The 203,487-nt window shown below is 58.9% G+C and carries 194 protein-coding genes, 4 tRNA genes and 9 pseudogenes (1 of these 207 cut by a window edge); 98 read left to right on the top strand and 109 right to left on the bottom strand.

Annotated features, from left to right (window positions below; translation table 11 throughout):
- Positions 1 to 2 precede the first annotated feature (2 nt).
- Positions 3 to 1,094 (top strand): tyrosine-type recombinase/integrase, encoded by a 1,092-nt coding sequence (locus tag QK293_RS08040; RefSeq protein ID WP_282376642.1) that lies wholly within the window; start codon positions 3 to 5, stop codon positions 1,092 to 1,094.
- 87 nt (positions 1,095 to 1,181) lie between these two features.
- Here the strand turns inward: QK293_RS08040 and QK293_RS08035 are convergent.
- The 9 genes from QK293_RS08035 to thrS all read right to left on the bottom strand — a co-directional run bounded on the left by QK293_RS08035 (position 1,182) and on the right by thrS (position 8,637).
- A tRNA-Pro gene (locus QK293_RS08035) sits at positions 1,182 to 1,258 on the bottom strand.
- An 89-nt stretch (positions 1,259 to 1,347) separates the two neighbouring features.
- Positions 1,348 to 1,704 (bottom strand): MerR family transcriptional regulator, encoded by a 357-nt coding sequence (locus QK293_RS08030; RefSeq protein ID WP_003179985.1) that lies wholly within the window; start codon positions 1,702 to 1,704, stop codon positions 1,348 to 1,350.
- Entirely contained in the window at positions 1,685 to 1,987 is a 303-nt protein-coding gene (gene ihfA / locus QK293_RS08025) for an integration host factor subunit alpha (RefSeq protein ID WP_002553164.1), read from the bottom strand. Before ihfA ends, QK293_RS08030 begins: the two co-directional genes overlap by 20 nt.
- A 3-nt stretch (positions 1,988 to 1,990) precedes the next feature.
- Positions 1,991 to 4,372 carry a phenylalanine--tRNA ligase subunit beta gene (gene pheT, locus QK293_RS08020; protein WP_282376641.1) on the bottom strand — a complete coding sequence of 794 codons (2,382 nt, stop codon included), beginning with the start codon at positions 4,370 to 4,372 and terminating at the stop codon, positions 1,991 to 1,993.
- Positions 4,373 to 4,398: 26 nt separating this feature from the next.
- Entirely contained in the window at positions 4,399 to 5,415 is a 1,017-nt protein-coding gene (pheS, locus tag QK293_RS08015) for a phenylalanine--tRNA ligase subunit alpha (protein ID WP_282376640.1), read from the bottom strand.
- A 109-nt stretch (positions 5,416 to 5,524) separates the two neighbouring features.
- On the bottom strand, positions 5,525 to 5,881 hold the full coding sequence (rplT, locus tag QK293_RS08010; protein ID WP_047275143.1) for a 50S ribosomal protein L20: 357 nt from the start codon (positions 5,879 to 5,881) through the stop codon (positions 5,525 to 5,527).
- Between the two features lie 27 nt (positions 5,882 to 5,908).
- Entirely contained in the window at positions 5,909 to 6,103 is a 195-nt protein-coding gene (rpmI, locus tag QK293_RS08005; protein ID WP_008145659.1) for a 50S ribosomal protein L35, read from the bottom strand.
- Between the two features lie 60 nt (positions 6,104 to 6,163).
- Positions 6,164 to 6,715: a translation initiation factor IF-3 gene (gene infC, locus QK293_RS08000; protein WP_176469887.1), complete on the bottom strand. Its 552-nt coding sequence runs from the start codon at positions 6,713 to 6,715 to the stop codon at positions 6,164 to 6,166.
- Positions 6,715 to 8,637, bottom strand: a complete 1,923-nt coding sequence (gene thrS, locus QK293_RS07995; RefSeq protein WP_282376639.1) for a threonine--tRNA ligase — start codon at positions 8,635 to 8,637, stop codon at positions 6,715 to 6,717. The genes infC and thrS overlap by 1 nt, the downstream gene beginning before the upstream one ends.
- A 374-nt stretch (positions 8,638 to 9,011) precedes the next feature.
- Between thrS and QK293_RS07990 the strand changes: the two genes are divergently transcribed.
- Both QK293_RS07990 and QK293_RS07985 read left to right on the top strand, forming a co-directional pair.
- Positions 9,012 to 9,314: a hypothetical protein gene (locus QK293_RS07990; RefSeq protein ID WP_282376638.1), complete on the top strand. Its 303-nt coding sequence runs from the start codon at positions 9,012 to 9,014 to the stop codon at positions 9,312 to 9,314.
- 290 nt (positions 9,315 to 9,604) lie between these two features.
- Positions 9,605 to 9,817 carry a cold-shock protein gene (locus QK293_RS07985; RefSeq protein ID WP_007905882.1) on the top strand — a complete coding sequence of 71 codons (213 nt, stop codon included), beginning with the start codon at positions 9,605 to 9,607 and terminating at the stop codon, positions 9,815 to 9,817.
- A 71-nt stretch (positions 9,818 to 9,888) separates the two neighbouring features.
- On the opposite strand, the gene QK293_RS07980 is transcribed toward QK293_RS07985, so the two are convergent.
- Positions 9,889 to 10,209 (bottom strand): I78 family peptidase inhibitor, encoded by a 321-nt coding sequence (locus QK293_RS07980; protein WP_282376637.1) that lies wholly within the window; start codon positions 10,207 to 10,209, stop codon positions 9,889 to 9,891.
- Positions 10,210 to 10,374: 165 nt separating this feature from the next.
- A complete protein-coding gene (locus QK293_RS07975; RefSeq protein WP_282376636.1) occupies positions 10,375 to 10,680 on the bottom strand; it encodes a hypothetical protein in 306 nt (101 codons plus the stop codon).
- Positions 10,681 to 10,812: 132 nt separating this feature from the next.
- On the opposite strand from QK293_RS07975, the gene QK293_RS07970 reads away from it, so the two are divergent.
- Positions 10,813 to 11,019 carry a hypothetical protein gene (locus QK293_RS07970; protein WP_282376634.1) on the top strand — a complete coding sequence of 69 codons (207 nt, stop codon included), beginning with the start codon at positions 10,813 to 10,815 and terminating at the stop codon, positions 11,017 to 11,019.
- Positions 11,020 to 11,057: 38 nt separating this feature from the next.
- On the opposite strand, the gene QK293_RS07965 is transcribed toward QK293_RS07970, so the two are convergent.
- The 8 genes from QK293_RS07965 to QK293_RS07930 all read right to left on the bottom strand — a co-directional run bounded on the left by QK293_RS07965 (position 11,058) and on the right by QK293_RS07930 (position 18,724).
- Entirely contained in the window at positions 11,058 to 12,086 is a 1,029-nt protein-coding gene (locus QK293_RS07965; RefSeq protein WP_282376632.1) for a nucleoside hydrolase, read from the bottom strand.
- A 43-nt stretch (positions 12,087 to 12,129) separates the two neighbouring features.
- Entirely contained in the window at positions 12,130 to 12,534 is a 405-nt protein-coding gene (gene rbsD, locus QK293_RS07960; protein WP_282376631.1) for a D-ribose pyranase, read from the bottom strand.
- A complete protein-coding gene (gene rbsK / locus QK293_RS07955; RefSeq protein WP_282376630.1) occupies positions 12,531 to 13,448 on the bottom strand; it encodes a ribokinase in 918 nt (305 codons plus the stop codon). Before rbsK ends, rbsD begins: the two co-directional genes overlap by 4 nt.
- Positions 13,449 to 13,505: 57 nt before the next feature.
- Complete coding sequence (locus QK293_RS07950; RefSeq protein ID WP_282376629.1) at positions 13,506 to 14,525, bottom strand: LacI family DNA-binding transcriptional regulator; 1,020 nt, start codon at positions 14,523 to 14,525, stop codon at positions 13,506 to 13,508.
- A 3-nt stretch (positions 14,526 to 14,528) separates the two neighbouring features.
- Positions 14,529 to 15,506 carry an ABC transporter permease gene (locus QK293_RS07945; RefSeq protein WP_282376628.1) on the bottom strand — a complete coding sequence of 326 codons (978 nt, stop codon included), beginning with the start codon at positions 15,504 to 15,506 and terminating at the stop codon, positions 14,529 to 14,531.
- The gene (locus QK293_RS07940; RefSeq protein ID WP_282376626.1) at positions 15,503 to 17,056 is read right to left on the bottom strand and encodes a sugar ABC transporter ATP-binding protein; all 1,554 of its coding nucleotides are present in this window, start codon (positions 17,054 to 17,056) and stop codon (positions 15,503 to 15,505) included. The genes QK293_RS07945 and QK293_RS07940 overlap by 4 nt, the downstream gene beginning before the upstream one ends.
- Before the next feature lie 56 nt (positions 17,057 to 17,112).
- Positions 17,113 to 18,069: a sugar ABC transporter substrate-binding protein gene (locus QK293_RS07935; RefSeq protein WP_282376624.1), complete on the bottom strand. Its 957-nt coding sequence runs from the start codon at positions 18,067 to 18,069 to the stop codon at positions 17,113 to 17,115.
- Between the two features lie 196 nt (positions 18,070 to 18,265).
- Complete coding sequence (locus QK293_RS07930; RefSeq protein ID WP_282376623.1) at positions 18,266 to 18,724, bottom strand: hypothetical protein; 459 nt, start codon at positions 18,722 to 18,724, stop codon at positions 18,266 to 18,268.
- Between the two features lie 350 nt (positions 18,725 to 19,074).
- Between QK293_RS07930 and QK293_RS07925 the strand changes: the two genes are divergently transcribed.
- The 3 genes from QK293_RS07925 (at position 19,075) to QK293_RS07915 (ending at position 21,318) form a co-directional block, all read left to right on the top strand.
- Complete coding sequence (locus QK293_RS07925) at positions 19,075 to 20,163, top strand: asparaginase (RefSeq protein WP_282376622.1); 1,089 nt, start codon at positions 19,075 to 19,077, stop codon at positions 20,161 to 20,163.
- 221 nt (positions 20,164 to 20,384) lie between these two features.
- Positions 20,385 to 20,624 (top strand): DUF1654 domain-containing protein, encoded by a 240-nt coding sequence (locus tag QK293_RS07920; RefSeq protein ID WP_282376621.1) that lies wholly within the window; start codon positions 20,385 to 20,387, stop codon positions 20,622 to 20,624.
- Between the two features lie 4 nt (positions 20,625 to 20,628).
- Positions 20,629 to 21,318, top strand: a complete 690-nt coding sequence (locus QK293_RS07915; protein WP_150658867.1) for an endonuclease I family protein — start codon at positions 20,629 to 20,631, stop codon at positions 21,316 to 21,318.
- A gap of 100 nt (positions 21,319 to 21,418) precedes the next feature.
- On the opposite strand, the pseudogene QK293_RS07910 reads toward QK293_RS07915, so the two are convergent.
- From QK293_RS07910 to QK293_RS07880, 7 genes and pseudogenes are all read right to left on the bottom strand, one after another.
- Positions 21,419 to 22,448 (bottom strand): annotated as a pseudogene (locus QK293_RS07910) (reverse transcriptase domain-containing protein); the annotation flags it as partial.
- Positions 22,449 to 22,859: 411 nt separating this feature from the next.
- Complete coding sequence (locus QK293_RS07905; RefSeq protein ID WP_282376619.1) at positions 22,860 to 24,602, bottom strand: ABC transporter substrate-binding protein; 1,743 nt, start codon at positions 24,600 to 24,602, stop codon at positions 22,860 to 22,862.
- 47 nt (positions 24,603 to 24,649) lie between these two features.
- The gene (locus tag QK293_RS07900) at positions 24,650 to 24,922 is read right to left on the bottom strand and encodes a DUF2160 domain-containing protein (RefSeq protein WP_282376618.1); all 273 of its coding nucleotides are present in this window, start codon (positions 24,920 to 24,922) and stop codon (positions 24,650 to 24,652) included.
- Between the two features lie 10 nt (positions 24,923 to 24,932).
- A complete protein-coding gene (locus QK293_RS07895) occupies positions 24,933 to 25,733 on the bottom strand; it encodes a carbohydrate ABC transporter permease (RefSeq protein WP_017339615.1) in 801 nt (266 codons plus the stop codon).
- Between the two features lie 8 nt (positions 25,734 to 25,741).
- The gene (locus QK293_RS07890; RefSeq protein WP_282376614.1) at positions 25,742 to 26,608 is read right to left on the bottom strand and encodes a sugar ABC transporter permease; all 867 of its coding nucleotides are present in this window, start codon (positions 26,606 to 26,608) and stop codon (positions 25,742 to 25,744) included.
- Positions 26,605 to 27,702 (bottom strand): ABC transporter ATP-binding protein, encoded by a 1,098-nt coding sequence (locus QK293_RS07885; protein WP_282376613.1) that lies wholly within the window; start codon positions 27,700 to 27,702, stop codon positions 26,605 to 26,607. Before QK293_RS07885 ends, QK293_RS07890 begins: the two co-directional genes overlap by 4 nt.
- Positions 27,702 to 28,796 (bottom strand): ABC transporter ATP-binding protein, encoded by a 1,095-nt coding sequence (locus tag QK293_RS07880; RefSeq protein ID WP_282376612.1) that lies wholly within the window; start codon positions 28,794 to 28,796, stop codon positions 27,702 to 27,704. The genes QK293_RS07885 and QK293_RS07880 overlap by 1 nt, the downstream gene beginning before the upstream one ends.
- Before the next feature lie 426 nt (positions 28,797 to 29,222).
- On the opposite strand from QK293_RS07880, the gene QK293_RS07875 reads away from it, so the two are divergent.
- Positions 29,223 to 31,055 carry a sigma-54-dependent Fis family transcriptional regulator gene (locus tag QK293_RS07875; protein WP_282376611.1) on the top strand — a complete coding sequence of 611 codons (1,833 nt, stop codon included), beginning with the start codon at positions 29,223 to 29,225 and terminating at the stop codon, positions 31,053 to 31,055.
- Positions 31,056 to 31,155: 100 nt separating this feature from the next.
- Here the strand turns inward: QK293_RS07875 and QK293_RS07870 are convergent, their stop codons facing one another.
- The 4 genes from QK293_RS07870 to QK293_RS07855 all read right to left on the bottom strand — a co-directional run bounded on the left by QK293_RS07870 (position 31,156) and on the right by QK293_RS07855 (position 39,008).
- A complete protein-coding gene (locus tag QK293_RS07870; RefSeq protein ID WP_282376609.1) occupies positions 31,156 to 32,364 on the bottom strand; it encodes an MFS transporter in 1,209 nt (402 codons plus the stop codon).
- 163 nt (positions 32,365 to 32,527) lie between these two features.
- On the bottom strand, positions 32,528 to 35,149 hold the full coding sequence (locus QK293_RS07865) for an amino acid adenylation domain-containing protein (RefSeq protein ID WP_282376608.1): 2,622 nt from the start codon (positions 35,147 to 35,149) through the stop codon (positions 32,528 to 32,530).
- Positions 35,150 to 35,906: 757 nt separating this feature from the next.
- Positions 35,907 to 37,289, bottom strand: a complete 1,383-nt coding sequence (cysS, locus tag QK293_RS07860; protein WP_282376607.1) for a cysteine--tRNA ligase — start codon at positions 37,287 to 37,289, stop codon at positions 35,907 to 35,909.
- A gap of 21 nt (positions 37,290 to 37,310) precedes the next feature.
- On the bottom strand, positions 37,311 to 39,008 hold the full coding sequence (locus QK293_RS07855; RefSeq protein WP_282376606.1) for a glutamine--tRNA ligase/YqeY domain fusion protein: 1,698 nt from the start codon (positions 39,006 to 39,008) through the stop codon (positions 37,311 to 37,313).
- A 276-nt stretch (positions 39,009 to 39,284) separates the two neighbouring features.
- On the opposite strand from QK293_RS07855, the gene QK293_RS07850 reads away from it, so the two are divergent.
- Together QK293_RS07850 and lpxH are read left to right on the top strand one after the other, a co-directional pair.
- The gene (locus tag QK293_RS07850) at positions 39,285 to 39,788 is read left to right on the top strand and encodes a peptidylprolyl isomerase (protein WP_131062340.1); all 504 of its coding nucleotides are present in this window, start codon (positions 39,285 to 39,287) and stop codon (positions 39,786 to 39,788) included.
- Positions 39,785 to 40,528 (top strand): UDP-2,3-diacylglucosamine diphosphatase, encoded by a 744-nt coding sequence (gene lpxH / locus QK293_RS07845; protein ID WP_282376604.1) that lies wholly within the window; start codon positions 39,785 to 39,787, stop codon positions 40,526 to 40,528. Before QK293_RS07850 ends, lpxH begins: the two co-directional genes overlap by 4 nt.
- A gap of 107 nt (positions 40,529 to 40,635) precedes the next feature.
- Here the strand turns inward: lpxH and QK293_RS07840 are convergent, their stop codons facing one another.
- From QK293_RS07840 to QK293_RS07810, 7 genes are all read right to left on the bottom strand, one after another.
- Complete coding sequence (locus QK293_RS07840) at positions 40,636 to 42,165, bottom strand: DHA2 family efflux MFS transporter permease subunit (RefSeq protein ID WP_282376603.1); 1,530 nt, start codon at positions 42,163 to 42,165, stop codon at positions 40,636 to 40,638.
- 65 nt (positions 42,166 to 42,230) lie between these two features.
- Positions 42,231 to 43,448 (bottom strand): HlyD family efflux transporter periplasmic adaptor subunit, encoded by a 1,218-nt coding sequence (locus tag QK293_RS07835; RefSeq protein ID WP_282376602.1) that lies wholly within the window; start codon positions 43,446 to 43,448, stop codon positions 42,231 to 42,233.
- A gap of 15 nt (positions 43,449 to 43,463) precedes the next feature.
- A complete protein-coding gene (locus tag QK293_RS07830) occupies positions 43,464 to 44,933 on the bottom strand; it encodes an efflux transporter outer membrane subunit (RefSeq protein WP_282376601.1) in 1,470 nt (489 codons plus the stop codon).
- The gene (locus tag QK293_RS07825; RefSeq protein WP_282376600.1) at positions 44,930 to 45,403 is read right to left on the bottom strand and encodes a MarR family transcriptional regulator; all 474 of its coding nucleotides are present in this window, start codon (positions 45,401 to 45,403) and stop codon (positions 44,930 to 44,932) included. The genes QK293_RS07830 and QK293_RS07825 overlap by 4 nt, the downstream gene beginning before the upstream one ends.
- A 247-nt stretch (positions 45,404 to 45,650) precedes the next feature.
- The gene (locus tag QK293_RS07820; protein ID WP_282376599.1) at positions 45,651 to 49,325 is read right to left on the bottom strand and encodes a translocation/assembly module TamB domain-containing protein; all 3,675 of its coding nucleotides are present in this window, start codon (positions 49,323 to 49,325) and stop codon (positions 45,651 to 45,653) included.
- Positions 49,322 to 51,049 carry an autotransporter assembly complex family protein gene (locus QK293_RS07815; protein ID WP_282376598.1) on the bottom strand — a complete coding sequence of 576 codons (1,728 nt, stop codon included), beginning with the start codon at positions 51,047 to 51,049 and terminating at the stop codon, positions 49,322 to 49,324. The genes QK293_RS07820 and QK293_RS07815 overlap by 4 nt, the downstream gene beginning before the upstream one ends.
- Positions 51,050 to 51,114: 65 nt before the next feature.
- Positions 51,115 to 51,765 (bottom strand): GNAT family N-acetyltransferase, encoded by a 651-nt coding sequence (locus tag QK293_RS07810; RefSeq protein ID WP_282376597.1) that lies wholly within the window; start codon positions 51,763 to 51,765, stop codon positions 51,115 to 51,117.
- Between the two features lie 176 nt (positions 51,766 to 51,941).
- Between QK293_RS07810 and xthA the strand changes: the two genes are divergently transcribed.
- Positions 51,942 to 52,754, top strand: a complete 813-nt coding sequence (gene xthA, locus QK293_RS07805) for an exodeoxyribonuclease III (protein WP_282376596.1) — start codon at positions 51,942 to 51,944, stop codon at positions 52,752 to 52,754.
- A gap of 81 nt (positions 52,755 to 52,835) precedes the next feature.
- Entirely contained in the window at positions 52,836 to 54,176 is a 1,341-nt protein-coding gene (locus tag QK293_RS07800; protein ID WP_282376595.1) for a phosphate ABC transporter substrate-binding/OmpA family protein, read from the top strand.
- Between the two features lie 174 nt (positions 54,177 to 54,350).
- On the opposite strand, the gene QK293_RS07795 is transcribed toward QK293_RS07800, so the two are convergent.
- The gene (locus QK293_RS07795) at positions 54,351 to 54,869 is read right to left on the bottom strand and encodes an ankyrin repeat domain-containing protein (protein WP_201112685.1); all 519 of its coding nucleotides are present in this window, start codon (positions 54,867 to 54,869) and stop codon (positions 54,351 to 54,353) included.
- Positions 54,870 to 54,980: 111 nt separating this feature from the next.
- Complete coding sequence (locus tag QK293_RS07790) at positions 54,981 to 56,819, bottom strand: long-chain-acyl-CoA synthetase (protein WP_282376589.1); 1,839 nt, start codon at positions 56,817 to 56,819, stop codon at positions 54,981 to 54,983.
- Between the two features lie 344 nt (positions 56,820 to 57,163).
- Between QK293_RS07790 and QK293_RS07785 the strand changes: the two genes are divergently transcribed.
- Positions 57,164 to 57,442, top strand: coding sequence for a DUF3509 domain-containing protein (locus QK293_RS07785; protein ID WP_008146103.1), 279 nt, complete (start codon positions 57,164 to 57,166; stop codon positions 57,440 to 57,442).
- Between the two features lie 241 nt (positions 57,443 to 57,683).
- Here QK293_RS07785 and QK293_RS07780 read toward each other — a convergent pair whose 3' ends face one another.
- The 4 genes and pseudogenes from QK293_RS07780 to aroC all read right to left on the bottom strand — a co-directional run bounded on the left by QK293_RS07780 (position 57,684) and on the right by aroC (position 60,637).
- Complete coding sequence (locus tag QK293_RS07780) at positions 57,684 to 58,229, bottom strand: acireductone dioxygenase (protein ID WP_282376586.1); 546 nt, start codon at positions 58,227 to 58,229, stop codon at positions 57,684 to 57,686.
- 20 nt (positions 58,230 to 58,249) lie between these two features.
- Positions 58,250 to 58,345: pseudogene (locus QK293_RS07775) on the bottom strand (methylthioribulose-1-phosphate dehydratase); the annotation flags it as partial.
- A gap of 20 nt (positions 58,346 to 58,365) precedes the next feature.
- On the bottom strand, positions 58,366 to 59,511 hold the full coding sequence (locus QK293_RS07770; RefSeq protein ID WP_282376575.1) for an MFS transporter: 1,146 nt from the start codon (positions 59,509 to 59,511) through the stop codon (positions 58,366 to 58,368).
- Positions 59,512 to 59,545: 34 nt separating this feature from the next.
- Positions 59,546 to 60,637, bottom strand: coding sequence for a chorismate synthase (gene aroC / locus QK293_RS07765; protein WP_282376573.1), 1,092 nt, complete (start codon positions 60,635 to 60,637; stop codon positions 59,546 to 59,548).
- Positions 60,638 to 60,720: 83 nt separating this feature from the next.
- On the opposite strand from aroC, the gene QK293_RS07760 reads away from it, so the two are divergent.
- Positions 60,721 to 61,731, top strand: a complete 1,011-nt coding sequence (locus QK293_RS07760) for an alpha/beta fold hydrolase (RefSeq protein ID WP_282376571.1) — start codon at positions 60,721 to 60,723, stop codon at positions 61,729 to 61,731.
- Positions 61,732 to 61,830: 99 nt separating this feature from the next.
- Positions 61,831 to 62,622 (top strand): hypothetical protein, encoded by a 792-nt coding sequence (locus QK293_RS07755; RefSeq protein ID WP_282376570.1) that lies wholly within the window; start codon positions 61,831 to 61,833, stop codon positions 62,620 to 62,622.
- Between the two features lie 51 nt (positions 62,623 to 62,673).
- On the opposite strand, the gene prmB is transcribed toward QK293_RS07755, so the two are convergent.
- Complete coding sequence (gene prmB / locus QK293_RS07750; RefSeq protein ID WP_282376569.1) at positions 62,674 to 63,582, bottom strand: 50S ribosomal protein L3 N(5)-glutamine methyltransferase; 909 nt, start codon at positions 63,580 to 63,582, stop codon at positions 62,674 to 62,676.
- Between the two features lie 239 nt (positions 63,583 to 63,821).
- Here prmB and QK293_RS07745 point away from each other — a divergent pair, with 239 nt between their 5' ends.
- The 5 genes from QK293_RS07745 (at position 63,822) to QK293_RS07725 (ending at position 66,594) form a co-directional block, all read left to right on the top strand.
- Positions 63,822 to 64,412, top strand: coding sequence for a cysteine hydrolase family protein (locus QK293_RS07745; RefSeq protein WP_282376568.1), 591 nt, complete (start codon positions 63,822 to 63,824; stop codon positions 64,410 to 64,412).
- A gap of 131 nt (positions 64,413 to 64,543) precedes the next feature.
- The gene (locus QK293_RS07740) at positions 64,544 to 64,864 is read left to right on the top strand and encodes a hypothetical protein (RefSeq protein ID WP_282376566.1); all 321 of its coding nucleotides are present in this window, start codon (positions 64,544 to 64,546) and stop codon (positions 64,862 to 64,864) included.
- Between the two features lie 76 nt (positions 64,865 to 64,940).
- The gene (locus QK293_RS07735) at positions 64,941 to 65,498 is read left to right on the top strand and encodes a Smr/MutS family protein (RefSeq protein WP_008146127.1); all 558 of its coding nucleotides are present in this window, start codon (positions 64,941 to 64,943) and stop codon (positions 65,496 to 65,498) included.
- A 77-nt stretch (positions 65,499 to 65,575) separates the two neighbouring features.
- Positions 65,576 to 66,121, top strand: a complete 546-nt coding sequence (folE, locus tag QK293_RS07730; RefSeq protein WP_003204506.1) for a GTP cyclohydrolase I FolE — start codon at positions 65,576 to 65,578, stop codon at positions 66,119 to 66,121.
- Between the two features lie 101 nt (positions 66,122 to 66,222).
- Positions 66,223 to 66,594 carry a glutathione S-transferase N-terminal domain-containing protein gene (locus QK293_RS07725; RefSeq protein ID WP_282376565.1) on the top strand — a complete coding sequence of 124 codons (372 nt, stop codon included), beginning with the start codon at positions 66,223 to 66,225 and terminating at the stop codon, positions 66,592 to 66,594.
- An 84-nt stretch (positions 66,595 to 66,678) separates the two neighbouring features.
- Here QK293_RS07725 and QK293_RS07720 read toward each other — a convergent pair.
- Positions 66,679 to 66,864, bottom strand: a pseudogene (locus QK293_RS07720) (PLP-dependent aminotransferase family protein); the annotation flags it as partial.
- An 83-nt stretch (positions 66,865 to 66,947) separates the two neighbouring features.
- On the opposite strand from QK293_RS07720, the pseudogene QK293_RS07715 reads away from it, so the two are divergent.
- The 3 genes and pseudogenes from QK293_RS07715 to QK293_RS07705 all read left to right on the top strand — a co-directional run.
- Positions 66,948 to 67,319: pseudogene (locus QK293_RS07715) on the top strand (MarR family transcriptional regulator); the annotation flags it as partial.
- A 270-nt stretch (positions 67,320 to 67,589) separates the two neighbouring features.
- Entirely contained in the window at positions 67,590 to 68,909 is a 1,320-nt protein-coding gene (locus QK293_RS07710) for an NCS2 family permease (protein WP_282376647.1), read from the top strand.
- 65 nt (positions 68,910 to 68,974) lie between these two features.
- Positions 68,975 to 69,601: a LysE family translocator gene (locus QK293_RS07705; protein WP_282376564.1), complete on the top strand. Its 627-nt coding sequence runs from the start codon at positions 68,975 to 68,977 to the stop codon at positions 69,599 to 69,601.
- Positions 69,602 to 69,793: 192 nt separating this feature from the next.
- Here the strand turns inward: QK293_RS07705 and uraH are convergent, their stop codons facing one another.
- Positions 69,794 to 70,147: a hydroxyisourate hydrolase gene (gene uraH, locus QK293_RS07700; protein WP_282376563.1), complete on the bottom strand. Its 354-nt coding sequence runs from the start codon at positions 70,145 to 70,147 to the stop codon at positions 69,794 to 69,796.
- A 432-nt stretch (positions 70,148 to 70,579) separates the two neighbouring features.
- Here uraH and puuE point away from each other — a divergent pair, with 432 nt between their 5' ends.
- The 7 genes from puuE (at position 70,580) to QK293_RS07665 (ending at position 77,290) form a co-directional block, all read left to right on the top strand.
- On the top strand, positions 70,580 to 71,506 hold the full coding sequence (gene puuE, locus QK293_RS07695) for an allantoinase PuuE (RefSeq protein ID WP_059404690.1): 927 nt from the start codon (positions 70,580 to 70,582) through the stop codon (positions 71,504 to 71,506).
- A complete protein-coding gene (uraD, locus tag QK293_RS07690) occupies positions 71,503 to 72,015 on the top strand; it encodes a 2-oxo-4-hydroxy-4-carboxy-5-ureidoimidazoline decarboxylase (RefSeq protein WP_282376561.1) in 513 nt (170 codons plus the stop codon). Before puuE ends, uraD begins: the two co-directional genes overlap by 4 nt.
- A gap of 89 nt (positions 72,016 to 72,104) precedes the next feature.
- A complete protein-coding gene (alc, locus tag QK293_RS07685) occupies positions 72,105 to 73,100 on the top strand; it encodes an allantoicase (protein WP_282376560.1) in 996 nt (331 codons plus the stop codon).
- A 139-nt stretch (positions 73,101 to 73,239) separates the two neighbouring features.
- On the top strand, positions 73,240 to 73,743 hold the full coding sequence (locus tag QK293_RS07680; protein ID WP_010456681.1) for an ureidoglycolate lyase: 504 nt from the start codon (positions 73,240 to 73,242) through the stop codon (positions 73,741 to 73,743).
- A 50-nt stretch (positions 73,744 to 73,793) separates the two neighbouring features.
- The gene (locus QK293_RS07675; protein WP_282376559.1) at positions 73,794 to 75,086 is read left to right on the top strand and encodes a urate hydroxylase PuuD; all 1,293 of its coding nucleotides are present in this window, start codon (positions 73,794 to 73,796) and stop codon (positions 75,084 to 75,086) included.
- Positions 75,087 to 75,343: 257 nt separating this feature from the next.
- Positions 75,344 to 76,129, top strand: coding sequence for an outer membrane protein OmpK (locus tag QK293_RS07670; protein WP_282376558.1), 786 nt, complete (start codon positions 75,344 to 75,346; stop codon positions 76,127 to 76,129).
- Positions 76,130 to 76,504: 375 nt separating this feature from the next.
- Positions 76,505 to 77,290 carry an outer membrane protein OmpK gene (locus QK293_RS07665; protein WP_282376557.1) on the top strand — a complete coding sequence of 262 codons (786 nt, stop codon included), beginning with the start codon at positions 76,505 to 76,507 and terminating at the stop codon, positions 77,288 to 77,290.
- 87 nt (positions 77,291 to 77,377) lie between these two features.
- Here the strand turns inward: QK293_RS07665 and QK293_RS07660 are convergent, their stop codons facing one another.
- Together QK293_RS07660 and QK293_RS07655 are read right to left on the bottom strand one after the other, a co-directional pair.
- The gene (locus tag QK293_RS07660) at positions 77,378 to 78,532 is read right to left on the bottom strand and encodes a patatin-like phospholipase family protein (RefSeq protein WP_282376556.1); all 1,155 of its coding nucleotides are present in this window, start codon (positions 78,530 to 78,532) and stop codon (positions 77,378 to 77,380) included.
- 35 nt (positions 78,533 to 78,567) lie between these two features.
- Positions 78,568 to 79,500, bottom strand: coding sequence for a lipid A biosynthesis lauroyl acyltransferase (locus QK293_RS07655; protein WP_282376555.1), 933 nt, complete (start codon positions 79,498 to 79,500; stop codon positions 78,568 to 78,570).
- Positions 79,501 to 79,618: 118 nt separating this feature from the next.
- On the opposite strand from QK293_RS07655, the gene minC reads away from it, so the two are divergent.
- The 7 genes and pseudogenes from minC to QK293_RS07615 all read left to right on the top strand — a co-directional run bounded on the left by minC (position 79,619) and on the right by QK293_RS07615 (position 85,155).
- A complete protein-coding gene (gene minC, locus QK293_RS07650; protein WP_282376554.1) occupies positions 79,619 to 80,356 on the top strand; it encodes a septum site-determining protein MinC in 738 nt (245 codons plus the stop codon).
- Positions 80,357 to 80,556: 200 nt separating this feature from the next.
- The gene (gene minD / locus QK293_RS07645; RefSeq protein ID WP_282376553.1) at positions 80,557 to 81,369 is read left to right on the top strand and encodes a septum site-determining protein MinD; all 813 of its coding nucleotides are present in this window, start codon (positions 80,557 to 80,559) and stop codon (positions 81,367 to 81,369) included.
- A complete protein-coding gene (gene minE / locus QK293_RS07640) occupies positions 81,369 to 81,623 on the top strand; it encodes a cell division topological specificity factor MinE (RefSeq protein WP_007898843.1) in 255 nt (84 codons plus the stop codon). The genes minD and minE overlap by 1 nt, the downstream gene beginning before the upstream one ends.
- A 181-nt stretch (positions 81,624 to 81,804) precedes the next feature.
- Positions 81,805 to 82,440, top strand: a complete 636-nt coding sequence (locus QK293_RS07635; RefSeq protein WP_282376552.1) for an RluA family pseudouridine synthase — start codon at positions 81,805 to 81,807, stop codon at positions 82,438 to 82,440.
- 158 nt (positions 82,441 to 82,598) lie between these two features.
- Positions 82,599 to 83,443: pseudogene (locus QK293_RS27580) on the top strand (hypothetical protein).
- A 106-nt stretch (positions 83,444 to 83,549) separates the two neighbouring features.
- A complete protein-coding gene (locus QK293_RS07620; protein WP_282376548.1) occupies positions 83,550 to 84,839 on the top strand; it encodes a M18 family aminopeptidase in 1,290 nt (429 codons plus the stop codon).
- 139 nt (positions 84,840 to 84,978) lie between these two features.
- Positions 84,979 to 85,155: a hypothetical protein gene (locus QK293_RS07615; RefSeq protein WP_282376547.1), complete on the top strand. Its 177-nt coding sequence runs from the start codon at positions 84,979 to 84,981 to the stop codon at positions 85,153 to 85,155.
- Between the two features lie 355 nt (positions 85,156 to 85,510).
- Here QK293_RS07615 and QK293_RS07610 read toward each other — a convergent pair whose 3' ends face one another.
- On the bottom strand, positions 85,511 to 87,184 hold the full coding sequence (locus QK293_RS07610; protein ID WP_129436966.1) for a DEAD/DEAH box helicase: 1,674 nt from the start codon (positions 87,182 to 87,184) through the stop codon (positions 85,511 to 85,513).
- Between the two features lie 422 nt (positions 87,185 to 87,606).
- On the opposite strand from QK293_RS07610, the gene QK293_RS07605 reads away from it, so the two are divergent.
- On the top strand, positions 87,607 to 88,398 hold the full coding sequence (locus QK293_RS07605) for a crotonase/enoyl-CoA hydratase family protein (RefSeq protein WP_282376546.1): 792 nt from the start codon (positions 87,607 to 87,609) through the stop codon (positions 88,396 to 88,398).
- Positions 88,399 to 88,532: 134 nt separating this feature from the next.
- Here QK293_RS07605 and QK293_RS07600 read toward each other — a convergent pair whose 3' ends face one another.
- Positions 88,533 to 89,288, bottom strand: a complete 756-nt coding sequence (locus QK293_RS07600; RefSeq protein ID WP_282376545.1) for a spermidine synthase — start codon at positions 89,286 to 89,288, stop codon at positions 88,533 to 88,535.
- 152 nt (positions 89,289 to 89,440) lie between these two features.
- On the opposite strand from QK293_RS07600, the gene QK293_RS07595 reads away from it, so the two are divergent.
- On the top strand, positions 89,441 to 90,787 hold the full coding sequence (locus tag QK293_RS07595; protein WP_282376543.1) for a 3-deoxy-7-phosphoheptulonate synthase class II: 1,347 nt from the start codon (positions 89,441 to 89,443) through the stop codon (positions 90,785 to 90,787).
- A gap of 69 nt (positions 90,788 to 90,856) precedes the next feature.
- On the opposite strand, the gene QK293_RS07590 is transcribed toward QK293_RS07595, so the two are convergent.
- Both QK293_RS07590 and QK293_RS07585 read right to left on the bottom strand, forming a co-directional pair.
- Positions 90,857 to 92,086: a winged helix-turn-helix domain-containing protein gene (locus QK293_RS07590; RefSeq protein WP_282376541.1), complete on the bottom strand. Its 1,230-nt coding sequence runs from the start codon at positions 92,084 to 92,086 to the stop codon at positions 90,857 to 90,859.
- A gap of 64 nt (positions 92,087 to 92,150) precedes the next feature.
- Positions 92,151 to 92,366 (bottom strand): DUF1127 domain-containing protein, encoded by a 216-nt coding sequence (locus QK293_RS07585; protein WP_282376540.1) that lies wholly within the window; start codon positions 92,364 to 92,366, stop codon positions 92,151 to 92,153.
- 96 nt (positions 92,367 to 92,462) lie between these two features.
- On the opposite strand from QK293_RS07585, the gene QK293_RS07580 reads away from it, so the two are divergent.
- Positions 92,463 to 93,317 (top strand): LysR substrate-binding domain-containing protein, encoded by an 855-nt coding sequence (locus tag QK293_RS07580; protein WP_282376539.1) that lies wholly within the window; start codon positions 92,463 to 92,465, stop codon positions 93,315 to 93,317.
- On the opposite strand, the gene QK293_RS07575 is transcribed toward QK293_RS07580, so the two are convergent.
- Complete coding sequence (locus QK293_RS07575; RefSeq protein WP_282376538.1) at positions 93,307 to 94,056, bottom strand: sulfite exporter TauE/SafE family protein; 750 nt, start codon at positions 94,054 to 94,056, stop codon at positions 93,307 to 93,309. The two genes, QK293_RS07580 and QK293_RS07575, sit on opposite strands and share 11 nt — an antisense overlap.
- A gap of 112 nt (positions 94,057 to 94,168) precedes the next feature.
- Here QK293_RS07575 and QK293_RS07570 point away from each other — a divergent pair, with 112 nt between their 5' ends.
- The 3 genes and pseudogenes from QK293_RS07570 to QK293_RS07560 form a co-directional block, all read left to right on the top strand.
- A complete protein-coding gene (locus tag QK293_RS07570) occupies positions 94,169 to 95,125 on the top strand; it encodes a LysR family transcriptional regulator (protein WP_282376537.1) in 957 nt (318 codons plus the stop codon).
- 53 nt (positions 95,126 to 95,178) lie between these two features.
- Positions 95,179 to 95,526: pseudogene (locus QK293_RS07565) on the top strand (organic hydroperoxide resistance protein); the annotation flags it as partial.
- 12 nt (positions 95,527 to 95,538) lie between these two features.
- Positions 95,539 to 95,658, top strand: a pseudogene (locus QK293_RS07560) (alpha/beta hydrolase); the annotation flags it as partial.
- 66 nt (positions 95,659 to 95,724) lie between these two features.
- On the opposite strand, the gene QK293_RS07555 reads toward QK293_RS07560, so the two are convergent.
- Both QK293_RS07555 and earP read right to left on the bottom strand, forming a co-directional pair.
- Positions 95,725 to 96,294, bottom strand: coding sequence for an elongation factor P (locus QK293_RS07555; RefSeq protein WP_032626910.1), 570 nt, complete (start codon positions 96,292 to 96,294; stop codon positions 95,725 to 95,727).
- A gap of 48 nt (positions 96,295 to 96,342) precedes the next feature.
- On the bottom strand, positions 96,343 to 97,485 hold the full coding sequence (gene earP / locus QK293_RS07550) for an elongation factor P maturation arginine rhamnosyltransferase EarP (protein ID WP_282376535.1): 1,143 nt from the start codon (positions 97,483 to 97,485) through the stop codon (positions 96,343 to 96,345).
- Between the two features lie 124 nt (positions 97,486 to 97,609).
- Here earP and QK293_RS07545 point away from each other — a divergent pair, with 124 nt between their 5' ends.
- Both QK293_RS07545 and QK293_RS07540 read left to right on the top strand, forming a co-directional pair.
- A complete protein-coding gene (locus tag QK293_RS07545) occupies positions 97,610 to 98,023 on the top strand; it encodes a hypothetical protein (RefSeq protein WP_282376534.1) in 414 nt (137 codons plus the stop codon).
- A gap of 14 nt (positions 98,024 to 98,037) precedes the next feature.
- Positions 98,038 to 98,520, top strand: a complete 483-nt coding sequence (locus QK293_RS07540) for a transcription elongation factor GreAB (protein ID WP_282376533.1) — start codon at positions 98,038 to 98,040, stop codon at positions 98,518 to 98,520.
- Positions 98,521 to 98,529: 9 nt separating this feature from the next.
- Here QK293_RS07540 and cysB read toward each other — a convergent pair whose 3' ends face one another.
- From cysB to QK293_RS07515, 5 genes are all read right to left on the bottom strand, one after another.
- On the bottom strand, positions 98,530 to 99,504 hold the full coding sequence (cysB, locus tag QK293_RS07535; protein ID WP_282376532.1) for an HTH-type transcriptional regulator CysB: 975 nt from the start codon (positions 99,502 to 99,504) through the stop codon (positions 98,530 to 98,532).
- A 272-nt stretch (positions 99,505 to 99,776) separates the two neighbouring features.
- Entirely contained in the window at positions 99,777 to 100,280 is a 504-nt protein-coding gene (locus QK293_RS07530; RefSeq protein ID WP_282376531.1) for a universal stress protein, read from the bottom strand.
- A 94-nt stretch (positions 100,281 to 100,374) separates the two neighbouring features.
- Positions 100,375 to 101,280, bottom strand: coding sequence for a 5'-nucleotidase (locus QK293_RS07525; protein ID WP_282376530.1), 906 nt, complete (start codon positions 101,278 to 101,280; stop codon positions 100,375 to 100,377).
- A gap of 25 nt (positions 101,281 to 101,305) precedes the next feature.
- The gene (locus tag QK293_RS07520) at positions 101,306 to 102,262 is read right to left on the bottom strand and encodes a putative 2-dehydropantoate 2-reductase (RefSeq protein ID WP_282376529.1); all 957 of its coding nucleotides are present in this window, start codon (positions 102,260 to 102,262) and stop codon (positions 101,306 to 101,308) included.
- Positions 102,259 to 102,645, bottom strand: a complete 387-nt coding sequence (locus QK293_RS07515; RefSeq protein WP_282376528.1) for a thioredoxin family protein — start codon at positions 102,643 to 102,645, stop codon at positions 102,259 to 102,261. The genes QK293_RS07520 and QK293_RS07515 overlap by 4 nt, the downstream gene beginning before the upstream one ends.
- Here QK293_RS07515 and QK293_RS07510 point away from each other — a divergent pair.
- Both QK293_RS07510 and QK293_RS07505 read left to right on the top strand, forming a co-directional pair.
- Positions 102,644 to 103,087, top strand: coding sequence for a PilZ domain-containing protein (locus QK293_RS07510; protein ID WP_282376527.1), 444 nt, complete (start codon positions 102,644 to 102,646; stop codon positions 103,085 to 103,087). The genes QK293_RS07515 and QK293_RS07510 overlap by 2 nt on opposite strands.
- 128 nt (positions 103,088 to 103,215) lie before the next feature.
- Positions 103,216 to 104,292: a 3-deoxy-7-phosphoheptulonate synthase gene (locus QK293_RS07505; protein WP_282376526.1), complete on the top strand. Its 1,077-nt coding sequence runs from the start codon at positions 103,216 to 103,218 to the stop codon at positions 104,290 to 104,292.
- 63 nt (positions 104,293 to 104,355) lie between these two features.
- Here the strand turns inward: QK293_RS07505 and QK293_RS07500 are convergent, their stop codons facing one another.
- Positions 104,356 to 104,643 (bottom strand): GNAT family N-acetyltransferase, encoded by a 288-nt coding sequence (locus QK293_RS07500; protein WP_008057026.1) that lies wholly within the window; start codon positions 104,641 to 104,643, stop codon positions 104,356 to 104,358.
- Between the two features lie 637 nt (positions 104,644 to 105,280).
- Between QK293_RS07500 and oprI the strand changes: the two genes are divergently transcribed.
- Positions 105,281 to 105,532, top strand: a complete 252-nt coding sequence (gene oprI / locus QK293_RS07495; RefSeq protein ID WP_002553018.1) for an outer membrane lipoprotei OprI — start codon at positions 105,281 to 105,283, stop codon at positions 105,530 to 105,532.
- A 124-nt stretch (positions 105,533 to 105,656) separates the two neighbouring features.
- Here the strand turns inward: oprI and QK293_RS07490 are convergent, their stop codons facing one another.
- The 3 genes from QK293_RS07490 to QK293_RS07480 form a co-directional block, all read right to left on the bottom strand.
- Positions 105,657 to 106,628 carry a L,D-transpeptidase family protein gene (locus tag QK293_RS07490; RefSeq protein WP_282376525.1) on the bottom strand — a complete coding sequence of 324 codons (972 nt, stop codon included), beginning with the start codon at positions 106,626 to 106,628 and terminating at the stop codon, positions 105,657 to 105,659.
- 102 nt (positions 106,629 to 106,730) lie between these two features.
- The gene (locus QK293_RS07485) at positions 106,731 to 107,024 is read right to left on the bottom strand and encodes a hypothetical protein (RefSeq protein ID WP_123432651.1); all 294 of its coding nucleotides are present in this window, start codon (positions 107,022 to 107,024) and stop codon (positions 106,731 to 106,733) included.
- Between the two features lie 55 nt (positions 107,025 to 107,079).
- On the bottom strand, positions 107,080 to 107,685 hold the full coding sequence (locus QK293_RS07480; RefSeq protein ID WP_282376523.1) for an arylesterase: 606 nt from the start codon (positions 107,683 to 107,685) through the stop codon (positions 107,080 to 107,082).
- A gap of 10 nt (positions 107,686 to 107,695) precedes the next feature.
- Here QK293_RS07480 and QK293_RS07475 point away from each other — a divergent pair, with 10 nt between their 5' ends.
- From QK293_RS07475 to greB, 3 genes are read left to right on the top strand one after another with little or no spacing between them, the layout of a single operon-like run.
- Positions 107,696 to 108,379 (top strand): ABC transporter ATP-binding protein, encoded by a 684-nt coding sequence (locus QK293_RS07475; protein WP_282376522.1) that lies wholly within the window; start codon positions 107,696 to 107,698, stop codon positions 108,377 to 108,379.
- Positions 108,379 to 110,883 carry an ABC transporter permease gene (locus tag QK293_RS07470; protein WP_282376520.1) on the top strand — a complete coding sequence of 835 codons (2,505 nt, stop codon included), beginning with the start codon at positions 108,379 to 108,381 and terminating at the stop codon, positions 110,881 to 110,883. Before QK293_RS07475 ends, QK293_RS07470 begins: the two co-directional genes overlap by 1 nt.
- A gap of 48 nt (positions 110,884 to 110,931) precedes the next feature.
- Complete coding sequence (gene greB / locus QK293_RS07465; protein WP_008148506.1) at positions 110,932 to 111,429, top strand: transcription elongation factor GreB; 498 nt, start codon at positions 110,932 to 110,934, stop codon at positions 111,427 to 111,429.
- An 18-nt stretch (positions 111,430 to 111,447) separates the two neighbouring features.
- On the opposite strand, the gene QK293_RS07460 is transcribed toward greB, so the two are convergent.
- The 3 genes from QK293_RS07460 to QK293_RS07450 form a co-directional block, all read right to left on the bottom strand.
- On the bottom strand, positions 111,448 to 111,756 hold the full coding sequence (locus QK293_RS07460; RefSeq protein ID WP_282376519.1) for a class I SAM-dependent methyltransferase: 309 nt from the start codon (positions 111,754 to 111,756) through the stop codon (positions 111,448 to 111,450).
- A gap of 249 nt (positions 111,757 to 112,005) precedes the next feature.
- Complete coding sequence (locus tag QK293_RS07455; protein ID WP_282376518.1) at positions 112,006 to 112,440, bottom strand: DoxX family protein; 435 nt, start codon at positions 112,438 to 112,440, stop codon at positions 112,006 to 112,008.
- Between the two features lie 103 nt (positions 112,441 to 112,543).
- Positions 112,544 to 113,965 carry a transglycosylase SLT domain-containing protein gene (locus QK293_RS07450; protein ID WP_282376517.1) on the bottom strand — a complete coding sequence of 474 codons (1,422 nt, stop codon included), beginning with the start codon at positions 113,963 to 113,965 and terminating at the stop codon, positions 112,544 to 112,546.
- A 235-nt stretch (positions 113,966 to 114,200) separates the two neighbouring features.
- On the opposite strand from QK293_RS07450, the gene QK293_RS07445 reads away from it, so the two are divergent.
- Positions 114,201 to 115,007, top strand: coding sequence for a TatD family hydrolase (locus QK293_RS07445; protein WP_282376516.1), 807 nt, complete (start codon positions 114,201 to 114,203; stop codon positions 115,005 to 115,007).
- Between the two features lie 54 nt (positions 115,008 to 115,061).
- On the opposite strand, the gene QK293_RS07440 is transcribed toward QK293_RS07445, so the two are convergent.
- On the bottom strand, positions 115,062 to 116,291 hold the full coding sequence (locus QK293_RS07440) for an acyl-CoA dehydrogenase (RefSeq protein ID WP_282376514.1): 1,230 nt from the start codon (positions 116,289 to 116,291) through the stop codon (positions 115,062 to 115,064).
- 164 nt (positions 116,292 to 116,455) lie between these two features.
- On the opposite strand from QK293_RS07440, the gene QK293_RS07435 reads away from it, so the two are divergent.
- The 3 genes from QK293_RS07435 (at position 116,456) to QK293_RS07425 (ending at position 118,925) form a co-directional block, all read left to right on the top strand.
- On the top strand, positions 116,456 to 117,385 hold the full coding sequence (locus tag QK293_RS07435) for a LysR family transcriptional regulator (RefSeq protein ID WP_008148497.1): 930 nt from the start codon (positions 116,456 to 116,458) through the stop codon (positions 117,383 to 117,385).
- Between the two features lie 94 nt (positions 117,386 to 117,479).
- A complete protein-coding gene (locus QK293_RS07430) occupies positions 117,480 to 117,881 on the top strand; it encodes a MerR family DNA-binding transcriptional regulator (protein ID WP_282376513.1) in 402 nt (133 codons plus the stop codon).
- A 144-nt stretch (positions 117,882 to 118,025) separates the two neighbouring features.
- Positions 118,026 to 118,925: a hydroxymethylglutaryl-CoA lyase gene (locus QK293_RS07425; RefSeq protein ID WP_282376512.1), complete on the top strand. Its 900-nt coding sequence runs from the start codon at positions 118,026 to 118,028 to the stop codon at positions 118,923 to 118,925.
- A gap of 608 nt (positions 118,926 to 119,533) precedes the next feature.
- On the opposite strand, the gene QK293_RS07420 is transcribed toward QK293_RS07425, so the two are convergent.
- Entirely contained in the window at positions 119,534 to 121,231 is a 1,698-nt protein-coding gene (locus tag QK293_RS07420) for an AMP-binding protein (RefSeq protein WP_282376511.1), read from the bottom strand.
- Between the two features lie 249 nt (positions 121,232 to 121,480).
- Here QK293_RS07420 and QK293_RS07415 point away from each other — a divergent pair, with 249 nt between their 5' ends.
- Genes QK293_RS07415 through QK293_RS07400 form a run of 4 tightly spaced genes read left to right on the top strand, consistent with a single transcriptional unit; the run spans position 121,481 to position 127,042 of the window.
- Complete coding sequence (locus tag QK293_RS07415) at positions 121,481 to 122,644, top strand: isovaleryl-CoA dehydrogenase (protein ID WP_282376510.1); 1,164 nt, start codon at positions 121,481 to 121,483, stop codon at positions 122,642 to 122,644.
- A 12-nt stretch (positions 122,645 to 122,656) separates the two neighbouring features.
- Positions 122,657 to 124,264, top strand: coding sequence for a carboxyl transferase domain-containing protein (locus QK293_RS07410; RefSeq protein WP_282376509.1), 1,608 nt, complete (start codon positions 122,657 to 122,659; stop codon positions 124,262 to 124,264).
- A 13-nt stretch (positions 124,265 to 124,277) separates the two neighbouring features.
- The gene (locus QK293_RS07405) at positions 124,278 to 125,093 is read left to right on the top strand and encodes a gamma-carboxygeranoyl-CoA hydratase (RefSeq protein WP_282376507.1); all 816 of its coding nucleotides are present in this window, start codon (positions 124,278 to 124,280) and stop codon (positions 125,091 to 125,093) included.
- The gene (locus QK293_RS07400; protein WP_282376506.1) at positions 125,093 to 127,042 is read left to right on the top strand and encodes an acetyl/propionyl/methylcrotonyl-CoA carboxylase subunit alpha; all 1,950 of its coding nucleotides are present in this window, start codon (positions 125,093 to 125,095) and stop codon (positions 127,040 to 127,042) included. Before QK293_RS07405 ends, QK293_RS07400 begins: the two co-directional genes overlap by 1 nt.
- Before the next feature lie 39 nt (positions 127,043 to 127,081).
- Here QK293_RS07400 and QK293_RS07395 read toward each other — a convergent pair whose 3' ends face one another.
- Positions 127,082 to 127,732, bottom strand: coding sequence for an XRE family transcriptional regulator (locus QK293_RS07395; protein ID WP_282376505.1), 651 nt, complete (start codon positions 127,730 to 127,732; stop codon positions 127,082 to 127,084).
- Between the two features lie 129 nt (positions 127,733 to 127,861).
- On the opposite strand from QK293_RS07395, the gene QK293_RS07390 reads away from it, so the two are divergent.
- Positions 127,862 to 128,203, top strand: coding sequence for a DUF3077 domain-containing protein (locus QK293_RS07390; protein WP_282376504.1), 342 nt, complete (start codon positions 127,862 to 127,864; stop codon positions 128,201 to 128,203).
- Positions 128,204 to 128,684: 481 nt separating this feature from the next.
- On the top strand, positions 128,685 to 129,836 hold the full coding sequence (locus tag QK293_RS07385; RefSeq protein WP_282376503.1) for a M14-type cytosolic carboxypeptidase: 1,152 nt from the start codon (positions 128,685 to 128,687) through the stop codon (positions 129,834 to 129,836).
- 43 nt (positions 129,837 to 129,879) lie between these two features.
- On the opposite strand, the gene QK293_RS07380 is transcribed toward QK293_RS07385, so the two are convergent.
- Positions 129,880 to 130,425: a cytochrome b gene (locus QK293_RS07380; RefSeq protein WP_282376502.1), complete on the bottom strand. Its 546-nt coding sequence runs from the start codon at positions 130,423 to 130,425 to the stop codon at positions 129,880 to 129,882.
- On the bottom strand, positions 130,422 to 131,510 hold the full coding sequence (locus QK293_RS07375; RefSeq protein WP_282376501.1) for a catalase family peroxidase: 1,089 nt from the start codon (positions 131,508 to 131,510) through the stop codon (positions 130,422 to 130,424). The genes QK293_RS07380 and QK293_RS07375 overlap by 4 nt, the downstream gene beginning before the upstream one ends.
- 158 nt (positions 131,511 to 131,668) lie before the next feature.
- On the opposite strand from QK293_RS07375, the gene QK293_RS07370 reads away from it, so the two are divergent.
- Together QK293_RS07370 and QK293_RS07365 are read left to right on the top strand one after the other, a co-directional pair.
- Entirely contained in the window at positions 131,669 to 132,175 is a 507-nt protein-coding gene (locus QK293_RS07370) for a sigma-70 family RNA polymerase sigma factor (protein WP_282376500.1), read from the top strand.
- Entirely contained in the window at positions 132,172 to 132,924 is a 753-nt protein-coding gene (locus QK293_RS07365) for an anti-sigma factor (protein WP_282376499.1), read from the top strand. Before QK293_RS07370 ends, QK293_RS07365 begins: the two co-directional genes overlap by 4 nt.
- A gap of 51 nt (positions 132,925 to 132,975) precedes the next feature.
- On the opposite strand, the gene QK293_RS07360 is transcribed toward QK293_RS07365, so the two are convergent.
- Positions 132,976 to 133,812 (bottom strand): IclR family transcriptional regulator, encoded by an 837-nt coding sequence (locus QK293_RS07360; RefSeq protein ID WP_282376498.1) that lies wholly within the window; start codon positions 133,810 to 133,812, stop codon positions 132,976 to 132,978.
- Positions 133,813 to 134,056: 244 nt separating this feature from the next.
- Between QK293_RS07360 and QK293_RS07355 the strand changes: the two genes are divergently transcribed.
- From QK293_RS07355 to QK293_RS07315, 9 genes and pseudogenes are all read left to right on the top strand, one after another.
- Positions 134,057 to 135,082 (top strand): ABC transporter ATP-binding protein, encoded by a 1,026-nt coding sequence (locus QK293_RS07355; protein WP_282376497.1) that lies wholly within the window; start codon positions 134,057 to 134,059, stop codon positions 135,080 to 135,082.
- Entirely contained in the window at positions 135,079 to 135,948 is an 870-nt protein-coding gene (locus tag QK293_RS07350) for an ABC transporter permease (RefSeq protein ID WP_282376495.1), read from the top strand. Before QK293_RS07355 ends, QK293_RS07350 begins: the two co-directional genes overlap by 4 nt.
- A gap of 6 nt (positions 135,949 to 135,954) precedes the next feature.
- Complete coding sequence (locus QK293_RS07345; RefSeq protein WP_056740278.1) at positions 135,955 to 136,749, top strand: ABC transporter permease; 795 nt, start codon at positions 135,955 to 135,957, stop codon at positions 136,747 to 136,749.
- A gap of 7 nt (positions 136,750 to 136,756) precedes the next feature.
- Positions 136,757 to 137,047: a (2Fe-2S)-binding protein gene (locus QK293_RS07340; protein WP_282376494.1), complete on the top strand. Its 291-nt coding sequence runs from the start codon at positions 136,757 to 136,759 to the stop codon at positions 137,045 to 137,047.
- Positions 137,044 to 138,405: an NAD(P)/FAD-dependent oxidoreductase gene (locus QK293_RS07335; RefSeq protein ID WP_282376493.1), complete on the top strand. Its 1,362-nt coding sequence runs from the start codon at positions 137,044 to 137,046 to the stop codon at positions 138,403 to 138,405. The genes QK293_RS07340 and QK293_RS07335 overlap by 4 nt, the downstream gene beginning before the upstream one ends.
- Positions 138,402 to 139,517 carry an FAD-dependent oxidoreductase gene (locus tag QK293_RS07330; RefSeq protein WP_282376492.1) on the top strand — a complete coding sequence of 372 codons (1,116 nt, stop codon included), beginning with the start codon at positions 138,402 to 138,404 and terminating at the stop codon, positions 139,515 to 139,517. Before QK293_RS07335 ends, QK293_RS07330 begins: the two co-directional genes overlap by 4 nt.
- Before the next feature lie 18 nt (positions 139,518 to 139,535).
- Positions 139,536 to 140,597, top strand: coding sequence for an ABC transporter substrate-binding protein (locus tag QK293_RS07325; RefSeq protein ID WP_282376491.1), 1,062 nt, complete (start codon positions 139,536 to 139,538; stop codon positions 140,595 to 140,597).
- A gap of 218 nt (positions 140,598 to 140,815) precedes the next feature.
- Positions 140,816 to 140,977 (top strand): annotated as a pseudogene (zapE, locus tag QK293_RS07320) (AFG1/ZapE family ATPase); the annotation flags it as partial.
- 88 nt (positions 140,978 to 141,065) lie between these two features.
- A complete protein-coding gene (locus QK293_RS07315; RefSeq protein ID WP_282376490.1) occupies positions 141,066 to 142,454 on the top strand; it encodes a leucine-rich repeat-containing protein kinase family protein in 1,389 nt (462 codons plus the stop codon).
- Here the strand turns inward: QK293_RS07315 and QK293_RS07310 are convergent.
- Positions 142,451 to 143,158, bottom strand: coding sequence for a YebC/PmpR family DNA-binding transcriptional regulator (locus QK293_RS07310; RefSeq protein ID WP_282376489.1), 708 nt, complete (start codon positions 143,156 to 143,158; stop codon positions 142,451 to 142,453). The two genes, QK293_RS07315 and QK293_RS07310, sit on opposite strands and share 4 nt — an antisense overlap.
- Positions 143,159 to 143,389: 231 nt before the next feature.
- Here QK293_RS07310 and tssI point away from each other — a divergent pair, with 231 nt between their 5' ends.
- Positions 143,390 to 144,808, top strand: coding sequence for a type VI secretion system tip protein TssI/VgrG (gene tssI, locus QK293_RS07305; RefSeq protein ID WP_282376488.1), 1,419 nt, complete (start codon positions 143,390 to 143,392; stop codon positions 144,806 to 144,808).
- Between the two features lie 3 nt (positions 144,809 to 144,811).
- On the opposite strand, the gene QK293_RS07300 is transcribed toward tssI, so the two are convergent.
- Positions 144,812 to 146,209, bottom strand: a complete 1,398-nt coding sequence (locus QK293_RS07300) for an FAD-dependent oxidoreductase (protein ID WP_282376646.1) — start codon at positions 146,207 to 146,209, stop codon at positions 144,812 to 144,814.
- 4 nt (positions 146,210 to 146,213) lie between these two features.
- The gene (locus QK293_RS07295; protein WP_282376487.1) at positions 146,214 to 147,539 is read right to left on the bottom strand and encodes an MFS transporter; all 1,326 of its coding nucleotides are present in this window, start codon (positions 147,537 to 147,539) and stop codon (positions 146,214 to 146,216) included.
- A gap of 268 nt (positions 147,540 to 147,807) precedes the next feature.
- Between QK293_RS07295 and QK293_RS07290 the strand changes: the two genes are divergently transcribed.
- Positions 147,808 to 148,680, top strand: coding sequence for a LysR family transcriptional regulator (locus QK293_RS07290; RefSeq protein WP_282376486.1), 873 nt, complete (start codon positions 147,808 to 147,810; stop codon positions 148,678 to 148,680).
- Positions 148,681 to 148,774: 94 nt separating this feature from the next.
- On the opposite strand, the gene QK293_RS07285 is transcribed toward QK293_RS07290, so the two are convergent.
- The gene (locus QK293_RS07285) at positions 148,775 to 149,638 is read right to left on the bottom strand and encodes a LysR substrate-binding domain-containing protein (RefSeq protein WP_282376485.1); all 864 of its coding nucleotides are present in this window, start codon (positions 149,636 to 149,638) and stop codon (positions 148,775 to 148,777) included.
- 109 nt (positions 149,639 to 149,747) lie between these two features.
- Here QK293_RS07285 and QK293_RS07280 point away from each other — a divergent pair, with 109 nt between their 5' ends.
- From QK293_RS07280 to QK293_RS07270, 3 genes are all read left to right on the top strand, one after another.
- Complete coding sequence (locus QK293_RS07280) at positions 149,748 to 150,857, top strand: 2-aminoethylphosphonate--pyruvate transaminase (RefSeq protein ID WP_282376484.1); 1,110 nt, start codon at positions 149,748 to 149,750, stop codon at positions 150,855 to 150,857.
- Positions 150,858 to 151,049: 192 nt separating this feature from the next.
- Positions 151,050 to 151,877: a phosphonoacetaldehyde hydrolase gene (gene phnX, locus QK293_RS07275; protein ID WP_282376483.1), complete on the top strand. Its 828-nt coding sequence runs from the start codon at positions 151,050 to 151,052 to the stop codon at positions 151,875 to 151,877.
- Positions 151,878 to 152,063: 186 nt separating this feature from the next.
- Entirely contained in the window at positions 152,064 to 152,612 is a 549-nt protein-coding gene (locus QK293_RS07270; RefSeq protein WP_282376482.1) for a cytochrome b, read from the top strand.
- A gap of 10 nt (positions 152,613 to 152,622) precedes the next feature.
- Here QK293_RS07270 and QK293_RS07265 read toward each other — a convergent pair whose 3' ends face one another.
- Positions 152,623 to 153,540, bottom strand: a complete 918-nt coding sequence (locus QK293_RS07265; RefSeq protein WP_282376480.1) for a pyridoxal-phosphate dependent enzyme — start codon at positions 153,538 to 153,540, stop codon at positions 152,623 to 152,625.
- 196 nt (positions 153,541 to 153,736) lie between these two features.
- Complete coding sequence (locus QK293_RS07260; protein WP_282376478.1) at positions 153,737 to 155,776, bottom strand: NADPH-dependent 2,4-dienoyl-CoA reductase; 2,040 nt, start codon at positions 155,774 to 155,776, stop codon at positions 153,737 to 153,739.
- A gap of 207 nt (positions 155,777 to 155,983) precedes the next feature.
- Here QK293_RS07260 and QK293_RS07255 point away from each other — a divergent pair, with 207 nt between their 5' ends.
- Complete coding sequence (locus tag QK293_RS07255) at positions 155,984 to 157,114, top strand: carbon-nitrogen hydrolase family protein (RefSeq protein ID WP_282376476.1); 1,131 nt, start codon at positions 155,984 to 155,986, stop codon at positions 157,112 to 157,114.
- A gap of 3 nt (positions 157,115 to 157,117) precedes the next feature.
- A complete protein-coding gene (locus tag QK293_RS07250; protein ID WP_282376474.1) occupies positions 157,118 to 158,158 on the top strand; it encodes an AraC family transcriptional regulator in 1,041 nt (346 codons plus the stop codon).
- A gap of 350 nt (positions 158,159 to 158,508) precedes the next feature.
- Here QK293_RS07250 and QK293_RS07245 read toward each other — a convergent pair whose 3' ends face one another.
- The 10 genes from QK293_RS07245 to QK293_RS07200 all read right to left on the bottom strand — a co-directional run bounded on the left by QK293_RS07245 (position 158,509) and on the right by QK293_RS07200 (position 168,809).
- Positions 158,509 to 159,306 carry a DUF2242 domain-containing protein gene (locus QK293_RS07245; RefSeq protein ID WP_282376472.1) on the bottom strand — a complete coding sequence of 266 codons (798 nt, stop codon included), beginning with the start codon at positions 159,304 to 159,306 and terminating at the stop codon, positions 158,509 to 158,511.
- A gap of 229 nt (positions 159,307 to 159,535) precedes the next feature.
- Positions 159,536 to 161,407, bottom strand: a complete 1,872-nt coding sequence (locus tag QK293_RS07240) for a SurA N-terminal domain-containing protein (protein WP_282376471.1) — start codon at positions 161,405 to 161,407, stop codon at positions 159,536 to 159,538.
- A 233-nt stretch (positions 161,408 to 161,640) separates the two neighbouring features.
- Complete coding sequence (locus tag QK293_RS07235) at positions 161,641 to 161,913, bottom strand: HU family DNA-binding protein (protein WP_002552737.1); 273 nt, start codon at positions 161,911 to 161,913, stop codon at positions 161,641 to 161,643.
- A 148-nt stretch (positions 161,914 to 162,061) separates the two neighbouring features.
- Entirely contained in the window at positions 162,062 to 164,458 is a 2,397-nt protein-coding gene (lon, locus tag QK293_RS07230; protein ID WP_282376469.1) for an endopeptidase La, read from the bottom strand.
- Positions 164,459 to 164,619: 161 nt separating this feature from the next.
- Positions 164,620 to 165,903, bottom strand: a complete 1,284-nt coding sequence (clpX, locus tag QK293_RS07225; protein ID WP_282376468.1) for an ATP-dependent Clp protease ATP-binding subunit ClpX — start codon at positions 165,901 to 165,903, stop codon at positions 164,620 to 164,622.
- A 106-nt stretch (positions 165,904 to 166,009) separates the two neighbouring features.
- Positions 166,010 to 166,651, bottom strand: a complete 642-nt coding sequence (clpP, locus tag QK293_RS07220; RefSeq protein WP_105344076.1) for an ATP-dependent Clp endopeptidase proteolytic subunit ClpP — start codon at positions 166,649 to 166,651, stop codon at positions 166,010 to 166,012.
- A gap of 93 nt (positions 166,652 to 166,744) precedes the next feature.
- Positions 166,745 to 168,055, bottom strand: coding sequence for a trigger factor (tig, locus tag QK293_RS07215; protein ID WP_282376467.1), 1,311 nt, complete (start codon positions 168,053 to 168,055; stop codon positions 166,745 to 166,747).
- Between the two features lie 422 nt (positions 168,056 to 168,477).
- Positions 168,478 to 168,562, bottom strand: a tRNA-Leu gene (locus QK293_RS07210).
- Positions 168,563 to 168,616: 54 nt separating this feature from the next.
- Positions 168,617 to 168,692: transfer RNA gene (locus tag QK293_RS07205), tRNA-His, on the bottom strand.
- Between the two features lie 40 nt (positions 168,693 to 168,732).
- Positions 168,733 to 168,809 (bottom strand) — tRNA-Arg (locus QK293_RS07200).
- A gap of 279 nt (positions 168,810 to 169,088) precedes the next feature.
- Between QK293_RS07200 and folD the strand changes: the two genes are divergently transcribed.
- Together folD and pbpG are read left to right on the top strand one after the other, a co-directional pair.
- Positions 169,089 to 169,943 (top strand): bifunctional methylenetetrahydrofolate dehydrogenase/methenyltetrahydrofolate cyclohydrolase FolD, encoded by an 855-nt coding sequence (folD, locus tag QK293_RS07195; protein WP_282376466.1) that lies wholly within the window; start codon positions 169,089 to 169,091, stop codon positions 169,941 to 169,943.
- Between the two features lie 238 nt (positions 169,944 to 170,181).
- A complete protein-coding gene (pbpG, locus tag QK293_RS07190; RefSeq protein WP_282376465.1) occupies positions 170,182 to 171,120 on the top strand; it encodes a D-alanyl-D-alanine endopeptidase in 939 nt (312 codons plus the stop codon).
- A gap of 54 nt (positions 171,121 to 171,174) precedes the next feature.
- Here pbpG and QK293_RS07185 read toward each other — a convergent pair whose 3' ends face one another.
- From QK293_RS07185 to QK293_RS07175, 3 genes and pseudogenes are all read right to left on the bottom strand, one after another.
- Positions 171,175 to 171,390 (bottom strand): hypothetical protein, encoded by a 216-nt coding sequence (locus tag QK293_RS07185; protein ID WP_282376464.1) that lies wholly within the window; start codon positions 171,388 to 171,390, stop codon positions 171,175 to 171,177.
- Between the two features lie 17 nt (positions 171,391 to 171,407).
- Positions 171,408 to 171,614, bottom strand: a complete 207-nt coding sequence (locus QK293_RS07180) for a DUF6021 family protein (RefSeq protein WP_282376463.1) — start codon at positions 171,612 to 171,614, stop codon at positions 171,408 to 171,410.
- Positions 171,615 to 171,705: 91 nt separating this feature from the next.
- Positions 171,706 to 172,435: pseudogene (locus tag QK293_RS07175) on the bottom strand (peptidase C39 family protein).
- A gap of 167 nt (positions 172,436 to 172,602) precedes the next feature.
- Between QK293_RS07175 and QK293_RS07170 the strand changes: the two are divergent.
- Positions 172,603 to 172,773, top strand: a complete 171-nt coding sequence (locus QK293_RS07170) for a hypothetical protein (RefSeq protein WP_282376461.1) — start codon at positions 172,603 to 172,605, stop codon at positions 172,771 to 172,773.
- 77 nt (positions 172,774 to 172,850) lie between these two features.
- Here the strand turns inward: QK293_RS07170 and QK293_RS07165 are convergent, their stop codons facing one another.
- On the bottom strand, positions 172,851 to 173,600 hold the full coding sequence (locus tag QK293_RS07165; RefSeq protein ID WP_282376460.1) for a TerC family protein: 750 nt from the start codon (positions 173,598 to 173,600) through the stop codon (positions 172,851 to 172,853).
- 28 nt (positions 173,601 to 173,628) lie between these two features.
- Positions 173,629 to 173,871 carry a hypothetical protein gene (locus QK293_RS07160; protein ID WP_282376459.1) on the bottom strand — a complete coding sequence of 81 codons (243 nt, stop codon included), beginning with the start codon at positions 173,869 to 173,871 and terminating at the stop codon, positions 173,629 to 173,631.
- A gap of 135 nt (positions 173,872 to 174,006) precedes the next feature.
- On the opposite strand from QK293_RS07160, the gene nhaR reads away from it, so the two are divergent.
- The gene (gene nhaR, locus QK293_RS07155; protein WP_282376458.1) at positions 174,007 to 174,906 is read left to right on the top strand and encodes a transcriptional activator NhaR; all 900 of its coding nucleotides are present in this window, start codon (positions 174,007 to 174,009) and stop codon (positions 174,904 to 174,906) included.
- Between the two features lie 4 nt (positions 174,907 to 174,910).
- On the opposite strand, the gene QK293_RS07150 is transcribed toward nhaR, so the two are convergent.
- The gene (locus QK293_RS07150) at positions 174,911 to 176,065 is read right to left on the bottom strand and encodes an MFS transporter (protein ID WP_282376457.1); all 1,155 of its coding nucleotides are present in this window, start codon (positions 176,063 to 176,065) and stop codon (positions 174,911 to 174,913) included.
- 280 nt (positions 176,066 to 176,345) lie between these two features.
- On the opposite strand from QK293_RS07150, the gene sstT reads away from it, so the two are divergent.
- Positions 176,346 to 177,578, top strand: a complete 1,233-nt coding sequence (gene sstT, locus QK293_RS07145; protein ID WP_282376456.1) for a serine/threonine transporter SstT — start codon at positions 176,346 to 176,348, stop codon at positions 177,576 to 177,578.
- A 63-nt stretch (positions 177,579 to 177,641) separates the two neighbouring features.
- Here the strand turns inward: sstT and QK293_RS07140 are convergent, their stop codons facing one another.
- Positions 177,642 to 178,037: a DUF6124 family protein gene (locus QK293_RS07140; protein WP_282376455.1), complete on the bottom strand. Its 396-nt coding sequence runs from the start codon at positions 178,035 to 178,037 to the stop codon at positions 177,642 to 177,644.
- A 510-nt stretch (positions 178,038 to 178,547) separates the two neighbouring features.
- Between QK293_RS07140 and QK293_RS07135 the strand changes: the two genes are divergently transcribed.
- The 5 genes from QK293_RS07135 (at position 178,548) to QK293_RS07115 (ending at position 184,827) form a co-directional block, all read left to right on the top strand.
- Positions 178,548 to 178,736 (top strand): hypothetical protein, encoded by a 189-nt coding sequence (locus QK293_RS07135; protein WP_282376454.1) that lies wholly within the window; start codon positions 178,548 to 178,550, stop codon positions 178,734 to 178,736.
- Positions 178,737 to 178,934: 198 nt separating this feature from the next.
- Positions 178,935 to 182,366 (top strand): toxin VasX, encoded by a 3,432-nt coding sequence (locus tag QK293_RS07130; protein WP_282376453.1) that lies wholly within the window; start codon positions 178,935 to 178,937, stop codon positions 182,364 to 182,366.
- Entirely contained in the window at positions 182,350 to 183,480 is a 1,131-nt protein-coding gene (locus QK293_RS07125; protein ID WP_282376452.1) for a hypothetical protein, read from the top strand. Before QK293_RS07130 ends, QK293_RS07125 begins: the two co-directional genes overlap by 17 nt.
- A gap of 26 nt (positions 183,481 to 183,506) precedes the next feature.
- The gene (locus tag QK293_RS07120) at positions 183,507 to 183,713 is read left to right on the top strand and encodes a hypothetical protein (RefSeq protein WP_282376451.1); all 207 of its coding nucleotides are present in this window, start codon (positions 183,507 to 183,509) and stop codon (positions 183,711 to 183,713) included.
- A 364-nt stretch (positions 183,714 to 184,077) separates the two neighbouring features.
- Entirely contained in the window at positions 184,078 to 184,827 is a 750-nt protein-coding gene (locus tag QK293_RS07115) for a hypothetical protein (RefSeq protein ID WP_282376449.1), read from the top strand.
- Positions 184,828 to 185,165: 338 nt separating this feature from the next.
- On the opposite strand, the gene QK293_RS07110 is transcribed toward QK293_RS07115, so the two are convergent.
- The 5 genes from QK293_RS07110 to QK293_RS07090 are packed head-to-tail and all read right to left on the bottom strand — an operon-like array spanning position 185,166 to position 189,275.
- Complete coding sequence (locus QK293_RS07110; protein ID WP_008148402.1) at positions 185,166 to 185,675, bottom strand: DUF1993 domain-containing protein; 510 nt, start codon at positions 185,673 to 185,675, stop codon at positions 185,166 to 185,168.
- Positions 185,676 to 185,714: 39 nt separating this feature from the next.
- Entirely contained in the window at positions 185,715 to 187,235 is a 1,521-nt protein-coding gene (locus tag QK293_RS07105; protein WP_282376448.1) for a glycosyltransferase family 39 protein, read from the bottom strand.
- A 3-nt stretch (positions 187,236 to 187,238) separates the two neighbouring features.
- Entirely contained in the window at positions 187,239 to 187,517 is a 279-nt protein-coding gene (locus QK293_RS07100; protein WP_074878476.1) for a lipid-A-disaccharide synthase N-terminal domain-containing protein, read from the bottom strand.
- Positions 187,514 to 188,254 (bottom strand): glycosyltransferase family 2 protein, encoded by a 741-nt coding sequence (locus QK293_RS07095; RefSeq protein ID WP_282376446.1) that lies wholly within the window; start codon positions 188,252 to 188,254, stop codon positions 187,514 to 187,516. Before QK293_RS07095 ends, QK293_RS07100 begins: the two co-directional genes overlap by 4 nt.
- Positions 188,255 to 188,297: 43 nt before the next feature.
- Positions 188,298 to 189,275 (bottom strand): NAD-dependent epimerase, encoded by a 978-nt coding sequence (locus QK293_RS07090; protein ID WP_282376445.1) that lies wholly within the window; start codon positions 189,273 to 189,275, stop codon positions 188,298 to 188,300.
- A gap of 310 nt (positions 189,276 to 189,585) precedes the next feature.
- Between QK293_RS07090 and QK293_RS07085 the strand changes: the two genes are divergently transcribed.
- On the top strand, positions 189,586 to 190,233 hold the full coding sequence (locus QK293_RS07085) for a DUF480 domain-containing protein (protein ID WP_282376444.1): 648 nt from the start codon (positions 189,586 to 189,588) through the stop codon (positions 190,231 to 190,233).
- 7 nt (positions 190,234 to 190,240) lie between these two features.
- Here the strand turns inward: QK293_RS07085 and QK293_RS07080 are convergent, their stop codons facing one another.
- Together QK293_RS07080 and QK293_RS07075 are read right to left on the bottom strand one after the other, a co-directional pair.
- Positions 190,241 to 190,759 carry a cupin domain-containing protein gene (locus QK293_RS07080; protein ID WP_282376443.1) on the bottom strand — a complete coding sequence of 173 codons (519 nt, stop codon included), beginning with the start codon at positions 190,757 to 190,759 and terminating at the stop codon, positions 190,241 to 190,243.
- On the bottom strand, positions 190,740 to 191,624 hold the full coding sequence (locus QK293_RS07075) for a shikimate 5-dehydrogenase (RefSeq protein ID WP_282376442.1): 885 nt from the start codon (positions 191,622 to 191,624) through the stop codon (positions 190,740 to 190,742). The genes QK293_RS07080 and QK293_RS07075 overlap by 20 nt, the downstream gene beginning before the upstream one ends.
- Before the next feature lie 246 nt (positions 191,625 to 191,870).
- Between QK293_RS07075 and QK293_RS07070 the strand changes: the two genes are divergently transcribed.
- The 3 genes from QK293_RS07070 to QK293_RS07060 all read left to right on the top strand — a co-directional run bounded on the left by QK293_RS07070 (position 191,871) and on the right by QK293_RS07060 (position 192,949).
- The gene (locus tag QK293_RS07070) at positions 191,871 to 192,236 is read left to right on the top strand and encodes a hypothetical protein (RefSeq protein ID WP_282376441.1); all 366 of its coding nucleotides are present in this window, start codon (positions 191,871 to 191,873) and stop codon (positions 192,234 to 192,236) included.
- Positions 192,237 to 192,471: 235 nt separating this feature from the next.
- A complete protein-coding gene (locus QK293_RS07065) occupies positions 192,472 to 192,666 on the top strand; it encodes a hypothetical protein (RefSeq protein WP_003179723.1) in 195 nt (64 codons plus the stop codon).
- Between the two features lie 100 nt (positions 192,667 to 192,766).
- Positions 192,767 to 192,949: a hypothetical protein gene (locus tag QK293_RS07060; RefSeq protein ID WP_282376439.1), complete on the top strand. Its 183-nt coding sequence runs from the start codon at positions 192,767 to 192,769 to the stop codon at positions 192,947 to 192,949.
- Here the strand turns inward: QK293_RS07060 and QK293_RS07055 are convergent.
- Positions 192,946 to 194,007 (bottom strand): AI-2E family transporter, encoded by a 1,062-nt coding sequence (locus QK293_RS07055; protein WP_282376438.1) that lies wholly within the window; start codon positions 194,005 to 194,007, stop codon positions 192,946 to 192,948. The genes QK293_RS07060 and QK293_RS07055 overlap by 4 nt on opposite strands.
- Before the next feature lie 176 nt (positions 194,008 to 194,183).
- Here QK293_RS07055 and yegQ point away from each other — a divergent pair, with 176 nt between their 5' ends.
- Positions 194,184 to 195,509 carry a tRNA 5-hydroxyuridine modification protein YegQ gene (gene yegQ, locus QK293_RS07050; protein WP_282376437.1) on the top strand — a complete coding sequence of 442 codons (1,326 nt, stop codon included), beginning with the start codon at positions 194,184 to 194,186 and terminating at the stop codon, positions 195,507 to 195,509.
- A gap of 264 nt (positions 195,510 to 195,773) precedes the next feature.
- On the opposite strand, the gene QK293_RS07045 is transcribed toward yegQ, so the two are convergent.
- Positions 195,774 to 196,004, bottom strand: coding sequence for a hypothetical protein (locus tag QK293_RS07045; RefSeq protein WP_282376436.1), 231 nt, complete (start codon positions 196,002 to 196,004; stop codon positions 195,774 to 195,776).
- 92 nt (positions 196,005 to 196,096) lie between these two features.
- Positions 196,097 to 196,810 (bottom strand): FadR/GntR family transcriptional regulator, encoded by a 714-nt coding sequence (locus QK293_RS07040; protein WP_282376435.1) that lies wholly within the window; start codon positions 196,808 to 196,810, stop codon positions 196,097 to 196,099.
- A 280-nt stretch (positions 196,811 to 197,090) separates the two neighbouring features.
- Between QK293_RS07040 and QK293_RS07035 the strand changes: the two genes are divergently transcribed.
- The 3 genes from QK293_RS07035 to ampC all read left to right on the top strand — a co-directional run bounded on the left by QK293_RS07035 (position 197,091) and on the right by ampC (position 201,092).
- Positions 197,091 to 198,437, top strand: a complete 1,347-nt coding sequence (locus QK293_RS07035) for an MFS transporter (protein ID WP_282376434.1) — start codon at positions 197,091 to 197,093, stop codon at positions 198,435 to 198,437.
- A gap of 37 nt (positions 198,438 to 198,474) precedes the next feature.
- A complete protein-coding gene (gene gudD, locus QK293_RS07030; RefSeq protein ID WP_282376433.1) occupies positions 198,475 to 199,818 on the top strand; it encodes a glucarate dehydratase in 1,344 nt (447 codons plus the stop codon).
- Positions 199,819 to 199,952: 134 nt separating this feature from the next.
- Entirely contained in the window at positions 199,953 to 201,092 is a 1,140-nt protein-coding gene (ampC, locus tag QK293_RS07025; RefSeq protein ID WP_282376432.1) for a class C beta-lactamase, read from the top strand.
- A gap of 247 nt (positions 201,093 to 201,339) precedes the next feature.
- Here ampC and QK293_RS07020 read toward each other — a convergent pair whose 3' ends face one another.
- Both QK293_RS07020 and QK293_RS07015 read right to left on the bottom strand, forming a co-directional pair.
- Positions 201,340 to 201,888 (bottom strand): DUF6124 family protein, encoded by a 549-nt coding sequence (locus QK293_RS07020; protein WP_348775347.1) that lies wholly within the window; start codon positions 201,886 to 201,888, stop codon positions 201,340 to 201,342.
- Positions 201,889 to 202,020: 132 nt separating this feature from the next.
- On the bottom strand, positions 202,021 to 202,575 hold the full coding sequence (locus tag QK293_RS07015) for a DUF4174 domain-containing protein (RefSeq protein ID WP_282376431.1): 555 nt from the start codon (positions 202,573 to 202,575) through the stop codon (positions 202,021 to 202,023).
- Positions 202,576 to 202,755: 180 nt separating this feature from the next.
- On the opposite strand from QK293_RS07015, the gene QK293_RS07010 reads away from it, so the two are divergent.
- Complete coding sequence (locus QK293_RS07010) at positions 202,756 to 203,124, top strand: VOC family protein (protein ID WP_282376430.1); 369 nt, start codon at positions 202,756 to 202,758, stop codon at positions 203,122 to 203,124.
- Here the strand turns inward: QK293_RS07010 and QK293_RS07005 are convergent.
- On the bottom strand, positions 203,121 to 203,487 hold the final stretch of the coding sequence (locus tag QK293_RS07005; protein ID WP_282376429.1) for an ATP-binding protein. Its footprint extends 1,229 nt past the window's final position; 367 of the gene's 1,596 nt are visible here — the last part of the coding sequence; the start codon falls outside the window, past its right edge; the stop codon is at positions 203,121 to 203,123. The two genes, QK293_RS07010 and QK293_RS07005, sit on opposite strands and share 4 nt — an antisense overlap.

Here is a 203,487-nt window from a genome sequence, read left to right as displayed (position 1 = left end):
CGATCTGGCGAGCATTCTCGCCTAAATGGGTGTCCGGTTTCATTAGACCACTACACTATCGCTACCGCCGACCAACCGACGGGAAGTGGTTTCCGTTCGGTGCCGACCGCATAAAAGCGATCGACGCCGCGAAGCAGTTGAATCTGGAGTTTATGCGCGGTGCCGACCTGGTCGGCGCGGTGCTGAACAACGCCACAGAAACATTCGCCGGCTTCCTCGACAAGTACGAAGCCGACGTGTTGCCACCTCGCGAGCTGGCCAAGGGAACCCTGGGCTTGTACGCCGTACACTTTCGGCGCTTTCGCAAGCAGTTCGAGGGGAAGGCAGTGGACCAGATCACGATCCGCATGATCGCGGAAATGCTGGACGCTCTCACCCCGCGCACGGCGAACCAGTGTCGCGCGCTGCTGACCGACATATTCAACCACGCTGCAGCCAAGGGCCTGTGCCCGGACAACCCCGCGGCGAGTACGATCAATCGCATCGAGAAGAAACTGCGCAAGCGCCACACCGTCGAGGGGCTCAAAGCCATCAGGGAGAAGTCGCCTGAGTGGTTGAAGAACGCAATCGACCTGGCATTGATCACCGCCCAACGTCGCACCGATATCCTCGACATGCGCTTCGATGGAGTTCGGGAAGGATTTCTATATGTCGTCCAGAAGAAAACGGCCAAGGCCAGCGATGCTGCATGGATACGCTTTCGAGTGACGCCAGAGTTGCAGGCGGTCATCAGCCGGTGCCGTGACAATGTCGCCCCGCCGTACCTGGTCCACCGCAAGCCCGATCGTAAAAAGCAAAAGCAGGCGGAGACCAAGGCTCACTGGACGAAGGTTGAAGAGAGGTATTTGACTCGAGCATTCAAGGACGCCCGGGAAGCGGCAGAATGTTACAAGGGGTGGAAGGAAGAAGAGATGCCGGGCCTCCATGAAGTCAGAGCGCTGTCACTGCACCTGTACAAGAAAGCCGGTAAGGATGGGCAGAAGATCGCCGGTCACGCCAGCGAAGAGATGACGAAAAACTATCAGAAGGAGCACGACGAAGTGATCTGGTCCGATGCGATTCCGGACCTGAATATCAGCGAAATCACTGGGTAGTTTTGCGCCAGTTTTGCGCGGGTTTTGCGCAAGTCTGAAACGAGAAAGGGGATCAAGCCGCTAAGTGCTTGATCCCCTTACGAAATATGGTCGGGACGGAGTGATTCGAACACTCGACCCCTAGCACCCCATGCTAGTGCGCTACCGGACTGCGCTACGCCCCGACTAGGCGTGAATCTCGTTCCTCATCTCGAAGAACGCTCAAGAATATATCGCAAGCTTTTGAAAACTGAAAGTATTCAATCGCATGAGTTTATTTCTTGAGCACCACCAGCACATCTTCCAATTCGGCAATCATCTGTCGAATCATCTGCTTGTATTGAGTGGTATCGTCTTTGGCTTCATCGCCGGACAAGCGCAAACGTGCGCCGCCGATAGTGAACCCTTGATCGTAAAGAAGTGCGCGGATCTGCCGGATCATCAGCACGTCTTGTCGCTGATAATACCGGCGGTTTCCGCGGCGTTTGACGGGGTTGAGTTGAGGAAACTCCTGCTCCCAATAGCGCAGCACGTGCGGTTTTACGGCACACAGCTCGCTGACTTCACCGATAGTGAAGTAGCGTTTGCCTGGGATGACGGGTAGCTCGTCGTTATGACTTGGTTCCAGCATAAGCCTCAACTCGGGCCTTCAACTTCTGCCCTGGACGAAAGGTGACCACACGGCGAGCAGTGATCGGGATTTCTTCACCCGTTTTCGGATTGCGGCCAGGCCGCTGGCGTTTGTCCCGAAGGTCAAAATTGCCGAAACCGGACAATTTGACTTGTTCGTTGTCTTCAAGAGCGTGCCTGATTTCTTCAAAAAACAGTTCGACCAATTCCTTGGCTTCCCGTTTATTCAGGCCCAGCTCTTCATACAGACGTTCCGCCATCTCAGCTTTCGTCAGAGCCCCCATACGTCACTTCCTTAACGTGGCGTTCAACCTTTGTTCGAGCGAGGTGAGGATGTTTTGCGTCGTGGTATTCACCTCATCGTCATTAAGAGTGCGCGATGGATGCTGCCAGGTCAAGCCGACTGCAAGGCTTTTTCTATCAGGATCAATGCCTTTACCCTGATATACGTCAAATAGCCTGAGGTCTGTCAGCCATTCGCCTGCATTTTCACGGATTACGTCCAGTACGGCACTGGATGCAACGTCCTTGGCCGCAATCAGTGCCAGGTCACGACGCACTTCAGGAAAGCGCGATAACTCCTGGAATTTAGGCATTTTACCCCATGCCACTTCAGCCAGAACCAGCTCGAAAACGAAGACCGGACGGTCGAGACCGAGGGTTTTCGACAATTCTGGGTGAATAGCGCCGACGAAACCGACCAAGCGGCCTTCACGCTCGATGCGCGCGGTTTGACCCGGGTGCAGCGCTGGGTGTTTGCCCGGCACGAAGGTGAATGAATCCAGCGCACCGGCGAAGCCCAACACCGCTTCCACGTCAGCTTTGACGTCGAAGAAGTCCACGACATCGCGACCTTGTGCCCAGCCTTCCGGCAGGCGGCTACCGCAAACAACACCCGCCAGCATCGGCTCTTGCTTCAGGCCTTCCAGCTGACCGACGAAACGCAGGCCACTTTCGAACAAACGAACACGATCCTGCTGACGGTTCAGGTTGTGCTGAAGTGCCTTGACCAGACCAGGCCACAGGGACGAGCGCATGGCGGCCATGTCGTTCGAAATAGGGTTGGCCAACAACAGCGGTTCGACACCTGGATTAAACAGCTCGAATTGTTTCGGATCGATGAAACTGTAGGTGATCGCTTCCTGATAGCCACGGGCTACCAGCAGACGGCGCAGCTCAGGCAAATCGCTACGCGCTTCAGCCTTGGCTTGCGGCGCCAGACGAGCTTGCGGGTAGCGAACCGGTAGACGGTTGTAACCGTACAGACGGGCCAGCTCTTCGATCAGATCAACTTCCAGACTGATGTCGAAGCGATGGCTTGGCACTTCAACGCGCCACTGCCCCGCCCCATCGGCAGAAATCTTCAGGCCCAAGCCGCTGAGCAGTCGCTCGACTTCGGCCGAATCCATTTCCATACCCAGCATCTGGGTGATGCGTTGCGCACGCAGGGTAACCGGCGCAATCGACGGTAAATGCTGCTCGCTGACGGTTTCGATAATCGGGCCGGCTTCGCCGCCAGTGATTTCCAGCAGCAGGCCAGTGGCGCGCTCCATGGCTTCACGGGCCAGCTGCCAGTCCACGCCACGCTCGTAGCGGTGCGACGCGTCGGTATGCAGGCCGTAGGAACGAGCTTTGCCAGCAACAGCAATCTGGTCGAAGAACGCGCTTTCCAGGAATACGTCGCGAGTGGTCGCGGTGTTGACACCGCTGTGCTCACCGCCCATGACGCCGGCGATAGCCAAGGCGCGGGTGTGGTCGGCAATCACCAGCGTATCGCTACGCAGGCTGACTTCCTGACCGTCGAGCAGAACCAGCTTCTCGCCTTCTTCGGCCATGCGTACGCGGATGCCGCCATTGATTTCGGCGAGATCGAACGCGTGCAGCGGTTGACCCAGTTCCAGCATCACGTAGTTGGTGATGTCGACGGCAGCGTCAATGCTCCGCACGTCGGAACGACGCAGACGCTCGACCATCCACAGCGGCGTTGGCTTGGACAGGTCGACGTTACGGATCACCCGACCGAGGTAACGCGGGCAAGCGGCGGGCGCCAGCACTTCGACCGAGCGCACTTCGTCGTGCACGGCTGGAACGGTAGCAACGACCGGACGGGTGACTTCGGCGGCGTACAGCGCGCCCACTTCGCGGGCCAGACCGGCCAGGGACAGGCAGTCGCCGCGGTTCGGGGTAAGATCGACCTCGATGCTGGCGTCGTCCAGGCGCAGGTACTCACGAATGTCCTGACCCACCGGCGCATCGGCCGGCAATTCCATCAGGCCGTCGTTGCCTTCGCCGACTTGCAGTTCGGCCTGAGAGCACAGCATGCCGTTGGATTCAACGCCGCGCAGCTTGGCTTTCTTGATTTTGAAGTCGCCCGGCAGTTCGGCACCGATCATGGCGAACGGGATCTTCAGGCCCGGGCGCACGTTTGGTGCACCGCATACTACCTGGAAGGTCTCCGAGCCATTGCTGACCTGGCAAACGCGCAGCTTGTCAGCGTCCGGGTGCTGCTCGGTGCTCAGCACCTCGCCCACGACCACGCCATTGAATTCACCGGCGGCCAGCGTAACGCTATCGACCTCAAGACCGGCCATCGACAGACGAGCAACCAGCTCGTCGCGACTTACCTGCGGGCTTACCCAGCCACGCAGCCATTGTTCACTGAATTTCATCCTGCTCTCCTAAGAATTCGTTACGACTAGCGAAATTGCGCGAGGAACCGCAAGTCGTTGTCGAAGAACAGACGCAAGTCGTTCACGCCGTAACGCAGCATGGCTAGACGCTCAACGCCCATGCCGAAGGCAAAGCCCGAAAACTCTTCCGGGTCGATCTCGGACATGCGCAGCACGTTCGGGTGAACCATGCCGCAGCCCATCACTTCCAGCCAGCCCGTCTGCTTGCAGACACGGCAGCCTTTACCGCTGCACATCACGCATTCCATGTCGACTTCAGCGGATGGCTCGGTGAACGGGAAGTAGGAAGGACGGAATCGCACGGCCAGTTCTTTTTCGAAGAACACGCGCAGGAACTCTTCGATGGTGCCTTTCAGGTCGGCGAAGTTGATGTCGCGATCGACCAGCAGGCCTTCGACCTGGTGGAACATCGGCGAGTGGGTGATATCGGAATCGCTACGGTACACACGGCCCGGGCAGACGATGCGGATCGGCGGCTGTTTCGATTCCATGGTGCGGACCTGTACCGGCGAGGTATGGGTGCGCAACAACATGTTGGCATTGAAATAGAAGGTGTCGTGCATCGACCGGGCCGGGTGATGGCCTGGGATGTTGAGCGCTTCGAAGTTGTGGTAGTCGTCTTCGACCTCAGGGCCTTCGGCGATGCCGTAGCCGATGTGGGTGAAGAACTGTTCGATACGTTCCAGAGTGCGGGTAACCGGATGCAGACCACCCGAGGTCTGGCCACGGCCAGGCAGGGTCACGTCAATGGACTCGGCGGAGAGTTTGGCGGCTAGATCCGCCTCTTCAAACAATGCCTTGCGCGCATTGAGAACCTCTGTGACACGCTCCTTGGCAACGTTGATCAAAGCACCGACTTGCGGACGCTCTTCTGCCGGCAAATTCCCCAGGGTCTTCATCACCTGAGTCAATTCGCCCTTTTTGCCAAGGTAGTGAACCCGGATTTGCTCCAGGGCATTGATATCTTCAGCGCTTTGCACAGCCTCTAGTGCTTGAGAGACGAGCGCATCCAGGTTTTCCATGTACAGACTCCAGATACAAAATAGGGGAAGAGCTTGAAGGCTCTTCCCCTATTTATGACGTTTAACACCTGGCCCCACAGAGGTGAGGCTGGGTGACTGTCGGGGGTACTTAAGCCAAGGTGGCTTTAGCTTTCTCGACAATCGCAGCAAACGCCGCTTTTTCGTTCACTGCCAGATCAGCCAGAACCTTACGGTCGATCTCGATGGACGCTTTTTTCAGGCCGGCGATGAAACGGCTGTAGGACAGACCGTTGATACGTGCACCAGCGTTGATACGAGCGATCCACAGAGCGCGGAACTGACGTTTTTTCTGACGACGGTCACGGTAGGCGTATTGGCCTGCCTTGATTACCGCTTGCTTGGCAACACGGAACACGCGCGAACGAGCGCCGTAGTAGCCTTTGGCAAGTTTCAGAATTTTTTTGTGACGTTTACGGGCAACGACGCCACGCTTTACACGAGCCATGAGTTACTTCCTCTATTCTTGACTAAATTAACGAAGGCGCAGCATGCGCTCGACTTTTGCCACGTCACACGGTGCCAGCAAGCTGCTACCGCGCAGTTGACGCTTACGCTTGGTCGACATTTTAGTCAGGATGTGGCTCTTGAAAGCGTGCTTGTGCTTGATACCGTTAGCAGTTTTCAGAAACCGCTTAGCAGCACCACTTTTAGTTTTCATTTTTGGCATGTTCGGATACTCCGCATTCAGTTGATAAACATAATCAGAAGGCCTGCCGTGCCCTATTGATTACTTCTTCTTTTTCGGGGCGATGACCATGATCAGCTGGCGTCCTTCCATCTTAGGATGCTGTTCGACCGAACCGTACTCGAGCAAGTCACCTTCAACTCGCTTGAGGAGTTCCATCCCCAGCTCCTGGTGGGCCATCTCACGGCCGCGGAATCGCAAAGATACCTTGGCCCTGTCCCCATCACTCAGGAAACGTACCAGGTTGCGCAGTTTTACCTGGTAATCCCCTTCCTCCGTCCCTGGACGAAACTTGATTTCTTTAACCTGAATCTGCTTCTGGTTTTTCTTGGCCGCGGCAACCTGCTTCTTCTTCTCGAAGATCGATTTGCCGTAGTCCATCAGTTTGCAAACAGGGGGTACTGCATCGGCGGAAATTTCCACCAAATCCAGTTTGGCCTCTTCAGCCTTAAGAAGCGCGTCTTCAATTGACACAATCCCAAGCTGTTCACCTTCAGCCCCAATTAACCGAACCTCGCGTGCCGAGATATTCTCGTTGATCGGGGCTTTCGGTGCAGCTCGTTTATCTTGTCTCATTTCACGCTTAATAGTAATTACTCCGAATCTGGGCGACCACGCCGGGAAACCGCTTGCGCGAGAAACTCAGCGAACTGGGCGACGGGCATCGAGCCCAGGTCAGCACCTTCACGAGTACGCACAGCGACAGTCTGCATCTCGACTTCCCGATCTCCAATAACCAAGAGATAAGGAACCTTGAGCAAAGTATGCTCGCGGATTTTAAAGCCGATCTTTTCATTTCTCAAGTCAGACTTGGCACGAAATCCGCTTTCATTGAGAGTTTTTTCAACCTCAGCGGCAAAATCGGCCTGTTTATCTGTGATGTTCATGATCACTGCCTGGGTCGGAGCCAGCCACGCAGGGAATGCACCCTCGTAGTGCTCGATCAGGATTCCGACGAAACGTTCGAAGGAGCCGAGGATCGCCCGGTGCAACATCACCGGGTGCTTGCGACTGTTGTCTTCGGAGACGTATTCGGCTCCCAGACGGACAGGCAGGTTAAAATCGAGCTGCAGGGTACCACACTGCCAGACGCGGCCGAGGCAATCTTTCAGCGAGAACTCGATCTTCGGACCGTAGAAAGCACCCTCGCCCGGTTGCAGATCGTATGGCAGGCCAGCGCTATCAAGGGCTGCAGCCAATGCAGCTTCGGCGCGATCCCACAGCTCGTCGGAACCGACACGTTTTTCCGGACGAGTGGACAGCTTCATTTCGACTTCTTTGAAGCCGAAGTCGGCGTAGACGTCCATGGTCAGCTTGATGAATGCTGCGGATTCGGCCTGCATCTGCTCTTCGGTGCAGAAGATGTGGGCATCGTCCTGAGTGAACGCACGCACACGCATGATGCCGTGCAGCGCCCCCGATGGCTCATTGCGGTGGCAGGCACCGAATTCGGCCAGACGCATCGGCAACTCGCGGTAGCTTTTCAAGCCCTGATTGAACACTTGCACGTGGCAAGGGCAGTTCATCGGCTTGATGGCATAGTCGCGGTTTTCCGACTGAGTGGTGAACATGTTGTCGGCGTAGTTGGCCCAGTGCCCGGATTTCTCCCAGAGGCTGCGGTCAACGACCTGCGGAGTCTTGATCTCCAGATAGCCGTTGTCGCGCTGAACCTTGCGCATGTACTGCTCAAGCACTTGATACAGAGTCCAGCCGTTCGGGTGCCAGAACACCATGCCCGGCGACTCTTCCTGGGTGTGGAACAGGCCCAGACGCTTGCCGATCTTACGGTGATCGCGTTTTTCAGCTTCTTCGATGCGCTGGATATAAGCCGCCAACTGCTTTTTGTCGGCCCATGCGGTGCCATAAACGCGCTGCAATTGCTCGTTCTTGGCATCACCACGCCAGTAGGCGCCGGACAACTTGGTCAACTTGAAGGATTTCAGGAAGCGCGTGTTCGGTACGTGCGGACCGCGGCACATGTCGACGTATTCTTCGTGATAGTACAGACCCATGGCCTGTTCGTTCGGCATGTCCTCGACCAGGCGCAGCTTGTAGTCTTCACCACGGGCCTTGAACACTTCGATCACTTCGGCGCGCGGAGTGACTTTCTTGATCACGTCGTAATCTTTTTCGATCAGCTGCAGCATGCGCTGTTCGATGGCGGCCAGATCGTCCGGGGTGAAAGGACGTTCGAAGGCGATGTCGTAATAGAAGCCTTCGTCGATGACCGGACCGATGACCATTTTGGCCGCCGGGTACAGCTGCTTGACCGCATGGCCAACCAGGTGGGCGCAAGAGTGGCGAATGATCTCCAGCCCCTCTTCATCCTTTGGCGTAATGATTTGCAGCGTAGCGTCGCTGTCGATGATATCGCTGGCGTCAACCAGCTTGCCATCGACCTTGCCGGCCACAGTGGCTTTGGCCAGACCGGCACCAATGGATGCGGCGACCTCAGCTACGGAAACCGGATGATCGAATGAACGTTGACTGCCGTCGGGAAGAGTAATAGTTGGCATGGCGCCTCCTCTCCTAGTGGTGACCCCTACCAAAGGTCACGTGGGTTGGGATGAGCCAGTACAAGATCCGATTCCAGGCCATTCAATAACGAACGCCTGCCTTACAGCGGCAGGAGCCTTGCGGCCAACCGGAAAACCGAACCAGAGTGACTGGGATTCAAATCAGGGTTATTCGCGCTGTTGCCGCCACCGGGACTGAAGGTCATCCGGAGCTTGCAAACGCCCGAGCGGGGCATGCTAGCACAGATGAACGGTCGTCGATGCAACGACGCTTTGTGCTGGGGCAAATCATTCAATTTATGCCAGAGTGCTGAACTTGAACCCCGCTTTACCCCTCAGATAACAAGACATTGACCCACAAGGAGCATCCCAGCATGCATCTGAATCGTTTGTTCGCAGTAGTCGCCCCCATCGTTCTGCTGCTGCCATTGGCCGCCCACGCCGATTGGCCGAAGGGCGAGCGCGATAAATACATGGCTCAGTGCACAGAAGCGGCCACCCCGCAGATCGGTGCTGCCGCAGCGAAGGCTCACTGCGCATGCGGAGCCGATTCGATCAAGTCTTACCCGGCGGCTGATATTCAAGCATTGATGGACAACAAGGCCAGTCCAGACTTGCAACAGAAAGCACTGGGCCAGATAGCCAAATGCAAGGCCAATGTACCGGCGAAAAAGTGAGAAAAAAGTCCTTTTGACTCGGCTCAACGCTGATAAAAAGTGATGTATTTGAGCTTTTTCGTACAATTTATGCAGGTTTTACAGGTTTTTTTATTGTCTTTACTTTTGGTTGAAAGCCTTTTAAAACGGGGCTTGCAGCCAAATAAAGCAGCAAACGGAACGCGACTGCAGGGCAAACAGCGCGTCCGGGGGGCTCCCAAAGCGAACATTTCGACTATGATACCCCGGTGTGCCCAGTTGGCCTGAGCAGCACAGCACTACTGAAAATATATGTTTCTTGGAGATACACCATGTCTAATCGCCAAACCGGCACCGTTAAATGGTTCAACGATGAAAAAGGCTTCGGCTTCATCACTCCTCAAGGTGGCGGTGACGACCTGTTCGTACACTTCAAAGCTATCGAAAGCGACGGTTTCAAAAGCCTGAAAGAAGGCCAAACCGTTTCCTTCGTGGCTGAGAAAGGCCAAAAGGGTATGCAAGCTGCACAAGTCCGCGCTGAGTAATTTTCAGCCGCACTAAAAAAACCCCGTCCATGTGACGGGGTTTTTTATGGGCGAAACAAAAGCCTGAGTGATCAGCCGCAGTTGACGCGGATCACAATCCGACTGGCATCGGTGTTCAGGTTCAGCCGATCGGAACGGTACTCCAGGGTCACCATGTCGGTGGGCAAGAGGAACCGCGCATTCTGCGCGCCTGCGCGGGTACGCGCCTGCTCCAGCAGTTCAGGCGAAGCCTTTTTGCCGATGGTGAATTCGGCAGCCTTGGCTTCACATCGGCTGTGACCCGTATCAGTCGTCGTGACAGGGTCTGTTGTCGACTCGGTGGAGGTAGTGCTACAACCGGCCAGCACGGCAACGGCCAACAAAGTACCCAATGACGCGAGCTTCCAAGGCATGAAGCCTCCTTTTTTCAATAGTTAAGCTGAGATCGTGCGACAGCCAATCTGGCGTTTCGTTTCACATGGAGTACTAGCACCCCGCCCTTGATCTGGACACGCGGCGAGTTTGCCTGAGCATTCCCTGCCGTTCATCTCGCAATCGTGACTGAATATGAACAGCGCTCAATAGACGTCAATGTAGTCGAACGGTGGATTCGGCCAATTTTCCTTGAGCGCATTGAAAATCTGCATCACCCAGACTTCGTCGCTGGCCGCGACCAATCCTACATAACCGGAACCCTTGGCCCACGTCTCCAGACGAAACAGAAGCCTGCTGGTATCAGTGCCGCCCACTACCCCTGACGAAATGTAGGCGATGCCGCCCTTGGACACCCGCAATTGAGTGTGCTCATCGTCGCTGGCGGAAGCCAGCAGCTGACGCACAGCCTCAAGGGTCAAGCCGTCAGGAACGTTTAAATCGATCTGCACAGCACAGTCCTTGTAAATTCGTCAAAGACCAAGTGTCGCATAGCCCTCCTCTCATGCCTAAGTCGGAGTGTCAAAAGCCGCGCAAAATGGTTAACTCGACACTCAGACTTTCCCGACTTCACGAGCGCCATCATGACCACCGTAAGCATCGACGCCGACATCAAAGCCAAGTGGCCACAGGGCCACAGCTCTTACAGCCCGGGCAGCCCTGAAGAGTTGGCAATCATTGGCATCGATCTATTGGTCAAGGAGCTCGGGACGCAAGCCGCCCAGACATTCATCGCACAAATATTCGAGAAGTACCCCCTCAACTATAGGGGCCTGACAGATAGCGAGTGAACGTAAAACCCGCAGGCTGACACCTGCGGGTGTATGGCTTACTTCAGACGAGCCAGACGCTCGGTCAACAGGTCAAAGAAGCCCTGGGCGTCACCACTTTCAACCCAGAAGGCATTCTTCGGCGCTTTAAGGCCGTCATACCAGTCGACGATGGTTTGGCCGAACGTCGGGCCTTCGCGGCTATCAACGACCACATTGACCGAACGACCAGTGAATAGCTCAGGCTTGAGCAGGTAGGCGACGACGGTTGCGTCATGCACCGGACCACCCGGAATACCGTAGTGCTCCATGTCGCCTTTGACGTATTCGTTGAGAATATCGCCTACCAACTTGCTGGCATTGTTGTTGATTGCCGCGATCTGCTTCAAGCGCGCTTCGCTGGTGAGGATCTTGTGGGTCACGTCCAGCGGCAGATAGGTCAGCTTCACGCCACTTTTCAGCACCACTTCCGCAGCCTGCGGGTCAGCGAACAGGTTGAACTCGGCCACCGGAGTGATGTTGCCACCATTGAAGTGCGCACCGCCCATGATCACCACTTCCTTGATGCCCTGAACGATTTCAGGCTCCTGGATCAGCGCCAGGGCCAGATTGGTCTGCGGACCCAGCATGGCAATGGTGATGCTATGGGGCTTGGCGGCTTTCAAGGTATCGATCAGGTAATTGACCGCACTGCCTTCGGCCAGGCCTTTCTTTGGCTCATGTACGGTGACGCCCGACAGACCTTCCTTGCCATGGATGTTCTCGGCATAAATCGGCGTACGCATCAGCGGCTTTGGCGCACCCGCGTAGACTGGCACCTCCTCGCGCCCCGCCCACTCGCGGGCCAGCCGCGCATTACGCGAAGTCTTGTCCAGACGCACATTGCCGGCGACGGTGGTCAGCGCACGAATGTTCAGCTCTTCCGGCGACGCCAGGGCAAACAGCAAGGCGACCACGTCGTCGGCACCCGGATCGGTGTCGATGATCAAGTCGATTTTTTCCGCCGCCTGGGCGCTTGTTGCGGTAATCAGGGACAAAAGCAGCAAACTCCGGAGCAGGTGGTGCAGTTTCTGAGCATAGCGGTGCATAGCGCACTCCTTGTGCGTGGGACAGCAGAAAGACAACAGCGAGTTAGAACGTGACCCCCGCCACCAGCACGATGTTGCAATACGGCTGACATTCGCCTGTACGAACAATCGCCCGTGCCTGTCGGCTGAGGACTTTGAATTGGTCATGACTGAGCAGCTCACGCCGACCTAGCGCACCTTCGGCATTCAGCTCATCGAGCGTCGCCAACGCCGAAGGTTTCTTGTCCAGGATCTCCTGGGCCAGCACATGGCTCTCGACCTGCATTTCGCTGAGCACAACCTTCAACGTGCTGACGAAATCCGGGATGCCATGGGTCAGGGCCAGGTCGATCAGCTCAACGTTTGGTGGCACCGGCAGGCCTGCGTCGCCGATCACCACTATGTCGCCATGGCCCAGGGATGCGATCAGCCGCGACAGCGCGACGTTGAGCAAAGGTGTCTTTTTCATGGTGTTTTAAAGGCCTGTACGTCGGACAAGGTGGGGATCGAGGGTTGGGCGCCAGCACGGGTCACCGACAGCGCCGCGGCGACCTGACCGAAACGGATCGCTTCGGCTTCGCTTTTGCCCGCCGCCAGTGCTGCGGCGAAACCACCGACGAAGGTGTCGCCAGCCGCCGTGGTATCGACAGCTTTCACCTTCGGCGCAGGGAAATGCTCGAAGCTTTTGCCGTCGGCAAACAGCGAACCCTGAGCACCCAGGGTGATGATGACTTTTCCGGCGCCCATGGCGATCAACCGGTTCGCGGCGGTTTCGGCAGATGCCAGAGAATCCACTGGCAAACCACTCAGGGCCGAGGCCTCGCTTTCGTTGGGAATCAGGTAATCGATGGACGCGTACCAGTCCGCCGGCAGCGGGCGGCTGGCCGGTGCCGGATTGAGAATCACGGTCTTACCCAATTCACGGCCGCGCTTGAGCGCATGACCGACAGTGGCATCCGGCACTTCCAGCTGACAGATGATCACGTCGGCCGCCTGCAATACTGCAGCGAAACGGTCGATCACCGCTGGCGTCAGCGCGCCATTGGCACCGGCAACGATCACGATTGCGTTCTGGCTGTTGTCATCGACCACGATCAACGCTACGCCGCTGGAATCGTCGACGGTGCTGACCGCCTGGCAATCGATCTGTTCGACCAACAGCGCCCCGCGCAGTTCTTCGCCGTAGGCATCGCTGCCCACGCAACCGACCATTGATACCTGCGCCCCCAGCCTCGCCGCGGCAACCGCCTGATTCGCGCCCTTGCCACCGGAAACCGTGGCAAACGACTCGCCGATCAGCGTCTCACCGCCACGGGGCAGCCGTGACGCCCGGGTGACCAGGTCCATGTTCAGGCTGCCTATAACCACTACTTTTGCTGGCATACATCACTACTCATCAATTCTGTTTCGGCGGTGCTTTTGATTTAGCGGCTTTCCATTTCAACGGAACTGGGCGAACACGCCGGCCCGCGGCGCAGTCGACTCCCGCAAGACAATACTGGGCGTCACGATCCGTTGATCGGTGGCCATATCCGGTGTGGCGATTCTTCTTAAAAGCACTTCGGCTGCCATCTCACCGAGTTGCAGAATCGACTGCCCCACGGTGGTCAACGCCGGGTACACATAGCGGCTCATCTGAATATCGTCGAAGCCAATCACCGACAGCTCCGTCGGCACACGAATATTGCGCTCGGCCGCCGCTCGCAGCACACCGATGCCAATCATGTCGTTACCGGCGAAGATCGCGCTCGGCGGGTTCTTCTCCAGCAGGATCGCGGCGGCGTTGTAACCGCCGGTGCTGGTGAAGTCGCTTTCAAGCATGCGCTCGCGGGGCACTTCGACACCCGCCTCTTTCAGGGCACGGCAATAACCGGCCAGACGCATCTGCGCCACGCTGGTACTCGCCGGCCCACCAATGGTGGCGATGTCCCGATGCCCCAACTCCAAAAGGTGGCGAGTCGCCAGATAGGCGCCGTATTCGTGATCGATGCGCACCAGATCGGCATTGACACCTTCCAGTCCACGGTCAACGATCACCATCGGTGTACGCACGCCTGCCAGGCCTTCTGCCAACCCTGCATCACCGCCGGCCGAAGCGACGATCAGCCCGTCGATGCGTTTTTCCAGCAGTACGCGCAGGTAGCTGCGTTGCTTGTCCGGGTTGTCGTCGGAATTACAGAGGATCACGCAGTAGCCGTTACGCTCGCAGTAATCCTCAATGCCTCGCGCCAATTCGGCGAAGTACGGGTTGAGGCTGTTGGGCACCAGCAGACCGATGGTCGCCGTGGTTTTGGCCTTGAGGGACCGGGCCACGGCACTGGGCACGTAGTCGAGGGTTTTGATCGCGGCCTCGACCTTGACCCGTACCTCTTCACTGACCGGCCGGGTCTTGTTCACTACGTGGGAAACCGTGGTGTAGGAAATTCCCGCGAGCGCTGCCACATCCTTGATTGTTGCCATGACTCAGGTCCGCCGGCTTGCGCGCTGACTGCGATAGGTATCAAGCACCACCGCCACCACGATGACCGCGCCGGTAATGATGCGTTTGGTAGGTTCGGTCGCGCCAATCTGCGCCAGACCGGCCGCCAATACGGAAATGATCAAAACCCCGAAAAAAGTGCTGATGACGGAACCGCGCCCGCCCATCAGGCTGGTACCGCCGATCACCACCGCGGCGATCACTTGCAGTTCAAGCCCGGAGCCGGCATTCGGATCTGCCGCTTCCAGACGGGAAATCTGGAACAGCGCGGCAATACCGGCCAGCAATCCCATCAGACTGAACACCAGGATCTTGTAGGGCTTGGGATTGATTCCTGCCAGACGCACGGCTTCTTCGTTGGTGCCGATGCCGATCAGGTAACGCCCGAACACGGTGCGCGTCAGCACCGCCTGGGCAATGAAGATGATCAGCAAGGCAATGATGAACGACGGCGAGATGCCGAAGGCGATCGGGTTGGACAACCAGGCAAAGGCGTCACCGATATAGGCCGTGCGCGATCCGGTCATCTGATACGCCACGCCGCGGGCCATTTCCAATACGCCGAGGGACACGATGAACGACGGAATTCGCCACGCGACGGTGATCGAACCGGTGATCGTCCCGGCCAGTGCCGCCGCCGCCATTCCGAGCAGCGCCGCAGGCAGTACGCTCCAGCCCCAACCGAGAATGGCCACGCTGACCGTTGACGCCGCGAGCGCGAGCACCGAACCCACCGACAAGTCGATGCCGCCAATGATCAACACGAACGTCATGCCGACCGCCAGCACCATCAAGTCCGGAATCTGGTTGGCCAGGGTGCTGAAAGTGTCGTAGGACAGGAAATGGCTGCTCAGAACCGAGAACAGCGCGACCATTGCCAGCAAGGCACCGGCCAGGCCCAGATAGGTGCCGAGGCCGTAAAAGTTACCACTACGTTTGCCGGCAGACACTGCAGTATTCATGTGAGATCCCTAGGCGCTGCTTCATTGAGCAACGCATCACGTTTTTGGTAGCCGGCGAACGCCGCGGCAAGCAAATCATCCTGGGTCCAGCTATCGCGCTCAAAGGTGTCGATCAGACGCCCCGCCGAGAGCACGCCGATCCGGTCGCAGATCAACATCAGTTCACGCAGGTCGCTGGACACCACCACCAGCGCTTTGCCTTGACGGGTCAACTCGCCGAGCAAGGCATAGATGTCAAACTTGGCGCCGACGTCGATGCCACGCGTGGGCTCGTCGAACAACAACACTGAACAATCGCGCTCCAGCCAACGGCCAATCACGACTTTCTGCTGGTTGCCGCCGGAGAGTTCCGACACCAGTTGTGTCGGGCTGGAGCTGCGGATGCGCATGGCGTCGATCTGACGCTGGGCCAAGGCCATCTCGTCACCGTTGTTGACGAAGCCACCGCTGGAAATCACCGGCATGTTGCCCAAGGCAATATTGGCGCTGATCGATTGAGTCAGCAGCAGGCCTTCGCCCTTGCGGTCTTCGGTGATCAGGGCGATGCCATGACCGACCGCATCAGCCGGTGACCGGATACTGACAACCTGCGCCGGCGAACCGAGCGCAACAGTGCCGCTGTCTGCAATGTCAGCACCGAAAATCAGCCGCAGCAACTCGGTGCGCCCTGCCCCGATCAAACCGGAGATCCCGTAGATCTCGCCGGCGCGTACTTCGAAGGATACATCGCGAACCTTGTCGGAACGGGTCAGCCCTTTGACCGTCAAGGCTGGAGCACCAATCTTGCGCGAGCCCATGTCGATGTGTTCGCCGAGTTCACGACCGACCATCAGCGTAACCAGTTGCTCGCTGTTGTAATTGGCCATCGGCTCGACGCAAACCAGGTTGCCATCGCGCAGGACCGCAATACGCTGGGCAACCCGCGCCAGCTCTTCGAGACGGTGCGAGATATAGATGATCGACACGCCGCGAGCTTGCAGACGAGTGATTTGCTCGAACAGCATCTCGACTTCGCGGCTCGTCAACATCGCGGTCGGTTCGTCGAGGATCAGCACGTGGCAATCGCCGATCAGGTTGCGGGCGATCTCCACCATTTGCTGGTGACCAATGCCCAATTCGCCCACCAGCGTGTCCGGGTCAATCGCGTCGAGGCCGACCTGGGCCATGGCTTCGATCGCAGCCTTGCGCAATTGCTTGCGACTGATCCAGCCGCCGTTGCTGGGCAGGTTATCGAGAAACAGGTTTTCCGCCACCGACAGGGTCGGCAACAGATTGAGTTCTTGCATCACCATTCGGATGCCCAGGTCTTCGGCCTGCGTGCGGCTGCCGGGGCGGTATTCCTGACCCTGGAATTGCATCTGGCCGGTGGTCGGTGTGACCAACCCGCCGATGATTTTCGACAAGGTGCTTTTGCCAGCGCCGTTTTCGCCGGTCAGCGCCAGCACTTCACCGCGCATCAGCGTCAGGTCGATGCCGGTCAGGACGGGTTGGGCGTAGGTCTTACCGATACCGCTGACCGAGAGGACAGCGTTCGGGGCGGAAACTGACATAAAAACTCTCCATGCGCTCGCCCCGACGGGCGAGCACCGTTGTGTCGCCAGAAGGACTACTGGGTGACCAGCTCTACCGGAGTTTCGATGACGCTATTGGCGCCGCTGTCGACTTTCTCACCTTTGATGATCTTCAGCGCAGTCTCGATGCCAAACACGGCTTGCCTGGCTGCAAACTGGTCAGCGGTGGCCAGGACACGGCCATCCTTGAGCATCGGCTTGATGGCGTTGATGTTGTCGTAACCGACCACTTGCACCTTGCCAGCCTTGCCCGCGGCGCGAACAGCGGAAACAGCGCCGACGGCCATGCTGTCGTTGCCGGCCAGCAGGGCTTTAACTTGCGGGTACTCGCTGAGGATCGAGGCAGCAACCTTGTTGCCCTTGTCGATTTCCCAATCGCCGGACTGTAAGGACACAACCTTGATCTGGGCTGCTTCCATCGCATCCTTGAAACCTGCGGTGCGCTGCTGGGCGTTGGTGGTGGTGGACACGCCTTCGATGATGCCGACTTCGTCACCGGCCTTCAGTTGCTTGGCCAGGTACTCGCCCACCAGACGCGCGCCTTTGCGGTTGTCCGGGCCTACGAACGGTACGGTGATGTTCTTGCTTTTGACGACCGCCGGGTCCAGCTGGTTGTCGATGTTGATCACGGTGATACCGGCATCGATGGCTTTCTTGATCACTGGAACCATGGCCTTGGAGTCAGCTGGCGCGATGACCAGCGCATTGACCTTGGCCAGAATCATTTGCTCGACGATGCGCGTCTGGCCAGCCGTGTCGGTTTCGTCTTTGATGCCGTTGGAGATCAGCTCGAAATCGCCGGAGTGGTCTTTCTGATAGGCCTTGGCGCCGTCTTCCATGGTCAGGAAGAATTCGTTGGCCAGGGATTTCATGACCAGCGCGACTTTTGGTTTTTCAGGGGGCTCGGCGAAGGCCGAAGAGACAGGCAACGCGGCGGATGCGGCAGCCAGCATAGCGACTGCGAGAAGACGTCCAGCGAATGGCAGCTTCATGGGTTCACTCCGATCTTATGATTATTGTGAGCAACGCTTGCGTTGGCGTAGGCTTCACTGCGCTCTCCAATGGATCAACCACCGGGAGTGCCGCGCAAACGTTTGCGTAGACCGAACTATGCGAACCCTGCCGGGATTTGTCAACGAGCAGAAAAGCTGTTTTGCCGGGGCAACCCGCAAAAGCAGGGTATCCATGTCATGCCGTCGTGTTAACCACCGATCCAGCACCGGAGCCCTTGGCCATTTCCTTGTACAGGCTGTTGGCCGTTTCCAGTATTGCAGCAGTGGTATCGGCCATTTGTCCCTGAATCGCCATCACGACTGTGGTCTTGGCTTCAGGCGTCGGGTAAGACGCTGCTTGGGCTGCCGCCAATTGTTGCTGCTGTTGACGCAGTTGCTCTTGCAGCTCTTTCAGACGCTGCAGCAAAACCTTTTCCGCGACAGAGGCATTGTCGGCGCCATTCGTTTCAGTCGACTCCGCACTTTTCCCCAGGCCCACAGCACCGGTTCTGACTTGCTTGCTGTCGCTTTCCTTCGTACCCAACGCTTGATTCGCGGCATCGGCCGCCTCATCGCTTAACGCTCGAATCGTAGCGGCGGACTTACCGCCGATGGTGACGCCTACGGCATTTTGGATACCAACAGATAACGACATGTCAACTCCTGAAAAAGAAAGGTCCTTTAAAGAGGCATCGACCTACGCGCGGGTTTCTTTAGCACTGATTCACAATCTGGCAAGGCGGTTTGCTCTACAGAGGTCGTAGTACTTTTCGGAGAGCCGAACACAAATGCTTAACACGTTCGGAAACCCGGACATCCGACGGTGTAACCACTTCACCAACTCACACAAATTCTGATAAAAATCATCAGGTTAAAAATTTTTCTCATTCAAAGTACGACTGGTACAGATCCTGCTCTTCTCCTGCACCCCAAGCGTTCAGATCAGCTTGGGGCGTATCTAGATGAACCTGCATCAGCACCGTCTCACTACTAGAGAGAAAAATAATGACATCTGCTTTCAAGACCTTCGTTCCGGGCGCTTTGGCCCTCTTGCTGCTCCTGCCCACCGCCGTTCAGGCAAAAGAAGTCGAAACCCAACAGAAACTGGCGAACGTGGTGATCCTGGCCACCGGTGGCACCATTGCCGGCGCGGGCGCCAGCGCGGCTAACAGCGCGACCTATCAAGCGGCAAAAGTCGGCATCGAACAATTGATTGCCGGGGTCCCGGAACTCAGCCAATTGGCTAACGTTCGTGGCGAACAGGTGATGCAGATCGCGTCGGAAAGCATCACCAACGACAACCTGCTGCAACTGGGTCGTCGCGTGGCTGAGCTGGCCGACAGCAACGACGTCGACGGCATCGTCATCACCCACGGCACCGACACCCTGGAAGAGACCGCCTACTTCCTGAACCTGGTGGAAAAAACCGACAAGCCCATCATCGTCGTCGGTTCCATGCGCCCAGGTACCGCAATGTCGGCCGATGGCATGCTGAACCTGTACAACGCGGTGGCCGTGGCCAGCAGCAAAGATGCACGCGGCAAAGGCGTACTGGTGACCATGAACGATGAAATCCAGTCGGGTCGCGACGTCAGCAAAATGATCAACATCAAGACCGAGGCGTTCAAAAGTGCCTGGGGCCCACTCGGCATGGTGGTCGAAGGCAAATCCTACTGGTTCCGCCTGCCGGCCAAGCGTCACACCATGGACTCGGAATTCGACATCAAAACCATCAAGAGCCTGCCTGACGTAGAAATCGCCTATTCCTACGGCAATGTCAGCGATACCGCCTACAAAGCGCTGGCGCAGTCCGGCGCCAAAGCCATCATTCACGCCGGTACCGGCAATGGCTCAGTCTCGTCCCGTGTAGTCCCATCGCTGCAAGCCCTGCGCAAGGACGGCGTGCAAATCATTCGTTCGTCCCACGTCAACGCCGGCGGTTTCGTACTGCGTAACGCCGAACAGCCGGACGACAAGTACGACTGGGTTGTGGCGCATGACCTGAACCCGCAAAAAGCCCGCATCCTGGCCATGGTCGCACTGACCAAGACCAACGACAGCAAAGAGCTGCAACGGATGTTCTGGGAGTACTGATTCGCCCTCGCCTGACCGGTTCCAGTCGGGCACCGCTTTCACCACTCGCCAACCCAGGCGAGTGGTTCACGCCTCCTTCCGATACTCCGATAAAAATTTTCTCATGGTCCTACACCAAATGCGGAAAACCGCTGTCAGAGGATTTTCTTGGATTTTAAGCAGTTGCGAAAATGCCTACAGTTAAATACTGTATGCACGTACAGCTTAATAAGGATAATTCCATGGCCAACACCTCTGCCTCTCCTGACTCCTATGAACGCATGGGTATGCGCGTTCAGAAAATCATCAATTCCCCCACCGCCCAAAAAGCCAAAGCCGCATTGATCTTCCGTCTACCGGACGAACCCGTGGACGAGTGGGAACAATTGCTCGAAGAAATTGACGAGAACGACAACGTCACCCTCGCCTATCGCGACGATGGCGGTGTGCAGATTTTCTGGGTTGTGCCGAAGGAAGATTGAGTCAATGAGTGTTCGCTGGTTTGCTTTGCTGTTTCTGTTCATCACTCTCGGTGCCCAGGCTGGCGCCCCCCGCACCTTCAACGAAGCCAAAAAAGTCGCCTGGAAGCTCTACGCACCGCAATCCACGGAGTTCTATTGCGGGTGCAAATACACCGGCAACAAGGTCAACCTCGCAGCCTGCGGTTATGTACCGCGCAAAAACGCCAAGCGCGCTTCCCGCATCGAGTGGGAGCACATTGTTCCGGCCTGGCAGATCGGCCATCAGCGCCAGTGCTGGCAAGAAGGAGGGCGCAAGAACTGCACGCGTTACGATCCGACCTATCAGAAGGCCGAAGCCGACTTGCACAACCTGGTGCCGAGCATTGGTGAGGTGAATGGCGATCGCAGCAACTTCAGTTTCGGCTGGTTGCCGGTGCAGTCGGGCCAATACGGTTCGTGCCTGACCCAGGTCGACTTCAAGGCGAAGAAGGTCATGCCCCGCCCATCCATACGCGGCATGATCGCCCGGACGTATTTCTACATGAGCAAGCAGTACGGTTTGCGCCTGTCGAAACAGGATCGACAACTGTACGAAGCCTGGAACAAAACCTATCCGGTAGAGGCCTGGGAACGTCAGCGTAACCAGAGTGTGGCGTGCGTCATGGGACGTGGCAACGAGTTTGTCGGCCCGGTCGATATGAAAGCCTGCGGTTAAGCGCTCGCTGAAATCGGCATAGGGGACGGCCTTCATAGGCCGCTCCCCTGCCACACCACCCGGCATGCGGGTCCGCACCGGGCGGTTCGAGAGATTGAGGTTATGAGAGTCGCACCAGTCCCAGCCTGTCGAACCATGCCACATCCAACACTCGATTCCGCTCAAATCGGCTGTTACGCCACCCGCTATTCGAGTTGGCCGCCACTTTCCGGGCCGTTTGACTGCTGGCTCCCAGCACCCTCAGTTCGCGGTAGATCGTCGGTCCACGCCGCCACTGCTTAAGCGGGATCGCTCGCAGTCGGTGTCGTATCCATTCGTCCAGCTCTCGCCAGATTTTCGGTGTTTGTGACAACCCAAAGTAAGTTTTCCAGCCCAAGAGATAAGGGCGTAGATTGGGGGCGACGCCCAAAAGGCATATCCAAGAAACTTGCGACCAAACGCATTCGCCACCGCACTCTTGCTCGCGTTGACACTCAAGTGCAGCTTTTCATACAGACGCTTCAGCAAAGCCCTTACCCGCTGCCCAGCCCTGCGGCTGCGAACATACACATTCGCATCGTCGGCATAACGTACGAAGCAATGACCTCGACGTTCAAGCTCCCGATCCACTTCGTCCAGCAGCACATTCGCCAGCAACGGCGACAGCGGGCCACCTTGCGGCGCCCCGCAACGGCTTTTCTCGACCACGCCATCGATCAGCGTTCCCGCATCCAGATACGCCCGAATCAGCCGGATAACCGCCCGATCCGCAATCCGCTTGCGTAAACGATCAATCAAAATATCGTGGTCGTCCCGGTCGAAGAACTTCTCCAGATCAACATCCACCACCACTCTGCTGGATCGAGTAATGGCTGCAAGACTTGCAGCAAGGCTTGCTGGATCAAACGGTCGGTGACCCTTGGGCTACCCAACTCGCGTTCACCGCCGTCAGGTTTGGGAATGGCCACACGGCGTACCGGACTGGGCCGGTAGGTACCGGATAGAAGTTGTTCACGAATCTTCGGCCATTGAGTCAGCAGATGTTCGGCGGTCTGTTCAATATCCAGACCGTCGACTCCCGCTGCACCTTTGTTGGCTTTGACCCGCTTCCAGGCCCGCTTCAGGTTTTCTCTCGCAAAGGCCCGCTCCATTTTCTCTCGTTCGGCCCTTCGTCAAAAAAAAGACTACTACGGCCTCTGCTGACTTCTCGCTCCGGCTGGCGCCGTCGCCCTGTCAGGCACAAGGCGAGATCTCCCCAGGTAAGAACGCAATCCCCCCGCACAACCGCCGGATTTACGCTGCCTGACCCTTGACCACTAGAGCTTCGCGGTTTGCTGCCCGCTGGCCCTGATCGGCATCGCCTTGTATCCGGTTCTTGTCCATCGGCTCACGGTTTCGATTCACGCTTCCTCCCCACACTCGGTCGCCCTCATGCAGTTGCGCTTCACTTCGTTCGCTGTGGTCAGCTCACGGTGGGACTTTCACCCACAAGATTGCGCCCATGCTGGGCGCACAACAAAAACGGCACCTTCCGGTGCCGTTCGCGTTTCACAGTACAGCTATTATTTACGCGCGTCCGCCCACGACTTCAGCAGTTCGTTGTAGTTCACGGTTTCACCCTGAGGCTTCTCGTTCGCCAGTTTGGGTTTCGGTGCACCCGGCTGGTCAAACCAGTATTGCGCATCGCGCTCCGGGTTCATCTTCGGTGCGCAAGTGGCTTGCGCCTTCGAGCGTTCCAGACGGGACATGATCGCGTCCTGATCCTTGGCCAGACCGTCGAGAGCCTGTTGTGGGGTTTTCTCGCCACTCGCGGCTTCGGCAATGTGGCTCCACCACAGTTGCGCCAGACGCGGATAGTCCGGCACGTTGGTCCCCGTCGGCGTCCATTGCACGCGGGCCGGGCTGCGGTAGAACTCCACCAGGCCACCGAGTTTCGGTGCCAGTTCGGTCATCGCTTGTGAGTTGATGTCCGACTCGCGGATCGGGGTCAGGCCGACGATGGTTTTCTTCAGCGAGACGGTTTTCGAGGTCACGAACTGCGCATAGAGCCAGGCTGCGAGTTTCTGTTTCTCAGGCGTGGACTTCATGAAAGTCCAGGAACCCACGTCCTGATACCCCAGCTTCATGCCCTCCTCCCAGTACGGTCCGCGCGGTGATGGCGCCATGCGCCATTTCGGCGTGCCATCGGCGTTCATCACCGCCAGACCCGGCTTGGTCATGTCGGCGGTAAATGCGGTGTACCAGAAGATCTGCTGGGCGATATTGCCCTGGGACGGCACCGGACCGGATTCGGAGAAAGTCATGCCCGCCGCTTCGGGTGGTGCGTACTTCTTCAGCCAGTCGACGTACTTGGTAGTGGCAAACACCGCCGCCGGGCCGTTGGTGTCGCCGCCGCGGGTTACGCTGGAGCCGACCGGGTGGCAGTCCTCGACGCGAATGCCCCACTCGTCCACCGGCAAACCGTTGGGGATGCCTTTGTCGCCGGCGCCGGCCATGGAAAACCAGGCGTCGGTGAAACGCCAACCCAGCGACGGGTCTTTCTTGCCATAGTCCATGTGCCCGTAAACGCGCTTGCCGTCGATTTCCTTGACGTCTTCGCTGAAGAACTTGGCGATGTCTTCATAGGCCGACCAGTTCACCGGTACGCCCAACTCGTAGCCGTACTTTTCCTTGAACTTGGCTTTCAGGTCCGCGCGTTCAAACCAGTCGGCGCGGAACCAGTAGAGGTTGGCGAACTGCTGGTCGGGCAGCTGATAGATCTTGCCGTCCGGCGCCGTAGTGAACGAGATGCCGATGAAGTCTTTGATGTCCAGGGTCGGCGAGGTGTAGGCCTTGCCTTCGTTGGCCATCAGGTCGGTGATCGATTCGGTTTTGCCGTAGCGAAAGTGCGTACCGATCAGGTCCGAGTCGTTGACCCAGCCGTCATAGATATTCTTGTCCGATTGCATCTGGGTCTGCAGCTTTTCCACCACGTCGCCTTCCTGCAGCAAGTCGTGGGTCAGCTTGATCCCGGTGATCTCGGTGAAAGCCTTGGCCAGCACCTTGGATTCATATTCGTGGGTGGCAATGGTTTCCGAAACCACCTTGATGTTCATCCCGCGAAACGGCTCGGACGCTTTGATAAACCACTTCAGCTCTTCGAGCTGCTGGGCTTCGGTCAGGGTGGACGGTTTGAACTCGCTGCCAATCCATTTCTTGGCGGCGTCTTCATAGGCTTCGGCCCAGGCCGCAGCGCTCAACCCGCTGAGTGCCAGCAAGGCTGCCAATGAAACGCTATGTCGCAGCTTATTGTTTTTGTTGAACATAGAGACCTCCTTATTGAGTTTCGGAGCAACTTTGCCGAGCGATTCGACTAGCCCCAACGCATCACAGCCAACAGCCACACCAGGGACAACGCGGACGCCATCCAGATGCTCCAGTCGGTGACGCCGATTACCAGCAAATGCAGGTAGGCGCTGCCGAGAAGACCGATAAACAAGCGATCGCCACGGGTGGTGGCAATCGGCAACAAACCACGCCGAAGCATGCTCGGCGAACGCAATTCCCACGTCGTCATGCCCACCAGAATCAGGCCAATGACGATAAAGAACGCTGCTGTGGGGGTGGTCCAACTCATCCATTCCATCATCAGCTCCTCAGACCCGGCCCAGGGCAAAGCCCTTGGCCACGTGGTTGCGAACAAACCAGATCACCAGCATGCCCGGCAGGATGGTCAACACCCCCGCCGCCGCCAGCACGCCCCAGTCAATGCCAGACGCCGAGACCGTGCGCGTCATCACCGCCGCAATCGGTTTGGCATTGACCGACGTCAGCGTTCGCGCGAGCAGCAGTTCGACCCAGGAAAACATGAAGCAGAAAAATGCGGTGACACCGATCCCGGAGCCAATCAGCGGGACGAAAATCTTCACGAAGAACTTGGGGAAACTGTAGCCATCGATGTAGGCGGTTTCGTCGATCTCCTTGGGCACGCCGGACATGAAACCTTCGAGGATCCACACCGCCAGCGGCACGTTAAACAGGCAGTGGGCCAAGGCCACAGCGATGTGGGTGTCGAACAAACCAATCGAGGAATACAACTGGAAGAACGGCAGCAAAAACACCGCCGGTGGCGCCATGCGGTTGGTCAGTAGCCAGAAGAACAGGTGCTTGTCGCCGAGGAACCGATAGCGCGAGAACGCATACGCCGCCGGCAATGCCACGCTCAGCGAAATCACCGTGTTAAGGCTCACGTAGTACAGCGAGTTGAGGTAACCGGTGTACCAGGCCGGATCGGTGAAGATCACCTTGTAGTTGGCGAAGGTAAAATCCTGCGGAAACAGGGTCAAGCCACTGAGGATTTCGGTGTTGCTCTTGAAGGACATGTTCAGCAACCAGTAGATCGGCACCAGCAGGAACAGGATGTAGATCAGCAATGGGATCAGCTTTCTTTTGCTCATGGCGGACCTCAGCGGTTGGCGTCAGAGTGAGTCATGGCGGTGTAGAACAGCCAGGACACCAACAGGATGATCAGGAAGTACACCAGCGAGAAAGCCGCCGCCGGGCCGAGGTCGAACTGCCCGATCGCCATCTGCGTCAGGGTCTGACTGAGGAAGGTCGTGGCATTACCCGGCCCGCCACCGGTCAACACGAATGGCTCGGTGTAGATCATGAAACTGTCCATGAAGCGCAGCATCACCGCGATCAGCAGCACGCTCTTGAGCTTGGGCAACTGGATGTGTCGGAAAACTGCCCAGCTTGACGCCCGATCAATCCGTGCCGCCTGGTAATAGACGTCTGGAATCGCCCGCAGACCGGAGAAACACAACAGCGCCACCAACGACGTCCAGTGCCAGACGTCCATCACCAGCACCGTGACCCAGGCATCCATGGTGTTGGCCGCGTAGTTGTAGTTCAGGCCCATGGCCTTGAGGCTTGCGCCGAGCAAACCAATGTCGGCCCGACCGAAGATCTGCCAAATGGTGCCGACCACGTTCCACGGAATCAGCAATGGAATCGCCAGAATGATCAGCACCAGCGACGACCAGCGGCCCTTGGTCGGCATGGTCAGGGCGATGGCGATACCCAGCGGGATTTCGATCAGCAGCACACAGCCCGAGTAGATGAACTGGCGCAGCAACGAGTCATGCAGGCGCGGATCAAGCAGCACTTGCCGGTACCAGTCGGCGCCGACAAAGTAGCGGCTGGACTGGTCGAAGATGTCCTGCACCGAGTAGTTGACCACGGTCATCATCGGGATCACCGCACTGAACGCCACCAGCAAAAACACCGGCAACACCAACCACCAGGCCTTGTTGTTCTGCACCTTGTTCATGGCTGCGTCTCCAGCAGGTAATCGTCGGCATACACCATCAACCACTGGGCCGGGAAGCTGATGTAGGCGGTTCCCTCAGGCACTGGCTTGTCTTCGGCCAGGCGCACTTTCAGCGGCGCACCGTCGAGGTTCAGGGTCATGATCTTGTAGGTCCCGAGGTCTTCGACGTGTACGACTTGCGCCTGCATCGCGTCGTCAAAGGGTTCGTCCCACACATGGACGAACTCCGGACGGATACCGACCTTCAAGGTCTGCCACTCGGATTCGGCGATGCGTTGCTGTTGGGCGTCCGACAGCGGCAAATGGGTCGATGCAAAACCGACACCGCCTGGCTGCGGCTGAACTTCGATCAGGTTCATCCCCGGACTGCCGATGAAATAGCCGACAAAGGTGTGGCTCGGTCGCTCGAACAGTTCTCGCGGCGTACCGAATTGCACAATCTGCCCGCCGTACATCACCGCGATCTTGTCGGCGAAGGTCGAGGCTTCGAGCTGATCGTGGGTGACGTAAACCATGGTGATGTTGAACTGCTCGTGGATCTGCTTGAGCTTGCGCCGCAGCTTCCACTTCAGGTGTGGGTCGATCACCGTCAGCGGTTCATCGAACAGGATCGCCGAGACGTCATCGCGCACCAACCCACGGCCCATGGAGACTTTCTGCTTTTCATCCGCAGTGAGGTTGCGCGCCTTCTTGCTCAGCAACGCCTGAAGATCGAGAACTTCGGCGATTTCCTGCACCTTGCTGTGAATTTTTGCCTCGGTCATGCCCTGATTGCGCAGCGGAAAAGCCAGGTTATCGAACACCGTCATGGTGTCGTAGACCACCGGAAACTGGAAAACCTGGGCGATGTTGCGCTTCTCCGGGGTCAGGTCATTAACCACTTTGCTGTCGAACAGCACTTGGCCCTGGGACGGACTGAGCAGTCCGGAAATGATGTTGAGCAAGGTCGACTTGCCGCAGCCCGATGGCCCGAGCAAGGCATAGGCACCGCCCTGTTCCCAGACGTGATCCATCTCGCGAATCGCGTAATCCTCGGGGCCGCTCGGCGTGCGGGTGTAACTGTGGGCGAGGTTTTGCAAACGAATTTCGGCCATCAGGCAACCCTCGCGATACGGCGACCGGGCGCCTGGATCAGCCGCCCCTGCCTATCGAACACAAACAGTTTATGGGTCGGGATATAGATGCGAATCGGCGCATCGACGTCGTATTCGTGGACGCCCGGCAGGTGCAGCACCAACAGGAAATGCTCGTTGCGCACATGGAGGAAGGTTTCCGAACCGCTGATCTCGGCCACCTCGACAGTCACCGCCAGTTCCAGATCATCGTCGTTGCTCGGCACCAGCGAAATATGGCTGGGCCGTACGCCAAAGCGGAACTCGCCCTCGCCCACCGGCCGCAGATCGACGTTCAGCGGGAAGTGCACGAAGTTGGCGAAACTGACTTCGTTGCCGGCGATACGCCCCGGCATCAGGTTGATCGGCGGCTCGGAGAACAACTCCGCCGCCAGCACGGTTTGCGGCTGGTGATAAACCTCGGAGGACTTGCCGCTCTGAATCACCCGGCCCTCGTGAAGAATGGTGGTGGTGCCGCCCAGGGCCAGGGCTTCATTGGGTTCGGTGGTAGCGTAGATGGCGATGGTGTGGTGAGCCTTGAACAGCTCGCGCATTTCCTGACGCAGTTCTTCGCGCAGTTTGTAGTCGAGGTTCACCAGCGGCTCGTCGAACAGGATCAGCTCGGCGTCCTTGACCAGCGCCCGGGCCATCGCCGTGCGCTGTTGCTGACCACCGGAGAGTTCGAGGGGATGGCGCTGGAGGAACTTCTCGATGCGCAACATCTTCGCGGTTTCCAGCACTTTGCTCTGAATCAGCTCATTGGACACACCGCCCTGGCGCAACGGCGAGGCGATGTTCTCGAACACTGTCATGGTCGGGTAGTTGATGAACTGCTGATAGACCATCGACACGTTGCGCAAACGCACCGGGCGCTGGGTAACGTCGACGCCGTTCATCAGGATTCGGCCGCTGTCGGGCTTGTCCAGACCGGCCATCAGGCGCATGAGACTGGTTTTGCCGGACAGCGTGCGCCCGAGTAAAACGTTGAAGGATCCGGCTTCGAAACTCAGGCACGCATCGTCGATCCAGGTCTGGCCCTCGACGGTGCGGCTGACGTGCTCCAGGGTTAATGACATGGCTCGGCCTTTTTATTATTGGAGTCAAGCGACCGGAGCTACAGAGCGACATTCGTGCCAGAAATTGCAAGCCGTTGATCCGACTTGAAAATCCTTCTAATGGAGGATCAACCGCGTTCGTTGCTGAACAGAAATGAACAACGGTGACTGAACAATTGAACAGTCCGCCGGTTGACATTGAACAATAGTGAACAACACTCTACGGATGCTTTAACTGCGGGAAATTCTGAATTGCGCACGCCCTTGTAGCAGCTGCCGAAGGCTGCGTTCGACGACGCAGTCGTCGTGAAATCAGGCGGAGCGGTGTATCAGGAAAACCGCACGTAATCGTTTTACGACGACTGCGTCGCCGAACGCAGCCTTCGGCAGCTGCTACAGGATCGCGTTACTTATAACAAAAATAATAATGCTCAGAGATCGACTGCCATGGCCGCACCCGCCTTGCCGCTCTCCCACGACGCCATCATCCAGGACTCCTGGTCCCGTTGCCGCGCGTTCGGCCTCAATCATCAGAGCACGCCGGCGTTCGATCAGCTGCCGGCCGAGGGCATCGCGCAATTGCTGGAGAACCAGCATTCACTGGTGCAAACCACTCACCAGGAAGTCCTGCCGTATTACGAAAACATCCTCAGTAACTCAAATTGCCTGATCATGCTCGCCGACAACCAAGGCCAGGTGCTGACAACCTGGGGCACTCAGCGCTTTATCGAGCCGAGCCTGACCCGCGGTTTCAGCGCCGGCGCCAGCTGGATGGAGCGGTGCAGCGGCACCAATGCGATCGGCACCGCGCTGGCCTGCGAGCAGGCGGTGCACATCGAGCACGATGAACATTTCCTCAAGGCCAACCGTTTCATGACCGGTTCCGCCGCGCCGATTTTCGATGCCGAACGCAAGGTGATCGCGGTGCTGGATGTGTCCAGCGACAGCTACCTGCCGCCGTCGCACACCCTGGGCATGGTCAAGATGATGAGCCAGACCGTGGAGAATCGGCTGATCCTCAACCTGTTCCATGGCCAGCATTTCCAGCTGACCTTCAACACCGGGCTGAATAACCTCGACAGCCAATGGGCCGGGTTGCTGATCTTCGATGAAACCGGCCAGGTGCTGTCGGCTAATCGCCGGGCCGACAACCTGCTGGGCATCAGCCTGTCACGGGTCAGCGTCGAAAGCCTGTTCAAAGTCTCTTTGCTGGAACTGCTGAACCAGCCGGACGGCCTGCCGTTTGCCCTGCAAGCCTCGGGGCGCAACCGCTTCCAGTGCCTGTTGAAACGGCCGAAACAGGCTGTGATTCAGGCGCGGGTGTTTGTCGAACCTGCCGTTTCGGCTCCGGCGGCGATCAGCCTGAACACCCTGCATTTTGGTGACAGTCGCGTGGAAAAAGCCGTGCGCCAGGCTGAGCGTTTGCTGGAAAAAGACATTCCGTTGTTGATCCACGGCGAAACCGGGGTTGGCAAGGAGGTCTTCGTCAAAGCCCTGCATCAAGCCAGCTCTCGGAACAAACAACTGTTCATCGCCGTCAATTGTGCAGCGATCCCCGCCGATTTGGTGGAGTCCGAGCTGTTTGGCTACGAAAAAGGCGCATTCACCGGCGCCAACCAGAAAGGCAGCATCGGACTGATCCGCAAGGCTGACAAAGGCACCCTGTTCCTTGATGAAATCGGTGACATGCCGTTGCCGACTCAGGCTCGACTGCTGCGAGTGTTGCAGGAGCGTTGTGTGCAACCGGTGGGCAGTAGCGAGTTGTTCCCGGTGGATATTCGCATCATCTCGGCAACCAACCGCTCGTTACGCGAGCAGGTTCAGCTCGGGCGGTTTCGTGAAGATCTCTATTACCGGATTGGTGGTTTGACGCTGGAGTTACCGCCGCTAAGGGAACGCAGCGATAAACAAGCACTGTTCAAGCGCTTGTGGGAGCAACACCGTGAGCCGAGCCAGTGGGCCGGGCTGAGCCGAGAAGTGCTGGAGTTGTTCAGCCGTCATCCGTGGCCGGGGAATCTAAGGCAGGTCAGCAGCGTGATGCAGGTAGCGTTGGCCATGGCCGAGGAGCAGCCGGTGCGGCCGGAGCATTTGCCGGATGATTTTTTTGTGGATCTGGAGATGGAGCCGGTGGATTCGCCGGAGCCGCTGGCGGTGGATTTGAATGATGCCGAGGATTTGAATCGGCAGTTGCAGGCAGCTGGGGGGAATATTTCGCACTTGGCTCGAAGATTGGGGGTTAGCCGAAATACCCTTTACAAGCGGTTGCGTCAGGCTGAGTGATGAACCAATTCACAATAGGCGTAGCAAACTCATTGCCATAGCTGAGTTGAATCACCCCCTGTCAGTGCTGCATCCATTTGTCCAAGCTGGACATTGCCAATTACTGGAAGATCGGCTCGGCATACGTCGCTGACGCGGCACCAAGGGTGCGCAGGCCAATAAGCACGATTGCCACCATTATGAGCCCTGCGGCAATGGCTACACCGAACCCTGCTCGTGCGCCATAAGTATCGATGATCAGACCCGAAACTACTCCACCGAGCGCTACGCCGATGCTGATACCTGTTGTCATCCATGTCAGTCCTTCGGTGATCCTGGACGGTGGAACAATGATCGTACCGAGATTCATGACGACGACCATCGTTGGCGCAAATGACACACCTGCCACAAACAGCATCCCAGAAAGGATGTAGACGTCCGGTGAGAAAATGGGCAACACGGCTGTGACTGCCGTTATCAGAACCCCGATAAAGAACTGCTTTTCAATCGGCAAGGAAATCCTTAGCGCGCCGAACGCCAGGCCCGCGATCATGGAGCCGAGAGCATAGGCTGCCAGGATGAAGCTGGCGGACGCTGGCCAGCCTTGAGCGTTGGCGAAGGCAACAACCGCCACGTCGATTGATCCGCCAATCACACCCATCGCCAGGAGTGCCAGAACGATGGTACGAACGCCGGGGATAAGCAGGGTTGAACTTGCGCTCCTTTTAATGCCAACGACCACCTTCGGTTCTGTCTGCCGCTGCATAAGAAAAGCCGTCACGCCGACAACCAGCAACAAGACGGCTACAAGCGGCCCGGCTTCGGCGAAAAAGCTGACGCTCAAACCAATGGCAAGTGGGGGGCCGATAATAAAGGCGAGTTCAGTTAGAACCGTGTCCAGGGAGAAGGCCGTGTGTAATTGCGGCTTGCCACGGAAAAGCTGCGTCCAGCGTGCTCTTATCATCGCGGGCATGCTCGGCATCGTGCCCGCCAATGCCGCAAGAATAAAAAGCAGTGGGGCCCGAGCCCTCAGATAGACAGCGATTATCAGCGCCAACAACATGCCAATGCTGAAGGCCGTCACAAAGGGCAGAACCCGACTCTGGCCCCGTTGATCAACGAGTTTTGATACTTGCGGGCCGAAAAGCGCATTCGCCAAGGTAAAAGTAGCGGCGACCGAGCCAGCCAGCCAATAAAGACCCGTCTGCTGCACCAACATCGTAATGATGCCGATGCCGATCATTGCCTGTGGCAAACGGGCAATGGAACTCGCGATCACTAACCCCATGACGCCGGGGGTGGTGAGAAGTTCGCGGTAGGGATTAGCCATGATTCCTCCTGTTTATACTTCGACGCTGATGAATAGCCCGCTGCATGCGACGCAAATTATGGGGCGGCCTATCGGCGCCTGAATGGTTATTTGAGCAAGCATACAAGTGGGTAGTTACAAACCCACTTGCATGTAGATTAGCGTAATGCTCAATCATCACCTCTTACGAAAGTGCTCGATTCATTGCTTCAGCCAAGTGCTTGCGGTTACTGACGTCCTCCATCATGGACAGATGCCCGCCAGGAATAGAAACAGAACGAATCGCCAAATCAGGCAAGAGTTCTCTCCACCCGCCTACCATATCCACCAGCGGCAGAGGGGTACGCTCACGATCAGCCGCGTAGAAATGATAGATATTGACCGGCAATGGAGATGGCTTATAGGCGCCGGCAATTTGTGAGAAATGATAAATGACTTGCCATTTGACTGTTTCCAGCGAGATGTCTGCATTTAAATCATAGCCTCCCAGGTCCTGTGCTTTGTTAATCAGCACAGCAAACTCATCACCTTCATTTAAAACATCGAATTTATGACGCTCCGCCTCGGAAGCCACCGCCTTAACATGCTCAATAAAGTAGTGCTTAATACCCTGATTTTTATAAAGCAACTTGTGCGGCGCGGGAACATCAATAAAGCCTAAAAATTCAACGCAGGCCTCTTTGCATATAAGCGCATGGGCGATGGCATAAGCGAGAATCCCTCCAGAGGAATACCCGGTAATGCGATAAGGCCCTTCAGGCTGGATCGCCTGGATGAGCCGAATCATTCTTTCGGCCATATCCTCCATCGAGTGAGGCAAAGGGTCGCCAATGGCCGACCACGGCAATACATGGATCGGGCAGCTGACGCGGATTTGTTGCGCCAGAGAAATAGCATACGAATAATCGGCTAATCCCGAGGGCACGAAAAAGACCGGGGGCTCAGTCCCGCCAGCGCGCACCGTGATCGCCCCGATCTGCGGGTTGAACACAGGAGACCGTGCGATCTGAGTGGCAAGGTTAGCCAATCGAGGGGTTTCAAAAATGTCGCTCAGCGAACACTCCAGACCAAAACTCCTGACTTTTTGCATCAGCTGGACGGCCATGAGCGAATGGCCGCCGAGGGCGAAGAAGTTGTCATGGCGACCTATTTGTTCAATGCCAAGCAGCTCTGACCAGATCCCGGCAAGGATGACCTCTATCTCGCCCAACGGCGCCTCGTAGGCCTTATGGGCAAAGGCGCCCTCCGGCGGAACAGGCAAAGCCTCGCGATCAAGCTTGCCATTAGCCGTCAGGGGGAAGCTTTCCATCCGCACAAAGGCAGACGGCACCATGTAGTCGGGTAAACGGCCACTCAGATAATCGCGCAGCCTTCCCGCCAGCGCCAAGCCGGAGTCAGAATCTACCGATGCGTCCTGAACCTCGGACTGAGCCAAAACGTAAGCAACCAGACGCTTGTCGATATCCTCGCCTTTTGCCACGACCACCGCCTCGCGGATGAAGGGGTGCTCGGCCAATTTGGCCGCAATCTCACCCAGCTCAATCCGGAAGCCGCGGATCTTGACCTGGTCGTCATTGCGACCCAGAAAAACCAGATTGCTGTTCGGAAGGTAACGGGCCAAGTCCCCCGTTTTATACATCCGCGCTTCAGGTTTGCCGGCAAAGGGATCGTGCAGGAAGCGCCCTGCCGTCAGCTCGGGGCGGTTCAGGTAGCCACGCGCCACACCGGCGCCGCCGACGTACATTTCACCCACATCCCCCATCGGAACAGGCTGGCCATGCGCGTCTAGAAGATAGAGATTCAAATCCGGCAGACATTGACCGATCACGCTGTCGGCTTGTTGCGCATCGGATGAAGTCAGAGGGTAATAGGTGACGTGGACCGTGGTTTCCGTGATTCCGTACATGTTGACCAATTGCGGGACAGATTCTTCACGCACCCCATACCACTCTCGCAAGGTCGACGGTTGCAGCGCTTCGCCGCCAAAAATGACATAGCGAAGCCGGTCCGATGACGGTTGTACGTATGCCATCAAGGCCGTGAATGCGCTCGGGGTCTGGTTCAGGACGGTGACGCCCTGCTCACAAATCAGCTGGTAAAACGCTTGCGGAGAATGGGTAATGGCATGCGGGACCAGTACCAGCGTGCCGCCATAACGAAGGGCTCCCCAAAGTTCCCAGACCGAGAAGTCGAAGGCAAAAGAGTGAAACAGGCACCAAACGTCACTGGCCTCAAAACCAAGGGATGGATGTGTCGTGTCGAACAGACGCACCACCTGAGCATGCTCGACCATGACCCCTTTAGGTTGTCCGGTTGAGCCTGAGGTATAGATGATATAGGCGAGGTTGCTGGGGGTAAGGCCGGTGACTTCAGGATTGGCGTCCGCTTCAGCGTAGACATCACGGGGATCAAGGACGGTATGAGCCTGCAAAGCAGCCCCGAGCGCTTGGCGCCCGGCCGCATCAGCCAGCACCAGGACCGGAGCCGTATCGGCAAGAATGAACGCCAGCCGTCCCCCCGAATATTCCGGATCGAGCGGCACATAGGCACCGCCCGCCTTCAGGATCGCCATCAGGCCAATAACCATCGCTGGGGAGCGCTCGACACAGATCGCCACAAGCTGGTCAGGTCCAACACCCAAGGCAATCAACCGATGGGCCAGCCGATTAGCCCTGACGTTGAGTTCGCCATAGCTGAGCGCCTCCCCCTCAAAGACCAGTGCCGTTGCCTCAGGGTTGCGCGCAACTTGTGCCTCGAATAAATGGTTAATGCACAGATGATCCGGATATTTAGACGTAATCTTCACCTTTACCTCCTGGAAGCGAAAACTCCATTTTTATCGATTGATTGCACCTAAGTTCGGACAAGTGCAGATTCTATGTAATATTATCCATTGAACCACACCTCTCATACATCGCTACGACCTCCCCATTGGCAAAACAGCAAATAAGGCAAAATCCTACTCATCCGTCAGAAAGTTCCGACAATAATGACAGAGATCCCATATTAATTAAAAATACAAACACTAACAACTTGAGAGACTCAGCCCCGCGCATTTTTATACACTCGCCGGGCTTATATAAAACACAACCACGTACTCTTGTCCCCCATCAAGATCTAGCGTATTTTTTATACCGAATAAACTTACGCCAACGACACTTCAAAAACACTGAAATCTCCAAGACCAAGGATAATTATTATTCTCTAAACAGTCTGAACATCTTAAATGATTAGTTGCTTGAGTTTTTTAACACAACGACAGCAGTAAATAAAACTCTAAAATATAACAAAACACTTACACCTATTGAAGTACTAATCAAAGCCTACTCTCGATAGCATCTTAAAATAACGTAACCCGTTTCATTCAACACCAACAAAAACAATTTTCTCGCCACCCTAAAATCAGAAATTTACCGAGTTATGAGACATGCATCATTATCTGGACCATCGTGCTCGGCCTTCATCAGAACTTTTACCCGCAACATTATCCCCTGCCAGACGCCCCTCCCAAAAAAACAAAAAACCCGCACAAGGCGGGTTTTGTTTTGTAGCCAGCAAAGCACTCAGTCCGCCAGACGCCAGGTCGTCCCACCCTTCCCGTCTTCCAGCACTACGCCCATGGCGGTGAGCTGGTCGCGGATACGGTCGGACTCAGCCCAGTCTTTACCAGCACGAGCCGCCAGACGCGCAGCAATCAGCGCATCAACCTCAGCCGCATCAACCCGCCCTTCGGCACCGGCCTGCAGGAAGTCCTCAGCGTCGAGCTGCAACACACCCAGCACAATCGCCAATTCCTTCAAGCGCGCCGCCAGACCCGCCGCCGTATCAAGATCACTCTCGCGCAGACGGTTGATCTCGCGAACCATCTCGAACAGCACCGCGCAGGCTTCCGGCGTACCGAAGTCGTCGTTCATCACCTGGGTGAAACGCTCGACGAACGCTTCGCCACCGGCCGGCGCCACCTTTGGCAGGCCTTTCAGCGCGTGGTAGAAACGCTCGAGTGCGCCTTTGGCGTCCTTGAGGTTGTCTTCCGAGTAGTTGATCGCGCTGCGGTAGTGGCTCGACACCAGCAGGTAACGCACGACTTCCGGGTGGTACTTTTCCAGCACGTCGCGAATGGTGAAGAAGTTGTTCAAGGACTTGGACATCTTCTCGCCATTGATGCGAATCATGCCGCAATGCATCCACGCGTTGGCGTAGGTCTTGCCGGTGGCCGCTTCGCTCTGGGCGATTTCGTTTTCGTGGTGCGGGAACTCAAGGTCGCTGCCGCCGCCATGAATGTCGAACGTCTCGCCGAGGCAGCAGGTGGACATCACCGAGCACTCGATGTGCCAACCCGGACGCCCATCGCCCCACGGCGAAGGCCAGCTCGGCTCACCCGGCTTGGCGCCTTTCCACAGAACGAAGTCCAGCGGGTCCTGTTTCGACTCGTCGACTTCGATCCGCGCGCCGATGCGCAGGTCTTCGATTTTCTTGCGCGACAGCTTGCCGTAGCCCATGAACTTGGCGACGCGGTAGTACACGTCGCCATTGCCCGGGGCGTAGGCGTAACCCTTGTCGATCAAGGTCTGGATCATGCTCAGCATGCCAGGGATATGATCGGTGGCCCGCGGTTCCATGTCCGGCTTGAGGATGTTGAGGCGCGCCTCGTCCTCGTGCATCGCGGTGATCATGCGCTCGGTCAGCACGTCGAATGGCTCGCCGTTCTCTTTGGCCCGATTGATGATCTTGTCTTCAATGTCGGTGATGTTGCGCACGTAGGTCAGGTTGTAACCGCTGAACCGCAACCAGCGGGTCACCAGGTCGAACGCAACCATGCTGCGGCCGTGGCCAATGTGGCAGTAGTCGTACACGGTCATCCCGCAGACGTACATGCGCACATTGTTGCCATCCAGCGGCTTGAATACTTCTTTGCTCTTGGTGAGCGTGTTGTAGATCGTAAGCACTGAGTGCTCCTTAACGCTGAATCACTGGCCCCACGAATCGCGCAGGGTCACGGTACGGTTGAAGACCGGAGAACCTGGTTTCGAGTCCTTGATATCCGCGCAGAAGTAACCTTCGCGCTCGAACTGGAAACGGTCTTCCGGCTGTGCATTGCCCAGCGAAGGCTCGGCACGACAACCGGTGAGGACTTGCAGCGAGTCAGGGTTGATGTTGTCCAGGAAACTGGCGCTGTCTTCAGCCTTCTCAGGGTTGGCCGAACGGAACAGGCGATCGTACAGACGCACTTCGCACTCGACGCTGGCAGCGGCCGGCACCCAGTGCACGACGCCTTTGACCTTGCGGCCTTCAGGGTTCTTGCCGAGTGTTTCCGGATCGTAGGAGCAACGCAGTTCGACGATGTTGCCATCGGCGTCCTTGATCGCTTCGTCGGCACGGATCACGTAGCTGCCGCGCAGGCGCACTTCGCCATTCGGCTCCAGGCGTTTGTAGCCTTTTGGCGGCTCTTCCATGAAGTCTTCACGGTCGATGTAGATCTCACGGGCGAACGGCAGAACGCGCACGCCCATGTCTTCTTTCGGGTGGCACGCCAATTCGAGGTTCTCGACTTGGTCTTCCGGGTAGTTGGTGATCACGACTTTCAGCGGACGTAATACGCACATGGCACGCGGGGCGCTGTGGTCGAGGTCGTCACGGATGCTGAATTCGAGCATGCCGAAGTCGACCACGCCGTCGGAACGGTTGGTGCCGATCATGTCGCAGAAGTTGCGGATCGATTTCGGCGTGTAGCCACGGCGGCGGAAGCCGGACAGCGTGGACATGCGAGGATCATCCCAACCGAGAACGTGCTTTTCATCGACCAGTTGCTTGAGCTTGCGCTTGCTGGTGATCGTGTAGTTCAGGTTCAGACGGCTGAACTCGTACTGACGCGGTTGCGCCGGCACGGGCAGGTTCTCGAGGAACCACTCGTACAGAGGACGGTGGCTTTCGAACTCCAGGGTGCAGATCGAGTGGGTGATGCCTTCGATGGCGTCCGACTGACCATGGGTGAAGTCGTAGTTCGGGTAGATGCACCACTTGTCGCCGGTCTGATGGTGGTGAGCGTGGCGGATGCGATACATGATCGGGTCGCGCAGGTTCATGTTCGGCGAGGCCATGTCGATCCTGGCCCGCAGCACGCGTGCGCCATCCTTGAATTCGCCGGCCTTCATACGGGCGAACCAGTCGAGGTTTTCTTCCACGGAGCGGTCGCGGAACGGGCTGTTCTTGCCCGGCTCGGTCAGGCTGCCACGGTATTCCTTGGCCTGTTCGGGGCTCAGGTCATCGACGTAGGCCTTGCCGGCCTTGATCAGTTCAACGGCCCAGTCATGCAACTGGTCGAAATACTGCGAGGCGTAGCGCACTTCACCGGACCATTCGAAGCCCAGCCATTTGACGTCGCTTTCGATCGCGTCGATGTATTCCTGGTCTTCCTTGGCCGGGTTGGTGTCGTCGAAACGCAGGTGCGTGACGCCGCCAAATTCCTGGGCCAGACCGAAGTTCACGCAAATCGACTTGGCGTGACCGATGTGCAGGTAGCCGTTGGGCTCAGGCGGGAAACGGGTGACGATCTGCGTGTGCTTACCCGAGTCCAGGTCCGCCTGGATGATCGGGCGCAGGAAATTGACCGGCACGGCAGGGCCGGTCTTGGAATTCGAGGTAGGGTCGACAGTGGGCTTGCTCATAGGATCCTTGAACGTACAAGTGCGCGGCCAGTAGGCCAAATCAAAGCGGCGGTTAAATCAAAGGGGCTTATCATAGCCGATGCTGTCAAGCCGCTGACAGAGCAGGCCAAAAAACGCCTGCATTTAATCGGATGCAAATGAAAAACAGCCTCGAAATTGGCGCCCGGCACGCTAAACTGCGCACCTTGGCCAAAATTGGCCGGACCGGTTGAGGGCTTCAAAGCCCGAAACCCACGAATTCCCAGAAAACGCATCTCCTGAAAAGAGTCCCCAATCATGACCCAAGTCAAATTGACCACCAACCATGGCGACATCGTCCTGGAACTGAACGCTGAAAAGGCACCGCTGACCGTTGCCAACTTCATCGAGTACGTCAACGCCGGTCACTACGAAAACACTGTTTTCCACCGTGTCATCGGTAACTTCATGATCCAGGGCGGCGGTTTCGAGCCAGGCATGAAAGAAAAGAAAGACAAGCGCCCAAGCATCCAGAACGAAGCCGACAACGGCCTGCCGAACGAGAAGTACACCGTGGCCATGGCTCGCACCATGGAACCGCATTCGGCTTCCGCCCAGTTCTTCATCAACGTCGCTGACAACAGCTTCCTGAACCACAGCGCCAAGACCACTCAGGGCTGGGGCTACGCGGTATTCGCCAAAGTTGTTGCCGGCACCGACGTAGTGGACAAGATCAAAGGTGTTTCCACCACCATGAAATCCGGCCACCAGGACGTACCGGCAGAAGACGTGATCATCGAGAAAGCCGAGATCATTGAGTGATACTGCTGATTTCAGACTTACATCTGGAAGAGGAGCGCCCGGACATTACCCGGGCGTTTCTGGATTTGCTCGCCGGACGCGCCCGTTCGGCGAGTGCGTTGTACATCCTGGGCGACTTTTTCGAGGCGTGGATTGGCGACGATGCCATGACGCCCTTTCAGCGCTCCATCTGCCAGGCGCTGCGCGATCTTAGCGACAGCGGCACGGCCATTTTTCTGATGCACGGCAATCGCGACTTCATGCTCGGCCAGGCCTTCTGCAAACAGGCCGGCTGTACGTTGTTGAAGGACCCGAGTGTCGTGCAGTTTTACGGTGAGCCGGTACTGTTGATGCACGGCGACAGCCTGTGCACCCGCGACGAGGCTTATATGAAGCTGCGTCGTTATCTGCGTAACCCCATCACCTTGTTCATCCTGCGCCACTTGCCCTTGCGGACTCGCCATAAACTGGCGCGCAAGCTACGCAGTGAAAGCCGTGCGCAGACGCGGATGAAGGCCAATGACATTGTTGATGTCACACCGGAAGAAGTGCCGCGGATCATGCAGGCCTTTGGCGTGAAAACCCTGATCCATGGGCATACCCATCGCCCGGCCATTCACAAGTTGCAGATTGGCGAACAGGCGGCCAAGCGGATTGTGCTGGGAGATTGGGATCGTCAGGGGTGGGCGTTGCAGGTGGATGAGCAAGGGTTTGCGTTGGCGCCGTTTGATTTCGGAACCCCGCGCTCAACCGTTGAATGAGATTCCAGTAGGAGCAAGGCTTGCCCGCGAAGGCGTTGTATCAGTCGACATCAATGTTGAATGATACGACGCCTTCGCGGGCAAGCCTCGCTCCTACAAGGATTCGCTTAATGGCCGGAGGCCGCGGGCCCGGCCTTCGCCGCAAACGGCGGTTTCGCCAGCCACACCAGCAGGATTAACCCCATAAACCCCCACCCCAGCAACGTGAAGTAATCCACGGTGGAGAGCATGTACGCCTGACTGGTCAGCACATGATCCAGCTGCGCATACGCCGGGTTGCTCGCACCGCCCAGCGCATTCAGCGCCTCGCGGGTCGCGGGTTCATAAGTGCTGATGCTTTCGCTCATATAGGCATGATGCTGATCCGCCCGGCGAATCCAGATCCACGTCGTCAATGACGCCGCAAAACTACCGCCCAGGGTTCGCAGAAACGTCGCCAGGCCCGCGCCGTCGGCGATCTGGCTCGGTGGCAGGTCCGACATCAGAATGCTCAAGGTCGGCATGAAGAACAGCGCCACACCAATGCCCATGAACAGCTGCACCAGCGCGATGTGCTGGAAGTCCACTTCATTGGTAAATCCGGCGCGCATGAAGCAACTCAGGCCGATCGCCAGAAACGCCAACCCAGCCAGCAGCCGCAGATCAAACTTGTGCGCGTACTTGCCGACAAACGGCGACATCAACACCGGCAGAATCCCGATCGGCGCCACCGCCAGCCCCGCCCAGGTCGCCGTGTAACCCATCTGGGTTTGCAGCCATTGCGGCAGGATCAGGTTGATCCCGAAGAACCCGGCGTAACCCAGCACCAACACAAGGGTACCGATGCGGAAGTTGCGGTAAGCGAACAGCCGCAGATTGACCACCGGGTGTTTGTCGGTCATTTCCCAGATCACGAACACCGCCAGTGCAATCACCGAAATGGCCGCGCCGATGAGGATGAAGTTCGACTCGAACCAGTCCAGGTCGTTGCCCTTGTCGAGGATCACCTGCAATGCGCCGACGCCAATGATCAGCGTGATCAAACCGACGTAATCCATCGGCTGGTAGCTGGTTTCCACCGGCCGCGCCTTGAGCTGCGAACGCACCACCATCACCGCGAAAACACCGATCGGCACGTTAATAAAGAAGATCCACGGCCAGCTGTAACTGTCCGTAATCCATCCGCCGAGGATGGGACCTGCAATCGGCGCGACCACCGTGACCATCGCCAGCAACGCCAGGGCCATGCCGCGCCTCGCGGGCGGATAGATGGCAATCAGCAGCGTTTGAGTCATCGGGTACAGGGGACCTGCCACCAGACCTTGCAGCACGCGGAAGCCAATCAGCTCCGGCATCGAAGTCGAGATACCGCAGAGAAACGAGGCGAGCACGAACAGGACTGTCGCCCAGAGAAACAGCTTCACCTCACCAAAGCGCCGACTGAGCCAACCGGTCAATGGCAGCGCAATCGCGTTGCTGACGGCGAATGAAGTAATCACCCAGGTGCCCTGCTCCGAACTCACGCCCAGGTTGCCGGAAATCGTCGGCAGCGCCACGTTGGCGATGGTGGTGTCGAGCACCTGCATGAAGGTCGCCAGCGACAATCCGAGGGTGCTGAGCAGCAGGCTGGGCGGCGTGAAAGACGCGTTATTACTCATCGCAAATCCTTTAAAACTGGGCTGGCGCGGCGCCTTTTAACGGGCGCCGCTGAGGGATTGGCGAATCAGCGTTGAACGGTTTTGCTGACCGCGGCGCTGTTGTCGTGGATCAATTGAGTGATCATCGCGTCGGCCTCGGCCAACTGATGGTCGTAAACGTTGGTGCTGAACGAGGCCTTTTGCGGCGGCTGTTGCGCCAGCACCGGACCGCTCTGGTCACGCAGGTTCACATCGACCTGAGTCGACAGGCCGACGCGCAACGGGTGCTTGGCCAGTTCTTCGGCGTTGATGTGAATCCGCACTGGCACACGCTGGACGATCTTGATCCAGTTACCGGTGGCGTTCTGCGCGGGCAGCAAGGCAAACGCGCTGCCAGTACCGGCGCCGAGGCTGTCGATGGTGCCGCTGAACTTCACGTCGCTGCCGTACAGGTCGGCTTCGATGTCCACCGGTTGACCGATGCGCATGTCACGCAGTTGGGTTTCCTTGAAGTTGGCGTCGATCCACAGCTGATCCAGCGGAATGACCGCCATCAGCGCGGTGCCCGGCTGCACGCGTTGGCCCAGTTGTACGGAGCGTTTGGCGACGTAACCGGTGACCGGCGCGATCAAGGTGCTGCGGGAGTTGTTCAAGTAGGCCTGACGCAATTGCGCGGCGGCAGACATCACGTCCGGGTGCGACGACACAACGGTGTCATCGACCAGCGCACTGGTGGTTTTCAGTTGTTGTCTGGCGTTGGCCAGGGCGTTTTGCGCCGAGGTCAGGTCGTCGCGAGCGTGGGACAGTTCTTCCTGGGAAATCGCCCCGCCAGCGGCGAGGTTTTTCCGCCGATTGAAGTTGTCCTGAGCTTTTTGCACTTCAGCCTGCTGGGCGTTGACCTGGGCTTTCATGCCGTCGACGTTGCTGTACAAGCCGCGAACCTGACGCACGGTGCGGGCCAGATTGGCCTGGGCACTTTGCAGACCGACTTCGGCGTCGTTCGGGTCGAAGTTGATCAGCACCTGACCTTCGTGAACCAGGTCGCCATCGTCGGCACCGATGCTGACCACGGTGCCGGTGACCAGCGGGGTAATTTCCACTACGTTGCCGTTCACATAGGCGTCGTCGGTGCTTTCGTTCCAGCGCCCGTAGAATTCGTGATAACCCCAGACGCCGACACCGGCGAGGATCACCACGATCGCCAACACCACCAGCATGAGTTTGCGTTTGCGCGAATTGCTCGTGTCATGAGCGTTGTCTGACGCTTCATTAGTTGGAGCAGGAGGTGTATCGGCAGTGGCCATGACAAATACCTTGAATTAGTGGGTCTGCGTTGCTGGGGTTACTTTGTCGGCGGCCAGGGTTTCGCCCTGGAAGCCACCGCCCAGCGCCTGCATCAGTTGGATCGACAGGTCGATCTGCTCGGCATTCAGGTTGGCCAGTTGACGCTGGGCCTGGAGCAATTGCTGCTCGATGCTGAGCACGTCCAGGTAATTTCCGATGCCGGAACCGTAGCGCTGGACCACGGTGTTGTAAGAATCCTGGGCAATGTCGGTGGCGTGCTGCTGAGCGCCGAGCTGCCGGCCGATATCGCGCAACTGGTTGATGGTGTCGCTGACATCACCCAGCGCTTTCACCAGGCTTTTGTTGTACTGCGCCACGGCGAGGTCGTAATCGGCGTCGCGGGAATCGAGGTCGGCACGCAGGCGGCCACCGTCGAAGATCGGCAACGAGATCGTCGGCGCAATGTTGAAGAAGCGACTGGCCGAACCGAACATTGCATCGCCCAGCAACGACTCGGCACCGGCCGCAGCGCTCAGGTTGAGGTTGGGGTAGAACTGGGTTTTACCGGCGTCAATGTTCTTGCTCGCCGCCTCGACCCGCCAGCGTGCGGCCACCAGGTCTGGACGACGACCCAGCAACTCGGCTGGCAGCACCGAGGGCAACGCGACGGCGCTGGCCTGAAGGATTTTCGGCCGGGCGATTTCATTGCCGCGATCCGGGCCTTTACCGAGCAGCACGGCCAAAGCGATTTTTGCGCTTTGCAGGCGTTTCTCGGCGTCGATCAGACTCGCTTCAGAGCTGGCTTCCAGGCTTTCGGTCTGCTGGAACTGGTATTGACTGTCGATGCCGGAGCTCAGGCGACGCTGGCTCAGATCGAGCATTTGCCGGGTGCGCTTGAGGTCTTCATTGGCAAGGTCATAGACGATGTGCGCCTGACCCAGGTCGCTGTAGGCGCGAGCCACGTCGGCGGACAAGGTCAGCTGAGCGGCTTGTTGATCGACTTCGGCAGCACGGGCCTGGCCCAGTGCGGCTTCCCAGGCGTCGCGCTGACCGCCCCAGAGGTCGAAGTTGTAATTGAAACTGGCGCTGATGTTGCGCACGGTGGAATAAGTCCCGCCCTGCCCGCTCGGGTCCTCATCCCGGGCCAGACGCGAACGGCTGACGCCAGCGCTGGCATCGAGGGTCGGCATCCGCGCGGCATCCGCTGCATAGGCGGCGGCACTCGCTTGGTGGGCGCGAGCATCGGCGATTTGCATGTCGGGGCTGTCATGCAGGGCTTCGCGGATCAAGCCGTCGAGCTGTGGGTCGCCGAGGCTTTTCCACCAGTCAATTTTCGGCCAGGCCGCGGGTGAGAGGGTCACGCCGTTGAGCGATTGCCCGGCCTTGAGGTTTTTCGCATCGAGGCTGACGCCTTCGGTGGTCAGGCCGCTGTAACTGGCGCAACCGGCGAGGCTCATGGCCAACAGGACCAGGCTCAGTCCGGTACGCAGGGTTTTGCTGCTCATTTTTTACCTACCCGCAGCAGGGTGATCGAGTCACCGGCTGCCACCAAAATTTTCGTCAGGATCAGTTCCAGGGTTTTCAATTCTTCAGGGGTGATCGCGCCTGCCAGCTCATTCATGGCGTCGGCGCCGATCTCCGGCAGGCGGTCAGTCAACTGCTGGCCTTGCTCGGTCAGTACCAACTGAACCTGACGGCGGTCCGCCTCGGAGCGTTGGCGGGCGAGGAATCCTTTTTGTTCCAGACGATCGAGCATGCGGGTCATCGAACCGCTGTCCAGCGACAGGTGACGGCACAGCTCGGCCGGGGTATCGACGCCGAACTGGGCCATGATGATCAGCACTTTGAACTGCGCGGCGGTGATGCCGTGGGGTTCCATGTGCGCGTCGATGATCCGGTCCTTGAGCAGCGCAGCGCGCCCGAGCAAAAGGCCGAGATGACAATTATGGAAATCGTATGAGGTGAAATGTTTCATCTGACCACCAATTAGCTGCCTAGGCAGAGAATGTATGACGAGATGTTACTGCCTAGGCAGCGAATGTCAACGCAATAGTTAGGATGCTTTGTATTTAGCTGATAAATGGCTCACGACTGATCGTTCCCACGCTCTGCGTGGTAATGCAGCCCGTGACGCTCAGCGTCACATTCGGAAGCGGACGCGGAGCGTCCAGTGAGGCATTCCCACGCGGAGCGTGGGAACGATCAGGCGAAGAAAGGTGGGGTTAGAAATCCCGCTTGTAGAAGATGTCCAGCGAACTGGCCACGCCGCCGGCGGCTTCGAGGTAGACCTTCTTGCTCAGCTTGTAACGCAAGGCGATGGTGTTGGCCGGTTCGAACACGCCCACGCCATAACGCAAGCTGAGTTTCTCGGAGATATTGCCGCTGGCCACTACGCTGGTTGCGTTGCCACTGCCCTGAGTGTCGAGCTGGAAGTCTTGAATACCCAAGTCCTTGGCCAAGCCGCTGGTCACCCCCGAGCTGCCCATCAACCCCAACCCCAGCGCGGCTTGAGCGAGCATATTGTTGTCCTCACCGCTGGTGCTCAACGGGCGCCCCAACACCAGATAGGACAACGCCTGCTCCTGGCTCATGGCCGGCTCCGAGAAGATTTGTGTCGTCGGTTGCTCGGCGCTGCCGCTCAGGCGAATGCCGGCGATCACGTCGTCGGTCTGGCGAATCGCTTCGATGTCCAGATACGGCTGATCGATGGGACCTGCAAACAGCAGCCGCGCACGGCGCACCGTCAATCGCTGACCGTAGGCACGGTATCGCCCATCGTTGAGCCAGAGTTCGCCGCGGGTGTCCATGTTATCGCCGATGTGCACGTGACCTTGCAGGTTGGCAGTCAGGCCAAACCCGGCAAAGCTGAGCTTGTCCTGCCCAACCACCACATCGATGTCCATGGCCATGGCCATCGGCGGTTTGCCCGCTTCGGTCTGCTGGCCGACGATCACCGTGTCATCGGACACCTTGACCGTCGAGGGCGGCAGCTCACGCACGGTGATCTCGCCTTTTGGCACCAGCACCTTGCCGGCGATCGCCAGTTTGTCGTCCTTCATCGAGATCTTCAGGTCCGGCGCCATTTCCAGCTTGGCGTACGGCTCGACAGTAACGGGCAATTGCGTGCCTTTGAGCGCCAGATCCACCACCAGTGCCTGACCCCAGGCGATGTTGCCGCTCAAGGTGCCCTGCCCTGTCTTGCCGCTTTTCCAGCCGCCGTTCAATTGCACGGTTTCGCCGGCAATCACGGCTTTAAGTTGCAGCGCTTCGATATCCATCGGCAGTTCAGGCCCGGAAATCTCGCCGTCGCTGAGTACCAGGTTGCCGTTGACCTGCGGCGCCAGCAGCGTACCTGCGAGCGTGCCGCTGCCATTCAAACGACCGGTCAGTTTCTCGACCATCGGCACGAACGGCCGCGCCACGGACAGGTCCAGACCACTCAAGCGGAACGAGCCGGTCAGTGGTTTGTCCTTCGGCAACGGATTGATCTGCACCTGGAGCATGAGCTCACCGAGCTTGCCGCCGACAAAGTTGAGGTCAGTGTCGATGCGCTTGGGGGTGAGTTTGCTGTTGAGTTTCAGGGTCTGGTACGGGAAGTCCAGCCACTGGTCTTTCTCCTTTATGCGCAACGTGCCGCCGCTGGCATCGACGCTGATCTGGCCGTTCGGGCCGCTGGCCGGCAGGTCCAGTTGCAGGTCGGCGTTGAGCCGGCCCTTCCAGGCGAAATCTTTCGGCAACCATTGCGCGAGGCTGTCGATCGGGAACTGTTTGAGGTGATAACGCAGCTTCGGCTCAGGCATCAGGCGCTGATCCTCACCGCACAGGCTGGCCGGGCCGGACGTCCAGCAGTGGGCGCCTAAATTGACCTTGCCGTCCGCCAGCCGCGCAAGCTTCGCCGGACCTTGCAGCTTCCAGTCCTGACCGCCGGCCTGGATGTCACCGCTGGCCAGCCGCCCACGCCAATTGCCTTTATCCAGATTGCCATCGAGACCGAGGGCCAGTTTCAGCTTCGGTCCTTGCAGATCGAGGGCGAGTTTCTGGTTTTTGATATCGCCCTGGCCGCTGGCAGTCAGCGTCCCCAGTGACGTCTCACCGGCCTGAATGCCACTGCCCTTGAGATCGATTTTCGCGCGCTGCGCACTGTCGAGGGTTGCCTCCAGGTTCAGGCTTTGCAGGCGATTGTCTTCGAACGCCAGTTGCGTGCCTTGCAGCCCGAGCTTGCCTTGCGGCGCCTTGAGCGTCCCGGCGACATCGACGCGACCATTGAGTTGACCGCGCAGTTGCGGCCAAAGCTGGGCCAGGCGCGGCAGCTTGATATCGATCTGGCCGGCGAGTTTCTGTTGCAGGCTGCCTTTGCCATTGATGCTGTTGTCGCCCAGACGAATCTGTAGCGCGCTGAGGTTCCATTGCTCGCCGCCGCCATCGGCTTTTGCTTGCAGAACGGCCGGTTGGCCGCGCAATTTGCCTTTGAGATCGAGGTCGGCGGTGAGGCTGAGTTTTTCATTCTTCATCTCGCCTTTGCTGCGCAACGGTCCGGCCAGCGTGCCCGGCAACTCCGCGACCCAGTACGCCGGGTTGATCGCCGACAGGTCCAGCGCGGTGTCCCAGGCAATGCCCTCGGCGAATTGCAGGTTCAGGTGCCCTTCGGCCTTGCCTTGCCCTGCTTCGAGTTGAATGTGTTGGAGATAGATTTTCGTCAGGTCGCCGCTGAACGGGCTGGTCAGGCTGAACGCTCCGGCCGGGCCGTCGAGTGCGGCTTTGAAGCTGCCGAGGTACTTGCCGTCGGTGTAGGAAACTTCACCGTTGAAGCTGCGCAACGCCACTTCTGGCTCGTCGATCAGCGGATAGAGGCGATGCCACGGAAAATCCTGCCAGTCGATTTTCGCTTCGGCACTCAGGCCTTTGCTCCAGTCCAAAAGCCCTGTGAGTTTGAGGCTTCGCTTGTCGTTGGCCGTGAGGTCCAACCCGGCGATCTGAGCGCCGTTGGCGTCGACCTTGCCTTGCAACAACAGCGCAACCGGGCCCAGTTCTGCGGGCAACGTGGCTTGGCCAAGCAACTGGTAACCGTTTTTCAGGTCGCCGTCGCCGGTCAGTTCCAGTTGATTGAGTTGCAGGGTGTCCGGCAGATCGGCACTGGGCTTGAAGCCGTCAGCGGTGATCCGCACCTTGGCCGGCAGGTTGTCCACCAGCGGTTGCAGTTCGCCGGTCAATTGCCCGTTGAGGTAACCGCTGCTGTCGGCTTTCAGGTTGAGGGTTTTCAGCAGATCGCCGTCGACCTTCAGGGCCAGCGTCCAAGGCTCGGTGCCGGGGGCTGGCAAGGTCAGTTTGCCTTCGGCGGTCAGCGGCCAGTTGCCGCTGGGTTGCAGCAGGCCTGAAAGATTCAGGCTCAGCTCATCCCTTTGCAAATGAACAGAGTCGATCTGCAAGCCTTTGGCCGTCCAGTGCGCCGCCAGTTGCAAACCCTTGAGTTCTTCGCTGCCGTTGAACAGCAGGCTGCCGACCTGGACATCGCCCAGCTCGATGGCCAAGGGCAACTTCAGATCCGGGAGACTGATCGGCCCGCTGCCTTCTTCTTCCGTACCGGGCGGGAATTGCAGGCTGACCTGATCGGCTTTCAATTGCGAGATACACAGGGTCATACGCGTCAGGCACAACGGCGACCAGGCGAAAATCGCCTTGTTCAGCTCAACCCGGCTGCTGTCCTGCTGCCACACCAAATGGTCGGCACTCCACTGTCCGCCCAGGCGACCCTGGAAATTGTCCACGGTCAAACCCGGCACAAACCCCAGCGCCCATCGGCTGCCCGCTGCAGTTCCCAGCACCGTGGCCAGCGCCAGGATGGCCAGCATCAACAGCGCCAAAATCGCCGACAGCGTTATTTTCAAACCACGATTCACAGCTCAGGCCCCATGGAAAAGTGCAGTCGAATGCCGCCGTCGTCGTCCATCGCATGGGCCAGGTCGAGGCGTATCGGCCCCACCGGCGAGACCCAGCGCACGCCGATACCGACACCGGTCTTGAGGTTCGGCAGTTCGAGGGTGTTGAAGGAATTGCCCTGGTCGATGAAAGTCGCCACCCGCCATTTTTCGGCGACGGAGTACTGATACTCGACGCTGCCGGCGATCATGTAGCGGCCACCGATGCGGTCACCCTCGGAGTTTTCCGGGGACAGGCTCTGGTAGTCGTAGCCGCGCACGCTCTGATCGCCACCGGCGAAGAAGCGCAACGACGGCGGCACCGATTTGTAGCCGTTGGTGGCGCTGCCGCCGACCTGCACCCGACCGAGGAAGCGGTGCTTGTCGAAGACCGTGGTCAAGCCTTTCACCAACGCGGTGCCGTAGACCAGATTGGTGTCCGAGCCCACACCTTCCTTGGCCACTCTGGTCTCGAATTCCAGGCGATAACCGTTGTGCGGGTCGATGCGGTTGTCGCTTTTCAGGTAGGAATAGCTGACGCCAGGCATCAGCAACGTGCTGAGCCCCGAGTCGTCGCCGAGCCTGTATTCCTCGCGCTGCCACTTGAGCGACACCACCCGCTGCCAACCGCTGGGCAGCTTGCTGTGCCACTCCGGGCCGACGGTCAGCAGTTTGCTGAGGGAGTCCTTGTCGGCGATTTCTTCGTTCTGATAGCCGCCAGCGAACCGCAGTTTGTCGGTCAGCGGCGGGTCCAGTGGAATGTCATAGAACACACCGACGTTCTGTCGTGGTGCCGAGACTTCGGTCTCCCAGCCATAGCTGTGCCCCTGAGGGTTGACCCAGTGCCGGGTCCAGTTGGCCTTGACCCGAGGGCCGACGTCGGTGGAATAGCCCAGCCCCAGGCCCATGGTCCGTGGTTTGCGGGTTTCGAGTTTGACGTCTACCGGGATCACATCGTTCTTCGACGCTGTCGGCGCCGCATCCACCCGCACACTGTCGAAATAGCCGCTCGATTGCATGGCCTGATTGAGTTCGGCGATCAGTTCGGAGTCATAAGGCGCGCCGGCCTTGAACGGCACCATGCGTTGCAGCAGGTCTTCGTCAAACGGCGTATCACCCTCGAAACTGACCTTGCCCAGTGAATAGCGCGGGCCGCTGTTATAGATCAGTTCAATGTCGGCAACGCCGGCTCGCGGGTCGACCGATAATTTCTGGCTACTGAAGTGCCCGCTGAAAAAGCCATAGCGCGAGGCCTGGTTCTGAATCAGGCGCTTGGCGTCTTCGTAATGGCCATGGTTGAGCACTGCGCCGGTTTTCAGCGCATTGCTTTTGGGTACACGAAAGGATTTGAGGGAGGCGGCCGGGCCGTCGATGCGAACAGTGACATTGCGCAGATGGACAGGCTCGCCGGGATCGATGGTCAGCACCAGGCGCGGCGTCTTGCCACCCTTTACATCCGTGTCGATCTGCGGCTGGTAATAACCCAAGGCCTGGGCGGCCTTGCGCGCCTGTTCTTCGGCGCCACGACTGAAGCGCAGCAAGGCTTCCTCGTCACGATCGCCGAGGCTGCCGATATAGCCCTCTATATTGGCTTTCAGTTCATCGTTGGACGGTTTGATCCGAACATCCAATTCACTTTGCGCCAGCGCCGCGCAGCTGGTAATCAGCATCAGCACGCCGCTGGTAATTCTTCCTGGAAACTTCATAGGCGCGGATGCTATCACGAGCTTGGGAGCGTGATAGAGCCTAGTGTGCCGTGAAAGTTCTACCTTTATGCCGTTGCTGTTTGTAACACCTGCGGGTTGGCGTGGAAAAACACGTGCTCGCGAATCGGTCCTACGGCGACCTCACCGATTTCCTCATAACCCTGACGCTTATAGAAATCCAGATAACGAGGATTCCCGGTATCGAGAATCACGCCCTCGGAGTGCTCATCCACCGCGCACCAGTTGTGCACCGCTTGCAGCAATTGTTCGCCGAAGTGTTTGCCCTGGAATTGCGGATGAACCCCCAGCAACGGCAGCACGTGCACCGAGTCGGACGGCACGCAAGCCATTACGGCATCGTGATACTCAAGATAGCGACGGGTGCAGCGAAACCCGGTGCTGAGCACCATGCGCAGACGCCAGGCCCAACTTTCGGTGATGCCCAGGCGACGTTGCGGCGGCGCGATCAGCGCGATGCCGATCAACCGGTCGTTGACCAGCAGGCCGATGGCCGGCAAGTCCTGAAGAAAGTGTTGTTTGACCAGCTCACGCACGGTGGCGCGGACCCGCTGTTCATAACCGGGACGTTCCGCTTCGAACAGGTAGCCGAATGTCGGCTCATGCCGGTAAGCCTGGTACAACAGCGAACGTGCTTCGCGGGAATAACCGTTGTCGAGCATGTGGATATCGGCGATGGCGGTCGAGGTTTCGGGCATGACGGTAGATCTCCCCTGGGCGAGGCTCAAAAAGGCCTCGTTCTTATTGGTACGAGCCTTGCGCAGTCGCGATCGTTCCCACGCCCCCAGACATTAGCAGCGCATTCGGACTACTGCCACGCTGGCCCCATTCCTACATGTCAGCTAGCATCGCCCTTTTGCCAGGACTGCCGACCATGAAGATCGTCTCCTTCAACATCAACGGGCTGCGCGCTCGCCCCCATCAGCTGGCGGCGCTGATCGAAAAGCATCAGCCAGATGTGATCGGACTGCAGGAAACCAAGGTCCACGACGACCAATTCCCGCTGGCTGAGGTTCAGGCGCTGGGTTATCACGTGTATTTCCACGGGCAAAAGGGTCACTACGGCGTCGCCCTGCTCTCGCGTCAGGAACCGATTGCCTTGCACAAAGGTTTCGCCACCGATGAAGAAGATGCACAGCGCCGCTTCATCTGGGGCACTTTCTCCGACGCCAATGGCGTGCCGGTGACCATCATGAACGGCTATTTCCCACAGGGTGAAAGCCGCGATCACCCCACCAAGTTCCCAGCCAAGGAACGTTTTTACAGCGATCTGCAGCAACTGCTGGAAAGCCAGTTCAGCAACGATCAGCCGGTGGTGGTGATGGGTGACGTGAACATTTCCCCGCAAGACTGCGACATCGGTATCGGCCCGGACAACATGAAGCGCTGGCTGAAAACCGGAAAATGCAGCTTCCTGCCAGAAGAACGCGAGTGGATGGCCCGCTTGAAGAACTGGGGCCTGGTGGACAGCTTCCGTCACTTGAACCCGCAGGTGACCGATCGTTTCAGCTGGTTCGACTACCGTAGCCGCGGTTTTGAGGATGAGCCCAAGCGCGGGCTGCGGATTGACTTGATCATGGCGTCCCACGGGTTGTTGCCTCGCGTGAAGGATGCGGGGGTGGATTACGAACTGCGCGGGATGGAAAAACCGTCGGATCACGCGCCGATCTGGCTTGAGTTGAGCTGATCATCTTTTTGATCTGTCATCTTTCAGAAACCTTACTGACTTATTCTCCCGGCACTCCCTTTGGCTTTATAAGGTGCCGGTATGACGCTGCGCGTGTTGTTCCTGTTGATGCTGTGCGCCTGGCTGCCGCGGACGGCTTCGGCTGGCGATTTGCCGACGCCCGAACACGGCCCGGTGCTGCGCATCCAGGGCTCCAATACCATCGGCGCGGCATTGGGGCCGGCGCTGGTTGAGGGGTTGATGCGCGAACAGGGCCTGCTCAAGGTTCACAGCGAAGCCCCAGACACAGCCAACGAACTGCGCGTCGTCGGCGAAACCGTTCAGGGCCGCCGGGTCGTGGTGGACGTCGCGGCCCACGGTTCCAGCACCGGTTTCACCGCCCTGAAAACCGCCACGGCCGATCTTGCCGCCTCCTCACGCCCGATCAAGGACAGCGAACGGGTGGACCTCAAACCCTTGGGCGACTTTAAAAGCCCCGGCGCCGAGCAGGTCATCGCCATCGATGGCCTGGCGATCATCCTTCATCCGCACAATCCGTTGAGTGAACTGAACACCGAACAACTGGCGCGAATCTTCAGCGGCGAGGCGAAAACCTGGGAAGAACTCGGCGGTACCGGTGGGACGATTCATCTCTATGCGCGGGATGACCAATCGGGCACCTACGACACGTTCAAGGAATTGGTCCTCAGCCGTCGTGGGAAAACGCTGAGTAGCGCTGCGAAACGTTTCGAATCCAGCGAGCAATTGTCCGACGCGGTCAGCCTCGACCCGCAAGGCATCGGCTTCATCGGCCTGCCTTATGTGCGTCAGGCCAAAGCCGTGGCGATTGCCGATGGCCCATCCCAAGCCATGTTGCCGCTCAACAGCCTCATTGCCACGGAAGACTATCCGTTGTCCCGCCGGCTGTTCTTTTACCTGCCGCCCAACGGGGAAAATCCCTGGGCCGAAGCCTTGGTGGCGTTCGCCCAAAGCAGCAAGGGTCAGGCGATTGTCGCCGCCAATGGTTTTATCGCCCAGACCGTCCAGGCCATGACTGTCACGCCGAATGCGTTGATGCCGGAGGGTTATCAGGCGCTCAGCCGTCACGCCCAGCGATTGTCAGTGAATTTCCGTTTCGAAGAAGGCAGTGCGACGCTCGACAACAAGGCCCGGCAGGACCTGTCGCGGGTGTTCGACTATATAAAGCAGCGTGACAAAACCAATCGGCAGGTGACGCTGGTGGGGTTTGGCGACGCCAAGAGTGATCCGGCCCGGGCCGATCTGCTGTCGAAACTGCGGGCCATGGCGGTGCGGCGGGAACTGGTGAAAAGCGGCGTGGTGTTTCGCGAGATTCGTGGTTTTGGCGCCGAGATGCCAGTGGCGGCCAATAGCGCGGATGAGGGGCGAATCAAGAATCGGCGAGTTGAGGTTTGGGTGTATTGACGGTGTGTGTAGCAGCTGTCGAGCTTGCGAGGCTGCGTTCGGCGGCGAAGCCGTCGCAAACCCTGCACACGCGATCTACCTGAAAGACCACATCGCCTGATTTCACGACGGCTTCGCCGCCGAACGCAGCCTCGCAAGCTCGACAGCTGCTACACGGCGGCTACAGGGTGCAAATCAGCCAAGCAATTTCTCAAGCTGCGCCGTGGTGTCCACCGCGCCCATCGTCTTGGCGGCATCCAGCGCCGATACACCATTGGCGTCCTTGGCTTTCGGGTCGGCGCCTTTGCTGATCAGGTAGTCGACGATTTCGACGCGATTGAACATCGCCGCCATCATCAGCGCGGTACGGCCATCGAAGGACGAGCCTTCCACTTGCGCGCCGCCTTCGACCAGTGCCTTGACCACCGCCAGATCACCCTTGAACGCCGCGCCGGCAATCGGGCTCTGGCCGTTGTCGTTGCGGATTTCCGGGTCGGCCTTGTGTTCGAGCAGGACTTTTACCGTCTCCACATGGCCGTGGTACGCCGCCAGCATCAGCAAGGTATCGCCCTTGTGGTTGCGCAGGTTCGGCGGCAGGCCCTTGGTCAATAGCGCAGCCATCATGGCCGCATCGCCCTCGCGCGCTTTGTTGAATACCTGTTCGGCAAATTCAGCGGCTTCTTCGGGGGTCATCTGGCGGCTTTGGTCTGACATTGGGGACTCCACTTTCTGTTAATCGCAAAGCCGACAGTTTCCCGAGCCGCTCCGAGGCTGTCACTTCTTTTTTCTCATGGACCGCCATAGCCACATTCAATAGCGCTGCATTCAATAACGAAAAGCGCCGCCATGAATGTCCGCCAGCAATTGCTCGGTGACCTGCACATAAGTCAGGGTCCCCGGCAGCCAGGCATAGATTGGATCGTCGCCGGTTTTTCCGGGGTCGAAGGCTTCATCCTTGAGGCGAGTCTTCTGGTATTTGAACGTCCCGGTGGTCTCCATTTTCACTTTCACTCGCAGGAACAAAGGCACCGCATAAGCGGGCAATTGCTCACGGGCGAAAGCCAGCAACTCACTGAAATCCAGGGTCGCCAGGGACTCGGCCGGCGTAATCGCCGCCATCCCGGCACGCCCGTTGGTGTTCTGGATCTCCACACCGTAGGCCACGGCCTCGGAAATATTCGGGTGTTGCAGAAGGATGTTTTCGACTTCGGTGGTCGAGACGTTTTCGCCCTTCCAGCGGTAGGTGTCACCCAAACGGTCAACAAACTGAGCGTGACCGAAACCGATGTTGCGCAGCAGGTCACCGGTATTGAAGTAGCGGTCGCCCTTCTCGAACACGTCGTGGAGCACAACCTTTTCGGTCTTTTGCGGATCGGTGTAACCGTCGAGCGGTGCCTTATCGTCAATCTTCGCCAGCAACAGCCCTTTCTCGCCTTTGGCGACTTTGCGCATGAAGCCCTTGGCATCCCGAATCGGTGCGCCGCTGTCGTGGTCGTAGGCCGCCAACTCCCATGACATCAGGGAAAAACCGACAGTGTTATCAAAGTTCAGGATGTTGGTGAAACCAATATTGCCGTCGCTGGCGGCGTACAGCTCACAGATATGGTTCACCCCGAATCGCGTCTTGAACTCGCCCCACGCGCCGGGGCGCAGGCCATTGCCAATCATCTTCGTCACGCCGTGCTTGCTGTCGTCGACACTGGGCGGTTGATCCACGAGGTAGCGGCACAATTCGCCGACGTAACCGAGGGTGGTCGCGCGGTACTGGCGCACATCGTTCCAGAATTGACTGGCGCTGAACTTGCGGCGAATGGCAAAGCCCGAGGCGCCACTGATCGCTGAACCCCAGCATACGCACAGCCCGGTGGCGTGATAGAGCGGCAAGGTGCAATAGACGACATCTTCCGGGCGCATATCCAATGCGATCAGCCCGAAGCTTGCGCAGCTGCGCATCCAGCGGCCGTGCTTGAACACCCCGGCCTTGGGCAAGCCGGTGGTGCCCGAGGTGTAGATATAGAAACAAGGGTCGTCGAAGAAAATCTGTTGGCTGCTGGCGGGATTGTCGCTGGAAGCGTCAGCACTGGCCGTCATCAGGTCAATGAACCCGTCGGGCGCAATGCCCGGTTGAGTGACGGTGTCTTGATCGGCGACGAACCAGGTGCGCGCCGCCTCGATCGACACCCGTTCGCGCACCGCCGAAAACGCCGGGACCAGCTCTTCTCCGACAATGACCGCCGCGGGTGCCACCAGGTTGAGGCTGTGAGCCAGGGTATCGCGGGTTTGCGAGGTATTGAGCAAGGCACTGATCGCACCGACCTTGGCCACCGCCAGAATCGTCACCAACAGTTCCGGGCGATTTTCGATAAAGATCGCCACCCCATCGCCCTTGCGGATGCCTTGGGCAATCAGATGATGGGCGATGCGGTTCGCCCACTGGTTGACCTGAACATACGTCAGCGCCCTCTCGCCCTGCAGCAATGCCGGGCCATCGGGATTGCGCAACGTCGCTTGCTCGAAGCACCAGCCCAGGCCACACGGTTGGGTCGGGTCCTTGACGTTGGCAACTTTCATGCCCTTCACCACTCGAGGAATGGCCCTGGCAATGGAAGGCAGCTTGCGGAGCATCATGCCCCAGGTAATCGTGTCGTTCGGCGTGCGGCTCATGGTTGCTCCCGGTCGATCTTTTTATTGTTCGGGCGGCGTTGATTGAGGCCGAAAATACGTCAGCGGTTCCTGAGCTGTACACGCGGTTTTTGAAATGATTTGTATCCACGGCTGCGGCATTCGAAATCGTGAGCTCGCGCTGGGCAATTGGTTCCATCGAATCGATGTCGACCACGCAAAATGCAGGATGCACGATGGCCATTCATGCAGATTGCACGAAAGTGCAAAAACACTGAAAAACTAACTAATTGATATGTAAGGATTTTTAAAAAATCAGGTGCTGGCACAATCACTGCAACTACCTCTGCATGCTTGCCATTCAAGAGCTAACGGAGCTGATAGACATGAACCTGATCCAAGAAAAATTTTCGTCCCTGTTCTCCAACTTCGAAGTAACCACCCAGCCACGTCCCGACGGTGGGATTCTGCTGACCTTGAGCAGCACCGACGGCAAAGTCTTCAAACGTTCGATTTCCTACCAGCAATTGCATGCCGGTGATCAGTTGTCGTGGGTGATCAGCGCGATTCGCCGTGACATTGCCGAACAGGCCAGCGAACTGCCGCAGATCTCTATGCTGCAAAGCCAGCAGCGGTTTGCCCTGCCGACTTATCACTCGGTATAAAACCGTATCGACGCTGTAAACGATCAGGCCGTGAAAGCTTTCGCTTCACGGCCTGAATTATTTGTGGAGTTGCGCAATCCCTGTAGGAGCAGAGCTTGCTCGCGAAAGCGGTGTGCCATTCCATATTGCTGTTGCCTGATATACCGCTTTCGCGAGCAAGCTTCGCTCCTACAGAGTATGACCAATGGCTTGGGTAATACGCCCTTCGATATCGGTGAGAATCGCTTTGACCGGCATGGGCTCAGTCCTCGAGACGCGGGAAGCGGCTGGCAATGTCTTCGCCGGTGAAGTTGGCCACCCAGCCTTCGGCGTTGTTGAACAGACGGATCGCGACGAAATGCGGATGCTCGCCCATGTCAAACCAGTGAGGGGTACCGGCAGGGACCGAGATCAGGTCGTTTTTCTCGCAAAGCACCGCGTAGACGTAATCGTCGATGTGCAGGGTGAACAAGCCACGGCCGGCGACGAAAAACCGTACTTCGTCTTCGCCATGGCGATGTTCGTCGAGGAACCTGGCGCGCAATTCAGCTTTTTGCGGGTGATCGCTGTTCAGGCTGATCACATCGACGGTGATGTAACCACGCTCGGTCATCAGCGTGTCGATTTGCTCCTGGTACGCGGCGATCACTTCTTCGTGGCTGGCGCCGGGCTGGATCTTCTCCGTGGCTTGCCAACGGTCGAAACGCACGCCCTGTTCGGCCAGAGTCGAGGCGATGTCTTCGAAATGCGTCAGCACCTTGTTGGGCAAGTCAGGGCTTGAGACGTGGTAAACGGACAGGCTGCTCATCAGGGCAACTCCTTAACGGTTCATGCTTTACGGTTCAAGAGCGAGCGTGTCTTCAGCTCGCACTCGAACAAAAATTCAAAGGCTTCGATCTGCCGCAGTGCATCGCTCATGCGCGCGAGCTGTTCACGGGTAAGGCTCATGGCCTGTCCTCTTGCATACGCGTGGCAATGATAACGGCTGCCACAAAGGCTGCGAGGCTGGCAATACTAAAGGTCAATGTGGCGCCGAGTACATTCCAGCTATAGCCGGAATACAACGCGCCCAGCGCACCGCCGGTGCCGGCCAGTGCGGCGTACAATGCCTGGCCCTGCCCCTGTTGGCGCGCGCCGAAGCTACGTTGCACGAATTGGATGGCAGCCGCGTGAAAGATACCGAAAGTCGCCGCGTGCAGAACCTGGGCAAACAACAGCACCCAAAGAAATTCAGCGAACGAACCGAGCAACAACCAACGCAACGCCGCCAGTAGAAAACTCGCCAGCAACACCCGACGCACGGAGAAACGCGCAAGGATCTTGCTCATGGCCAGAAACATCAGGACTTCTGCCACCACGCCAACCGCCCAGAGCATGCCGATCAGCCCACGACTGTAACCGAGTCGCTCCAGGTGCAAGGTCAGAAAGGTGTAATAAGGACCGTGGCTCACCTGCATCAGCGCCACACAACCGTAAAACGCCAACACTCCGGGACTGCGCAACTGTTTGAGGAAACCGTCCCCCGCCGGTCGCTCACCCTGAACCGGTTGAGCGTTGGGCACCCACAGGCTGCTGACGACAATGCCAGCCATAATCAGCACCAGCGCCAGAGGATAAATGTCGAGGCTGAGCCACTCGAACAGCCTGCCGAGTGCAACCACGGTGATGATGAAACCGATGGAACCCCACAGGCGGATCTGGCTGTAACGGTGAGTCTGGCCCTGCAAGTGCGCCAGCGTGATGACTTCGAATTGCGGCAACACCGCGTGCCAGAAGAACGCGTGCAAGGCCATAACCATTGCCAGCCAGGCGTAGGTCTTACTGACGAAGATCAGTGAGAACGTCAGCAGCGTACAGACCGCACCGAAACGCACGATCGCCAGGCGCTGGCCGGTGTAATCGCCGAGCCAGCCCCAGATGTTCGGCGCCACACAGCGCATCAGCATCGGGATCGCCACCAGCTCGCCGATGCGTGCGCTGGAAAAGCCCAGGTGATCGAAGTACAGCGCCAGAAACGGCGCTGTCGAACCGAGCAAGGCGAAATAGAACAGATAGAAACTGGAGAGCCGCCAGTACGGGAGCGCCGCCACAGTCGTCAGACCGCAGCGGCTGTGAGGTCAGCCATTAGAGCTGACCCAGCACCGGCGTGCTCACGCGCACGTCCAGGTTCTGGCCACGGTGACGCAGCAGGTGATCCATCAGCACGATGGCCATCATCGCTTCGGCGATCGGCGTGGCGCGGATGCCAACGCACGGGTCGTGGCGCCCTTTGGTGACGACTTCCACCGGATTGCCATGGATGTCGATGGAACGGCCCGGCGTGGTGATGCTCGAGGTTGGCTTGAGTGCCAGGTGCGCGACGATCGGCTGACCCGACGAAATGCCGCCGAGAATCCCGCCGGCGTTGTTGCTGAGGAAACCTTGTGGGGTCATTTCATCGCGGTGTTCGGTGCCGCGCTGGGAAACGCTGGCGAAACCGGCGCCGATTTCCACGCCTTTGACCGCATTGATGCTCATCAGCGCATGGGCCAGTTCGGCGTCAAGGCGGTCGAAGATCGGCTCGCCGAGGCCCGGCATCACGCCTTCAGCGACCACGGTGATCTTCGCGCCCACCGAATCCTGGTCGCGGCGCAACTGGTCCATATAGGCTTCCAGCTCCGGGACCTTGTCCGGATCAGGGCTGAAGAAGGCGTTCTCCTCCACCGAATCCCAGGTCTTGAACGGGATTTCGATCGGGCCGAGCTGGCTCATGTAGCCACGAATGACGATGCCCTGAGTGGCCAGGTATTTCTTCGCAATCGCACCAGCGGCCACGCGCATGGCCGTTTCACGCGCCGAACTGCGACCGCCGCCACGGTAATCGCGTTCGCCGTATTTGTGATGGTAGGTGTAATCGGCGTGGGCCGGGCGGAACAGATCCTTGATCGCCGAGTAATCTTTGGACTTCTGGTCGGTGTTACGGATCAACAGACCGATGGAGCAACCCGTGGTGCGCCCTTCAAACACGCCGGAGAGGATTTCGACTTCGTCGGCTTCCTGGCGTTGGGTGGTGTGGCGGCTGGTACCGGGTTTGCGGCGATCCAGGTCACGCTGCAGATCCTCCAGAGAGATCTCCAGGCCCGGCGGGCAGCCGTCGACAATGGCGACCAACGCCGGACCATGGCTTTCGCCCGCGGTGGTGACAGTGAACAGCTTGCCGTAGGTATTGCCGGACATGCAGGACGCTCCGTGAAATCGAACCAAATACGTAATGCGCGCCAGTATACGCAGGCTACCCAACTAGTTCATCCTCGAACCTTATGGGTGCCTGCGAGTCCAACCGGCATCTTGTTCATGATGGCGTGATGATGCTGCGAGTTATAGCCTTGAGCCTTACCCTGTTTACCGGCCTGCTCTCCAATGTAGCCCAGGCCACAGTCCTGCAACGTCCCATCACTTTGGACACGGGCAGCGGCGAGCTTTTCGGCTCGTTATTGCTACCCAAGTCCGACACGCCGGTACCGGTTGTCCTGATCATTTCCGGCTCAGGTCCTACGGATCGTGACGGCAATAACCCAGACGGCGGACGCAACGACAGCCTCAAGCGTCTCGCGTGGGTACTGGCTAAACACAACATCGCCAGCGTGCGTTATGACAAACGCGGCGTGGCGGCGAGCCTTGCGGCGACCCCGGACGAACGCAATCTGTCGGTTGAAGCCTATGTGGCCGACGCCGAGGCCTGGGGCCAGAAACTCAAAACCGACCCGCGCTTTGGCCAGTTGATCCTGCTGGGCCACAGCGAAGGCGCCTTGATCGCCAGCCTCGCGGCGCCGAGCCTTGACGCCGCCGCGGTCATTTCCATGTCCGGCAGCGCCCGGCCGATCGATCAGGTGCTGCGCCAACAATTGAGCAATCGCCTGCCGCCACCGCTGATGCTGCGCAGCAATGAACTGCTCGACAGCCTCAAGGCCGGCCACACCGACGACAACGTGCCGCCGCAGTTGCAGGTCATTTTCCGCCCGAGCGTGCAGCCGTATCTGATTTCACTGTTCCGCCAGGACCCGGCAGCGGCGTTCGCCAAGTTGAAGATGCCAGCGCTGATCATCCAGGGCAGCAACGACATCCAGGTCGGCGTCGGTGACGCCAAAATGCTGAAAGCCGCCAAACCGGATGCCGAACTGGCGCTGATCGAAGGCATGAACCACGTGATGCGCATCGTGCCCAACGATGTAAAACGGCAATTGGCCTCTTACAAAGATCCGCAATTGCCACTGGCGGCCGAACTCGGCACGCGAATCCTCGGGTTTATTGACGGACTTCGCGCCCGTTAAGGGCTGTTTGCCCTCCAGTTCGGAAAAAAACGGCCGATAAGCCTTTGTCGCCAGCGTTATGACTGGCGGCAAGCAGAGCTTGGACAGGATCTCGCCGTTATGACTGATACCCAGACTTCACCCGACACCACCGCTGAAAAAGACGCACCACCAGTGGTAGAGCTGCCGTGGGCGGACGTCCACGTCGAGCACCACAAGATGCTCCGTCTGGCGCCGTTGCAGACCGACCGCAACACCGGTGGGCGGCCATTGCGCTTTGTTGAGTTCGGTTACGCCGAACGCAATAACAAGGAACGCAGCCTGATGCGCATGAGCATCAAGTTGCCCGGACAGCGCGTGCGCAAGGAACAGAATCATCTGGATGTGTGGGTCGATCACACCACCAAGCGGGTGCACTTCGGGCCTGACAGCGGTTTGCAGATCGAACCGATGAACCGTGGCATCGGTCGCTTCATGGCCGCTCAGGGCATTACCTGGGCGAAAAAGAGATGGCCCGGTTACACCGTCGACGGCACCGACTTGAACAACAAGGACGCGCTGAACGAAGACACTCGCCTGCGTCGCGATCACTTTTTGCGGATGCATGGTTTCGATGTGGTCTATGCCGACCCGCAGCATTTGAAGGGCAGCGTCAAAGAGGTGCAGGTCGGCGACCTGCTGGCTGACTGGAACACGGAAAAATTGCAGGTCGTGGAAATTCTTGAGGCGGCGCAGATGCTCCAGCAAGCCGAGCAAAATCTGGCCGAGCAGGAAGTCAAACTCAAGAAGCACGAAGAAAAGGTCAGTAAGTACAAGCGCGAAGACGCCGGGCTGCGCTTTACCATTACCTGTCTGGTGGCGTTTGCGGTGTTTCAGGCCGGGTTGCTGATCTGGATTGCGACACAACGTTAACGGCTATTTGTGGCGAGAGGATTTATCCCCTCGCCACAGAAGCCAGTTCAGTCAGACGCGGGAAGCGAACAGTGCCTGATGACCGCGGCACTGCTCCGCCGTCAGCATGAACACGCCATGTCCACCGCGCTCGAAATCGAGCCAAGCGAAGTCGACTTCCGGGTACAGCGCCTCAACGTGAACCTGGCTGTTGCCCACTTCGACAATCAGCAAGCCCTTCTCGGTCAGGTGATCCGCCGCTTCGGCGAGCATCCGGCGCACCAGGTTCAAACCGTCATCACCGCAGGCCAGGCCCAGCTCCGGTTCGTGCTGGTATTCGTCCGGCATGTCGGCGAAATCTTCCGCATCAACGTAAGGCGGGTTCGACACAATCAGGTCGAAACGCTGCCCCGGCAAACCATCAAATCCATCGCCCTGCACCGTGTACACCCGCTCATCGACGCCATGGCGCTCGATGTTCTGGTTGGCCACTTCCAGCGCTTCGAACGATAGATCGGCCAGCACCACTTCGGCGTTCTGGAACTCGTAGGCACAGGCGATACCGATGCAGCCGGAACCGGTGCACAGGTCTAGAATCCGCGCAGGGTCGGTACCCAGCCACGGCGCAAAACGCTTTTCGATCAGCTCGCCGATGGGTGAACGCGGGATCAGCACCCGCTCATCGACGATGAACGACATGCCGCAGAACCAGGCCTCGCCCAGCAAGTATGCGGTCGGAATGCGTTCTTCGATACGACGCTTGAGCAAGCGTTGCAGATTGACCAGCTCATCTTCTTCCAGATTGCAGTCCAGATAGCTGTCGGCAATTTCCCACGGCAGGTGCAGCGCACCCAACACCAGTTGACGGGCTTCGTCCCAGGCGTTGTCGGTCCCATGGCCGAAAAACAGATCCTCCCCATGGAAGCGGCTGACGGCCCAACGGATGTGGTCGCGCAGGGTACGAAGTCGGGAAGTGATCACGGGGGCAAACTCCAGAAAAAACGACTGGCGATTCTAACAGCCAAAACGCGTCACGACGACGCGGGAAAAACACCGGATCAGATGTAGGACTTATCTATTTTTTCAGTTGGCTATTGAACAGAATGAGTATCTTGACAAGGCTACAAGCCAGCAACGACGGTGCCTACGATGGTAGCGATTCACAGAACCGCTCAGCCAGAGGACAATGTCGCAAAAGCCCCACTCCAAGGAGCCCCAGAATGTCCGTTCCACAAACGATGTTTCAACTCAGCGGTCGCGGTTATCCGGCGGCCAAACTGAGCCAAGCGACGCTCATCATCATCGATGCTCAGAAAGAATACCTCAGTGGCCCGTTGGCCCTGAGCGGCATGGATGCTGCCGTCGCGAACATCAAGCAACTGGTGGCCGCTGCCCGTGCAGCCGGCCGACCGATCGTACATGTACGTCACCTCGGCACCGTCGGCGGGCTGTTCGATCCCCAGGGCGAGCGCGGCGAGTTCATTCCGGGCCTCGAACCCCTGGGCGACGAAACCATTATCGGTAAACTGCTGCCGAGCGCGTTCCACGGTACGCCCCTGTACGATCGTCTGCAGGATCTTGGTTCACTGGACCTGATCGTCTGCGGTTTCATGAGTCATTCCAGCGTCAGCACCACAGTGCGGGCGGCGAAGAACCTGGGCTTTCGTTGCACACTGATGGAAGATGCCTGTGCCACCCGCGACCTGCCTTACAAGGGCGGGGTACTCAGCGCCGAGCACGTTCAGCAGACCGAAATGGCGATCATGGCGGACAACTTCGCCACCCTCGCCCTGACCCACGATCTGATCTGATCGACTTCAGATGAGCGGTTCATGCCGCCGCTCATCCGCAAAAGCCTCTCATTTGCTGCAATTGCCCTAGCCTCAGGAACATCTCGGTCAACTCCCGGTCGAAGGGCCGATACCCATTGAGGAAGGTCGGAATGAAGTTATCCGATGGTTTTGACGCACGCCGCTTGCGGCCCAAAGGCCAACGCAACTGGCGTTTTCGATTCGGCGCAGCCTTTGCCGCCCTGCTGGCGATGTGCGGTGTGTTGCTGGCGATGGCCGGTGCTGCCAGCCTGCTCGGCCACGCACCTGCCTTGGGCGAGCTGAATGCCAGCCCGGCCGGGTCGGCAGTGATTCTGGCGGTTGGCCTGTTCGTGCTGTACATCGGCGTGTGGCTGTGGCGTCACTGCCGTCGTCGCTCGCGTCAGTCGCGTGAACTGAACATCTCCCCGCACCTGATGAAAAAACACGACTGAGCCGTACGCTTCGCGTTTTCTCGCGCCCCGATTCGTCTCGAGTTGGGTAAACTGGCCGCCCTTCGCGGAGGCTGACATGCAAGACGACGATTTTTCCCTGTTCAAAAGCGCGATCCAAGGCGTCAAGCCGATCAAACACGATCGCGCCGAAACCGGCAAACCCAAAGCTGACCGCGCACAAATCGCCAAACTGCGCCAGGCCGCCACCGTGCGCACCGATGCCACCACCGTTGACGGACTGTCCGATCAGTTCGTCATTGATGTAGGCCCGGAAGACGAGCTGATGTGGGCGCGTGACGGCGTTCAGGAAAGCCAGATGCGCAAGCTCAAGATCGGCCAGATTCCGTTCGAAGGCAGCCTCGACCTCCATGGCATGAGCGTGGAAAAGGCCCGGGAAACCCTCTGGGCGTTTCTGGCCGAAGCGACCAAATTCGAAATCCGTTGCGTGCGCGTCACCCACGGCAAGGCTGTGCGTCTGGACGGCAAGCGACCGATGATCAAAAGCCACGTCAACACCTGGTTGCGCCAGCATTCACAGGTGCTCGGCTTCACCTCGTGCCAAGCGAAACACGGCGGTGCCGGCGCGGTGTATGTGATGCTCAAACGGACCATGATGGAAGGTCGCGACGAGTAAAGCTGTCGCTTCACGCTTGCAGCGCCGTGTTTGCCACCGTACCCTTGCCCTTTGCGAAAATCCCCACAGGTAGTTTCATGTCCCTGGAACAGAATTACACGGCCATCCTTGGTCAACTTGGCGAGGACGTCTCCCGCGAGGGCCTGCTCGACACGCCAAAGCGTGCCGCCAAAGCCATGCAGTACCTTTGCCGCGGCTATGAACAGACACTGGAAGAAGTCACCAACGGTGCCTTGTTCAGCTCCGATAACAGCGAAATGGTGCTGGTCAAGGACATCGAGCTTTACTCGTTGTGCGAACACCATCTGCTGCCGTTCATCGGCAAGGCCCACGTCGCCTACATCCCTAGCGGCAAGGTGCTAGGGCTGTCGAAAGTCGCGCGGATCGTCGATATGTATGCGCGCCGCCTGCAGATCCAGGAAAACCTCAGCCGCCAGATCGCCGATGCGGTCCAGCAAGTCACCGGCGCCCTGGGCGTTGCCGTGGTGATCGAGGCCAAGCACATGTGCATGATGATGCGCGGTGTGGAGAAGCAGAATTCGTCGATGATCACGTCGGTGATGCTCGGTGAGTTCCGCGAAAACGCGGCCACGCGCAGCGAATTTCTCAGCCTGATCAAGTAATTCGCAGCACGAAGAAAACCGGCATTCATCGCCGGTTTTTTTTCGCCTGCAAAAATCAGGTAAGCTGCGCGCCTTCGTTTGCCCCCTGTGAGGCTTATACCGTGTTCGTAAAAGCGCTTCGTGTCGGCCTTGGCCAACTGATCATCTTCATCGACTTCATCACCCGCCCCGGCAAAAAGCAGCGCCCTGCCGAGGTTCAGGCTCAGGTCAACACGGCTGCCAAGGGCTTGACCCTGTATCAGTTCCACGCCTGCCCATTCTGCGTGAAAACCCGCCGCACCCTGCGCCGCTTGAACGTGCCAGTGGCATTGCGCGATGCGAAGAACAACGAACAGGATCGCCAGACCCTGCTGGAACACGGCGGCAAGATCAAGGTTCCGTGCCTGCGCATCGAAGAGAATGGCCAGACCACCTGGATGTACGAGTCCAAGGTGATCATTGATTATCTGGACAAGCGGTTTGCCGCTGCCTGAAGCAGGCTCAGATTTCAAACAATAATAAACCGGCTCATTGGCCGGTTTATTCGTTTTTACCCCTCCCCTCTCTCACCAGCAGCCTCAGGCCGCTTGCGCTGCCTGGGCCTGGCGAACCACCCCTGCCAGCCGTTTGAGCCCTTCGTCTAGTCGTGGCGGGTCGATGTCGCTGAAGTTCAGTCGCAGATGCCCTGGATTGTTGTCGGGCTCGGGGAAGAATGGCTCGCCCGGCATGAACGCCACATCCGCTGCCAGTGCAGCCTTGAGCAACACTCGACCTTCGGCAGCATGACTTCGGCCGGCAAGCCACCGGCGAACGACATCACTTCCGGGCGCTGGGCGGCGGCGAGGATTTCACCGCGAAGGCCGACGAAATGCTCGAGCGTCGTGGCTTGAGCCGGGTGCATCAACGCATCGTGTTTTTCATCGCCCGCTACCCGAACCTGAGCGTCAAGGAACTGCTGGCATTGCTCGGGGTGACGAAGCAGGCGCTGAACATTCCGCTGCGGCAGTTGGTGGAAATGCATCGGGTGGACAGCGTCGCATCCGAGACCGACAAGCGTAAGCGCTTGCTGACCGATGATGGTGCGCGGCTTGAGCAGTCGTTGCGGCGTGAGCAGGTGAAATTGCTCGAGCGGGTGTTTGCCGAGGCCGGGGAGACGGCGGTGAACGGGTGGTTGGCGGTGAACCTGGCTTTGGGCAAAACCCAAGTGCCAGCCGAGTAACTCTCGTTCCCACGCGCCGGCGTGGGAACGATCATCCCTCGGCGATATACTCCTATTGCCAAACTTTTCGTCTACAAAATCAAAAACATTATTTGCTTTCTTTGTATACAAAAGCATAATCCACTTCGTGCGAGTTCCTGACCAAGCGGTCAATAAATTCGCAAGTGCCTCAAAGGGTCGCTGCCACCCTCATGGGTCCGGCCCTGGAAATAACAATAAAACTCTTGAGGAGTATTCGCTGTGGAAAGCCGCAAATCCGAAGCCCCGACGCTGGAACTCTCGCCGCCGTTACGCAATGGCTGGCTGGAGCGCATCTTTAAACTCAGCTTGCATGGCACCACGGTGAAGACCGAGCTGATTGCCGGTCTGACAACCTTCATCACCATGGCTTACATCATCTTCGTCAACCCCAACATCATGGCCGACGCCGGGATCGATCACGGTGCCGCGTTCGTCGCCACCTGTATCGCCGCCGCGCTGGGTTGTCTGTTGATGGGCCTGTACGCCAACTGGCCAGTCGGCCTCGCGCCAGGCATGGGCCTGAACGCCTTCTTCACCTACACCGTGGTCGGCACCATGGGCTACAACTGGGAAACCGCTCTGGGTGCAGTGTTCGTTTCCGGTGTGTTGTTCATGTTCCTGACCTTTTCCCGGATCCGCGAATGGCTGCTCAACAGCATCCCGGTCAGCTTGCGCTACGCCATGGGCGCCGGTGTGGGCTTGTTCCTCGGGCTGATCGGTTTGAAAACCGCTGGTATCGTCGTCGATAGCCCGGCCACCCTGATCAAACTCGGCTCCCTGCGCGAGCCTGGCCCGCTGCTCGCCGCCATCTGCTTCCTGATGATCGCCGTCCTCAGCTACCACAAAGTGTTCGGCGCGATTCTCATCAGTATCATCACCGTCACCCTGGCCGGTTGGGGCCTTGGGCTGGTGCACTACGAGGGGATCATGTCGGCCCCGCCGAGCCTGGCTCCGACCTGGATGGCCATGGATGTCGCCGGCGTGTTCAACATCAGCATGATCAGCGTGGTGCTGGCCTTCCTCTTCGTGCATATGTTCGACACCGCCGGCACCTTGATGGGCGTTGCCCAGCGCGCCGGTCTGGTGAACGCCGATGGAAAGATCGAAAACCTTTCCCGCGCCCTCAAAGCCGACAGTGCATCCAGCGTGTTCGGTGCGGTGGTCGGTGTTCCGCCGGTCACCAGCTACGTGGAAAGTGCCGCAGGTGTTGCCGCGGGTGGTCGGACTGGTCTTACCGCTGTGACCGTAGGTGTGCTATTTATTGCCGCAATGTTTTTCGCTCCGCTGGCTGGCATGATCCCCGCTTACGCAACCGCCGGTGCGCTGATTTATGTGGCGATGCTGATGATGGGCGGCATGGCTCACATCGAATGGGACGAAGCGACCGACAGCATTCCGGCGATCGTCACCGCGATCATGATGCCCCTGACCTTCTCTGTCGCCGACGGCATTGCGCTGGGCTTTATCACTTACGTGGTACTGAAGGCCTGTACCGGTAAGCACAAGGAAATTTCCATCAGTCTGTGGGTGCTCTGCGCGATCTTCATCGCCAAGTTCGTTTTCTTGTAAGCCGTACACGCTTCAAAACAGCCTCACCCGGTCGGGTGAGGCTTTTGTGCAAATGGAGGAAAGTGATGAGTCTGGAAACCTGGCTGCTGTTCAGTGGCGCTGCGCTGGTGGTGATCCTGATCCCTGGGCCACTGTCTTTGCTGATGATCAGCAACAGTCTGAATTACGGTTTGCGCCGTTCGTACCCGGCGTTTCTGGGAGGCGTGATTGCGTCGATCTGTTTGCTCAGTGCTTCGGCGCTGGGTTTGGGCGCCTTGCTGCTGGCGTCGGAACAGCTGTTCAGTGCCCTGAAGATCGTCGGTGCGCTGTACCTGTTTTACCTGGCCTGGCAGAGCTGGCAGCAATCGCGTCAGCCCTCCCACGGCGCTGAAGTGCCCCAGGCTGCACCGGCTCCACGCTTTCGCGCACTGTTCGGGCGCGCGTTTGTGCTGGGCGCGAGCAACCCGAAAGACATTCTGTTCTTTGCTGCTTTCCTGCCGCAGTTCCTCAACGCCGAGCAACCGTTCCTGCCGCAGTTACTGGTGATGATAGTGACTTGGACCGTGCTGGATCTGCTGTGCAAATTGGGTTATGGGCTGGGTGCCCACGGGGCGGCGCGGTATTTGCGCAGTGGCAAGGGTCAGAACTGGTTTAACCGGATCAGTGCGGGGTTGTTCAGTGGTGCGGGCGCGGCATCCTTGTTGAGCCGCTGAAGAGCAAAAGCATCGCGGGCAAGCCCGCTCCCACAGGTTCTGTGAACGCCACAGCTCACTGTGTGTGTGCGGGCTTGCCCGCGATGGCGCCTGACCTGGCACCTACTTTCTCAAGGACGAAAAAAAGCCCGCAGTGTGAGCGGGCGAAAGACCAAAGAAGCTGTATGCGCAGGATTTTTTGGGGGGAAAGTCCTAGCTTCCTCTGTAGGTCGAATAGCTGTACGGCGAAATCAGCAATGGCACATGGTAGTGATCCTGTTCCGCAGAGATGCCGAAACGCAGCACCACTACATCCAGGAACGCAGGTTCCGGCAGCTGAACGCCACGGGCGCGGTAGTAATCGCCCGCATGAAACTGAACCTGATAGACCCCGGAGCGATAGTCATCGCCTTGCAGCAGCGGTGCATCGACACGGCCATCGCTGTTGGTCATCGCAGTGGCGACCCATTCCAGCTGCGACCCTTCAACGCGGTACAACTCGACCTTGATCGAGCTGCCCGGGCAACCGTGTGCAGCGTCCAAAACGTGTGTAGTCAAACGTCCCATTGATTCTGCGCGCCTGCCTGCTTAGAGCAGTCAGACCTCGCGCCTCCCGAAGTCAGTTGAAAGGAGACCGCACCGATTCGGAGCACGAAAAGCTGCGGCGAGCGACTGATTAAGACACTTTTCAACAAAATTGTACACAATAAAAATCACATTTTTACGACGATGTACGCTCCTCATTGATTCGTACCGAATCTGGCGTTGAACCATAGGATCAAAGGACCTTCCATCCATTAGCTGACCAATCAGGCAGGTTTCTTGCAATAACATGTGAAGATGACAGTCAGTGAAAAATGCAAAAAATCAGGCTTACAAAGCGGATATAAAGTTGTATACAATCATCCCATCGCTGTGACGCCAGTCTGTCATCAAACTGCCAGGCCGCCACACAACCCTGACCTTGAACAAGTCGAACGAATAAGAAGGAAGACTGCAGTGAGCGCTGACTACCCACGCGACCTGATCGGTTACGGCAGTAACCCTCCTCACCCCCACTGGCCGGGCAATGCTCGCATCGCCTTGTCCTTCGTGCTCAATTACGAGGAAGGTGGCGAGCGCAATATCCTGCACGGCGATAAAGAATCCGAAGCCTTCCTCTCGGAGATGGTCTCGGCGCAGCCGCTGCAAGGCGCGCGCAACATGAGCATGGAATCCCTTTACGAGTATGGCAGCCGTGCCGGCGTCTGGCGGATTTTGAAACTGTTCAAGGAATTCGACATCCCGCTGACCATCTTCGCCGTGGCCATGGCCGCCCAGCGTCACCCGGACGTGATCCGCGCGATGGTTGATGCCGGCCACGAGATCTGCAGCCACGGCTACCGCTGGATCGACTACCAGTACATGGACGAAGCGCAGGAACGCGAGCACATGCTCGAAGCGATCCGCGTCCTCACCGAAATCACCGGCGAGCGCCCACTGGGCTGGTACACCGGCCGCACCGGTCCGAACACCCGTCGTCTGGTGATGGAAGAAGGCGGCTTCCTCTACGACTGCGACACCTACGACGACGACCTGCCCTACTGGGAACCAAACAACCCGACCGGCAAGCCGCACCTGGTGATTCCGTACACGCTGGACACCAACGACATGCGCTTCACCCAGGTTCAGGGTTTCAACAAGGGCGACGATTTTTTTGAATACCTCAAAGACGCCTTCGACGTGCTGTATGCCGAAGGCGCCGAAGCACCGAAGATGCTCTCGATCGGCCTGCACTGCCGTCTGATCGGCCGTCCGGCGCGTCTGGCCTCGCTCAAACGCTTTATCGAGTACGCTAAAAGTCATGAACAGGTGTGGTTCAGCCGTCGCGTCGACATCGCTCGCCACTGGCACGAAACCCACCCGTACCAAGGGGCCGCAAAATGAGCCACTTCCAAACCCTGAAGCCCTCGACCCTGAGCCGCGATGCCTTCGTCGCCGCCTTCGCCGATATCTACGAACATTCGCCATGGGTGGCCGAAAAGGCCTTCGACCTGGGTCAGGCTTCGATCGACGAGATCGAAACCCTGCACCAACGCATGAGCGACATCCTGTTGAGCGCCGATCACGAAAGCCAATTGGCACTGATCAACGCTCACCCGGACCTGGCCGGCAAAGCCGCCGTCCAGGGCCAGCTTACCGCAGCCAGCACTCAAGAACAGTCTGGCGCGGGTATTCACCAATGCACGGCCGAAGAGTTTTCTCGCTTCACCGAGCTGAACGATGCCTACAAAGCCAAGTTCAAGTTTCCCTTCATCATGGCGGTAAAAGGTAGCAACCGGCATCAGATCCTCGCGGCGTTCGAAACGCGCATTCACAACTCGGCGGATACCGAATTCAAATGCGCGCTGGCGGAGATCAACAAGATTGCGTTGTTCCGATTACTGACCCTATAAGCGAGCCTGGCCCGAGTGCTCTTAAACGCGAAAAATACCCAGGGCCCTGCAAGCATCCCAAGCCAACTTATTAAAGGCAGACAAGAAGAATGAAAGCTCACGCCGTACCTTTCGAGAAGTTCGTCAACCTGGCCGACGCCCGTCTGGGCACCAAAATCATCTCGGTCACCGATGACTGGTTCGCTGATGCCAACCGCCTGTTCCAGCCGACCCCGGCTGTGTGGAAAGAAGGCGTGTTCGATGACAACGGCAAGTGGATGGACGGCTGGGAGTCGCGCCGCAAGCGCTTCGAAGGCTACGACAGCGCGGTAATCCGCCTGGGCGTTCCAGGCTCGATCAAAGGCGTGGACATCGACACTTCATTCTTCACCGGCAACTTCCCGCCGTCGGCCTCTCTGGAAGCGTGCTTCCTGGCCTCGGGCGAGCCGGACGAAAGCACCCAGTGGACTGAAGTGCTGTCGGCCGTCGAGCTGCAAGGCAACAGCCACCACTTCCACGAAATCAACAACGACCAGGCCGTCAGCCACCTGCGCTTCAACATCTACCCGGATGGTGGCGTGGCCCGTCTGCGTGTTTACGGTATTCCGTTCCGCGACTGGTCCGCTGTTGGCGACAACGAACAGGTTGACCTGGCTGCAGCGCTGAACGGCGGCCGCGCCCTCGCCTGCTCCGACGAACACTTCGGTCGCATGAGCAACATCCTCAACCCGGGCCGTGGCATCAACATGGGCGACGGCTGGGAAACCGCACGTCGTCGTACCCCTGGCAATGACTGGGTCATCGTCGCGCTGGGTCATCCGGGCGAGATCGAGAAAATCATCGTCGACACCCTGCACTTCAAAGGTAACTACCCGGATACGTGCTCGATCCAGGGCGCCTTCGTCAAGGGCGGTACTGACAGCCAGATCGAAACCCAATCGCTGTTCTGGCGCGAATTGCTACCGGCGCAGAAACTGGAAATGCACGCCGAACACACGTTCGCCGAGCAGATCAAGGCACTGGGTCCCATCACCCACATCCGCCTGAACGTGTTCCCGGATGGTGGTGTGAGCCGCCTGCGGGTTTTGGGCAAGGTCGCGAAGTAACATCCGATCGTTCCCACGCTCTGCGTGGGAATGCATCACCGGACGATCTGCGTCCGCATTGGATGTGACGCGGAGCGTCACGGGCTGCATTCCCACGCGGAGCGTGGGAACGATCAAACTCAACGAAAAGAAGACCAGCATGCGCACATTGACGATTGAACCGCTGACCAAAGAAGCCTTCGCCCCTTTCGGTGACGTGATCGAAACCGACGGCAGCGATCACTTCATGATCAACAACGGTTCGACCATGCGCTTTCACAAACTGGCGACGGTGCAAACCGCCACGCCAGAGGACAACGCGATCATCAGCATTTTCCGCGCCGACGCGCAGGACATGCCGCTGACCGTCAGCATGCTGGAGCGTCACCCGCTGGGTAGCCAGGCTTTCATTCCGCTGCTCGGCAACCCCTTTCTGATCGTGGTCGCGCCACTTGGCGATGAACCTGTATCAGGCTTGGTCCGCGCCTTCGTTACCAACGGCAGGCAGGGCATTAACTACCATCGCGGCGTTTGGCACCATCCGGTGCTGACGATCGAAAAGCGGGATGACTTCCTGGTGGTTGATCGCAGTGGCACAGGCAACAACTGCGATGAGCATTTTTTCAAAGAGGATGAGCGTTTGATCCTTGCCCCCCACCAATAAGAGAAGGTCTGATCACTCGACGACAGAGTGACAGGCGAGAGGTAAAGACTGTGGAAGCACATCTGTTGGAATGGCTGAACCTGAGCGTACGCTGGGTTCACATGATTACTGGCGTGGCCTGGATCGGCGCGTCGTTCTATTTCGTCTGGCTGGAAAACAACCTCAATCGGGTCAACCCGAAAAGTGGCTTGGCGGGCGATTTGTGGGCGATCCACGGCGGCGGTATCTATCACCTGGAAAAATACAAACTGGCCCCACCGACCATGCCGGACAACCTGCACTGGTTCAAATGGGAAGCCTATTTCACCTGGCTGTCGGGGATCGCGTTGTTGTGCGTGGTGTTCTACTCCAACCCGACGCTGTACCTGCTCGCACCGGGCAGCAGCCTGACCGGCCCTGAAGGAGTTGCCCTGGGCATCGCCTCGCTGTTCGTCGGCTGGTTCGTCTACTCATTCCTTTGCGACTCGGCCCTGGGCAAACGCCCTGCCTTGCTCGGCTTCATCCTGTTCGTGCTGATCATTGGTGCCGCTTACGGCTTCAGCAAAGTGTTCAGTGGTCGGGGTGCGTACCTGCACGTCGGCGCGATCATCGGCACCATCATGGTCGGCAACGTGTTCCGCATCATCATGCCGGCGCAGCGCGCATTGGTGGCGGCGATTGCCGAGAACCGCACGCCGGACCCGGCGCTGCCGGCCAAAGGCTTGCTGCGTTCGCGTCACAACAACTACTTCACCTTGCCGGTGCTGTTCATCATGATCAGCAACCACTTCCCGAGCACCTACGGCAGCCAATACAACTGGCTGATCCTGGCCGGGATCGCGGTATTGGCGGTGTTGGTGCGTCACTACTTCAACACCCGCCACGACAGCCACAAGTTCGCCTGGACCATGCCCGTCGCAGCAGTGGGCATGATCTGCCTGGCGTACGTGACTGGCCCGGCGCAGATGTCCAGTGCACCTGAAGTAGCCAAGGCACCTGGCACCATCGAGTACCAGCCGCTGCCGGAAACCGCCCTCGGTGGAGGTGCCAAACCTGCCGCCGCGAAGCCTGCTGAAGCGCCGGTTCAGGCTGCGAACGCCGGACCAAGTTACGACAAGGTGCACAGCGTGATTCAGGAACGTTGCTCGGTTTGCCATTCCGCCAAACCGACCAGCCCGCTGTTCAGCGCTGCACCGGGCGGCGTGATGTTCGACACTCCCGAGCAGATCCGTCAGAACGCCGCACGCATCCAGGCTCAAGCCGTCACCAGCCAGATCATGCCGCTGGGCAACATCACCCAGATGACCCAGCAGGAACGTGACCTGATTGGCGCGTGGATTGTTCAGGGAGCTCCAACCAACTAAGCAACAAAGCTTCGCGGGCAAGCCTCGCTCCTACAGGATTTGTGTTGTTCCCGTAGGAGCGAGCCTGCTCGCGAATGGCCGCACCGCGGTCAACCTGATACAAAAATCACAAGAATAAAAAAGATCCGAGGTCGGCCATCAACGACTGCCACGCCCACCCGCATTGACACACTAAAAGCCATACAACCTGTGGGAGCAGTTGCTCCCCCAGTGGCCACACCTGCGCCTCAAACAATAAAAACAAGAGGGAGCAACAGATGATTCGGACACAGACAAACATGCTGTTGGGCGGTGGTCTTTTGGCCGCCAGCCAAGCCATGGCCGGCGATTTACTGCTGTGGCAGACCAACAGCCTGAGCTATTTGTACGGCAAGAACTTCGCAATCAACCCGTCGATCCAGCAGACGGTGACGTTCGAGCACGCCGACAAATGGAAGTACGGCGACAACTTCCTGTTCGTCGACAAGATCTTCTACAACGGCCAGGAAGACCGAAACAAAGGGCCCCACGCCTTCTACGGCGAGTTCAGCCCACGCCTGTCCTTCGGCAAAATCCTCGACCGCCGCTTCGAATACGGCCCGATCAAGGACGTACTGCTCGCGATGACTTATGAGTACGGCGAAGGCGACAGCGAAGCCTACCTGATCGGCCCGGGTTTCGACCTCGCGGTGCCGGGCTTCAACTATTTCACCCTGAATTTCTATCGTCGCCAGACCGAAGGCCCGCGCCCCGGCGATGGTGTCTGGCAGATCACGCCGGCCTGGTCCTACAGCATTCCATTGGGCAATTCAGACCTGTTGTTCGACGGCTACCTGGACTGGGTGGTCAACAACGATCAGAACGCCCGCGGTACCTACCACGCCAACCTGCACATCAATCCGCAGCTCAAATATGACCTCGGCAAAGCCCTGGGCTGGGGCCAGAAACAAGTCTACGTCGGCACCGAATACAGCTACTGGAAGAACAAGTACGGGGTCGAAAACAGCTCGAACCTGGACACTAACCAAAACACCGCCAGCCTGCTGGTGAAGGTGCACTTTTAAGATGGCCCGCAACCGTGCTCCAAACCTGCCGTCGGTGCGCTGTTGCGGGGCACTTGAGACCTGGCCAAGGAGTCAGTATTCTCCGCGGCCGCCTGAATCTGGGCAAAAAAAAAGCCCGGATTTAATTCCTGACCAGAAAGCCAACTTATCCCGGCTCTGGACGGTACCAAGGCACTCCAAAACCTCTCTCAATCGACTGCTCTTGAGCCGCCGAACGGGCGTTTTTTTGCTTTTTGAAAGCCTTGGCGCAGCTCTTGCCAACAGCACTGAAGCTGACCGATTGGATGATTTTTACAGCGACAGAAAAAGGCGCCACACCAGAGCGCCGACCTTAAAAAAATAACGTGGAACCACCTACTTTTTGGGAGCAACCGAATGAAACGTACGTGCACTAGCCTGATGCTGGCGGGATCTTTGCTTGCCGGGGGCCAGGCCATGGCCGGCGACTTGTTGCAATGGCAGAACAACAGCCTGACCTACCTGTATGGCAAGGACTTCCAGGTCAATCCGCGCATTCAGCAGACCGTGACTTTCGAACACGTCGACGGCTGGAAATATGGGGATAACTTCTTCTTCGTCGACAAGATCTTCTACAACGGCGACAAGGATTTCAACGTCGGCCCGAACACCTATTACGGTGAGTTCAGCCCACGAATTTCCCTGGGCAAGGTCCTCGACCAGAAAATCGAATTCGGCCCGGTCAAAGACGTGTTGCTGGCCATGACGTACGAGTTCGGTGAAGGCGATACCGAGTCCTACCTGATCGGTCCTGGTTTCGACCTGGCGATTCCGGGCTTCGACTACTTCCAGCTGAACTTCTATCAGCGCCATACCGAAGGCAGCCGTGCGGGCGACAACGTGTGGCAGATCACCCCGGTCTGGTCCTACACCATTCCCGTTGGCGATTCGAACATCCTGATCGATGGTTTCATGGACTGGGTGGTCGACAACGACTCCAACTCCAAAGGCGACTACCACGCCAACCTGCACTTCAACCCACAGGTCAAATACGACTTGGGCAAGGCGTTGAATTTTGGTGAGAAACAATTGTATGTGGGTGTGGAGTACGACTACTGGTCGGACAAGTACGGGATCAAAGACAGCCAGTACTTCAAGACAGATCAAAGCACCACGAGCTTCCTGGTGAAGCTCCACTTCTGATGTAAAACCAAAAGATTGCAGCCTTTGCCAGCGCCTATGGACGTGCGCATCCGGGATAGGTGCTGGCGCAGGCTGCGATCTTTTGCTTTATGACAATCCCAAAAACCGGGACAACTCATCCCGCTTGGCCAACGCATCCCGCCGGCCTAGATCAATTAGCTCGCTGCAATACCCCGCCTCGAACAGGAGATAACTCAGCACCCCCGCCCCGCTCGTCTTGGTCGCACCCGGACCGCGCAGAAACAGGCGCAGCGCCGCCGGCAACTCCTGCCGATGCCGCGCCGCAATCTCATCGATCGGCTGACTCGGCGAAATCACCAGCACCTCCACCGGCGCTACACCCAGCGCGCGTGTCGGCGTGCCATCGGGCAGCAGATGACTGAACTGATTGAGTCGCTGCAGCAACTCGATGTCACTTTCCAGGCTGTCAATGAACGTACTGTTGAGCAGGTGCCCGCCGATCTGCGCCAGGCTCGGCTGCTGACCGGTGTAGGCACGCAGCAGCGGTTGTTCCGGGTCGACGCCACGGGGGTTGCCGCTGACGCCCACCACCAGCACTCGGCTGGCGCCCAGGTGCAGCGCCGGGCTGATCGGCGCCGACTGGCGTACCGCGCCGTCACCGAAATACTCTTCACCGATTTTCACTGGCGCGAACAGCAGCGGAATCGCTGAACTGGCCAGCAAGTGATCGACGGTCAATTGCGTGGGAACGCCGATTCGCCGATGGCGCAACCAGGCATTGATGGTGCCGCCGCCCTGATAAAAGGTCACCGCCTGACCGGACTCGTAGCCGAACGCGGTCACCGCAACCGCCTGCAACTGCTTCTGTGCAATGGCCTCGGCAATCCCGCTCATCTGCAGTTTGTCGTCGAGCAATCCGCGCAGCGGCGAACTGTTGAGCAAGGCCACCGGCACCTGAGCGCCAATCCCCAGCAAACTGCGGCTGACAAAACGGCTGGCCTGATGGATCACGCCCGGCCAGTCGCTGCGTAGCACCAGATGACTGCGAAAGCCCTGCCAGAAGGCTGTCAAACGTTGAATCGCACCACGGAAGTCCATTGCCCCACTGGCGAGACTGACCGCGTTGATCGCGCCGGCCGAGGTGCCGACGATCACCGGAAACGGATTCGCCGCGCCCACCGGCAGCAGCTCGGCAATCGCCGCCAGTACACCGACCTGATAGGCCGCCCGAGCCCCACCGCCGGAAAGAATCAACCCTGTAACCGGTTCAGCAGGACTCATCGCAACACTCCATGGTGCTTATAGGGATCGGTGGTTCAACCGCGTTTTGCGTACAACTTGGGTTCGCCCGGTGGGCGGCTCTTGAAGCGGCGATGAGCCCAGAGGTATTGCTGCGGACATTCGCGCAAGACGCCTTCGATCCACTGATTGATGCGGATGCAATCGGCCTCTTCGGTCTCGCCGGGGAAACCCTCGAGCGGCGCATGAATCACCAGTCGATAACCGCTGCCGTCAGCCAGACGCTCCTGAGTGAACGGCACCACCAGCGCCTTGCCCAACCGTGCAAACTTGCTGGTGGCGGTGACGGTCGCGGCCTGAACTCCGAACAGTGGCACGAAGATACTTTGCTTGGCGCCATAATCCTGATCCGGCGCGTACCAGATTGCCCGGCCGGCCCGCAGCAGTTTCAGCATGCCGCGAACGTCGTCGCGTTCCACCGCCAGCGAGTCGACGTTGTGCCGCTCGCGACCCAGGCGCTGGACGTAGTCGAACAACGGATTCTTGTGCTCGCGGTACATGCCGTCGATGGTGTGTTGCTGGCCGAGCAACGCCGCGCCGATTTCCAGCGTGGTGAAATGAATGGCCATCAGGATCACGCCTTTGCCGTCGCGCTGGGCCTTTTTCAAATGCTCCAACCCTTCGACATGGGCCAGTTTCGCCAGACGCTCGCGAGACCACCACCAGCTCATCGCCATCTCGAAAAACGCGATGCCCGTGGAAGCGAAGTTTTCCTTGAGCAGGCGCTTGCGCTCGGCCACGGTTTTTTCAGGGAAACACAGTTCGAGATTGCGCTTGGCAATGCGCCGTCTGTCGCCCGCTACTCGATACATCAATGCGCCCAGGGCGCGACCGATCGTCAGCAACGCCGGATACGGCAACTGGACAATCAGCCACAACAGCCCCAAGCCACACCACAGCGGCCAGAAACGTGGAGAAAGAAATGCTGTTCGAAAACGCGGGCGATCCATTAAAGGTTCCGGAAAGACGATGGCCGCGCATTCTACATCGTTCGACCCGGCTTGCGGCTCGCGGGCGTTCTCGTTATAAGTCTCGGCACTTTTAGTGACAAGTCGTTGTATGCCGACCATGAGCCAAACCGAACCGTTAGACCAAGATCCCGTGTTCCAGCTGAAAGGCAGCATGCTCGCCATTACGGTGCTGGAACTGGCCCGTAACGACCTCGAGAACCTTGATCGTCAACTGGCCGCCAAAGTCGCCCAGGCGCCTAACTTCTTCAGTAACGCGCCACTGGTGCTGGCCCTGGATAAACTTCCGGCCAGCGAAGGCGCAGTTGATCTGCCGGGTCTGATGCGCGTCTGCCGCCAGCATGGCCTGCGCACCCTGGCGATCCGCGCCAGCCGCATTGAAGACATCGCTGCGGCCATCGCCGTCGACCTGCCGGTGCTGCCACCGTCCGGCGCCCGGGAACGTGCGCTTGACCCGCACGAAGGCGTCGTTGCGAAAAAACCGGTAAAACCGCCGGAACCGACCATCAAACCAACGAAGATCATCACGTCGCCCGTACGTGGTGGCCAGCAGATTTATGCCCAGGGCTGCGATCTGGTCGTGATCTCGTCGGTCAGTCCGGGGGCGGAACTTCTCGCCGATGGCAACATCCATGTATACGGCCCGATGCGCGGTCGTGTGCTGGCCGGCGTCAAAGGCGACACGAAAGCCAGGATTTTCTGTCAGCAAATGAGCGCTGAACTGGTTTCCATAGCAGGCCACTACAAGGTTTCGGAGGATCTGCGTCGCGACCCTATGTGGGGCGCGGGCGTACAGATCTGCCTGTCGGGCGATGTGTTGAACATCATTCGGCTTTAACGGATACTGCCGCATTTTCCAAGCATCTCTAAAACGTAGCGAAAACGGCTCAAACGAAGTAGGAAAATGGCCATAGGCAGCGTTTACCCGAGGTAAGCGCCGTTCTGGACCGGATTCCAGCCAAGGCTGTCCGACTGCAGTCGTTTTTCTAGAGATGTTTTTCAGGGGCTAAATGTCCTTTTCCTTAGGGGTGAAACACCTTGGCCAAGATTCTCGTGGTTACATCCGGCAAGGGTGGTGTGGGTAAGACCACCACCAGTGCTGCTATCGGTACCGGCCTCGCACTGCGCGGCCACAAAACAGTCATCGTCGACTTCGACGTCGGTCTGCGTAACCTCGACCTGATCATGGGTTGCGAGCGCCGCGTGGTGTACGACTTCGTCAACGTGGTGAACGGCGAAGCCAACCTGCAACAAGCCCTGATCAAAGACAAACGCCTGGAAAACCTCTACGTACTGGCCGCCAGTCAGACCCGCGATAAAGACGCGCTGACCGTGGAAGGCGTGGAAAAGGTGTTGATGGCGCTGAAAGAAGACTTCGAATTCGTGGTCTGCGACTCCCCGGCCGGCATCGAGAAAGGCGCCCACCTGGCCATGTACTTCGCTGATGAAGCGATCGTCGTGACCAACCCGGAAGTGTCCTCGGTACGTGACTCGGACCGCATGCTTGGCCTGCTGGCCAGCAAGTCCCGCCGCGCCGAAAAGGGCGAAGAGCCGATCAAGGAGCACTTGCTGCTGACCCGCTACAACCCGCAACGGGTCAGTGACGGCGAAATGCTCGGCGTCGAAGACGTCAAAGATATTCTGGCCGTCACCCTGCTGGGTGTCATTCCGGAATCCCAAGCGGTACTCAAAGCGTCCAACTCGGGTGTGCCGGTGATTCTCGACGACCAGAGCGATGCCGGTCAGGCATACAGCGATGCGGTCGATCGTCTGCTGGGCAAAACCGTGGAGCATCGTTTTCTCGATGTAACGAAGAAGGGATTCTTCGAGCGCCTGTTTGGAGGTAGATAATGAATCTTTTTGACTTCTTTCGTGCCAGCAAAAAGGTCAGCACCGCGTCGGTAGCGAAAGAGCGTCTGCAGATCATCGTGGCGCACGAACGCGGCCAGCGCAGTACACCGGACTACCTGCCAGCCTTGCAGAAGGAATTGGTCGAGGTGATCCGCAAGTACGTCAATATCGGGTCCGATGACGTGCACGTCGCTCTGGAAAACCAGGGCAGCTGCTCGATTCTGGAACTCAATATCACCCTGCCTGACCGCTAGTCGATCAGACAGGAGTCACGGCGGCTCAGACCTCCTGGCACTTCGTAGGAGCGAAGCTTGCTCGCGAAGCAGGCAACTCGGTGTATCTGATAGATCGAGGTGATGCGTTCGCGAGCAAGCTTCGCTCCTACAGGGTGTGGGGGCCTGAGCCGCCGTTGGCGTTTGTTACGAGGCTGTTTTAATGCCGTTGTCCAACATCCGCATCATCCATCAGGACGCCGCCGTACTGGTGGTGAACAAACCGACCCTGCTGCTCTCCGTCCCTGGACGGGCCGATGACAACAAGGACTGCCTGATTACCCGCCTGCAAGAAAACGGCTACCCGGAAGCGCGAATCGTCCATCGCCTGGACTGGGAAACCTCCGGCATTATTCTGTTGGCCCGTGACCCCGACACGCATCGCGAGCTGTCTCGGCAATTTCATGACCGCGAAACCGAAAAGGCCTACACCGCCCTGTGCTGGGGCCAGCCGGTACTGGACAGTGGCAGCATCGATCTGCCCCTGCGCTACGACCCGCCGACCAAGCCACGCCATGTGGTGGACCATGAATTCGGCAAACATGCCCTGACCTTCTGGCGCGTATTGGAGCGTTGCGGCGATTGGTGTCGTGTCGAATTGACGCCGATCACCGGCCGATCCCATCAGTTGCGCGTGCACATGCTCTCCATCGGTCACCCGCTGCTGGGGGACGGGCTCTACGCCCACGAGCAAGCATTAGCAGCCTGGCCACGGCTGTGTCTGCACGCGAGCATGCTGAGCTTCACTCACCCGCAAAGCGGCGAACGCTTGCGCTTCGAGTGTCCTGCTCCTTTCTAAGCAGCGCTGAACCAAAAAAAACGCCCTTCCATTGAAGGGCGTTTTTATTTCTTGTTCAAAACGACGTGAAAATGGCGTGAAAATGGCGTGAAAATATTGTCATAAATCTGTAATGAAACGTAAAATGCCGGCACTTTGACAGCAGGCAGGAAGCCCTCGTGCTCAGCAACATGACATTCCAAGATGATTATCCTTTCACCTTCTGCCTCTTCAACACCACGCTGCACCTTAGCGAGCAACCCTCAGCCGAAGCGCAGCAGGCACTTGAGCAACTTATTCACAAACGACGCGCCCGCAAACTCACCCGTGCGAGTGCGCCGCTCACCTACGGTGACACCCCGCTGTTTGCCAAGGTCCAACCGCTGGATACGTTAAAGGCAAAAGTGCGCGTAACGTTTGGCAAACCACAGCGCAATGGCCGATTCGACTGGCCGCTGGAAGAGCTGATCAACACGCTCGAAGCGCAGCGCCGTGGCGTACGAATGCCTTCGCTGCAAGGGTTCGGTTACACCAAAGACCGACTGGGACTGACCCAGGAGTATTTCATTATCACGCGCCTGCTCGACGATCATATCGACGGTGTGCAATGGCTTAAACGCAACCCGGATAACGTCGAAACATTCATTCTCGATGCCTTCCAATTGCTGAACTCCCTGTCGCGCAAGAACATCACGAGCACATGGATTTCTGGGCCGGCAACATCATGATTCCGCAAACGCCGCAAACCCCACTCAAAGCCATCGACTTTGAAAACTGCTTTGCCGGCCAGACAAACCATCCAAGCGAAACCCTGGGTTTTCAGCTGGGCTTCTTCTATCGCCGGGACATCTACAAGCTCATCACCGAAGCCGCCTATGACCGCCTTGTGGACGACTATGTTCGGGAGATCCCCGGTATCTCGATGGAAAAATTCAACGAGGTGTACCTCGCGAGCAAACATCAATATGTAGGCCGCAAGCAACGTCGCGAAGTATTCCTCAATGGCAATCTGATCACCGGTTGACTCATCCTCCTCGCCATCCAGCAGGCGACGCACACCGAACGGCATTGCCTCTGCAATGCCGTGAGCCAATACGTTAAACTTGCGCCACTGCTGTCTGGAGCTACTTATGCGCGAAGAGTTGAACCAAGGCCTGATCGATTTCCTTAAGGCCTCCCCTACCCCATTTCATGCCACCGCCAGCCTTGTTCAGCGCCTGGAAGCGGCGGGCTATCAACGCCTCGACGAGCGCGAGCCATGGACCACCGAAGCCAACGGTCGCTACTACGTCACCCGTAACGACTCTTCGATCGTCGCGTTCAAGATGGGCCGTCATTCGCCCCTGCATGGCGGTATTCGCCTGGTCGGCGCGCACACCGACAGCCCGTGTCTGCGGGTCAAGCCCCAGCCGGAACTGCAACGCCAGGGCTTCTGGCAGCTGGGCGTCGAAGTCTATGGCGGCGCACTGCTGGCGCCATGGTTCGACCGCGACCTGTCATTGGCCGGCCGCGTGACCTTCCGTCGTGATGGCAAGGTCGAGAGCCAGTTGATCGACTTCAAGGCACCCATTGCCACCATCCCGAACCTGGCCATTCACCTTAACCGTGAAGCCAATATGGGCTGGGCGATCAACGCCCAGACCGAACTGCCGCCGATCCTCGCGCAATTTGCCGGTGACGAGCGTGTGGACTTCCGTGCCGTGCTGACTGATCAACTCGCCCGCGAACACGGCTTGAACGCCGACGTGGTGCTCGACTATGAGTTGAGTTTCTACGACACCCAAAGTGCTGCGGTCATCGGCCTGCATAGCGACTTCATCGCTGGCGCACGCCTGGACAATTTGCTGTCGTGCTATGCCGGCCTGCAAGCCTTGCTGACCACCGAAACCGACGAAACCTGCGTACTGGTCTGCAACGATCACGAAGAAGTCGGCTCCTGTTCAGCCTGCGGCGCCGACGGCCCGATGCTCGAGCAAACGTTGCGTCGTCTGTTGCCCGAAGGTGATGAGTTCGTACGGACCATTCAGAAATCCCTGCTGGTCTCGGCGGACAACGCCCACGGCGTGCACCCGAACTACGCCGACAAGCACGACGCCAACCACGGCCCGAAACTCAACGCCGGCCCGGTGATCAAGGTCAACAGCAACCAGCGCTACGCCACCAACAGCGAAACCGCCGGGTTCTTCCGCCATCTGTGCATGGCCGAAGAAGTACCGGTGCAGAGCTTCGTGGTGCGCAGCGACATGGGCTGTGGCTCGACCATCGGCCCGATCACCGCCAGCCACCTGGGCGTGCGCACCGTGGACATCGGCCTGCCGACCTTCGCCATGCACTCGATCCGTGAACTGTGCGGCAGCCATGATCTAGCGCACCTGGTCAAAGTGTTGAGCGCGTTTTACGCCTGCAGCGAGTTGCCGTAACCCGTGTAGGAGCATGGCTTGCCAGCGATGGCGATCTTAAGGACGCCTTCGCTGGCAAGCCATGCTCCTACAGGTGTTCACCACCGTTCACCAAATGCCACCTAGACTTTAACTACCCCTTCCGACAAGGCAGTCGCTCATGATCTCGATGTCTTCGTTTCACTCCATGCTGATCCCGATTCTCGCCGGGATGATCATGCTGGCAACCGGTTTCAATTTTCGCGACAAGAACGCCGGCGTGTTCGCGATGTGGATCGGCATGTTGATGATCCTCGCCACCGTGATCTTCAAGATCCTCGCCAAACTAAACGAATAAATCCTCACCCCTGGCCATTGATGGCATCGTCCACACCTTTCCGTTCAGCGAAATCAAAAGCATCAAGAACTACTCCCGGGAATTCGGTTACACGATCTTCCGGGTGGCAGTGGGAAGTTTCCCGAGCCTTCAACCTGTCACTCAAGCGCCACCTGGACGAACCCGTCGTGAAATCAGGCGCCTTCGGTCTTTAAGACAAACCGCGGCAACTTGATAGGCGACTGCTCCGTCCGAACGCGGCCCGAACCGAACCGAACGCAGCCTCGCAGGCTCGACAGCTGCTACAAAACGCAGGCAAAAAAATCCCCGAACCAGTCGGGGATTTTTATGTTCGATCAATCAGCCCGAGAGCGGATCAATCTTCGCGATAGCGACGCAGCTTCAACTGCTTACCAGCAACGCGAGTGTCCTTCAGCTTGGTCAGCAGACGCTCCAGACCATCTTCCGGCAGCTCAACGAGGCTGAAGCTGTCACGCACCTGGATGCGACCGATTGCTTCGCGAGCCAGACCACCCTCATTGAGGATAGCGCCCAGCAGGTTCTTGGCAGCGATACCATCACGCGCACCCAGCGCGGTACGGCAACGAGCACGACCTTCGGCCAATGGAACCGGAGCACGACGCTCGCGATCACCACGGTCCGGACGATCACCGGTACGCTCTGGACGATCGCCACGTGGTGCATTGTTCGGCACCAGTGGACGTTCTTTCTCGATCGCGGCCAGGGTCAGCGCCTGAGCGTTGGTCGCCTTGCGCAGCAGAGCAGCAGCCAGTGCACGCGGGGTGCAACCGATGTCGGCAGTCAGGCGATCCAGCAGATCACCGTGAGTCGATTCGGCATCAGCCACCAGCGGCGACAGGCTGTTGGTCAGTTTCTTGATGCGGGCATCGAGAACGGCCTGAGCGTCCGGCAGGCGAACTTCAGCAACTTTCTGACCGGTTACACGCTCGATCACTTGCAGCATGCGGCGCTCACGTGGAGTCACCAGCAGCAGTGCACGACCTTCGCGACCGGCACGGCCAGTACGGCCGATACGGTGAACGTAGGACTCTGGGTCGTACGGCATGTCAACGTTGAACACGTGAGTGATACGCGGAACGTCCAGACCACGAGCAGCAACGTCGGTCGCCACAACGATGTCCAGACGGCCATCCTTGAGGGATTCGATCACGCGCTCACGTTGGTTCTGAGCAATGTCACCGTTCAGCGCAGCGGCTTTGTAGCCTTTGGCTTCCAGGGCACTGGCCAGGTCCAGGGTCGCTTGCTTGGTGCGCACGAACATGATCAGGGCATCGAAGTCTTCAACTTCCAGCAGGCTCAATACAGCCGAGGTCTTCTGGTCAGCGTGAACCAACAGGTGAGCCTGTTCGATCGCGGTAACGGTCTGAGTCTTGGTCTGGATCTTCACGTGTTGCGGATCGCGCAGATGGCGTTCGGCAATGGCACGGATCGACTGCGGCAAGGTAGCCGAGAACAATACGGTCTGACGGGTGGGTGGCAGAGCCTTGAAGATAACTTCGAGGTCGTCCATGAAACCCAGTTTGAGCATTTCGTCCGCTTCGTCGAGCACCAGGTGGTTCACGGTCGACAGGACTTTTTCGTCACGACGCAGGTGGTCGCACAGACGGCCCGGAGTGGCGACAACGATCTGCGCGCCATTACGGATTGCTTTCAGTTGTGGACCCATAGGGGCGCCGCCGTAAACGGCCACAACGGTAACGCCCGGCATTTGCTTGGCGTAGGTTTCGAAAGCGGTTGCTACTTGCAGCGCCAACTCACGGGTTGGCGCCAGGATCAGGGCTTGCGGCTCGCGCTTAGCAGGATCGATGCGATGCAGAATCGGCAGGGCGAACGCAGCGGTTTTACCCGTACCGGTTTGCGCCTGACCAATCATGTCGTGGCCGGCCATGATGATCGGGATCGATTGATGCTGAATAGCCGAAGGCTCTTCGTAGCCAGTCGCGATGACGGCTGCAAGAATATTCGGATTAAGATTAAAAGCGGCGAAGCCGCCGGTTTCCTGGGTCATGGGTCTGCCTCTAAGTGCATCCGCAAAGACCCATGCTCCAAAGCTGCGCATGCCGTGTAAGACTCAAGAGTCGCCCTGGCTGCTTTGTCGGCGGGGATTTGCGAAAACGAATGAATGAAAAAGATTCGTCAAGGGAGAGTCCGCTGTACGGACGTGCAGCCGAAGCTGACTTCGGGAAATTGCGCTACCTAAACGCGGCCCGGTTAAAGGCCGGCGCGCACTATACCGGAATTAGCCCAAAAAGGGAGCTTTATTTGTCGGAAAACTGCCGCGCACAGCGTTCTGTCACACGCTTTGCGGATCATCGTGCAACGGTCTATTTTGCAAAGGCCCAGCCCTGCTGGCGATCGCGCTAAAACGGTTCACCCTTGTGACGCAGACCTGCGGTCTCACGTATCCCTTCCCGCCCGAGGAAATGCACCATGAATCAGCCCTGCTCCAGTCGTGTGAGCCGTGAACGGCACGGTCATGTCCTGATGATTGGCCTGGATCGGGTGGCCAAATGCAACGCCTTCGACCTCGACCTGCTCAACGAACTGAGCCTGGCCTATGGCGAGTTCGAGGCCGACAGCGAGGCGCGGGTGGCGGTGGTATTCGGCCATGGTGAGCATTTCACCGCAGGGCTGGATCTGGTCAGTGCCAGCGCGGCCCTGGCTCAAGGCTGGCAGGCACCGCCCGGCGGCTGCGATCCGTGGGGTGTATTCGCGGGCCCCAGGGTTAGCAAACCGGTGATTGTCGCCGCGCAAGGCTACTGCCTGACCATCGGTATCGAATTGATGCTGGCCGCTGATATCAACCTCTGCGCCAGTAACACCCGCTTCGCGCAGAAGGAAGTGCAACGCGGGATCTTCCCGTTCGGCGGCGCGACGTTGCGCCTGCATCAGGTCGCTGGCTGGGGCAATGCCATGCGCTGGCTGCTGACCGGCGATGAATTCGATGCCCATGAAGCGTTGCACCTTGGTTTGGTGCAGGAAGTCATGGCCAGCGAGGATTTGCTGCCACGGGCGATTGAGCTGGCTGAGCGGATTGCCCGGCAGGCGCCGCTTGGGGTTCAGGCGACGTTGATGTCTGCGAGGCAGGCACGTTATGAAGGGGAAACAGCCGCGGCGCAGGGATTGCCGGCGCTGGTGAAGAAGTTGTTGGCCAGTGAGGATGCCAAGGAAGGCGTGCGGTCGATGATCGAGAAGCGACCGGGCATTTTCAAAGGCTGCTGAAAGGTGTGTCGATGCGAAAATTGCTATCGCGGGCAAGCCTTGCTCCTACAGGTTTTGTTCGTTCGCCGCAGAATGTGCACGACACAAAATCTGTAGGAGCAAGGCTTGCCCGCGAAGAGGCCCTAACTGACAACTCATGTAGCCGGGCGGATCGCCTTGATCAACGACTGCAACGAATACCCCAAACGCGGCCCCAAACCTTCGGCCCGGGCGTTCAAGCCTTCCATGTCCAGTTCCTGATCCAGCTCCGAAGGCACGATCAGAATCACATTGCCCTCCTTCACCGGCAGTTCCCAGTAATGCCGGTGATAGAGGCCGCGAAACAACGCCGCGCCTAACGGCTTGCCATCGTCGGTGGCCCACTGATTGATCACCAGCCAGCCACCCGGATTCAGGCGTTTCTGACAGTTTTCCAGGAAATTCCACGCCAGATGCCCGACACCCGGCCCGACATCGGTATAGAGGTCGACGAAAATCAGGTCCGCCGGTTCAGCGGTATCGAGCAACTCCAGCGCATCGCCCACCCGGATATACAGCCGCGGATCGTCATCCAGCCCAAGGTATTCAATGGCCAGGCGCGGCACGTCGGGCCGCAGTTCGATGGCTTCGACGTCTTCCAGCGGCAGAAACTTGAGGCAGGCCTGGGTCAGGGTGCCGGCACCGAGGCCGAGGAACAGCGCGCTTTCCGGCTGCTCGTGGCACAACGCGCCAATCAGCATCGCCCGGGTGTAATCGTATTCGAGCCAGCTCGGGTCAGCCGTGAACACGCAGCTCTGCTCGATGGCATCACCGAACTCGAGAAAGCGGTAATCGGCCACTTCCAGCACGCGAATCACGCCGAACTCATCCTGCACCTCGGCGAGCAGATGCTCGACGCGCTCCTCAGTCATTTCGTCTCCTGATCGTTACCGGGCCCCGGCAAACGCAATAAAACTGCTGGTACACAGCTACAAAGGCGCGATTGTCCGCGAAGCGACGGGAACAGGTCACGCACTAATTGCTGATAACATGACCGTCCAAGCGTAAAACACTAGAGACCGTGATGAGCCAACCCTGGAGCCCTGACAGCTGGCGCGCCCTGCCGATCCAGCAACAACCCCACTACCCCGACGCAGCGCATTTGCTGCAAGTCGAGCAAACGCTGGCCAGTTATCCGCCGCTGGTGTTTGCCGGTGAAGCCCGGGAGTTGCGCCGTCAGTTTGCCGAAGTGACCCACGGCCGCGCGTTTCTGCTGCAGGGCGGCGACTGCGCTGAAAGCTTCGCCGAGTTCTCAGCCGCGAAAATCCGTGACACCTTTAAAGTGCTGCTGCAAATGGCGATCGTCATGACCTTCGCCGCCGGTTGCCCGGTGGTCAAGGTGGGGCGCATGGCCGGGCAGTTCGCCAAACCGCGTTCGGCCAACGACGAAACCATCGACGGCGTAACCCTGCCGGCCTACCGTGGCGACATCGTCAACGGCATCGGTTTCGATGAAAAAAGCCGCGTGCCGGACCCGGAGCGCCTGCTGCAGTCCTATCACCAGTCCACCGCGACCCTGAACCTGCTGCGCGCCTTTGCCCAGGGCGGTTTCGCCGACCTGCATCAGGTGCACAAGTGGAACCTGGATTTCATCGCCAACTCGGCGCTGGCCGAGAAGTACAGCCACCTGGCCGATCGCATTGATGAAACCCTGGCGTTCATGCGCGCCTGCGGCATGGACAGCTCGCCGCAACTACGCGAAACCAGTTTCTTCACCGCTCACGAAGCGCTGTTGCTGAATTACGAAGAAGCCTTCGTGCGTCGCGACAGCCTGACCAACGATTACTACGATTGCTCGGCGCACATGCTGTGGATCGGCGACCGCACCCGTCAGCTGGACGGCGCTCACGTCGAATTCCTGCGCGGCGTGAACAACCCGATCGGGGTCAAAGTCGGCCCGAGCATGAACCCCGAAGACCTGATTCGCCTGATCGATGCACTCAACCCGGACAACGATCCGGGTCGCTTGAACCTGATTGCTCGGATGGGCGCGAACAAGGTTGGCGATCATTTGCCGGCGTTGATCCGCGCGGTGCAACGTGAAGGCAAGCAGGTGCTCTGGAGTTCCGACCCGATGCACGGCAACACCATCAAGGCCAGCAGCGGCTACAAGACCCGCGACTTCGCACAGATTCTTGGCGAGGTGAAGCAGTTCTTCCAGGTTCACGAAGCGGAAGGCACTTATGCCGGCGGTATCCACATCGAGATGACCGGGCAGAATGTCACCGAGTGCATTGGTGGCGCGCGGCCGATTACCGAAGACGGGTTGTCGGACCGGTACCACACCCATTGCGATCCGCGGATGAATGCCGATCAGTCGCTGGAATTGGCGTTTTTGATTGCCGAGACGTTGAAGCAGGTTCGGCGTTAAATCGCGTTAAGCCCTTCGCGGGCAAGCCTCGCTCCCGTAGGAGCGAGGCTTGCCCGCGAAGGCGCCAGCTCAGTCACCACCAATCTCCTTCAATGCCACCCGCAACCGCGCCGCACTCGCCCGCGGACAATTCAACTGAACCCGCTCAAGCCCCAGCCAATCCGCCATCTGCCGCAGATTAACCGCCAACGCCAGCATCCCCTCGTCATCCAGCCCCGGCTCTTCCTCATGCACAGCGTGCACCGCCAGTCTGCCCAGCGCCCGCTCGGCGCGCAGGTCCACCCGCGCGGCAATCCGTTCATTGTGCAAAAACGGCAACACGTAATAGCCATAGACCCGCTTGTCCTGCGGCGTATAAATCTCCAGCCGATAGCGAAAATCGAACAGGCGCTCAGTGCGGCTGCGCTCCCAGATCAACGAATCAAACGGTGAAAGTAAAGCGCTGGCCTCAACCTTGCGCGGCACTTTCGGCTCCGGCAGACAATAAGCCAGTTGCCGCCAGCCCTGGACTTCACAGCACAGCAATTCACCCGCCTCCACCAGTTCCGCCAAGCGCGGACGGGCATCACCGGGACTCAGGCGAAAATAATCGCGCAGGTCCTTTTCAGTCGCCACACCCAAGGCATTCGCCGCATGTCGCAACAAACCGCGCTGGGCCTCAGCTTCCGAGAGCAACGGTTGCTGGAGTATCGCCGAAGGAATCACCCGCTCCGGCAGATCATAAAGCCGTTCGAACCCACGCCGCCCGGCCACGGTCACTTCACCGGCGGCGAACAACCACTCCAGCGCATGCTTTTCCGCGCTCCAGTCCCACCAGGGCCCTGCCCGCTCCTGACGGGTCGATAGACTTCCGGCACCCAGCGCGCCCAGCGCCTGAACCGAGGCCAGCACCCGACGAATCGTGTCCTGCTGCTCACGACCGAAACGTGCCAGTTGCTGGTAGATATCTTCGCCCCGGGTCGCGCGCAGCATGCGCCAGCGCATCAACGGGTACATCGACAAGGGCAGCAACGAGGCTTCATGCCCCCAATATTCGAAAAGCGTGCGCCGCCGGCCCGAACTCCAAGCAGCCTGGTCGAGCAAGTCGGATGAATAATTGCCGAGGCGGGAAAACAAGGGAAGGTAGTGCGAACGCACCAACGCATTGACCGAATCGATCTGCAGAATACCCAACCGTTCAATCAGACGATTGAGCTGAACCGGTTTGATCGCCGCTGGCGGCTGGCGCCCGTTGAACCCTTGGGCAGCCAGCGCCAGACGCCGAGCCTGTTTGATGGAAAAGGACAGTGTTGCGGGCATGAGCATCTCCTTGTCTGCTCGCAACCTACCTCACCGGGAGACGGTTTGTGTAGTTGTGCTTTACTCATTTGTGCATCGGGTCATCCCAAAATGGGCGGATGGCTTCGTGCTCGACATCCGCACGACTGAGCCCGATGTCCTTCAACGCTTCATCACTCATGCCTGCCAACATTTCACGTTCACGGTGCAGTTCGTACCAGCGGTTAACTTTGTGCAGCAAATCGGATATCAGGTGGATGGAGTGTTTTTCTACGTCTGCATAACCTTTTTGACCTTTCATCGTGTTGCCCTCCGTTTGGGATGGCTCAAGTGTCGCGCCGGGGCTAAGATCAATCCAACGAATGTTTCTGATGTAACACATCTCGGAGATTGATGAATGTCTGCCTACCCGAGTATCGACACCGAAGTGCTGCGCACCTTTGTCGCCATCGCCGATCAGGGCGGCTTTACCCGTGCCGGCGAGTTGGTCAACAGGACCCAGTCCGCCGTGAGCATGCAGATGAAGCGGCTGGAAGAGGATGTGTTGCAGCGTCAGTTATTCCAGCGCGACGGACGGCAGGTGCGACTGACGGCTGAGGGACAGGTGTTGCTCGGCTATGCCCGACGCATCCTCAAGCTGCACAGTGAAGTGTTCAATACGCTGCGCGAGCCGCACATGGTCGGCATGGTGCGCATCGGCACGCCGGACGATTACGTGATGCGTTTTTTGCCGGGAATTCTGCGGCGATTTGCGCAGACGTATCCGCTGATCCAGATCGAGGTGCACTGCGAATCATCAAAACAATTGCTGCTGCGCCAGGACCTGGACTTGACCATCGTCACCCGCGAACCGGGCAACGAAATCGGCCAGTTGCTGCGCAAAGAGCGCTTTGTCTGGGCCGAGGCGCAATGTTTCAGCGCCCACGAACAAACGCCGCTGCCGCTGGCGATGTTCAACAGTGATTGCTTCTGCCGCTTATGGGCCTGCAATGCACTGGATGCCATGGGTCGCGATTACCGCGTGGCGTACAACAGCGACAGCCTGTCGGCGATCATGGCGGTGGTCAGCGCCGGTCTGGCGGTGACCGCGCAACTGGAAAGCCTGGTCACCCCGGACATGCGCATTCTCGGTGAAGCCGAAGACCTGCCGATCCTGCCAGAAGCCAGCATCATGCTGCTGCGCAACCTGCACAACCCCTCGCCGATCACCGAGTGCCTGGCCGAACACATCGTCGAAGGTTTCAAACTTTAAGGGCCAGCATTACCGCGCAGAGCACCAGGAAACCGCAGAACAGTCCGCGCAGCAGCCGCTCCGGCAGCGCGTGAGCGATCCTCACGCCCCAGCTGATGCTCATCAGGCCACCGACCGCCAAGGGCAGACCGATCATCCAGTCCACCTGATGGTGCACCGCGTAAGTCACCAGCGTGACACCCGTGCTCGGCAACGCCAGCGCCAGCGCCAACCCCTGCGCAACCACCTGACTGGTGCCGAACAGACTGGTTAGCACCGGCGTTGCCACCACCGCCCCGCCCACGCCAAATAACCCGCCCATGGTGCCGGAGGCGGCACCGAGTACGCCCAGCCATGGCCATGAATAATTCATCTGCGCAGACGCCGGCGCGTTGGCGCAGAACATTCGCACCAGGTTGTAGGCCGACAGAGCAACCAGGAACGCGACAAATCCGACGCGCATGGTTTGCGCATCAATGCCGACCGCCCAGATCGAACCGATCCAGGCGAAACAGAAACCCATCGAAGCCAATGGCAGCGCATGGCGCAATTCAATGCGATTACGCTGGTGATAACGCCACAGCGCCAGCATCACGTTGGGCACCACCATCACCAGCGCCGTGCCTTGGGCAACCTGCTGATCGAGGCCGAACAACACGCCCAGCAGCGGAATCGCGATCAAACCACCGCCAATGCCGAATAACCCACCGAGGGTTCCCAGGGCGGCGCCAAAGACCAGATACATCAAAAACTCACTCACAGGCGATTTTCCCTTTACGTCAGGCTACTCATCCTACGCAGTCGGCTCTGGCGGGGAAACGCACAGCAACGCACAATGGCTGTGCCAACTTCGCATAAGCGCGGATTACACCATGAACCCCAATCAATTGACCGAACAACTGGGCCTGTTCCTCGACGTGCTGGAAACCGGCAGTTTTTCCGCCGCGTCCCGCCGCCACCCACTGACCCCTTCGGCCGTGGCGCGGCGCATCGACAGCCTGGAAAACGCCGTCGGCAGCCAGTTGTTCATTCGCAGCACCCACGCGGTGCGCGCAACCCCGGCAGGTCTGGCTTTTGCCGAACGCGCGCGGCGTATCGTGGCTGAACTGCGGCTGGCTCGGGCTGAAGCGGTATCCTTGAGCAGTGCACCGGAAGGCTTGATTCGGATCGATGCACCGGCAGCGTTTGGACGGCGACATCTGGCGCCGGTGATTGCCGATTTTCTGATGCTCTACCCAGGTCTCGACGTGCAGCTGCACCTGATCGACAGTTTCGTCGACATGCAGGGTTTGAATCTGGGTAAGGTCGATCTGGTGCTGCGCGCCGGGCAAATGGCCGATACCCGGCTGGTGGCCACGCCGCTGGCGAGTATGGTGCGCATTGCCTGCGCCAGCCCCGAGTATTTGCAACGGCGTGGCGTGCCGACCGATCCGGCGCAGCTGATTGAGCACGATGGGCTCGACTGGGATGGCCTGGCCCCGCCGTTCGCCTGGCGTTTCGAACGGGGTGGGCAGATGCACTTGCACCGCCCGGCGCGGATTCGCATGAGCGCCAACAATGCCGAGGCGCTGGTCTGCGGCGCATTGGCCGGGCTGGGTATCGCGCACTTGCCGACCTGGCTGGCCAGCGAATACTTGCTGCGCGGCGAGTTGCTGCCACTGTTTTGCGAAAACGGCCTACCAACACCGGAGACCACCGGCATTTATGCGCTGCGCCTGGAGCAACAACCCAATTCCCGCAGTCGCTTGTTACTGGAATACCTGAAGACCCGCTTCAGCCCGATCCCGCCGTGGGATCTGGCGCTGCAAAATACCCTCGATCAGCACTAGGCTAAAATTGTCTGGCGCAGTAAAGATTCGCCCGCTAAATTCTAGAGATCACCATCCTCTACGTGAAACTCGCCACGCCCAAGGAACTCGGTGGTGCTGGCGGCGCAGCGACCAACCCTGAGCAACTGTTCGCAGCCGGTTACTCCGCCTGCTTCATCGGCGCGCTGAAACTCGTTGCCAGCCAGACCAAACGCAAACTCCCGGACGACGCCTCGATCACCGCTCATGTAGGCATCGGCCAGATCCCTGGTGGTTTCGGTCTGGACATCGACCTGCACGTCAGCTTGCCGGGTCTTGAACACGCCGATGCGCAAAGCCTGTTCGACGCCGCACACCAGGTCTGCCCGTACTCCAACGCCACCCGTGGCAACGTCGATGTGCGCCTGCACGTTACCGTCTGACGCTGATTCCCTGCAGTTCGCTACAACGGCATGATCCACGACTATGGTTTGCTTAACGTGGTGAGCCAGGTTCCAGCGGTGCGTTCGGCGATGTTGCAGGCGTCCGAAGAGCTCAAGCAACACCTCAAGTAAGTGGTAAATCGCAGGTACAAAAAAGCCCGACTCAATGGTCGGGCTTTTTCATTCCTGAAGCGGTGCTTATTTAGCACGGCCTTTGTAGGAACCGCCTTCGCGGGTATCGATCTCGATTCTGTCACCGATTTCGATGAAGTCAGCAACTTGCAATTCAGTACCGTTGCTCAGCTTGGCAGGCTTCATTACTTTGCCCGAAGTGTCACCGCGAGCGGAGCCTTCGGTGTAGTCAACTACGCGCACGATAGTGGTCGGCAGTTCTACGGAAACCAGACGTTCTTCGAAGAAGATCGCTTCGCAAACATCGGTCATGCCTTCTTCAACGAAAGGCAGAACGGCTTCGATGTCTTCGGCGTTCAGCTCGTACATGGTGTAGTCGGTGGTGTCCATGAACGTGTAGGTGTCGCCGCTGATGAAGGACAGGGTCGCTTCTTTGCGGTCGAGGATTACGTCGTCCAATTTGTCGTCGGCGCTGTAAACGATCTCGGTCTTGTAACCGGTCAGCAGGTTTTTCAGCTTGGTCTTCATGATCGCGCTGTTACGACCAGACTTGGTGAATTCAGCTTTCTGAACCAGCCAAGGATCGTTTTCGAGACGGATCACGGTACCGGGTTTCAGTTCTTTACCAGTTTTCATTGCGAATATCCGAATTTGGATGGGATTTACAAAAATCTAGGCCGCGTATCATATCCAATTTACATAAAACTGTACCAGCGCTGCGGCAAGATCATCCTGCAAGGCTTGTTCCAAACACCACGCTTCGGCGTGTTTTTGCAGTTCTGGCCAGTGTTTGCGGGTCGCCAGCCAGTGGTCGGACATTGTCTCACCGGCATTCCACGAATGCCAAAGACCGCTGATTGCCTCTCTGGCAGGCTCCGACAGTTCTTTTGTGTACAGAGCGAGGAAGGCCTCGAGCTTGTCCAGATGGATGTCTTCGTCCTGCTGATAGATGTGCCAGAGCAGCGGCCGGCCCGCCCATTGGGCGCGGACAAAGGAATCTTCACCGCGCACGGCGTTGAAATCGCAGCACCACAGCAACAGGTCATACTGGTCCTGTCGGACGAATGGCAGCACTTGCACGGTCAAGGCATCGCGCACATGCACGGCGCCGGCCACCAGACCGTCCACCCCGAGCCAACGCGCGACATCCCCAAGAACCCGACCTTCGGGCACCAGCAGATGAGTGGGCGTCGAGTCGGCAGCCATTGCATCAAACCAACTGGCCAGCCCTTTATTTTCGTAGGCAAACAGCGAGACCAACTGCGCACCTTGCGCGCGATCAATCCCTAAACCCTGCAGGAATTCTCGCTGGGACTCGGGGTTTTGTTGAAATTGCTGACGACGCTCAAGCAATCCGCTTTCACGCAACAAGCCGCCCGTGCCCTTCTGGAATCCTGGGAAGAAAAAGAATTTTTGTACGCTTTTGTACTTCACCGACGGCAAACCGTGGCAGCCGACGATCCAGTCCTCGGCACTCAGATAGTCGAGATTCATCCACAGCGGCGGTTTTTCCCGCTCGGCCATGGCGTCCATGTAAGCACCCGGCAATTGGCAGGCGAACGCGGCGATCACCACATCCGCAGCTTCCGTGGGCTGCCAGTTGGCCGTCCACTGACGCACTTCGACGCCCTGCTGCCATTGTTGTGAGGCGTTGATGTCGATGTCCGGGCACAAGCGCTCGAAGGCCCGCAGATCATCGACCCACAAGCGCACCGTCACCGAATGTTCGGCCACCAGTTGTCTGGCCAGACGCCAGGTCACACCGATGTCACCAAAGTTGTCGACCACTGTGCAGAAAATATCCCAGCGGGCTTTCATTTCAGGCATTCCAGGCTCCCGTTGGCAAAGGCGCCGATTGTCCTCATAAACTACCCCGTGCAGAAGAGCCGACGGCGATTAATCTTCATGCGACAATCGCCACTCGCCCGCGACCACCCGCCAGGAGGCAGCCATGCCCTACCGTCCAAACCCGCGCCGCCCGTTGCCGATCCAGCTCAGCGCCTTGCAACTGACCGGCAGCATTGCCCTGGGTGTGTGGCTGGGGTTTATCGCAATCGCGCTGACGTGCTGGCTCGCCTCTCGCCTACTGTTCAACGAGCCATTGGCGCCCGTGGCTGAGGCTTTACAACAACTGGCCAAACCGCCGGTGGTGGTGCAACCGGTGCCGGATAGTCCTCCGCAGAGCCCGCTGTTCGAGCAGTACGAAGAGAACCTGCACAAAAACGAGCAGCAGCAAAGGCTGGATCAGGCGCGCAGCAGCAGCAGCCGCAACCTGTCGAACCCCAAATGCCAGTTCTGGTTGCAACAGGACCAGACTGCACCGAGCGAAAAAAGCCGCGCCAACGTCCAGCAATTCTGCGATTGATCATGAACCTGACCATGCACAAGCCTACCGTCCACCAACTGATACTCGACAAGCTGCGGATCGATCTCGACATCGCCGAGCGTGCCGCGCAAACCGCTTACGAAACCGCGACCCACGAAGAAAACATCGCCGAGAACAAATACGACACTCTGGGTCTCGAGGCGTCATACCTCGCGGCCGGGCAGGCGAAGCGGGTCGAGGAGATCCGTCATTCACTGACGCTTTGCCAGAACCTGACGTTGCGCCCGTATGACGATCAGCGCGGTATCGAAGTCGGCGCCCTGCTCGGTCTCGCAGACGAAAAGGGACGTGAACAATGGCTGTTCCTGGCCCCCGACGCGGCGGGATTGAAGGTCGATCTGGTGGGGCAATGGATCACCGTCATCACCCCCCGCTCGCCGCTGGGCAAAAGCCTGCTGGGCAAGTTCGAAGGGGACGGGGTGGAGATTCTGGTGGCAGGTGCTCGGCAACAGTTTGCTGTTACCGAGGTGGTGTAGAAAGGGAGATTAATGGACCGGCAGTTCGACGCCGTCGAACAGCTCTTCCAATTCCTGCTTGTTGTGGCACTGGATGGCTTTGGCCATGACTTCGCGGGTCAGGTGCGGGGCGAACTTCTCGATGAAGTCGCACATGAAGCCACGCAGGAACGTGCCACGACGGAAACCGATTTTAGTAATGCTGGATTCGAACAAATCGCTGGCATCCAGCACGACCAGGTCGCTGTCGAGTTTGGCATCGACCGCCATTTTCGCCACGATGCCCACGCCCAGGCCCAGGCGAACGTAAGTCTTGATCACGTCGGCGTCGGCGGCGGTGAACACCACTTTCGGCGTCAGGCCGCGATGGCTGAACGCTTCGTCGAGTTTCGAGCGGCCGGTAAAACCGAACACATACGTCACGATCGGGTATTCGGCCAGGGCTTCGAGGGTCAACTTCGACAGCTTGGTCAGCGGGTGGCCCTGAGGCACGACCACGCAGCGGTTCCAGCGATAGCACGGCATCATCACCAGATCACCGAACAGCTCCAGCGCTTCGGTGGCAATGGCGAAATCCACGGTGCCGTCAGCGGCCATTTCGGCAATCTGCATCGGCGAACCTTGGTGCATGTGCAGGGCGACGTCCGGGTATTGCTTGATGAAATTGCTGATCACCGGTGGTAATGCATAACGCGCCTGGGTGTGCGTGGTGGCGATCGACAGGGTGCCTTTCTTCTCGTTGGAGAATTCCTGGGCAATCTGCTTGATGCTTTCAACCTTGCGCAGGATCTCGCCGGCGGTGGTGATGATGCGCTCGCCGGCCGGGGTGACGCGTGTCAGGTGCTTGCCGCTGCGAGCGAAAACCTCGACCCCCAATTCGTCTTCCAGCAGGCGGATCTGCTTACTGATGCCCGGTTGCGACGTGTAAAGGCTTTGGGCTGTAGCGGAAACGTTGAGGTCGTGGTGCGCCACTTCCCAGATGTAGCGCAATTGTTGAAGCTTCATATGAATCCCTCAAAGCAGGTAGACGCCACGGGCATCAGCGACGGTATATAACTATATTAATGGTTTGAAGAATAAATCTAGAACTTTTTTATCAAACTGCCACTATTCGTGTTCTGTGTCCTGCCTCGTGAATACGCTCCTCTTTTGACGAGTGGCTGTTGCTGCCAGGCAAGGCGCCGCGACGAGTCATAGCCCGCTATGGCGAGGAGCGGCAACGCAGCATGGCAGAAACAGACGCCGTCAAAAAGGAACAGTATTTGCGAGGCAGGACACTAACGATCCCCTTGGCGACGACGTTCCACCAGCGGCACCAGATAGACCGGTACCCGAGACAGTTGCAACACCCGCGCTGCAGTCCGCCCCAAAGGCGTTTCCGCGCCAGCACCATGGCTATGACTACCTACGATCAACAAATCCACGGAGAGTTTCTGCGCCTGGTCGAGAATCACCTGCGACGGGTCACCCTGAAGCACCCGTACCGCTTTAATTCGTTCCAGGTCGTGCTCCCCTTCGCCCCCCAGCTCTTCACGAAAGCTGTCGAGTACCCGCTGCTCGATATTGGCGATCACCGTATTCAGGCCCTGGCTGTGAAACTCGTTCAACGCCTGCTCATCGAGGTAACTCTGAAGCACCGATTCGGCGAACAACCCCATCGGTTCAACGGCGTGCACCACGTAGAGGTCGGCATTGAATGTTCGAGCCAGCGCCAAGGCATGTTGCATCACCAACGGTGCATACAGGCCGAGGTCGGTGGCATACAGCATCGAATGAATCATATGACCTCCTCGAGTGCCAACATGGCCGAGATTGATTCAGCTTAGCAGTGCCTTGGCGAGTACGACGTCCCGCGTAACGCGTTGAACCGGGGGCTTAAACCTTCTGCTCGTTGCTTATGCCATGGGGCACGTGACCGGTGGCGACCACCTCGCGGGCCAGCTCGCAGTGACCAGCCTGATCGTCGAAAAACACGTCGGCGGCAAACGCTTCGAGAAACGCCGATTTGGTCAGGCCGCCGAGAAACAGCGACTCGTCCAGACGAATGTCCCATTCGCGCAAGGTACGAATGACCCGCTCATGGGCCGGCGCCGATCGCGCAGTCACCAGCGCGGTGCGGATCGGACAGGCGTCATCGGGGAACTCGCGCTGCAACAGATTGAGGGCCGCAAGGAAGCCTTTGAACGGCCCACCGCGCAGCGGCTCGCGGGCGGCTTCGCGCTCGCTGGCCTGAAACGCTTCCAGACCACCGGACTGATAGACGCGTTCCGATTCATCGGAAAACAGCACCGCGTCACCATCGAAGGCAATGCGCAATTCATCACTGGCCGCACGGCTGGCGCCACCCGACAGAATGGTCGCCGCGGCGAACCCGGCATCCAGTGCACTGCGCACGTCTTCGGCATGCGTCGAGAGGAACAGGTCGCAGCCAAACGCCTTGAGGTACGGATAAGGACTGCGCCCGCCGACAAACGCCGCGCGGGAAATCGCCAAGCCATAGTGGTGGATCGAATTGAACACCCGCAGGCCGGTGTCGGCACTGTTGCGCGACACCAGGATCACTTCGACCCGGGCGCGGCCGAGGCGGGTGTTCAAGTTGAGGAGTTTTTGCACCAACGGGAATGCATCACCGGGCTCGAGGATTTCATCTTCGTGTTCGATCTGATATTGCCGATAGGCCTCGACGCCGCTCGACAGATAGACCTTGTGGCTTTCGCTCAGGTCGAACAGCGCACGCGAAGAAATCGCCAGCACCAGTTTGTCGTCGATCGTTTTTGCCATGCCCTTCTCCCCAAGGTTGATCGACTCAAGTGTTACGTCGATCGATAAAACTCAAACTGCGATACAAGGCTTCGATTCGCGGCAATTCGCATCCTGCCGCTTTGGCCGCCGCCAGGGGCCGGGCGTAAATCGCCTCCAGCTCCAGCGGTCGCTTGTGCAGAAAATCGTGGTACATGCTCGGCCAGTAGTCGGGCATTTTTTCGGTCACCGTGAACAGATGGTCGGCATATCCGGCCGGTACGTCGTGACCGCAAGCGAGTGCGCCTTGAACCACTTCAGCCATCAGAGCCTTGATCAGCTCCCGACTGTCGGCATCGGCCATCAATGGCGCAGTGCTCGCCCCAAGCAGCACCGACAGACCGTTGTAAGGGATATTCCAGACCAGCTTTTGCCAGCGCGCCTGATGCAGGTTCGCCATGACCTGGGAATCGATGCCGGCGGTGCGAAACAGCCGGGCGCCCTCCTCGACAATCGCCATGCGCGTCTGCTCATCGGCTGCTGGGCCACTGTGATAGCCAACATTCACTGCGCCGAGCGCCTGATGGGTGATGACACCTGGTCCGTCGCGATGGACGCAGATATAGCAGAGCCCACCGAGCACGTGCAGCGAATCGGGAAGCAACGCCCGCAAGCTGTCTTCGACTTCCAGACCGTTTTGCAACAGCAGCACCTTGGCATTCGGTGCCGCCGCTTGAACGATGGCCGGCGCCAGATCCGCATTGCTGGTGGTTTTTGCGCTGACCAGCAACCAGTCGCAGGGCGGCATGTCTTCGGCCGTCGAATAGGCCTGAACCGGATTCAACGTCAGCGCGCCGTGCACCGCACTGTCGAGTTGCAGTCCGTGCTCGGCAACGGCCGAAAACTCACTGCGCAATAGAAAATGCACATCGAAACCAGCACGCGCCAGCATCAACCCGTAGAACCCGCCGATCGCGCCGGTGCCGATAATACCGATTGTCGGTTTGGTCACTGCCCCCATCATGGCAACTCCTCTGCAATTCGACTCAACGCCTGACCCACGGCTTCATTGAGCTCGGTGCGGGTCAGGCGCGATTTTAGCGCCCCGAAGAATTCACCGTCGCGCACCACAAACAGCGCCGGCAAGTAAAAGACCTGATAACGCTCGACCACGCCGCCATTGTTCCCCGCGTCAATCCAGCACAGTCGATCAACGTTCAGATCGAGTCGTGGCAACTGCTCACGGGCAAAACGGCAACTGGCGCAGCCGACACTGGTGAAAATAACCAGCGACACACCGCTCATCGCCAGCAGCCGTTGGTCGGCGTCGAAATCATCCAGCTCCGATTCGACCACTATACTGGGGGAAACAATGTCAGATGGCCGACACATGGAGTCCGTGTTCATGGGACGTTTTATTCCTCACCCTGACGATGTGCCCGTCGAATTAACATTGCTCAAACCTGAGTGTATTTCGCGGCAACAGCTGCACACTATCAGCCTCGGGGGCATGGCTTGCAATTATCACCGGGCGTGGCGCCACGGTACGGCGCTGGAAGTGCGCATGCCCACCTTAAACCCCGACATACGTTTTCTGGGCTATGTGGCCTGGTGCCTGCGGCGCAAGCGCGGCTATCTGGTAGGCATCGCTTTTGTTGACGAGCAGATGATGTTCAGTGCCCGAATGGGCGAGCAAGTGTGCCAGATCGAGCGTTACTGCCGCCTGCATGACGCGCACGACGACCTGCAGGAAACTCAAGCCCTGGCCCTCGAATGGGTCCAGGAGCACGCCGATGAGTTCTCTCACGACACGGTTCGCAGGGTATTTGCACAGGCTGTGCTGGATTAAACCGGCGTCTGCCCATTGTCGAGCCACGGTGTAACGCGCTAAGGTTCTGCTCCCCGACGCGATTAATTTGCTGTGCTCCGCCGCGCGGGTTCGCTGGCGGCCGGCACCCGTGACCTGACGAGTAAACGATGGCTGATTTACCGATCAACGACCTAAACGTCGCCTCCAACGAGACCCTGATCACTCCCGATCAGCTCAAGCGTGATATCCCACTGAGCGACGCTGCCCTGCGCACCGTCACCAAGGGCCGCGAAGTCATTCGCAACATTCTTGATGGCACCGACCACCGCCTCTTTGTTGTCATCGGGCCTTGCTCGATCCACGACATCAAGGCTGCCCACGAATACGCCGAGCGCCTGAAGGCGCTTGCGGCCGAAGTGTCCGATACCCTGTATCTGGTCATGCGCGTGTATTTCGAGAAGCCACGCACCACCGTCGGCTGGAAAGGTTTGATCAACGATCCGTACCTGGACGACTCCTTCAAGATTCAGGACGGTTTGCACATCGGCCGAAAGTTGTTGCTGGACCTGGCCGAGATGGGCCTGCCGACCGCGACCGAAGCCCTCGACCCGATCTCCCCGCAGTACTTGCAGGACCTGATCAGCTGGTCGGCCATCGGTGCGCGCACCACAGAATCCCAGACTCACCGTGAAATGGCTTCCGGCCTGTCCTCGGCAGTCGGCTTCAAGAACGGCACCGACGGCGGCCTGACCGTAGCGATCAACGCACTGCAATCGGTTTCCAGCCCGCACCGTTTCCTCGGTATCAACCAGGAAGGTGGCGTGTCGATCGTCACCACCAAAGGCAACGCCTACGGTCACGTGGTATTGCGCGGTGGCAACGGCAAACCGAACTACGATTCGGTCAGCGTCGCACTTTGCGAGCAAGCGTTGAACAAGGCGAAGATCAAGCCGAACATCATGGTCGATTGCAGTCACGCCAACTCCAACAAGGACCCGGCCCTGCAACCGCTGGTGATGGAGAATGTCGCCAACCAGATCCTCGAAGGCAACCAGTCGATCATCGGCCTGATGGTCGAAAGTCATCTGAGCTGGGGCTGCCAGGCGATTCCAAAAGACCTCGCCGACCTGCAATACGGCGTATCGATCACCGATGCCTGCATCGACTGGTCTGCTACCGAAAATACCTTGCGCAGCATGCACGCCAAGCTCAAGGATGTGCTGCCAAACCGTGATCGCACCTGATCACCGCTTTTCGCGCACAAAAAAAACGCCGGGCTTAACCCGGCGTTTTTTTATGTGTACGGTTTACTGGCTCAGTTTGGCCGCATGCCGCTGGTGACGCTCCATGTAACGCTCCACGTAGGAACACGATGGAATGACGGTGTAGCCCATTTCCTCAGCGTACTCCAGCGCCTTCTCGGTCAAGGCTGCCGCAATGCCACGACCACGCAGTGCGTTGGGCACGAAGGTGCGATAGATATCCAGGGTCTGTTTCCCCAGATCCATATAGGTCAGGTAGGCACGATGACCGTCCACATTGGTCTCGAACTGATGACCAGCCTGGTCATGGTGGATGGACAACGCCTCGCTCATCACTACTCCTCGCGGGTCTGGAATTCTGACCCCTACCTTACCGATGTTTTTCCGGCGAAGAAACATCTACGCCACCCCGTGCCTGAGTGGACACCGAGAAGAGCCGCACCCATCTCGCGCAACCGAGCACGTATCAAATAGTAGGCACCATTGGCAGAAATGCTCAAGGTACGCTCGTCATCACACGGGTTGGCGGGTGCTGCTCCGGGTTACGCAGAGACGGCTCGACCAAGATCTCTGAAGGTCGATAGCCTGAACATTGCCGGATGTTGAGACTTAAGACGAGCGCCCTTTGTTAAAGTCACCTGAACATGGAGAAAGATATGAGAGGCGCCACGCAAAATCCGAACAAAAGTGTAGACGAATCCATCTAGACAGACTTTAGCCGAGACTCGGAAAAGAGCTGTGAGCGCGCGGAACCTTTCTTCGGCGGCTCGCTCAGTTCGGGCCTCCCAGCTGGATATTTTTTAAACAATGCAGTTAAAAGTTGCTCGAAAAAGAATCAACGCCTACAATTTTTTTTGCTTCTTGCTATACGTCAGTTTACTTACGACAAGTAATGGGTAGTATGTACGCCGGCTATTTCCTCACTCTGAGGAGACAGCTACTTAATAGAAAGTCCTTGAAGGGGAACACGATGAACAACGTTCTGAAATTCTCTGCTCTGGCTCTGGCCGCAGTTCTGGCTACCGGTTGCAGCAGCGTATCGAAAGAAACAGAAGCACGTCTGACAGCTACTGAAGACGCAGCTGCTCGCTCCCAGGCTCGTGCAGACGAAGCTTACCGTAAAGCTGATGAAGCTCTGGCTGCTGCTCAAAAAGCACAACAGACTGCTGACGAAGCTAACGAGCGTGCTCTGCGCATGCTGGACAAAGCTAGCCGCAAGTAATAATCCTTAGGGATTGTTATCAAGCCGACCCATTTTTTGGGTCGGCTTTTTTATTGCCCGGCGTTTTGTCCAGGCCATAAAAAACCCGCCGGCGCAGTCAGCGTCGGCGGGTTCTGTTCAAGCATTACTGCAGCGGGTCGATCGGTGCACTCGTCACCATCGGCGCCGAGGAATTCGGCACTCCGATTTCCACCGGCAGGCCATCTTCGGCGGCAACCACGTCGCGGACCACATCCCAGTTCATACGCAGGTTGTTGGTGATGTCCTCACGCTTGAGCATCGCGTTGATCACCGCGGTGTGCTTGTCGACCACAGAGGGGTTGCCCTTGTCGTCCAGCGGCGTGTGCGCTTCCAGATACACCTTGCCGCCACTGACACCGAACTTGTACGGGTCGCTGATAATACGCACCGACGTCCCAACCGGAACCATGCCGGCCATCTCCAGCACGTTGTTGTTGAACATGCGGAAGCAACCATGACTGGTGCGCATGCCAATGCCGAACTTCTTGTTCGAACCGTGGATCAAGTAGCCCGGAGTGCCCAGCGTGAACTTGAACGGCCCCAACGGGTTGTCCGGACCGGCCGGCACCACGTTCGGCAGCGGATCGCCGTCAGCGGCGTGCTCGGCCTTGATCGACGCTGGTGGGGTCCAGGTCGGGTTCGGCGTCTTGGCGATGATGCTGGTATGGGCAATCGGCGAGCCCCAGCCTTCACGGCCGATACCCAGCGGGAAGGTGTACACCACGTTCCGGCCTTTCGGGAAGTAATAGAGGCGGTACTCGGCCAGGTTGATGACGATGCCTTCACGCGGGCCCGGTGGCAGGATGAAGCGCGTCGGCAGCACCACTTCGGTGCCAGCGCCCGGCAACCATGGATCGACGCCAGGGTTGGCCGCGACCATTTCCGAATAGCCCAGATCGTAGGTGGTGCCAAGGTCGGCGAAGGTGTCTTCGTACTTGGCCTTGATCACCTGGACCTGACCGATGATGTCTTCACCGGGCGGTGGCAGGGGCAGCTCCAATGCTGCTACGGGACCCGCCACACAGAGGGCGGCGAGAGACAGGTAGCGGGTGACGGCAGGAAAGCGCGGCAACATCCGGAAAATCCTTCGCATGATCGACAAGGGTATTAAAACGGGATTGTACACCGGCGCCTGGAAAATCGGGGAGTTGACCGATAGCAAGCAATGTATCGGGTACTAAAGCTCGAAACGCAGCTCAGGCCAGATCGGCGATGTACCGCGTTTTTGCGATTCCAGAATGGCCCGGCACAGCGAGCACAGGCGCTGGTCCTGGAACACTCGGCGTTCGACGCTCGACCAGCGCGGTTGTGCTGGCAGCAGGCTGCCGCATAAGGTCCGGTCCGCCGAGCCGCCCAGCTCCAGCTGACGGGTCACCAGATGTACCCGCACTTCCTGGCAGGCGAACAGATCCAGCTGTTCGTCAGGCTCGATCAGTTGATAAGCAAAAAGGGACCAGGCAGGACGTGGCATCGGGGGCTCCAAATCGGGGCGCCACCTTAGCCGAAACACCGCCGCTAGAAAAGCGTCAAAGCAACGGTTTCAGTGTCGGCCAGACATTTTCCAGCAACTTGTCCTGAGCCCCGGCAGCCGGGTGCAAGCCGTCGGCTTGCATCAAGTCCGGGTGACCGCCCACGCCGTCGAGAAAAAACGGCACCAACGGGATCTTTTTCTCGTTGGCCAGCGTGCTGTAGACCTTCGCGAAGGCCTCGGTATAACGAACGCCGTAGTTGGGTGGCAATTGCATGCCGAGCAGCAGCACCTTGGCGCCACTGGCGCGGGAGCTGTCGATCATCGCCGCAAGGTTTTGTTGCAATTGCGTTGGCAGCAATCCGCGCAGGCCATCGTTGCCGCCCAACTCGAGGATTACCAACTCAGGCTTATGCTCTGCAAGCAGCGCGGGCAGGCGCGCCTGGCCTCCGGCACTGGTGTCGCCGCTGATGGACGCGTTGACCACTTTATCGTCGAAACCTTCGCGCTTGAGCCGTTGCTCGAGCAGGGAGACCCATCCCAACCGGGTATCCAGCCCGAAACCCGCGCTGATACTATCGCCAACGATCAGGACTGTACCCGCCGCTGCGTTCTGGGCCATGCACATCAAGGCCAGGCCAGCACTCAAAAACCACACACGCATCGGATTCTCCATGGGCGCAAGTATTCTCACCGCGAAGAACCTCAGCAAAGTGGTTCCCAGCGCGGAAGGTGAACTGACTATCCTGCACGAACTCAGCCTGGAACTGAACAAGGGCGACAGCCTGGCCATTGTCGGCGCCTCCGGTTCCGGCAAATCCACCCTCCTCGGCCTGCTCGCCGGCCTCGACCTGCCGAGCAGCGGCGACGTCACCCTCGCAGGGCAAACCCTGAGCGATCTCGACGAAGACCAGCGCGCGCGCATCCGGGCCGAGCATGTCGGTTTTGTGTTCCAGTCCTTTCAGCTGCTCGACAGTCTCAACGCCCTGGAAAACGTCATGCTGCCGCTGGAACTCGACGGCCGCAAAGACGCCCGTGAACGCGCCACCGAGCTGCTGCAACGGGTCGGCCTGGGCCAGCGGCTGACCCATTCGCCACGCCAACTTTCGGGTGGCGAACAGCAGCGCGTGGCGATCGCCCGTGCGTTTGCCGCCGAACCCGATGTGCTGTTTGCCGACGAACCCACCGGCAACCTCGACAGCCACACCGGCGAGCGCATCAGCGATCTGCTGTTCGAACTCAACCAGGAACGCGGCACCACCCTGGTGCTGGTGACCCACGACGAACGCCTGGCACATCGCTGCCGGCGCCTGATCCGCCTTGAAGCCGGCCTGCTGGTCGCCCCTCTGGAGCCTTGATGGCACGCCTGCCACTGCTGCGCCTGTTCAGTCTTGCCATCCGCCAACTGCTGCGCGACGCCCGCGCCGGCGAGTTGCGGGTTTTATTCTTTGCCTTGCTGGTGGCTGTCGCGGCGAGCACCGCCATCGGTTACTTCGGTGCCCGCCTGAACGGCGCCATGATGCTGCGCGCCACCGAGTTTCTCGGCGCTGACCTGTTGCTGGAAGGCAGTTCGCCGGCACGGCCCGAACAGATCAAAAGCGGCACGGAGCTGGGTCTCGAACACGCTCAAGTGGTGGAGTTCTCCAGCGTCATCGCCACTGACAACGGCATTCAGCTGTCCAGTATCAAAGCCGCCGATGAGGTTTACCCACTGCGCGGTGAACTGAAAAGTGCCCCGGCGCCCTTTGCCCCGGAAGAACCCGGCGGCGGACCGAAACCCGGTGAAGCCTGGGTCGAAGCGCGACTGCTGACCGCGCTGAATTTGAAGATTGGCGACAGCATCGATGTTGGCATACGAACCCTGAAGCTGGCGCGAGTGCTGACCTACGAACCGGACCGCGCCGGCAACTTCTACAGCCTCACGCCGCGAGTATTGATCAACCTCAGCGACCTCGCGGCGACGGGTGTGGTGCAACCCGGCAGCCGGGTCAGTTACCGCGAACTCTGGCGCGGTAAAGCCGAGGCGCTGGAAACCTATCGTCAATTGATCAAACCCGGCCTGGCCCCCAACCAGCGTTTGCAGGATGCCCGCGATGGCAACCGACAGATTGGCGGCGCATTGGGCAAGGCCGAGCGTTACTTGAACATGGCCAGTCTGGTCGCGGTTCTGCTGTCCGGTGTAGCAGTGGCGCTGTCGGCGACGCGCTTCGCCACCCGCCGATTCGATGCCAGTGCATTGCTGCGTTGTCTGGGGCTGTCCCGGCGGGAAACCATGGTGCTGTTCAGTTTGCAACTGACAGTGCTCGGACTGCTCGCCAGTATCAGCGGCGCCCTCATCGGCTGGTTCGCGCAGCTGGGTTTGTTCGCGCTGCTGCATGATTTATTGCCGACCGACGTTCCGCCGGGCGGTCTGTTTCCAGCCATCGCCGGGATCGGCACCGGGCTGGTGGCGCTGGCCGGTTTTGCCTTGCCACCACTGGCTGCACTGGGTCGCGTTCCGCCATTGCGGGTATTACGTCGGGACATGTTGCCGATTCCTTCCAGCACCTGGATGGTTTACGGCGCGGCATTGGGCGCCCTTGGGTTGATCATGTGGCGTCTGAGCCTGGACCTGGTGTTGACCTTCGCCCTGCTCGGTGGCGGTGTGATCGCGGCGTTGGTGCTTGGCGGTTTGCTGTTGCTGCTTCTGAAGAGTCTGCGCCGAATGCTGGCGCGCGCCTCTTTACCATGGCGCCTCGGACTGGGCCAATTGCTGCGTCATCCGCTGGCGGCAGCGGGACAATCCCTGGCGTTCGGTTTGATTCTGCTGTCCATGGCGCTGATCGCATTGCTGCGGGGCGAGTTGCTGGACACCTGGCAGAACCAGCTACCGAAAAACGCGCCTAACTATTTCGCGCTTAACATTCTGCCGGCGGACAAACAGGCGTTCATCGATCGCCTGATCAAACTGTCGGCGCAATCGGCGCCGCTATACCCGGTGGTACCTGGACGGCTGATCAGCGTCAACGGCGAGCCGGTACAGGAAATCGTCAGCAAGGATTCGGCCGGTGATCGAGCGATCCAGCGCGACCTGAGCCTGACCTGGGCGGCGGATTTGCCGGCGGGCAACAAACTCACGGCGGGCAACTGGTGGGCCGAACAGACGCCGGACGAGATTCCCGGCGTATCGGTGGAAGGCAAAGTCGCCGAAAGCCTGAAACTCAAGCTGGGCGATCACCTGGTGTTCACCGTCGGCGGGGCCAATCGGGAAGCGAAAGTCACCAGCCTGCGAGACATCAACTGGGACAACTTCCAGCCTAACTTCTTCATGATCTTCCAGCCCGGCACGCTGAAGGATCTGCCGGCGACCTACCTGACCAGTTTTTATCTGGCGGCGGGTCATGATCAGCAGATCGTGGATCTGTCGCGGGCCTTCCCGGCGGTGACCATTCTGCAAGTCGAAGCCTTGCTCGCACAGCTGCGCAGTATCCTCGGTCAAGTCACCCTGGCGGTGGAATACGTGCTGTTGTTCGTGTTGGCGGCGGGGATGGCAGTGTTGTTTTCAGGCTTGCAGGCGACGCTCGATGAACGTATTCGCCAAGGCGCATTGTTGCGAGCGCTGGGGGCTGAGCGCCAATTGTTGGTCAAGGCCCGGCGGATCGAGTTTGGTTTGCTTGGGGCGGTCAGTGGATTGTTGGCCGCGCTGGGCTCGGAACTGGTGAGTTTGGTGCTCTACCGCTACGCCTTCGACCTGCCCTGGCATCCGCATCCGTGGTTGTTGATACTGCCGTTGATCGGCGCCGTGCTGATCGGTGGTGCCGGTGTATTCGGCACTCGTCGGGCCTTGAACGCCAGCCCACTGACAGTCCTGCGCGAGGGTTGATAGACTCAAACACTCTCGTTCACAAGAACCCAACCACAAGAAGTTGCCATGAGCCGTTATCGCCCTCCCCGCACCGCTGGCACCGCGCTGATCACCCCCGAAGGTGAAGCGCGGATGCGGGCCGAGTTTCATGAGCTCTGGCATGTTCGGCGGCCGCAGGTCACACAGTCGGTCAGCGAGGCTGCGGCACAGGGCGATCGCTCGGAAAACGCCGAATACACCTACGGCAAAAAGATGCTGCGCGAGATCGACAGCCGCGTGCGCTTTCTCACTAAACGGCTGGAAGCGCTCAAGGTCGTCAGTGAGAAGCCCAGCGATCCGAACAAGGTCTATTTCGGCGCCTGGGTGACGATCGAAGACGAGGACGGCAAAGAGTCGCGCTATCGCATCGTCGGGCCGGACGAACTGGACCTGAAGCAGGGCCTGATCAGTATCGACTCACCGCTGGCTCGCGCCCTGATCGGCAAGGCGCTGGACGCGGAAGTTAGGGTCCAGACACCGACCGGCGAGCAATGCGTATATATCGTGGCGATCGACTATCTTTGAGCCGCAGCGTTCTAAGCTTCAGCGGCGTGTAATCAGCCCCTGCCGGGCCACGCGAGTCAGTTGTTTGATCACTTCGGGGGCATCCTCGAGACGGGGCGATTGAATCACCGCCAGATCGAAACTGTCGCTGGCAAATCGAGCCAGCGATTCACCGTCTTCGACAAATTGGATCAGGAAGGCGGCAGGCCCACCGGTGCGACGTGGCCAGCCATCGAGATAACGCAAGAGTGTCGGCTGATGTTTGCCGCCAAGCAGGATTTTGGGATTGCGCTGGGTGAGATGTGCCGTGATCGGCGCGGGGCGTACAACAGGGCTTAATGCATTCATCGTGTCGTGTCTCTGCCTCAAAAGTCTGCATGGCAGGTGAGAGGCAACACCGAACCAGCGCTTTAGCGGTATTTCGAAGCCTGAATCAAGCTTCTATCGGCAACTGAATGAGTCACCTGGCGCCCCGCAAGTAGCTGTTTAAATCGGCGCATGGGCAGCATCCTAGAGAAGCTGACCGGACAGTGTCAAGAATGACGCACAACAAAAAAGGTTCGCGCAATGCGAGCCTTTTTTGTTGAGACAGAACGGTTAGCCGGCGATGGCGCGGTCAGCCGAGAGCTTGCCGGCGCCTTCAATCAGCACCGCAATGCTGCCGCCGAGCAGGGCCAGGGCGAATTCATAACCGTTGTTGGCCATGAACAGACCGTTATGGATGTGCACCGAGAAGATTGCCACCAGCGAAAGAAAGGTCAGACCGAGCGCTGCCGGGCGAACCAACAAGCCGATGATCAAGGCCAGACCGGCGAAAAACTCGGTACCACCCGCCAGCGTCGCCATCAGGTAGCCCGGTGCCAGACCGATGCTCTCCATGTACTGCGCGGTGCCGGCCAGACCGTAACCACCAAACGCCCCGAAGAGTTTCTGCGAGCCGTGGGCAGCGAAGACGATGCCGACGAAGATCCGCAGAACGGTCAGGCCGTAGCCAGCGCGGGTAAACAGTACCTTGTTGATCAGTGAGCTCATGCTGTGTCATCCATTGTCAGTGTGTGTTGGTTGGCCGCTATATTAATCAGTAAATCATATGATAAAAGCGCAATAAATTCGCCATAAGAATCAATTTATTCGATCATTTACGTGAGACAACTTTCTGCCCCTCGGGCTCCAACGACTCCCGCTCCCGATCGAACGCCAAGTAATACTTGTTCACGCTATTAACATAGCTGACAGGCGCCATCCCCACCTGCTCCATGGCAATGCGTTCGACCTGGAAGAACCACTGATTGGGATTCAAACCGCGCCGACGAGCCTCGGCACGCATGCCCTGAACCCGCTCCGGCCCCATGTTGTAGGCCGCCAGCACGAACGCCATGCGCTCTCGCTCGTTGAGTTTGGGACTGGCAAAGAACTTGCGCCGGATCATCGCCAGGTACTTGGCCCCGGCCTGCACATTAGCGTCGAGATTCTGAATGTTGTTGACCCCCACCCGCTGAGCTGCGGACGGGGTGATCTGCATCAGGCCGGTGGGGCCGCTGCCACTGCGGGCATTGGGTTGCAGGGACGATTCCTTGAACGCCAGTGCCGCCAGGTTCAGCCAGTCCATGCCTTGGGCTTCAGCGTGCTTCTGCAGCACCGGTCGAAGTTTTTCGAGGCGCTGCCGATCAGCCTTGGCCAATGGGTAGTGCACTTGATACAGGCGTCGATAGATCCGCAGGAACGCCACGTCTTGATCCGATGGTTTTTTGTAACCGGTCAGGAAGCGATTAATGCTCGCCCGCAACATTGAGGCGTCGCGGCGCACGAACCAGAATTCTTCGCCCGGTTCACTGATGAGCACCTGCCGATCGAGACGCAATTTGGGCAGGATCTTGCCCCAGCGTTCGGCAATGGGTTGTTCGACGATCGTCAGGTGAAAGATTCCGCCCTGGACCATCTCCAGCACGTCCTCGACTGCCAGACTGGGATCGACCCACTCGATTTTCACCGGTGGCAGCTTGTGCAGCGCGAGCTTTTGATTGATCTGACTGACCGCGTCCACGGCGGCACTGCCGGTCGGCAACGCCAGGGTTTTGCCAGAGAGTTGTTCGAGACGGGTGTAACGTCGCTCGCCTTTGATCCCCACCAGGACCAACGGGATGTTGCTGGCAATCGGCTCACTGGTGCTGACCGCGTGGCCCGGTTGCAGGTCGAGCAGTTCTCCCGGTGCGACAAGATCACCCTCGCCGCGCTGCAAAGCGCCGATCAGTTGATCCTTGGCTTTAGGAATGATCTTGAGGGTAATTTCCTGACCGTCACGGGCGTGACCGTTGAGGTATTGTTCGAAGGCGCGCAAACGGTGGTATTCAACACCGATGGCCTGGCCCTGGACTTCGCCGGAGCTGTTACGGCTCTGGTTGACCAGCACCCGAAGCACACGACTGCTGCGGATTTCCGCCAAGTCGCGCACTTTGCTCGAAGGCACGGCTTGCAGCGGCCCGGCCAGACGCGCGACCGCCGGCATCGGCAGCAGCAACGAACAACACAGCAGTAGCAAAACCGAGGGACGTGTCATCCACTCTCCAGAAAGAATACTGGGCCGATCTCAAGAATTTTCATGAAATCGAACGACAGAAACAGAGCGCCTTGAGCGCTGGCAACGTGCGAAAGACTGGCACAGTGATGGCACCTTAACCATCCCGACCTGTCTCGCGGCATCAAGAGACAGCTACAACTCATTGTAGTTCTTGGCTTTTCTTATAAATCTACAGCTCTGATATGCTTTCCGGCCTTTGGTCCGAGGTAGCACCATGCAACTCATCGATATCGGCGTCAACCTGACCAACCCCAGTTTTGCCGACAAACACCAGGCTGTACTCGACCGCGCCTACGCTGCCGGGATCTGCCAATTGGTGCTCACCGGCACCAGTGTCGAGGGCAGCGAGCAGGCTCTGGAGCTGTGCCAGCAACTGGACGAAACGGCTCAACGGCTGTTCGCCACCGCCGGCATTCACCCTCACTGCGCCAGCGACTGGAACGCCGACAGCGCCCAGCGTCTGCGCAGTTTGCTCAAGGAGCCGAACGTCGTGGCGGTGGGTGAATGCGGACTGGATTTCAATCGTGATTTCTCGCCGCGCCCGCAGCAGGAAAAAGTCCTCGAAGAGCATCTGGCGATGGCGGTCGAGCTGCAATTGCCGGTGTTCCTCCACGAGCGCGACGCCAGTCAGCGCTTGCTGGAAATCCTGCGTGATTACCGTGATCAGTTGCCGGCCGCCGTGGTGCATTGTTTCACCGGCGAAAAGAAGGCGCTGTTCAGCTACCTTGATCTGGATTTACACATCGGCATCACCGGCTGGATCTGCGACGAGCGCCGAGGCACGCATCTGCATCCGCTGGTGAAAGAGATCAAGCGGGGACGGCTAATGCTGGAGAGCGATGCGCCGTATCTGTTGCCGCGCAGCTTGCGCCCCAAGCCGAAGAATGGTCGCAACGAACCGGCGTATCTGACCGAAGTGTTGCGTGAAGTGGCGTTGCATCGTGGGGAGAGCGAGGAAGATCTGGCCGCTCACAGCACGGCGTGTGCGCGAGCATTCTATGGGTTACCTTCGGTTGATTGATGCAGCCTCGACGTTATCGCGAGCCTGATCCAGGCCCGCGATACAAGCCGGGGTTTAGTGACTGCTGCGCATCATCTCTTTAGGCACGTATTTGCCGATCTCGAACTTGCCGATCGCCGCGCGGTGCACTTCGTCCGGGCCGTCGGCCAGGCGCAGGGTGCGTTGCATCGCATACATGTAGGCCAGCGGGAAATCGTTGGAAACCCCTGCCCCGCCATGGATCTGGATCGCCCGGTCGATAACCCGCAAGGCCACGTTCGGTGCGACAACCTTGATCTGAGCGATTTCGCTCTTCGCCACCTTGTTGCCCACGGTGTCCATCATGTACGCCGCTTTCAAGGTCAGGAGCCGCGCCATGTCGATCTCCATCCGCGAGTCGGCGATCTTGTCGATGTTGCCGCCCAGACGGGCCAAGGGTTTACCGAACGCGGTACGGCTCACCGAACGTTTGCACATCAGTTCCAGTGCACGCTCGGCCATGCCGATCGAACGCATGCAGTGGTGAATCCGTCCCGGGCCAAGGCGACCCTGAGCGATTTCAAAACCGCGTCCTTCGCCCAACAAGACGTTTTCGTACGGCACCCGGACGTTTTCGAACAGCACTTCAGCGTGGCCGTGAGGTGCGTCGTCATAACCGAACACCGGTAGCGGACGAACGATCTTCACGCCTGGGGCATCCACCGGTACCAGAATCATCGAGTGCTGCGCATGACGCGGCGCGTCAGGATCGCTCAGGCCCATGAAGATCAGAATCTTGCAGCGTGGATCGCAGGCGCCTGAGGTCCACCATTTTTTGCCGTTGATCACCCATTCGTCGCCATCACGCATGGCGCGGGCGGCCATGTTGGTGGCGTCGGACGAGGCCACGTCCGGTTCAGTCATGGCGAACGCCGAGCGGATCTCGCCGCGCAGCAGCGGTTCGAGCCAGCGTTGCTTCTGTTCTTCGTTGGCGTAGCGCACCAGCACTTCCATGTTGCCCGTGTCTGGCGCGGAGCAGTTGAACGGCTCGGGGCCCAGCAGCGAGCGGCCCATGATTTCCGCCAACGGCGCGTATTCGAGGTTGGTCAAACCCGCACCGAGTTCGGACTCAGGGAGAAACAAATTCCACAGGCCTTCAGCCTTGGCCTTGAGTTTGAGCTCCTCCATGATTGCGGTCGGCTGCCAGCGATCGCCCTCGGCGACCTGGCGCTCGAATACCGCTTCGGCGGGATAAACGTAGGTGTCCATGAACGCGGTCACGCGCTCACGCAGTTCTTGCACCTTGGGCGAATAAGCGAAATCCATGGGCAGCTCTACCTTTTAACTGGGGTTTTGATGAGTTGTTCAGGTCATGCAATCGATGCTAGAACAGCTACGAAAATTTACCTAGCCTATTCTCGGCGTGTATTAACATTCATCACCGATATATGATCGGCTGATCGAGAGCCCCACAATAAGAGTGCAGCGCAATGAATCTGAGCAAGGTCGACCTCAACCTTTTCATCGTCTTCGACGCGATCTACACCGAAGCCAACCTGACTCGCGCCGGGCAGATTGTCGGCATTACTCAGCCGGCGGTCTCGAACGCTCTGGCCCGTCTGCGCGAGACCTTCAATGACCCGTTGTTCGTGCGCACCGCTCAGGGCATGGTCCCGACGCCGATGGCCCAGAACATTATCGGGCCGGTGCGTAACGCCCTCTCCTTGCTGCGGGTGTCGGTGCAGGAAAGCCGCATTTTCAACCCGTTGCAGGCGGTCAAGACCTATCGCATCAGCATGACCGACCTCACCGAAGCGGTGATCCTGCCGCCACTGTTCCAGCGTCTGCGGCGCCTGGCGCCGACGGTGATCATTGAAAGCTTTCTGTCCAAGCGCCGCGAAACCACCAAGGAACTGGCGGCCGGGCGTCTCGATTTCGCGGTGGATGCGCCGCTGAACACTGACCCGCAAGTGCGCCACGTCAAATTGATGGAAGACCGTTACGTCTGCGCCATGCGCAAAGGCCATCCGCTGGCGGGCAAAGAGAAGTTCACCCTCGATGATTATCTGTCGCTGACTCACATTCACATTTCCAGCCGCCGTAGTGGTCTGGGCCATGTCGACCTGGCCTTGGGCAAAATGGGCATTCAGCGCAAAATCGCCCTGCGTTCCCAGCACTACTTGATGGCGTCCCAAGTGCTGCAGCAGACCGACATGGTCATGACCGTGCCGGAACGCTTCGCCCGTCGCCATGACCTGTACTCGGTGAACCTGCCGGTCAACGATGTGCCGCCGGTGGAAACCCACCTCTATTGGCACGAAAGCACTGATCAGGACCCGGCCAACCGCTGGATGCGCGAGCAGATGATCGAGTTGTGCCAGCAGGTGACGGCACATGAGAAGAAGCTCGACAAAGTGTAGGAATCATCTGATAGACGGAGGATCAGGGCGCGATGCTTGACGTAAACGTCAACCTGCCTTTAGCTTAGCGCCATGACCTTTTTCGAGCGCGCCCATGAGCAGCCAGACCTATAGCATTTCCGACCTCGCCCGCGAGCTCGACATCACCACCCGGGCCATCCGCTTTTATGAAGAGCAAGGCCTGCTCAGCCCCGAGCGACGCGGTCAGGAGCGCATCTACTCGCCCCGCGACAAGGTCAGCCTGAAGCTGATCCTGCGGGGCAAGCGCATTGGTTTCTCCCTGGCCGAATGCCGCGAGCTGATCGAACTCTACGACCCCACCGGTGGCAATCAGAAACAGCTGCAAACCATGCTGACCAAAATCGCCGAACGTCGTGAACAGCTGGAGCAGCAGATGCTCGACATCGAACAGATGAAGCTGGAACTGGACACCGCTCAGGAGCGTTGCACCCAGGCGCTGGAACAGACCATCAAGAGCCAGGAAGTGGTTCAGTAATCGTACGAAATGATCGTTCCCACGCTCTGCGTGGGAATGCAGCCCGTGACGCTCCGCGTCACATCCAGAAGCGGACGCAGAGCGTCCATTGAGGCATTCCCACGCAGAGCGTGGGAACGATCCCTAACTGACAGGTGAATTCTTATGTCCCTTCCCGCCCACGTACGCCTGGTCGAAGTCGGCCCACGCGACGGTCTGCAAAACGAAGCTCAACCCATCAGTGTTGCGGACAAGGTGCAACTGGTCGACGCGCTGACCGCCGCCGGTCTCGGCTATATAGAAGTCGGCAGTTTCGTCTCGCCCAAATGGGTGCCGCAGATGGCCGGCTCTGCTGAGGTCTTCGCGCAAATCCAGCGCAAGCCTGGCGTGACCTATGGTGCACTTGCCCCCAACCTGCGCGGGTTTGAAGACGCCATTGCGGCCGGGGTCAAGGAAGTCGCGGTGTTCGCTGCGGCGTCGGAAGCGTTTTCCCAGCGCAACATCAATTGCTCGATCAGCGAAAGTCTGGAGCGCTTCGTGCCTATCATGGACGCCGCCAGGCAACAGGGTGTCAGCGTGCGCGGTTACGTGTCCTGTGTGCTGGGCTGCCCCTACGAAGGTAACGTCGCGCCTGCGCAAGTCGCGTGGGTCGCCCGCGAGCTCTACGCGATGGGCTGCTATGAAGTTTCCCTGGGCGACACCATCGGCATCGGCACCGCTGGCGCAACCCGCAAGATGTTCGAGGTGGTGTCGGCCGACGTACCCCGTGAAAAACTGGCCGGGCACTTCCACGACACTTATGGTCAGGCCATGGCCAACATCTACGCCAGTCTGCTGGACGGCATCTCGGTGTTCGACAGTTCCATCGCCGGCCTCGGCGGCTGCCCGTACGCCAAGGGCGCCAGCGGTAACGTCGCTACCGAAGACGTGGTTTACCTGCTCAATGGCCTGGGTATCGAGACCGGTATCGACCTGGACGCCTTGATTTTGGCAGGTCAGCAAATTTGCACGGTGCTGGGACGTCCGACCGGTTCGCGCGTGGCCAAGGCTCGCAGCGCACAGTGAGGCCTCGGGGTGTTACCGCTGCCTCTGGAACGTGGGCAAAAGCGAGTAACACGGAAACAAATTGTCGCGCCTTGATTGAACGTAAAATCCTACAAAATTTCAAGCCGTTGATTTTAAAGACTTTTATAAAGTTGGCACGGCTTCTGCTATCTCTATTGCATAACAAGAACAAAAAAAGCGGCAACCTAATAAAAATAAGACGTAACGACTCTGACATAACAAAAACAACACGGCAGAGACGCAGCTAACAGATTTTTTTGGAGAGGATGTGCTTTTCAGGGTGCTTTTCGGAGTAACCCGCAACCGGGCAGAGAACAATAAAACTACCTTCAGGTAGCTCCCGAACTGGTTGGATCGCTTAGCGAAAAAGTAGATCAGCGCTCAAAAAAATACGTTTGCTCTTGATCCCGGATGGGGATCGACAAAAACAGCGGTAAAGGGTCACGGTTTCTAAAAACAAAAACAGACCGCCCCTCAATAATAAAAAAAGAGCACGCGCAACGACAAAATTAAAGGGGAGCTTCGGCTCCCCTTTGTGCTTTCTGGCGTTTGTAATTTCCAGCGCCGTCCTCTGTGGGAGCGAGCTCGCTTCTCACAGGGGATTATCGTCAGATGGTATTGGTTTGCAGCTCCTCGATACTGATCTCGCGCATTCGAAACTTCTGAACTTTCCCCGTCACCGTCATCGGAAATTCCTCGACGAACTTAAAGTAACGCGGTGTCTTGAAGTGCGCGATGCGTTCCTTGCACCAGGCTTGCAGCTCCTGCTCGGTGGCGCTGTGGCCCGGATGGAATTTGATCCAGGCGACAATCTCTTCGCCATAACGCGAACACGGAATCCCGATCACCTGCACATCGGCTACCGCCGGGTGGGTAAAGAAAAACTCTTCCAATTCCCGTGGGTAAATGTTCTCACCGCCGCGGATGATCATGTCCTTGTTACGCCCGGCAATGCACACGTAGCCTTCGTCGTTCATGCTCGCCAGATCACCGGTGTGCATCCAGCCGGCCTGGTCGATCGCTTCCGCGGTGCCTTGCGGGTTGTTCCAGTAACCGAGCATCACGCTGTAACCGCGCGTGCACAGTTCACCGACAGTGCCCCGCAACACCAGGTTGCCCGCCTCGTCGATGATCTTGCTTTCCAGTTGCGGCTGGGTGCGGCCGACGGTGGTGACGCGCAATTCCAGTTCGTCTGACGGACCGGTCTGCAACGACACCGGACTTGTTTCCGTCATGCCGTAGGCAATCTGCACTTCGCTCATGTGCATGTCACTGATGACCCGGCGCATCACCTCGATCGGACACGTCGCCCCGGCCATGATCCCGGTACGCAGGCTCGACAGATCGAAATCGGCGCGTTTGGGTTGATCGAGCATGGCGATAAACATCGTCGGCACACCGTAGAGTGCAGTGGCCTTTTCTTCGGCGACAGTGGTCAGGGTCAGCAGCGGATCGAAGGCATCGTTGGGGTAAATCATGGTGCTGCCGTGGGTCATGCAACCGAGGTTGCCCATGACCATGCCGAAGCAGTGATACAGCGGCACCGGGATGACCAGACGATCACTCGCGGTCAACCCGAGGCTTTCGCCGACCATGTAACCGTTGTTGAGAATGTTGTAGTGACTGAGGGTCGCGCCCTTCGGAAAACCGGTGGTACCGGAGGTGTACTGGATGTTTACCGCCTGGTCGAAATGCAGACTGTCCTGACGTTCGCTCAACTGCTCTGTCGACACGCTCCTCGCGAGATCAGCTAATTGCGACCATGGCAGGAAACCCGATGGCGGCTGTGCATCTAGACTGATGACACCACGCAGCTCTGGCAGTCGTTCGCTTTGCAACTTTCCGATGGATTGCTCAGCCAGCTCGGGAATGAGGCCTTGCAGCATCCCGTGATAGTCGGAGGTCTTGAAAGCGCCTGCGCAAACCAGCCATTGGCAACCGGATTGCTTCAACACGTATTCAAGTTCGGAACTGCGATAGGCCGGGTTGATGTTGACCAGAATCACGCCGATTTTCGCGCTGGCGAACTGGCTGATACACCACTGGGCGCAGTTCGGTGCCCAGATACCCAGACGATCACCGGTCTGCAAACCCAGCGCCAACAGCGCTTTGGCATGCAGGTCCACGGCTTGGGCCAGTTGCTTCCAGGTGTACCGCAACTGTTGATGGCGCACGACCAGCGCCTCCCCGGTCGGATACTGCGCGACGGTATTATCGAATGCCTGGCCGATGGTCATCGCCAGCAAGGCTTTGTCCTGGGCACCACGGGTATAGCTGCGCGGCGGGCTTGCACTGGGTTGATCCATGACGACCCCTATTGTCTTTATTGTAGGAGCGAGCGGTGCGGCGATCCGACTTGCCCGCGATGGGAGCACTGCGGTGTAACTATACGACCGCGTTATCGTTCTTCGCGAGCAAGCTTTGCTCCTACAGTCGCTCAAGTTGACGTTAACGTAAAGGGTGATTGACAGCCATCCGTCACAGGCTTACGTTAACGTAAAGGTGAGAGCCAAATCACTGCCCTCCCTACCTACAAAAAAGCCAAAAGGTGACCCATGAGCTACCCATCCCTGAACTTTGCCCTCGGTGAAACCATCGACATGCTGCGTGATCAGGTTCAGTCCTTCGTCGCCAAAGAGATCGCACCACGCGCCGCTCAGATCGACATCGACAACCTCTTCCCCGCCGACCTGTGGCGTAAATTCGGTGACATGGGCCTGCTGGGCGTCACCGTGCCGGAAGAGTATGGCGGCGCTGGCCTGGGTTACCTGGCCCACGTGGTGATCATGGAAGAAATCAGCCGTGGTTCGGCCTCGGTCGCCCTGTCCTACGGCGCGCATTCCAACCTCTGCGTCAACCAGATCAACCGCAACGGCAATCACGAGCAGAAAACCAAATACCTGCCGAAGCTGATCAGCGGCGAGCACATTGGCGCCCTGGCCATGAGCGAACCGAATGCCGGCTCCGACGTGGTGTCGATGAAACTGCGCGCCGACAAATGCGGCGATCACTACGTCCTCAACGGCAGCAAAACCTGGATCACCAACGGCCCTGACGCCAACACCTACGTGATCTACGCCAAGACTGACCTGGAAAAAGGGCCTCACGGCATCACCGCGTTCATCGTTGAACGTGATTCCAAAGGCTTTAGCCGCAGCAACAAATTCGACAAGCTCGGCATGCGCGGTTCAAACACCTGCGAGCTGTTCTTCGATGACGTCGAAGTGCCGGAAGAAAACATCCTCGGCGTGCTCAATGGCGGCGTGAAGGTGCTGATGAGCGGCCTCGATTACGAACGCGTTGTTCTGTCCGGCGGCCCGACCGGGATTATGCAGGCCTGCATGGACCTCATCGTTCCGTACATCCACGACCGCAAGCAGTTTGGCCAAAGCATCGGTGAATTCCAGCTGATCCAGGGCAAGGTCGCCGACATGTACACCCAACTCAATGCCAGCCGTGCCTACCTTTATGCGGTAGCGCAAGCGTGCGAACGCGGCGAAACCACCCGCAAGGATGCCGCCGGTGTGATCCTTTATAGCGCCGAACGCGCCACACAAATGGCCCTCGACGCGATTCAGATTCTCGGTGGCAACGGCTACATCAACGAATTCCCGGCCGGGCGTCTGCTGCGTGACGCCAAGCTGTACGAAATCGGCGCCGGCACCAGTGAGATCCGTCGCATGCTGATCGGTCGCGAACTGTTCAACGAAACCCGCTAAACGGAGCTGTCCATGGCTATTCTGCATACCCAGCTCAACCCCCGTTCGGCGGAGTTCGCGGCCAACAGCGCGGCAATGCTCAAACAGGTCGACGCCCTGCACACCCTGCTCGCGCAAGTGCAGCAAGGTGGCGGCCCGAAAGCTCAAGAGCGCCACACCTCGCGGGGCAAACTGCTGCCCCGTGAGCGGATCAATCGCTTGCTCGATCCGGGTTCGCCGTTTCTCGAGATCAGCCAATTGGCGGCCTACAAGGTGTATGGCGAAGACGTGCCGGCCGCTGGCGTGATTGCCGGGATCGGCCGTGTGGAAGGCGTCGAATGCATGATCGTCGCCAACGATGCCACCGTGAAAGGCGGCTCGTACTACCCGCTGACCGTGAAAAAACACCTGCGCGCGCAAACCATCGCCCAGCAGAACCGCTTGCCGTGCATCTACCTGGTGGACTCCGGCGGCGCCAACCTGCCGCGTCAGGATGAAGTGTTCCCGGACCGTGAGCACTTCGGAAGAATCTTCTTCAACCAGGCCAACATGAGCGCCATGGGCATTCCGCAAATCGCGGTGGTCATGGGTTCCTGCACCGCTGGTGGCGCGTACGTGCCGGCCATGGCGGACGAAGCGATCATGGTCCGCGAACAGGCAACCATTTTCCTCGCCGGCCCACCGCTGGTGAAAGCCGCGACCGGTGAAGTGGTCAGCGCCGAAGACCTCGGCGGGGCCGATGTGCACTGCAAGATTTCCGGGGTGGCCGACCATTACGCCGAGAGTGATGAACACGCCTTGGCCATTGCGCGGCGCAGCATCGCCAACCTCAACTGGCGCAAACTCGGCGAAGTGCAACAGCGCACGCCCATCGCCCCGCTCTACAACAGCGACGAGTTGTACGGCGTGGTGTCGGCGGACGCCAAGCAGCCGTTCGACGTGCGCGAAGTGATCGCGCGGTTGGTGGACGGTTCGGTGTTCGACGAGTTCAAGGCGCTGTTCGGGACGACGCTGGTATGCGGTTTTGCCTACTTGCACGGTTACCCGATCGCGATCCTCGCCAACAACGGCATCCTCTTCGCCGAAGCCGCGCAGAAAGGCGCGCACTTCATCGAGCTGGCCTGTCAGCGCGGCATTCCACTGTTGTTTCTGCAAAACATCACCGGTTTCATGGTCGGCCAGAAATACGAGGCCGGCGGCATCGCCAAGCACGGCGCGAAACTGGTGACCGCCGTGGCGTGCGCCAAGGTGCCGAAATTCACGGTGATCATCGGCGGTAGCTTCGGCGCCGGTAACTACGGTATGTGCGGCCGGGCTTACGATCCGCGTTTCCTGTGGATGTGGCCGAATGCGCGGATCGGTGTGATGGGCGCCGAGCAAGCCGCGGGTGTTTTGGTGCAGGTTAAACGCGAGCAGGCCGAGCGCAGTGGCCACAGTTTCAGTGCCGAGCAGGAAGCCGAGATCAAGCAACCGATCCTCGACCAGTATGAAGAACAGGGTCATCCCTACTACTCCAGCGCCCGGTTGTGGGACGACGGCGTCATCGACCCGGCGCAAACCCGCGATGTATTGGCCCTGGCCTTGTCGGCGTCGCTGAATGCGCCTGTCGAACAGAGCCGCTTCGGCGTGTTTCGGATGTGATCGGGAGAAAATCATGAGCGACTTCAACACCCTCGAACTGCTGAGCGATCCAAGGGGTTTTGCGACTCTGTGGCTCAGCCGTGAAGAAAAGAACAACGCCTTCAACGCCGAAATGATCCGCGAACTGATCCTCGCGCTGGACAAAGTGTCGAGCGATGCCAGTCTGCGTTTCCTGTTAGTGCGTGGACGCGGCAAGCATTTCAGCGCCGGCGCAGACCTTGCCTGGATGCAGCAGTCGGCCGAACTCGATTACCACACCAATCTCGACGACGCCCGGGAACTGGCGGAGTTGATGTACAACCTCGCCAAGCTCAAAGTCCCGACGCTGGCGGTGGTGCAAGGCGCTGCATTCGGTGGCGCGTTGGGCCTGATCAGTTGCTGCGACATGGCCATCGGCGCCGACGACGCGCAGTTCTGCCTGTCGGAAGTGCGTATCGGACTGGCGCCGGCGGTGATCAGCCCGTTCGTGGTGCAAGCCATCGGCGAACGCGCGGCACGGCGCTACGCGCTGACCGCCGAGCGTTTCGGCGGACAACGAGCACGGGAAATCGGCTTGTTGTCGGAGAGTTATCCGATCGCTGAGCTGGAACTGAACGTCGAGCAATGGATCGACAACCTGCTGCTCAACAGCCCGGCCGCCATGCGTGCCAGCAAGGACTTGCTGCGTGAAGTCGGCCACGGCGCGCTGACCCCGGCGCTGCGGCGCTACACCGAAAACGCCATCGCCCGCATCCGCGTCAGCCCCGAAGGCCAGGAAGGCCTGCGGGCCTTTCTGCAAAAACGTCCGCCGAGCTGGCAAGCCGCAACCACCACCAAGGAGTCGCGTTGATGAGCGCACCTGTTCTCACCACCCTGCTGGTGGCCAACCGCGGCGAAATCGCTTGCCGGGTGATGCGTACCGCGAAGGCCTTGGGCCTGACCACCGTGGCCGTGCACAGCGCCACTGACCGTGAAGCCCGGCACAGCCGCGAAGCGGATATCCGCGTCGACCTCGGTGGCAGCAAAGCTGCTGACAGTTACCTGCAAATCGACAAACTGATCGCCGCCGCCAAGGCCAGCGGCGCTCAGGCGATTCATCCGGGTTATGGCTTTCTGTCCGAGAACGCCGGGTTCGCCCGCGCCATCGAAGAAGCGGGCCTGATCTTCCTCGGCCCGCCCGCCTCGGCCATTGACGCGATGGGCAGCAAATCCGCCGCCAAAGCCTTGATGGAAACCGCCGGCGTGCCATTGGTGCCTGGTTACCACGGCGAGGCGCAGGACCTCGACACCTTCCGCGACGCTTGCGAACACATCGGTTATCCGGTGCTGCTCAAGGCGACTGCCGGTGGCGGCGGCAAAGGCATGAAAGTGGTCGAGGACGTCAGTCAATTGGCCGAAGCCCTGGCCTCGGCTCAGCGTGAAGCGCAATCGTCGTTCGGCGATTCGCGGATGCTGGTGGAGAAGTACCTGCTCAAACCGCGTCACGTGGAAATCCAGGTCTTCGCCGACCAGCATGGCAACTGCCTGTACCTCAACGAACGGGACTGCTCGATTCAGCGTCGGCACCAGAAAGTCGTTGAAGAAGCACCCGCTCCTGGCTTGAGCCCGGAACTGCGTCGCGCCATGGGCGAAGCGGCCGTGCGTTCGGCGCAAGCCATCGGCTATGTCGGCGCTGGCACCGTGGAGTTTTTGCTGGATGCACGGGGCGAATTCTTCTTTATGGAGATGAACACGCGCCTGCAGGTCGAACACCCGGTCACCGAAGCCATCACCGGCCTCGATCTGGTGGCCTGGCAGATTCGTGTGGCCCGCGGCGAAGCGCTGCCGATGACTCAAGCCGAGGTTCCGCTGATCGGCCATGCCATCGAAGTGCGCTTGTATGCCGAAGACCCGGGCAATGATTTCCTGCCGGCTACCGGCCGACTGGAGCTCTATCGCGAATCCGCGGAGGGTCCGGGACGGCGGGTGGACAGCGGTGTCGAAGAAGGCGACGAGATCTCGCCGTTCTACGACCCGATGCTCGGCAAACTGATTGCCTGGGGCGAGGATCGTGAACAGGCGCGACTGCGGCTGCTGAGCATGCTCGATGAGTTTGCCATTGGCGGGCTCAAGACCAACATCAACTTCCTGCGCCGGATAGTCGGCCATCCGGCGTTCGCTGCGGCCGAACTGGATACCGGGTTCATTCCGCGTTATCAGGAAGAACTGCTGCCCGCTGCCGCGGACCTCAGTGACGAGTTCTGGCAAGCCGCCGCCCAGGCGTTTGCCCAGAGCCAGCCGAACGCGACCCGTGCCGATGACCTGAGTTCGCCTTGGGGTATCAGTAACGGTTTCCGAGCCGGACTGCCGCGCGAAATCACGTTGCATTTGAGCAGTGAAGGACAAGACCGGGCGCTGACTTTTGGCGACACCTGCTTGGCACATCTCAAGGGCGAGCAACTGTTGACCGAGCACAACGGCCTGCGCCGCCAGCATCGGGCAATCCGCCGTGGCGACGTTCTGTATCTGCAATGGGAAGGTGAATTGCGCCGCATCGAGTCCTACGACCCGATCAGTGCCGTCGAGGCCAGTCACAGCCATCAGGGCGGGCTGACCGCGCCCATGAATGGCAGCATCGTGCGGGTACTGGTGGAAGCCGGACAAACGGTCGAAGCCGGGGCGCAACTGGTGGTGCTGGAAGCGATGAAGATGGAGCACAGCATTCGTGCGCCACACGCCGGGGTGATCAAGGCGCTGTATTGCCAGGAAGGCGAGATGGTCAGTGAAGGCAGTGCGTTGGTCGAGTTGGAAGAAGCGTGAAATGAAGATCGGTCCTACGTCTTGCGAGGACCGATCTGATTAGAATTTGGCGGTTGCCTGAACCACTACGCCGATAATTCGGCACTCTTCGGTGTAAAGGGCTTTCGGATAGGTCGGATTGAGCGGGACCAGGTAACGCTGCCCGCCCTCTTCGATCAGCTTGCGAAAGGTCGCCTCGGCGCTGTCCGGCCACTGGGCGATCACCAGTTTTCCGGGTTCCGGCACGATGGCCGGGTCCACCAGGATCATCATGCCCTCGGCAATGCTGATACCCGTGGGCGCGGTCATCGCATCGCCCACCACATTCAGCCAGAAGGCCGGGCCCTGGGCGTGGTAGTCGGTCAGCTCGAAGCGTTCCTCCTTGCGATACACCGTCAGCTCACCATCGCGCAGCTGCGCCGGCTCCTTCCAGTCACTGACCGGGTAGCGGAAGTACGGGTTGTACTTCAGCGCCAGAGGTATCTCCTCCTCTTCCAAGATGAGTGGTTCGCGGATCACCAGCGCCACTTCGAGAAAGTCCATGCCCAGCGCCTTCAACACACGGTTCATGTTGACGACGCCGGGATCGCGGCGTTTGTTCAGCCAGTGGCCGACGCCGCCCTGGGACATCCCGAGGCGATCTGCGAGTTCATCTTGAGTGACTTTGAGTTCACTCATCTTGGCCTTGACCAATTCAATCCATTTATCCATGTGCGGCACGATACGTGGGGGACTCCGACCATCAAAACACAAATTGTAGTATTTAAACTCTCGTCATAAATACAGTACGTACTAGGATGGGTTCACGGATCTGAATCTATCACGGAGCTCGCCATCGCCATGTCCATCCCCTGCAACGACCTGCCAGACATGCAAATCGATACCAGCCTCACCTCGCCCAAAGGCTCTGCCGCCGCGCAACGCGCGTTGGACTATTACTTGAAACCAACTGTTTCAGAGGAAGTGGTCGAAGAACGTTTCTTTGACGTGAACCGCAACATCAGCTGCGAAGAGGCGCTGGTCCATGCTTCGGATCTGTTGCGTTGTGCCGCCGCCACCGCGTACGAATCAGCCAGCAATTTGCACGGCGCAAACCGCGACCTGGCGTTTTCGACGGTACACATGATCGACATGGCCAAGGCAATGGTGGATCGATCCCTGGAGGGCGATCAGAACGAGTGAGACGAGGGTGCTTACGAGGAGGACGGGAAAGATTTTCCCAATCGTGCAGACAAAAAAATTTGACTTGCAAACGAGAATGATTATTATTGCATGCAGCTGGTCGCGAGATCAGTCGATTGTCCAAGTGACCTTAGGTCGGTCTCCTGGACTCTCTCCTCATCAGGCTAATCACGGTTTTTGACCCGGCTTTTTGCCGGGTCTTTTTTTTGCCAGTTATTCTGGCTTTGCCTTCAGGCTAATGAAGTCTTTAGGTGCTGCAAATTCGATGGCGCGGATGATATCAAAAGAATATCCGTTGGCAAGAGAAGCCCGGCATCATTGGCCCAAACCAATCAAAAGTAGCACTTGAGAATCAATCGCACAGTCTCTAAGCTGCGTCGGCGTCAAGGAGGACGCCCCCGCGTCACCTCAGAATTCCCCCCGGTTTTTCCCTTCCCAGCGTGTAAAGTAGCAGCCAGAAAATCATATTCAGGAATCGACTATGGCCGTGGCTAAATCCTCTTTCGACATCAGTGCCAACTTCGACAGTGGCAACATTGAAGTGCTGGACATCAGCAATCCGTTGCAAGCTCTGCTGGCCATCCAGCCGGACACCCGCAGCCAGCACTTTCAGTGGTTCCACTTCAAGGCCAGCGGCCTGCACGTCGGTCAGGAACACTGGTTTCGTCTGAACAATGCCAGCAAGTCTTCGTACAACAAAGCCTGGGATGGTTATCAGGCGGTCGCGTCCTACGACCACGTCAACTGGTTCCGGGTGCCGACCATATTCGAAGGTGACTGCCTGCGCTTCAGCCTTGAAGCCACCGCCACCCACGCCTGGTTTGCTTACTTCGAACCCTACAGCCGCGGTCGCCATGACTGGTTGATCGAGCAGGCGCTGGCCAAGGCCGGCACCGAACTGCTGGCCACCGGCAAGAGCGTCGAAGGCCGGGACATCCAGCTGCTGCGTAAAGGCACGGGTGCCGAAGGTCAACGCAAGGTCTGGATCATCGCCCAGCAACACCCCGGCGAACACATGGCCGAGTGGTTCATGGAAGGCGTGATTGAACGTCTGGAAAAGCACGACGATCCTGTACTGAGCAAATTACTGGCCAGCGCCGACCTGTACCTGGTGCCTAACATGAACCCGGACGGCGCTTTCCACGGTCACCTGCGCACCAACGCCATGGGCCAGGACCTGAACCGCGCCTGGCAGAGTGCCAGCCAGGAAGTCAGCCCGGAAGTGCTGTTCGTTCAGCAGCAAATGGAACAGTACGGCGTGGACCTGTTCCTCGACATCCACGGCGATGAAGAGATCCCCTATGTGTTCACCGCCGGTTGCGAAGGCAACCCAGGCTACACGCCGCGGATCGAAAAACTCGAAGAGCATTTCCGCAGCCATCTCAAGCACCTGACCAAGGACTTCCAGACCAAGCACGGCTACACCCGCGACGAGCCGGGCAAAGCCAACATGACCCTGGCGTGCAACAGCGTCGGCGAGAAATTCGACTGCCTGTCGCTGACCCTGGAAATGCCGTTCAAGGACAACAACGATGCACCTAATGTGCTGACCGGCTGGTCCGGCAAGCGCTCGAAGCAGTTGGGCAAGGATGTGCTGACCACCGTCGCGGACATGGTCAACACTCTGCGCTGATTGCCAGATCCATGTAGCAGCTGCCGAAGGCTGCTACAGAGGGTCATCCGCGATCCTTCCCCCGCAACATGCTGTCCAGCACCTCATCGCGGCGCACCCAACCGTGAAACAACGCCGCCGCCAAATGCAGCAGCACCGTCAAGAACAGCAAATACGCCAGATACCCGTGAGCCTTGCGCAGGAACGCAAACACCTGCGCATTCGCCGGCAGGATCGATGGCAACTGCAACGAGCTGCTGAGCATGACCGGATCCCCCGCCGCCGAAATCATCGCCCAGCCCAGCAGCGGCAGGACCAGCATCAAGGCGTACAACAAAACATGTGAAGCCTTGGCCGCCAGCACTTGCCAACCTGGCAGATCCTCCGGCAGCGGTGGCTGTCGAGTGGAAAAACGCACGCCCAGACGCACGATCACCAGCAGCAGAATCGCAACGCCCAAGGGTTTGTGCAGATGGATCAGCCACTCACGGCGCTCGGATACCGAGGCGACCATGCCCGCGCCGATAAACAGCATCGCAATGATCATCAGCGCCATCAGCCAATGCAGGAGTCGCGCTAAAGGCGCGAAGTGGTTCGGTTGAGCGCTCATTGACGAGTCTCCTGTTTATTAGCAGAGGGCAACTGGCTGACTTCGCTGGTGCGGCGCAAATAGGAAGTGGCGTAACCCGCTGAACGAGCGGCGAGCAACGGGTCGTCGGAACCTTCTATGCCGGCGGGCAGTACCAGCGGGTCGTAGTTGATGTCACGGCATTCGCCATTGAGTTGCGGCTGAGTGCTTTCGAGGACCAGGGTGCCGGCGTTCAACACTTTGCGACCGTCGGGCCAGGCTTTACTGGCGTCGTTGACCGGATCACCAGGGTTGGCCAGCGTGATGTTCAGCTGCCAACGCAGCGGCCCTGCGGAAATACGCTGAATCAAGTCTTTCTCGAGGAAATCACCCCCTTCAGGCGCCGAAGCACCCGCTGCATCCTGAGCCACTGGCACCATGCTCCAGCGCACCGCCTGTCGTTGTCCCGCAGCGTTTACCAGGTAAAACGCATTGACGCTGTTGTAGGTTTCCGTCACGTAACTGGCCGACGGCTTGGCGGTTTTGATCCAGGCCAGGAACGGTCCAGCTTCCGGATGCGAACCGAAGAACGCTGGCACGGCAGCCGGGTTCGGTTTGCCGGTGGCCGGGTCCGGCGACTGGGCTTGTTGCAATTGGTAGAACGCCTCGGGCGTGCCCACCGGGAACACCGGCATGCTGTTCATCCCGGTGCGCCACTGCTGGCCGTTGGCCTGGGTGAAACGCAGCGCCAGACTACGGATCGGCACGCTGTTGTCCGGCGCATAAGGATTGCCGGCCGGTAATGCGAAACGCCCGACCACCGGGGTCCGCGCTTCGTTGAACACCTGAGCACTGGAAAAACTGCGCGCCTCACTGCTGCTCTCGAAATGCCCGATGACGCACACGCCTTTGGAATGATTACGCCGGAAGCCGGGGTGCACCCCGTTGTTGGTCTCCAGCACATTGATCAGCTTTTTCGGCGTCAGACGCTGTGGGTCAAAGGTGCCGTTGACGTAGGCAAAAGCCCCGGCCAGGGCGGCGACGACCACGGCAATGCCAGCCAGACGGAATATCAGGCTCGCGGCACTCAAGGGTGGCCGGGTTGGCGGTGATGAGCGATCTACCATGAAAGACTCCAGGGCCATCGGCCACAAGTGAGAAGGATCAAGCAGACGAACCCCACGGCGGTTTATTCCATCGCGCGGTATTTATTTTTTCAGGCGTGGAATAACCTCGACTGCCGGGCGTCTTCCTAGTCCACAGCGTAGTGACTAGTCAGAGCTTCATGAACGATATCGACGAACAACTGAGAGAAATCATTCCCAGATTGCGCCGGTTTGCCGTGTCGTTGACGCGCAACCCCAGCAGCGCCGACGATCTGGTGCAGTCTTGCCTTGAACGCGCGCTGTCGAGTTGGGGCGACAAACGCCCCGCGGGCGACTTGCGCGCCTGGCTGTTTTCGATTCTTTATCGCCAGTTTCTCGATGCTCACCGACGCTCCCGGCGTTATGCGCGGATGCTCGAATTCATTACCGGGCGCGACGATACACAGCCATCGGTGGAGCGCACCGTAATCGCCCAATCGACGCTGCAAGCGTTCGACCAGCTCACCACCGAACAACGCGCGTTACTCCTTTGGGTGTCGGTGGAAGGCTTGAGTTATAAAGAGGTCGCCGAGATTCTCGACGTCCCCACGGGCACCGTGATGTCCCGCCTGTCCCGTGCCCGCCAGGCCTTGCGCCAACTCAGCGACGGCGAAATCACTCGCCCTTCTCTGCGGAGACTCAAATGATCAGCATGCCCCCAAGCGAGCGTGACCTGCACGCCTACGTCGACCATCAACTCAGCGATGCCGACCGACGTCTGGTGGAGACTTTCCTGGCCAGCAACGCTGAAGTGGCTGCACACGTGCGTGCCTGGCAGCAGGACGCCCAGCAATTGCGCGCGGCATTGAGCGGCGCCCTGCAGCAACCGGCCAACCTGAACCTCGACCCGGCGCTGATTCGCCAACGCCTCAAACGACAATCTCGCCGCCACCTGGCCAGCGCCGCCGTGTTGCTGATCGCGGTCAGCGTCGGCGCGCTCAGCGGTTGGCAAGCCCGGGAGATGATGCTCATCAGTGCCACGCCGCCGATGACCGATGCCCTGCAGGCCTATCGCCTGATTGCCCAGCAAGGCATCTTGCCGGCCGATTACACAATCAGCGATGACGGTGACATGCAGGGTTGGCTCGACCGCTATTTCACTCAAGCCAATCGCTTGCCTGACCTCTCGGGCGCCGGTTTCAAACCGGTCAGCGGACGCTTGCTCAGCACCGAGCAAGGGCCGGCGGCGATGGTGGTCTATGAAGATCAAAGCGGCCATAAAGTCAGCTTCTACGTCCGCCCACCGGGACCGAAAAACTACCTGTTGCCCAGAGGCAGTCGCAGCGATGGCGAGTTGCAGGCCGAGTACTGGTCGGGGGGCGGGTACAACTATGCGATGGTCAGCCCGACTGATACGCCGGCGGCGCAGTTGCTCAAACAAACCGTCCAGTTCTGACCTTGCTACCGATCGTTCCCACGCTCTGCGTGGGAACGATCGACGTAGGGGTCAGCCCTGCCCAAATACTTGGGACGGCCGGCGCAGCAACGGATCGAACGGATTGATCCGCGGCCCGATCAGCGCCGCTTCGCGCTTGAGCATTTCGACCACCGTCGGCAAGCGATCCGGCCCCAGCCGATCACTCACGGTCGCCACACTCAACGCCGCCACTGCCCGCCCTTCACGATCCAGAATCGGCACGGCCACCCCGGCCATGCCCTGCAACACGCCCGTGTTGCGCCCGGCGTAACCCAGTTTGCGCACATTCTCGACTTCCGAACGCAGGAACACCTCGTCGTACAGGTGAAAATCCTTGAGCCTCGGCAAGTTGTAGTGAATCACCGTATCCCGTTCTTCCTCCGGCAAAAACGCCAGAATCGCCAGGCTGCCCTGCCCCACACCCAGTGCTACGCGCCCGCCGATGTCACCGGTAAACGTGCGGATCGGAAACGGCCCTTCGCTGCGGTCCAGGCAGATCGCATCAAAACCACTGCGCGCCAGCAAAAACAACGAATCCCCCAACGACGCCGACAGCCGCAGCAGCGCCGGGCGCACTAGTTCGCGCAGGTTTGCGGTATTCCCGGCACGGGCCGCCAGGGCGAAAAACTCCAGACTCAAGCGATAGCGTTTGCTGCGCGCATCCTGCTCGACCATGCCCTCATCCATCAGGCTGCGCAGCAATCGGTGCGTGGTCGGTTGTGACAAACCGACGCGCTGGGCCAGTTGCGTCACGCGCTCCCCGCCCTCGACGGTGTCACCCAGACTGCGCAGCACGGCAAACAGTCTGGAGACCGCGCCAACACCGACATCACTTTTGCTTTCATTCCGCTCAATGGAATCTGTCATGGGTTTTCTCGATTATTAATTTACTCACCGAATGAAACTTAAAATAGCCATCGCTTCAGTGAAATAGACCATTGAGCCCATCCTATTCTTCGTCCTACTCTGCGTCCAGACAGGGGCGATTCGAACAACAGCGGCAGCCGACCCAAGTCGAGCGCCAACGCCCCCCGCAAGATCTTTTCGTATCTGCCCATACAAAAAAGCGCGACCTCAGGCCGCGCATAACAATCCCAGGTGGAGCGCAGTTATGGCTTTTGTGCAACTTGAAGGACTCGGCAAACGTTACGGCGAGATCGACGCCGTCGTTGCCACCGACCTCTCGGTCGAGAAAGGCGAGTTCGTCTCGCTGCTCGGCCCCTCCGGATGCGGCAAAACCACCACCCTGCAAATGATTGCCGGCTTCGTCGAAGTCAGCAGCGGACGCATTCTGCTGGACGGTCGCGACATCACCCACGCCAAACCCGCCAGCCGCGGCTTGGGCGTGGTGTTCCAGAGTTACGCGCTGTTCCCGCACATGACGGTGAAAGACAACGTCGCCTTCGGCCTCCGCATGCGCAAAGTGGCCAACGGCGAATTGCAGCAGCGGGTGGACCGGGTGCTGAAACTGGTGCGTCTGAACCCGCATGCCGAGCGCTACCCGCGAGAACTCTCCGGCGGCCAGCGTCAACGTGTTGCGTTGGCTCGAGCCCTGGTGATCGAGCCCCCGGTGCTGCTGCTTGATGAGCCGCTGTCCAACCTCGACGCCAACCTGCGCGAAGAGATGCAGTTCGAAATCCGCCGCATCCAGCGCGAAGTCGGGATCACCACGCTGATGGTCACCCATGACCAGTCCGAAGCGCTGTCTATCAGCGACCGGGTGGTGGTGATGCAGGCTGGGCGTATCACCCAGATCGACGCGCCCTACACCCTCTACGAACACCCGCGCACCGAATTCATTTCCGGTTTCGTCGGCAAGGCCAATCTGCTGCCCGGCGAGCGGGACAGCGCCGGTGGCGTTCAGGTGTGCAGTCGCGGTGACGGCGAACTGACCCTGAGTCTGCGCCCGGAAAAAATCGATTTGCGCGACGCAGGCCATGGCCGGCTGCAAGGCAAGATCGTCAGTCGCTTCTTTCTCGGCAGCCAATGGCTGTACGGCGTATCGACGACCCTGGGCGAACTCAGCGTGGTGCGCCGCAACGACGGTTCGGCACCGCTGACCGAAGGCACGGCGGTCGGCCTCGATTGGGACGCAACGTTGCTGCGGGTACTGAGTGTCGACGAGGTGCCGGCATGAGTACGCTTGCCGCCATTCGCCAGGGACGCCAGGGCTATTGGCTGTCGACTCCGGCCCTGACCTTGTACCTTGGGTTGCTGGTTATCCCGCTGCTGCTGACTTTGGTGTTGTCATTCAACGTTTTCGACTACAGCTCTGGGATCAACGGCGACGCCTACACCCTCGACCACTACAGCAGCCTGCTGGGCGACCCGTACTTCTACGAAATCTTTCTGCGCACGATGTGGATCAGCGCCCTGACCACCCTGCTCTGCGTGGTGATCGGCGTGCCCGAGGCCTACATCCTCAGCCGCATGGGCGCACCGTGGCGCTCGATTTTCCTGATTCTGATCCTAACCCCGTTGCTGATTTCGGTGGTGGTGCGCGCTTTTGGCTGGAGCCTGTTGCTGGGTGCCGACGGCCTGGTCAACCAGACCCTGCAAGCCTTCGGCGGCTCGCCGATGAAATTGCTTTACACACCGTTTGCGGTGGTGATCGCGCTGGTCCACGTGATGCTGCCGTTCATGATTATTCCGGTCTGGACCTCGTTGCAAAAACTCGATCCGGCCGCCGAGCAGGCCGCGATGTCCCTCGGCGCCAGCCACTTCACCGTGATGCGCCAAGTGGTGTTGCCCCAGATCATGCCCGGCGTGCTCTCCGGCACGTTGATCGTGTTCGGTCTCGCCGCCAGTTCGTTTGCGATTCCCGGCCTGCTCGGCGGACGCCGACTGAAAATGGTCGCCACGCTGATCTACGACCAATACCTGTCAGAGCTCAACTGGCCGATGGGCGCGGCCATCGCCGTGGCCCTGCTGTTGCTCAACCTGCTGATCATGCTGTCGTGGAACCGGATGATCGAAGGCCGCTACAAGAAGTCATTGGGATAACTCGTCATGTCCAAGAACGGTCCTTTCGCCCTGCTGTTCCATACCCTGGTGGTGCTGTTTATGTTGGCGCCACTGGTGGTGGTCTGCCTCGTGGCCTTCACCCCGGAAAACACCCTGAGCCTGCCGACCACGGAGTTTTCCCTGCGCTGGTTTCGCGCGGTGTTCGAGCGTGCAGACTTTGTCGATGCGTTCTACAACAGCCTGATCCTGGCGTTCTGCGCCGCCAGTCTGGCGACGCTGATTGCGGTGCCGGCGGCGCTGGCGATCACGCGGTTCGAGTTCCCCGGTCGGGACTTTTTCAACGGTCTGTTCCTGTCGCCGATCATCATTCCGCACCTGGTGCTCGGCGTGGCGCTGCTGCGGTTGTTTGCGCTGATGGGCGTCAACGGCAGCTTTGCCTGGCTGATCTTCGCCCACGTGCTGGTGATTACACCGTACGTGTTACGACTGGTGCTGGCGTCGGCCATCGGCCTGGATCGCAGCGCCGAACACGCCGCGCAATCGCTCGGTGCCGGGCGCTTCACGCTGTTCCGGGAAATCACCTTGCCGATGATTCTGCCGGGGGTCGCCGGTGGCTGGCTGCTGGCGTTCATCAACAGTTTCGATGAGGTCACGCTGTCGATCTTCGTCACCTCGCCGGCCACGCAAACCCTGCCGGTGCGCATGTACGTGTACGCCACCGAATCCATCGATCCGATGATGGCAGCGGTGTCGGCACTGGTGATTGCGCTGACCGCGCTGACGATGATTCTGCTTGATCGGGTCTACGGTCTCGATCGGGTTCTGGTGGGCAAACAATGAGGGCGCCATGGCTCTGCTGAAACGACTGGCCGAAGGCGACCGCCCGGCCCTGGACTTTACCCTCGACGGCCAACCGGCCACCGGCCTGCTCGGCGACACCTTGCTGACGGCGGTGCTGACCTGCAGCGACCACTTGCGCGGCAGCGACTTCAGCGCCGAACCCCGCGCCGGGTTTTGCATGATGGGTGCCTGTCAGGACTGCTGGGTTCGACTGGGCGATGGCCGACGGGTGCGCGCCTGCTCAACGTTGCTCGAAGCCGGCCAGCAGATCAGCCGCGAACCGGGGCGACATTTATGAGCGAACCTTCGGTGGTCATCATCGGTGCCGGTCCGGCCGGTATTCGTGCAGCGCAGACACTGGTTGCCCATGGCATTCGACCTGTCCTTCTGGACGAAGCAGCGCGTGGTGGCGGACAGATTTATCGGCGGCAACCGGCAAACTTCAAGCGTTCACCGGACAAGTTGTATGGCTTCGAAGCCGGCAAGGCCAGTGTGTTGCACCAGACGATCGACGCGCTGCGCGAGCAACTCGATTACCGTCCCGAGACCTTGGTATGGAACGCCGAGGACGGCGCGCTCGACACTTTGCATGAGGGTCGCGCCGCACGGCTGGCGTTCTCCCGAGTGATCGTCGCCACGGGCGCAACCGACCGGATTTTGCCGGTACCGGGCTGGACCCTTCCGGGGGTTTACAGCCTGGGCGCGGCGCAGATCGCCCTCAAGTTTCAAGGCTGCGCCATTGGCGAACGGGTGGTGTTCGCCGGCAGTGGTCCGTTGCTGTACCTGGTGGCTTATCAATACGCCAAGGCCGGCGCCAAGGTGGTCGCGGTGCTCGACAGTTCGCCGCTCAGCGCCCAGGCCCGCGCCCTGCCCGGCCTGATCTCGCAACCGTCCACGCTGGCAAAAGGCATCTATTACCGCAGCTGGCTGACCGCCCACGGCATCCCGGTATATCAGGGCGCAATCCTGAAACGCATCAATGGCGAACAACGTGTGCAGTCGTTGAACTGGTCCAACTCAAAGGGTGAACAGCAACTCGATTGCGACGCCGTCGCCTTCGCCCACGGCCTGCGCAGTGAAACCCAACTCGCCGATTTGCTCCGCTGTGAGTTCACTTGGAACCCGATCAACCGCGCCTGGCTGCCGCAACGTGACAGCGCCGGTCGCAGCAGTGTCGCCGAGGTTTACCTGGCCGGTGACGGCGCCGGCATCATGGGCGCCGATGCTGCGGAGATGGCCGGCGAACGCGCCGCCCTGGCATTGCTGGAGGACATCGGTTACCTGATCCCGGCGCAACGTCGTGCGCAATTGGAACGGGCGCTGGGACGGATCGATACCTTCCGCCAAGGCCTGGAACGGGCCTTCGTCTTTCCCGAGAACTGGGCCGCCGATGCCCCGAATGATTTGATGATTTGCCGCTGCGAAGAAGTGCGGGCCGGTGACATCCGCCAAGTCGTGCGGGAGGGCCATTGGGAGATCAACCGGGTCAAGGCCCATTGCCGGGTCGGCATGGGCCGTTGCCAAGGCCGGATGTGTGGCGCCGCCGCCGCGGAAATCATTGCCTGCGAAAGCCAGCGATCCGTGTCCGACATCGGTCGACTGCGGGCTCAGGCCCCGATCAAACCGCTACCGTTTGGCCTGGAGGTCGAATCATGATCGAGGTCGATGCCGTCATCATTGGCGGCGGCATTGTCGGTGCCTCGGCCGCTCTCTTTTTGAGCAAGGCCGGGCGTCGCGTCGCACTGCTGGAGCGGGATTTTTGCGGTTCGCATTCCAGCGGCGTGAACTACGGCGGCGTGCGGCGTCAGGGGCGACCACTGTCGCAACTGCCGCTGTCGCAACGGGCGCACGACATCTGGGGGCAGCTACCGCAGCTGATTGGCATCGACGGCGAGTATCAACGCAGTGGCCACCTGAAACTGGCCCGCAGCCTCAGCGATCTGCATGCGTTGCAAGACTATGCCGCCGGCAGTCAGGGCTTTGGCCTCGATTTGCAGGTGCTCGAGCGCAGTGAATTGCGTGCACGTTTTCCGTGGGTCGGCGAGGTGGCGGTCGGTGCCTCGTTTTGCCCCGATGACGGTCACGCCAATCCGCGACTGGTCTCCCCGGCGTTTGCCCGGGCGGCGCGTCGGCATGGCGCGCAGGTCCATGAACAATGCCCGGTGGCGGCGGTAGAACACGACGATCAGCGCTTTCGCGTCAGCACGCAAACCGGTCTCGAACTGCACGCTCCCTGGCTGCTGAACTGCGCCGGCGCGTGGGCCGGCAGCCTGGCAGCACAATTCGGCGAACCGGTGCCGATGCACGCCGGACACCCGGCGATGCTGGTCACCGAGCCGTTGCCGTTGGTAATGAATGCCAGCACCGGGGTCGAGGGCGGCGGTATCTATGCCCGTCAGGTCGCGCGCGGCAATTGCGTGTTGGGCGGTGGCCAGGGTTTTGCCCTCGACGACGCCCGCGCCCGGCCCGGTCAGCACGCGGTGATCGAGATCCTGCGTCAGGCCGTCGAGCTCTACCCGTTTCTCGAAGGCGCCCAGGCGATTCGCACCTGGAGCGGCACCGAAGGTTACCTGCCCGATCGCCAACCGGTGATCGGCCACAGTGGCACTCAACCCGGTCTGTTGCACGCATTCGGCTTTGCCGGTGCGGGCTTTCAGATCGGGCCTGCGGTGGGCCAGGCGCTCACCGACATCATCTGCAGCGGCGCCGCAAAAACGTCGCTGGATGCGTTTTCCATCACCCGGTTTCACTCCATCTCCGTAGCTTGATAGAGGAAGGTCGCGCCAATGAATAACGTCAAACGCAGTGCACTGCTCGGTTTGTCATGGCTTAGTTTTTCTAGCTTGGGCGCCCTACTCCCGGTCACCCAGGCCCAGGCCGAACCGACGCTTTATCTGGGCATGAACGGCGGGACCATGGAGCGGCTCTACGCCGACAAGGTGCTGCCGGTTTTCGAGAAGGCCAACAACGTCAACGTGGTGATTGTGCCCGGCACCTCCGCCGATATTCTGGCCAAGGTCCAGGCCAGCAAAGGCAACCCGCAGATGCACGTGATGTTCCTCGACGACGGCATCATGTACCGCGCCATCGCCATGGGGCTGTGCGACAAACTCGAAGACAGCGCACCGCTGGCGCAGATTCCGGCCAAGGGCCGCATCAAGGATCAAGCGGTGGCGGTCAGCCTCGGCGTGACCGGACTGGCGTACAACACGCGGTTGTTCAAGGAGAAAGGCTGGACCGCGCCGACCTCGTGGATGGACATGGCCGACCCGCGCTTCAAGGACAAACTGGTGTTCCAATCGATGGCCTCCTCGACCTTCGGTCTGCACGGTTTCCTGATGTTCAACCGGATTCAGGGCGGCAGCGAAACCGACGTCGAGCCGGGGTTCAAAGCCTGGCCGAAGACTGTCGGGCGCAACGTGCTGGAGTACATCCCTAGCTCGGCGAAGATCTCCGAAATGCTTCAGACCGACGAAGCGGCGCTGTTCCCGCTCACGCCGACCCAGGTCACCGCTCTGAAACTCAAGGGCATGCCGGTGGAGTATGCGCAGCCGAAGGAAGGTGCCGTGGTGCTCAACATTGCCGAATGCACCATCGCTAACAACACCCAACCGGAACTGGCGCAGAAACTCGCCGCCTTCTTGCTGACGCCTGAAGCCCTGGCCGCCGCGCTTGAAGACGGCGACCAGATCCCGTCCAACCCCACTACCCCGACCACCGACAAGACGCGCGGTCAGGTCGAGGCGATGAAACAGTACCTGACCACGGCCATTGCAATCGATTGGGATCAGGTCAACGAACAGCGCCCGGCGTGGAATGCACGGTGGAATCGCAGTATCGAGCGGTAACTGACAAACACCCCATAACTTTCAGCAGGAACGCAATCGATGTAGCAGCTGCCGAGCCTGCGAGGTTGCGTTCGGCTGCACAGCAGTCGCCCATCCATTCCCTGTGGTTTACCTGAATGACCGCGGTGTTTGGTTTTACGACTGCTTCGTCCGAACGCGGCCCGAACCGAACGCAGCCTCGCAGGCTCGGCAGCTGCTACAGGTTGGGGGCTGGCGAGTTTGTGCATGGCACCGTGGGTCGCGGCAAGAGCTGGCTGCTCGACGGGTTTTTCCAGGCCATTCCCATCGCGGAAAAACAGCGCCTGCATTTTCATGAGTTGTTTGCGCAACTGCACCAAGGGATGTTCAGTCATCGCGATCAGCCCGATGCGCTGAAAACCCTGCCTGACAGACACCACACTTTTCCGGCTATCATGTCGCCCTTTCTATGGCCCCCGCGCCTCCTCTCGATCAATAGTGGATCTGTTCATGGATACCCTTGCCCAACTGCGCGCCGGCCAACTGTCGGGCATCACACGCCTGGACCTCACCGGCGGCCTGACGGAGTTTCCGCGAGAAATCTTCGACCTGGCGGACTCGCTGGAAGTCCTCAACCTCAGTGGCAATGCCTTGAGCAGCCTGCCGGACGACTTGCACCGCCTGACCCGTTTGCGCGTGCTGTTTTGCTCGGACAATCTGTTTACCGAACTGCCCGACTGCCTGGGCCAATGCGCCGCACTGACGATGGTCGGCTTCAAGGCCAACCGCATCGAACGCGTGCCAGGCGCCGCCCTGCCACCGTTGTTGCGCTGGCTGATCCTGACCGATAACGGCATCACTGAGTTGCCCGCCGAGCTGGGTGAACGCCCGCACCTGCAAAAACTCATGCTTGCTGGCAACCGCTTGCAGCGTTTGCCCGAGAGCTTGCGTCATTGCCATCGACTCGAACTGATCCGCATCGCCGCCAATCGGTTGACCGAGTTGCCCGAGTGGCTGCTGTCCCTGCCGAGCCTGACCTGGCTGGCGTACGCCGGTAACCCGCTGGAGACCGAAGCCGATGCGGCCGCCCTCGAAGCCACGCCCCACATTCCCTGGTCCGAACTGCGCCTGGAGCAGCAACTGGGCGAAGGCGCGTCGGGGGTGATTCATCGGGCAATGTGGGATCGACCGGGCCAACTGGCCACACAGGTTGCAGTCAAACTCTACAAAGGCGAAATGACCAGCGATGGCTCGCCGTTGCACGAAATGAACGCCTGCATCACCGCAGGTTGCCACCCCAACCTGATCCGGATTGAAGGGCGAGTCGTTGGGCATCCAGAAGCCCAGGCCGGGCTGGTGATGCATCTGATCGATCCGAGCTATCGCAATCTGTCCGGGCTGCCGAGCCTGGCGTCATGTACCCGCGACGTTTACGCCAACGACACCCGGTTCAGCGTCGGCGTGGCCTTGCGCATCGCCTCTGGCATCGCCTCGGCGGCCGAACATTTGCACCAACAGGGCATCACCCACGGCGACCTCTACGGCCATAACATTTTGTGGAACGAGCACGGTGATTGCCTGCTGGGGGATTTTGGCGCGGCGTCTTTCCATGCCACCTCGGACAGCCTTGAAAGCCGTGCGCTGCAACGGATCGAGGTGCGGGCGTTTGGTGTTTTGCTGGGGGAATTGTTGGAGCGGATCGACTCGGGGCTGAGCGATGAAGGTCGTGCGCAGCTGGAGCAGTTGCAGGAGCGCTGCTGTCAGCCGCAGGTGCTGACGCGACCGGGGTTCAGCGAGCTTGTTCAGGCACTGACGGTATTGGCTTCAACCACTGGAAGCCAATACAAACCTGTGGCGAGGGGCCTCGCCACAGGTCATCACACGCTCGAAGCGGTTTAACCCGCCAACCCGACAAACATGTCCTGCACGTCATCGTGGTTATCGAGGCCTTCGAGGAAGGCTTCGACTTCAGCCATCTGCTCATCACTCAGACCGCTGACCGGGTTTTTCGGCTGATAACCCAGCTTGGCCGACAGCACAGTAAAACCTTGCTCGGGCAGGGCTTTCTGTACCGAATCCAGGTCCGCAGGCTCGGTCAGGAACAGGGTCGTGCCCTCTTCTTCGCCCGGTTCGAAATCCTGGGCGCCGGCTTCGATGGCGGCCATTTCCGGATCGGCATCCGGGCTGTCCGGCGAGGCCTCGATCATGCCCACATGGTTGAAGTCCCAGGTCACCGAGCCGGAAGCGCCCAATTGGCCTTTGCGGAACGCGACGCGGATTTCAGCGACGGTACGGTTGATGTTGTCGGTCACGCATTCGACGATCAGCGGCACCTGATGCGGTGCGAAGCCTTCATAGGTCACGCGATGGTATTGCACGGTTTCGCCGAGCTGGCCGGAGCCTTTCTTGATCGCGCGTTCCAGGGTTTCGCGGGGCATCGAAGCCTTTTTCGCCTGTTCGACCACCAGACGCAGGTGCGCGTTGGTCGCGACATCGGCACCGTTACGGGCAGCAATGGTGATTTCCTTCACCAGTTTGCCGAAGATCTTGCCCTTGGCGTTAGACGCCGCTTCTTTGTGTTTAACCTTCCACTGTGCGCCCATCACTCACTCTCTTATCTGTGGCGCCGAGACATCTATTGGCCGACGCTTTGCGCAAGTTTATACGGCCTAAAGTTGGCAATCGACCAAAAAATCCACCCTGTTCACCGACATGGTGAATCGACATCTTCACCGGCAGTTGTAGGGCGATTCTGAAACTTCGATTTGCGGTGACCATAAAGGGCTGTGGTTTCGTACCCTCTGCGCCCGAATTCCATGGCAGAAGCGCGTTCGATGCACAACGACAAGGAAAGTCCCTTCACCCTGACACTCCTCGACGGCGATTTGAGTTTGCAGGTGTTGCAGTTCAATGGCCGAGAAGCCCTCAACCAACCCTATCGATTCGACATCGAAGTGATCGGCCTGGCGCCGGCCATGAACCTCGACCGATTGCTGCAACAGCCGGTGTTCCTCAGCCTGATGGAGGGCCAGGGTATTCACGGCGTCCTTCACAGTGCCAGTCGCGAGCATCGCGGCCCCCACCGGATCGGCTACAAACTGGTGCTGGTGCCCTACCTTCAATGGCTCGACCGGCAGCGTTTACGCCGCGTCTTTCATCACCTCAGCGTACCGATGATCCTGCGCCAACTGCTGGAAGAACATGATGTGCCCGAGGGGAGCTATCGCTTCGAGTTATCCAACGGGCACTATCCGCTCCGGCCTTTTTGCATTCAGTACGAGGAGAGCGATCTGGCATTGCTGCAACGGCTGTGTGAAGAAGAAGGCATTCACTATCACTTCGAACATCAGCGCGACAGGCATGTGCTGGTCCTGGCCGATGACAGCCTGAGTTTCCCCCAGGAACCCGTCCTTACGCCTTACCAGGGCAACGCGCCCGAAGACAATGACGTGCCGGTGATCAGTGAGTTGTTCCAGCGCCATGACTCGCCGCACTCGCCCTCACGACTGCCAACCAGAAACCGTGGCTCGCAAAACCCCGACGAGGGCGCGGCCAACCACGCTTTCACCCGACCCTTGCCGGTGATGGCCCGTCCCGCTCCCGAGCACCTCCATCGCGATCATCTGAGCCGACGACAACTGGAGCGTCTGCGTTGCCAGCACGTGCAAATCCACGGCCAAAGCAACCACAGCGCGTTGCGCAGCGCACGGATTGTGCAAGTGTCAGCGCATCCCCTATCGAGCTTCAACGATCAATGGCTGCTCACCGAAACCCGTCATCAGGGGCAACAGCCTTCGATTCTCGCCGCCGACAAACCCGTGACTGTCCGCCATTACCGCAATCAGTTCATCGCCATTCCCTGGTCAACGGTATTCAGGCCGGCGCTCACACAGACCCGGCCGAGCATCCCGGGCTATCAGCCGGCGCGGGTGCTTGGCCCTGCCGGACAGCCCGCTGTGATGGATGAGCGAGGGCAAGTGCAGGTCAGGCTGTGGCCAACAACGGAACCGGATGAATCTGCGGGTATCTGGCTACCCGTGGCCCTCGCAGCGCCGGACGGTCGGATTGACCCGTCCAGACTGCCAAGGGCCGGCAGCGATGTACTCATCAGTTTTCTCGACAGCGACCCGGACCGGCCGGTGCTGTGCGTCGGTATGGGCCATCACCCGCGCACCAGGCCTGCTCCCGAGCTACGCGGCGATAGCCACTTGCTGCTCGATTGGCTGGTCAATCGCTCGGACCTCGCCCCCTGACACTCATCCCTTGTCGGCCTTGCCTGCCGCCGCCGCGAACTTTGCCAGACGCACATCCAGATGCCGCGGTGGGCGCCCGTGATCCTCGGCGCGCTCCTTGCGGCGGATGGCGTTGCGCACCATCAGGGAGCCAAGGTAACGAATCGGTTCCGGCGGAAAGAAGCCCAAGGGGCCGTTGATCAGCGGCGAACGGGTCCAGGCGTTGTCCAGTCCCTGGACCATCGAGGCAAGAATCTGCCCGCCCATATGACACGGGCCGACCCCGCTGCCGGAGTATCCGAAACCGTAAAACACATTGCCGCTGGCACTCATCTGGCCGAAGAACGGCAAACCGGTGACGGAGCGGTCAGACGGACCGTTCCAGGTCGCCTCGACCTTGACCTCGGCAAACGCCGGAAAGAACTCGCTCAGGCTGTGCCGCAACAAATCGGCATACGGCGACGGCTGATCGAACACCGGCAACATTCGCCCGCCGTAAGCAAAGGTATTGCCGCCCTTGCCGAGCATGATTCGGCCGTCCGGGGTGTTGTGGTAGTAGTGCACGAAAATCCGCGAATCGAGCACGGTGACGCCGCTGGTCAATCCGATCTCGTTGAGCAGATCGGGGCGCGGTTCGGTGATCAGCATGTCGCTGGAAACGATCGCCACACTGCGTTCGAACTGTGGAAACGCCCGGGCCATCCAGGCGTTCATCGCCAGCACCACGCGGTCGGCGCGAATGGTGCCGTTCGGGGTTTGAATGCCCGCAGGTCGGCCCTCTTCCAGTCCGGTCATGGCGGTGTGCTCATGAATCCTCACACCGAGTTGCAAGGCGACCCGGCGCAAGCCGCGCACCAGTTTGCCCGGCTGCACGCTGGCCGCCGCCGGAGAAAACCAGCCTTCCAGGTGTTTGCTGGAACCGGCCATGCGTTGTACATCCGCAACCGGTCGTTGCGAGAAGGAGTTGATGCCATTGCGCTCCAGCGCCGCGATCACCGCATCGGTCGAGCCGCATTGGGCACGGTTGGTGGCGGTGTAGAGCGTCCCGTCGAGGCGGTAATCGGCGTCCACCGCGTACTGCTCGCAGAAGGTGCCGATCGCATGGATGCTGCGCTCCGACTCCTTGACCAATCGCACCGCTTCTTCGACGCCGAACAACCTTTCCAGCGTGAAGTACTTGGCCGACCACGACAGTGCACAACCACCGTTTCGACCACTGGCGCCGGCGCCGCAGATATCGGCTTCGATCAGCAGCACATCCAGTTCGGGGTTCTGTTCCTTGAGCATGATCGCGGTCCACAGCCCGGTGTAACCACCACCGACAATGCAGACGTCGGCGCGGGTGTCGCCCGCCAAGGGTTCGCACGGCGCGCAGGATTCGGCCACCAGCGCCTGTTCCAGCCAGAAAGGTCTCATCGGTATTTCCTCAGGTACGCAGGGGTTTGACGCTCATCGGCCGGTTAGGCACGAATGCACTTTCTGCACGCAGGCCAGCCGGGCGACTGTTCCAATAGGGGATCAGCACCAGCGCTGAAAACAACGCGCAACCGGCGAAGACGATGAACACGGTGACCGAGTCGAAGTAGCCCGGCAGCAACCCGCCGAGAATCGCCCCGACCGAGCCGCAGCCGTTGACGAAGCCGGCCGAGGTTGCGCCGGCCTTGGCGGTACCGAAATCGATGGCTGCCGCGCCGCTGATCATCGAGTCCGGTCCGTACAGGGTCAGGCCCATGACGAACAGCAGCGCCACCACCAGCATCACGCTGCCGGTATGCAGGGCGCCCATGAACAATGCCAGGGTCACGGTCAGCGCCAACAGGCTGAGCACACACCCCGGCATGCGTCGGGCGCCGAACAGTTTGTCCGAGGCCAGACCGAGCAGAATCGGCCCAAGCAAACCGGCCAGTTCAAACGCGGTGGGGATAATCGCCGCGCCCACCTTGCCCACCGAGGGCATCTGCTCGAAGACGATCACTGGCCCCCAGAGCAGAATCGCGTAGCGCGCCGGTTTCAGCAGAAAGTACGCGAGGCCCAGAACCAGCACGGTCCGGTTGCGCAGGATTTCTTTTAAGGGTTCCAGCACGCTGATCTTGCTTTGCGCGTCGGCCTCTTCCGCCGTCAGTTGCGGCGCTGGTTCCACCGCCGGCAAGCCAACGTCTTCGGGTTTGTTGCGCTGAAAAATGAAAAACAGCACGGCGACCAGCCCAACCACCGCCGCACTGGAAAAGAACGCCGCGTGCCAGGTGCCGATCAGCGTATACGCCCACCAGCCAGCAAACGGCGATGCCACCAGACCACCAAAGGCGTAGCAGGAACTCCACAACCCCAACACCCGCCCGCGCTGCTCGGCCGGAAAGAAATTGCCGAGGTTCTTGCACAGCCCGGACCAGCCGGTGGACTGCGCCAACCCTTGAATCAGCATGCAGGTGGCAAAGATTGGCAACGTCGCGAAACTGCCCATCACCAGCGCTGCCGCTGCGGAGATCAGTAACCCGCCAAACACCACGACCCTCGCGCCAAAGCGGTCGGCCAGGATGCCCCAAGTGAATTGCCCGATGGCGTAAGCCGTCAGGTAGATAGCGTCGAGGTTGGCCATGGCCATTTTGTCGAGCATGAAGGTGGGGTCTTCGGCGATCCCCAGTTTTGCCACGGAAAAGGCTTTGCGGGTGAAATAGAACGCGGCGTAAGCGAGCCAGGTGATCGCGAAGATCTGCACGCGCCAACGCTTGATGGTGCCGATGTGCTTGTTCATGGTGGTTCTGACCTCAGGGTGTGAGTGTGCCGGCAGAAATTGAGAAATAACGCCTGTTTTTTTATTGTTGAGCACTTCGATATCGCTGCTTCCCTGAGGCGATCTCGGTCAGATGAGTCCTGCTGTTGCACGCACAGGCTCATGGCCGCCGACGCTGTTTGACTAACCAGTCACCGGGGCTGAGGTCGATAAAAACAATTACTGATTAATAAGTGAAATCGATTTATCGTATTTCCAATATAAGCTCAGCTTGTTACTGGAGGTTTCGATGTCGGTTTCCCACGCCCAGCTCAAAGCCTTCCACGCCGTTGCCGTCCACGGAAGCTTTACCAAAGCCGCCGCGCGGCTATTTCTCACCCAACCGGCGATTTCCGACCAAGTGCGCAAACTCGAAGAGCGTTTCGGTGTGCTGCTGTTTCACCGCAACAAACGCTCGGTGCGCCTGACCGATCTGGGCGAGCGTTTGTTGAGCATTACTCAGCGGCTGTTCGTCATCGAGGCCGAGGCTCAAGAGTTGCTTCAGGAGTCTCAGGCGCTGCAGACCGGCAGTCTGATTCTCGCCGTCGATGCGCCGGTGCACGTGCTGCCGCAGATCGCGCGGTTCTGCGAACGCTATCCCGGCATCAGCGTGAAAATCGAAACCGGTAACACCGATGAATCGCTGTTTCGGTTGTTCAACTACCAGGCCGATCTGGCGTTGTTGGGGCGTGAAGTCAGTGACGAACGATTGATCTCGTTGCCGCTGCGCAATGACCCGATGGTGGCGTTCGTTTCCCGCCATCATCCGTGGGCCGACCGTGAATCGATTTGCCTCGCTGACCTGGACGACACGCCTTTGGTGCTGCGGGAAATCGGCTCGGTGACGCGCCAGACGCTGGAAGAAGAAATGGCCCGGGCCGGGTTTCGTATCCGCCCGGCGATTCAGGTTGAAGGTCGGGAAGCCGCGCGTGAAGCGGTGGTCGTGGGGATTGGTGTCGGCGTGGTATCGGCTGCCGAGTTCGGTGCGGATTCGAGGGTTTGCGCGTTGCCGATTACCGATTGCAAACGACGGCTGACCGAGACACTGGTGTGCTTGCGCGAGCAGAGTTCGCGGCGGGTGGTGGCGACGTTTCTGGAGATGGTTCGCGAGAGTCTGGCATAAGCAGGCCCGGCCTCTTCGCGGGCAAGCCTCGCTCCCACAGGTTCAACGTTATCCTTGTAGGAGCGTGGCTTGCCCGCGATAGCCGCGCCGCGGTTCAACTGGATGGCGCCAAATCAAAAAACGCCTGGATCAAGCGTAAATCCCGGCGCCGTTCCATGCAGCCAATCATGTGCCGATTGACCAACCCTTCGCCAATAATAGGCACCGCCACCACCCTCGGGTCGTGGCTGACTTCCACCGACGACACCACGCCAACCCCCAATTCTGCGGCGACGGCTTCGGTCACCGCCTCGCGACTGTCCAGTTCCAGCAACACCCGTGGATTGACCAACGCCGTCGCACAGGCCTTGTCGAAGGTGCGCCGGGTTATCGAACTTGGCTCGCGCAACACCATGATCACCTGATCCAGCGCCTTAAGCGGCACGCCCTTCGACATCTGCGCCCACGGATGCCCCTCAGGCACCAACGCACACATTCGTGACTCGCTTAAGCCTTGCAGATGCAAGCCCTTGCGCGGTTCGACTTCGGTCAGCACCGCCACGTCGGCATGCTCCGACAGCAACGCCGCCAGGGTTTCCTGAGCATTGCCCAGCCGCAGGTTCACGGTAATTCCGGGATAGCGAGCGCGCAGGCTGGCGAGCATCGGCATGACCATGTGCGGCCCGTCCGCCGCCACTTCCAAACGCCCGGTCAGCAACTGCCGGTTCGCCTCCAACATCACCTGCGCTTCTTCGGCCAGACCGAACATCGCCCGGGTGATCGCGGCCAGTTGGGTGCCCTCCTCCGTCAATTCCACTCGTCGTGCCGTGCGCCGCAACAAGGTGATCTGGTAGTGCTCCTCCAGCGCCTTGATGTGGCCGGTGACCGCCGGTTGGCTGATGAACAATCGCGCAGCGGCCCGGGTGAAGCTGCCCTCACGGGCCACGGCGTCGAAGGCGCGGAGCTGAAAAAGGTTCATGAATAACCCTCACTGATGGTTGGCATAACAACAAACAATTTGATTGATAGCACGGCAAATTGCAATTTAAGCCCCGTAGCTTCATCTCATCGATTGCGAGGACACGAGAATGAGTACTGCCGAGCCCATCCTGCTCACCCCCGGCCCATTGACCACATCGGCCCGCACCCGTCAGGCGATGATGGTCGACTGGGGCTCATGGGATGATCGCTTCAATCAACTGACCGCCAACCTCTGCGAGCAACTGCTGGCGATCATCAACGGCGGCGACAGCCACCACTGCGTGCCCCTGCAAGGCAGCGGCACGTTCGCCGTCGAAGCAGCGATCGGCACGCTGGTGCCACGCGACGGCAACGTCCTGGTGCTGATCAACGGCGCCTATGGCAAACGCCTGGCGAAAATCTGCGAAGTGCTCGGCCGCTCCTTCAGCACCTTTGAAACTGCCGAAGACGAACCGACCACCGCCGCCGACGTCGACCGCCTGCTGCGCGCCGACGCCAGCATTACCCACGTCGCGCTGATTCACTGCGAAACCAGCACCGGTATCCTCAACCCGCTGCCGGAAATCGCCCACGTCATCGCGCAACACGGCAAACGCCTGATCATCGACGCCATGAGCTCCTTTGGTGCCCTGCCGATCGACGCGCAACAGGTGCCGTTCGACGCGTTGATCGCCGCTTCGGGCAAATGCCTGGAAGGCGTGCCGGGAATGGGTTTCGTCTTCGCTCGCAAAGAGGCGCTGGCGAATGCCGCCGGCAACTCGCACTCGCTGGCGATGGACCTTTTTGACCAGCACACCTACATGGCCAAGACCGGTCAATGGCGCTTCACCCCGCCGACCCATGTGGTCGCCGCGCTGCACGAAGCCCTGCTGCAATACAACGAAGAAGGGGGTTTGCCTGCCCGGCATCAGCGCTACGCCAACAACTGCCAGGTGCTGCTCGATGACATGGCCAAGCTCGGACTGCGCAGCTTTCTGCCCGCCGCCATTCAGGCGCCGATCATCGTCACCTTCCACGCGCCGAAAGATCCGCGCTACCAGTTCAAGGAGTTCTACGAACGCGTCAAAGCCAAGGGCTTCATCCTCTACCCGGGCAAATTGACCCAGGTCGAAACCTTCCGCGTCGGCTGCATCGGCCACGTCAACCAGGCCGAGATGCACGCGGCGGTGGCGGCGGTCGCCGAAGTACTGCGCGAGATGGAAGTTTTAGAAATTTGATTCACGACGACCTGTAGCAGCTGGCGAGCTGCGCGAGCATGCGTTCGGCTGCGCAGCAGTCGTAAAACATCCACCTCGGTGTTTCAGGTGGACCGCGTCGTCAGGGTTTACGACTGCTGCGCAGCCGAACGCCGCCTCGCAAGCTCGACAGCTGCTACAGGGATCACCGTTCCCAATTACAGGATTATCACCATGAACTATACAAACCCAACCAAACTCCAAGCCGCCATCCTCGACTGGGCCGGCACCGTGGTCGACTTTGGCTCCTTCGCACCAACGCAGATCTTTGTCGAAGCTTTCGCCGAGTTCGACGTCCAGGTCTCGATTGAAGAAGCCCGCGGGCCGATGGGCATGGGTAAGTGGGACCACATCCGCACCCTGTGCGATCAACCAGAAGTGGCCGAACGTTATCGCGCGGTGTTCGGCCGTACGCCGACCGATGACGACGTCACTGCCATCTACAAACGCTTCATGCCACTGCAAATCGAGAAAATCGCCGAGCACTCGGCGCTGATTCCCGGCGCGCTGGACACCATCGCCAACCTGCGCCAGCAAGGGATCAAGATCGGTTCATGCTCCGGTTACCCGAAACAGGTCATGGACAAGGTTGTCGAACTGGCCGCCACCAACGGTTACGTTGCCGACCACGTGGTCGCCACTGACGAAGTGCCCAACGGCCGTCCATGGCCGGCCCAGGCGCTGGCCAACGTGATTGCCCTCGGCATCGATGATGTCGCGGCCTGCGTGAAGATCGACGACACCGTGCCGGGCATTCTCGAAGGTCGCCGTGCCGGCATGTGGACCGTGGCGCTGATCTGCTCGGGCAACGCGCTGGGCCTGGACTACGAAGGATATCGCGCCCTGGGCAGCGACAAGCTGGCCCGCGAACGTAAACGCATCCATGCAATGTTCGAAGGCTCGCGGCCGCACTACATGATCGACACCATCACCGATTTGCCGGAAGTGATCGCTGATATCAATAAGCGCCTGGCCAATGGCCAGATGCCGCAAACCCGCTGATTGAGCCTATCGCCTCATAAAAAAGCGCCAGTTCCTTAACGCAACTGGCGCTTTTTTGTGGCCGATCACCTGATCCAGAGCAATGAACGTCCAAATAGCCAAAGGCAAATCCACCAATGCGGATTACAGTTAACGCACACCGTCGAACAAGAACGGTGGTTCGACCTGAACTGTGAGGAACACCGTATGCCCTGGAAGAATTCCGACTCACGCTACAGCACCGTATCGATCTCGCTGCATTGGTTGATGCTGGTCCTGCTGGCGCTGGTTTACGCCTGTATCGAATTTCGCGGGATCTTTCCAAAAGGCAGTGGCGGCCGGACGCTGATCACCGAATCGCACTTTTTGCTGGGCTTGACGGTGTTTGTGCTGGTCTGGCTGCGGCTGTTTGCTCGCAGCCTAAGCCCGGCACCGCAAATTTTCCCGGCCTCGCCTCACTGGCAGACCGTGCTGGCCAAATTGATGCACTGGGCGCTGTACATTTTCATAATCGCCATGCCAATTCTGGGCTGGCTGGTCACCAGCGCCAAAGGCCATCAAGTAATGTTCTACGGTTTTGACCTGCCGTTGCTGATCGCAGAAGACAAGGCGTTGGCCAAGCAGATCCAGGGCTGGCATGAACTCGGCGGCACTATCGGCTATTGGCTGATCGGCCTGCATGCCTTGGCGGGGATTTATCACCACTATGTGGTGCGCGATAACACCTTGCTGCGGATGATGCCCAAGCGCGGCTAAATTCGGCCGCTCACCGGAAACCCCGGCGGCCCTGCAAACCGCCGGTGTGGATGAAGATCAGGCGTGTCCCGCGAGCAAACTTTCCCGCTTCGATTTGCTGCTTGAGCGCCAACAGTGCTTTGCCGGTGTACAGCGGTTCGAGGGAAATGCCGCTGGCCTGTTCGGTCTGATCGATGAATTCGAGTAACAGCGGATCGACTTTGGCAAAGCCACCACGGCTGGTGTCGAACAATTCATAAGCGCGATCCTGTAAACCCGCCTCTCGCACAATCGACTCGACCTGCTGCGCAACCCCATGATCGTCGGGCACGGCCAACGCACCATACACCGGGTGTTCGCCCGCCTCGGCCAGCACCAGACCGGCCAGGGTCGTGCCCGTTCCGCAGGCCAGCCACCAGCCGTCGTAGTCGTTCCAGCCCAGACCGTTCAGTTGCTCGCTGACCATTGTCCTCAGTTGCATGCAGCCCTTTGCTCCCTGCAAACCGCCGCCACCTTCCGGCACCGGATGCAGATCGGGATACTGCGCCTGCCAGGGTTGCCAGAAACCCGGCGCGTGCCGCGCTCGATAACCGCCATAACCCAGCCAATGCAGCTGCATACCGAACGCCTGCAAGTCCTTCACCGTCGGCGTTTCTTGTGGATGTCCACGCAGCAGGCCAACGGTGGTGAAACCGAAACGTTTGCCCGCGGCGGCCAGTGCATGCAGATGATTGGAATGGGCACCGCCGAGGCTGATGATGCCTTTGGCACCGAACCGGTCAGCGGATTTCAGGTGCTCGATGAGTTTGAACCACTTGTTGCCGCTGATCATTGGATCGATCTGGTCCAGACGCAGGATCGCGGCTTCGATGCCGGCATTGGTCAGCCAGCCGAGATGAAGGGGTTCGAGCAGGGGCTTGGGTAGCCAGTTGGCTGGAGGAGAAAGCATCGGCTCTGCGCAGACGGAAAAGACGCCAGTCTATCAGCCAACGCAAACCTTGTAGCAGCTGGCGCAGCCTGCGTCCGGCTGCGCAGCAGTCGTCAATCCTGCCATCCCCGTTTACCTGAATCACCGCGGTGGCCGACTTTACGACTGCTGCGCAGCCGGACGCAGGCTGCGCCAGCTGCTACAGAATGTGTGAGTTTTAGAGTTCAGCAGCCAGACGCGACCCTTGGTTGATCGCGCGCTTGGCATCCAGCTCCGCCGCCACATCCGCGCCGCCAATCAAATGCACGTTCTGCCCGGCCGCTACCAGACCCTCCTGCAGTTCGCGCAGCGGATCCTGCCCGGCGCAGATCACGATGTTGTCCACCGGCAGCACTTGCGGCTCGCCGGTTTCGCCGATGCGGATGTGCAACCCCTCGTCGTCAATCTTCAGGTACTCGACGCTGTTGAGCATCTGCACCTGCTTGTTCTTAAGCCCCGTGCGGTGAATCCAGCCGGTGGTCTTGCCCAGGCCGTCACCGACCTTGGATTTCTTGCGTTGCAGCAGGAACACTTCACGAGCCGGTGCATGGGGTTCAGCGTTGATGCCGGCGACACCGCCGCGCGCTTGCAGATGCGTATCGATGCCCCACTCCTTCCAGAACGCCTCACGGTCCAGACTGGTGGCCACGCCCTGATGCACCAGGAACTCCGACACATCAAAACCGATACCGCCCGCGCCGATCACGGCGACACGTTTGCCCACCGGTTTGCGCTCGAGGATCACATCCAGGTAGCTCAGCACCTTGGCATTGTCGACACCCGGAATCGCCGGAGTTCTTGGGGCAATACCGGTAGCCAGGATGATCTCGTCGAAACCGCCCTCGACCAGTTTTGCCACATCAACGCGGGTGTTCAGGCACAGCTCGACGTTAGTGGTTTGCAGTTTGCGGCTGAAGTAGCGCAGGGTTTCAAAGAACTCTTCCTTGCCTGGCACGCGCTTGGCGATGTTGAACTGGCCGCCGATTTCGCTGGCCGAATCAAACAGCGTCACCTGATGCCCGCGCTCGGCGGCCACGGTAGCCGCGGACAAACCCGCAGGACCGGCACCGACCACAGCGATTTTCTTGATCTGTTGCACCGGCAGGTAATTGAGTTCGGTTTCATGGCAGGCGCGCGGGTTCACCAGGCAACTGGTCAACTTGCCGCCGAAGGTGTGATCCAGGCACGCCTGGTTGCAACCGATGCAGGTGTTGATTTCATCGCCACGGCCGGCGGCTGCCTTGTTGACGAAGTCCGGGTCGGCGAGGAACGGCCGCGCCATGGAGACCATGTCGGCATCGCCTTCGGCCAGAATCTGCTCGGCGACTTCCGGGGTGTTGATGCGGTTGGTGGTAATCAGCGGAATGCTCACCGAGCCGCGCAGCTTGGCCGTGACTTTGCTGAACGCGCCGCGCGGCACTTTGGTGGCGATGGTCGGGATCCGTGCTTCGTGCCAGCCAATGCCGGTGTTGATGATCGTTGCACCGGCCTGTTCGACGGCCTTGGCCAACTGGACGATTTCTTCCCAGCTGCTGCCGCCTTCCACCAAATCGAGCATCGACAGGCGGAAGATAATAATGAAGTTCGGGCCTACCGCTTCACGCACCCGACGGACGATGTCCACCGGCAGGCGCATACGGTTTTCATAGCTGCCGCCCCAGCGGTCAGTACGGTGGTTGGTGTGGGCGGCGAGGAACTGGTTAATGAAATAACCTTCGGAGCCCATGATCTCGACGCCGTCGTATTCGGCCTGTTGCGCCTGGGTCGAACAGGTGACGAAGTCGCTGATCTGTTTCTCGATGCCTTCCTCGTCCAGCTCTTTTGGCTTGAACGGATTGATCGGCGCCTGAATGGCGCTCGGCGCGACTTGTTTCGGGCTATAGGCATAACGGCCGGCGTGAAGAATCTGCATGCAGATCTTGCCGCCCGCCTCGTGCACCGCGCGGGTGACGATCCGGTGCTTGAGCGCTTCGTCCTCGGTGGTCAGTTTGGCCGCGCCGGAGTACACCCCGCCCTCATCGTTCGGGCCAATACCACCGGTGACCATCAGGCCAACGCCACCACGGGCACGTTCGGCGAAGTACGCCGCCATGCGCTCGAAACCGCCGGGCTTTTCCTCAAGACCGGTGTGCATCGACCCCATCAGGGTACGGTTGCGCAACGTGGTAAAACCCAGGTCCAGCGGGGCCAACAGGTGCGGGTAATGAGCGGCGGCCATCGGTAACTCCACATCGAGCGATCACGGAAAAAGTGCAGGAGCTCTACGGCCCCCGTCAGTCATGTTGGACAGACTAAGAGTCGCGCCGCCGTCACTCAATGACCGTAACTGACAACTTATTGATTCAAATGTGCAGTGCCCCTTGGCAAGTGCCGGCATGCGCCCTACCCTAGTCGCGAACCCTGCACACGGCCGTTCTGTTTCCCCATGCGCAAACTTCTGTACCTGACCTTTTCCATGGCGTTGATCGCCGCCCTCACGACCTACGCCATGTGGGCCGCGGACCGTCCTGTGGGTCATTACCTGTCGGACCTGCGGATCAATCTAGCGGTCGACCAAGGCACACCTGCTGATCGCGGCAACTTGCTGGGCATCCAGCCCGAGCTGTTTCCCACCGACTACCAAAGCCCCGAGCGCTTGCACCGCAAACTGGCGGCCTATTTGCAGAAGGCCCAGGACCAGGGCCTGCTGAATGAAAAAACCATCGTTGTACTGCCCGAACATGTCGGCACCTGGTTGATGGTCAGCGGTGAGAAAGATGAGCTGTACCAAGCCACCACGCTCAAGGAAGCCATGAACTGGCTGGCGGTGAGCAATCCCTTGAAGTTCCTCCGCGCGCTAATCAGCGCCAAGGGCGACAGCCGTCTGGACGACGCGCACCTGCGCATGAAGGCCAAAGGCATGGCCAAAGACTACCAGGCGCTGTTTGGTGGTCTGGCGAAAGAATTTCACGTGACCCTGGTGGCGGGCTCCATTGTGCTCCCGGAGCCTAACGTCATCGACGGCACCCTGAAAATCGGCCGCGGCGCGTTGTACAACAGCACCGTGGTGTTCGGCGCCGATGGCCTGCCGATCGGCCAGCCCCAGCGTCAGATGCATCCGATCTTCGATGAGCATGACGTCATCGCGGCCAATGGCGAGCATACGCTCAACGTCGTCGACACCCCGGCCGGACGCTTGGGTGTTCTGATCGGCAGCGACAGCTGGTACCCGGACAATTACCGCAAGCTCGACAGCCAGGGTGCGAAGTTCGTCGCGGTCCCGGCGTTTGTGATCGGGCGCGGCACCTGGGACAAACCGTGGCGTGGCTACAAGGGGCTGTTGACGCCTGGCTCCGTCAGTCTCAAGGCCGGGGAGCTCAGCGAAGGCCAGGCCTGGCATCGTCTGACACTCACCACTCAACCACCCAGCAGCCAGGCAATCGCCGGCATGAGCGTGTTCCTGCGCGGTCAATTCTGGGATCAGGGCAGCGCCGGTCAAAGTTTTCTCAGCAGCAACGGGCAGCAGTTCGCCGACGGCAATGCCCGTGGCGCGCGTTTGCTGAACCTCTGGTTGTAACCAATGAAACCGTTGCCGATGCGGCTCGGCGATCTGTCGGTGGGCTTTGTTCATAGCCTGGCCGACGCCGTGCGCAGTCACGGTGTAGACCCTCAGACGCTGCTCGAACAATACGGCCTCGACTCGGCGCGCCTGAGCGAAGCAGGCGCCCGGCTCTCGATCCCGCGCTACATGCGCCTGGGCCACAGCGCCATTCAACTGACCGACAACCCGGCACTGGGTTTACGCATGGGCCAGCTCAGTCGCCTGAGCCAAGCCGGCCTGGCCGGGGTCACCGCCGCCCAGGCGCCAACGGTGCGAGAAGCCGCGCGCTGCCTGATTCGCTTCGAAGCCTTATATGGCTCCAACTATCGCGGTCAATCGAGCTTTCATGAAGACGCTCAAGGCGCCTGGCTGCGGTTCTATTCCATCAGCCCTTACAACGCCTACAACCGCTTCGTGGTGGATTCAATCATCGCTGGCTGGTTGCAGCAATTGTCCAGCATAAGCCCTGTACCGTTGCGGGCCGAACGCATCGAGATCGAGTTTGATGAACCGGATTACCGCACGGCTTATGAGGTGCTGGGTGACTGCCCGATCCAGTTTGGCGGCGAGCACAATCAACTGCGCTTGGGCCTTGCCAGCCTCGCACAGCGTAACCCGGAACATTGCCCAAGCACTTGGCGACACCTGCTGCAACTGTGTGAACGGGAACTGGAGCAACTGACACGCACCCGCAGCCTGCGTGAACGTATCACTCAGTTGCTGGGGCCGTTACTCAATGGTGGCCGGGAACCCGACCTGGAAGAAGTGGCGGCACGCCTGAAGCTGCCCACCTGGACCTTGCGCCGCAAACTCGCCGAGGAAGGCACGCAATTTCGCGCGATTCTCAACGACACTCGTCGCGACCTGGCCATGACCTACATCCGCGATACCGAACTGGCGTTCGGAGAAATCGCCTACCTGCTGGGCTTTGCCTCAGCCGAAGCGTTTCAACGGGCCTTCAAACGCTGGAGCGGCCAGACACCCGGCGAGTTTCGCCGCAGTCATCGCCAATCCGCTTGACGCTTACAGCTCGGTAGCGTCTTCGGCCGGTTCCAGTGGATCCAGTTCAAACGCCTGATACTCGAGCAGTTCTTCTTGATAATCGTCCATTTTTAATCCCCCACAACTCGTTGAAAAAAACGCCTGAATAAATGACCAGCACCCCGAGCATAAAGTGCCCACGTGAACGAAAAATGACGCAGGCACGCCGCTCCGCGGCTACTTAATAAAACGTAGCAGGCCGTCAGGAATTTATCACAGGATTTTTTCGATACAGGCCGTAGGACTACGGCCTGAGGTGACGTGGATCAATCTTGAAAGTCGCTGCGCAATCGATGTCGTGTGACCCGATCCGTAGCGCCAGAACCCGATTACTGGCCTGAAGCTGGAATCGCCGAAATAGGCTCGGTGGGTGGAGGCAGGCTTGATTCCGGCGGCGGAGTGACAGTTTCCGTGGCCGGTGCCGGTTCGGTGTTCTCGGCCGGAGCAATCGGAGCGGCTTCGGGCGGCGGTGCGACCGGCTCAGAGGCTGCTGGAGGTGCCGGCGCGGATTCTGCCGCCGGTGCCGCCGGTGCGGCCTTGGCTTCAGGTACGCCAAGATCAGGTTTCGGCTTCTCCTTGATGTGCGCGGCCTTTTTCGCTTCCGGCGGCAGGAACAACTCGACCAGGGTGAAGAAACGCTCGTAGAACTTGGGCGACGATACGGTTTCGCTGGCAACCTTGACCATCGAGTCGTCGGACGAGCCAATCGGCATCGACACCGAACCCAGCACGCCCACACCAACGCTGGCGGAGTTGTTGGTCTTCTTCAGCGCATAACGGTCCTGCAGGGCGTTGGCGAACATGGTCGCGTGGAGCCCCTCACTGCCATCATCGGCACAGACCACACTGAAGCTGATCTCCAAGTGGCTCTCGCCGGTCTGCTGGAAGCTTTTGTGTCCGCTGACCAGTTTCGGGTCGGCGCTGGTGATGATGTAGCCCTGACTGAGCAACGCCCGACGGGCGGCTTCGCACGTCTGCGCATCAGTCACCGGGTAGCTGCGCGAAAACGTTCCGGAGTCATCGAAATTCTCATGCTCATAGATTGGGGCTTTCTTCGACGAGCAGCCGGCAGCAACGGCCAGCAACAACGCCAGCCCAGCAACACGTATGGGAAATGATTTAAACATTGAACATCCTGAGGAAAACGGTCCGGGGCGTATTGTGCAACAGATCGATGCTTAGCGGAGTATCGATTAGTGTCTTAAAACAGTTACACGTCTACTGACTGTCATTTACAGGAAAAAGTCGCACGGTAAATACTCAGGCGACGGGTAACCCGTCCTGCTTTTGTTTCGCCGATAAAAAACCCCAGCCTTTCGGCTAGGGTCTTTGTGTCGCGACAAGCTCAGTCAGGTATCAGAAGCGCTTGATCTCAGCCTGGCTTTCCAGCAGTTTGCGGTAAGCCGCAAAGTCTTGCTGGCCAATGCGTGAGGCGAGGAAGCGACGGTATTGAGCCTTCTCCTCTTCAGTCGGTGCAGCGGCTTCGTTCACGGCGTTCAGACGAACGATCACCAGGCTACCATCGGCCAGGGTCACGCTACTGAAGGTCGGCTTGTCCTTGGCTGCCGGCTTCGGCATGCGGAACAGCGCTTGCAACACGGTTGGGTCAACCCCTTCCTGGCCACGAGTGGCTGCCTGGATAACTTTCCAGTTCTGGCCGTCGATTGCCTTGTCCAGCGGTGTCTTGCCATCGCGCAGGCTGACAATCAGCTCTTCAGCCTTGGTCTTGGCGGCAGCACTGGCGCGCTCCTTGGCCAATTGCACGCGAATGCTGGCAGCAACGCTTTCGAGCGACAATTGCGCAGGTTTCAGGTGTTCCTTGGCGCGCAGCACGATCACGGTTTCCGGGTCGAGCTCGATGGCGGTGCTGTTGGCACCCTCATCCAGCACTTCAGGGCTAAACGCAGCAGTGACCACGGCACGGTTGGCCGCAACACCTTCGCCACCTTCACGGCCGAACGGCTTGGATGTGTGAACGGTCAGCTTCAGGTCCTGCGCCGGCTGAGCCAGATCGGAGGCTTCGAACGACGAGTCTTCCAATTGCTTGGTCGCCTCGACGAAACGCTGTTCGACCTGCTGGGTTTTCAGCTCACGGGTCAGCTTGTCTTTCAAACTGGCTAACGTCGGCACTTCAGGTGCTTCCACGCCCAACAGCTTGATCAGGTGAAAGCCGAAGTCGGTGCGAACCGACGCCGAGACCTGATCCTTGGCCAACGCATACAGCGCTGTTTCGAAGGCTGGATCGTAGACACCAGGACCTGCATAGCCGAGGTCACCGCCGTTGTTCGCCGAACCAGGATCCTGGGAGAACTCTTTGGCCAGAGCCTCGAACTTCTCGCCTTTTGCCAGACGTGCCTGGATCTCGTCGATCTTGGCCTTGGCTTGCGCTTCGGTCACGTTGTCATTCACTTCGATCAGAATGTGCGCGGCCCGGCGTTGTTCGGACAGGTTCGCAGTTTCTTTCTGATACGCCGCTTGCAGGTCTTCGTCCTTGACGCTGACCTGATCAAAGAAGGAAGCCTTTTTCAACTCGAGGTAATCGATGACCACCTGATCCGGCGTCATGAATTCCGTGGCGTGTTCGTCGTAGTAGGCTTTGACTTCATTGTCAGCAAGCTTCACAGCCGCCGGGTCAACCTTGACGTTCAGGGAAGCGAAATCGCGGGTCTGCTTTTCCAGACGGGCGAATGCAAGAACCTGTGCGTCGGTGACGAAACCACTACCCGCCAGACCAGCGCGCAGCTGACCGATCAGCATTTCCTGAGCCAGCATCTGGCGGAATTGCATGCGGCTGTAGCCGAGTTGGCGAATAACCTGGTCGAAACGGTCAGGGCTGAACTTGCCGTCAACCTGGAATTCAGGCGTTTGCAGGATCACCTGGTCCAAAGCAGCTTCGGAAAAAGCGAACTTCGAGTTTTCTGCGCCTTGCAGCAGCAGCTTGCGATCGATCAAGCCTTTGAGGGCCGATTCGCGCAGCATTTTTTCGTCGAGCAAGGAAGCATCGAAATCCTTGCCCAGCTGTTGCATGAGCTGACGGCGTTGCATGTCGACCGCCTGGCTCAGTTCGTTTTGGCTGATTTCTTCGCCGTTGACCTTCGCCGCGTCCTGGCTGTTGGTCGTCGCCTGAAATATGGCCTCGATACCGGTGAAAGCCATCAATACAACGATGATCCCGATAATGGTCTTGGCAATCCAGCCTTGTGAATTGTCCCTGATATTCTGCAGCATGCGTCCCCCAGAAACGGTTGAACTTCAAAATTAGGCAACCGTGGAGCGTGGGTAGAATCCGGATAGAAGAAAGGCGCACCCGAGGATGCGCCTTCTCGTAACTGGCGGAGCGGACCGATGACTCGAACTTGCGAGCCTCGGCGTCTCGGATCGGCGACTCGCCGACTGGACTACCGCTCCGCTGCCAGGTCAGGCATGACCCCGACCCGGATAGGCAAAAACCTGAATCGAACTTAGTTAACAGCTTCTTTCAGTGCTTTACCGGCTTTGAAACCTGGTTTTTTGGCGGCTGCGATTTCCAGCGTCTTACCGGTCTGTGGGTTACGACCAATGCGAGCCGGACGATCAGTGACGGAGAAAGTACCGAAACCCACCAGAACAACAGAGTCGCCAGCCTTGAGAGCGCCAGTGACGGATTCGATTACAGCGTCCAGCGCACGGCCAGCAGCAGCTTTCGGGATATCAGCGGATGCAGCGATAGCATCAATCAGTTCCGACTTGTTCACTCTAAGTCCCCTTATATCTATTTGAGTATGATTCTAAGTTTTTTGGTGAAAGCAAAAACGAGTGCTGAATGGCCTACAGACACTTAAGAGCCGCTTTATAACAAGGGCTCTAAAAAGCTGTCAAGGAAGCCCCCCAGACAAATGCATACTAATGCGTGCTAATTCTTTCCTTAGAGTCAGACTCGCGTTTTTCATCCTTTGCAACTATCTCTGGAGCTACATCGGGCAAGGGCTCCGGCGCGTATTGCAGCGCAATTTGCAGGACCTCGTCAATCCATTTAACCGGTTTAATCTGTAGATCTTGCTTAATATTGTCAGGAATTTCCTTCAGATCGCGTACGTTCTCTTCAGGAATGATCACGGTCTTGATTCCGCCACGGTGAGCAGCGAGCAGTTTTTCTTTCAAACCACCAATCGCCAGTACCTGACCACGCAGCGTAATTTCGCCAGTCATGGCAACGTCCGCGCGTACAGGAATCCCGGTCAATGCCGACACCAGAGCCGTGCACATGCCTACACCGGCGCTAGGGCCGTCCTTCGGGGTCGCCCCTTCCGGCATATGGATGTGCGTATCACGCTTCTCGTGGAAGTCCAGGGGAATCCCCAGGCTCTTCGCCCGGCTGCGGACAACGGTCAAGGCTGCGGTGATGGATTCGACCATCACGTCACCCAAAGAACCGGTCTTGATCAACTGACCCTTGCCGGGAACGACCGCGGCTTCGATGGTCAGCAATTCGCCGCCCACCTGAGTCCACGCCAGCCCGGTTACCTGACCGATCTGATCCTGCGATTCGGCCAGCCCGTAGCGGAATTTACGCACGCCAAGGAAGTGCTCCAGCGTGTCGGCAGTGACCTTCACCGAGAAGCGTTTTTCCAGTGAATGCTCTTTGACCGCCTTGCGGCAAACCTTGGCAATCTGGCGCTCCAGCCCGCGCACACCGGCTTCGCGGGTGTAGTAGCGGATGATGTCGCGGATCGCTTCGGCGTCGAATTCCAGCTCGCCTTTCTTCAAGCCGTTGGCCGTAATCTGCTTGGGCGAAAGGTATTTGACGGCGATGTTGATCTTCTCGTCTTCGGTGTAACCCGGCAGACGAATCACTTCCATCCGGTCCAGCAGCGCCGGTGGAATGTTCATGGAGTTGGAGGTGCAAAGGAACATCACATCGGATAGGTCGTAGTCGACTTCCAGATAGTGATCGTTGAAGTTGTGGTTCTGCTCAGGGTCAAGCACCTCCAGCAACGCCGACGCCGGATCGCCACGCATGTCACTGCCCATTTTGTCGATTTCATCGAGCAGGAACAATGGGTTGCGCACGCCCACCTTTGTCATCTTTTGAATCAATCTTCCCGGCATCGAACCGATATAAGTACGGCGATGACCACGAATTTCCGCTTCATCGCGTACGCCGCCGAGGGCCATGCGCACGAATTTGCGGTTTGTGGCGTGAGCAATCGACTCCGCCAGCGAAGTTTTACCCACACCTGGAGGACCGACCAGGCACAACACCGGTCCACGAATTTTCTTCACGCGTTTTTGCACGGCGAGGTATTCGAGAATCCGTTCTTTGACTTCTTCCAGACCATAGTGGTCGGCATCGAGAATGTCTTCAGCGCGCGCAAGATCCAGACGCACTTTGCTCTGCGCCTTCCACGGCACCTGAACCAGCCAGTCAATATACGAGCGGACCACGGTCGCTTCCGCCGACATTGGCGACATTTGTTTTAATTTGTTCAGTTCACCCTGGGCTTTGGCCAAGGCATCTTTCGGCAGACCGGCGGCATCGATGCGCTTTTTCAGCTCTTCGATTTCGTTGTGGCCTTCGTCGCTGTCACCGAGCTCTTTCTGAATGGCCTTCATCTGCTCATTCAGGTAATACTCGCGCTGACTGCGTTCCATTTGTTTCTTAACGCGACCGCGAATGCGTTTTTCGACTTGCAGCAGGTCGATCTCGGCATCCAGCAACGCGAGAACGTGCTCGACCCGGGCCGACAAATCGATAATTTCGAGAATTTCCTGCTTCTGCTCGATTTTCAGCGCCATGTGCGCGGCCATGGTGTCGACCAGGCGGCCTGGCTCGTCGATGCTGTTGAGCGACGACAGGACCTCAGCCGGGACTTTCTTGCCCAACTGCACATATTGTTCGAACTGAGCCAGCAGGCTGCGGACGAACACTTCCGACTCGCGCTCCGGCGCGTCGACTTCGTCGATCAATGAGACTTCGGCACGGCAGTGGCCGTCCACTTCGCTGAAACGCTCAACCGCGCCCCGCTGCTCGCCTTCGACCAAAACCTTGACCGTGCCGTCAGGCAGCTTGAGCAGCTGCAGAACGGTAGCAATGGTACCTACGCGATAAAGTGCGTCTTCACCGGGATCGTCGTCAGCAGGGTTTCTCTGAGCCAGCAGAAGGATCTGCTTGTCGCCCGTCATCGCAGCCTCGAGGGCTTCGATGGATTTCTCGCGCCCCACGAACAGCGGGATAACCATGTGCGGATAAACCACAACATCACGCAATGGCAGGAGAGGCAATTCGATGGTTGTCTTCATGATTTCGCCTCTACGGCGGCCATAAGGCCGTAAACAGATGGAAGTGAGCTTGAAACCAAGATGGGGGCTACCTTCAAAAAAAACAAGCTTAAAGAAGGTGTTAAAACGCGCAAAAAGCAAAGGGGCCCGAAGGCCCCTTCTTTATTTCAGCAGCGTGACGCTTAGGCGTCTGGCGCTGCCTTGGCAGCCGGCTCACTGTTTTCGTAGATATACAGTGGCTTGGACTTGCCTTCTATAACGCTTTCGTCGATCACTACTTTACTCACCTCGGACTGCGAAGGGATTTCATACATAGTGTCGAGCAATACACCTTCGAGAATCGAACGCAGTCCACGAGCACCGGTTTTGCGTTCCAGGGCACGTTTGGCGACCGATTTCAAAGCGTCGGCCCGGAATTCCAGGTCCACACCTTCCATCTCGAACAGCTTGGCATACTGTTTGGTCAGAGCATTCTTCGGCTCGGTGAGAATCTGCATCAACGCAGCCTCATCAAGCTCGTCCAGCGTGGCAAGTACCGGCAGACGACCGACGAACTCAGGGATCAGACCGAACTTGACCAGATCGTCAGGCTCGACTTCACGCAGGGACTCACCGACTTTCTTGCCTTCTTCCTTGCTGCGCACTTCTGCGTTGAAACCGATGCCGCCACGGGTGGAACGGCTTTGAATAACCTTTTCCAGACCGGAGAACGCGCCGCCGCAGATGAACAGGATGTTACGGGTGTCGACCTGAAGGAATTCCTGCTGCGGATGCTTGCGACCACCTTGAGGCGGAACGGAAGCGACCGTGCCTTCGATCAACTTGAGCAGGGCCTGCTGCACGCCTTCACCGGAAACGTCCCGGGTGATCGACGGGTTGTCAGACTTGCGCGAGATCTTGTCGATCTCATCGATGTAGACAATGCCCATCTGGGCTTTTTCTACGTCGTAATCGCACTTCTGCAACAGCTTCTGAATGATGTTCTCGACATCTTCACCCACGTAACCCGCCTCGGTGAGGGTGGTTGCGTCGGCGATGGTGAACGGAACGTTCAGCAAACGGGCCAGTGTTTCGGCAAGCAGGGTTTTACCCGAGCCTGTCGGGCCGATCAGCAAGATATTGCTTTTGCCGAGTTCGACATCGTCATTCTTTTTGTCACGCTGGTTCAGGCGTTTGTAGTGGTTGTACACCGCTACGGCCAGAACCTTTTTCGCACGTTCCTGACCAATCACATACTGATCAAGGATGCCGCTGATTTCTTTAGGCGAAGGCAATTTATGCGCGCTGCTTTCGGCCTGGGCTTCCTGCACCTCCTCACGGATGATGTCATTGCACAGGTCGACGCACTCGTCGCAGATAAAGACCGAGGGGCCGGCAATCAATTTGCGCACTTCATGCTGGCTTTTGCCACAGAAGGAGCAATAGAGCAGTTTGCCGTTGTCCTCGCCGTTGCGGGTGTCAGTCATTCGATCGATCCAAATCCGATAGGCTTGCAACACAAGATGAAGGCTATTGCGGGCTTTTTCAAGTCCGCAGGCGGTCAGTTAACCCGACCACCTACATTTGGGCTGCTTAGGCGGGCATTTTACGCTTGTCGATCACGGAGTCGATCAGGCCGTACTCAGCCGCACGCTCTGCGCTCATGAAATTATCGCGCTCGGTATCGCGCTCGATGGTTTCGAGGCTTTGACCGGTGTGATGAGCCAACAGCTGGTTCAGACGCGAACGGATGTGGAGGATTTCCTTGGCATGGATGTCGATATCCGACGCCTGACCCTGGAAGCCGCCCAACGGCTGGTGAATCATCATGCGCGAGTTCGGCAGGCAGAAACGCTTGCCGGCGGCACCACCAGCGAGCAGAAAGGCGCCCATGCTGCAGGCCTGACCAATACAGGTGGTGGACACGTCTGGCTTGATGAACTGCATGGTGTCGTAGATCGACATGCCTGCAGTCACCGAACCGCCTGGTGAGTTGATGTAAAGATGGATGTCCTTGTCCGGGTTTTCCGCTTCAAGGAATAGCAGTTGCGCCGCAACCAGGTTGGCCATGTAGTCTTCTACCGGACCTACCAGGAAGATCACTCGCTCCTTCAACAGACGCGAGTAGATGTCATAGGCTCGTTCGCCACGGGCGGACTGCTCGATAACCATCGGGACCAGGCCGCCTGCGGCCTGGATGTCAGAGCTCTGCTGATAATAAGAATTGCGGGACATGTCTCGCAGTCACTCCCAAATAGTTATGTCTTGAATACGCATAAGCCAGCACGAAGGCTGGCTTATGGTGTGTACTTCTTACCGCAAAAACGATCAGTCGGCTTGTGGAGCTTCTACCGGCTTGACTGCTTCTTCGTAAGAGACCGCTTTGTCGGTCACGCTAGCTTTCTGCAGAACAGTATCCACAACTTGCTCTTCCAGCACAACCGAACGAACTTCGTTCAGCTGCTGGTCGTTCTTGTAGTACCAGGACACAACCTGCTCAGGCTCTTGGTAAGCCGAGGCCATTTCCTGAATCATTTCACGAACGCGGGCATCGTCAGGCTTGAGGTCGAATTGCTTGACCACTTCAGCCACGATCAGACCCAGCACAACGCGGCGCTTGGCTTGCTCTTCGAACAGCTCGGCCGGCAGCTGCTCAGGCTTGATGTTGCCGCCGAACTGCTGAACAGCCTGCACGCGCAGACGGTCAACTTCGTTGGACAGCAGAGCCTTAGGCACTTCGATCGGGTTGGTGGCCAGCAGACCGTCCATTACCTGATTCTTGACCTTGGATTTGATCGCCTGACGCAGTTCCCGCTCCATGTTCTTGCGAACTTCGGTGCGGAAGCCTTCCAAACCCGTTTCCTTGATACCGAATTGAGCGAAGAATTCTTCGGTCAGCTCTGGCAGTTTTGGCTCGGAAACAGTGTTCACGGTAACGGTGAATTCAGCGGTTTTGCCGGCCAGGTCGAGGTTCTGATAGTCCTCTGGGAAGGTCAGGTTCAGAACGCGCTCTTCGCCGGCTTTAGCACCAACCAGACCGTCTTCAAAACCAGGGATCATGCGGCCGGAACCCAGAACCAGCTGAGTACCTTTGGCGGAACCGCCAGCGAACACTTCACCGTCGACCTTGCCGACGAAATCGATGTTCAACTGGTCTTCATTTTGAGCGGCGCGATCAGCCACTTCAAAACGGGTGTTCTGCTTGCGCAGGACTTCCAGCATTTTGTCCAGATCGGCATCAGCCACGTCAGCGCTCTGACGCTCGACAGTGATACCTTCGAAACCGGCAACGGTGAACTCAGGGAACACTTCGAAGATTGCGACGTATTCCAGATCTTTGCCGGCTTCCATCGATTTAGGCTCGATCGAAGGAGCGCCAGCCGGGTTCAGCTTTTGCTCGACAACAGCTTCGTAGAACGAAGACTGGATCACATCGCCCACGGCTTCCTGACGTGCATCAGCACCAAAACGGCGCTTGATTTCACTCATTGGCACTTTGCCTGGACGGAAGCCAGCAATCTTGGCCTTTTGGGCAGTCTGCTGCAGACGCTTGTTGACCTGAGTCTCGATGCGCTCAGCCGGCACGGTGATGCTCATGCGGCGCTCAAGAGCAGAAGTATTTTCAACAGAAACTTGCATGGATATTCCTCGTTGCACAGACGTTAGCCGGCCGTTTCCGACCCCAGAATCAAGGGCATGCATTCTAGTGGGTCAAACTCAAGAAGTCACCCTACTGAAAACGGGTAAAAAAGCAGCAGGCAATTTATAGGCGGGGACAAACGGTTGTGCCTCGCCCTGTTAGCAAATACAGCCAATCATGCCAGGGCTCTGCACCAATCCTTCTATATATAGAAGCCATCGGCAATCCATCCCTGACAGTCGACCCCACGAGGGGACCAATGGGCGAATCAGCATCATCGCGAAACATAAATCCGACGACCCGACCTGCCCTCTCAACCCAGAACCTGCGGTCGTTTTGAAAATTCAGAGTTCTAAAACAAAAACGGCGCAGCCCTTTTCAGGTGCTGCGCCGTTTTCTGCTAATAAATAGCTACTTGTAATGGTGCGGACGGAGAGACTCGAACTCTCACACCTTGCGGCGCTGGAACCTAAATCCAGTGTGTCTACCAATTCCACCACATCCGCATCAAGCTTTTAAAGCAAAGGCGCCAGACTGTTAATCTGGCGCCTTTCTAAATATGGGGTGGACGAAGGGGATCGAACCCTCGACAACGGGAGTCACAATCCCGTGCTCTACCAACTGAGCTACGCCCACCATATTGCCATGTTGCGTTACTTGTGCCAAAGCTGCCTAATGGCGCACCCGGCAGGACTCGAACCTGCGACCATCCGCTTAGAAGGCGGATGCTCTATCCAGCTGAGCTACGGGCGCCTTGTTAATCTGTATTCTTGGACGATTACAAACTAAGTGCTTTCAGTCTTACCGAGTTAAACATCAACCCTGCTCGACCTTCTTAACCAGTGCTAGGCTGTGCCCGACAAGTGCGACGAATGTTATAGGTGACCCTGAAGGTCGTCAACTCTTTTTTATAAAAAATTCATTTAATTAAAGGGGTTAGGGGAATTTGCAGACCAAGCGCCTTTGCCCTCACCTCATGACATGCGAGAATGCGTTCTCTTTTTTTCCCCTCTCGATGGTTAATCACGCGCAATGACTGCACAACTAATCGACGGCAAATCGATCGCCGCCAGCCTGCGCCAGCAGATCGCCAAACGCGTCAATGAGCGTCGCCAGCAAGGCCTGCGCACGCCCGGCCTCGCGGTGATCCTGGTCGGCAGCGATCCTGCCTCTCAGGTTTATGTCTCGCACAAGCGTAAAGACTGTGAAGAGGTCGGCTTCATTTCCCAAGCCTATGACCTGCCTTCCGAAACCACTCAAGAAGCGCTGACCGATCTGATTGATCGTTTGAACGACGACCCGGCGATTGATGGCGTTCTCCTTCAGCTTCCATTACCTGAACACCTGGACGCCTCCAAACTGCTGGAGCGTATTCGTCCAGACAAAGACGTCGACGGTTTCCACCCTTATAACGTCGGCCGCCTGGCCCAGCGTATTCCGCTGCTGCGTCCGTGCACCCCTAAAGGCATCATGACGTTGCTGGAAAGCACCGGTGTCGATCTTTACGGGATGGACGCCGTGGTTGTCGGGGCCTCCAACATTGTTGGCCGCCCGATGGCGATGGAATTGCTGCTGGCCGGCTGCACCGTGACTGTCACCCACCGTTTCACCAAGGATCTGGCGGGCCATGTCGGCCGTGCCGACCTGGTGGTGGTCGCCGCCGGCAAGCCGGGGCTGGTCAAGGGGGAATGGATCAAGGAAGGCGCGATCGTGATCGACGTCGGCATCAACCGCCAGGAAGACGGCAAACTGGTCGGTGACGTGATCTACGAAACCGCCCTGCCCCGCGCCGGCTGGATCACTCCAGTCCCGGGTGGCGTTGGTCCGATGACTCGTGCCTGCCTGCTTGAAAATACGCTGTATGCAGCCGAAACCCTGCACAGCTGATTCACTGTTTTTACAGCCGCGGCAAACAAAAGAACCTCGCCAATGGCGGGGTTCTTTTTGCCTGACCAAAAACCGCTACCACTCGCCGGAAACTCCCCGTTTAGTGCAGGTTTTCAAGGCCTTTCACCTGTTCTTCGAACAACCATCGACAGTTCTTCAGCCATACTCCTAAAATGCGTCGGTTTGAAGAAGCAACCCGTTACAGAACGGCTAATCCACACCTAATGAGTCTGCCAGCGTGAAAATCCGTCTTTCCATCCTGAGCCTATTTTTTGCATTTACAGGGACGTTCATCACGCCAATAGCCAACGCCGCCGAAACCACCTCGGCGCCCCGCGACACCTCACAACTGAAGATCGCTTCCGGCAGCGCATTGCTGATGGATATGCAGACCAACAAAGTCATCTATGCCAGCAACCCTGACGTGGTTGTGCCGATCGCTTCCGTCAGCAAACTGATGACTGGCCTGATCGTGGTCGAAGCCAATCAGAACATGGACGAATACCTTTCCATCAACATCAGCGACACGCCGGAAATGAAAGGCGTATTTTCCCGAGTCAAACTCAAAAGCGAATTGCCGCGCCGGGAAATGCTGCTGATTGCCCTGATGTCCTCGGAAAACCGCGCTGCCGCCAGCCTCGCCCATCACTACCGGGGTGGCTATGTTGCATTTATTGCAGCGATGAATGCCAAAGCCAAGGCACTGGGCATGACCAGTACCCACTTCGTCGAACCGACAGGTCTTTCACCTCGCAACGTGTCCACGGCTCGCGATCTGAGCAAACTGCTGATCGCCGCGCACAAGTACCCACTGTTGACAGAGCTAAGTACCACCAAGGAAAAAACCGTCTCGTTCCGTAAACCCAACTACAGCTTGGGATTCCGTAATACCGACCATCTGGTCAGAAAGCCGAACTGGGACATCACGCTGACGAAAACCGGCTTCACCAACGAGGCCGGCCACTGCCTGGTGCTGGTCACCAGCATGGGCAATCGCCCTGTTGCACTGGTCATCCTCGACGCCTTTGGCAAGTACACGCACTTTGCCGATGCAAGCCGTATTCGCAGCTGGGTGGAAACCGGCAAGGGCACGAACGTGCCGTCGGTAGCCTTGCAGTACAAATCCGACAAGAACCTCAAGCATCGTCAGAGCGGCGTTGTTGAAGCGTCAAAGTAAGTAAGCGACACCAAAAGAAAGCCCCGATCATTCGGGGCTTTATTTCGTTCAGCGTTAATCATTGGGCAGCGGCATCTGATCGTCATTCGGAATGCCGTCCCCGGCACTCGGGTCTTTCCAGCCCTGTGGGTGCTCCGTCGACACGACCATAGGTCTGGCCAGCGGATCCCTTAAAGGACTGTCCGGATCCAGCACAGGGTCCATATCGTTTTCTGGGGTGGTTGGAACACTGTCCGGACGTTTGTCGTTGAAACTCGAATCGGTAGACATATGCACCTCACTAAGGCTCAGGTTTTCAGATCGGCGAGTGGATCGTAAGGCTTCGCAGGCGCCTTGGGATCGTTGCCCGGATTCACATCCCGGGGGGCCTTGGCGGGTCCGATGGGGTCGACCTGAGGGTCGGCGAGGTCCGGTGAATCGGGATCGAACCCCAACTCATCGCCCGACGAATGCTCGGACGAGTGCGGGCCGACGGGGGTATTGGAATGTGCCATGGGCGCCTCCTGGTCACAGCCCGAAGAAATCCGGGCCCTACACCTTAGAAGTCGGCAAATTGCAGGGGTGCCCGAGAGATGACGAACGGACTTACTGCGCGTTCAGCGCTTTCTTCGCCCTGGCTGCCGCTTGCTCCTGACCTGCCTGGGCAAGATCGCTCGCAGCCTTGAGCCATCGCTGTGGATCGACATTGGCCGGCAGCTGATTAGGCTTCTGGATCAGCACGGCCCAGCCACCGGCATCCTTGAGCGCCGATTCAAACGAACCGAAGCCCATCAACTCCCGACGATTCATGCCCGAGCGCAGCAGCACAGTGCGCTTTTGGCGGTTGTACCCGGCAAGAATGGCGTAACGGGGTTCAGCCCAGAACGCCGAGCCTTCAGTAAAGCGCACCATCACCGGATACCCAGCCGCGACCTGGGTCAACAGCGCTGGCAGATTGCTGTCGACGGGATAGACGACCATGCCGTACTCGCGAGCGAGGTTCTGCATGTTCTGCTGCAACTGGGCTTCGGCACCCGGCAAATGCAACGGCTTTTCGAGCAAACCTGGGGTAATCACAATGCCTTGCTGGGACAACATACTGGCCAGCACTTGGGGCCCGCTTTGATTCGCCACGCCACGGTAGAACGTGCCACTGAGTTCGACACGCTCCGGCAGGCGCTTGATTTCAGGCGCCACACTCCCCGCGCAGCCAGCCAGACCTGCAACGCAGCCAACGACCAGCACTAAAGATCGAATTCGAGAAAATACCCGCACCATCATCACTCTCTTGATTTAGACGCCAGGCATTCGCGCTCCCGGCTTGGCCGTCGATCATAGGACGCCGAGCGACGGCGGTATAGCCTTAACCGGCAGATGATTGGATTCGATAGAGCGAACTGATTGGTGACAGCCGACCTTTGGTCAATAGCCTGAAACACAGCAGCGACTAGACTGTCATTTGCAAAGAGTGTGTGCCCGCAGCAGGGCGAAGAGGAGGCACTGATGAGCCTGACAATGACCATTGTGATGTTGATTTTTGGCTGGCTGACCGTTGCCGCCGCCATGTTATGGGGAGTCCTGCGCATTACCCGCCGGCACCATCACCACCCTGCTCAATCGGCGCCGGTGGTGAAAACGGATGAAACCACTGCACACCACGCCAGCGCGCACTGACTGGCACTTTTTTTAACAGCAAAAAAAACGGCCGCCTGCCTCTTTCGAGCGCAGGCGGCCGTTTCGTTTATCGCCCGTTAAGCTTCAGTAGCTACACGCTTTTGCTTTGACCGCCGCGACATCATGTTCAAACCCTCGATCGTCGCCGAGAACGCCATGGCCGCATAAACGTAGCCTTTCGGTACATGGGCACCGAAGCCTTCGGCAATCAGCGTCATGCCGATCATGATCAGGAAGCCCAGCGCCAGCATCACCACCGTCGGGTTGTCGTTGATGAACTTGGCCAGAGGATCAGCCGCCAGCAACATCACCAGCACCGACACCACCACTGCGATGACCATGATCGGCAAATGCTCGGTCATGCCGACAGCGGTAATGATGCTGTCGATGGAGAACACCATGTCCAGCATCAGGATCTGACCGATGGCAGCAGCGAAGCCAAGCGTCACGGCCGAAGTAGCCGACTTCGGATCATCCGGTGCCGGGTCCATGCTGTGATGGATCTCGGTGGTCGCCTTCCACAACAGGAACAGGCCACCGGCGATCAGGATCATGTCCTTCCAGGAGAACGCATGGCCGAGAATGTCGATCACAGGCTCAGTCAACTGGACGATGAACGCGATGGTGCTCAACAGCGCCAGTCGCAGGATCAGCGCCATGCCGATACCGATGCGCCGCGCCTTCTGCCGATGCTGCTCGGGCAGCTTGTTGGTCAGGATCGAAATGAAGATCAGGTTATCGATGCCGAGCACGATTTCCATGACGATCAACGTGGCCAGGGCGACCCAGGCGGTGGGGCTTGCAGCAAGTTCTAAAAGGTATTCCATGGGTCAGTCCTGACTCGTTTTAAACGGTTTAGATTTCCTGGGACGAAGATTCGGTTTTGTCTTTATCTTCGTTTGATGATTCTTTCTTGCTGATCAGGCCGCCGGTGGCGTCGCTGATTGCTTGCTCGGCGGCTTTGTGGGTGTCATCGATCGCTTGCTTGGCGGTTTCGGCAGCCTTGCCCATCAATTGCTGAGCGCTTTTCTCGGCTTGGTCGCAACCGGCCAATACCAGTAAAGACGTGATCAACAGCGCCGTCATTTTGAGCTTCATGATGCTTTCCTCGATAGAACAGACAGGGCCGAAAAGGCCACCCGTCGATAGCCGGGCATTCTAGGGAGGCAAACACTTCAGGAAAATTCGTATTTTTAGCGGTTATACTTCGTTTTTTACGAACTGTAGGTCGTCATGCTCAATTATCGGCAATTGCATTACTTCTGGGTAGTGGCCAAAACCGGCAGCATCGTGCGCGCCTGCGAGCAGCTGAACCTGACGCCACAGACCATCAGCGGGCAGATTTCCCTGCTCGAACAAACCTATGGCATCGAGCTGTTTCGCCGGGTCGGCCGACAGCTTGAGCTGACGGAAGCCGGACGTCAGACCCTGCCCTACGCCGAGCAAATGTTTCAGCTGGGAGGTGAACTGGAGTTGATGTTGCGAGCGCAGCCCAATGAGCAGCAGATTCTGTTCCGGGTGGGGGTGGCCGACGTGGTACCCAAATCCATCGTCTATCGGCTGATTGCCCCGACCATGGAATTGAGCGAGCCGCTGCGCATCACCTGTCGCGAAGACAAACTCGAACGCCTGCTCGCCGACCTGGCGATCCAGCGCCTGGATCTGGTCATCTCCGACAGCCCGATGCCGTCGCACCTGGACATCAAGGGCTACAGCCAGAAACTCGGGGAATGCGGGATCAGCTTCTTTGCCACCGCTGAATTGGCGGCGCGCTACGGTCAGGACTTCCCCCGCAGCCTGCACGGCGCCCCCCTATTGATTCCCGGGCCAGAGACCGTGGTGCGCAGTCGCTTGCAGCGCTGGTTTGCCGAGCAGCAGATCCAGCCGCGCATCGTCGGCGAGTTCGACGACAGCGCCTTGATGCAGGCTTTCGGTCAATCCGGCAGCGGGATTTTCATCGGCCCAAGCGTGATTGCCGATGAAGTGAAGCGCCAATACGGCGTGGAGTTGATTGGCCAGACCGACGCGGTCACCGAATCGTTCTACGCCATTTCGGTGGAACGCAAGGTCAAGCACCCCGGCATTGTTGCCATTACCGAAGGTGCCCGACGCGAGCTGTTCACCGAGCTTTGAAGTGTCAGGCGCAGACTTCGCGGGGTTTGAAGGTCATCAGCGCGATTGCCAAGAGGATCGAGACAAGGATAAAACCGGCGGCCGCGAAACCTAGGCCACCCAGGCCAACGCTGTCGATCACTCGCCCGCCCACCATCGCGCCCAAGCCGATTCCCAAGTTGGCCCCGGCGATGTTCAGCGACGCAGCAAAGGCCGGCGCTTCGGGCGCCGCCTTCATCAAACGCACATGACTGACCAGGAACAACGCGGCCTGAGTCACGCCCCAAATGCCCATTGCCGCCGCCAGACCGAGGGGCGAATGAATGTTTGGCACCAATGCCACCATGCCCGCGATCATGAACGCGCAGAACATCATTGAGGCGATCAACGGATGACGATCCACCGCGCGGCCGCCCAGTGAGTTGCCGATCAACCCGACCGCGCCGAAGCCCATCAGGCACCAGCCGACCACTGTGCCGTTGAAACCGGCCAAGCGCTCAAGAATGTCCGCCAGGTAGGTGTACGCGGTGAACATGCCGCTGAACACCAGGATCGACAGCAGCACATGCCCCACCATCAGCGGGCTGCGCAGGATCTTTAACTGCGAGCGGAAACTCACTTGATGCTGATGCAGATTGGTTTTCGGCAGGTAGATAAATAGCAGCAACGCCTTGGCAAACGCGATCACCGCCAGAATGCCAAAGGCACTGCGCCAACCGAATGCATCGGAGATCAGTGTGCCCACAGGAATGCCGAACACCGTGGCGCAGACAATGCCGAAACCGATCTTGGCGATGGCGCGGCCGGCGTAGTCCGGGCCGACAATACCCACCGCCGTCTCACTGGCCAGCGCCCAGAACACCGGCAAGCCCAGCGCCGGAATCAACCGGGCAATGGCCATCACCCAGATGTTCGGCGCAAACGCTGCGAGGGTGTTGGCCAGGCCGAACATGATCAGCACCGAGATGAACAACTTGCGCCGCTCGAACCGGGCGAAATACGCCGTCAGGAACGGCCCGAATGCGGCGACCGTGAAGGCGAACAAGGTCACCAGCAAACCCGCCTGGGGGATAGTGACTTCAAGGTCTCGAGCGATGGCCGGCAACAGGCCGACGATGATGAATTCCGTGGTCAGCACCGTGAAACCGGCAGCAGACAACAGAAGGATGGGCAACAACATGCACAACTCCAGAAAACGACGACACCAGCGATAGCCGGAAGGCCCACTGGCATGACTTGAAAATGAGGATGGCGAATCTTAACAGAGTGTTTCCAATCAGGGTTGCACGAACCTGCATATCGCGTTGAACCGGCTGGCGGCAGATCGTCACAGGTCTGAAGGATAAAGACGACGCTGTGATAAAGTCCGCGCCCTGCGATTCGTACACCCTGTTCATCAGCCGTTTGGTGGCCTCGATGTCGCGACACCCCGCACCTAATAAAATTAGAGATGTCGTTTTATGACTGTTTCATCCCCTTCGTTATTGCAACGCTTGAAACGCTTGAGCCTGGTTACGCAGATAGTCATCGGCCTGATCGCCGGGATTGCCTTGGCGCTGGTTGCGCCGGAAGTGGCGAAGTCCACTGCGTTTATCGGCAAAGTCTTCGTATCGGCGCTTAAAGCTGTCGCGCCGATTCTGGTGTTCGTGCTGGTCATGGCGTCGATCGCCAACCATAAGCACGGCCAGGAAACCCACATCCGGCCGATTCTGTTTCTGTATCTGCTGGGGACTTTTGCGGCGGCGGTGGTGGCCGTTGTCGCCAGTACGTTGTTCCCGTCGAGCCTGGTATTGGCGACTCACGACATTGCGGTCACCGCGCCGGGCGGTATCAGTGAAGTGTTGCAAAGTCTGTTGCTGAGCGTGGTCGACAACCCGGTCAGCGCGCTGATGAATGCCAACTTCATCGGCATTCTGGCGTGGGCGATCGGCATGGGCATTGCGATTCGCCATGCCGGTGACACGACGCGCGAAGTGCTCGGTGATCTGTCCAATGGCGTGACCTTGATCGTGCGTTTGGTGATCCGCTTCGCCCCATTGGGGATCTTCGGCCTGGTCGCTTCGACCCTCGCCACATCCGGTTTCGGCGCCTTGATCGGCTACGTGCATCTGCTGGCGGTGCTGCTGGGCTGCATGCTGTTCGTTGCACTGGTGATGAACCCGGTGATTGTGTTCTGGAAACTGCGTCGCAACCCGTATCCGCTGGTGCTGATGTGCCTGCGGGAAAGCGGCATCACCGCGTTTTTCACCCGCAGTTCGGCGGCGAACATTCCGGTCAATCTGGCATTGAGCAAGCGCCTGGGCCTGCACGAAGACACTTATTCGGTGTCGATCCCATTGGGCGCGACCATCAACATGGCCGGCGCGGCGATCACCATTACCGTGCTGACCCTGGCAGCCGTGCATACGCTGGGCATCGCCGTCGACATTCCGACGGCCATCCTGCTGAGCGTCGTCGCAGCGATTTGTGCCTGTGGTGCTTCGGGTGTGGCTGGCGGCTCGTTGCTGTTGATTCCACTGGCATGCAGCCTGTTTGGCATTCCAAGTGAAATCGCCATGCAGGTGGTGGCGGTCGGTTTCATCATCGGTGTGTTGCAGGACTCGGCGGAAACCGCGCTGAATTCCTCCACCGACGTACTGTTCACCGCGGCGGCGTGCCTGGGCGAAGACGAGAAAGCACAACGCCTGGCTTAAATCCGACGCATTAACAAAGGGCACGCCAACTTGGTTGGGTGCCCATTTTTTATGGGTAGCGGATTAGATGACGCGGTTTTGTTGCTTGGCGAAAATCGCTGCCATTTCCGGCTCATCCAGATGATCCAACATTCTCTCCACCAACAAATGCACCCCGTCAGCCATGCGGCTGAGCGCCAAGGCTACGGAGCGGCGCGAGCCGTCCACATCATCGGCGAGGTTGGCGGCGATGGCACTGATGGACAGCAAATCTTCCGAGGCATTGGCGAGAAGGGTTTCAGGGTTGATACCCGGGCAGACGCTGAAGAGCTGGCCGTTGCGTTTTGGTGGTTTGGGGTCGGCTGGCGGGAAGTGATGGTCGAGGGCGCGCTCGGCGGCTTCGTTGAGTTTGTTTGAGTCGGGGCTTTCGTAGGGGGAGACCGGGTCGGTGTCTGGCGGATTTGGTGTGACCTTGAACATGATCTTCAATTCCTTGAATGATGCTGACAATACTTCGCCGACTAAACGAAGGGGTGGCAGCTGTACGCAGGTTAGTCGGACCGGGGAATTGAAGAAGCCGGCGCACCCGAAGGTGCCCTACGCACAGCCACCATCAAACTCAGGTACGAATACCTGTCTGACGAATGCTCGTGCATCTTCAATTACCAGCGGGCGACTAAACCCGGCCACTGACGATCAGTGACACGAATCAAGTTACCGACCAGCCCCAAGACGCACAAGCCGGCGGATTCTGGCGTAGCCGTAGGCAACGGCGCAAGGTGTTGTAGCTTGCAGGAAGTAACCTTGAGCCGTTTTCAACACGTGCTGTCGAGCGGTGTTTAACATTCCGGAAATGTTGGCGGGAAACGATATTCGACAACCATTCGGCTTAACGGATGCGTCCTACGCTAAATATCGATTCGTCTGACTGCGTCAATTGGTAGATCCACGCAAAGTCCCGTGTCCTTTAAAAGACACAGGGATTTGTGGATGCACAGTGCCGCCAACCGAGTCATTTTCAGATGCACCGCTGATTTTTCCTGCGACATTCAGGTACTCAATCAGCCCACGCGCATCACCCCAACGCTCCATACACCATCGCTGCAATCCCCCGGCGAGCGCATGGCGCTGGCCGCTGACCTGGCCCAGCACTGGGCCAGCCAACGGGGGCGCCCATGACTTCACCCGCCAACCTCGCCGCAGCGGCGGCATCCAAATCCCCCATCGGCTCTCTGGGTGCCTGCCCCTTGCGCCAAACCCATGTGCAGTTATTGCCCTTGCGCTATGGACTGGTGGAAAAGCCCCTCGACCCGAGTGCCAAACTGAAGCTGCCCTATGCCCTGACGACCCGCCCGCTGGGCATTCGCATGCTGCGCGATGGCCTGGTTGTACATCATCGACAGCGTGACCGGCCACTTGCACGAATACCAAGTACTCAACGGACTGGTCAGCGCCTTGCTGCACAAGGGCGCCAAGGTCGACAGCGATCAGCGCACGCCCATCGAGGAGCATCCGGCGCTGGTGTTTTCAAGACGCAGCACCCTGCATGTGAGCTTTGCCGAAGTGCAATGGACAGCGGCCAAATGCGCGCAAGTGCTCGACAGCCGCGAGGAACGCGAACACTTCATGCAAGCCGTCGACCTCGGCCCGGTGCATTGCCAAACCGGTGGCGAGCATCTGTTGACGGTCGCGCAAGGCAAACAGTGGCTGGCGGAGATTGCGACCGTACCGGCCCAGCAGGCACAAGTCGCACAAGACCGCGAAGAGCAGGATGCCGAGTCGCCGCCGGACGCCGTTCTGTTGCCGACGTTGCACGTCAGCGATGCCCCCGAGCACGAACGTGAACCTTATTTATGGCAAAAGCCGTCGCGCTTTCGCGAGGCGCACATCGGCGAGTTACTCGGGCGGGTCCGCCCGGCTTATCAGGACGACACGCTGTTCCTCGTGGTACACGACGACCTCGGCGTGCTGCGTGATCTGGCCGAGTATCAAGACACCGTGGTGGGTTGGGTCGACGACTGGAGCAACGCCGATAACAACGAACGCGATTACTTGCTGGCCAGTTACATCGAATCCCTGAGCCAGCTCAGTCCCATGGATATCGGCAATCTGGCTGACGCCAGCGACGATCCGCGAGTCCAGGCGCTTTTTGGCGATCTGGAACAGTTGCCGGAACCGGATCGCAAGCACACCCGCAAAGCCTTGCTCGACTACCTGAACAAGGGCGGCAAGGTCGAGCCGCTGGACGCTTCCGCGCCTCCGGAACTGGAGCGGGCGCGCAAAGAAGCGCATGCCGAAGCGTTCAAATTCGCCAAGTACCAGGGCGCCACACCCGATTTCACCGCCCACAGCCGCGCCAGTGACGAGACAGACCGGCGTTATTACGCGCGCCAACATTTCAAGGTCGCCCCCGACGAATTCGTCGAACGTCACCTCGATACCTTGATAAAACTCGGCCAAGAGCAAAACAAACGCATCGTGGAGGTGCTCGAAGGCTCCAGTTTCAGTGGCAAACGCGGGGTCAACGATTTCATCGACCGGCCGGCCATGGACGACGCGTTGTTTCAACATCGCGACGACCTCGGGCGCTGGAACCGCCTGCTCGAGCGCATCACCGCTGACCGCACGATGCTGGTGGGTGCCGGCCGCTTCCATCGCTCGGCCTGGTATTACGACGCGCAGGATCAACAGCAACTCCACCAGGCCTTCACCGCCGAATACGCCTGCCTCAAGGACATCTGCCGCAGCGACCACGCGAGCGAAAACCTCCTCGGTTATCTGGAGAAACACCCCGAACTGACCCGGCCACTGTTCTACACCTTGCCCCTGCGCCTCCAGCCGGAACGGGCCGCGCAATACGCCACGTTGTTCAACGCCGGCATGGGGGTGTTCAACAACCTGCCGCACTGGCTGGGTGAGTTACAGAAAATCGAACAGCCGCACTTGCCGGTGCTCGACGACCTGCCCGAACACACCCGCGCCGTCGCTGACGCGGCCCAGCACAGCCTCAGTCCCGCGCTGAACATGGGGCTGAGCCGGGCGCTGGAAGGGTTCGATCTGGCGGGAGAGAAAATCCCCGATCTCGACGAACTGTTCCGGTGCCTGCCCAAAGCCTTGTCGGGGCGGATACTCGATGCGGCGAAAACCACCGGCGTGACCTTTACTGTTGCCAGCCCGGCGGAACATGCGGCGCTGCAAACCAACCTCAAGGAACTGCTCAGGGAACGCGACTACCTGAAAACCCTGACCCGTGAACGCAACCAGCTCACCCACAACAAAAACCGCCAGGGGCACAAGACGCCACGGGCGGTGGAGTTGCAGGGCGAGATCGTGCGGGTGCGTGGGCAGTTGACGCAGCTCGAAGGCCGGTTGGCCGGGGCGCTGAGCCCGATTGCGGAGCTGCCGGATCAGTCGGCGCGCCTGTACGGCGCGACGCCGGCTCGGGCGGGGGTGACGGTGGTGTTTCCACCGGCGCAGCAGTTGGAGGTGCGGAGTTTGTTGAAGGACATTCGGTTGGGGGTTAGCTCGGTGCCGAATGCGAAGTTGATTCGGAGCGAGGGGATGGGGTTGTTGGTGTTTTTGGTGCAGGGGGTGAATTTGGTTTCGGTCATAAGGGAACTGACCAACCAATCCAGGAACAAGCGAGTCTGGATGCCCGTTTTTAATGCAGTGATGGCTACCGGGGCGGCGGGATTCACTGCGGCGCAGAGTCTGGCTGATACCGCGTTGAAGGCACGTAGCGCTGCTCTCGTCACGGGTCTTCAACGCCACGCCTTGCAAAATGTGCATGTGCAAATGGGGAAAATGCATGTTGGATTGGGTTTCTTTACCTACCTTTTAGGTTTTGCGTCTTCAATGGTCAGCCTCATCAACCACCACCAGAATTGGCAACAGGCGACGCGTAGCGGAAATCAGGCCGCTCAAAGTAGTGCCGCGCTTGCCACAGCGGGTGCGACCGGCATGACGACCGTCAATACCTATGGATTGAGTCACACAGGTCGTGCCGCGTTTAACGTGTTGATCGCAAAAAACACTGCCGCAAGGACCGCCGCCTGGGCCGCTGCGGGTACCCGTCTCTCAACCGTATTTTTCCGCTTCAACCTGGCCGGCGCCTTATTCACCGTGCTGGAACTGGGTGGCACTTGGCTGTACAACCGTTACAACATCAGTGCCCATGATAAATGGCTGAAAACCACGCCGTGGAGCTTGGACACCGATCATCGCGGCGATCATACCCTGGATGAATATCAGCGCTATCTGGGCTATTTGCTGAACGCTCCGTACAGGCAACTCGGCCTGAACGAGCATGACTCGTGGCTGAAAAACTTCCTGCTAAAAGCCAAGCCCAGCGACATTCACTTGGTGCTGCCAAGGCTCAAGCTCAGTGATTTCCAGCCACCGTTGAGTGGACAACCGGCTCATCGCCTGGGGATTGGCGCCCACCGTCTTTCCGTTCCCCTCCACAGTCGTGGTGTACCGCGCGAGCGCAAGGACATCATCAGTGAGGAAGTCGCAAACAGCCTGCGCATCGTACAAACAGGACCCGACCGGTTTGTGTTATGCCTGCAATATCCCGTGGATCCTGATGCCGAATTTACCCCAGCGTCCGAAACACTGGAGCTGGCCGTCTGCGTACAGACCTTGAACGCCAAGGGGGTGTGGGAATCGCTGACTGACGTTATTCACCTCAACCCGCGCGGTAAGGGTCATTTCCCTGCGTTACCTCGTCAATCCGTTACCGAGCATCCACCGTTGTTGCTGGTTGAAACCCATCTGCTGGAGCTGGCCGACCATGCCCACCAAGATTGATATGCCTCTGCCTTCCCCGCACCTTGAGCAATCCCGCAAAGCCGGCGATGTCGAGCCGTTTCCCAGCGGGAAAATCACTTATCTCGCGCCGTTGCCATTGCCGACAGCGCTACCGCCGCATGGCCCTCATATCGGGAATCTGAATGACGTGTACATGGACTTCGGCTTGGGATCACCCCAGGTGTTTTCATGGCAGCTCATACTGGGCGGGCCCTTCAGTGGTGCCCTCTTGATCGCATTTTTGATACCTCTATTTGTCGGCTTTATGTTCTTTGTGTTCGGGATGGGTTGGGACGATGTTTCTCATGCCATAGAAGGGGTTTTCAATGAGGCCTACGGAATAGCCCTGATATCCGGCTTCTCTGCCTTGATCATCCTCCTCTGCACTTGGCGCCACACCCACAACAAACGCGCCGCCATCATCCCCACCCGCTTCAACCGCCAACGCCGCGAAGTCTGCTTCATGCCCGAAGACGCCACCGAACCTCTCTTCGTCCCTTGGGAATCCCTCTCGGCCTGGGTCATCGAAGCCCAAGGCGCCACCCAATACGGCATCCACCGCCAGTACGGCATGGGCATCGGCTTCCAGCACGGCGAGACCCTGACCAGTGTCGAATTCCCCTGCTTCGGCCTTTCCCTGGCCATCAGCCACTGGGAAGCCATCCGCTGTTACATGGAATACGAAATCCACGACCTCAAATCCATTCAGGACCCGCAAGACTTGCAAGGCCCGAACGACCCGCCCCACGAAGGCCTGCACACCTTCCACAACGCCCGCGCGCGTATGCATCAGCAAATCCGCGACGGCCAACGTGGTCGAGTGTCCGGCTTCTTCTGGTACCTGTACCACGTGATGACGCTGTGGACGATTCCCAACCACCTGACCGAATGGGAAGTCCGCCGCCTCCAGAAGATGGCCCCGCACGCCTTGCCCGAAGTGATGCGCCAATGGTCGGAACCGCTTCCGAAGGGACAATGGGCGAAGCCGAGCGAAGAACTGCTGCGCCTGAGCGCGCACGTTCGCGCCCTGCACAAACGTCAGCCGCGACGCCCGATCACCGAGATTTTTGCCGAGGTACAGCGTTTGAATCCGACCGACAAACGTCGCGCATGAGTTGTTTTTTCAATGTATTTGCTCCGATGTCCGAAACACTGGAGCTGGCCGTCTGCATCCAGACCTTGAGCGCCAAGGGGGTGTGGGAATCGCTCACTGACGTTATTCACCTCAACCCGCGCGGTAAGGGTCATTTCCCTGCGTTACCTCGTCAATCCGTTACCGAGCATCCACCGTTGTTGCTGGTTGAAACCCATCTGCTGGAGCTGGCCGACCATGCCCACCAAGATTGATGTGCCTCTGCCGCCCCAGCACCTTGAGCAATCCCGAAAAGCCGGAGATGTTGAGCCGTTTCCAAGTGGGAGAATCACTTATCTCGCGCCGTTGCCATTACCGACAGCGTTGCCACCGCATGGTCCCCATATCGGGGAGCTCAATGAGGTGTACATGGACTTCGGACTGGGATCGCCGCAGATATTTTCATGGCAAACCATATTGGGAGGACCATTCAGTGTTGCCTTCATGATCACGTTCCTAATCCCGCCAGCAATTGGCTGCATGGGCCTTTTGTTCGGATATGACTTCGCATACACATGGGAATTTGTCATTGATTTATTCTTCGCCATCTATGGATATGCCTTGGTTACCGGATTTTCCATGCTGGCGATCGGCCTCGGCGTCTGGCACTACAACCACAAAAAACGCCTCCACATCATCCCCACCCGCTTCAACCGCCAACGCCGCGAAGTCTGCTTCATGCCCGAAGACGCCACCGAACCTCTCTTCGTCCCTTGGGAATCCCTCTCGGCCTGGGTCATCGAAGCCCAAGGCGCCACCCAATACGGCATCCACCGCCAGTACGGCATGGGCATCGGCTTCCAGCACGGCGAGACCCTGACCAGTGTCGAATTCCCCTGCTTCGGCCTTTCCCTGGCCATCAGCCACTGGGAAGCCATCCGCTGTTACATGGAATACGAAATCCACGACCTCAAATCCATTCAGGACCCGCAAGACTTGCAAGGCCCGAACGACCCGCCCCACGAAGGCCTGCACACCTTCCACAACGCCCGTGCGCGCCTGCACCAGCAAATCCGCGACGGCCAACGTGGTCGAGTGTCCGGCTTCTTCTGGTACCTGTACCACGTCATGACGTTGTGGAGGATTCCCAACTACCTGACGGAATGGGAAATCCGCCGCCTTCAGAAAATGGCCCCGCAGGCCATGCCCGAATCGATGCGCCAATGGTCCGAGCCGTTGCCGAAGGGACAATGGGGCAAACCGAGTGAAGAACTGCTGCGCCTGAGCGCACAGGTCCGCGCCCTGCATAAACGCCAACCTCGCCGAGCGATTACCGAGATCTTTGCTGAAGTGCAGCGCTTGAATCCGACCGACAAACGCCGCGCATGAGTTGTTTTCCAATGTCCGCGCCCACATCGCGTCCCTGAGCCAACCTGTCGATCTGCAACAGTTGCCCGAACCGGATCGGCAACAGACCCGCAAATCCTTGCTCGACTACCTGAACAAGGGCGGCAAGGTCGAGCCGCTAGACGCTCCCGTGCCCCCGGCACTGGAACAAGCGCGCAAAGAAGCGCATGCCGAAGCGTTCAAACTCGCCAAGTACCAGGGCGCCACACCCGACTTCACTGCCCACAGCCGCGCCAGTGACGAGGCAGACCGGCGTTACTACACGCGCAAAAAAGCCCGCCAAGGTTCACACCTTGGCGGGCTTTTTTACGCCGGGAGGTTTAGAACGCGCCCATGTAATCGCGCTTGCCCACTTCCACACCGTTGTGACGCAGCAGTGCGTAGGTGGTGGTGACGTGGAAGAAGAATTGCGGCAGGCCGTAGCTCAGCAGGTAAGCCTGGCCGGTGAAGCGCTTCTCTTTCGGCGTGCCCTGACGGGTGATGATCTCGATGCCTTCCTTACCGTCGATTTGTTCTGGTTTGATCTCGCCGATGAAGGCCAGCACCTTGGCGATCAACGCTTGCAGCTCGGCGAAGGTGGTTTCGGTGTCGTCGTATTTCGGCAGTTCAACTTCGGCCAGACGCGCCGAAACGCCCTTGGCGAAATCAACGGCGATCTGCACCTGACGGACCAGCGGGAACATGTCCGGGTACAGACGGGCTTGCAGGAAAGCATTTGGGTCGATGTTCTTGGCGGTGGCGTGGGCTTCGGCCTTGTTCAAAACGTCGCTCAGGGCGTTGAGCATTTGTTTGAAAACCGGGACGGAAGCGGCGTACAGGGAAATAGTCATGGCAGTCTCATGTTGTGACAGGAGGAAAACGTGGGCCGATTATAGCGATGCGCGGTCCCAGGTGAAGCGATAGATAGTGGCTGGCTGTGCGGGATGACAACGGCCGTTATCGGCATCGGCTCCGACGATAGACCACTGCGCGCGCGAGGTTTCACCCAGTTCACGGGCGGCCTGTGGATTAAAACACCGGCTCAGCAGTTCATCCGGCACCAAGGCGTACGCCTGGCGGTGTTCGCGCAGCCATTGAGCCGCCTGCTCGACCGTGGAGCCGATCATCCCGAAATGCACAATCGGCTGTCGGGCGAACAACCAATGGCCCTCGCGCCAGTTAACCAGCACCAGGTCCGCCCCTTTAGTCATCGCCGCCGCCTGCGCCATCAGCGCCTCGTGGGGATTGGGTCCGTCCTTGACCGGCTCAATGAAACCGCGAGCGAACCACAACGTGAACCACGTGACGGCCAACACCTGGAATGCCCGCCGACCGCTCGGACGCTTGCCGAACCAACGATTGAGCAGCCATGGGATCAGCGGCGCGGCGACCAGCACCAGCCCTGGCAACGCCGGATAAATGTACAGCTTGCGTTTGCCACTGCTCAGACAAAAGAACAGTACGACCAGTACGACCCAGCCCAGCAGCACCAGCACTCGACCGTCGCGCTTGCGTAGTTGCCTACGCCAGGCGGGCACGAGCCACGGCAAGGCCAGTACCAACGGCATCCAGTATTGCGGGATGACATTGACGAAGAAGTACCAGAATGGTTCTCGGTGATCCCACGCGGCGGCATAGCGCCCCGCCGTCTGGCGCAGAAGAATTTCCCGTGCGTAGGCGATTTCATCAGCGGCGCCATTGAATGCGATGGACACCGCCAAGGGCAGCAACCAGATCGCGATGGCGCCCAGTACCACCAAAAAACCCAGGCACCACTTGCGCGCCTCGCCCGGCATGGCCACCACACCGGGCCAGCCTTTGCGCACCGCGTAGGCATACGGAATCAGCATCAACGCCGGGACGAAGCCGACCCCTTTGGTGATCACGCCAATGCCCATGGCCGCGCACCCTGCATAAAACCACCGCCAGGCGGGCCCGAGCAGCAGGTGACGGGCCAGGCCGTACAGGCCCAGAGAGGTGAACAGAATCAGAAAACTGTCGATCTGACCGGTCCGCAGGATGCTGTAGGTCTGATAGGTGGCCAGGTACAAAAGCGCTGCTGTTCGTCCGGTACGCTGATTCCATAACCGGCGACCCAGGTCGTAGAGCATGGCCGTGACCGATGTGGCAGACAAAAGCCCAGGAATATAAAGGGCAATGGCGGGCATCCCGGTGATCCAGGTGAAAAACGCCACCGTCCACATGAAAATCGGTGGTTTATCGCCGTATATCTCGGCGGCTCGGTGCGGAATCAGCCAGGAACCGTTGTGCAGCATCTCCAGCGCAACGCCGAGGAATCGCTCCTCGTCGACATTCTGCGGCTGACGCAGCCCAAACCCGGCGCCGACCAATAAAAGAGCAAGCAACATCAGCCCCAGGCATTCGACGCTGGGTGACAGGGTTCGGCGCACGGGTCAGTCCTTCAAGGTTTTGTTGCGGGCGATCAATTGCAGGTTGCGCAAATAGACGATGGAGCCGAACGCCTGACCGGCGATGAAAACCGGGTCCTGTCGGTAAATGGCGTAAGCGAACAGCAGCGCACTGCCGACGATGCTCAGGTACCAGAAGCTCACCGGAATCACGCTGCGTTTCTTGTATTCGCTGTACAGCCACTGCAGGACAAAGCGACCGGTGAAGGCGATCTGGCCGCTGAAACCGACGACCAGCCACAGGGTTTCGCGGGAGAGGTTCATCCTTCGATTTCCTGCGCATGGGCATGCAGACGCGTGCGCCTGATCAGCCACCAAACGCCGATCAGATCGAGAATGCCCACCAGGGCGCGGTCGATGTTTCCGTAGTTGGATACGCCGGCCGTGCGGGGCCGATGGTTGACCGGATGGGTGATCATTTGACCGTTATGCCGCTGGATCAGCGCAGGAATGAACCGGTGCATGTGGTCGAAGTACGGCAAGCGCAGAAATGCCGCCCGCTGGATCAGTTTCAACCCGCAGCCGGTGTCCGGCGTCTGGTCCTTGAGCATCCGGCTGCGTAACCCGTTGGCAAAACGCGAGGCCCAGCGCTTGCTCGCGGTATCGCGACGGTTGACCCGGTGGCCGGCTACCAACTGAAGGTCGACGCGACCTTGCTCACTGCGCACTAATGCCAGCATGCCGGGGATATCCGCCGGATCGTTCTGACCGTCGCCATCGAGCGTGGCCAGCCATTGGCCTCGGGCGACGAGCGCCGCATGGTAGAGCGAAGTGCTCTGCCCCAGCGAACGTTCATGGCGCAGGATGCGCAATGTGTTCAGGCCGCTGTGCCTGGTTTGCCGCAGTTCCTGCAAGGAGGCGTCAGTACTGCCATCGTCCACGACGATGATTTCATACGCCTCATCGGCCAGTGCGATACGGATTTCTTCGAGCAGCGATTTGAGATTGCTCGCCTCGTTCTTTGCCGGGATCAGTACAGATACAAATATGTCTTGGCTCATAGAGGCCCCTATTACCCTGGATTTTTTATCGAGGGCCAACGTTTCATCTCTGATAAAAGTGGCGGTACCACTTCACAAATTCCGTTACGCCGGCTTCAACCGTCACTTGAGGATGGAAATCGACCCACTGCGCCAATGCCGACACATCCGCCCAGGTCTTGACCACATCGCCAGCCTGCAGCGGCAGGAAGTTGCGCCGGGCTTCCCTGTCCAGGGCCGACTCCAGGCAATCGACGAAATCCAGCAGCGCCACCGGCGTGCCGCGTCCGATGTTGAAGATTCGGTTGGCGCCATCGCCAGGTCCGTCCGCCAGCGGTGGTCGTGGGCGCAGGCGTGCGATGCCTTCGACGATGTCGTCGATGTAGGTGAAGTCGCGCGACATCTGGCCTTGGTTGTAGAGGTCGATCGGCCGGCCGTTGAGGATCGCTTCGGTAAATTTGAACAGCGCCATGTCGGGGCGCCCCCAAGGTCCGTAAACGGTAAAAAAACGCAGGCCGCTGGCCTTCAGTCCATACAGATGGCAGTAGCTGTGGGCCATCAGCTCATTGGCACGTTTGCTGGCGGCATACAGCGAAATTGGATGATCGACCGCGTCTTCGACGCTGAACGGCATTTTGCTGTTGGTGCCGTACACCGAGCTGCTCGATGCATAAATCAGATGCTCGGGTCGATGGTGCCGGCAGGCTTCCAGCACATTCAGAAAACCCACCAGGTTCGATTGCGCATACACGTCCGGGTTGTCCAGCGAGTAGCGAACGCCCGCCTGGGCAGCCAGATGGATAACCTCTGTGAAGCCGTGATCCTTGAACAACGCCATCAGGGCCGGTTTGTCGACGATGTCCAGTGCCTGGAACTGAAAGCCCGACAAGGACTTCAGTTCCTTGAGTCGCGCGTGTTTGAGTTCCACGCTGTAGTAGTCGTTGAGATTATCAATACCTACGACCTCAAGACCTTCCTGACACAAGCGCTTCACCGTGTGATACCCGATGAAACCGGCGGCGCCGGTGACCAGTACGGTCATAGCGGGCGGGCGCCGAACAGCGCATTATTGCGGGTCGATACCCACGTCAGCTTCATGCCTTGCTCCACTGCACAATTAATAAGGCCGGTGACGTCGTCGATAGGGATTTTCGCCGTACCCGTTAATGAGCCGCAGTCGTCTGCGGCCATGCATACGGTGCACGTCTGATTGTTAAGATGGCGTGACGGGTTGATTTAGGTTTTGTGACCATTACCAAGGTGCTGCGACGAATTCAGTTGCCATTGGCACACGTCAATCTAAAGTGCATGCCAGCAGGAGAAAAACATGAACCCGGGAAGGATGCAGAATCATGAGCACTGAGCAAGAAACGACCTTCGACGAGCCGCGACTCAACAGCACGGAAATCCGCATTCTGGGTTCGTTGATCGAAAAACAGGCCACCAGCCCGGAAACCTATCCACTGACCCTCAATGCGCTGGTGATTGCCTGCAACCAGAAAACCAGCCGCGAGCCGGTGATGAACCTTACCCAAGGTCAGGTCGGCCAGAGTCTGCGCGCCCTCGAAGGACGCGGTTTTACCAAACTGGTGATGGGCAGTCGTGCCGACCGCTGGGAACATAAGGTCGACAAGGCACTGGAACTGGTGCCGGCGCAGGTCATTCTTGCGGGGCTGCTGTTCCTGCGCGGTCCGCAAACGGTCAATGAACTGCTGACCCGCAGCGGCCGCATGCATGACTTCGAGGATGCCGAACAGGTCGTGCATCAACTGGAACGCTTGATTGCTCGAGGTCTGGCGCTGTTGATTGCGCGCCAGGCCGGTCAGCGTGAAGACCGCTACATGCACGCCTTGGGTGACCCGACGGACATCGAAGTGATCCTTGCGGCACGGCAGAACCCGGTTGAACGTGGCACGGGCAGCGGCGTATCGGTTGAGCGGATCGAAGAACTTGAGACGCGGATTGCGGCGCTGGAAGAGCGCTTGGCCCGCCTCGAATAACCCTGCGCTACTCGCCGTCCCAATAATCCACGCCGTCAGCCGGCCTGGCGACGGCGACGAAGCCCGAGGCATTGCCCTCGGCGTCGACCTTGAAGTCGTCCATCACCACGTACTTGCCGGAATCCGGGTACTCGCAAATCTCGGGTGATTGCTGGGTGCTGACTGCCAGGTAGCGCAGCTCAGCGTTGCTGGTGTTGATGATCTGGTGTGCGGTTTCAGGGCCGCCCGGCGGGCAGGCAATGACATCCCCGGCGCGAACGGGAAAGCGTTCGCCACCCAAGCGAATCTCCCCTTCCCCGGCCACGATGTAAAACATCTCCTCGTTGACCCTATGACTGTGAAACGGGCTGCCACGCATCCCCGGTTCCAGCGCGTACAGGCGATAACCCAATTTCTGCGCGCCGAGTTGCTGGCCGATGCGCGCCTGCCGCTGCTGATAGCGGCCGGCGGTGTCTCCTGTAGGGGCAAACGCTTCGGGCAGCGCCTCAAGTTCGGCTTGATCCAGATTAAGAATGGCAGGATGCATGAATTACCTCAGTCGGTTTCGCTTGCTGGGCACCAGGATAGCCAAGGCTACTGCGGGCAAATTCCACGGCGTTGTGAAACTGCTCATCGGTCGGCCGCACGCCGGTGTACAGCACGAACTGCTCCAGCGCCTGGATCGCGATCACTTCCAGCCCGGTGATCACTCGCTTACCTTCAGCACGACCGTGCACAATCAACGGTGTTTCCGAGGGGACTGCCACTACGTCGAAGACAGTCTCGGCAGCAGCTATGGTGTCAGCATCAAACGCCAGCTGATCGACCTCGGGGCCGCCGGTCATGCCAATCGGTGTGACGTTGATCAGCATCTGCGGCCGCTCCGAGCCCAGCTCCGCTTGCCATTGATAGCCCAGCGATTCGGCCAACGCACGTCCGGCACGCTCGTTACGGGCAACGATCAGGCCATTTTTGTAGCCACCATCGCGCAAGGCACTGGCCACTGCCTTGGCCATGCCGCCGCTGCCGCGCAGGGCAAAGGTCGATTCCTTCGGCACCTCGTGGGTTTCAAGCAACTGGGCGATCGCGATGTAGTCGGTGTTGTAAGCCTTGAGATGGCCGTTAGTGTTGACGATGGTATTGATCGATTGAATGGCCGCCGCGGAGGCGTCCAGTTCATCGACCAGCGCAATGCACGCCTCCTTGAACGGCATCGACACGCCGCAACCACGAATCCCCAGGGCGCGAATGCCGCCAACGGCGCCTGGCAGGTCCTGGCTGCTGAAGGCCTTGTAGTAAAAATTCAGGTCCAGTTGCTCATACAGATGATTGTGAAACCGCAGGCCAAAATTGCCGGGGCGCCCGGAAAGCGACATGCACAGCTGGGTGTCTCTGTTGGGGTTCATCTGCATGAAATATCTCCTTCAATAGCACTTTCAGATGGACGGGATTAGCCACTCCATCGGGTCTGATCGATCATAACCGCGTACCTGCGCGCGGCATCAAGGGATGCGTAAAGAACCTAGTACAGACCTTACACAAAATTTACCCAACGGCTGTGCTGATTTAAAAAAAAAAGCTGTCTTAGAATTATCCCCGCGACAATCCTTGGGTCTATTGCAGACGCAAGCGCCGGGTCGAAGAACCGAGGAATTATCATGATCCGTAAAATCCCCACAGTTGCCTTGCTGATCGGTGCTTTTGCTATCGCAGGGCAGGCAGCGGCTGGCGGCGGTCACGGTTGGCAAGGGCCTGCGGTATTTGGCGCGATCGTTGGCTCGGCCATCGTCGGTTCGGCCATCATCAACAGCAACCGCCCGGTCTATGTACAGCAACCGGTTTACGCTCAGCCTCAGCCGGTTTACATACAACAACCTCCACCGGTTTATTACCAGCCGGCACCGGTGTACGTGCAACAACCGGTCTATTACGGCCCGCCGCCGGTTTACTACGGCCCGCCACGTGGTTATTACGGTCCACCACGCGGTTACTACGGCCCTCCCCACGGTTATGGCCGCTGGTAACAGAATCATCAGGCCCCGCCTCAACAGCGGGGCCTTTTTTGTGACCGTCCGTCGGTAGAAGTCTGAATAAATCTCGCCAAGGTCGCTGTCGGGACAGTCTTTGCGGTTCAAGTTGGCAAGATTGACTCGCCCCCCTTCCCCCGCTTTGGGGAAAACGGTCATATTTATGTCATGTCAGGTCCGCAATCTTGGACCTGTCCGTTAACAACAGGTTGATAAAAACAAGGACGACCTCATGCCCACGCAAAACCCGCACCGCATTGTCGGCTTGTGCACTTCCAGCAAGGTGTACAACGCACTGACCGAACTCAAGCACCTGGAAGGCCATCGCAGCGCCAAATTTCTTTCGCTGCTGGCAGAAAACCTGGTGCGTAAAGGCTTGCTCAACGAGCAGGAAGTGGTCCATATGCTTGATCTGGTGGTCGACTGAACCGAAGGCTCATTGGCGTCAATGACGACTATCGAAAGCGTTGATTGTCCGTCCAGGCGTCGGGTCCGTAAGGTAGCTCCTTAGATTGATGGAGGTACTTATGTCCCAGGTTCAGATTATGTCCGTTATCGGCAGCGCCGTTCCCGCACCGCTTAGAGAGCTAGGATTGCTCGCCTGTTGGTATCTGGTGCAGGACGGCGAACCGATCAGCGGCCCGCTCACCTCGCTGCCAGCCGCCCAGGCACTGTCGCAACAAATCGGCCAAGGCCAACTCAGCGCCTAAGGCAGCTGCACCCGCGGCTTGGTTTCGATGAAGATGGCCCAGCTCGACATAAACAGCGCGGCGATCAGCGGCCCGATCACAAAGCCATTGAGGCCGAAGACCGCCAGACCGCCAAGGGTCGAAATGAGGATCAGATAGTCCGGCATCTTTGTATCCTTGCCCACCAGGATCGGTCGCAGCACGTTATCCACCAGACCGATCACAAAAATCCCGAACAGCCCCAGCACCACGCCCTGCCAGATCGCCCCGGCGAACAGGAAAAACGCCGCCACCGGCGCCCAGACGATCCCTGCCCCCACCGCTGGCAACAGGGATAGAAACGCCATCAATACCGCCCAGAGCAACGCGCTCGGGACGTCCAGAAACCAGAAAATCAAACCGCCCAATGCGCCCTGTGTGATCGCCACCAGCAGGTTGCCCTTCACTGTCGCCCGCACCACGCGATTGAATTTGAGCTGCAGACGGCGTTTCTGGTGTTCATCCAGCGGCACGGCAGCGCGAACTTTTCGCGCCAGTTCGGCGCCGTCCCGCAGAAAGAAGAACAGCAGGTACAGCATGATGAAAAACCCCACCACAAACTCGAACGTACCCTGACCAAAACTGAAGGCTTTGTTGGCGATGAACTCATTACCCGTTACTGCACTCTTGATGATTTTCTCCCGCAACCCGTCCAGCTCGCCAACCCCGGCCCGATCGAGCACGTGCTGAAAGTACGGCGGCAGGCTGTGTTTGAAATGCGTCACATACCCGGCGATGTCCAGTTCGCCGCTTTCGATGCTCTTGTACAGCGCGGCCCCTTCTTGAACCAGCAAGATACTGAGGATGATCACCGGCAAGATCGCGATCACCAGGCAGATGCTCAGGGTGAGCAGCGACGTCACGTTGCGCTCCCAGCCGAACTTCAGTTGCAGTCGACGCTGCAGGGGCGCGAAGAGGATGCCGAGGATGACTGCCCAGAACACCGCGCCGTAAAACGGCAGCAAAATCCAGATGAAAGCGGCGGTGACCAGCCCTAGCAAGATCACCAGTGATTTATTTTGTACTGTCTCTTCGTTCATGTCCGATCCATGTCAGTCTGCAGGGGCGCAGGCTCTTGTAATGAAGAGCCGTCCTGATGCTTAGTCCGCCACGGTTCGCGCGAGTGCCATCCGTTTGTTCATCAAGCATAGATCCAGATCAATGAACCCCGAGGGCAAGCCGCTTACTCTCGGCAGCTTTTGCGATCGACACTGCCATGACCCTGCTCCCCCCGGAACTGCTCGCCCCCGCTGGCACGCTGAAAAACATGCGTTATGCCTTCGCCTATGGCGCCGATGCGGTGTACGCCGGTCAGCCGCGCTACAGCCTGCGGGTGCGCAATAACGAATTCGATCACGCCAATCTCGCCCTCGGCATTCACGAGGCCCAGGCTCAGGGCAAGCGTTTCTATGTGGTAGTGAACATCGCCCCGCACAACGCCAAGCTGAAAACCTTCCTCAAGGATCTGGCACCGGTGATTGCCATGGCGCCGGACGCGCTGATCATGTCCGACCCGGGCCTGATTATGCTGGTCCGCCGGCATTATCCGCAGATGCCGATTCACCTTTCGGTACAGGCCAACACGGTGAACTGGGCCAGTGTCGAATTCTGGCAGCAACAAGGCTTGAGCCGGATCATCCTGTCGCGGGAACTGTCCCTGGAAGAAATCGCCGAAATCCGCGAGCAGGTCCCGGCGATGGAACTGGAGGTGTTCGTCCACGGCGCCTTGTGCATGGCCTATTCCGGTCGCTGCCTGTTGTCGGGTTACATGAACAAGCGCGACGCCAATCAGGGCAGTTGCACCAACGCCTGTCGCTGGAAATATTCGGCGCAGCCGGCCACGGAAAATCAGCTTGGCGAGATCGTGCAGACCTTCCAGCCAGAACCCACCCTGGGCATCGGCGCCCCGACCGATCAGGTGTTCCTGTTGCAGGAAGCCAACCGGCCCGACGAACTGATGCCGGCCTTTGAAGACGAACACGGCACCTACATCATGAATGCCAAGGATCTGCGCGCGGTGCAGCACGTCGAGCGCCTGACGCAGATGGGTGTGCACTCATTGAAAATAGAGGGCCGGACCAAATCCCACTTTTACTGCGCGCGGACCACTCAGGTTTATCGCCGGGCGATCGACGACGCGGTGGCCGGTCGCGCGTTCGACCGCAGCCTGATGACGGACCTGGAATCCCTCGCTCAGCGCGGCTACACCGAAGGTTTTTTGCGGCGGCATGTGCATGACGAGTACCAGAACTACCAACACGGCAGTTCGGTGTCCGAGCGGCAGCAGTTTGTCGGCGAGCTGACCGGTGAGCGGCGTGACCGGATGGCGGAAGTCAAGGTGAAGAATCGATTTGGCCTGGGCGATCACATGGAACTGATGACGCCCAAGGGCAACTTCCAATTCGACTTGCATCAGCTGCAAAACGTCAAAGGCGAGCCGATCGAGGTGGCTCTGGGGGATGGGCACACCGTGTACCTGCCGACTCCGGATGCAGTGGATTTGCGGTTTGGGTTGTTAATGCGGGATGTGGGCACAGTTTAGATTCATGTGCACCTGGCGCTGGTTGTGTTGGTCAGTGTGTTCGCCATAAATCTTGCGTCGGCCGGTGGCGATTCGAGGAGTCGGTGTCTGATGGGGCATTTTTAGCGATGCCTCCGACGCTTTCGCAGGCAGCGCCCACAGTGTCTGTGGCGATCACATTATTCTCATCCGACTCGAAACCTGTGGGAGCGGGCTTGCCGGCGATGAACGATGACGCGGTTGAACTGCACGGCATAACACCCCGGCGCACTGGCCGGGTTCTGTTTATCGCCTGTCATCGGACAGCGGTGTTGGCTCATCTGCCGGAGGAACGTCCTCGGCCGCCTCAGGATCCATCCAGTCTTCAGGTCGATCTGCGTCCGCCTCGGCCGGGTCCCGCGAAGGGTCCATGCCGGGTGGCGCGTCATGATCCAGGGTCGGCTCGTCAGTGCCGGGCATGGGTCTGGTAGGGTCGGTATTGGGCGTTCCACCCTGGAACATCGAATCGTTAGCCATGACGCACCTCACTGATGAGGTCCAGCAACTCTGGGCCGTACTCATTGGAAGCAGGGTCGCGTATGAGGTGCTATCGAGTAGACAAACGGTGGTCAGCGATCGGCCGAAAACCGGTCGCGACTGTTGCTCAGGTGCAGCCACATGGCCGCCCGCGCTGCATCCGGATCCTGGCGCTTGATGGCGTTGAGAATCGCCTCGTGCTCAAGGTTGGCCAGTTGCCCGAGCTTGCTCAAGTCCACTGCGCCGCGCTCGGCGGCATTGACGCGGGTTCGCGGGATCATGGCGCTGCCCAGGTGCTGCATGATTTCGGTGAAGCACACGTTGCCGGTGGCTTCGGCGATCAGCAGATGGAAGCGCTTGTCGGCTTCGACGCAGCTGTCGTTGTTGGCCAGCAGGCGCTGATAGTCGTCCAGCGCATCGCGCATCTGCGCCAATTGATGATCCGTGCGACGGGTTGCAGCCAGTGCGGCGGCCTGGGTTTCCAGGCCCATGCGCAACTCCAGAATGCTGCGCACCCCCAGCGCGGTATCGACGTTCAACCGAAGCCCCTGCTCCGGTGCTCGTTCAATAACAAAGGTGCCAATACCGTGCCGGGTCTCCACTAACCCGGACGCCTGCAGCTTCGAGATCGCCTCGCGCACCACCGTGCGACTGACCCCATGCTCCTGAACAATCGTGTTCTCGGACGGCAGCTTGTCTCCGGGCAGCATTTGGCCGAGCAAGATGCGCTGGGTCAGTTTGGCGACCAGGTCATAGGCCAGGTTATGGGTGCGCTTGCGGGCAGGCGCGTCGAGGTCTTCTTGCATGGCAATCATCCGAAAGCAGGGCTACCGGAATCGTAGCACTGCGCTCGACGGGAATCTCAGGAAAACGCCAACAACTTGTATGATAACACTTAAGAACAACGGCATTTTTACCACTAAGAAGGCGCCGCATAACCGCAAAAAGAATAATAAACCTCTTAAACAACGCCAGATTGTTGGACTGCGACGCTTGCAGGAAGAAAAAATGTAGTTGTATGATGTCTAGCAACATCGCAACATTCAGCCACACCCCGCATAAAAATAATCAGTGGGAGATAACGCAGTGAATACATCCATATCCGGGATGAACGATGGCGCCGATTCGGTCCTGAAGTCCGCCATCTCGAAAGTGAAACGCCATGTCTTGCCGCTGTTCGTGATCATGTTCATCGTCAACTACATCGACCGCGTGAACATCGGCTTCGTCCGTGCCCACATGGAACATGACCTGGGGATCGGCGCTGCCGCCTACGGCTTCGGTGCCGGGCTGTTCTTCATCGGTTACGCGCTGTTTGAAGTCCCCTCCAACATCCTCCTGCAAAAAGTCGGCGCGCGAATCTGGCTGACCCGCATCATGCTGACCTGGGGCCTGGTTGCCGCTTGCATGGCGTTCATCCAGAACGAAACCCACTTCTACATCCTGCGATTCTTGCTGGGCGTGGCCGAAGCCGGCTTCTTCCCCGGAGTGATTTATTACTTCACCCGCTGGTTGCCCGGCGTGGAACGCGGCAAGGCGATTGCCATCTTCCTCAGTGGCTCGGCCATTGCTTCGCTGATCTCCGGTCCGCTGTCCGGGCTGCTGTTACAAATCAGCGGATTCGGCCTGCACGGCTGGCAATGGATGTACTTCATTGAAGGGATGTTCTCAGTCGGGCTGTGCGTGTTCGTCTGGTTCTGGCTGGACTCCAAACCCCACGACGCAAAATGGCTGAGCCGTGAAGAACAGGACGCTCTGGTCAAAGCCATCGACGACGAACAACTGGCCCGCGAAGCCGCGACGCCGATCAAACCTTCCTTAAGCAAACTGCTCAAGGATCGCCAGATCATCCTGTTCTGTCTGATCTACTTCTTCATCCAATTGACCATCTATGCCGCGACCTTCTGGCTGCCGAGCATCATCAAAAAGATGGGCGATCTGAGCGACATTCAGGTCGGGCTGTTCAATTCGATCCCGTGGTTGCTGTCGATCGTCGGCATGTACGCCTTCGCTTCGCTGTCGGCCAAATGGAAGCATCAACAAGCCTGGGTCGCCGCTGCCCTCCTGATCGCGGCGGCCGGAATGTTCATGTCCACCACCGGCGGGCCGATCTTCGCTTTCGTTGCGATCTGCTTTGCTGCGTTGGGTTTCAAATCGGCGTCGTCGCTGTTCTGGCCGATTCCCCAGGCCTATCTGGATGCACGGATCGCTGCAGGCGTGATCGCGCTGATCAACTCGGTGGGCAACCTCGGCGGCTTCGTCGCACCGACCACGTTCGGTCTGCTGGAAGAACGCACCGGCTCGATTCAGGGTGGGCTGTACGGCCTGGCCGCGACCTCGATCATTGCCGCGATCATCGTCTTCGCCGCACGCAATAAACCGAAACCCGCACCGGCTGTTGCTCTGGGCAAACCAGCGCCCAAGCACGCCTGAACACTCATGCGAGAGCACAGTTTTGAAGGACATGAAAATGAACGCACAAGAAGCCGCAAAAGCCCCGATCATCATCAGCATGCAGGTTGTCCCGGTGGCCGGCCACGATGGCATGCTGCTCAACCTGAGCGGCGCTCACGGGCCGTTTTTCACCCGCAACATCGTGATCCTCAAGGACAACGCCGGTCACACTGGCGTCGGTGAAGTACCGGGCGGCGAGCGCATTCGCCAGACCCTCGAAGACGCTCGTGAGTGGGTGGTCGGCAGTCCGATTGGCACTTACCAAAAGATCCTCAATCAGGTGCGCCAGACTTTCGCTGATCGCGACGTCGGCGGTCGCGGTCTACAGACGTTCGATTTGCGCATCACCATCCACGCCGTCACTGGCCTTGAAGCTGCGCTGCTTGATCTCTTGGGTCAGCACCTGGACGTGCCGGTGGCCGCCCTGCTCGGTGAAGGCCAGCAACGCGACGAAGTGAAGATGCTCGGTTACCTGTTTTATGTCGGTGATCGCAACGAAACCGATCTGGCCTACCGCAGCGAACCGGACGCCGACAACGACTGGTTTCGCGTGCGTCACGAAAAGGCCATGACCGCCGACGCCGTCGTCCGCCTGGCCGAAGCCGCCCACGCCCGTTACGGGTTCAAGGACTTCAAACTCAAGGGCGGCGTGCTCAGCGGTGATGAAGAAATCGAAGCCGTCACCGCCCTGGCCGAACGCTTCCCCGACGCGCGCATTACCCTTGATCCGAACGGCGCGTGGTCACTCAAAGAAGCCATTCGCCTGTGCCGGGATCAGCATCATGTGTTGGCTTACGCCGAAGATCCGTGCGGCGCAGAGAACGGTTATTCCGGACGTGAAGTCATGGCTGAGTTCCGTCGTGCCACGGGTCTGAAAACCGCCACCAACATGATCGCCACCGACTGGCGGGAAATGGGCCACGCGATCCAGTTGCAATCGGTGGATATCCCGTTGGCCGACCCGCACTTCTGGACCCTGCAGGGCTCGGTCCGCGTGGCGCAGATGTGCCATGAATGGGGCCTGACCTGGGGCTCGCATTCCAACAACCACTTCGATATTTCCCTGGCCATGTTCACCCACGTCGCGGCGGCGGCACCGGGAGAAATCACCGCCATCGACACCCACTGGATCTGGCAGGACGGTCAACGCCTGACCAAAGCGCCGCTGCAAATCGTCGGCGGCTGCGTGCAGGTGCCGAAGAAACCCGGGTTGGGCGTCGAACTGGACATGGATCAGCTGGCCAAGGCCCATGAGCTGTACAAAGGCATGGGATTGGGCGCACGGGATGACAGCGTGGCGATGCAGTTTCTGATACCGGGATGGACGTTCGATAACAAGCGGCCGTGTCTGGTGCGCTGAATCAGCGGTCGCGCCTGGCCTGTTAACAATCAGCCCGGCCCGCCTATGGGCGGCCGGGTTTAAAAAACGCTCGGAGCGGAGCGTTTAACACCCTAAAATGGCGCGCAATCGAATCAATGACGGACAAAACCAACATGGATAGGCTGAAGACTCTCGCCGTTTGCGTGGCGGTACTCGCCACCGGCCAATGTGTCGCACAGGATCAAATCGAGACGGTGGTGAATGCCGCCGTACGACCGGTCATGCAAGCCCAGGCCGTTCCCGGAATAGCCGTGGCCGTGACCGTCAACGGAAAGCCGTATTACTTTAACTACGGCGTGGCTTCGAAAGAGAGCGCACAACCCGTCACTGAAAACACCCTGTTCGAGATCGGTTCGGTGAGCAAAACCTTCACCGCTACCCTCGCCGCCTACGCTCAGGCCACTGGCAAACTGTCCCTGTCCGACAAGGCCAGCAGCGTTCTGCCGGAACTGCGTGGCAGCGCGTTCGATAACATCAGCGTGCTGCAACTGGGCACCTACAGCGCTGGCGGACTGCCGCTGCAATTCCCCGAGGATGACGATGCACCGGACAAGATGCTCGGCTATTTCAAGCAGTGGAAACCGACCTATGCCGCCGGCACCCATCGACAGTATTCAAACCCGAGTCTGGGGTTGTTCGGTTATCTGGCGGCCAAAAGCATGGGCCAGCCGTTTGATGAGCTGATGGAGACGTCCCTGCTGCCGAAACTCGGGCTAAAGCACACCTACCTCAAGGTGCCACAGGCTCAAATGGGACTTTACGCTCAGGGTTACAACAAGGATGACAAACCTGTGCGGGTTGGGCCGGGGACACTGGATTCGGAGGCTTATGGCGTGAAAACCAGCGCCGCGGACCTGATTCGTTATGTTGAAGCGAACATGAAACCGACCAGCCTTGAAGATCCGCTGCAGCGGGCAGTCGCCACGACGCATTCCGGTTACTACAAGGTGGGCGAGATGACTCAGGGGTTGGGCTGGGAGTTCTACAACTACCCGGTCACCCTCGATACATTGCTGGCGGGTAACTCGACGCAGATGGCGATGGAGGCTCACGAAGTCCAGTGGCTGAACCCGCCGCAACCTCAACCGAAAAGCGTGCTGATCAACAAAACCGGTTCAACGAGCGGCTTCGGTGCCTACGTGGCGTACGTACCGTCGAAAGACATCGGCATCGTAATCCTGGCCAACAAAAACTACCCGATCCCTGAGCGAATCAAGATCGCACACAAAATATTGAGCGCACTGGCCAAGTAGCCGAGAAGCGCGATTTCTCGTAGCAGCTGCCGAGCCTGCGAGGCTGCGTTCGAGCGCGGAGCGGTCGCCATCCGGCTAATGGGTTTTCCTGAAAGAACGCGGTTGCATGTTTTACGACTGCTTCGCCCGAGCGCGGACCGAGCCGAGCCGAACGCAGCCTCGCAGGCTCGGCAGCTGCTACAGATCTCTAGCGGGCAGAAAAATGTCCGCCCCCTTTGAGGTCGCCCCTTGTCGATACTGCGTCAGCTCAATGCCGAGTCGGCGGCTGAGCGTCAGGCGCATCGCTTCTCGGATCAAGATTTTCCCGTGCCTGATTCACCAACAACTCGGCGACCGACGCCAATGGCTGAATCGACAGCAGCACATTGCGGTTCGAGCCTTCCAGTTTGCCGGTAAAATTCGCAATCAGGACATTCAGGGAGGCAAGGGTTTCACAGGCCTGATTTAGCAGGGCTAGTGTGTCGACACCGGGGGCAACAGTGAAGATCTGCTTGGTCGTGGCGGTACGCCTGGGACTTCGAATGACTGCGTCTTTTGAGGTTTCACACAGCTTCGCGGGACCGAAATGATCGGCGTCGGTTAGGGTTTGCGGTTGATTCTGGCTGAATTTTTTCACAGACAAGGCTCCTTTTGTGCCATCGGTGTTTTTCGTCCCTGGATCCCTCAGTGTCGCGGACTCCCACGTCCGACCGCGATTTTGCGGTGGCTGTCGAAGGCTAGCGGTGCGCTCTGACAGATACCAGTTCATGAAGTCCGACAGGACTTGAAGGACATTTCCGAGACCAATAGAAGCCAATACATCTCTCCCTGGAACACCCGGTTTTTTAGCAACAGCCGAGCAAAAAAATGGGCGACCTCCAGAGGTCGCCCATTTTTCATTGTTGTAGCAGCTGGCGCAGGCTGCGCCAGCTGCTACAAAAGTCTGCGTTTAATCGTCCGGCATTTCAGGGGGCTTGGCTGGTTTGCCCGGTTTTGCGCCTTTGGCACCCTTGGTGGCCGGTTCGGCTACAACGGGCGTCGCGACCGTCGGTGCAGCAGTTTCTTTCTCGGTCACTGGCAACGCGTCGATGGTCTCGAAAATTTTCTTCAAATCGACCGATTTTGATTCATCCCCCGAACTCTCGAATTTCTTTTCCCCGTCCTTGCCCACCAGGATGACTTTGCTCTTAGCGCCGGCCCCCAACTTGAGCGAGCGGATCAATGCCGCCGTGTCTTGTGGACCCAAGTCTTTGCCGTCGCGCTGGCCCATCAAATTGAGCACGGTGTACAGGACCATGTTTCGCTCGGTGAAACCCTTGCGGTTGGCCGGCTCATCCAGCGACTTTTTAAGGCTGACCCACGTGGGGTCGACCGTGCTCGGAGCGATGACAATCAGTGGCCGGGACCTGCCCTTGTCCATATCCAGAGGTGAGTCGCTGTCGGCAGCGAACAAGGGGCCGGCGAAAGCCAGCAGGGTAGTCAGGGTCAATGACCTGATGAGCATGCGCATCTCCTTTTGATATCCACGCTCTAATGATTGCGCATCGCGGCGTTCGTTCCGGGTGACGCACCGCAATTGTCTCTCGCCTTGCCCCAAGCTTAGGTCAGGGCGGTCATTGCGCAACAGGCTGAGCTAATCTCATCGCGCAACAACAACGCCCTGATCCGCCGTGAGGACCTGTGAATGAGCGCTCAGCTGAACCACACCATTGTCTGGTGCCGCGACCAGCAGACATCAGCAAACTACCTGGCAGAAATCCTCGGCCTGCCCAGCCCCGAACCCTTCGGCCCGATGCTGATCGTCACGTTCGACAACGGTGTGTCACTGGACTTCTACGACAATGACCCGCCGATTGCCTCCCAGCACTACGCGTTTTTGATCGGTGACGACGATTTCGATGCGGCCTTCGCCCGCCTGCAAGCACGAAAACAACCCTGGTGGGCCGACCCCGGCAAGCAACGACCGAACGAGATCAACGATTACGGCGGTGGCCGGCGGGTTTATTTCGATGACCCGGACGGGCATCTGCTGGAGATTCTGACCCGCCCCTAAGCCGCGTCAGCCACTAACGCCGGAATGGAAAAGGTAAACACGCTGCCAATCCCCGGTTCGCTCTCGGCCCAAAGCTCTCCGCCATGGGCCTGCACGATGCTGCGGCAGATGTACAACCCCAGGCCACTGCCGTTGGGATTACCGTCACGAACCGACCAGTAGCGCTCGAAGATGTGCGGCAAATGCACGGCGTGGATACCACCGCCATTGTCGCGCACCGAGATCAGTACCTTGCCGTCTACCTGGCGGGCGCTGAGGTCAATACGTCCGCCCGAGGGGGTGAATTTAACCGCGTTGCCCAACAGGTTCGACAGCACCTGGAACAACCGTTGGGGATCGGCGTCGATGCTCAATCCTTCAGAA

Origin of the sequence: Pseudomonas sp. AL03 (genome assembly GCF_029960815.1) — a bacterium.
In the GTDB taxonomy this organism is placed as follows: domain Bacteria; phylum Pseudomonadota; class Gammaproteobacteria; order Pseudomonadales; family Pseudomonadaceae; genus Aquipseudomonas.
The sequence above is the reverse complement of the archived record's forward strand: the minus strand, read 5'-3'. Positions and strand labels throughout refer to the sequence as shown.

Bases quoted from the DNA above. Each gene is read 5' to 3' on its own strand.
- QK293_RS08030 (WP_003179985.1), bottom strand. From the start codon at position 1,704: ATGCTGGAACCAAGTCATAACGACGAGCTACCCGTCATCCCAGGCAAA.
- ihfA (WP_002553164.1), bottom strand. From the start codon at position 1,987: ATGGGGGCTCTGACGAAAGCTGAGATGGCGGAACGTCTGTATGAAGAG.
- pheT (WP_282376641.1), bottom strand. From the start codon at position 4,372: ATGAAATTCAGTGAACAATGGCTGCGTGGCTGGGTAAGCCCGCAGGTA.
- pheS (WP_282376640.1), bottom strand. From the start codon at position 5,415: ATGGAAAACCTGGATGCGCTCGTCTCTCAAGCACTAGAGGCTGTGCAA.
- rplT (WP_047275143.1), bottom strand. From the start codon at position 5,881: ATGGCTCGTGTAAAGCGTGGCGTCGTTGCCCGTAAACGTCACAAAAAA.
- rpmI (WP_008145659.1), bottom strand. From the start codon at position 6,103: ATGCCAAAAATGAAAACTAAAAGTGGTGCTGCTAAGCGGTTTCTGAAA.
- thrS (WP_282376639.1), bottom strand. From the start codon at position 8,637: ATGCCAACTATTACTCTTCCCGACGGCAGTCAACGTTCATTCGATCAT.
- QK293_RS07990 (WP_282376638.1), top strand. From the start codon at position 9,012: ATGCATCTGAATCGTTTGTTCGCAGTAGTCGCCCCCATCGTTCTGCTG.
- QK293_RS07985 (WP_007905882.1), top strand. From the start codon at position 9,605: ATGTCTAATCGCCAAACCGGCACCGTTAAATGGTTCAACGATGAAAAA.
- QK293_RS07980 (WP_282376637.1), bottom strand. From the start codon at position 10,209: ATGCCTTGGAAGCTCGCGTCATTGGGTACTTTGTTGGCCGTTGCCGTG.
- QK293_RS07970 (WP_282376634.1), top strand. From the start codon at position 10,813: ATGACCACCGTAAGCATCGACGCCGACATCAAAGCCAAGTGGCCACAG.
- QK293_RS07965 (WP_282376632.1), bottom strand. From the start codon at position 12,086: ATGCACCGCTATGCTCAGAAACTGCACCACCTGCTCCGGAGTTTGCTG.
- rbsD (WP_282376631.1), bottom strand. From the start codon at position 12,534: ATGAAAAAGACACCTTTGCTCAACGTCGCGCTGTCGCGGCTGATCGCA.
- rbsK (WP_282376630.1), bottom strand. From the start codon at position 13,448: ATGCCAGCAAAAGTAGTGGTTATAGGCAGCCTGAACATGGACCTGGTC.
- QK293_RS07950 (WP_282376629.1), bottom strand. From the start codon at position 14,525: ATGGCAACAATCAAGGATGTGGCAGCGCTCGCGGGAATTTCCTACACC.
- QK293_RS07945 (WP_282376628.1), bottom strand. From the start codon at position 15,506: ATGAATACTGCAGTGTCTGCCGGCAAACGTAGTGGTAACTTTTACGGC.
- QK293_RS07940 (WP_282376626.1), bottom strand. From the start codon at position 17,056: ATGTCAGTTTCCGCCCCGAACGCTGTCCTCTCGGTCAGCGGTATCGGT.
- QK293_RS07935 (WP_282376624.1), bottom strand. From the start codon at position 18,069: ATGAAGCTGCCATTCGCTGGACGTCTTCTCGCAGTCGCTATGCTGGCT.
- QK293_RS07930 (WP_282376623.1), bottom strand. From the start codon at position 18,724: ATGTCGTTATCTGTTGGTATCCAAAATGCCGTAGGCGTCACCATCGGC.
- QK293_RS07925 (WP_282376622.1), top strand. From the start codon at position 19,075: ATGACATCTGCTTTCAAGACCTTCGTTCCGGGCGCTTTGGCCCTCTTG.
- QK293_RS07920 (WP_282376621.1), top strand. From the start codon at position 20,385: ATGGCCAACACCTCTGCCTCTCCTGACTCCTATGAACGCATGGGTATG.
- QK293_RS07915 (WP_150658867.1), top strand. From the start codon at position 20,629: ATGAGTGTTCGCTGGTTTGCTTTGCTGTTTCTGTTCATCACTCTCGGT.
- QK293_RS07905 (WP_282376619.1), bottom strand. From the start codon at position 24,602: ATGTTCAACAAAAACAATAAGCTGCGACATAGCGTTTCATTGGCAGCC.
- QK293_RS07900 (WP_282376618.1), bottom strand. From the start codon at position 24,922: ATGGAATGGATGAGTTGGACCACCCCCACAGCAGCGTTCTTTATCGTC.
- QK293_RS07895 (WP_017339615.1), bottom strand. From the start codon at position 25,733: ATGAGCAAAAGAAAGCTGATCCCATTGCTGATCTACATCCTGTTCCTG.
- QK293_RS07890 (WP_282376614.1), bottom strand. From the start codon at position 26,608: ATGAACAAGGTGCAGAACAACAAGGCCTGGTGGTTGGTGTTGCCGGTG.
- QK293_RS07885 (WP_282376613.1), bottom strand. From the start codon at position 27,702: ATGGCCGAAATTCGTTTGCAAAACCTCGCCCACAGTTACACCCGCACG.
- QK293_RS07880 (WP_282376612.1), bottom strand. From the start codon at position 28,796: ATGTCATTAACCCTGGAGCACGTCAGCCGCACCGTCGAGGGCCAGACC.
- QK293_RS07875 (WP_282376611.1), top strand. From the start codon at position 29,223: ATGGCCGCACCCGCCTTGCCGCTCTCCCACGACGCCATCATCCAGGAC.
- QK293_RS07870 (WP_282376609.1), bottom strand. From the start codon at position 32,364: ATGGCTAATCCCTACCGCGAACTTCTCACCACCCCCGGCGTCATGGGG.
- QK293_RS07855 (WP_282376606.1), bottom strand. From the start codon at position 39,008: ATGAGCAAGCCCACTGTCGACCCTACCTCGAATTCCAAGACCGGCCCT.
- QK293_RS07850 (WP_131062340.1), top strand. From the start codon at position 39,285: ATGACCCAAGTCAAATTGACCACCAACCATGGCGACATCGTCCTGGAA.
- QK293_RS07840 (WP_282376603.1), bottom strand. From the start codon at position 42,165: ATGAGTAATAACGCGTCTTTCACGCCGCCCAGCCTGCTGCTCAGCACC.
- QK293_RS07835 (WP_282376602.1), bottom strand. From the start codon at position 43,448: ATGGCCACTGCCGATACACCTCCTGCTCCAACTAATGAAGCGTCAGAC.
- QK293_RS07830 (WP_282376601.1), bottom strand. From the start codon at position 44,933: ATGAGCAGCAAAACCCTGCGTACCGGACTGAGCCTGGTCCTGTTGGCC.
- QK293_RS07825 (WP_282376600.1), bottom strand. From the start codon at position 45,403: ATGAAACATTTCACCTCATACGATTTCCATAATTGTCATCTCGGCCTT.
- QK293_RS07815 (WP_282376598.1), bottom strand. From the start codon at position 51,049: ATGAAGTTTCCAGGAAGAATTACCAGCGGCGTGCTGATGCTGATTACC.
- QK293_RS07810 (WP_282376597.1), bottom strand. From the start codon at position 51,765: ATGCCCGAAACCTCGACCGCCATCGCCGATATCCACATGCTCGACAAC.
- xthA (WP_282376596.1), top strand. From the start codon at position 51,942: ATGAAGATCGTCTCCTTCAACATCAACGGGCTGCGCGCTCGCCCCCAT.
- QK293_RS07800 (WP_282376595.1), top strand. From the start codon at position 52,836: ATGACGCTGCGCGTGTTGTTCCTGTTGATGCTGTGCGCCTGGCTGCCG.
- QK293_RS07795 (WP_201112685.1), bottom strand. From the start codon at position 54,869: ATGTCAGACCAAAGCCGCCAGATGACCCCCGAAGAAGCCGCTGAATTT.
- QK293_RS07790 (WP_282376589.1), bottom strand. From the start codon at position 56,819: ATGAGCCGCACGCCGAACGACACGATTACCTGGGGCATGATGCTCCGC.
- QK293_RS07785 (WP_008146103.1), top strand. From the start codon at position 57,164: ATGAACCTGATCCAAGAAAAATTTTCGTCCCTGTTCTCCAACTTCGAA.
- QK293_RS07780 (WP_282376586.1), bottom strand. From the start codon at position 58,229: ATGAGCAGCCTGTCCGTTTACCACGTCTCAAGCCCTGACTTGCCCAAC.
- aroC (WP_282376573.1), bottom strand. From the start codon at position 60,637: ATGTCCGGCAATACCTACGGCAAGCTGTTCACTGTCACCACCGCGGGC.
- QK293_RS07760 (WP_282376571.1), top strand. From the start codon at position 60,721: ATGGGTGCCTGCGAGTCCAACCGGCATCTTGTTCATGATGGCGTGATG.
- QK293_RS07755 (WP_282376570.1), top strand. From the start codon at position 61,831: ATGACTGATACCCAGACTTCACCCGACACCACCGCTGAAAAAGACGCA.
- QK293_RS07745 (WP_282376568.1), top strand. From the start codon at position 63,822: ATGTCCGTTCCACAAACGATGTTTCAACTCAGCGGTCGCGGTTATCCG.
- QK293_RS07740 (WP_282376566.1), top strand. From the start codon at position 64,544: ATGAAGTTATCCGATGGTTTTGACGCACGCCGCTTGCGGCCCAAAGGC.
- QK293_RS07735 (WP_008146127.1), top strand. From the start codon at position 64,941: ATGCAAGACGACGATTTTTCCCTGTTCAAAAGCGCGATCCAAGGCGTC.
- folE (WP_003204506.1), top strand. From the start codon at position 65,576: ATGTCCCTGGAACAGAATTACACGGCCATCCTTGGTCAACTTGGCGAG.
- QK293_RS07705 (WP_282376564.1), top strand. From the start codon at position 68,975: ATGAGTCTGGAAACCTGGCTGCTGTTCAGTGGCGCTGCGCTGGTGGTG.
- uraH (WP_282376563.1), bottom strand. From the start codon at position 70,147: ATGGGACGTTTGACTACACACGTTTTGGACGCTGCACACGGTTGCCCG.
- uraD (WP_282376561.1), top strand. From the start codon at position 71,503: ATGAGCCACTTCCAAACCCTGAAGCCCTCGACCCTGAGCCGCGATGCC.
- alc (WP_282376560.1), top strand. From the start codon at position 72,105: ATGAAAGCTCACGCCGTACCTTTCGAGAAGTTCGTCAACCTGGCCGAC.
- QK293_RS07680 (WP_010456681.1), top strand. From the start codon at position 73,240: ATGCGCACATTGACGATTGAACCGCTGACCAAAGAAGCCTTCGCCCCT.
- QK293_RS07670 (WP_282376558.1), top strand. From the start codon at position 75,344: ATGATTCGGACACAGACAAACATGCTGTTGGGCGGTGGTCTTTTGGCC.
- QK293_RS07665 (WP_282376557.1), top strand. From the start codon at position 76,505: ATGAAACGTACGTGCACTAGCCTGATGCTGGCGGGATCTTTGCTTGCC.
- QK293_RS07660 (WP_282376556.1), bottom strand. From the start codon at position 78,532: ATGAGTCCTGCTGAACCGGTTACAGGGTTGATTCTTTCCGGCGGTGGG.
- QK293_RS07655 (WP_282376555.1), bottom strand. From the start codon at position 79,500: ATGGATCGCCCGCGTTTTCGAACAGCATTTCTTTCTCCACGTTTCTGG.
- minC (WP_282376554.1), top strand. From the start codon at position 79,619: ATGAGCCAAACCGAACCGTTAGACCAAGATCCCGTGTTCCAGCTGAAA.
- minE (WP_007898843.1), top strand. From the start codon at position 81,369: ATGAATCTTTTTGACTTCTTTCGTGCCAGCAAAAAGGTCAGCACCGCG.
- QK293_RS07635 (WP_282376552.1), top strand. From the start codon at position 81,805: ATGCCGTTGTCCAACATCCGCATCATCCATCAGGACGCCGCCGTACTG.
- QK293_RS07620 (WP_282376548.1), top strand. From the start codon at position 83,550: ATGCGCGAAGAGTTGAACCAAGGCCTGATCGATTTCCTTAAGGCCTCC.
- QK293_RS07615 (WP_282376547.1), top strand. From the start codon at position 84,979: ATGATCTCGATGTCTTCGTTTCACTCCATGCTGATCCCGATTCTCGCC.
- QK293_RS07610 (WP_129436966.1), bottom strand. From the start codon at position 87,184: ATGACCCAGGAAACCGGCGGCTTCGCCGCTTTTAATCTTAATCCGAAT.
- QK293_RS07605 (WP_282376546.1), top strand. From the start codon at position 87,607: ATGAATCAGCCCTGCTCCAGTCGTGTGAGCCGTGAACGGCACGGTCAT.
- QK293_RS07600 (WP_282376545.1), bottom strand. From the start codon at position 89,288: ATGACTGAGGAGCGCGTCGAGCATCTGCTCGCCGAGGTGCAGGATGAG.
- QK293_RS07595 (WP_282376543.1), top strand. From the start codon at position 89,441: ATGAGCCAACCCTGGAGCCCTGACAGCTGGCGCGCCCTGCCGATCCAG.
- QK293_RS07590 (WP_282376541.1), bottom strand. From the start codon at position 92,086: ATGCCCGCAACACTGTCCTTTTCCATCAAACAGGCTCGGCGTCTGGCG.
- QK293_RS07585 (WP_282376540.1), bottom strand. From the start codon at position 92,366: ATGAAAGGTCAAAAAGGTTATGCAGACGTAGAAAAACACTCCATCCAC.
- QK293_RS07580 (WP_282376539.1), top strand. From the start codon at position 92,463: ATGTCTGCCTACCCGAGTATCGACACCGAAGTGCTGCGCACCTTTGTC.
- QK293_RS07570 (WP_282376537.1), top strand. From the start codon at position 94,169: ATGAACCCCAATCAATTGACCGAACAACTGGGCCTGTTCCTCGACGTG.
- QK293_RS07555 (WP_032626910.1), bottom strand. From the start codon at position 96,294: ATGAAAACTGGTAAAGAACTGAAACCCGGTACCGTGATCCGTCTCGAA.
- earP (WP_282376535.1), bottom strand. From the start codon at position 97,485: ATGCCTGAAATGAAAGCCCGCTGGGATATTTTCTGCACAGTGGTCGAC.
- QK293_RS07545 (WP_282376534.1), top strand. From the start codon at position 97,610: ATGCCCTACCGTCCAAACCCGCGCCGCCCGTTGCCGATCCAGCTCAGC.
- QK293_RS07540 (WP_282376533.1), top strand. From the start codon at position 98,038: ATGCACAAGCCTACCGTCCACCAACTGATACTCGACAAGCTGCGGATC.
- cysB (WP_282376532.1), bottom strand. From the start codon at position 99,504: ATGAAGCTTCAACAATTGCGCTACATCTGGGAAGTGGCGCACCACGAC.
- QK293_RS07530 (WP_282376531.1), bottom strand. From the start codon at position 100,280: ATGATTCATTCGATGCTGTATGCCACCGACCTCGGCCTGTATGCACCG.
- QK293_RS07525 (WP_282376530.1), bottom strand. From the start codon at position 101,280: ATGGCAAAAACGATCGACGACAAACTGGTGCTGGCGATTTCTTCGCGT.
- QK293_RS07520 (WP_282376529.1), bottom strand. From the start codon at position 102,262: ATGATGGGGGCAGTGACCAAACCGACAATCGGTATTATCGGCACCGGC.
- QK293_RS07510 (WP_282376527.1), top strand. From the start codon at position 102,644: ATGGGACGTTTTATTCCTCACCCTGACGATGTGCCCGTCGAATTAACA.
- QK293_RS07515 (WP_282376528.1), bottom strand. From the start codon at position 102,645: ATGAACACGGACTCCATGTGTCGGCCATCTGACATTGTTTCCCCCAGT.
- QK293_RS07505 (WP_282376526.1), top strand. From the start codon at position 103,216: ATGGCTGATTTACCGATCAACGACCTAAACGTCGCCTCCAACGAGACC.
- QK293_RS07500 (WP_008057026.1), bottom strand. From the start codon at position 104,643: ATGAGCGAGGCGTTGTCCATCCACCATGACCAGGCTGGTCATCAGTTC.
- oprI (WP_002553018.1), top strand. From the start codon at position 105,281: ATGAACAACGTTCTGAAATTCTCTGCTCTGGCTCTGGCCGCAGTTCTG.
- QK293_RS07490 (WP_282376525.1), bottom strand. From the start codon at position 106,628: ATGTTGCCGCGCTTTCCTGCCGTCACCCGCTACCTGTCTCTCGCCGCC.
- QK293_RS07485 (WP_123432651.1), bottom strand. From the start codon at position 107,024: ATGCCACGTCCTGCCTGGTCCCTTTTTGCTTATCAACTGATCGAGCCT.
- QK293_RS07480 (WP_282376523.1), bottom strand. From the start codon at position 107,685: ATGCGTGTGTGGTTTTTGAGTGCTGGCCTGGCCTTGATGTGCATGGCC.
- QK293_RS07475 (WP_282376522.1), top strand. From the start codon at position 107,696: ATGGGCGCAAGTATTCTCACCGCGAAGAACCTCAGCAAAGTGGTTCCC.
- QK293_RS07470 (WP_282376520.1), top strand. From the start codon at position 108,379: ATGGCACGCCTGCCACTGCTGCGCCTGTTCAGTCTTGCCATCCGCCAA.
- greB (WP_008148506.1), top strand. From the start codon at position 110,932: ATGAGCCGTTATCGCCCTCCCCGCACCGCTGGCACCGCGCTGATCACC.
- QK293_RS07460 (WP_282376519.1), bottom strand. From the start codon at position 111,756: ATGAATGCATTAAGCCCTGTTGTACGCCCCGCGCCGATCACGGCACAT.
- QK293_RS07455 (WP_282376518.1), bottom strand. From the start codon at position 112,440: ATGAGCTCACTGATCAACAAGGTACTGTTTACCCGCGCTGGCTACGGC.
- QK293_RS07450 (WP_282376517.1), bottom strand. From the start codon at position 113,965: ATGACACGTCCCTCGGTTTTGCTACTGCTGTGTTGTTCGTTGCTGCTG.
- QK293_RS07445 (WP_282376516.1), top strand. From the start codon at position 114,201: ATGCAACTCATCGATATCGGCGTCAACCTGACCAACCCCAGTTTTGCC.
- QK293_RS07440 (WP_282376514.1), bottom strand. From the start codon at position 116,291: ATGGATTTCGCTTATTCGCCCAAGGTGCAAGAACTGCGTGAGCGCGTG.
- QK293_RS07435 (WP_008148497.1), top strand. From the start codon at position 116,456: ATGAATCTGAGCAAGGTCGACCTCAACCTTTTCATCGTCTTCGACGCG.
- QK293_RS07430 (WP_282376513.1), top strand. From the start codon at position 117,480: ATGAGCAGCCAGACCTATAGCATTTCCGACCTCGCCCGCGAGCTCGAC.
- QK293_RS07425 (WP_282376512.1), top strand. From the start codon at position 118,026: ATGTCCCTTCCCGCCCACGTACGCCTGGTCGAAGTCGGCCCACGCGAC.
- QK293_RS07420 (WP_282376511.1), bottom strand. From the start codon at position 121,231: ATGGATCAACCCAGTGCAAGCCCGCCGCGCAGCTATACCCGTGGTGCC.
- QK293_RS07415 (WP_282376510.1), top strand. From the start codon at position 121,481: ATGAGCTACCCATCCCTGAACTTTGCCCTCGGTGAAACCATCGACATG.
- QK293_RS07410 (WP_282376509.1), top strand. From the start codon at position 122,657: ATGGCTATTCTGCATACCCAGCTCAACCCCCGTTCGGCGGAGTTCGCG.
- QK293_RS07405 (WP_282376507.1), top strand. From the start codon at position 124,278: ATGAGCGACTTCAACACCCTCGAACTGCTGAGCGATCCAAGGGGTTTT.
- QK293_RS07400 (WP_282376506.1), top strand. From the start codon at position 125,093: ATGAGCGCACCTGTTCTCACCACCCTGCTGGTGGCCAACCGCGGCGAA.
- QK293_RS07395 (WP_282376505.1), bottom strand. From the start codon at position 127,732: ATGGATAAATGGATTGAATTGGTCAAGGCCAAGATGAGTGAACTCAAA.
- QK293_RS07390 (WP_282376504.1), top strand. From the start codon at position 127,862: ATGTCCATCCCCTGCAACGACCTGCCAGACATGCAAATCGATACCAGC.
- QK293_RS07385 (WP_282376503.1), top strand. From the start codon at position 128,685: ATGGCCGTGGCTAAATCCTCTTTCGACATCAGTGCCAACTTCGACAGT.
- QK293_RS07380 (WP_282376502.1), bottom strand. From the start codon at position 130,425: ATGAGCGCTCAACCGAACCACTTCGCGCCTTTAGCGCGACTCCTGCAT.
- QK293_RS07375 (WP_282376501.1), bottom strand. From the start codon at position 131,510: ATGGTAGATCGCTCATCACCGCCAACCCGGCCACCCTTGAGTGCCGCG.
- QK293_RS07370 (WP_282376500.1), top strand. From the start codon at position 131,669: ATGAACGATATCGACGAACAACTGAGAGAAATCATTCCCAGATTGCGC.
- QK293_RS07365 (WP_282376499.1), top strand. From the start codon at position 132,172: ATGATCAGCATGCCCCCAAGCGAGCGTGACCTGCACGCCTACGTCGAC.
- QK293_RS07360 (WP_282376498.1), bottom strand. From the start codon at position 133,812: ATGACAGATTCCATTGAGCGGAATGAAAGCAAAAGTGATGTCGGTGTT.
- QK293_RS07355 (WP_282376497.1), top strand. From the start codon at position 134,057: ATGGCTTTTGTGCAACTTGAAGGACTCGGCAAACGTTACGGCGAGATC.
- QK293_RS07350 (WP_282376495.1), top strand. From the start codon at position 135,079: ATGAGTACGCTTGCCGCCATTCGCCAGGGACGCCAGGGCTATTGGCTG.
- QK293_RS07345 (WP_056740278.1), top strand. From the start codon at position 135,955: ATGTCCAAGAACGGTCCTTTCGCCCTGCTGTTCCATACCCTGGTGGTG.
- QK293_RS07340 (WP_282376494.1), top strand. From the start codon at position 136,757: ATGGCTCTGCTGAAACGACTGGCCGAAGGCGACCGCCCGGCCCTGGAC.
- QK293_RS07335 (WP_282376493.1), top strand. From the start codon at position 137,044: ATGAGCGAACCTTCGGTGGTCATCATCGGTGCCGGTCCGGCCGGTATT.
- QK293_RS07330 (WP_282376492.1), top strand. From the start codon at position 138,402: ATGATCGAGGTCGATGCCGTCATCATTGGCGGCGGCATTGTCGGTGCC.
- QK293_RS07325 (WP_282376491.1), top strand. From the start codon at position 139,536: ATGAATAACGTCAAACGCAGTGCACTGCTCGGTTTGTCATGGCTTAGT.
- QK293_RS07315 (WP_282376490.1), top strand. From the start codon at position 141,066: ATGGATACCCTTGCCCAACTGCGCGCCGGCCAACTGTCGGGCATCACA.
- QK293_RS07310 (WP_282376489.1), bottom strand. From the start codon at position 143,158: ATGGGCGCACAGTGGAAGGTTAAACACAAAGAAGCGGCGTCTAACGCC.
- tssI (WP_282376488.1), top strand. From the start codon at position 143,390: ATGCACAACGACAAGGAAAGTCCCTTCACCCTGACACTCCTCGACGGC.
- QK293_RS07295 (WP_282376487.1), bottom strand. From the start codon at position 147,539: ATGAACAAGCACATCGGCACCATCAAGCGTTGGCGCGTGCAGATCTTC.
- QK293_RS07290 (WP_282376486.1), top strand. From the start codon at position 147,808: ATGTCGGTTTCCCACGCCCAGCTCAAAGCCTTCCACGCCGTTGCCGTC.
- QK293_RS07285 (WP_282376485.1), bottom strand. From the start codon at position 149,638: ATGAACCTTTTTCAGCTCCGCGCCTTCGACGCCGTGGCCCGTGAGGGC.
- QK293_RS07280 (WP_282376484.1), top strand. From the start codon at position 149,748: ATGAGTACTGCCGAGCCCATCCTGCTCACCCCCGGCCCATTGACCACA.
- phnX (WP_282376483.1), top strand. From the start codon at position 151,050: ATGAACTATACAAACCCAACCAAACTCCAAGCCGCCATCCTCGACTGG.
- QK293_RS07270 (WP_282376482.1), top strand. From the start codon at position 152,064: ATGCCCTGGAAGAATTCCGACTCACGCTACAGCACCGTATCGATCTCG.
- QK293_RS07265 (WP_282376480.1), bottom strand. From the start codon at position 153,540: ATGCTTTCTCCTCCAGCCAACTGGCTACCCAAGCCCCTGCTCGAACCC.
- QK293_RS07260 (WP_282376478.1), bottom strand. From the start codon at position 155,776: ATGGCCGCCGCTCATTACCCGCACCTGTTGGCCCCGCTGGACCTGGGT.
- QK293_RS07255 (WP_282376476.1), top strand. From the start codon at position 155,984: ATGCGCAAACTTCTGTACCTGACCTTTTCCATGGCGTTGATCGCCGCC.
- QK293_RS07250 (WP_282376474.1), top strand. From the start codon at position 157,118: ATGAAACCGTTGCCGATGCGGCTCGGCGATCTGTCGGTGGGCTTTGTT.
- QK293_RS07245 (WP_282376472.1), bottom strand. From the start codon at position 159,306: ATGTTTAAATCATTTCCCATACGTGTTGCTGGGCTGGCGTTGTTGCTG.
- QK293_RS07240 (WP_282376471.1), bottom strand. From the start codon at position 161,407: ATGCTGCAGAATATCAGGGACAATTCACAAGGCTGGATTGCCAAGACC.
- lon (WP_282376469.1), bottom strand. From the start codon at position 164,458: ATGAAGACAACCATCGAATTGCCTCTCCTGCCATTGCGTGATGTTGTG.
- clpX (WP_282376468.1), bottom strand. From the start codon at position 165,903: ATGACTGACACCCGCAACGGCGAGGACAACGGCAAACTGCTCTATTGC.
- clpP (WP_105344076.1), bottom strand. From the start codon at position 166,651: ATGTCCCGCAATTCTTATTATCAGCAGAGCTCTGACATCCAGGCCGCA.
- tig (WP_282376467.1), bottom strand. From the start codon at position 168,055: ATGCAAGTTTCTGTTGAAAATACTTCTGCTCTTGAGCGCCGCATGAGC.
- folD (WP_282376466.1), top strand. From the start codon at position 169,089: ATGACTGCACAACTAATCGACGGCAAATCGATCGCCGCCAGCCTGCGC.
- QK293_RS07185 (WP_282376464.1), bottom strand. From the start codon at position 171,390: ATGTCTACCGATTCGAGTTTCAACGACAAACGTCCGGACAGTGTTCCA.
- QK293_RS07180 (WP_282376463.1), bottom strand. From the start codon at position 171,614: ATGGCACATTCCAATACCCCCGTCGGCCCGCACTCGTCCGAGCATTCG.
- QK293_RS07170 (WP_282376461.1), top strand. From the start codon at position 172,603: ATGAGCCTGACAATGACCATTGTGATGTTGATTTTTGGCTGGCTGACC.
- QK293_RS07165 (WP_282376460.1), bottom strand. From the start codon at position 173,600: ATGGAATACCTTTTAGAACTTGCTGCAAGCCCCACCGCCTGGGTCGCC.
- QK293_RS07160 (WP_282376459.1), bottom strand. From the start codon at position 173,871: ATGAAGCTCAAAATGACGGCGCTGTTGATCACGTCTTTACTGGTATTG.
- nhaR (WP_282376458.1), top strand. From the start codon at position 174,007: ATGCTCAATTATCGGCAATTGCATTACTTCTGGGTAGTGGCCAAAACC.
- QK293_RS07150 (WP_282376457.1), bottom strand. From the start codon at position 176,065: ATGTTGTTGCCCATCCTTCTGTTGTCTGCTGCCGGTTTCACGGTGCTG.
- sstT (WP_282376456.1), top strand. From the start codon at position 176,346: ATGACTGTTTCATCCCCTTCGTTATTGCAACGCTTGAAACGCTTGAGC.
- QK293_RS07140 (WP_282376455.1), bottom strand. From the start codon at position 178,037: ATGTTCAAGGTCACACCAAATCCGCCAGACACCGACCCGGTCTCCCCC.
- QK293_RS07135 (WP_282376454.1), top strand. From the start codon at position 178,548: ATGCACAGTGCCGCCAACCGAGTCATTTTCAGATGCACCGCTGATTTT.
- QK293_RS07130 (WP_282376453.1), top strand. From the start codon at position 178,935: ATGGCCTGGTTGTACATCATCGACAGCGTGACCGGCCACTTGCACGAA.
- QK293_RS07125 (WP_282376452.1), top strand. From the start codon at position 182,350: ATGCCCACCAAGATTGATATGCCTCTGCCTTCCCCGCACCTTGAGCAA.
- QK293_RS07120 (WP_282376451.1), top strand. From the start codon at position 183,507: ATGTCCGAAACACTGGAGCTGGCCGTCTGCATCCAGACCTTGAGCGCC.
- QK293_RS07115 (WP_282376449.1), top strand. From the start codon at position 184,078: ATGCTGGCGATCGGCCTCGGCGTCTGGCACTACAACCACAAAAAACGC.
- QK293_RS07110 (WP_008148402.1), bottom strand. From the start codon at position 185,675: ATGACTATTTCCCTGTACGCCGCTTCCGTCCCGGTTTTCAAACAAATG.
- QK293_RS07100 (WP_074878476.1), bottom strand. From the start codon at position 187,517: ATGAACCTCTCCCGCGAAACCCTGTGGCTGGTCGTCGGTTTCAGCGGC.
- QK293_RS07095 (WP_282376446.1), bottom strand. From the start codon at position 188,254: ATGAGCCAAGACATATTTGTATCTGTACTGATCCCGGCAAAGAACGAG.
- QK293_RS07090 (WP_282376445.1), bottom strand. From the start codon at position 189,275: ATGACCGTACTGGTCACCGGCGCCGCCGGTTTCATCGGGTATCACACG.
- QK293_RS07085 (WP_282376444.1), top strand. From the start codon at position 189,586: ATGAGCACTGAGCAAGAAACGACCTTCGACGAGCCGCGACTCAACAGC.
- QK293_RS07080 (WP_282376443.1), bottom strand. From the start codon at position 190,759: ATGCATCCTGCCATTCTTAATCTGGATCAAGCCGAACTTGAGGCGCTG.
- QK293_RS07075 (WP_282376442.1), bottom strand. From the start codon at position 191,624: ATGCAGATGAACCCCAACAGAGACACCCAGCTGTGCATGTCGCTTTCC.
- QK293_RS07070 (WP_282376441.1), top strand. From the start codon at position 191,871: ATGATCCGTAAAATCCCCACAGTTGCCTTGCTGATCGGTGCTTTTGCT.
- QK293_RS07065 (WP_003179723.1), top strand. From the start codon at position 192,472: ATGCCCACGCAAAACCCGCACCGCATTGTCGGCTTGTGCACTTCCAGC.
- QK293_RS07060 (WP_282376439.1), top strand. From the start codon at position 192,767: ATGTCCCAGGTTCAGATTATGTCCGTTATCGGCAGCGCCGTTCCCGCA.
- QK293_RS07055 (WP_282376438.1), bottom strand. From the start codon at position 194,007: ATGAACGAAGAGACAGTACAAAATAAATCACTGGTGATCTTGCTAGGG.
- yegQ (WP_282376437.1), top strand. From the start codon at position 194,184: ATGACCCTGCTCCCCCCGGAACTGCTCGCCCCCGCTGGCACGCTGAAA.
- QK293_RS07045 (WP_282376436.1), bottom strand. From the start codon at position 196,004: ATGGCTAACGATTCGATGTTCCAGGGTGGAACGCCCAATACCGACCCT.
- QK293_RS07040 (WP_282376435.1), bottom strand. From the start codon at position 196,810: ATGCAAGAAGACCTCGACGCGCCTGCCCGCAAGCGCACCCATAACCTG.
- gudD (WP_282376433.1), top strand. From the start codon at position 198,475: ATGAACGCACAAGAAGCCGCAAAAGCCCCGATCATCATCAGCATGCAG.
- ampC (WP_282376432.1), top strand. From the start codon at position 199,953: ATGGATAGGCTGAAGACTCTCGCCGTTTGCGTGGCGGTACTCGCCACC.
- QK293_RS07015 (WP_282376431.1), bottom strand. From the start codon at position 202,575: ATGCTCATCAGGTCATTGACCCTGACTACCCTGCTGGCTTTCGCCGGC.
- QK293_RS07010 (WP_282376430.1), top strand. From the start codon at position 202,756: ATGAGCGCTCAGCTGAACCACACCATTGTCTGGTGCCGCGACCAGCAG.